This window comes from Natronocella acetinitrilica (assembly GCF_024170285.1).
Classification (GTDB): Bacteria; Pseudomonadota; Gammaproteobacteria; order Nitrococcales; family Aquisalimonadaceae; genus Natronocella; species Natronocella acetinitrilica.
Map to the genome: position 1 here is coordinate 113,056 of NZ_JALJXV010000007.1, position 221,890 is coordinate 334,945.

The 221,890-nt window shown below is 62.3% G+C and carries 224 protein-coding genes, 3 tRNA genes, 1 other RNA gene and 1 pseudogene (1 of these 229 cut by a window edge); 89 read left to right on the plus strand and 140 right to left on the minus strand.

What is annotated here, in order from left to right:
- The 6 genes in view from J2T57_RS14585 to J2T57_RS14610 are tightly spaced (at most 39 nt apart) and all read right to left on the minus strand, a layout consistent with a single transcriptional unit that may run on beyond the window.
- On the minus strand, positions 1-1,334 hold the 5' portion of the coding sequence (locus J2T57_RS14585) for a glycosyltransferase family 39 protein (protein ID WP_253479654.1). 751 nt of this gene lie to the left of the window's left edge; 1,334 of the gene's 2,085 nt are visible here — the first part of the coding sequence; its start codon is at positions 1,332-1,334; the stop codon falls past the left edge of the window.
- A 39-nt stretch (positions 1,335-1,373) separates the two neighbouring features.
- Positions 1,374-2,171 (minus strand): CpsD/CapB family tyrosine-protein kinase, encoded by a 798-nt coding sequence (locus J2T57_RS14590; RefSeq protein ID WP_253479656.1) that lies wholly within the window; start codon positions 2,169-2,171, stop codon positions 1,374-1,376.
- Positions 2,168-3,886, minus strand: a complete 1,719-nt coding sequence (locus J2T57_RS14595; RefSeq protein WP_253479658.1) for a GumC family protein — start codon at positions 3,884-3,886, stop codon at positions 2,168-2,170. Before J2T57_RS14595 ends, J2T57_RS14590 begins: the two co-directional genes overlap by 4 nt.
- 25 nt (positions 3,887-3,911) lie before the next feature.
- Positions 3,912-5,186 (minus strand): hypothetical protein, encoded by a 1,275-nt coding sequence (locus J2T57_RS14600; protein WP_253479660.1) that lies wholly within the window; start codon positions 5,184-5,186, stop codon positions 3,912-3,914.
- On the minus strand, positions 5,176-5,820 hold the full coding sequence (locus tag J2T57_RS14605) for a polysaccharide biosynthesis/export family protein (RefSeq protein WP_253479668.1): 645 nt from the start codon (positions 5,818-5,820) through the stop codon (positions 5,176-5,178). The genes J2T57_RS14600 and J2T57_RS14605 overlap by 11 nt, the downstream gene beginning before the upstream one ends.
- Positions 5,821-5,855: 35 nt before the next feature.
- Positions 5,856-6,185 (minus strand): hypothetical protein, encoded by a 330-nt coding sequence (locus J2T57_RS14610; protein WP_253479670.1) that lies wholly within the window; start codon positions 6,183-6,185, stop codon positions 5,856-5,858.
- A gap of 188 nt (positions 6,186-6,373) precedes the next feature.
- Between J2T57_RS14610 and J2T57_RS14615 the strand changes: the two genes are divergently transcribed.
- From J2T57_RS14615 to J2T57_RS14625, 3 genes are read left to right on the plus strand one after another with little or no spacing between them, the layout of a single operon-like run.
- Positions 6,374-7,999, plus strand: coding sequence for a glycosyltransferase family 4 protein (locus J2T57_RS14615; RefSeq protein WP_253479672.1), 1,626 nt, complete (start codon positions 6,374-6,376; stop codon positions 7,997-7,999).
- Positions 7,996-9,921, plus strand: coding sequence for an alginate lyase family protein (locus J2T57_RS14620; RefSeq protein ID WP_253479674.1), 1,926 nt, complete (start codon positions 7,996-7,998; stop codon positions 9,919-9,921). Before J2T57_RS14615 ends, J2T57_RS14620 begins: the two co-directional genes overlap by 4 nt.
- Positions 9,897-10,682: a WecB/TagA/CpsF family glycosyltransferase gene (locus J2T57_RS14625; RefSeq protein ID WP_253479675.1), complete on the plus strand. Its 786-nt coding sequence runs from the start codon at positions 9,897-9,899 to the stop codon at positions 10,680-10,682. The genes J2T57_RS14620 and J2T57_RS14625 overlap by 25 nt, the downstream gene beginning before the upstream one ends.
- Positions 10,683-10,685: 3 nt before the next feature.
- On the opposite strand, the gene J2T57_RS14630 is transcribed toward J2T57_RS14625, so the two are convergent.
- The 3 genes from J2T57_RS14630 to wecB are packed head-to-tail and all read right to left on the minus strand — an operon-like array spanning position 10,686 to position 14,116.
- The gene (locus J2T57_RS14630) at positions 10,686-11,702 is read right to left on the minus strand and encodes an ExeA family protein (RefSeq protein WP_253479677.1); all 1,017 of its coding nucleotides are present in this window, start codon (positions 11,700-11,702) and stop codon (positions 10,686-10,688) included.
- Positions 11,703-11,736: 34 nt separating this feature from the next.
- Positions 11,737-12,999 (minus strand): UDP-N-acetyl-D-mannosamine dehydrogenase, encoded by a 1,263-nt coding sequence (gene wecC / locus J2T57_RS14635; protein ID WP_253479679.1) that lies wholly within the window; start codon positions 12,997-12,999, stop codon positions 11,737-11,739.
- Complete coding sequence (gene wecB, locus J2T57_RS14640; protein ID WP_253479681.1) at positions 12,992-14,116, minus strand: non-hydrolyzing UDP-N-acetylglucosamine 2-epimerase; 1,125 nt, start codon at positions 14,114-14,116, stop codon at positions 12,992-12,994. The genes wecC and wecB overlap by 8 nt, the downstream gene beginning before the upstream one ends.
- Positions 14,117-14,391: 275 nt before the next feature.
- Between wecB and J2T57_RS14645 the strand changes: the two genes are divergently transcribed.
- Entirely contained in the window at positions 14,392-15,162 is a 771-nt protein-coding gene (locus J2T57_RS14645) for a Crp/Fnr family transcriptional regulator (RefSeq protein ID WP_253479684.1), read from the plus strand.
- Positions 15,163-15,183: 21 nt separating this feature from the next.
- Here the strand turns inward: J2T57_RS14645 and J2T57_RS14650 are convergent, their stop codons facing one another.
- Entirely contained in the window at positions 15,184-16,590 is a 1,407-nt protein-coding gene (locus tag J2T57_RS14650) for an MBL fold metallo-hydrolase RNA specificity domain-containing protein (RefSeq protein WP_253479686.1), read from the minus strand.
- A 110-nt stretch (positions 16,591-16,700) separates the two neighbouring features.
- Between J2T57_RS14650 and tspO the strand changes: the two genes are divergently transcribed.
- From tspO to J2T57_RS14680, 6 genes are read left to right on the plus strand one after another with little or no spacing between them, the layout of a single operon-like run.
- Entirely contained in the window at positions 16,701-17,192 is a 492-nt protein-coding gene (gene tspO, locus J2T57_RS14655) for a tryptophan-rich sensory protein TspO (protein ID WP_253479688.1), read from the plus strand.
- A gap of 42 nt (positions 17,193-17,234) precedes the next feature.
- Positions 17,235-18,149: a chlorophyll synthase ChlG gene (gene chlG / locus J2T57_RS14660; RefSeq protein ID WP_253479690.1), complete on the plus strand. Its 915-nt coding sequence runs from the start codon at positions 17,235-17,237 to the stop codon at positions 18,147-18,149.
- Positions 18,146-19,507 (plus strand): BCD family MFS transporter, encoded by a 1,362-nt coding sequence (locus tag J2T57_RS14665; protein WP_253479692.1) that lies wholly within the window; start codon positions 18,146-18,148, stop codon positions 19,505-19,507. The genes chlG and J2T57_RS14665 overlap by 4 nt, the downstream gene beginning before the upstream one ends.
- Positions 19,504-20,712, plus strand: a complete 1,209-nt coding sequence (locus J2T57_RS14670) for a geranylgeranyl diphosphate reductase (RefSeq protein ID WP_253479702.1) — start codon at positions 19,504-19,506, stop codon at positions 20,710-20,712. Before J2T57_RS14665 ends, J2T57_RS14670 begins: the two co-directional genes overlap by 4 nt.
- Positions 20,713-20,719: 7 nt before the next feature.
- Complete coding sequence (locus J2T57_RS14675; RefSeq protein WP_253479704.1) at positions 20,720-20,986, plus strand: hypothetical protein; 267 nt, start codon at positions 20,720-20,722, stop codon at positions 20,984-20,986.
- A gap of 17 nt (positions 20,987-21,003) precedes the next feature.
- Entirely contained in the window at positions 21,004-21,582 is a 579-nt protein-coding gene (locus J2T57_RS14680) for an NADPH-dependent FMN reductase (protein ID WP_253479706.1), read from the plus strand.
- Between the two features lie 62 nt (positions 21,583-21,644).
- Here J2T57_RS14680 and pufC read toward each other — a convergent pair whose 3' ends face one another.
- The 12 genes from pufC to J2T57_RS14740 form a co-directional block, all read right to left on the minus strand.
- Positions 21,645-22,847, minus strand: coding sequence for a photosynthetic reaction center cytochrome PufC (gene pufC, locus J2T57_RS14685; protein WP_253479708.1), 1,203 nt, complete (start codon positions 22,845-22,847; stop codon positions 21,645-21,647).
- Positions 22,844-23,821, minus strand: coding sequence for a photosynthetic reaction center subunit M (pufM, locus tag J2T57_RS14690; RefSeq protein WP_253479710.1), 978 nt, complete (start codon positions 23,819-23,821; stop codon positions 22,844-22,846). Before pufM ends, pufC begins: the two co-directional genes overlap by 4 nt.
- A 17-nt stretch (positions 23,822-23,838) precedes the next feature.
- Positions 23,839-24,663, minus strand: coding sequence for a photosynthetic reaction center subunit L (pufL, locus tag J2T57_RS14695; protein ID WP_253479721.1), 825 nt, complete (start codon positions 24,661-24,663; stop codon positions 23,839-23,841).
- A 122-nt stretch (positions 24,664-24,785) separates the two neighbouring features.
- The gene (gene pufA, locus J2T57_RS14700) at positions 24,786-24,977 is read right to left on the minus strand and encodes a light-harvesting antenna LH1, alpha subunit (RefSeq protein WP_253479724.1); all 192 of its coding nucleotides are present in this window, start codon (positions 24,975-24,977) and stop codon (positions 24,786-24,788) included.
- A gap of 11 nt (positions 24,978-24,988) precedes the next feature.
- Positions 24,989-25,222: a light-harvesting antenna LH1, beta subunit gene (gene pufB, locus J2T57_RS14705; RefSeq protein ID WP_253479727.1), complete on the minus strand. Its 234-nt coding sequence runs from the start codon at positions 25,220-25,222 to the stop codon at positions 24,989-24,991.
- Between the two features lie 131 nt (positions 25,223-25,353).
- Complete coding sequence (locus J2T57_RS14710) at positions 25,354-25,575, minus strand: hypothetical protein (protein ID WP_253479730.1); 222 nt, start codon at positions 25,573-25,575, stop codon at positions 25,354-25,356.
- 59 nt (positions 25,576-25,634) lie between these two features.
- Positions 25,635-27,074 carry a chlorophyllide a reductase subunit Z gene (gene bchZ / locus J2T57_RS14715; protein ID WP_253479741.1) on the minus strand — a complete coding sequence of 480 codons (1,440 nt, stop codon included), beginning with the start codon at positions 27,072-27,074 and terminating at the stop codon, positions 25,635-25,637.
- Positions 27,074-28,600, minus strand: a complete 1,527-nt coding sequence (bchY, locus tag J2T57_RS14720) for a chlorophyllide a reductase subunit Y (protein ID WP_436262711.1) — start codon at positions 28,598-28,600, stop codon at positions 27,074-27,076. The genes bchZ and bchY overlap by 1 nt, the downstream gene beginning before the upstream one ends.
- Positions 28,587-29,561: a chlorophyllide a reductase iron protein subunit X gene (locus J2T57_RS14725; protein WP_253479757.1), complete on the minus strand. Its 975-nt coding sequence runs from the start codon at positions 29,559-29,561 to the stop codon at positions 28,587-28,589. The genes bchY and J2T57_RS14725 overlap by 14 nt, the downstream gene beginning before the upstream one ends.
- On the minus strand, positions 29,558-30,538 hold the full coding sequence (gene bchC, locus J2T57_RS14730; protein ID WP_253480573.1) for a chlorophyll synthesis pathway protein BchC: 981 nt from the start codon (positions 30,536-30,538) through the stop codon (positions 29,558-29,560). The genes J2T57_RS14725 and bchC overlap by 4 nt, the downstream gene beginning before the upstream one ends.
- A gap of 46 nt (positions 30,539-30,584) precedes the next feature.
- On the minus strand, positions 30,585-31,712 hold the full coding sequence (locus tag J2T57_RS14735) for a methyltransferase (protein ID WP_253479760.1): 1,128 nt from the start codon (positions 31,710-31,712) through the stop codon (positions 30,585-30,587).
- 16 nt (positions 31,713-31,728) lie between these two features.
- Positions 31,729-32,598: a polyprenyl synthetase family protein gene (locus tag J2T57_RS14740; protein ID WP_253479763.1), complete on the minus strand. Its 870-nt coding sequence runs from the start codon at positions 32,596-32,598 to the stop codon at positions 31,729-31,731.
- Between the two features lie 99 nt (positions 32,599-32,697).
- On the opposite strand from J2T57_RS14740, the gene crtD reads away from it, so the two are divergent.
- Both crtD and J2T57_RS14750 read left to right on the plus strand, forming a co-directional pair.
- On the plus strand, positions 32,698-34,233 hold the full coding sequence (gene crtD / locus J2T57_RS14745; protein WP_253479766.1) for a 1-hydroxycarotenoid 3,4-desaturase CrtD: 1,536 nt from the start codon (positions 32,698-32,700) through the stop codon (positions 34,231-34,233).
- Positions 34,234-34,259: 26 nt separating this feature from the next.
- Positions 34,260-35,102, plus strand: a complete 843-nt coding sequence (locus J2T57_RS14750; RefSeq protein ID WP_253479768.1) for a carotenoid 1,2-hydratase — start codon at positions 34,260-34,262, stop codon at positions 35,100-35,102.
- On the opposite strand, the gene bchO is transcribed toward J2T57_RS14750, so the two are convergent.
- The 3 genes from bchO to bchI are packed head-to-tail and all read right to left on the minus strand — an operon-like array spanning position 35,103 to position 38,852.
- A complete protein-coding gene (bchO, locus tag J2T57_RS14755) occupies positions 35,103-35,993 on the minus strand; it encodes an alpha/beta fold hydrolase BchO (protein WP_253479770.1) in 891 nt (296 codons plus the stop codon).
- 4 nt (positions 35,994-35,997) lie between these two features.
- Positions 35,998-37,827 (minus strand): magnesium chelatase subunit D, encoded by a 1,830-nt coding sequence (locus tag J2T57_RS14760; RefSeq protein ID WP_253479780.1) that lies wholly within the window; start codon positions 37,825-37,827, stop codon positions 35,998-36,000.
- The gene (bchI, locus tag J2T57_RS14765; RefSeq protein ID WP_253479792.1) at positions 37,824-38,852 is read right to left on the minus strand and encodes a magnesium chelatase ATPase subunit I; all 1,029 of its coding nucleotides are present in this window, start codon (positions 38,850-38,852) and stop codon (positions 37,824-37,826) included. The genes J2T57_RS14760 and bchI overlap by 4 nt, the downstream gene beginning before the upstream one ends.
- Before the next feature lie 281 nt (positions 38,853-39,133).
- Between bchI and J2T57_RS14770 the strand changes: the two genes are divergently transcribed.
- A complete protein-coding gene (locus J2T57_RS14770; RefSeq protein WP_253479795.1) occupies positions 39,134-39,460 on the plus strand; it encodes a high-potential iron-sulfur protein in 327 nt (108 codons plus the stop codon).
- Positions 39,461-39,757: 297 nt separating this feature from the next.
- Here the strand turns inward: J2T57_RS14770 and ccmB are convergent, their stop codons facing one another.
- Both ccmB and ccmA read right to left on the minus strand, forming a co-directional pair.
- Positions 39,758-40,456, minus strand: a complete 699-nt coding sequence (gene ccmB / locus J2T57_RS14775) for a heme exporter protein CcmB (RefSeq protein WP_253479799.1) — start codon at positions 40,454-40,456, stop codon at positions 39,758-39,760.
- Positions 40,453-41,079, minus strand: coding sequence for a cytochrome c biogenesis heme-transporting ATPase CcmA (gene ccmA, locus J2T57_RS14780; RefSeq protein ID WP_253479802.1), 627 nt, complete (start codon positions 41,077-41,079; stop codon positions 40,453-40,455). Before ccmA ends, ccmB begins: the two co-directional genes overlap by 4 nt.
- A gap of 168 nt (positions 41,080-41,247) precedes the next feature.
- On the opposite strand from ccmA, the gene J2T57_RS14785 reads away from it, so the two are divergent.
- From J2T57_RS14785 to ccmI, 7 genes are read left to right on the plus strand one after another with little or no spacing between them, the layout of a single operon-like run.
- Complete coding sequence (locus tag J2T57_RS14785; RefSeq protein ID WP_253480576.1) at positions 41,248-42,042, plus strand: heme ABC transporter permease; 795 nt, start codon at positions 41,248-41,250, stop codon at positions 42,040-42,042.
- Positions 42,039-42,203: a heme exporter protein CcmD gene (gene ccmD, locus J2T57_RS14790; protein ID WP_253479806.1), complete on the plus strand. Its 165-nt coding sequence runs from the start codon at positions 42,039-42,041 to the stop codon at positions 42,201-42,203. Before J2T57_RS14785 ends, ccmD begins: the two co-directional genes overlap by 4 nt.
- A complete protein-coding gene (ccmE, locus tag J2T57_RS14795) occupies positions 42,200-42,655 on the plus strand; it encodes a cytochrome c maturation protein CcmE (protein ID WP_253479810.1) in 456 nt (151 codons plus the stop codon). Before ccmD ends, ccmE begins: the two co-directional genes overlap by 4 nt.
- Before the next feature lies 1 nt (position 42,656).
- Positions 42,657-44,681 (plus strand): heme lyase CcmF/NrfE family subunit, encoded by a 2,025-nt coding sequence (locus J2T57_RS14800; protein WP_253479813.1) that lies wholly within the window; start codon positions 42,657-42,659, stop codon positions 44,679-44,681.
- Positions 44,678-45,223, plus strand: coding sequence for a DsbE family thiol:disulfide interchange protein (locus tag J2T57_RS14805; RefSeq protein WP_253479816.1), 546 nt, complete (start codon positions 44,678-44,680; stop codon positions 45,221-45,223). Before J2T57_RS14800 ends, J2T57_RS14805 begins: the two co-directional genes overlap by 4 nt.
- The gene (locus J2T57_RS14810; protein WP_253479819.1) at positions 45,220-45,699 is read left to right on the plus strand and encodes a cytochrome c-type biogenesis protein; all 480 of its coding nucleotides are present in this window, start codon (positions 45,220-45,222) and stop codon (positions 45,697-45,699) included. Before J2T57_RS14805 ends, J2T57_RS14810 begins: the two co-directional genes overlap by 4 nt.
- The gene (gene ccmI, locus J2T57_RS14815; protein WP_253479836.1) at positions 45,696-46,943 is read left to right on the plus strand and encodes a c-type cytochrome biogenesis protein CcmI; all 1,248 of its coding nucleotides are present in this window, start codon (positions 45,696-45,698) and stop codon (positions 46,941-46,943) included. The genes J2T57_RS14810 and ccmI overlap by 4 nt, the downstream gene beginning before the upstream one ends.
- A 61-nt stretch (positions 46,944-47,004) precedes the next feature.
- On the opposite strand, the gene J2T57_RS14820 is transcribed toward ccmI, so the two are convergent.
- The 13 genes from J2T57_RS14820 to bchF all read right to left on the minus strand — a co-directional run bounded on the left by J2T57_RS14820 (position 47,005) and on the right by bchF (position 61,942).
- Positions 47,005-47,277 carry a YciI family protein gene (locus tag J2T57_RS14820; RefSeq protein ID WP_253479839.1) on the minus strand — a complete coding sequence of 91 codons (273 nt, stop codon included), beginning with the start codon at positions 47,275-47,277 and terminating at the stop codon, positions 47,005-47,007.
- 75 nt (positions 47,278-47,352) lie between these two features.
- Positions 47,353-48,876 (minus strand): alpha/beta hydrolase, encoded by a 1,524-nt coding sequence (locus J2T57_RS14825; protein WP_253479842.1) that lies wholly within the window; start codon positions 48,874-48,876, stop codon positions 47,353-47,355.
- 4 nt (positions 48,877-48,880) lie between these two features.
- A complete protein-coding gene (gene puhE / locus J2T57_RS14830) occupies positions 48,881-49,744 on the minus strand; it encodes a putative photosynthetic complex assembly protein PuhE (protein ID WP_253479852.1) in 864 nt (287 codons plus the stop codon).
- On the minus strand, positions 49,741-50,199 hold the full coding sequence (gene puhC / locus J2T57_RS14835) for a photosynthetic complex assembly protein PuhC (RefSeq protein ID WP_253479870.1): 459 nt from the start codon (positions 50,197-50,199) through the stop codon (positions 49,741-49,743). The genes puhE and puhC overlap by 4 nt, the downstream gene beginning before the upstream one ends.
- Positions 50,200-50,228: 29 nt before the next feature.
- Entirely contained in the window at positions 50,229-50,897 is a 669-nt protein-coding gene (gene puhB, locus J2T57_RS14840) for a photosynthetic complex putative assembly protein PuhB (RefSeq protein ID WP_253479882.1), read from the minus strand.
- Entirely contained in the window at positions 50,894-51,772 is an 879-nt protein-coding gene (puhA, locus tag J2T57_RS14845) for a photosynthetic reaction center subunit H (RefSeq protein WP_253479885.1), read from the minus strand. Before puhA ends, puhB begins: the two co-directional genes overlap by 4 nt.
- Before the next feature lie 30 nt (positions 51,773-51,802).
- Positions 51,803-53,245, minus strand: coding sequence for a BCD family MFS transporter (locus tag J2T57_RS14850; protein ID WP_253479889.1), 1,443 nt, complete (start codon positions 53,243-53,245; stop codon positions 51,803-51,805).
- A complete protein-coding gene (gene bchM / locus J2T57_RS14855) occupies positions 53,242-53,949 on the minus strand; it encodes a magnesium protoporphyrin IX methyltransferase (RefSeq protein WP_253479892.1) in 708 nt (235 codons plus the stop codon). Before bchM ends, J2T57_RS14850 begins: the two co-directional genes overlap by 4 nt.
- Positions 53,950-53,960: 11 nt before the next feature.
- A complete protein-coding gene (gene bchL, locus J2T57_RS14860; RefSeq protein WP_253479895.1) occupies positions 53,961-54,869 on the minus strand; it encodes a ferredoxin:protochlorophyllide reductase (ATP-dependent) iron-sulfur ATP-binding protein in 909 nt (302 codons plus the stop codon).
- On the minus strand, positions 54,866-58,585 hold the full coding sequence (locus J2T57_RS14865) for a magnesium chelatase subunit H (RefSeq protein ID WP_253479911.1): 3,720 nt from the start codon (positions 58,583-58,585) through the stop codon (positions 54,866-54,868). Before J2T57_RS14865 ends, bchL begins: the two co-directional genes overlap by 4 nt.
- On the minus strand, positions 58,560-60,143 hold the full coding sequence (gene bchB / locus J2T57_RS14870; RefSeq protein ID WP_253479914.1) for a ferredoxin:protochlorophyllide reductase (ATP-dependent) subunit B: 1,584 nt from the start codon (positions 60,141-60,143) through the stop codon (positions 58,560-58,562). Before bchB ends, J2T57_RS14865 begins: the two co-directional genes overlap by 26 nt.
- Positions 60,144-61,430, minus strand: a complete 1,287-nt coding sequence (locus tag J2T57_RS14875) for a ferredoxin:protochlorophyllide reductase (ATP-dependent) subunit N (RefSeq protein WP_253479917.1) — start codon at positions 61,428-61,430, stop codon at positions 60,144-60,146.
- Positions 61,427-61,942: a 2-vinyl bacteriochlorophyllide hydratase gene (gene bchF, locus J2T57_RS14880; RefSeq protein ID WP_253479920.1), complete on the minus strand. Its 516-nt coding sequence runs from the start codon at positions 61,940-61,942 to the stop codon at positions 61,427-61,429. The genes J2T57_RS14875 and bchF overlap by 4 nt, the downstream gene beginning before the upstream one ends.
- A gap of 407 nt (positions 61,943-62,349) precedes the next feature.
- Here bchF and J2T57_RS14885 point away from each other — a divergent pair, with 407 nt between their 5' ends.
- The 9 genes from J2T57_RS14885 (at position 62,350) to J2T57_RS14925 (ending at position 72,325) form a co-directional block, all read left to right on the plus strand.
- Positions 62,350-63,111, plus strand: coding sequence for a cobalamin B12-binding domain-containing protein (locus J2T57_RS14885; RefSeq protein WP_253479939.1), 762 nt, complete (start codon positions 62,350-62,352; stop codon positions 63,109-63,111).
- Between the two features lie 55 nt (positions 63,112-63,166).
- Positions 63,167-64,582 carry a transcriptional regulator PpsR gene (gene ppsR, locus J2T57_RS14890; RefSeq protein WP_253479942.1) on the plus strand — a complete coding sequence of 472 codons (1,416 nt, stop codon included), beginning with the start codon at positions 63,167-63,169 and terminating at the stop codon, positions 64,580-64,582.
- Between the two features lie 539 nt (positions 64,583-65,121).
- The gene (locus tag J2T57_RS14895) at positions 65,122-65,718 is read left to right on the plus strand and encodes a cobalamin B12-binding domain-containing protein (protein ID WP_253479945.1); all 597 of its coding nucleotides are present in this window, start codon (positions 65,122-65,124) and stop codon (positions 65,716-65,718) included.
- The gene (locus J2T57_RS14900) at positions 65,669-67,015 is read left to right on the plus strand and encodes a Coenzyme F420 hydrogenase/dehydrogenase, beta subunit C-terminal domain (RefSeq protein ID WP_253479967.1); all 1,347 of its coding nucleotides are present in this window, start codon (positions 65,669-65,671) and stop codon (positions 67,013-67,015) included. The genes J2T57_RS14895 and J2T57_RS14900 overlap by 50 nt, the downstream gene beginning before the upstream one ends.
- A 107-nt stretch (positions 67,016-67,122) precedes the next feature.
- Positions 67,123-67,425 carry a hypothetical protein gene (locus J2T57_RS14905; protein ID WP_253479970.1) on the plus strand — a complete coding sequence of 101 codons (303 nt, stop codon included), beginning with the start codon at positions 67,123-67,125 and terminating at the stop codon, positions 67,423-67,425.
- Entirely contained in the window at positions 67,422-68,486 is a 1,065-nt protein-coding gene (gene acsF / locus J2T57_RS14910) for a magnesium-protoporphyrin IX monomethyl ester (oxidative) cyclase (RefSeq protein ID WP_253479986.1), read from the plus strand. The genes J2T57_RS14905 and acsF overlap by 4 nt, the downstream gene beginning before the upstream one ends.
- 206 nt (positions 68,487-68,692) lie before the next feature.
- Complete coding sequence (gene crtY, locus J2T57_RS14915; RefSeq protein WP_253480005.1) at positions 68,693-69,865, plus strand: lycopene beta-cyclase CrtY; 1,173 nt, start codon at positions 68,693-68,695, stop codon at positions 69,863-69,865.
- Positions 69,862-71,367: a phytoene desaturase gene (locus J2T57_RS14920; RefSeq protein ID WP_253480008.1), complete on the plus strand. Its 1,506-nt coding sequence runs from the start codon at positions 69,862-69,864 to the stop codon at positions 71,365-71,367. Before crtY ends, J2T57_RS14920 begins: the two co-directional genes overlap by 4 nt.
- Before the next feature lie 19 nt (positions 71,368-71,386).
- Positions 71,387-72,325: a phytoene/squalene synthase family protein gene (locus J2T57_RS14925; protein ID WP_253480011.1), complete on the plus strand. Its 939-nt coding sequence runs from the start codon at positions 71,387-71,389 to the stop codon at positions 72,323-72,325.
- On the opposite strand, the gene J2T57_RS14930 is transcribed toward J2T57_RS14925, so the two are convergent.
- The 15 genes from J2T57_RS14930 to J2T57_RS15000 all read right to left on the minus strand — a co-directional run bounded on the left by J2T57_RS14930 (position 72,299) and on the right by J2T57_RS15000 (position 85,497).
- On the minus strand, positions 72,299-72,832 hold the full coding sequence (locus J2T57_RS14930; RefSeq protein WP_253480016.1) for a sterol desaturase family protein: 534 nt from the start codon (positions 72,830-72,832) through the stop codon (positions 72,299-72,301). The genes J2T57_RS14925 and J2T57_RS14930 overlap by 27 nt on opposite strands.
- 19 nt (positions 72,833-72,851) lie before the next feature.
- Positions 72,852-74,045, minus strand: coding sequence for an ABC transporter permease (locus J2T57_RS14935; protein WP_253480019.1), 1,194 nt, complete (start codon positions 74,043-74,045; stop codon positions 72,852-72,854).
- Positions 74,042-75,013, minus strand: a complete 972-nt coding sequence (locus J2T57_RS14940) for an ABC transporter ATP-binding protein (RefSeq protein WP_253480022.1) — start codon at positions 75,011-75,013, stop codon at positions 74,042-74,044. The genes J2T57_RS14935 and J2T57_RS14940 overlap by 4 nt, the downstream gene beginning before the upstream one ends.
- A 2-nt stretch (positions 75,014-75,015) precedes the next feature.
- Positions 75,016-75,924: a polyprenyl synthetase family protein gene (locus tag J2T57_RS14945; protein ID WP_253480025.1), complete on the minus strand. Its 909-nt coding sequence runs from the start codon at positions 75,922-75,924 to the stop codon at positions 75,016-75,018.
- 190 nt (positions 75,925-76,114) lie between these two features.
- The gene (locus J2T57_RS14950) at positions 76,115-76,615 is read right to left on the minus strand and encodes a DUF192 domain-containing protein (protein ID WP_253480028.1); all 501 of its coding nucleotides are present in this window, start codon (positions 76,613-76,615) and stop codon (positions 76,115-76,117) included.
- Positions 76,616-76,744: 129 nt separating this feature from the next.
- Positions 76,745-77,329, minus strand: a complete 585-nt coding sequence (locus tag J2T57_RS14955; protein WP_253480031.1) for a class I SAM-dependent methyltransferase — start codon at positions 77,327-77,329, stop codon at positions 76,745-76,747.
- Between the two features lie 34 nt (positions 77,330-77,363).
- Positions 77,364-77,450 (minus strand) — tRNA-Leu (locus tag J2T57_RS14960).
- A 34-nt stretch (positions 77,451-77,484) separates the two neighbouring features.
- Entirely contained in the window at positions 77,485-79,053 is a 1,569-nt protein-coding gene (locus tag J2T57_RS14965) for a sensor domain-containing diguanylate cyclase (protein ID WP_253480034.1), read from the minus strand.
- 132 nt (positions 79,054-79,185) lie between these two features.
- Positions 79,186-79,259, minus strand: a tRNA-Cys gene (locus J2T57_RS14970).
- Positions 79,260-79,353: 94 nt separating this feature from the next.
- Positions 79,354-79,429 (minus strand) — tRNA-Gly (locus tag J2T57_RS14975).
- Between the two features lie 38 nt (positions 79,430-79,467).
- The gene (pgsA, locus tag J2T57_RS14980; RefSeq protein WP_253480037.1) at positions 79,468-80,046 is read right to left on the minus strand and encodes a CDP-diacylglycerol--glycerol-3-phosphate 3-phosphatidyltransferase; all 579 of its coding nucleotides are present in this window, start codon (positions 80,044-80,046) and stop codon (positions 79,468-79,470) included.
- 82 nt (positions 80,047-80,128) lie between these two features.
- Positions 80,129-81,961 carry an excinuclease ABC subunit UvrC gene (gene uvrC / locus J2T57_RS14985; RefSeq protein WP_253480051.1) on the minus strand — a complete coding sequence of 611 codons (1,833 nt, stop codon included), beginning with the start codon at positions 81,959-81,961 and terminating at the stop codon, positions 80,129-80,131.
- A 37-nt stretch (positions 81,962-81,998) separates the two neighbouring features.
- Positions 81,999-82,640 carry a UvrY/SirA/GacA family response regulator transcription factor gene (uvrY, locus tag J2T57_RS14990; protein WP_253480053.1) on the minus strand — a complete coding sequence of 214 codons (642 nt, stop codon included), beginning with the start codon at positions 82,638-82,640 and terminating at the stop codon, positions 81,999-82,001.
- A 54-nt stretch (positions 82,641-82,694) separates the two neighbouring features.
- Positions 82,695-84,029, minus strand: coding sequence for an MFS transporter (locus J2T57_RS14995; RefSeq protein WP_253480056.1), 1,335 nt, complete (start codon positions 84,027-84,029; stop codon positions 82,695-82,697).
- 73 nt (positions 84,030-84,102) lie between these two features.
- Entirely contained in the window at positions 84,103-85,497 is a 1,395-nt protein-coding gene (locus J2T57_RS15000) for a class II fumarate hydratase (protein WP_253480059.1), read from the minus strand.
- Between the two features lie 217 nt (positions 85,498-85,714).
- Between J2T57_RS15000 and purB the strand changes: the two genes are divergently transcribed.
- The 4 genes from purB to J2T57_RS15020 are packed head-to-tail and all read left to right on the plus strand — an operon-like array spanning position 85,715 to position 89,154.
- Entirely contained in the window at positions 85,715-87,082 is a 1,368-nt protein-coding gene (gene purB / locus J2T57_RS15005) for an adenylosuccinate lyase (protein WP_253480062.1), read from the plus strand.
- Positions 87,083-87,090: 8 nt separating this feature from the next.
- Positions 87,091-88,239, plus strand: coding sequence for a JmjC domain-containing protein (locus J2T57_RS15010; protein ID WP_253480065.1), 1,149 nt, complete (start codon positions 87,091-87,093; stop codon positions 88,237-88,239).
- Positions 88,236-88,673: a GNAT family N-acetyltransferase gene (locus tag J2T57_RS15015; RefSeq protein ID WP_253480068.1), complete on the plus strand. Its 438-nt coding sequence runs from the start codon at positions 88,236-88,238 to the stop codon at positions 88,671-88,673. Before J2T57_RS15010 ends, J2T57_RS15015 begins: the two co-directional genes overlap by 4 nt.
- Positions 88,663-89,154 carry a DUF7931 domain-containing protein gene (locus J2T57_RS15020; RefSeq protein ID WP_253480070.1) on the plus strand — a complete coding sequence of 164 codons (492 nt, stop codon included), beginning with the start codon at positions 88,663-88,665 and terminating at the stop codon, positions 89,152-89,154. The genes J2T57_RS15015 and J2T57_RS15020 overlap by 11 nt, the downstream gene beginning before the upstream one ends.
- 24 nt (positions 89,155-89,178) lie before the next feature.
- Here J2T57_RS15020 and J2T57_RS15025 read toward each other — a convergent pair whose 3' ends face one another.
- The 4 genes from J2T57_RS15025 to cysM are packed head-to-tail and all read right to left on the minus strand — an operon-like array spanning position 89,179 to position 92,889.
- A complete protein-coding gene (locus J2T57_RS15025) occupies positions 89,179-89,775 on the minus strand; it encodes an NUDIX domain-containing protein (protein WP_253480074.1) in 597 nt (198 codons plus the stop codon).
- A 22-nt stretch (positions 89,776-89,797) separates the two neighbouring features.
- On the minus strand, positions 89,798-91,123 hold the full coding sequence (gene rlmD / locus J2T57_RS15030; protein WP_253480091.1) for a 23S rRNA (uracil(1939)-C(5))-methyltransferase RlmD: 1,326 nt from the start codon (positions 91,121-91,123) through the stop codon (positions 89,798-89,800).
- 2 nt (positions 91,124-91,125) lie between these two features.
- On the minus strand, positions 91,126-91,950 hold the full coding sequence (locus tag J2T57_RS15035; RefSeq protein ID WP_253480094.1) for a 3'-5' exonuclease: 825 nt from the start codon (positions 91,948-91,950) through the stop codon (positions 91,126-91,128).
- A 15-nt stretch (positions 91,951-91,965) separates the two neighbouring features.
- A complete protein-coding gene (gene cysM / locus J2T57_RS15040) occupies positions 91,966-92,889 on the minus strand; it encodes a cysteine synthase CysM (RefSeq protein WP_253480096.1) in 924 nt (307 codons plus the stop codon).
- A 170-nt stretch (positions 92,890-93,059) separates the two neighbouring features.
- On the opposite strand from cysM, the gene J2T57_RS15045 reads away from it, so the two are divergent.
- Complete coding sequence (locus J2T57_RS15045; protein WP_253480099.1) at positions 93,060-95,792, plus strand: response regulator; 2,733 nt, start codon at positions 93,060-93,062, stop codon at positions 95,790-95,792.
- Here the strand turns inward: J2T57_RS15045 and acpS are convergent.
- From acpS to rpoE, 12 genes are all read right to left on the minus strand, one after another.
- The gene (gene acpS / locus J2T57_RS15050; RefSeq protein WP_253480102.1) at positions 95,780-96,196 is read right to left on the minus strand and encodes a holo-ACP synthase; all 417 of its coding nucleotides are present in this window, start codon (positions 96,194-96,196) and stop codon (positions 95,780-95,782) included. The two genes, J2T57_RS15045 and acpS, sit on opposite strands and share 13 nt — an antisense overlap.
- The gene (gene pdxJ, locus J2T57_RS15055; RefSeq protein WP_253480105.1) at positions 96,193-96,933 is read right to left on the minus strand and encodes a pyridoxine 5'-phosphate synthase; all 741 of its coding nucleotides are present in this window, start codon (positions 96,931-96,933) and stop codon (positions 96,193-96,195) included. The genes acpS and pdxJ overlap by 4 nt, the downstream gene beginning before the upstream one ends.
- A 37-nt stretch (positions 96,934-96,970) precedes the next feature.
- Positions 96,971-97,702, minus strand: coding sequence for a DNA repair protein RecO (gene recO, locus J2T57_RS15060; RefSeq protein WP_301289423.1), 732 nt, complete (start codon positions 97,700-97,702; stop codon positions 96,971-96,973).
- A 5-nt stretch (positions 97,703-97,707) separates the two neighbouring features.
- Entirely contained in the window at positions 97,708-98,646 is a 939-nt protein-coding gene (gene era, locus J2T57_RS15065) for a GTPase Era (RefSeq protein ID WP_253480110.1), read from the minus strand.
- The gene (gene rnc / locus J2T57_RS15070; protein ID WP_253480130.1) at positions 98,643-99,335 is read right to left on the minus strand and encodes a ribonuclease III; all 693 of its coding nucleotides are present in this window, start codon (positions 99,333-99,335) and stop codon (positions 98,643-98,645) included. The genes era and rnc overlap by 4 nt, the downstream gene beginning before the upstream one ends.
- Positions 99,332-99,712, minus strand: a complete 381-nt coding sequence (locus tag J2T57_RS15075) for a DUF4845 domain-containing protein (protein ID WP_253480133.1) — start codon at positions 99,710-99,712, stop codon at positions 99,332-99,334. The genes rnc and J2T57_RS15075 overlap by 4 nt, the downstream gene beginning before the upstream one ends.
- Positions 99,713-99,716: 4 nt before the next feature.
- Complete coding sequence (lepB, locus tag J2T57_RS15080) at positions 99,717-100,499, minus strand: signal peptidase I (RefSeq protein WP_253480136.1); 783 nt, start codon at positions 100,497-100,499, stop codon at positions 99,717-99,719.
- A gap of 39 nt (positions 100,500-100,538) precedes the next feature.
- A complete protein-coding gene (gene lepA, locus J2T57_RS15085) occupies positions 100,539-102,338 on the minus strand; it encodes a translation elongation factor 4 (protein WP_253480155.1) in 1,800 nt (599 codons plus the stop codon).
- 179 nt (positions 102,339-102,517) lie between these two features.
- Complete coding sequence (locus tag J2T57_RS15090) at positions 102,518-103,963, minus strand: DegQ family serine endoprotease (protein WP_436262713.1); 1,446 nt, start codon at positions 103,961-103,963, stop codon at positions 102,518-102,520.
- Positions 103,964-104,021: 58 nt separating this feature from the next.
- Positions 104,022-104,975 carry a MucB/RseB C-terminal domain-containing protein gene (locus J2T57_RS15095; protein ID WP_253480171.1) on the minus strand — a complete coding sequence of 318 codons (954 nt, stop codon included), beginning with the start codon at positions 104,973-104,975 and terminating at the stop codon, positions 104,022-104,024.
- Positions 104,976-104,984: 9 nt separating this feature from the next.
- Positions 104,985-105,560: a sigma-E factor negative regulatory protein gene (locus J2T57_RS15100; RefSeq protein ID WP_253480174.1), complete on the minus strand. Its 576-nt coding sequence runs from the start codon at positions 105,558-105,560 to the stop codon at positions 104,985-104,987.
- A gap of 16 nt (positions 105,561-105,576) precedes the next feature.
- Complete coding sequence (gene rpoE / locus J2T57_RS15105) at positions 105,577-106,158, minus strand: RNA polymerase sigma factor RpoE (protein ID WP_253480177.1); 582 nt, start codon at positions 106,156-106,158, stop codon at positions 105,577-105,579.
- 288 nt (positions 106,159-106,446) lie between these two features.
- On the opposite strand from rpoE, the gene nadB reads away from it, so the two are divergent.
- A complete protein-coding gene (gene nadB, locus J2T57_RS15110; RefSeq protein WP_253480181.1) occupies positions 106,447-108,069 on the plus strand; it encodes an L-aspartate oxidase in 1,623 nt (540 codons plus the stop codon).
- Here the strand turns inward: nadB and J2T57_RS22480 are convergent.
- The 7 genes from J2T57_RS22480 to J2T57_RS15140 all read right to left on the minus strand — a co-directional run bounded on the left by J2T57_RS22480 (position 108,066) and on the right by J2T57_RS15140 (position 112,461).
- Entirely contained in the window at positions 108,066-108,554 is a 489-nt protein-coding gene (locus tag J2T57_RS22480) for a protein YgfX (protein ID WP_366519111.1), read from the minus strand. The genes nadB and J2T57_RS22480 overlap by 4 nt on opposite strands.
- Positions 108,451-108,699, minus strand: coding sequence for an FAD assembly factor SdhE (locus J2T57_RS15115; protein WP_253480184.1), 249 nt, complete (start codon positions 108,697-108,699; stop codon positions 108,451-108,453). The genes J2T57_RS22480 and J2T57_RS15115 overlap by 104 nt, the downstream gene beginning before the upstream one ends.
- 30 nt (positions 108,700-108,729) lie before the next feature.
- A complete protein-coding gene (locus J2T57_RS15120) occupies positions 108,730-109,509 on the minus strand; it encodes a succinate dehydrogenase iron-sulfur subunit (protein ID WP_253480187.1) in 780 nt (259 codons plus the stop codon).
- 36 nt (positions 109,510-109,545) lie between these two features.
- On the minus strand, positions 109,546-111,339 hold the full coding sequence (gene sdhA, locus J2T57_RS15125) for a succinate dehydrogenase flavoprotein subunit (RefSeq protein ID WP_253480190.1): 1,794 nt from the start codon (positions 111,337-111,339) through the stop codon (positions 109,546-109,548).
- Between the two features lie 3 nt (positions 111,340-111,342).
- Positions 111,343-111,723: a succinate dehydrogenase, hydrophobic membrane anchor protein gene (gene sdhD, locus J2T57_RS15130; RefSeq protein ID WP_253480192.1), complete on the minus strand. Its 381-nt coding sequence runs from the start codon at positions 111,721-111,723 to the stop codon at positions 111,343-111,345.
- A complete protein-coding gene (gene sdhC / locus J2T57_RS15135) occupies positions 111,723-112,118 on the minus strand; it encodes a succinate dehydrogenase, cytochrome b556 subunit (RefSeq protein WP_301289424.1) in 396 nt (131 codons plus the stop codon). Before sdhC ends, sdhD begins: the two co-directional genes overlap by 1 nt.
- A 163-nt stretch (positions 112,119-112,281) precedes the next feature.
- Complete coding sequence (locus tag J2T57_RS15140) at positions 112,282-112,461, minus strand: DUF1674 domain-containing protein (protein ID WP_253480195.1); 180 nt, start codon at positions 112,459-112,461, stop codon at positions 112,282-112,284.
- A gap of 87 nt (positions 112,462-112,548) precedes the next feature.
- Here J2T57_RS15140 and ygfZ point away from each other — a divergent pair, with 87 nt between their 5' ends.
- The gene (gene ygfZ, locus J2T57_RS15145; protein ID WP_253480198.1) at positions 112,549-113,547 is read left to right on the plus strand and encodes a CAF17-like 4Fe-4S cluster assembly/insertion protein YgfZ; all 999 of its coding nucleotides are present in this window, start codon (positions 112,549-112,551) and stop codon (positions 113,545-113,547) included.
- A 2-nt stretch (positions 113,548-113,549) separates the two neighbouring features.
- Here ygfZ and lysS read toward each other — a convergent pair whose 3' ends face one another.
- The 6 genes from lysS to J2T57_RS15175 form a co-directional block, all read right to left on the minus strand.
- Entirely contained in the window at positions 113,550-115,061 is a 1,512-nt protein-coding gene (lysS, locus tag J2T57_RS15150) for a lysine--tRNA ligase (protein WP_253480201.1), read from the minus strand.
- Positions 115,061-116,159 (minus strand): peptide chain release factor 2 gene (gene prfB, locus J2T57_RS15155; protein WP_253480204.1). Its coding sequence is split into 2 segments (ribosomal slippage): positions 115,061-116,083 and positions 116,085-116,159, totalling 1,098 coding nucleotides; the frame shifts between segments, so codons are not numbered across the junction. The genes lysS and prfB overlap by 1 nt, the downstream gene beginning before the upstream one ends.
- Positions 116,160-116,280: 121 nt before the next feature.
- Positions 116,281-120,171 carry an ATP-dependent RNA helicase HrpA gene (hrpA, locus tag J2T57_RS15160; RefSeq protein WP_253480222.1) on the minus strand — a complete coding sequence of 1,297 codons (3,891 nt, stop codon included), beginning with the start codon at positions 120,169-120,171 and terminating at the stop codon, positions 116,281-116,283.
- Positions 120,172-120,197: 26 nt separating this feature from the next.
- On the minus strand, positions 120,198-120,767 hold the full coding sequence (locus tag J2T57_RS15165; RefSeq protein WP_253480225.1) for a metallophosphoesterase family protein: 570 nt from the start codon (positions 120,765-120,767) through the stop codon (positions 120,198-120,200).
- Between the two features lie 9 nt (positions 120,768-120,776).
- A complete protein-coding gene (gene thrH, locus J2T57_RS15170) occupies positions 120,777-121,382 on the minus strand; it encodes a bifunctional phosphoserine phosphatase/homoserine phosphotransferase ThrH (RefSeq protein WP_253480228.1) in 606 nt (201 codons plus the stop codon).
- A 182-nt stretch (positions 121,383-121,564) separates the two neighbouring features.
- Positions 121,565-122,518, minus strand: a complete 954-nt coding sequence (locus tag J2T57_RS15175; RefSeq protein ID WP_253480231.1) for a 5'-nucleotidase — start codon at positions 122,516-122,518, stop codon at positions 121,565-121,567.
- Positions 122,519-122,642: 124 nt separating this feature from the next.
- Between J2T57_RS15175 and J2T57_RS15180 the strand changes: the two genes are divergently transcribed.
- Together J2T57_RS15180 and J2T57_RS15185 are read left to right on the plus strand one after the other, a co-directional pair.
- The gene (locus tag J2T57_RS15180; protein ID WP_253480234.1) at positions 122,643-123,254 is read left to right on the plus strand and encodes a TetR/AcrR family transcriptional regulator; all 612 of its coding nucleotides are present in this window, start codon (positions 122,643-122,645) and stop codon (positions 123,252-123,254) included.
- Positions 123,255-123,403: 149 nt separating this feature from the next.
- Positions 123,404-124,075, plus strand: a complete 672-nt coding sequence (locus J2T57_RS15185) for a Bax inhibitor-1/YccA family protein (RefSeq protein WP_253480237.1) — start codon at positions 123,404-123,406, stop codon at positions 124,073-124,075.
- 68 nt (positions 124,076-124,143) lie between these two features.
- Here J2T57_RS15185 and J2T57_RS15190 read toward each other — a convergent pair whose 3' ends face one another.
- Positions 124,144-125,025: a DMT family transporter gene (locus J2T57_RS15190; RefSeq protein WP_253480240.1), complete on the minus strand. Its 882-nt coding sequence runs from the start codon at positions 125,023-125,025 to the stop codon at positions 124,144-124,146.
- A 159-nt stretch (positions 125,026-125,184) separates the two neighbouring features.
- Between J2T57_RS15190 and gpt the strand changes: the two genes are divergently transcribed.
- Entirely contained in the window at positions 125,185-125,685 is a 501-nt protein-coding gene (gpt, locus tag J2T57_RS15195) for a xanthine phosphoribosyltransferase (protein ID WP_253480243.1), read from the plus strand.
- Between the two features lie 2 nt (positions 125,686-125,687).
- Positions 125,688-127,181 carry an AMP nucleosidase gene (locus J2T57_RS15200; protein WP_253480246.1) on the plus strand — a complete coding sequence of 498 codons (1,494 nt, stop codon included), beginning with the start codon at positions 125,688-125,690 and terminating at the stop codon, positions 127,179-127,181.
- Between the two features lie 6 nt (positions 127,182-127,187).
- Here J2T57_RS15200 and J2T57_RS15205 read toward each other — a convergent pair whose 3' ends face one another.
- On the minus strand, positions 127,188-128,288 hold the full coding sequence (locus J2T57_RS15205) for an AI-2E family transporter (RefSeq protein ID WP_253480249.1): 1,101 nt from the start codon (positions 128,286-128,288) through the stop codon (positions 127,188-127,190).
- Between the two features lie 125 nt (positions 128,289-128,413).
- Between J2T57_RS15205 and J2T57_RS15210 the strand changes: the two genes are divergently transcribed.
- Together J2T57_RS15210 and J2T57_RS15215 are read left to right on the plus strand one after the other, a co-directional pair.
- A complete protein-coding gene (locus tag J2T57_RS15210; protein WP_253480252.1) occupies positions 128,414-129,349 on the plus strand; it encodes an AEC family transporter in 936 nt (311 codons plus the stop codon).
- A gap of 140 nt (positions 129,350-129,489) precedes the next feature.
- Positions 129,490-129,723, plus strand: a complete 234-nt coding sequence (locus J2T57_RS15215; RefSeq protein WP_253480254.1) for a hypothetical protein — start codon at positions 129,490-129,492, stop codon at positions 129,721-129,723.
- Between the two features lie 180 nt (positions 129,724-129,903).
- Here J2T57_RS15215 and J2T57_RS15220 read toward each other — a convergent pair whose 3' ends face one another.
- The 3 genes from J2T57_RS15220 to J2T57_RS15230 all read right to left on the minus strand — a co-directional run bounded on the left by J2T57_RS15220 (position 129,904) and on the right by J2T57_RS15230 (position 133,245).
- Complete coding sequence (locus tag J2T57_RS15220) at positions 129,904-131,220, minus strand: TRAP transporter large permease (protein ID WP_253480256.1); 1,317 nt, start codon at positions 131,218-131,220, stop codon at positions 129,904-129,906.
- The gene (locus J2T57_RS15225) at positions 131,220-131,831 is read right to left on the minus strand and encodes a TRAP transporter small permease subunit (protein WP_253480258.1); all 612 of its coding nucleotides are present in this window, start codon (positions 131,829-131,831) and stop codon (positions 131,220-131,222) included. The genes J2T57_RS15220 and J2T57_RS15225 overlap by 1 nt, the downstream gene beginning before the upstream one ends.
- A gap of 211 nt (positions 131,832-132,042) precedes the next feature.
- Positions 132,043-133,245, minus strand: coding sequence for a TRAP transporter substrate-binding protein (locus J2T57_RS15230; protein WP_253480260.1), 1,203 nt, complete (start codon positions 133,243-133,245; stop codon positions 132,043-132,045).
- Positions 133,246-133,639: 394 nt separating this feature from the next.
- On the opposite strand from J2T57_RS15230, the gene J2T57_RS15235 reads away from it, so the two are divergent.
- Positions 133,640-134,290 (plus strand): acyloxyacyl hydrolase, encoded by a 651-nt coding sequence (locus J2T57_RS15235; RefSeq protein ID WP_253480262.1) that lies wholly within the window; start codon positions 133,640-133,642, stop codon positions 134,288-134,290.
- A 13-nt stretch (positions 134,291-134,303) separates the two neighbouring features.
- Here the strand turns inward: J2T57_RS15235 and dacB are convergent, their stop codons facing one another.
- A complete protein-coding gene (gene dacB / locus J2T57_RS15240) occupies positions 134,304-135,749 on the minus strand; it encodes a D-alanyl-D-alanine carboxypeptidase/D-alanyl-D-alanine endopeptidase (protein ID WP_253480277.1) in 1,446 nt (481 codons plus the stop codon).
- A gap of 101 nt (positions 135,750-135,850) precedes the next feature.
- Here dacB and J2T57_RS15245 point away from each other — a divergent pair, with 101 nt between their 5' ends.
- Positions 135,851-136,645, plus strand: a complete 795-nt coding sequence (locus tag J2T57_RS15245) for a DUF3750 domain-containing protein (RefSeq protein ID WP_253480280.1) — start codon at positions 135,851-135,853, stop codon at positions 136,643-136,645.
- On the opposite strand, the gene J2T57_RS15250 is transcribed toward J2T57_RS15245, so the two are convergent.
- A complete protein-coding gene (locus J2T57_RS15250; protein ID WP_253480283.1) occupies positions 136,646-137,800 on the minus strand; it encodes an MFS transporter in 1,155 nt (384 codons plus the stop codon).
- Positions 137,801-137,981: 181 nt separating this feature from the next.
- Here J2T57_RS15250 and cfa point away from each other — a divergent pair, with 181 nt between their 5' ends.
- The 4 genes from cfa to J2T57_RS15270 all read left to right on the plus strand — a co-directional run bounded on the left by cfa (position 137,982) and on the right by J2T57_RS15270 (position 142,704).
- Positions 137,982-139,136: a cyclopropane fatty acyl phospholipid synthase gene (cfa, locus tag J2T57_RS15255; protein WP_301289425.1), complete on the plus strand. Its 1,155-nt coding sequence runs from the start codon at positions 137,982-137,984 to the stop codon at positions 139,134-139,136.
- Between the two features lie 91 nt (positions 139,137-139,227).
- Positions 139,228-139,737 (plus strand): NUDIX domain-containing protein, encoded by a 510-nt coding sequence (locus tag J2T57_RS15260; RefSeq protein ID WP_253480286.1) that lies wholly within the window; start codon positions 139,228-139,230, stop codon positions 139,735-139,737.
- A complete protein-coding gene (locus J2T57_RS15265; protein WP_253480289.1) occupies positions 139,718-140,848 on the plus strand; it encodes a phospholipase D-like domain-containing protein in 1,131 nt (376 codons plus the stop codon). The genes J2T57_RS15260 and J2T57_RS15265 overlap by 20 nt, the downstream gene beginning before the upstream one ends.
- Before the next feature lie 68 nt (positions 140,849-140,916).
- Positions 140,917-142,704: an ABC transporter transmembrane domain-containing protein gene (locus tag J2T57_RS15270; RefSeq protein WP_253480293.1), complete on the plus strand. Its 1,788-nt coding sequence runs from the start codon at positions 140,917-140,919 to the stop codon at positions 142,702-142,704.
- Here J2T57_RS15270 and hisI read toward each other — a convergent pair whose 3' ends face one another.
- The gene (gene hisI / locus J2T57_RS15275) at positions 142,705-143,163 is read right to left on the minus strand and encodes a phosphoribosyl-AMP cyclohydrolase (protein WP_253480296.1); all 459 of its coding nucleotides are present in this window, start codon (positions 143,161-143,163) and stop codon (positions 142,705-142,707) included.
- A gap of 95 nt (positions 143,164-143,258) precedes the next feature.
- Here hisI and J2T57_RS15280 point away from each other — a divergent pair, with 95 nt between their 5' ends.
- Together J2T57_RS15280 and J2T57_RS15285 are read left to right on the plus strand one after the other, a co-directional pair.
- Entirely contained in the window at positions 143,259-143,621 is a 363-nt protein-coding gene (locus tag J2T57_RS15280; RefSeq protein WP_253480299.1) for a DUF6164 family protein, read from the plus strand.
- Between the two features lie 147 nt (positions 143,622-143,768).
- The gene (locus J2T57_RS15285; RefSeq protein WP_253480302.1) at positions 143,769-143,969 is read left to right on the plus strand and encodes a hypothetical protein; all 201 of its coding nucleotides are present in this window, start codon (positions 143,769-143,771) and stop codon (positions 143,967-143,969) included.
- A 78-nt stretch (positions 143,970-144,047) separates the two neighbouring features.
- Here J2T57_RS15285 and J2T57_RS15290 read toward each other — a convergent pair whose 3' ends face one another.
- Together J2T57_RS15290 and J2T57_RS15295 are read right to left on the minus strand one after the other, a co-directional pair.
- Positions 144,048-144,251 (minus strand): cold-shock protein, encoded by a 204-nt coding sequence (locus J2T57_RS15290; protein WP_253480306.1) that lies wholly within the window; start codon positions 144,249-144,251, stop codon positions 144,048-144,050.
- A gap of 243 nt (positions 144,252-144,494) precedes the next feature.
- Positions 144,495-146,309 carry a transglycosylase SLT domain-containing protein gene (locus J2T57_RS15295; protein ID WP_253480309.1) on the minus strand — a complete coding sequence of 605 codons (1,815 nt, stop codon included), beginning with the start codon at positions 146,307-146,309 and terminating at the stop codon, positions 144,495-144,497.
- Positions 146,310-146,428: 119 nt separating this feature from the next.
- Here J2T57_RS15295 and J2T57_RS15300 point away from each other — a divergent pair, with 119 nt between their 5' ends.
- On the plus strand, positions 146,429-147,148 hold the full coding sequence (locus J2T57_RS15300) for an AzlC family ABC transporter permease (protein WP_253480312.1): 720 nt from the start codon (positions 146,429-146,431) through the stop codon (positions 147,146-147,148).
- Between the two features lie 2 nt (positions 147,149-147,150).
- Complete coding sequence (locus tag J2T57_RS15305) at positions 147,151-147,471, plus strand: AzlD domain-containing protein (protein ID WP_253480587.1); 321 nt, start codon at positions 147,151-147,153, stop codon at positions 147,469-147,471.
- 25 nt (positions 147,472-147,496) lie between these two features.
- On the opposite strand, the gene J2T57_RS15310 is transcribed toward J2T57_RS15305, so the two are convergent.
- The 6 genes from J2T57_RS15310 to J2T57_RS15335 form a co-directional block, all read right to left on the minus strand.
- Positions 147,497-147,778 carry a peptidylprolyl isomerase gene (locus tag J2T57_RS15310; RefSeq protein ID WP_253480315.1) on the minus strand — a complete coding sequence of 94 codons (282 nt, stop codon included), beginning with the start codon at positions 147,776-147,778 and terminating at the stop codon, positions 147,497-147,499.
- A 113-nt stretch (positions 147,779-147,891) separates the two neighbouring features.
- Entirely contained in the window at positions 147,892-148,509 is a 618-nt protein-coding gene (gene folE / locus J2T57_RS15315; RefSeq protein ID WP_253480318.1) for a GTP cyclohydrolase I FolE, read from the minus strand.
- Between the two features lie 95 nt (positions 148,510-148,604).
- Positions 148,605-149,471 (minus strand): 3-mercaptopyruvate sulfurtransferase, encoded by an 867-nt coding sequence (sseA, locus tag J2T57_RS15320; protein ID WP_253480321.1) that lies wholly within the window; start codon positions 149,469-149,471, stop codon positions 148,605-148,607.
- Between the two features lie 36 nt (positions 149,472-149,507).
- Positions 149,508-151,451, minus strand: coding sequence for a sensor domain-containing diguanylate cyclase (locus J2T57_RS15325; protein ID WP_253480337.1), 1,944 nt, complete (start codon positions 151,449-151,451; stop codon positions 149,508-149,510).
- Positions 151,452-151,658: 207 nt separating this feature from the next.
- Positions 151,659-152,531 carry an EamA family transporter gene (locus J2T57_RS15330; protein ID WP_253480340.1) on the minus strand — a complete coding sequence of 291 codons (873 nt, stop codon included), beginning with the start codon at positions 152,529-152,531 and terminating at the stop codon, positions 151,659-151,661.
- Between the two features lie 50 nt (positions 152,532-152,581).
- A complete protein-coding gene (locus J2T57_RS15335) occupies positions 152,582-152,788 on the minus strand; it encodes a SlyX family protein (protein ID WP_253480343.1) in 207 nt (68 codons plus the stop codon).
- 95 nt (positions 152,789-152,883) lie between these two features.
- Here J2T57_RS15335 and J2T57_RS15340 point away from each other — a divergent pair, with 95 nt between their 5' ends.
- Complete coding sequence (locus J2T57_RS15340) at positions 152,884-153,195, plus strand: hypothetical protein (RefSeq protein WP_253480345.1); 312 nt, start codon at positions 152,884-152,886, stop codon at positions 153,193-153,195.
- Positions 153,196-153,199: 4 nt separating this feature from the next.
- Here the strand turns inward: J2T57_RS15340 and nudC are convergent, their stop codons facing one another.
- Complete coding sequence (nudC, locus tag J2T57_RS15345) at positions 153,200-154,039, minus strand: NAD(+) diphosphatase (protein WP_253480347.1); 840 nt, start codon at positions 154,037-154,039, stop codon at positions 153,200-153,202.
- Between the two features lie 28 nt (positions 154,040-154,067).
- A complete protein-coding gene (locus J2T57_RS15350; RefSeq protein WP_253480349.1) occupies positions 154,068-154,844 on the minus strand; it encodes a sulfite exporter TauE/SafE family protein in 777 nt (258 codons plus the stop codon).
- Positions 154,845-155,117: 273 nt separating this feature from the next.
- Here J2T57_RS15350 and J2T57_RS15355 point away from each other — a divergent pair, with 273 nt between their 5' ends.
- From J2T57_RS15355 to J2T57_RS15370, 4 genes are all read left to right on the plus strand, one after another.
- Entirely contained in the window at positions 155,118-155,654 is a 537-nt protein-coding gene (locus J2T57_RS15355; RefSeq protein WP_253480351.1) for a permease, read from the plus strand.
- Entirely contained in the window at positions 155,654-156,139 is a 486-nt protein-coding gene (locus tag J2T57_RS15360) for a hypothetical protein (protein WP_253480353.1), read from the plus strand. The genes J2T57_RS15355 and J2T57_RS15360 overlap by 1 nt, the downstream gene beginning before the upstream one ends.
- Before the next feature lie 125 nt (positions 156,140-156,264).
- Positions 156,265-157,476, plus strand: coding sequence for an ABC transporter substrate-binding protein (locus J2T57_RS15365; RefSeq protein ID WP_253480355.1), 1,212 nt, complete (start codon positions 156,265-156,267; stop codon positions 157,474-157,476).
- Positions 157,477-157,500: 24 nt separating this feature from the next.
- Positions 157,501-158,649: a TRAP transporter substrate-binding protein gene (locus J2T57_RS15370; RefSeq protein WP_253480357.1), complete on the plus strand. Its 1,149-nt coding sequence runs from the start codon at positions 157,501-157,503 to the stop codon at positions 158,647-158,649.
- 17 nt (positions 158,650-158,666) lie between these two features.
- Here J2T57_RS15370 and J2T57_RS15375 read toward each other — a convergent pair whose 3' ends face one another.
- Positions 158,667-159,410: a DUF3581 family protein gene (locus J2T57_RS15375; RefSeq protein WP_253480359.1), complete on the minus strand. Its 744-nt coding sequence runs from the start codon at positions 159,408-159,410 to the stop codon at positions 158,667-158,669.
- 265 nt (positions 159,411-159,675) lie between these two features.
- Here J2T57_RS15375 and J2T57_RS15380 point away from each other — a divergent pair, with 265 nt between their 5' ends.
- Together J2T57_RS15380 and J2T57_RS15385 are read left to right on the plus strand one after the other, a co-directional pair.
- Complete coding sequence (locus J2T57_RS15380; RefSeq protein ID WP_253480590.1) at positions 159,676-160,821, plus strand: PQQ-dependent sugar dehydrogenase; 1,146 nt, start codon at positions 159,676-159,678, stop codon at positions 160,819-160,821.
- A gap of 18 nt (positions 160,822-160,839) precedes the next feature.
- On the plus strand, positions 160,840-161,715 hold the full coding sequence (locus tag J2T57_RS15385; RefSeq protein WP_253480361.1) for an urea carboxylase-associated family protein: 876 nt from the start codon (positions 160,840-160,842) through the stop codon (positions 161,713-161,715).
- Here the strand turns inward: J2T57_RS15385 and J2T57_RS15390 are convergent.
- Complete coding sequence (locus tag J2T57_RS15390; RefSeq protein WP_253480363.1) at positions 161,700-162,518, minus strand: universal stress protein; 819 nt, start codon at positions 162,516-162,518, stop codon at positions 161,700-161,702. The two genes, J2T57_RS15385 and J2T57_RS15390, sit on opposite strands and share 16 nt — an antisense overlap.
- Before the next feature lie 119 nt (positions 162,519-162,637).
- Here J2T57_RS15390 and J2T57_RS15395 point away from each other — a divergent pair, with 119 nt between their 5' ends.
- Positions 162,638-163,009, plus strand: coding sequence for a DUF2784 domain-containing protein (locus J2T57_RS15395; protein ID WP_253480593.1), 372 nt, complete (start codon positions 162,638-162,640; stop codon positions 163,007-163,009).
- On the opposite strand, the gene J2T57_RS15400 is transcribed toward J2T57_RS15395, so the two are convergent.
- Together J2T57_RS15400 and J2T57_RS15405 are read right to left on the minus strand one after the other, a co-directional pair.
- On the minus strand, positions 162,993-163,463 hold the full coding sequence (locus J2T57_RS15400; RefSeq protein ID WP_253480365.1) for a universal stress protein: 471 nt from the start codon (positions 163,461-163,463) through the stop codon (positions 162,993-162,995). The two genes, J2T57_RS15395 and J2T57_RS15400, sit on opposite strands and share 17 nt — an antisense overlap.
- A 98-nt stretch (positions 163,464-163,561) precedes the next feature.
- Positions 163,562-164,455 carry a DMT family transporter gene (locus tag J2T57_RS15405; RefSeq protein ID WP_253480367.1) on the minus strand — a complete coding sequence of 298 codons (894 nt, stop codon included), beginning with the start codon at positions 164,453-164,455 and terminating at the stop codon, positions 163,562-163,564.
- A 259-nt stretch (positions 164,456-164,714) separates the two neighbouring features.
- Here J2T57_RS15405 and J2T57_RS15410 point away from each other — a divergent pair, with 259 nt between their 5' ends.
- Positions 164,715-165,065: a DUF4124 domain-containing protein gene (locus J2T57_RS15410; RefSeq protein WP_253480369.1), complete on the plus strand. Its 351-nt coding sequence runs from the start codon at positions 164,715-164,717 to the stop codon at positions 165,063-165,065.
- 48 nt (positions 165,066-165,113) lie between these two features.
- On the opposite strand, the gene J2T57_RS15415 is transcribed toward J2T57_RS15410, so the two are convergent.
- The 3 genes from J2T57_RS15415 to J2T57_RS15425 all read right to left on the minus strand — a co-directional run bounded on the left by J2T57_RS15415 (position 165,114) and on the right by J2T57_RS15425 (position 169,459).
- Positions 165,114-165,881, minus strand: a complete 768-nt coding sequence (locus J2T57_RS15415; protein ID WP_253480371.1) for a PEP-CTERM/exosortase system-associated acyltransferase — start codon at positions 165,879-165,881, stop codon at positions 165,114-165,116.
- Positions 165,882-165,981: 100 nt separating this feature from the next.
- Positions 165,982-167,901, minus strand: coding sequence for a glucans biosynthesis glucosyltransferase MdoH (gene mdoH / locus J2T57_RS15420; protein WP_253480373.1), 1,920 nt, complete (start codon positions 167,899-167,901; stop codon positions 165,982-165,984).
- The gene (locus J2T57_RS15425) at positions 167,873-169,459 is read right to left on the minus strand and encodes an OpgD/OpgG family glucan biosynthesis protein (RefSeq protein ID WP_253480375.1); all 1,587 of its coding nucleotides are present in this window, start codon (positions 169,457-169,459) and stop codon (positions 167,873-167,875) included. The genes mdoH (J2T57_RS15420) and J2T57_RS15425 overlap by 29 nt, the downstream gene beginning before the upstream one ends.
- A gap of 123 nt (positions 169,460-169,582) precedes the next feature.
- Here J2T57_RS15425 and yciA point away from each other — a divergent pair, with 123 nt between their 5' ends.
- Positions 169,583-169,984, plus strand: coding sequence for an acyl-CoA thioester hydrolase YciA (yciA, locus tag J2T57_RS15430; RefSeq protein ID WP_253480377.1), 402 nt, complete (start codon positions 169,583-169,585; stop codon positions 169,982-169,984).
- Between the two features lie 12 nt (positions 169,985-169,996).
- Here yciA and J2T57_RS15435 read toward each other — a convergent pair whose 3' ends face one another.
- The gene (locus tag J2T57_RS15435) at positions 169,997-170,485 is read right to left on the minus strand and encodes a YajQ family cyclic di-GMP-binding protein (protein ID WP_253480379.1); all 489 of its coding nucleotides are present in this window, start codon (positions 170,483-170,485) and stop codon (positions 169,997-169,999) included.
- Between the two features lie 148 nt (positions 170,486-170,633).
- Between J2T57_RS15435 and J2T57_RS15440 the strand changes: the two genes are divergently transcribed.
- On the plus strand, positions 170,634-171,533 hold the full coding sequence (locus J2T57_RS15440) for a hypothetical protein (RefSeq protein WP_253480381.1): 900 nt from the start codon (positions 170,634-170,636) through the stop codon (positions 171,531-171,533).
- Here the strand turns inward: J2T57_RS15440 and rarD are convergent.
- Positions 171,530-172,456 (minus strand): EamA family transporter RarD, encoded by a 927-nt coding sequence (gene rarD, locus J2T57_RS15445; RefSeq protein WP_253480383.1) that lies wholly within the window; start codon positions 172,454-172,456, stop codon positions 171,530-171,532. The two genes, J2T57_RS15440 and rarD, sit on opposite strands and share 4 nt — an antisense overlap.
- A gap of 118 nt (positions 172,457-172,574) precedes the next feature.
- On the opposite strand from rarD, the gene pbpG reads away from it, so the two are divergent.
- Both pbpG and J2T57_RS15455 read left to right on the plus strand, forming a co-directional pair.
- A complete protein-coding gene (pbpG, locus tag J2T57_RS15450; RefSeq protein WP_253480386.1) occupies positions 172,575-173,489 on the plus strand; it encodes a D-alanyl-D-alanine endopeptidase in 915 nt (304 codons plus the stop codon).
- A 42-nt stretch (positions 173,490-173,531) separates the two neighbouring features.
- A complete protein-coding gene (locus J2T57_RS15455; RefSeq protein ID WP_253480388.1) occupies positions 173,532-174,161 on the plus strand; it encodes a glutathione S-transferase family protein in 630 nt (209 codons plus the stop codon).
- A 13-nt stretch (positions 174,162-174,174) separates the two neighbouring features.
- On the opposite strand, the gene J2T57_RS15460 is transcribed toward J2T57_RS15455, so the two are convergent.
- Positions 174,175-174,855, minus strand: coding sequence for an FKBP-type peptidyl-prolyl cis-trans isomerase (locus J2T57_RS15460; RefSeq protein WP_253480390.1), 681 nt, complete (start codon positions 174,853-174,855; stop codon positions 174,175-174,177).
- Positions 174,856-174,992: 137 nt separating this feature from the next.
- On the opposite strand from J2T57_RS15460, the gene J2T57_RS15465 reads away from it, so the two are divergent.
- The 3 genes from J2T57_RS15465 to J2T57_RS15475 all read left to right on the plus strand — a co-directional run bounded on the left by J2T57_RS15465 (position 174,993) and on the right by J2T57_RS15475 (position 177,900).
- Positions 174,993-176,252 carry a GGDEF domain-containing protein gene (locus J2T57_RS15465; RefSeq protein WP_253480392.1) on the plus strand — a complete coding sequence of 420 codons (1,260 nt, stop codon included), beginning with the start codon at positions 174,993-174,995 and terminating at the stop codon, positions 176,250-176,252.
- 67 nt (positions 176,253-176,319) lie between these two features.
- Positions 176,320-176,925, plus strand: a complete 606-nt coding sequence (locus J2T57_RS15470) for a DUF924 family protein (RefSeq protein ID WP_253480394.1) — start codon at positions 176,320-176,322, stop codon at positions 176,923-176,925.
- A 3-nt stretch (positions 176,926-176,928) separates the two neighbouring features.
- Entirely contained in the window at positions 176,929-177,900 is a 972-nt protein-coding gene (locus J2T57_RS15475; RefSeq protein WP_253480396.1) for a lipid A deacylase LpxR family protein, read from the plus strand.
- A gap of 20 nt (positions 177,901-177,920) precedes the next feature.
- Here J2T57_RS15475 and J2T57_RS15480 read toward each other — a convergent pair whose 3' ends face one another.
- Positions 177,921-178,376 carry a GNAT family N-acetyltransferase gene (locus J2T57_RS15480; RefSeq protein ID WP_253480399.1) on the minus strand — a complete coding sequence of 152 codons (456 nt, stop codon included), beginning with the start codon at positions 178,374-178,376 and terminating at the stop codon, positions 177,921-177,923.
- Between the two features lie 79 nt (positions 178,377-178,455).
- On the opposite strand from J2T57_RS15480, the gene J2T57_RS15485 reads away from it, so the two are divergent.
- On the plus strand, positions 178,456-178,632 hold the full coding sequence (locus J2T57_RS15485; RefSeq protein ID WP_253480401.1) for a PLDc N-terminal domain-containing protein: 177 nt from the start codon (positions 178,456-178,458) through the stop codon (positions 178,630-178,632).
- Between the two features lie 3 nt (positions 178,633-178,635).
- Here the strand turns inward: J2T57_RS15485 and J2T57_RS15490 are convergent, their stop codons facing one another.
- Complete coding sequence (locus tag J2T57_RS15490) at positions 178,636-180,246, minus strand: GMC family oxidoreductase (RefSeq protein WP_253480403.1); 1,611 nt, start codon at positions 180,244-180,246, stop codon at positions 178,636-178,638.
- A 118-nt stretch (positions 180,247-180,364) separates the two neighbouring features.
- Between J2T57_RS15490 and J2T57_RS15495 the strand changes: the two genes are divergently transcribed.
- From J2T57_RS15495 to J2T57_RS15505, 3 genes are all read left to right on the plus strand, one after another.
- A complete protein-coding gene (locus tag J2T57_RS15495) occupies positions 180,365-181,186 on the plus strand; it encodes a cobalamin-binding protein (protein WP_253480406.1) in 822 nt (273 codons plus the stop codon).
- A gap of 138 nt (positions 181,187-181,324) precedes the next feature.
- Positions 181,325-181,495 carry a hypothetical protein gene (locus tag J2T57_RS15500; RefSeq protein ID WP_253480599.1) on the plus strand — a complete coding sequence of 57 codons (171 nt, stop codon included), beginning with the start codon at positions 181,325-181,327 and terminating at the stop codon, positions 181,493-181,495.
- A 50-nt stretch (positions 181,496-181,545) separates the two neighbouring features.
- On the plus strand, positions 181,546-181,719 hold the full coding sequence (locus J2T57_RS15505; RefSeq protein WP_253480408.1) for a DUF1328 domain-containing protein: 174 nt from the start codon (positions 181,546-181,548) through the stop codon (positions 181,717-181,719).
- 46 nt (positions 181,720-181,765) lie between these two features.
- On the opposite strand, the gene J2T57_RS15510 is transcribed toward J2T57_RS15505, so the two are convergent.
- From J2T57_RS15510 to J2T57_RS15525, 4 genes are all read right to left on the minus strand, one after another.
- Entirely contained in the window at positions 181,766-182,356 is a 591-nt protein-coding gene (locus J2T57_RS15510) for a DNA-3-methyladenine glycosylase I (RefSeq protein WP_253480410.1), read from the minus strand.
- On the minus strand, positions 182,353-183,681 hold the full coding sequence (locus J2T57_RS15515; protein ID WP_253480421.1) for a diguanylate cyclase domain-containing protein: 1,329 nt from the start codon (positions 183,679-183,681) through the stop codon (positions 182,353-182,355). Before J2T57_RS15515 ends, J2T57_RS15510 begins: the two co-directional genes overlap by 4 nt.
- A gap of 15 nt (positions 183,682-183,696) precedes the next feature.
- Positions 183,697-184,179, minus strand: coding sequence for a hypothetical protein (locus J2T57_RS15520; RefSeq protein WP_253480424.1), 483 nt, complete (start codon positions 184,177-184,179; stop codon positions 183,697-183,699).
- 101 nt (positions 184,180-184,280) lie between these two features.
- Positions 184,281-184,619 (minus strand): tRNA-binding protein, encoded by a 339-nt coding sequence (locus tag J2T57_RS15525; protein ID WP_253480427.1) that lies wholly within the window; start codon positions 184,617-184,619, stop codon positions 184,281-184,283.
- Between the two features lie 167 nt (positions 184,620-184,786).
- Between J2T57_RS15525 and J2T57_RS15530 the strand changes: the two genes are divergently transcribed.
- Positions 184,787-185,815: a DUF4382 domain-containing protein gene (locus J2T57_RS15530; RefSeq protein ID WP_253480430.1), complete on the plus strand. Its 1,029-nt coding sequence runs from the start codon at positions 184,787-184,789 to the stop codon at positions 185,813-185,815.
- 47 nt (positions 185,816-185,862) lie between these two features.
- Here J2T57_RS15530 and J2T57_RS15535 read toward each other — a convergent pair whose 3' ends face one another.
- The 4 genes from J2T57_RS15535 to J2T57_RS15550 are packed head-to-tail and all read right to left on the minus strand — an operon-like array spanning position 185,863 to position 188,748.
- Positions 185,863-187,221 (minus strand): tetratricopeptide repeat protein, encoded by a 1,359-nt coding sequence (locus tag J2T57_RS15535; RefSeq protein ID WP_253480433.1) that lies wholly within the window; start codon positions 187,219-187,221, stop codon positions 185,863-185,865.
- Positions 187,157-187,519, minus strand: a complete 363-nt coding sequence (locus J2T57_RS15540; protein WP_253480436.1) for a hypothetical protein — start codon at positions 187,517-187,519, stop codon at positions 187,157-187,159. The genes J2T57_RS15535 and J2T57_RS15540 overlap by 65 nt, the downstream gene beginning before the upstream one ends.
- A 43-nt stretch (positions 187,520-187,562) precedes the next feature.
- Positions 187,563-188,174: a hypothetical protein gene (locus tag J2T57_RS15545; RefSeq protein WP_253480439.1), complete on the minus strand. Its 612-nt coding sequence runs from the start codon at positions 188,172-188,174 to the stop codon at positions 187,563-187,565.
- Positions 188,161-188,748, minus strand: a complete 588-nt coding sequence (locus tag J2T57_RS15550) for an RNA polymerase sigma factor (protein ID WP_253480442.1) — start codon at positions 188,746-188,748, stop codon at positions 188,161-188,163. The genes J2T57_RS15545 and J2T57_RS15550 overlap by 14 nt, the downstream gene beginning before the upstream one ends.
- A 65-nt stretch (positions 188,749-188,813) precedes the next feature.
- On the opposite strand from J2T57_RS15550, the gene hrpB reads away from it, so the two are divergent.
- A complete protein-coding gene (gene hrpB / locus J2T57_RS15555; protein ID WP_253480445.1) occupies positions 188,814-191,294 on the plus strand; it encodes an ATP-dependent helicase HrpB in 2,481 nt (826 codons plus the stop codon).
- Here the strand turns inward: hrpB and J2T57_RS15560 are convergent.
- Both J2T57_RS15560 and J2T57_RS15565 read right to left on the minus strand, forming a co-directional pair.
- Positions 191,291-191,584 carry a P-II family nitrogen regulator gene (locus tag J2T57_RS15560; protein WP_253480448.1) on the minus strand — a complete coding sequence of 98 codons (294 nt, stop codon included), beginning with the start codon at positions 191,582-191,584 and terminating at the stop codon, positions 191,291-191,293. The two genes, hrpB and J2T57_RS15560, sit on opposite strands and share 4 nt — an antisense overlap.
- Positions 191,584-192,534 (minus strand): sodium-dependent bicarbonate transport family permease, encoded by a 951-nt coding sequence (locus J2T57_RS15565; protein ID WP_253480451.1) that lies wholly within the window; start codon positions 192,532-192,534, stop codon positions 191,584-191,586. Before J2T57_RS15565 ends, J2T57_RS15560 begins: the two co-directional genes overlap by 1 nt.
- 112 nt (positions 192,535-192,646) lie before the next feature.
- Between J2T57_RS15565 and J2T57_RS15570 the strand changes: the two genes are divergently transcribed.
- The gene (locus J2T57_RS15570; protein WP_253480454.1) at positions 192,647-192,862 is read left to right on the plus strand and encodes a hypothetical protein; all 216 of its coding nucleotides are present in this window, start codon (positions 192,647-192,649) and stop codon (positions 192,860-192,862) included.
- A 244-nt stretch (positions 192,863-193,106) separates the two neighbouring features.
- Here the strand turns inward: J2T57_RS15570 and J2T57_RS15575 are convergent, their stop codons facing one another.
- Positions 193,107-196,994 (minus strand): DUF3683 domain-containing protein, encoded by a 3,888-nt coding sequence (locus J2T57_RS15575; RefSeq protein ID WP_253480458.1) that lies wholly within the window; start codon positions 196,992-196,994, stop codon positions 193,107-193,109.
- Positions 196,995-197,187: 193 nt separating this feature from the next.
- Between J2T57_RS15575 and J2T57_RS15580 the strand changes: the two genes are divergently transcribed.
- Positions 197,188-198,141 (plus strand): hypothetical protein, encoded by a 954-nt coding sequence (locus J2T57_RS15580; protein WP_253480461.1) that lies wholly within the window; start codon positions 197,188-197,190, stop codon positions 198,139-198,141.
- 24 nt (positions 198,142-198,165) lie between these two features.
- Here the strand turns inward: J2T57_RS15580 and J2T57_RS15585 are convergent, their stop codons facing one another.
- The 7 genes from J2T57_RS15585 to hrcA form a co-directional block, all read right to left on the minus strand.
- Positions 198,166-198,522 carry a hypothetical protein gene (locus J2T57_RS15585; RefSeq protein ID WP_253480464.1) on the minus strand — a complete coding sequence of 119 codons (357 nt, stop codon included), beginning with the start codon at positions 198,520-198,522 and terminating at the stop codon, positions 198,166-198,168.
- A gap of 1 nt (position 198,523) precedes the next feature.
- Positions 198,524-198,766 (minus strand): hypothetical protein, encoded by a 243-nt coding sequence (locus J2T57_RS15590; RefSeq protein WP_253480467.1) that lies wholly within the window; start codon positions 198,764-198,766, stop codon positions 198,524-198,526.
- 6 nt (positions 198,767-198,772) lie between these two features.
- On the minus strand, positions 198,773-199,582 hold the full coding sequence (gene dapB / locus J2T57_RS15595) for a 4-hydroxy-tetrahydrodipicolinate reductase (protein ID WP_253480470.1): 810 nt from the start codon (positions 199,580-199,582) through the stop codon (positions 198,773-198,775).
- A gap of 16 nt (positions 199,583-199,598) precedes the next feature.
- Positions 199,599-200,738 (minus strand): molecular chaperone DnaJ, encoded by a 1,140-nt coding sequence (gene dnaJ, locus J2T57_RS15600; RefSeq protein WP_253480473.1) that lies wholly within the window; start codon positions 200,736-200,738, stop codon positions 199,599-199,601.
- Between the two features lie 103 nt (positions 200,739-200,841).
- Entirely contained in the window at positions 200,842-202,767 is a 1,926-nt protein-coding gene (gene dnaK, locus J2T57_RS15605; protein ID WP_253480491.1) for a molecular chaperone DnaK, read from the minus strand.
- Between the two features lie 87 nt (positions 202,768-202,854).
- Positions 202,855-203,460: a nucleotide exchange factor GrpE gene (gene grpE, locus J2T57_RS15610; RefSeq protein WP_253480494.1), complete on the minus strand. Its 606-nt coding sequence runs from the start codon at positions 203,458-203,460 to the stop codon at positions 202,855-202,857.
- 102 nt (positions 203,461-203,562) lie between these two features.
- The gene (gene hrcA, locus J2T57_RS15615; protein WP_253480497.1) at positions 203,563-204,621 is read right to left on the minus strand and encodes a heat-inducible transcriptional repressor HrcA; all 1,059 of its coding nucleotides are present in this window, start codon (positions 204,619-204,621) and stop codon (positions 203,563-203,565) included.
- Between the two features lie 161 nt (positions 204,622-204,782).
- On the opposite strand from hrcA, the gene J2T57_RS15620 reads away from it, so the two are divergent.
- Complete coding sequence (locus J2T57_RS15620; RefSeq protein ID WP_253480501.1) at positions 204,783-205,667, plus strand: NAD(+) kinase; 885 nt, start codon at positions 204,783-204,785, stop codon at positions 205,665-205,667.
- Between the two features lie 76 nt (positions 205,668-205,743).
- Positions 205,744-207,417 carry a DNA repair protein RecN gene (gene recN / locus J2T57_RS15625; protein ID WP_253480504.1) on the plus strand — a complete coding sequence of 558 codons (1,674 nt, stop codon included), beginning with the start codon at positions 205,744-205,746 and terminating at the stop codon, positions 207,415-207,417.
- Positions 207,418-207,419: 2 nt separating this feature from the next.
- On the opposite strand, the gene fur is transcribed toward recN, so the two are convergent.
- Entirely contained in the window at positions 207,420-207,836 is a 417-nt protein-coding gene (gene fur / locus J2T57_RS15630) for a ferric iron uptake transcriptional regulator (RefSeq protein ID WP_366519113.1), read from the minus strand.
- 174 nt (positions 207,837-208,010) lie between these two features.
- On the opposite strand from fur, the gene J2T57_RS15635 reads away from it, so the two are divergent.
- Positions 208,011-208,340: an outer membrane protein assembly factor BamE gene (locus J2T57_RS15635; protein WP_253480509.1), complete on the plus strand. Its 330-nt coding sequence runs from the start codon at positions 208,011-208,013 to the stop codon at positions 208,338-208,340.
- A 7-nt stretch (positions 208,341-208,347) separates the two neighbouring features.
- Here the strand turns inward: J2T57_RS15635 and J2T57_RS15640 are convergent, their stop codons facing one another.
- Genes J2T57_RS15640 through J2T57_RS15650 form a run of 3 tightly spaced genes read right to left on the minus strand, consistent with a single transcriptional unit; the run spans position 208,348 to position 210,460 of the window.
- Entirely contained in the window at positions 208,348-208,644 is a 297-nt protein-coding gene (locus J2T57_RS15640) for an RnfH family protein (RefSeq protein ID WP_253480512.1), read from the minus strand.
- Positions 208,631-209,068 (minus strand): type II toxin-antitoxin system RatA family toxin, encoded by a 438-nt coding sequence (locus J2T57_RS15645; RefSeq protein WP_253480514.1) that lies wholly within the window; start codon positions 209,066-209,068, stop codon positions 208,631-208,633. Before J2T57_RS15645 ends, J2T57_RS15640 begins: the two co-directional genes overlap by 14 nt.
- A gap of 21 nt (positions 209,069-209,089) precedes the next feature.
- On the minus strand, positions 209,090-210,460 hold the full coding sequence (locus J2T57_RS15650) for a sodium-dependent transporter (protein WP_253480516.1): 1,371 nt from the start codon (positions 210,458-210,460) through the stop codon (positions 209,090-209,092).
- A 101-nt stretch (positions 210,461-210,561) separates the two neighbouring features.
- Here J2T57_RS15650 and smpB point away from each other — a divergent pair, with 101 nt between their 5' ends.
- Positions 210,562-211,047, plus strand: a complete 486-nt coding sequence (smpB, locus tag J2T57_RS15655; protein ID WP_253480528.1) for an SsrA-binding protein SmpB — start codon at positions 210,562-210,564, stop codon at positions 211,045-211,047.
- Between the two features lie 141 nt (positions 211,048-211,188).
- Positions 211,189-211,554, plus strand: a transfer-messenger RNA (tmRNA) gene (gene ssrA / locus J2T57_RS15660).
- A 301-nt stretch (positions 211,555-211,855) separates the two neighbouring features.
- Here ssrA and J2T57_RS15665 read toward each other — a convergent pair.
- A complete protein-coding gene (locus tag J2T57_RS15665) occupies positions 211,856-212,665 on the minus strand; it encodes a dioxygenase family protein (protein WP_253480531.1) in 810 nt (269 codons plus the stop codon).
- Between the two features lie 61 nt (positions 212,666-212,726).
- Positions 212,727-213,179 (minus strand): DoxX family protein, encoded by a 453-nt coding sequence (locus tag J2T57_RS15670; RefSeq protein ID WP_253480596.1) that lies wholly within the window; start codon positions 213,177-213,179, stop codon positions 212,727-212,729.
- Positions 213,180-213,299: 120 nt separating this feature from the next.
- Between J2T57_RS15670 and J2T57_RS15675 the strand changes: the two genes are divergently transcribed.
- The 8 genes from J2T57_RS15675 to J2T57_RS15710 all read left to right on the plus strand — a co-directional run bounded on the left by J2T57_RS15675 (position 213,300) and on the right by J2T57_RS15710 (position 220,074).
- A complete protein-coding gene (locus J2T57_RS15675) occupies positions 213,300-214,181 on the plus strand; it encodes a LysR family transcriptional regulator (RefSeq protein ID WP_253480534.1) in 882 nt (293 codons plus the stop codon).
- Positions 214,182-214,365: 184 nt separating this feature from the next.
- Positions 214,366-214,545, plus strand: coding sequence for a CsbD family protein (locus J2T57_RS15680; protein ID WP_253480536.1), 180 nt, complete (start codon positions 214,366-214,368; stop codon positions 214,543-214,545).
- The gene (locus J2T57_RS15685; protein WP_253480539.1) at positions 214,542-214,949 is read left to right on the plus strand and encodes a PRC-barrel domain-containing protein; all 408 of its coding nucleotides are present in this window, start codon (positions 214,542-214,544) and stop codon (positions 214,947-214,949) included. The genes J2T57_RS15680 and J2T57_RS15685 overlap by 4 nt, the downstream gene beginning before the upstream one ends.
- Positions 214,950-215,067: 118 nt before the next feature.
- Positions 215,068-216,750: an OpgD/OpgG family glucan biosynthesis protein gene (locus J2T57_RS15690; protein WP_253480542.1), complete on the plus strand. Its 1,683-nt coding sequence runs from the start codon at positions 215,068-215,070 to the stop codon at positions 216,748-216,750.
- Positions 216,737-218,836, plus strand: a complete 2,100-nt coding sequence (gene mdoH / locus J2T57_RS15695; protein WP_253480545.1) for a glucans biosynthesis glucosyltransferase MdoH — start codon at positions 216,737-216,739, stop codon at positions 218,834-218,836. Before J2T57_RS15690 ends, mdoH (J2T57_RS15695) begins: the two co-directional genes overlap by 14 nt.
- Positions 218,837-218,875: 39 nt before the next feature.
- Positions 218,876-219,076 carry a hypothetical protein gene (locus J2T57_RS15700; protein WP_253480548.1) on the plus strand — a complete coding sequence of 67 codons (201 nt, stop codon included), beginning with the start codon at positions 218,876-218,878 and terminating at the stop codon, positions 219,074-219,076.
- Between the two features lie 30 nt (positions 219,077-219,106).
- A complete protein-coding gene (locus J2T57_RS15705) occupies positions 219,107-219,280 on the plus strand; it encodes a YqaE/Pmp3 family membrane protein (protein ID WP_253480551.1) in 174 nt (57 codons plus the stop codon).
- Between the two features lie 200 nt (positions 219,281-219,480).
- The gene (locus tag J2T57_RS15710; protein WP_253480554.1) at positions 219,481-220,074 is read left to right on the plus strand and encodes a histidine phosphatase family protein; all 594 of its coding nucleotides are present in this window, start codon (positions 219,481-219,483) and stop codon (positions 220,072-220,074) included.
- A 27-nt stretch (positions 220,075-220,101) separates the two neighbouring features.
- Here J2T57_RS15710 and J2T57_RS15715 read toward each other — a convergent pair whose 3' ends face one another.
- Both J2T57_RS15715 and J2T57_RS15720 read right to left on the minus strand, forming a co-directional pair.
- Positions 220,102-220,449: a P-II family nitrogen regulator gene (locus tag J2T57_RS15715; RefSeq protein ID WP_253480557.1), complete on the minus strand. Its 348-nt coding sequence runs from the start codon at positions 220,447-220,449 to the stop codon at positions 220,102-220,104.
- A gap of 129 nt (positions 220,450-220,578) precedes the next feature.
- A pseudogene (locus J2T57_RS15720) lies at positions 220,579-221,694 on the minus strand (potassium/proton antiporter); the annotation flags it as partial.
- Positions 221,695-221,890 lie beyond the last annotated feature (196 nt).

Genomic DNA, 221,890 nt, shown 5'->3' on the forward strand with positions numbered 1-221,890 from the left:
AGATACCCCTCGTCCCGGACGTTCTCGCGACGCAGCGCCTGCCAGATGGCGAAGGTGATCAGCAGCGCCATCACCGCGGTCTGCACCGGCATTGCCCGCATCCACTGCAGAACCACGACCGCATAGACCGGCGGATAGTCGAATAGGAGCAGAACTGCATCCTTAACGGGATGCCCGGTGGCGTTGTAGAGCATTGCCTCCCCAGGCGAGACGTGGACGGCGACGGCAAACCAGTAGGCAAGTGCCAGCGGTGGCAGCAAGATCGTCATCTGCACCAGGCGACGCCGCATCAATCCGGGCCAGGATTGTCTTGCTGGAGCAAACCACAGGACCGCCAGCGCACCTGCCAGTACCAGTAGCCCGAACTGGTGCAGCATGGCCAGAATCGGCACGCCGATGGGTAGCAGCAAGGTCCAGCGCCGGGAGACTGGTGACCTGTCTCCGACGGCCGTCCAGAGCCAACCAACGGCCACAATCGCTGCGAGCAGAATGACGAGCGCTAGCCCTGCCAACCACGGCCAGGCAGTCGGCACCTGGGTGAGGAGAATCGGTGGCAAATGTACGGGAAGACCAAGACCAGAGCCTTGCAGCGGCATGTCGGGTGGCAGGAAGTCGGTAACACCAAATCGACGGAAATTAACCATCGTGTAGACGACTGTCACGGCGAGCAATATAGCCGGGACAGTTACTTGGCTTACTATTTTCAACTGACGACTGAAGAGCAGCGGCACGAAGTTCAGCCCCACCAGGAGGATCGCAAACTCGGAGACGAGAATCGCCAAAGCCGACAGAACCAGCATCCAGTGCATGGCGCGTTGATCGCCATCGAAGACGACGCGGTGCAAACAATAGAGATGCCAGATGGCCAGCGTGCCGAAAGGCGCATACATCCGCGCGAAGCGGGCAAACTCCACCTCCCAGAGAGAGAGGCTGAACAGGATCAGCGCCGCACAACCCGCGGTCAGGCCGGCAAGCCGATGCGCCAACAGGAATACCGCCGGGAGCGCAGCCAGATTGAACAGGACGGTGACAAGGCGGAAGGCAAACTCATGGCTCATTCCCGAGAGGAACAAAGGTGCCACCAGGTATTGGACCAGGATGCCGCGGTCGTAAAAGCCGCCGCCGTGAAACCGGGGTAGGCCGTGCTCCAGGATGCTCTTGACGGAGGTGGCGATATAATACTCGTCAATAGCGAACGGCGATTTTTCCAGGCCAAGGAATCGCGCATAGATGCCAAAGCCGATCAGGACAGCCGTAACTGCCAGCGCAATGGATCGGGCTGCCGGAAACGCCTGTGACGATTCGCCTGTCCAGTCCTTCATGACACGGTTCATGCGCCCCCCTGCTCCTTGTCGTATGGGCTCTACACAGGCTCAACCGCCGTAGTAGTCCTTCCTGCTGGCGCCACGATCCGCAAAATTCAGCACGGTCCCGATCACGTTCGTTCCTTCCAACAGGGCTGTGGCCTGCTGCAGTTCCGTCTCCAGCGTGCGGTGGTTCGCCACCACAAGCAGCGTGGCGTCCAGATTGGCGGCGAAGACCATGACATCGCCGCCGACCAGCGCCGGTGGCAAATCGAAGATCACTACAGCCTTCGGGAACATCCGCTTCAGACTGGAGATGAACTTCTGGATCCGGTCCGCGGAGAGTTCTTCGGGGCGCAGGCGTGTCTCGGTACGCCCGGGGATCAGAAAAAGCCCCGGTGGGGGCAGTTGCAGAACGACATCCCCGATGGCGGCGTCCTTGACCAGTGCATCCCCCAGCCCGGCATTGACCTTGAGCCCGAAAAGACGGGCCAACGAGGGGCGGCGCACATCAGAGTCAACCAGCAGCACCGGAAATGTGCGTATCTGTGCAATGCTGATGGCAAGGTTCGCGGAGGTCAGGCTCTTGCCATCACCGGGAGATGGGCTGGTGATGCCCAGGGTGGACATGCCGTCCTGACGAACCCGGTGCAGAACACGGGTCCGCAGAAGCGAGTAGCAATCGATCATCTGCTGCGGCGCCGCGCCGGTGATCAGCCGGTTGCGCTCCATCACCGTCTCATTCCATTGCACCCGGCGCGGCCCCTTCTGGCCGCCTTGTTCGCCACCTCTGGCGACCATGTCCGGGCTGTCGCCATCTTCATCCTGCCGCGCAATATCAAGCGCTCTGACGATCGTGTCGGTCATGACGAGACGTCCTCCGGCCAGGCGAGAAATCCTTCGGCGAAGCCGTACCATGTGGCTGCGACGATCAGGGCGACGACGAGCAGCCAGCCAAGTCCCGCCCGCAGCATGCGATTTCGCCGCTCACGCCGGGTCAGGTAGACGGGAATCGCTGCGAGTGGCGGCGCGCCCCACACGGCCAGCACGCCTCGGGCGCCCCGGACCGTCTTGTCGAAATATTCCACCAGTGCAGCAATCCCCGTACTGGTGCCTGCAGCGAAAATGAAACCAAGCGCGGCGATCCCTGCACGCATGGGTCTGGCAGGCTCCGATGGCATCGCCGCCTTGCCAGTCAAGGTGAACCGGTCACCGATCTGCCCGCTTTCGATGCGCTCGGCCGCCTCTGCCTGCAAGAGCTTGTTCCGCGTTTCCTCATACTCCCGCAGGATCTGTTCGTGGTTGCGGGTCAGTACCTGGAACTCCCGCTCCACGGTTGGACTGGACACCACGCGGGTATCGAACTCGGTGACCCGACGTTGCAGCGCTTCACGACGGGCCATTTCGGATGCAATGTCCGACTCCACGCTGCGCAGCCTGGACACGGCGGCTATGTAGGCTGGGTTATCGGCCTGAACAGTTTCGCCGTCTGCGGAGCGATTGAAATTATTGAGTCGATCCCGATTTGCCCCGACTGCCCGCTCCAGCGCTGCAATCTGCGCGGGATCAACGTCCGGGTCGGCACGGGCTTCGAACAACCGGGTCCGATCCGCTTCAGCCGCCTGGATCAGGCGTAGCAGTTCCGACGCCCCGTCGGACTGCCCCACCAGGGCCTGCAGTTCGTTTCTCAGTCTGGCGAAGCTCGGATGTCGCGGCGCGTAGGACCCGGCCATGGTGAGATACTCGAGACGCAACCGCTCAACCTGGTTGGATGGCGTCAACTGCCGTCGATCTCCCGCCAGCACATTCATGCGCGGCTCTATCTGGCTCAATTGCGCCTCCAGCCCGATTCTCAATTGGGTCAGGCCGTTGATGCCCTCACTGATACGGTCGATCTGGTCCTGGATCGCTTCCAGCCGGTTCATGTTGAATTGCACGAACTGTGGCAGGCTCGACGCATTGGCCGTCTTGAAGGCCTCGAGTGCGTCTTCGTGCTCGCTGATCTTCTGTTCCAGTTCCTGGGTCCTTGTTCGCAGGAAACGAGTCAGCCGAGCGGCCTGCTCGGCGCGCGCACGGTCACTTTCCTCCAGATAGCGTTCGGCGATGCCGTTGGCGACTTTCATTGCGGTTTCCGGGTCAGCTGAGGCATGGGTGATCGTGAAGGCCACCGCCACAGCGGCGTTGCGCCGCATTTCTTCCTCGCCTACATCAACATAGAGGATCTCGCGACGGGTCTTCCGACGGATGGTGGCCGCAAGCTCCCCGCGGGCCCCTGCTTCGCGCAGCTCCGGATACACGTCAAGCTGCTCGGCAAGCTCCCACAGGCTGCTGGTGGACATGACCGCCTGACCCAGATTGCTCAGGTGCTCGTTCACATACCCCACCACCACGGTGGACTGGATCAGATTGGCCGGCACGTGGTGACGATCGATGCGGATGCTCGCGGTGGACTCGTACTCCGCCGGCAGCCACATGGCTGCTGCTACGCTCCCACCAAAGATCATCGCGAACACAAGGAAAAGAAGCATTTTCCTGCGGCGAAACATGTCAATGTAGTCGGCAAATGAGGGCACGGTAAGCACGTTGTGTCTCCCTCCCCGCCAGGCCTCAGGGACCAAGCAGCGGGGTATACTGAATACCCAGATAGACCAGGTTGCTGTTCGCCGTGCCGGGAATGCCTTCCCGGTCACGGTGACGGAATTCGTAATCAACGGTGAGCTTCCACTCGGGGGTCAGCCGATAACGCACACCAGGCGCGACGCTGACGAAGCGCCTGGTGGTATCCACCGGTGTGGGGCGACCAACGGCTCGCGTGGTGAAGCCGCGACCGAGTATCGACGCCTGCCACCGCGGCCCGAGGTCGTGGGTCGCCGACAACAGAATCTGATCGGTCTCGTTCAGAACGCCGGACAGGGTTGGCAGCAAGCGCCGTTCGGCCGTGATGGCCCCCACCCAGTCTTCACCGCGTGTGTTCAATTGCAGAGATCCCACTCCGCCGGTGGAGCTATCCAGGTCATCGGCACTTCCGGCAGGTTCCAGCCTGCGAACACCGGCCGATGCAATCAACCCGGAGCGTTCGGTGAGGAACCGCCGGTAGTTGAGCGAGACACCATAGAGGTCCTGATCGTTACCACCTGTTTTCGGTCGGAACTGTCCGCCGATGATGGAGACCCCTGCCGTGTCACGTTGCGTCAACGCGTAGTCGGTTCGTACCTCGACCTCGTGATTCCAGGAGTCGACGTAACCCGGCGGGCTGCCCTCGAACCCCAGATAGCGTCCGATATAGCCAGCGCCGACAGAGAGCCGATCGCTGAGGTCATGGCTGACAGATGGCGTGAGGAACAGCCGATACCGGGTGATGGTTTCACGGCTAATGCGCGTGTCGATATCCGATCCGGCGTCCAGACTGTCGTCCGGATCTGTCAGGTCGATAGTCTGCTCATTACGCTCGGTGTTGCGGTCGCGGTAGGCACGACCATCCAGTTGCCACGTGGTGTTCTCCCGTACGAATTGACTGCGCCCCTGTACCTGCTGGAATGTCTCGCTGCCCAGATCATCATCGCTGCCCAGGTAGGAGGAATATCCGGCCTGGCCACGCAAACGGATGACCTGCACGTCTGTGCGCCGTTCTGCCACCGCCCCCACGGCACCGGTTACCCGCATGGCGTCCTCGCCATCGCGCTCATCAAGGTCGATGTTGCTCACGTAGCCCACCCGGCTCTCGAACTCCGGCCCGAAGGCCCAGCTCTGGGCGCTCGACTGTGTGGTTACAGACACCGCGGCCAACATCAGAGCCATGGCAATCCACGGTGCCATCTCGAACCGGTGTCGCAACAAACGCTGCTCCTGCCGGTTCGAGGCGAAGGCGTGCTCATGGGACAAGGACCACGTCCCCGCTCTGCAAGAGCACGTTCTGATCGAGGCCGCGTCCGCGCTTGACGGCCGAATAGTCGAATGGATAGACACGTTCGCCGTCCGCGGTACGCCGTATGACACTGATGCGACTCTCGGCGGCAAACGGTGTCAGGCCGCCGGCAAGCGTTAGCGCCTGTATCACATCCACGTAGCGGCCTACGGTGAACTGTCCGGGATTGTTGACCTTGCCCAGCACATAGATCTGATAGCCTGAAACCTTCACCACCGAGACGGTCACCAGGGCGTCGGGAATATAGGCGTGAATGCGTCGCGTCAGCTCCTCTTGCACCTCGGTCGCCGTTCGCCCGGCTACCTGCAGGTCGCCCGCCAGGGGGAAGGAGATTCCACCATCGGGCCGCACCAGCACTTCCCGGAGCAGGTCCTCCTCCTGCCAGACGGAGATCTCCAGCACATCCTCCGGCCCGATCTGATATTCCGGACCGGTACTCGGTTGAATAGCCTGCGAAGGCGCGGCAGCATCACCGCGAGGCCGCGGATCACTCGCCCCGCCGAGGGCACAGCCGGTCATGGCAACCAGCACCGCACCGCAGACGAGCATGCGCGTCGCACTTTGCAGAAAGTCTTTCAGGCATGTATGCATGCTGATCCCCACCCTGGCCGAATTGGACTAATGAGTCATCTGGGGCCGGGTTGCATGCGTCGACGGGCGACCAGAAGTAGGCCCACCACGCCGAAAGTGATCGCCACCGCCAGACCGGTATGACCGCTCTCGCTGGTAACGACCACGTCACCACCCTGCCCGCTATTGCGTTGATTTCGTGTTTCCGGGCGGACCGCCCGATGCGCGTTGTCCAGCACACTGTTCTGAACTGCCGAGGGGAATACGTTGCCAACGGCCGATCCGTGCCCGTCCTGAGCAAACACCTGACCAGCCCCAAGCAGGCCTGCCAGGCAGACTGTCAGGCCCAGACCACCAAGTGCGCCACGCGACGATAATCCCACCATCGAACTGCTCCCGTTCGCATCGGCCAACTGGCTCGAAGCCCCTTTGCCAGGCCGGTTTCGACCGATTTGTTCTGAGTGCAGGTTAGGTGGGTGGTCTGACAGGGTCTGTACGCTAACGTACAGATGTTGAGGGGGGCCAATCCTAAGGTGTGACAAGCGTGGATTGGACACCCGGAGACGCGGAAAACATGGACACGCTTTTCGCCACGCTGACCGCCTTGGCCGTCAGCCTGGCGCTGATCCCGATGATGATCCGGTTGGCCCCCACCCTGGGCATGCTGGATCACCCCAACGCCCGAAAGATCCACCAGCAGCCCATCCCGAGAGTGGGCGGCTGGGGTATCTGTCTCGGTGCCGTTGCCGCCGTCCTGCTCTGGCTGCCCTACTCATCTGTAGCACTGGCCTTCCTGGTCGGTGCCCTGGTGCTGCTCGCCGGCGGGACCTGGGATGACAAGGGAGAGCTTCGGGCCTCCGTGAAACTGGCCATCCAGCTCGCGGCGGCCACCCCCGCTGTACTACTTGCCGGCCTCGCCATGGACCAGGCCCCACTGGTGGGCGACTTCGTGCTTCACACCTGGGTGGCGATTCCGCTCACGGTGCTTGGGCTTGCCGCTTGCATCAACGCCAGCAACACCTCCGACGGGCTGGATGGGCTGGCAGCCGGTATCACGCTACTCAGCCTGCTGGGCCTGCTTTATCTCGGCTACAGGCTACAGAGCAGCGAAGTCCTGCTGTTGACCGCGGCAGCCATCGGCGGGCTGGCGGGCTTCCTGCGCTACAACACCTATCCTGCCACCATTTTCATGGGGGATTCGGGGAGTCAGTTTCTCGGCTTCGCGGTGGGGTTTCTCGGTCTTGCCGTGGTTCAGGCCCAACCGGGCCTGCTCTCGCCCTGGCTTTTGCTGCTACTCGTGGGGCTGCCGCCGGCGGACCTCTGCGTTGTCGCGCTTCGCAGGCTGCGTCGAGGCCAGCACCCATTTCATCCGGACAAGTCACATATTCACCATCGGCTGCTTGTCCTGGGATTCAGCCACTCCCAGGCTGTTGCTGCAATCTATACGATCCAGGCGTCTTTCGTTTTCTTCGGTGTGGCGCTGGCTCCGTCACAGGCCTGGAAGATACTGCTGGTCTATGGCCTGCACCTGGTCCTGATTTACGGGTTCCTCCATCTTGCCGAACAGGCGATGAACGGACGTCAGCGCAATGCCGTTGAAAGTACCGACGTCACGGAGCGGCAGTTCCGGCCATTGCTGGTGTGGGCACCACGCATCGGGCTGGAGCTGACCGTCCCGCTTGTGCTGGTCACCTTCGCCACTTTGACGGCGCGCGTTCCACGGGATTTTGCTTTGCTGGCCGGTGTACTCCTCATACCACTGCTGCCACGGCTGTTCCGACTTGGCAGCCCCGCGACTTTCATGACACGGATCCCGGTCTTCATGGTGACCGCGTCGGTGCTCTACCTGTACACCGAAAACCGGCCGTTCGTGAGCGGCATCGCCCTGATGACCGAGATGGTAGGAATGCTCTGCATCGCGATTCTCGCCGTCCTCGCCGTGACCTATAGCCCCATGCGGCGCGCTCGCGAGTTTCGCACCACCGCGCTGGACCTGCTTCTGGTCATTCTTGCAGCCCTCGCGTTTCTTGCGGTGCAGAGCGGCCCCCTGCAGATCAGCCCCCTGTTTCTGCTCTACGCACCGGTACTGCTCTACGGCTGTGAACTACTGTTGGTCGAGCGCCGTGATCGTCGTGAATGGCTAGTGCTGGCCGTGACGGTCGCCGCGCTGATCCTGCTTGGACGGGGGCTGCTACCATGAGGTGGAACCCGGCTGGCCTTATCCCGCAGGCTGGCCTTGGCAGCCTGCTCTGGTATCTGCAGCGACTGCGCATGATGAGTGCCGGTGAACTGGGTTATCGACTCAGACAGCGCGGAACATTGCGACGACTGGAGGCCAGCTACCGCAGTCGCCCCAAGGGCAACCTGCTGAGAGAGTCTTTGCCGCTTTTCTGCTCGGCCACGGAACGGCAATTGCCCGCCATCCCCATCCACGGTGCGCGCCTGCGAAACCTGGGCCCCCGGTTACTGGCCGGTCACCTTGACGGCGCTCACCCGTGGCGCTGGCGCGACGAGACCGATGTCTGGCATCGAGCCCCGGACAGCGGACGCATTTGGCCAAGAGGCTTTTTCGCCAATCTGCCTTACCGCCCGGGCAATGCCTATGGCGATATTCGCCTGCTCTGGGAACCGGCCCGGCTACAGCATCTCGTGGACCTGGCGCTTTATGCAGACTCCATGTCACGCGACTTGCGCGGTCGCGCGGTGACAATGATCCGGGACCAACTGCTCAGTTGGGAGCGGGCCAATCCGCCACTGGACGGACCCCACTACATCTCGGCCATGGAGTGCGGGCTGCGACTGATAGCTGTCTGTCATGTTCTGGACATCCTGCGACCGATGCTGCAGGCCGATGACCCCATTCGCAGTTGCATAGCCGGCATCGCCGAATCCCATGCGACCCTGATCGACCAACGGCTGTCGCTCTATTCATCCAGGGGCAACCACACCATGGCGGAGGCGGCCGCGCTCGTTTACGCCGGCGCTCTGTTTCCAGAGTTTTCCGAGGCAATCGACTGGCGGCAGACCGGTTTGCGTCTACTTGCTCAGGAAGCAGAACATCAGGTGCTGCCGGACGGCGGCGGCGCGGAACAGGCGATGAGCTACCATCAGGTGAATCTCGACCTGCTGGCGCTGGTTGACGCGCTTCTACGTCACAGACAAATGGCCTCGGAACCCCGCCTTGCCGCAGCTACCCATCGGGGTGACGCCTTTGTGCGCAGCATGACCCTGCCCGATGGCCGGCTGCCTGACATCGGCGACGGCGACCACGGCGTCGCCCTGGCACGGAGCATGTGCCGTCACCAGGCCAAGGCCCGGTCCAGGTCCTGCGGGATCCGCACCTATCCACACGCCGGCTACACCGTTGGCCGCACAGACGAACCCCGATCGCTCCAGTGGATACTGGACCACGGCCCACTGGGCATGCCGCCAGCCAATGGTCACGGACATGCGGACGCGCTCTCCCTGCTGTTGAGTGTGGGTGAAACGCCGCTCTTCATCGACTCCGGCACCTTCCTCTATGGCGGCGATGCGCAATGGCGACGCTATTTCCGAGGCACTGCCGCGCACAATACGGTGGTGGTTGATGGCCACGATCAGGCACGACAGACCGGTGCCTTTCTCTGGTCGCAGCCGTATACATCCTGTCTGCTCAGTCGCATGCAGCACAGCGATGGTGGCGGTCGATTGCTCGCCATGCACACCGGCTACAAACGCCTCGGCGTCACCCATACCAGAGGTATGTGCTGGTCGCCGGACGGTTGGCTGCTGGTGCAGGACCAACTCACCGGTTCCGGGAGTCACGAAATCGCCCTGCATTGGCATACGCCCATCGCCGTCGAGCCCTTCACCCCGACAGGCCAGCGTCTCGCAATGCCAGCGTGCAAGGTGGTTATGGAAATACAGGGGGGGGACATGGCTTTGCATTGCGGCCAACTCGAGCCCCCACTCGGGTGGCTGTCACCGGAATACGGAACACGAGAGACCGTCAACACCATCCTCGTGTCTCATCGAGGCCCACTGCCCCATTGCTTCGCGACCCTGATCCTCCTGGGTGAGGCACGGCCAAGCAGACATCAGACCGAGGAGTTTCTGCAATGGATGACCGAAACCACGGGCTAACACCACCACCACGCCATGAGGTTCTAGGCGTGCCCGTGCACATGGTAACGATGGACTCGGCCCTTGCCGAGGTGCGACGACTCCTGCTGACGCCAGGCGCGGACATGATCGTGGCCGCCAATCCGGAAAAGGTCGTTGCCGCGCGCCGCAACCCGGACCTACTGTCGGCGATCCGGGACGCGGCCCTGGTGATTCCGGATGGCATTGGCGTGGTTATCGCGGCTCGCCTGGCCGGGCAACAGGCGGTGGCTCGGGTCCCCGGCTCGGAGCTGATGCCGGCCCTGTGTGCTCTGGCTGCTGAGGAGGCAGTCCCGGTGTTCCTCTATGGCGCACAACCCGCGGTCATAGAGACAACCATGAGTCTGCTCCAGGAGTCTTATCCGGGGTTGAAGATCGTTGGCCATCAACATGGCTTTCTGCCGGAATCGGGCATGGAAGGCCTGCTTGACGCCATCAATCGATCGGGTGCGCAGATCCTTTTCGTCGGTCTCGGGAGTCCGCGGCAGGAGCTCTGGATGTCCCGCAATCGCCACCGTTTGTCCGGCGTCCGCGTCTGCCAGGGCGTGGGAGGAACATTCGACGCCATTTGCGGGCATCCTCGACGGGCACCCGACCTGATGCGGCGCCTCAACCTGGAATGGCTCTACCGCCTGGTTTCGCAGCCGGCACGCATCCACCGCCAACGGGCACTGCCACTGTTTGCAACGCAGGTTATCAGGGAGACACTGGTTCGACGGCGACGGGCTCGCTCACAAGGCTGACTCTCACGACGCCTCGCGACGGCGAACGGCCACCTGCTCGCCGTCCCGGTCCAGGGCGTCGGCAACACGGGCGAGCTGGGCTTCCAGCCCCGCCAGCCTCTCATCCAGTTTCGAGACAGCGTCTGCCAAAGAGGTGGGGTCGAGAACGGCCGGTGCGGTGGTGGTTCCCCGTGGCCTCTGTTCACCAATCTGGGTACGCCTTGCGTCATAGGGCTTCCAGCCCAACTCCTCAATGGTCTCCTGGAACAGGACTCCACGCAGGAATCGCTTTCCGGCGAGCAATGCCCTCAGAAATGCACGATCACACAAAGTGTTGACGAGGCGCGGGATGCCCCCGGTATAGCGGTGAATGATCGGCCAGGCATCATCGGCGATTAGCCGTTCCGGTTGCCGGCTGCCGGAAATGCCCAGGCGATGAAGCACGTACGCCGACACCTCTTCCACGGTCAGTCCGCTCAGGTGGAAGTGCAGTCGCACCCGCTGCCGAAGCTGCTCCATGCGAGGCGACTCCAGCACATCCCGCAGTTCGGGCTGCCCCATCAGGATGACGCTGATCAGCCCGAGCTTGTCGTACTCCAGGGCGGTCAGAAAGCGAATCTCTTCCAGTACTTCAAAAGACAGTGCCTGGGCCTCATCCACGCAAAGGATCACCAGCCGCCCCTGCAAGGCCAGCTTGCGCAGGGCCTGCGACAGCTCGATGGTCAATGTGACCTTGCTGTCGCTGCCCGGCGTGCCGGTGAGGCGCTGGTAGACAGCCTGCAGAAACTCGACGGGCGTGAGCTGGGTTTGCTCCAGATGCACCAGGACCGCGTCGCCGGCCTTGTCCTCGAGTATTTTCTTCATGAGCGTGGTCTTGCCAGCGCCCACGTCACCGGTGATCACGACCAGCCCGTCACGGGTCATCAGCGAATAGTCGACGTACGCGCGCGCCAGGGCATATCCGCTGCTGCGGTACAAATAGTCCGGATCCGGCGTCAGCCGGAACGGATAGTCGCTGAGACCAAAATGCTTCAGATACATCGCTCGGTTTCCCTCCCGTAAAAGTGCGCTGGGTTCATTGCCGCCAGAGCCCGCAGACGTTGATCAGGATCTTCTCCTGCAACCGGGCGAGCGGTATGCGCCGAAACTGTCGATGGGCCACCAGTGCGACGACAATATCGGCTTCCTCCATTGCCCGCTCCAGTGACACGAGTTCCACCCCGGACCCTGCCAGTGCGGGCGGCAGTTCGCCGATATTCGGCTCCACGGCAAGCACCCGGCCCGCGGCGTCCCTGGCCAGTCGGCGGGTGATGTCCAGCGCGGGGCTTTCCCGCAGATCGTCGATATCCGGTTTGTAGGCGAGGCCCAGACAGGCGATGACCGGATCGCGCAGCCGCGCCGCCCGGGATTCCGTCCAGCGCACCACGAAATCCGGTTTTTCATCATTCAGTTCCCGGGCAGTCCGGATCAGGCGTGCCTGCTCCGGCGCGCTGTCGACGATGAACCACGGATCAACGGCAAGACAGTGCCCGCCAACACCGGGGCCGGGCATGAGAATGTTGACCCGGGGGTGACGATTGGCCAGTTCGATCAGTTCCCAGACGTCTACATCGAGATGATTGCAGACCATGGATAGCTCGTTGGCCAAGGCGATGTTGACGTCCCGAAACGTATTCTCGGTAAGCTTGGCCAGTTCCGCCGTCCGGCTGTTGGTGGTCAATACCTCCGCCGAGACGAACTCCCGATAGAAGTCTGCAGCCGCCTCCGTGGAGGCCTCGTCCACCCCACCGACGATGCGATCGTTGCCGACCAGTTCCCGCAGGATCTGGCCGGGTAGCACCCGTTCCGGACAATGCGCCACCAGAATGTCGGAAACCTGGTCACTGATTGCGTAACGATTGGCCCTGGGCAGGCGCAGGTCGGTGCGCTCCTCCTCCAGCCAGCGGGCGACGCGCTCCGTGGTGCCCGGTGGGCTGGTGGACTCAAGTACCACCAGGTTGCCCTTGTCCAGGATGGGAGCAATGGCCCGGGCAGCGGACTCCACGCAGGAGAGATCCGGGCGATGCCCCTCCATGAAAGGCGTGGGCACGGCGATAATGAATATATCCGCCGGTTCAGGTGCAAGCGCGACGCGCAAACGCCCGCTTTGCACCGCCGATTTCACCAGGATGTCGAGCTCCGGTTCAGTGATGTGAATGCCGCCGGCGGCGACGGTCTCGACGACCTTTGAATTCACATCGACCCCAAGCACCTCAAAACCCTTGGTCGCCAGCAGGCTTGCTGTAGGCAAGCCGATGTAGCCAAGACCCATCACACAGATGCGACGCCGCTCAGCCATGGGCGATGACCTCCGATATGCGCTGCGCTGCCCGGCCATCCCCATAAGGGTTGTGGGCCCGGGACATGGCCTGATAAGCCGCCTCGTCGTCGAGCAGCAGGCTGGTTGCAGCAACGATCGCCTCGCTGTCGGTTCCCACCAGCCGGACGGTTCCCGCCTCCACCGCCTCGGGCCGCTCGGTGGTCTCACGTAGCACCAACACCGGTTTGCCCAGTGAAGGCGCCTCCTCCTGTACACCACCGGAGTCGGTGAGAATGAGGCTGCTGCGGTCCATCAGATAAACGAACGGCAGGTAGTCCAACGGCGGTATCAGGTGAACATTGGGCAGATGCCCCAGGGAATGCTCCACCGTCCCGGCCACATTGGGGTTTCTGTGCAACGGATAGACGATTTCCACGTCGTCGCGCTCCGCGAGGCGGGCCAATGCGAGACAGATCCTCTCGAAACCACCACCAAAACTCTCACGGCGGTGCCCGGTGACCAGCAGCAAGCGTCGTTGCGGATCGAGGTAGGAGAAGTCCTGCTCAAGCGACGCCGTGATGCTGGCGTCTCCGCGCAGACGGGCCACCACACTGAGCAAGGCATCAATGACGGTGTTGCCGGTGACGTGGATCGTGTCCGCGACCACGTTTTCGCGCAGCAGGTTGTCCCGGGCCCCGACGGTGGGCGCAAAATGCAGGGACGCGATCGCGCCGGCGACACGGCGATTGATCTCTTCAGGCCAGGGGGCGTAGATATCGCCGGTTCGCAGTCCCGCCTCCACATGACCCACGGGGATCTGCTCATAGTAGGCAGCCAGTGCCGTGGCCATCGTCGTCGTGGTGTCACCATGGATCAGTACGAGATCAGGGCTGCTCTCACGGATGATCTCCCGCAACCCGATCAGCACGCGGCTGGTGATATCCGTCAGATCCTGCCCGGGCTGCATGATGTCGAGATCGAAATTCGGTTGCAGGTCAAAAAGTTGTAGCACCTGATCCAGCATATCCCTGTGCTGGCCGGTCACACACAGCAGCGAGGTCACGGCTGGCTCACGACCCAGCGACGCCAGCACCGGCGCCATCTTGATCGCCTCGGGACGCGTGCCGAACACGGTCAGTACACGACGCCTCAGCATGGCCCGGCTTGCCTCCCACCCTGGGGGCACCGGAGGAGTCAGCCCCACCCTTGGCGCTGTCAGAGGTTCCCCTGATGCCTCATGGCACCGTAGCGCCGCGGCATATCAGGTTCTGTACGCTAACGAACACTGTGCCGGCGCCTGTACGCGAAGGGGCGGCGAAAACCTCTGTGCGGTACCGCGCAGACTTTCCACCGGCGCAGAGACAACCTTTCCGAGGATTCCCTGCCACCGCCCTTAGAGAGGGAGTAAATCTCCTGGCCACCAAGTCGATCATGCCTCGCAACCGACTCCTGGGCGCCCTGTGTCCAGCGGACAGGGAGTGGCTATTGTCCCAGGGCAAAATCGTTCTGCTTCCGTTCGGGAGGGTGCTCGCCGAACCGGGCCAGCTTTTGGAGAGCGTCTACTTCCCCCTGTCCGGCTTCATATCCTTGTTCACCGCGGTCGACGAGCGCCACAGCATCGAGGTTGGGCTGATTGGGAACGAGGGCATGGTCGGGAGTTCCCTCGCCCTTGGCGTCGACAGTTCGCCGGTTCACGCCCTCGTGCAGGGACCCGGCAAGGCGTTGCAACTTGAAGCGGACGTTTTCGAGACGGCACTGGGCAATAGCGCGACGCTGCAGCGTGTCATGCAGCGCTACTTGCACGTGGTGCTCGGCAACCTGGCCCAGGCGGCAGCCTGCAGTCGGTTTCATCTGGTGGAGGCACGGCTGGCGCGGTGGTTGCTGATGACCCAGGATCGTGCCCATTCACCAGACTTCCACCTCACCCACGAGCTACTCGCTCACATGCTCGGTGTCAGACGCGTCGGGGTCACCAAGGCTGCCACGGCCCTGCAACAGCGTCGCCTGATTCGCTATAGCCGGGGAGACATTACGGTGCTGGATCGAACAGGTCTGGAGCGTGCCAGTTGCACCTGCTATCGTGCCGACCGCGCGCTCTACGAGGAAATACTGGGTTCCCGACAATCGCGAGGCAAACCACTGGAAACCGAACTGACCCCTGTTTCAAGCCCGCTCCGCAACAGCGCCAAACCCATTAACTGAATGCCGGAACCCGCTCGATTCTCAAAGCGCGACGACCTCTTCCAGTTCCGGGATAACGGCATGTAAACCATGCGCAAGCAATGCCTCTCGCAGAGCTTCCCGGGCAACAGTCTCGCCATGCACCAGGTACAGCCGGGGCTCGTCACGAAAGGCACCGGCCCAGGACAGCAGATCCCTCTGCCCGGCATGGGCGGAAAAGCCACCAATGGTGTGAATCTGCGCACGCACCGGCAAGGTCTCCCCCAGAACCCGCACCTCCGTCGCACCGTCGACCAGTGCGCGGCCCAGGGTCCCGGCGGCCTGAAAACCGGCGATGACGATATGCGTGGAAGAGCGGCCGAGATTGTAGCGCAGGTGGTGGAGAATACGACCGCCCGTGCACATGCCCGAGCCGGCGATAATCACCGCGCCACCATGAATGCGGTTGATCTCCATGGATTCCTCGACAGTCCGCGTGGCGCGAAATCCCGGCAGAAAGCGGTGCGGTTCGCCGCCCGCTGATTCGTTCAGGCTGGAAACATCTTTCTGATCGAGTGCTCGCCAGTTTCTTGCGTACAACTCCGTTACCCGAATCGCCATCGGACTGTCCAGGAAAACTCTCTGCTGGCGGAGCCTGCCGGCATGGTGAAGGCGACTGAGATGGAACAGGATTTCCTGAGTACGACCGACGGCAAAAGCGGGTATGAGTACGTTTCCGCCTTCGTCATGGGCTGCCTCCAGCACCTGCGCGAACTCCTCGATGGACTCTTCCTGTGGACGGTGGTCGCGATTGCCGTAGGTGCTCTCCATGAGTACAACATCGGCGCCACTGACGCGCTCCGGATCGCGCATCAGTGGCGAGCCCGGGTTTCCCAGGTCTCCGGAGAACACGATCTGACGTCGTCTCCCGCCGGATGGCACATTGAGTTCGACGATGGCCGAGCCGAGAATGTGGCCGGCATCGCGAAAAACAAGACGCGCATCACCAGGCAGGGTCACGACTTCTCCATAGCTGTGGGGAACGCATTGCTCCAGTGCGCGATCAACGTCCGTTTGCTCATAAAGCGCTTGCAATGGTTGTCGTCCGGCCCTGATTCTTCTTCTGTTTTCCCACTCAAGATCCCGACCCATGACTGCCGCCGCATCACGCAACATGATGTCCAGCAACTCCAGCGTCTCGCCGGTGCAGTGAATCGGCCCCCGGTAACCCTCGCGCACCAGGCGCGGCAGCAGACCTGCATGATCCAGGTGTCCATGGGAGATCACCACCACCGACAGGCTGCGAGCAAGGTCCGCCATTGGCTCCGCGTTACGCCGTTCAGCGTCCGGGCCGCCTTGTCGCAGCCCGCACTCGAGTAACAGTTTCACCGGCGCGTCGTCGTCTATGTCGATCAGGTAGCGGGAACCCGTAACCTCGCCAACTGCACCCAGAAACGTTAACGTCGACATGATTTCCTCTTGTCAGTCGATTCATCTTCAGCATAGCGAAAGTGACGAAGTACTGGCGCTATCGGGGCTGACGACCGAGAAGACACGGATCATCGAATCGGAGGAAGCCAATGAGCTGGCTCACATTGTTTGTTTTTCTCGGAGCCTGCATGGCAGCAGCGACTACAGGCGCGCTGTTCCAGCCCGGTGAGTGGTATCGCCGCCTGGACAAGCCCGTATGGACTCCACCTGACTGGCTCTTCCCCATCGCCTGGACCGGGCTTTATATCGCCATGGCGGTCGCAGCCTGGAGAGTGGCCTATGCAGAGGCGGCGCTGGTACCGCTTGGCCTGGCCTTATGGGCCTGCCAGATCGCACTGAATACGCTTTGGACACCTATCTTCTTCGGACTGCGCCGCCTGCAGGCCGGCCTGATTGTTTTGAGCCTGCTGTGGATTGCCGTGGTTGCGACGACCATCGTTTTCTTTGCCATCGACACCTTGTCCGGATGGCTTTTCCTGCCCTATGTGGTCTGGGTGAGCTATGCCGGCGCCCTGAACTATTCGTTACTTGTTCGGAATCCGTCTGAAAAACCATTGCTGCCAGGAGAGATTTCAACGTAATAACGCTTTGACAAGGCCGAGTGTCCACTTTATGTTACACCTATGGCCAACGCTGTTGTTACGCAGTCGCCGGTGACCCGCCCTCGGGCCGCCACCGTGCTCGAACTGCTCAAGCCCATCACCTGGTTTGCACCCATGTGGGCCTTTGCCTGCGGCATTATCTCCGCAGGCGTTCCCCTATCCGGCAACTGGCTGATGATAGCCGGCGGAATTCTTCTGGCGGGTCCGCTGGTCTGCGGCACCAGCCAGGCAGTGAATGATTGGTTCGATCGCCACGTCGACGCCATCAACGAGCCGGATCGCCCCATTCCCAGCGGACGCATGCCTGGGCGATGGGGGCTTTATATCGCCATCGTCACCTCCCTCATGGCACTTGCACTTGCCGCAGTACTCGGACCGTTTGTCCTGGGAGCGGCTCTGGTCGGCGTTGCATTGGCCTGGGCCTACAGCGCCCCACCCATCCGCCTGAAGCGCGACGGCTGGGGTGGCAACAGCGCAGTGGCAATCTGCTACGAAGGTCTGCCTTGGGTCACTGGCGCCGCGATCATGGCCGGGACCGTGCCCGACTGGCGCATCCTGCTGCTCGCCCTGCTCTACAGCGTTGGCGCCCATGGCATCATGACCCTGAACGACTTCAAGGCTGTCAACGGCGATATTCGCATGGGTATCGCCACGCTGCCGGTTCGCCTCGGGGTTGAACGAGCCGCAAGGTTCGCCTGCCTGGTCATGGCTCTGCCGCAGATGGTCGTGATTGCCTTGCTGGTGAGCTGGGAACAACCATTGCACGCGGCTGCGATTGGTTTGCTGCTTGCCACCCAGTTCGTCCTGATGCGCCGTTTCCTGCGGGACCCGGCGAAGTTTGCACCCTGGTACAACGCAACCGGGACCACCCTTTACGTGCTGGGCATGCTCATTTCCGCCTTCGCGCTGGCCGGTATCGTGGGTGGCACCCAGTGACCGCCCCCTGGCTGGGCTGGTTCGGGATCTTTCGACTCGGCCTGGTTCAGACCGCCCTCGGTGCCATCGTCATTCTCACTACCACGACCCTGAACCGGGTCATGGTTGTGGAGCTTGCCCTGCCCGCCATGCTGCCAGGCATCCTGGTGGGCTTCTATTACGGCATGCAATTGTTACGACCAAGACTGGGCTACGGCTCCGACGTCGGCGGTCGACGCACTCCGTGGATTATCGGGGGCATGTGCCTGTTGGCAATCGGTGGTGTGACCGCCGCCGCAGCCACGGCATGGATGGCCACAGCGCCCCTGGCGGGCATCGCCCTGGCTTTCATTGCATTCCTCATCATCGGCGTAGGCGTCGGTGCCGCAGGCACCGCGCTTCTGACCCTGCTGGCCAAGCGGGTTGAACCGACCCGGCGCGGTGCAGCAGCGATGATCGTCTGGGTGATGATGATCGCGGGCTTCGCGGTCACGGCAACCCTGGCCGGCAATTACCTGGACCCGTTTACCCTCACCCGCCTCGTGGCCGTTACGGCGGTTGTCTGCGGCGCGGCCCTGTTGCTGGCTGTCGTGGCTGTCTACGGCGTTGAAGGGAAAAAGCAGCAGCGCGCAGATACGCCAGCACCTGCCAGCGCGCCCGAGCCAACGGCGTTCAGGCAGGCATTGAGACAGGTCTGGCAGGAGCCAACGGCGCGCCGCTTCACCATTTTCGTTTTCGTGTCCATGCTTGCCTACAGCGCCCAGGACCTCATTCTTGAGCCGTTTGCAGGCATAGCCTTTGGCCTGACGCCCGGCGAATCCACCAGGATGGCTGGGCTGCAGAACGCCGGCGTGCTGTGCGGCATGCTGCTGGCAGCGGCGGGGGTCAGCCGGCTTGGGTGTGGGCTATTCGGCACACTCCGCCACTGGACCATTGGCGGTTGCATTGCCTCGGCGCTGGCGCTGGTCGGTCTGGCCTTCGGCGCCTACGTCGGACCGGTGTTCCCCTTGCACCCCGCGGTTTTCGTGCTCGGCATCGCCAATGGCGCATTCGCCGTCGCCGCCATCGGTTCGATGATGCGTTATGCCAGCGCCGGTCGGACGCACAGGGAAGGCGTGCGTATGGGGCTGTGGGGCGCGGCCCAGGCAATAGCCTTCGGCGTTGGCGGTTTCCTCGGGACTGTCGGCGTCGACGTCACAACTTACCTGATCGGTGCGCCTATTGGGGCATACGGTCTTGTCTTCGCCTCATCCGCCCTGCTCTTTCTCGTGGCCGCAGCATTGTGCGCGCGAGTCGAGGGTGGCGAGGCAACGCACACGATCCCGCAACAGGGCCCAGTGATGGGCGATGGGGTTCAGCCGGAAGGGAGTACGCCATGAATGATCATAAACAACCGGAATACGTCGACGCCGTTGTCGTCGGCGGTGGCCCCGCCGGCGCAACGGCGGCCACTTGCCTGGCCAGAGCCGGGTACTCGGTCATGCTGCTGGACAAGGGCGGACGCATCAAACCCTGTGGCGGGGCCATTCCTCCGCGGCTGATCGAGGACTTTGCCATTCCGGATGCCCTGGTTGTGGCCCGGGTGAACTCGGCACGCATCGTCTCCCCCAGCGAACGCTATGTCGATATGCCCATCGACAACGGCTACGTGGGCATGGTGGATCGCGACGAATTCGACGAGTGGTTGCGGGAGCGGGCCGCGGCCGTGGGGGCCGAGCGCAGAACCGGCGCCTTCCGCAGGATCATCCGTGAAGATTCAACGGGCGTGGTCATCGAATACAAGGACACCTCGGCGAGTGGCGGGCGCGAGACACGGCTGGTGCATGCGCGGGCACTCATCGGAGCCGATGGTGCCAACTCGGCAGTGGGTAAACAGACCATTCCCGGCGCAGACTGCATCCCGTATGTCGCGGCCTACCATGAAATCATCACTTCGCCTGCCGCCAATGACCGCAACTTCGACCCGGCCCGTTGTGACGTGATCTACCGGGGCACGATCTCGCCGGACTTCTACGGCTGGGTGTTTCCCCATGGAAAAACCACCAGCGTTGGCGTGGGGTCGGCGGTGAAAGGGTTTTCCCTGCGCGGTGCCGTTGACGCTTTGCGGGCCGATGCTGGCCTCGAAGGTGCGGAGACCATCCGCCGCGAGGGGGCACCGATACCGCTGCAACCCCTCAAGCGTTGGGATAATGGCCGCAATGTGATACTCGCCGGCGACGCCGCTGGTATCGTTGCGCCGGCATCGGGCGAAGGCATCTACTACGCCATGGTTGGTGGGCAGTATGCCGCAGAGGCGGTGATCGGCCTCTTGCACACCGGCGATGCGCGGGCCTTGAAAATGGCCCGCAAGCGCTTCATGAAAGCCCACGGCCAGGTGTTCAGAATGCTGGGCATGATGCAGCGCTTCTGGTACGCAAACGACGGCCGCCGCGAGCGTTTCGTGCGCATCTGCGGCGATCCGGACGTGCAGTTCCTGACCTGGGATTCCTACATGCACAAGCGCCTGACCCGGGCGCGTCCGATGGCCCATGCCAGGATCTTCTTCAAGAACATCGCCCATCTGACGGGCCTGGCTCCGGCCTGATCACGGCATGGAAGCACTGGTGACCAGCGGTCGTGTTGTCGATCTCGTTCTGCTACTCACCGCCGCTGAAGCCATCGCGCTTGTTGCCTATCATCGACTCACCGGTCGCGGCGTTCCGCCCGGTGAACTCATCCCCTACCTTCTTGCCGGTGTGTTCATTCTACTGGCACTCCGGGTAGCACTGGTTGGTGCCGCCTGGTACTGGATACCCGTCCTCTTGCTGGGGTCACTGTTCGCCCACCTGGGCGCGTTGGCAAAACGCGGCCTGTCGTAATAGGGAACACGCATCTGATGACAAGCACTCACCCCATACTCGTCTTCGCCGGCAGCGCTCGCACGGGCTCGTTCAACAAAGGTCTCGCCCGGTTGGCTGCGGATAGTATCCGGCGTCAGGGTGGAGATGCGACATTTGTCGACCTCAGGGATTACCCGATACCACTCTACGACGGTGGCCTGGAGAAGGAGTCCGGCATTCCGGAGAATGCCCGGGCGCTCAAGAAACTCCTGGCCGCGCATCAGGGACTGGCGATCGCCTCCCCGGAATACAACGGGTTTATCACCCCACTACTCAAGAACACGCTGGATTGGCTGTCTCGCCCGGACGGCGATGAAGATGGCCTTGGCCTGTTCCGCGACAAGGTCGCCATTGTGCTTTCCGCGTCTCCGGGTGGTTTCGGAGGCATACGCAGTCTCGGGCTTGCCCGGCAGTTGCTGCTCAACCTCGGCATGATCGTACTCCCCAACCAGGTCGTCGTGCCCCGGGCAGGCCAGGCCGTCACGGACAGCGGCGAATTTGCCGACAAAGGTATGGGCGAAAGGCTGGACACGGCATGCGGCGCACTGGTGAGGACGCTAGCCCGGATTGCTTGAAAAAAGATGGCGCCATCAGGCGCCATCCCAAAGGACGAGGGAGGAGTTCCCCGCCCACACCATTACTCCATGTCGTCGAGGAAGCGGCTCAACCGGTCTGCCAGGACAATGCGATCGTCCTGATCGCCCGCAACACGGGCCATGTCGCCCTCTTCCTCGAACTCCGGGTCGTCGTCGGCATCCAGGTCGTCGTCCGGTACGGCCTCGTCCGGATCCCGCTCCATCATCACATCCCACTGCATTTCACGGGTATCCTCGTCCGGATCCCCGATCAGAGACGGATAATCCTGCACCATGCTGGCCCCATACAGCGGCTGCTGGATGCCCTGGTGGCAGGTCGCGCAATTCACCTTGCCAACGTCGCCTGTGGGGCCAAGCCGGTTCTCCGGGAAGACGCCGTGCAGCGAGTTGATATAGGCGTTGTTGATCTCCCGCACCATGCGGATACCATGCCACGCCGTGGTCCGCTGCGGTGGGCTCTGATCCCAGTCACCGAAGGCGCGGCTGTTGTGGCAGACCTGACAGGATACGCCCAGCGCGTCGGACATGTGCATCATCAGGCTGAAGGTCATTTCCGTATGCTGAATTGAAGCAACGTGGCCTGTGGGCAGTGCGTCCTGCTCCTGGACGCGGATTTCACGATCCCCTTCCAGGTAGGCGTCGAAGGCATTTCTCGGCAGTGAAGAGAGCGCCGTCTTGTCGCTGGGCATATTCTGCATCTGTCGATTGCCGGCACCGGTAAAGCGCTGCGGCTCCTCGTAGAACCACTGCTCAGCCGGGACGTTCTCACCCCGATGGCAGGTATAGCAGGTCACGCCCACGTCACCGACGTGATCCTGCCAGCTTGCGTTGATATTCCGTGTCATTTCTAGCATTCGTCGGGAGACCACCTTGGTGTAGATGTCCTCTGAGGCGAAATTGCCGTCAATGTGACAGTAGTTGCAGCCCTGCTCCGGGGAGACCCACTCGGTCATGGCGCGCATGACCCGCTGGAACTGCGGAATGCTGAGATCACCGAGCACCTCGACGTTCTCGTAGACATCCCCCGCCCGCGGCCCGGCATCCGGCGCCGCAGACAAGGCTTCCGGCGCCTCGTGCCGGGAGCGCTCCCGCTCCCGGATTCGTGGATTCTCGGGATTCTGGGTACCGGTTCCCCGGTACCCGATCTGCTCTACATCCACCGGCGGCCGCTCACAACCCAGCAGGGCTATGGTTGCAGCCAGGGCAATGGCGCCCATCACTCGACCAATCGTGTGCGTCATCATTGCCCCATCCCCTGCGTCGCGGTTGGATCCACAGCCGGTATCCAAACCTCGGGATACGCTGGCGCTATGCCGTGTTTCACACCCCAGAGGTACCAGTTCTCGACCACTGTCCCGGTGAGCAGGATGCCGATACCACCGGTTATCACGGTCAGCACCGCGAACCAGTAGGCCCATCTGTGGATGGACTCCATGGTGGCGTTGAAGCCCATGGTCCAGCGCCAGAACAGGCCGGCGCGCTCAGCGGCCGTACCACGGTCCACCGATTGCTCGATCTCCCGTTCGCCGCCGTACCGGCCCACCGCGAGAATGGTGGCCCCATGCATGGCGAACAACAGGGTCGATCCGAACAGGAACACGATGGACAGCATGTGGAACGGGTTGTAGAACAGGTTGCCGTAGCGTTGCGAGAAGGCAGCCGTCCAGTCCAGGTGCGGGAAGATACCGAAGGGTACTGCCTCCGCCCAACTTCCCATGAGCAGCGGGCGAATGAAGCCCAGCACCAGATACAGCCAGATCGCGGCGGCAAAGGCCCAGGCGATATGCGTGCCCATGCCCATGGATCGCGCCAAGCGGTAGGTCCGTACCCACCAGAGCAGAATGGCAGCAGTCAGGAAGAAGCCGGCCATGAGATACCAGCCGCCCTCATTGAGCGGTGGAATACTCAAACCGTACTGCGGCGCTGGTGGCTCAAGAGCGAGCCAGAAGAACTGGCGCACGAACTGCACCGGATCCCAGTTCACCGAGGCCCACATATTGAGGCCGATGATCTCGATGGCGATGAAGCCGCAGATCAGTGAGAGCACGCCAGTGGTGCCGAGGTAAACCGGACCGATCTGGGCATCACCAAGCTTGCCTGCCAGCCAGGAGAAGAAAGGTTGCCCCTGTCGTGGCCAGAGCCTGCCCGGGACTTCCACCCCGGGGTAGGCCGGGCCGCGCACCTGGACGCGGGTAAATAGATTCTGGTACTCAGCCATTTCGTTATCCCCTCGCCCTATGCCCAGATTGGCAGTTCAAGCCACCAGCTCCACCATTCCGGCCAACCACGCGTCCAGAATGGGCCACTGATGATGATGCAGACGGCACTCCAGAAACCGGCGTTCAGGGCCAGGAACAGGCCGAGTCGGTGTATACCGAGTTCGCCGATGGAATAGCCGATAAAGTCACGGAAGAATGTGTTTTCGTGCTCCGCCGTCTTGACGGTTTCGCCCTTCTTGGGGTTTAGCGCCGACAACACCAGGCCACCGTGGAGTGACAGCGCGAGCGTGGTGGTGAAGAAGAACGTCACCGCCAGCATGTGCGCCGGGTTGTAGTGGAAGTGCAGATACTGGTAGCCGACGTTCGACACCCAATCCAGATGACTGAGAATGCCGTAGGGGAAACCATGTCCCCAGGCACCCAGCAGCAAGGGTCGGATGACCACCAGGCTGGCGTAGGCGAAGATCGCAACTCCGAAGGCGACGGGAATGTGATAGCCCATACCCAGCTTTCGGGAAATCTCGACTTGTCGCAGCGCCCAGGATATGAATGCACCCAGAGCGCATATGGTGATGATCTGCCAGAGCCCCCCTTCCATCAGGGGCGCCATGGCCAGACCGTAACTGAGATCCGGTGGTGCGATACTGATCTGCCAGAGATTCCAGGTGTCTCCCTGGGAAGCTCCCCAGACGATCATGAGCGTACCAAGTGCTGCAAAAAACAGCGTTGTTACGCCAAAGAAACCAACGTAGAAGGGGCCTACCCAAAAGTCGAACAGGTCCCCGCCAAGGAGCGTTCCACCTCGTACGCGATATTTTTTTTCAAAACTGAGCATGGACATGGCCGGGTCCTCATTGTCACTTGCAAGTCAGTGCCCCAGAGAATCCCCGACCGCTGGGTTATCACCACCGGGCGCGAGGCGCCCGGCAGAAGCTTGGCCCAGGGTCGGAGACTGTCGTTGCGTCAGCTCAACCGGTGGGTTGGCGGCGCTGCCGCCTGTTCCACCGACACGCTGGCGACTGCTGCACCTTCCAACCAATTGAAACGCTCGGTACTGAGCAGGATGAAATGAATCACCAGGGCCAGCACGAACAAGAACCCGAACAGCGCAACCAGCGCGCGACGAGGATCGAATAGCTTCCAGACTCTCCACATGTCGTCGTCTCCTATGTGAGGTAAGGCGCAACTTGCGCGAGAGTGGTAGCTACGCTGTTACTGCCTTCAATCACGGCAGCGTAACCATCTTTTCCGGGCAGCCACGGGCGCCAGATCCACGCAAGAATATGCGCGAACACAGCGACGGCGACGAAGATGATGAAGCTCTGCATGAAAATGCCATGGAACTCCTTCGCCTCGTCGTCGGTGAGCCCCGAAAGCGACGTGTTTTTTGAATCAGCCATACGCTTGCTTCCTTCTCATTCGACCTGTCGGTCGTCGCCGCGCAAACCCCGCGCGGCCCGGGCGACCAACCGCAATGCGTCACGGTCAGTCCCACTCCTTCGGGTCACCCCGAAAGAATCTGGTTGGGGCATCAGCCCCGGAAGGCGAACGGAATGGCGATACTCGCCGCCGTCTTCGCCTCCGCGATAATCGAATTGGTCCGACCGCCACGCCTGCGCCCTGGCACCAGCCGCATCACGGCGCACGCCGGCAGAAAGAGGAAGAACCCAACCGCCATTAGCACTCGGCACTGTTTCTCGTCCGTCCGGCGCATGCGCATGGTCTCCGCCTTGATTCCGCTGTGGTCAGTCATTGATCTGTCTCCTCTGGATACTGCTTGAGTCTCACGATGCGAAGTGCGCGTCCCGTTCATCAGGCGGCACCTCCGGCACATCGCAGATGCGTTGAGGTCACCCTCTCCTCACCCGCTCTGCGCGCATCCCGCTCGGCGTCATCCCGCAACCGCTTCGCGGCGGAGATGCGCACCAGAACGGGGTGTTCCTGAACCATTTCATCCAGTAGCTGCCTGGCCTCTTCATCCCACGGCATCGCGCTCTCGCTGCGCGCCGGGGTGGGCTCCACGGTATCGAGGTTGGTTGCCAGCGGCAGGATGTTGAAAAGTGCGTCGAACAGGGCATTACAGACCTCCTGGACCAGGTAAGTGGCCCCGGAGTAACCCATGAAGGGTGTGCCCGTGTGACGGCGTATCGCAGCACCGGGAAACGATGCCGGGATGTATTGGCCGCGATTACCGATTTCGGCGAGATACATGCGCTCGTTGTAACTGCCGAACAGGATCAGCGGCGTCTTCTCGTGAATCAGCTGACGCACCGCTGCGTTGTCTGTTTTCTTGCCCGCATGCCTGGCAACAGCGAAGTTGCAGGGCATGCCCATGTCCTCTTCCAGGAAGTGGCGGATGCCCCGCGTGTAGGTCTCGTTGGCCACTACGCCGAAACTGGCAGTGCCGTAGAAGTCTTGTGTCACGGATCGCCAGAGATCCCACAAGGGCTTGATGGTGGTGTGTTTCTCCCGCTCGATGAACGGCTCCGGATCGATCTCCAGCAGCTCGCCCAGCTGGCGAAGGAACTTGGTCGTGCTGTGCAGGCCAATGGGCGCCTGCAGGTAGGGGCGCTCAAGCGCCTCACAGAGTTGCCGACCAAATTCCCGGTACATGCAGATGTTTACGTCGGCGTCCACCAGGCGGGGGACCTGGTCCACGTGGCAGCCCAGCGGGAAGACGATGTTCACCTCTGCCCCGACGCCTTCCACAAGTCGACGGATCTCTGCCAGGTCCGATGGCATGTTGAAGGTGCCGTAGGCGGGGCCGATGATATTCACCCGCGGCTTCGCGCCCTCAACGGGCTTCTTCGCCTTCGGCAACTTGCCGCGCTTGGCACCGAAGTGATGCAGCAACCAGACCATGGCACGATCTGCACACTGCCATTGATCTTCATCGATGGTACGCGGCAGGAAGCGCAGGATGCCGGTGCCTTCCGGTGTGACACCGCCGCCGATCATCTCGGCGATGGAACCGGTGACCACCACACTGGGTCGATCGGGATCCAGGGTCGCATGGGCACGCTTCATGGCGCCTTCGGTGCCATGCTGGCCGAGTTCATCCTCGGACAGTCCGGTGACCACGATGGGCAGTTCGTGCGGCGGCAAGGCATCGGTGTAATGCAGCACCGAGGTCACGGGCAGATTCTCGCAACCCACCGGGCCGTCGATGATGACCTGCAGGCCCTTCACCGCTGTGAAGACGTAGACTGCGCCCCAGTAACCCCCGGCCCGGTCGTGATCAAGTACCAGCATCAGACCGTCTCCTCGTCGATATTCGGCGTAGTACGCCCACCCTTGGCGGGTTTGGCGAACTTGCTCAAGTCGACCCTTGGCTTCACGACGGGGGTGTCTTCCCAGACTCCGGCCTTGTCGCCCACCCCCACACCCTCGAAGAAGGCGTGCATGGCATCGAATCGACTCTTGTTGGCGATCGCGTTGTTGATGACATCGGCAAGCGAGCCGGCGCCGGCCACGCCCATCAGGGGGCGGGCAGAAATAAGATTGGTGAAATACAGACCTGGAATCGCGAGCTGCTTTGCCTTCTGCACGACCGGTGTGGTGCCAATGGCAAGATCCGGCTGAAAGGCCTCCACCGCGCCCACGTCCTGCTCAAGCGACGCGCGATAGCGAACAGCGATACCCCGCTCCTCCAGCCAGAGCCGATCCGGCTCCGACCATTGCGTGTGCGGGCAAGCCGTGCCGACGTAGAGCACATCCGCCCCGCTCTCCACCAGCAGCCGGGCCACAAGCAACTCGGAACCTTCGTAGCCCGACAGGGTGATACGCCCACGAATGGGCTTGTCAGCCAGGGCTTTTCGGATCTGCGGCAGCAGCGCGCGCTTTGCCGCGCTCACCTTGCCCTCGTCGACTCCGCAGGCCTTGCCGATGGCGTCCAACCAGTCAGCCGTACCGTCATGACCCACGGGCGCAGATGGAACGATCGGACGGCCCGCCGCCACGAACTCGCGAATGGATGCCGTGTAGAAAGGGTGAATGGCGGCCACCGCCGCACCATCCAGGGCGCTGTAGAGTTCGCGCCATTCCCGGGTAGGCACCACCGTGCCGGCAGCCAGCCCGAGTGGTTCCAGCAACTGGCCGATGGCAAGCGGATCTCCGGGGAACATCTCTCCAAGCAGGGTCACCGTTGGCAACTCCGCCCGCCCACCGCGGGGCGCCTGCACCGGCCCCGCCTCTACTTCTTCGCGTGCGTACTTCAGCATGGCACCAGCCAGCACGTCCTTGGCTTCGGCATGCGTGGGCACACCGAATCCGGGCACGTCTATACCAACGATGCGGACACCGTTGATCTGCTTCGGCAGCAACCGCAGCGGCACGCCGGATGCGCTGGGCACGCAGAGATTGGTGATGACCACGGTGTCGTAGTGCTCCGGGTCCGCCATTTCGTGGACCGCATCCCGGATATCCTCGAACAGCTTGCCGGTGACCAGCGACTCGGAATTGAATGGCACATAGCCCACGGAGCGGCGCGCACCGTAGAAATGCGAGGTAAAGGTCAGGCCGTAGACGCAACAGGCGGAGCCGGACAGGATCGTCGCGGTCCGGCGCATGCGCAGGCCAACGCGAAGCGAACCGAATGCCGGACACATGCTCTGCGGCTGATCATGGGGACCGAGGGGGTAATCTTCTGCGTAGCGCTCCAGCATCTCGCTGTTGCCTGCCGCCGCAGCCGCGCGCCGTAATTCGGCCTTGCCTGCGTGGCAACCCAGGCCATCGGCCTTCGTCGCTTCAAGGTTGGCAGGTGCCTCAGACTTCGTCATAAATCACTTCCAGCGACGGCTTGGTGATGGAGGCCTTGCCGCACATGTCTTCCATGTTGGCCGGCTTCAGTGTCACCTCACGGCCGACGTCTTCGCTTTTAAAGAGGCCAAGCAGTTCGTCCTGACTCAGGGGATTGGGCAATACTGGCGGTGCCTCGGCCACGTTGATTCCGAGTTCCTTGAACAGGGGCGCCCACTCGCTGCCCTCGCGACCGATAATTTCGTAATTCGCGCTTTTCTTGCGGATGTCATCATGGGCGGGAATCGCGGAGAGCACGGGAATGCCTACGGCTTCGGCAAAGGCGCTTGCTTCACCGGTCCCGTCATCCTTGTTGATCACCAGGCCGGCGACCCCGACGTTGCCGCCGAGCTTGCGAAAATACTGCACCGCCGAGCAGACATTGTTTGCCACGTAGAGCGACTGCAGGTCATTGGAACCAACCACGATGACCTTCTGGCACATATCCCGGGCAATGGGCAGACCGAAACCGCCGCAGACCACGTCGCCGAGGAAATCAAGCAGGACGTAGTCGAAGCCCCAATCGTGGAAACCGAGTTTCTCCAGGAGTTCGAAGCCGTGGATGATCCCGCGGCCACCACAGCCCCTGCCCACTTCCGGGCCGCCCAGCTCCATGGCAAAAACGCCGTCACGCTTGAAGCAGACATCGCCGATCTCGACCTCTTCACCGGCCAGCTTCTTTTTCGAAGAAGTCTCGAGAATGGTGGGGCAGGCACGGCCGCCGAAGAGTAATGAAGTCGTGTCACTCTTGGGGTCGCAACCGATCAGCAGGACCTTTTTCCCTTGCTGCGACATCATGTAGGACAGATTGGCCAGCGTGAAACTCTTGCCGATACCGCCTTTGCCATAGATCGCGATGATCTGGGTCTTGGCTGCCGCCGGGGAGGTTGTCTGCGAATCGTCGCCGACCTGGGCGTTGACTGCCGATGCTGGCGTACTCATAAAAAACCTCTCCAATCGAGAATCATTTTCAGGCATGCCGGATTACTGAAGGCAGCGGCATAGGCGTCCGCAGCCTGAGCGGCATTGGCCCGGTGGGTAATCAGGCCATCCAGGGACAACTCCCCGGATGACACCAACTCGATGACGGCATCGAGGTCGGATGGGCGCCACTCCGCGGCAACCCGCAAAGTGGCCTCGCGCATGAATGCGGCCGGGAAATCAAAGGAAAGTCGATCGCTGTAGAAGCCGGCGAGCACGATCTCTCCGCCCGGAGCCAATCGCGCTATGAGGGAATCCAGCAACCGGGAGTCGCCGCTGACATCGCAGATGGTGCGATAGCCACGACAACCATCTGAATCGGGGCTGACCACGGTGTAGCCGGAGGCACCCACTCGACGACCTGCATCGCTCTCCCAGACCGTGGGCGGTGACTCGCCACGCAAGGTAGCGACCCGGGCCACAAGGCGACCAAGCACGCCATGCCCAACAATCAGTTCCGGCACTGCGATGTCCACGGCATGCCAGGCTGTGGCGGCAAGCGCGAGGAGTGCCGCCTGCTCACCGAGGTCGGATGGCACCCGGCGAACCCTGGCGCCCGGCGCAACCAGCCGCGACGCAGCGCCACCGAACAGGCCCCGCACATCGCCGAAGCAGCGCGCGCCGGGGACAAACACCAGCGAGCCCACCTGGTGACCTGACGAACGCCCCGCCTGGGCGACACGGCCCACAGTTTCGTAGCCAGGGACCAGTGGATAACCCATGCCCGGGAACTGCGGCATACGGCCGGTCCAGAGCAGTCTCTCGGTTCCGGTGCTGATACCACTCCAGTGAACGTCGACAACAACGTCTTCATCGGTGGCGGCATCCAGCGCCAGTTTCTGCACGTTCAATTGCTCAGGGCCGGAGAAGACGACGGCAACAGCGTGACCGAGCTGCGCTGCGGGAGGGGTGGGTTCGAGTGTCATTTCAGCTTGCATGGTCATACTGTCATCTTAGCCTGACACTTCAGGCTGTCAAGGTTTATTAACACTTAATGCTTGGCTTGTGCCCCGAAATGATGCGTGCCTGCAACGGATTGCGCCCGCGGTGACACTTGATGTCGCGAAAACCGGTATGGCGGAGCATTTTCGTAATCTCCTGCGGAGTACGCGGCCTGCCCTTCCCCATGGCCAGCAGGTAGAAGCCGAAGTAGGCGTCGCCCATGGCCTCCGCCCCACGGGTTGCCGACATGGGCTCCGCGATCAGGATCGTGCCGCCAGGGTCCAGTGCCCGGAATACCGCGCCGAGCAGTGCGTGGACATCGGCGTCGTCATGGTCATGGACGATGCGTATGAGGGAGATGAGGTCGGAACCTGGCGGCAAGGAGTCACGGAAGAAGTCGACCCCCACGGCGGATAACCGGTCTTGCAGGCCCGCTTCGCGGATACGCTGCGTTGCCTGCTCAGCCACGGCGGGGAGATCCGCCACGATTCCCTGCAAATGCGGCCAGCGAGCCGCCACATTGCGTATGAAAGTCCCGTCACCGCCACCAACATCCATGAGCCGGCGGAAACGCCGCAAGCTGAAGACCTCGAGAACCTCCGTAGACACAAGCTCCTGGGACAGGCTCATCAAGCGGCTGTAAGGCGCCACCTGCTCGGTGGTGAGTTGCGCCGGATCCTGCGCACCGGCGTAAGGCCAGTAGCTGCCAAGGCTGTCGCCTCGATCCTTGCGCAGCAGGGCAACGGGATCTTCCATGTCGCGATAGAGTAAGGCGTGGTGTTCGATCATCGCCGCGACCCCCGGCATGCTGCTGAGCACCGCACCTTGATTACCGAGGCCATAGCGATCGCCGCTGCGAGGCTCCGCCAGACGAAGGGCGACAGCGGCAGCCAGCAGGCGCTCGGCCGCCGGTACCGTGATGTTCAGCCTCGCTGCCACCTCGGAGGACGATTGCGGCCGCTCCGCCAACAGCTCCAGGAGCCCGAGACGGACACAGGCGAGCAACACCTGGGAGTAGACAAAACCGGCACACAGATCGAACAGTTGGGCGGCACGGCGCCGGGCTATTGGCCGCGTTGGCCAGAATGCGGCCGCGCCACGCTGAAACCGGCTGCTGGACAGCAGCCGATTTCGTAATTCTCGAAACCCGTCGCGCAGGGTATCGATCAATGACCTACCGCCCTGATCAGGCCGCAACCATCGAGAGCTTGCACGGGAGAACACGATGCATCTCCTGGAGAATGCCGGCGCGCAGCAGATCGCGGCCCGGACAGGGCGGAATGGACCGCAATGCATCCTGGACCAGTCGGTCCAGCCGCCGGCGGGAACCTTCAATGCCCAGTTCGGCGACTGCGCTGGGACGCCCGTTGAGGGGGTCCTGCCCTACAGGCTTACCGATGGCCTGCTCGGTGCAGATGGCATCCCGGAGGTCATCTCCGACCTGATAGGCCTCACCCAGCTTCTCACCGAGGGCCCGCCAGGGTTCGGCGTCGGCACCCGCCGCGCTGGCACCACCCACCGTCGCAGCCGCGAACAGCGCACCTGTCTTGGCGCGGTGGTAATCCGGCAGGGACACCTGTTCTTCGCACTCCCAGGCCTGGCCCGCTGCGATGCCTGTCCTCGCACCTCCAGCCGTCGCCAGCGTGGCTAACATCCGACCACTACGTGTCGGTGCGCTAGTGGCGACGATGCCGAGAACCTGGAATGCGGTCACAATCAACGCATCACCGGCAAGAACCGCAAGCTGCTCGCCATAGGCCTTGTGTACGGATGGGAGCCCACGCCGCAGATCGGCGTTGTCGAAGCACGGCAGATCGTCATGAACCAGAGAGGCGCAATGCAGCAATTCAAGGGCGGTCGCCATGGCATCGGACAGTGCCGGCCGGTCATCACCGCAGGCCAACGCCACCGACAGACACAGCTTGGGGCGCACGCGTGCACCGCCCGCGAAGACCGCATGCCTTATAGCGCTGGAGAGTCGCGGCGGCCCGGGAGGGGCGGTGGCAAGGTCGATGGCACGTGTCAGGGCCTGTTCGATCCGCAGGTTCGGTTCCATACAGCCCCTCCAAAATGTGTCAATATTAGTAGACGATCTACAATGTAATCTAAACTAGACACTGATCTCCGATGTGTCAATCAAAGAGAGGTGCTCTACATGCAGACAAACCGGGCGGTGGTCATCGGCGCTGGCGTGGGCGGACTTGCCGCCGCCATCGATCTGGCCGTTGCCGGGCTTGATGTGACGCTGGTGGAGCGCGCGGCGACGCCGGGCGGAAAGCTGCGGGAAGTGCCCATCGGAACCCAGGCACTGGATGCGGGGCCAACGGTGTTCACCATGCGTGGCATTTTCCAGAGCCTCTTCGAGGACGCAGGTGACGACCTCTCCCGCCGGCTTGTTCTGCAACCGGCAACAGTTCTGGCCAGACACGCCTGGACTGACGGCAGCCAGCTCGATCTCCATGCCGACCTGGAGCAGAGCGCGGAGGCCGTGGGCATGTTCGCCGGAGCGGCGGAAGCCCGTCGGTTTCTGGCCTATTCCGCGCATGCCTGCGCCGTTTATCAGACACTTCAGAAGAGCTTCATCGAAGCCCAGCGGCCGAACCCGATTTCGCTGACACGACGCGTTGGCCTGTCCCGCCTGGCCGACCTGTGGCGGATCACCCCCTTCCATTCCCTGTGGACGGCACTGGGCCGTCACTTCCGGGATCCACGACTGCAACAGTTGTTCGGACGCTATGCCACCTATTGCGGTTCGTCCCCGTTTGCTGCACCAGCGACACTGATGCTGGTGTCCCATGTGGAGCGCGACGGGGTCTGGTTTGTGGAAGGCGGCATGCATCAGCTCGCACTGGCCATGGCCGACCTGGCAAGCCGTTGCGGCGTGAACTTGCGGTATTCCACCCAGGCTCAGGCAGTCACCACCAGGGCCGGGCGCGTCTCCGGGGTGACCCTTGAGGGCGGGGAACAGTTGCCTGCGGATCTGGTGATCTGCAACGGCGACGCCGCCGCAGTGAGTAGCGGACTGCTCGGTGCAGACATCGCCCGCGCGGTTCCTGCACAGCCACCGTCGAAACGGTCGCTTTCAGCCATTACCTGGAACCTGGTGGCAACGACTGACGGCTTTCCCCTGACCCATCACAACGTGTTTTTCAGTGAAAACTACCGTGCGGAGTTCGACGACATCTTTCAGCACCAGCGAACGCCGCGTATGCCAACGGTGTACATCTGTGCACAGGATCGCCACCACGGTGACGGCAAGGTAGAGCCCGAGCGGCTGCTTTGCCTGACCAATGCTCCAGCCAACGGCGATCGTTCGACCTTATCCGATTCGGAGATCATGCAATGCGAAAAGCGGATGCTGGCCCTGCTGGGGAACTGCGGGCTAAAACTGGAGTACCGGCCGACGGATCGGATGGTAACAACCCCGGCGGACTTCAATCGGCTTTTCCCGGGCACGGGCGGAGCACTGTATGGCATGGCTTCACACGGCTGGACCGCCTCTTTCCGGAGACCGGCCTCGAAGACGTCGATTCCGGGGCTCTATCTGGCGGGCGGCAGCACGCACCCGGGGCCGGGCTTGCCCATGGCGACGCTATCCGGGAGACTCGCCGCGCAGCGCGCGCTGGCAGACCTGAGTTCAACCGCAAAGTCGCGAATGGCGGCTATGCCTGGTGGTACATCGACGCGCTGAGCGATGACGGCCGCCACGGCCTCACCGTGATTGCCTTCATCGGCAGCGTGTTCTCTCCCTACTACGCCTGGGCCCGCCGGACCGGCAACGACGACCCGGAGAACTTCTGCGCGCTGAATGCCGTCCTGTACGGCGATGCAGGCAAGCGCTGGGCCATGACGGAGCGTGGTCGTCCAGGTCTCGACCGGTCGCGGGATCATCTCGACATCGGCCGCAGCGCGATGCGCTGGGAAGGGCACAGCCTGGTGGTGGATATCAACGAAGTCACCGTTCCCTTTCCCCGTCGGATTGTCGGTCAGGTGCGTCTGACGCCCGGCCCCATCACCAACCATGCGGTGGTACTCGACGCGCGCGGCCAGCATGTCTGGTGGCCCATCGCGCCCTGCGCAAGGGTTGAGGTGGACCTGGAAAAGCCGGAATTGAGCTGGTCCGGCGACGCGTATCTGGACCACAACGCAGGCGATGAGCCACTGGAGCGTGGCTTTCGCAACTGGCACTGGTCGAGAGCAACCGACGATGGCGGCACCACGATACTGTACGACCTTGTGCCCCGGGAGACCCCTGCCGAGGGAGTCGCCTTGCGATTCGACCGCGCTACTGGCGAGTCAAGCACCGTGGATGCCCCCCACTCAGTGGAACTGCCACGTACTCTCTGGCAAATCGACCGGCGTACACGAACCGCACTCCCGGGTGCGGCCGGTGTCGAGAAAACGCTGGAGGATACCCCGTTCTATGCGCGTTCACTGATCCGTACACGGCTCGGTCCGCAGGAGGTAACCGCAGTGCACGAAACACTCTCTCTGGACCGGTTCGCGAATCCCTGGGTGCAGGCCATGCTGCCGTTCCGGATGCCTCGCCGCCGCCGGTAATCAGGAAACCTTGAGAATCCCTTCGCTCATGGCGGCGTCGAGAACGGCCGTGGCAACGGTCTGCGGCGCCTCTTCATGGGCCAGATGCCCGAGGCCGGGGAACTCCACCGTCCGCCCCGATGGCAACATTGACAACACGCGCTCGGCCTCCGACGGTGGCACCAGACCGTCGCGCTGGCCGACCAGTAGCCAGACTGACGCGCTCAGCTTCGGCAGATCCCGAGCCAGGGACTGCAGATCCCACTGGGCCATCATGGCCAACACGCCACCGATATGCCCGGAGCTGCGGGCAAGTCGCTTGTAGTAACCGATGCTCTCGGCACAGAGCGTCGACCCGGTCCGTTCCAATAGCCGCTCGACCATGCCGCCGCCGCGAGCACGCAAGGCAATCAGTAGCGGTGCCACCGGGTTGTCGGCGAGCAGCCGTGCCGCCGGGCCATAGAGGCGCGATGACAACCCGGGCAACGGCAGCATTGCGCCGTTGATACTGATCAACACGCCGGCGGAGTCCGGCTGATCGAGCAGCATGCGAGCGCCAATTGCCGCGCCCGCTGAATGCCCGAGGACGACCGTCGGCTGCAGGGAAAGACAGTCCAGCAAAGAGTCCAGTCCGGCGGCCGCAACTGCCAAACCCTCGCCGCCACGCAGGGGCCTTGAAGTGAAACCATGACCAGGCAGATCCGGGGCGATCACCGTGAACCGCTCGGCGAGCAGCGGTGCCAACTCCCGCCACGAGTGTGTGGAAGCGCCGGCGCCATGAAGCAGAAGCATGGTCGGCCCCTGCCCCATGACCTGCACGTGCCAACGCATGCCGTCGGCAAGCACGAAGCGACTATGGTCGCGGTTCGGCCAGTCATCCCCGTCCCTTCCCCAGACGAGTCCACTGCTCATGGGTTCAGCCCGGTGGAGACGACATCCGGGTGGTCGCAACCCGGACGGCATCACTGATGGCGCCGGCATTGGCCTGAGGCAGAGCGAGGTAAGCCGCACCCATGGTTGCCGCCAGTTCGCGGGCCAGAGCGCGCGGCTGCGGCGACGTGTCGACTACCAGCGTGCGCAGACCCGCTGCGCGAATGCGACTGGCGGCGTCAAGGGCGTCTGTCGCTGCCTGCTCACGACCACCGATACCCTCACGGGTGACATTGGCACGACCGTCGGTGAGCAGGACCAGCACCGGGGTTCCCCCACGGCGATCGACTTCCTCGCCAACCAGCCGCGCTGCATCCATACCCGATGCCAGAGGCGTTCCACCGCCACCCGGCAGCGCCGCAAGGCTTCGCTTGGCCCTGACCAGAGAGCGTGTCGGGGGCAAAAGCACGTCCGCCTTGGCGCCCCGGAAAGCGATCAGCGCGACGCGATCCCGCCGCACGTAGCATTCCGCCAGCAGCAACTCCACCGCGCCTTTCGCTTCTGACAAGCGATGCATTGCCGACGAGCCCGAGGCGTCCACCGCGAAAACCGTGGTGGTTTCAGTACGGGGGCGGAAACGGGTGATGCGGAAATCGTCCGGCCGTACCAGGATGCGATGGATATGGCCCGCCTGGTCCTTTTCCAGGCTCGCCCTGCGCACGGCTTGCCAGGGGGCGGCAGCGCGCAATGTTTCGATGACATTGAGCCGCGCGCCGTCACCGGGGTTCCCACGGCGGGTTCCTACCGGGCGGCCACGCGCTCCGGCCTTGCGCTGATACCCACCCTGCCCTGCCGCCCGGCGCCGAACGCCCGTCAACGCGGCCTGCGCTCGTAACTGCTGTAGCAGACCTTCGGGCAGCATGGCTTTGGAGGCCTCGACGACGCGCTCGTCGCCGCTGGGGTCCTGTTGCTTCGTGTTCCGCTCTGACGACTCATGGTCTCGATCGCCTGGCTGATCGTTCGATTGTTCGGCGGACTGCTCGGCCGGTTCCTGCTCCTCCGATTCCTCGGGAGGTGCAGGCAACTGTGTTGCCCGCGGCCCCAACACCAGACGCACAGCAAGCGCTGCCTCTTCCTCGCCCACCACCGTATTGCCAACCAGGGCGGCCGCTTGCCGGGCGACTTGACAGGACAGTACAACAGCCCGCAGGGACTGCACACCCAAGGCCACGGAGGCCGCAGCGATGGCCTCGGTCGCCTCCTCAGGAAGTTGCACCTCCGCAAGGCGGGTTCGCGCGGGCCCGACGGCATCGACGTCGATCAGGTGCTGCTCATCTGGCACACGCAGCAAGGCACTCAGATCGAGTCGAAACGCGAGCCGGTCAAGTAGAATGCGCGGGGGGCGCTCTTCGTCACCGATGCCCTCGTCCAGCAGCACGACGCCGAATCGGGCTGGCGAGATTCTGTCCAGTCCATCGCGCTGCAGGCGCACTTCGCCGACATCCATGACTGCGGCGATCTTGCCCGCCGTGGACAGGGACAGCCGTTCCCCCATGGGCAGCAGCACGACCCCACCGTTGCTATCCGCCAGTACGCCACGCTCCAGTATTGGCCGTCCATGTTGCAGGGTAAGGGCGAGATCAAGACCGCCGAGCAGGCGGTTATCAGGGACATTGATGGGAATTTTTCGCGGTGTCATCGCGTCGCCCAGGTAAGCATGCAGCGACTGTAGCCAGCGATCCCGCACCGGACCTGGGGAGACGCGTAGCGCGATACCGCCCGTTGCCGCGGGGTTGACAGCAAAAAGGGCCGCCGCCATCAGGCTGTCCTGCCAGGTGATCTCCGGATCGAGACCGCTCCGGGCGTCCGCGGTCATGCGGGCAGCAGCTCGTCCACCGCGCGTTGAACTCGGGTGGTTGAGCCCGCTTCGTCCAAGGGGTTGCGACGCAGTCGATGGCGCAACGCAATGGGCGCAACCTTGCGCAAGTGGGATGCGTCCACGGCATCTGCCTTTTCAAGACTGGCGGCCGCCCGGGCAGCCCGGATCAGCGTCAGTTCGCCGCGCAGGCCGTCGGTGCCCAGAGACAGGCACAGGCGTGCAGCCTGTTCGAGGATATCGTCCGACACCGTGACACTGCCAAGGTGTTCCCGGGCCGCCTGCACCTGCTTGCGAACCGCCCCCTCACGACGCTTCCAGCGCGTGATGAAGGCGTCCTGGTCAGTCTCGAAGGCATCGCGGCGTCGCACAACCTCCATGCGGGTCGGCAAATCCGTCGGGGTTGACACTTCCACCGAGAGGCCGAAGCGATCCAGAAGCTGTGGGCGAAGCTCACCCTCTTCCGGGTTTCCGCTACCGATCAGCACCAGTCGGGCCGGATGCCGCACGCTCAGACCTTCACGCTCGACGACGTTGACACCGGAAGCTGCAACATCCAATAGCAGGTCTACGATGTGGTCCTCAAGCAGATTGACTTCATCAATGTAGAGATAGCCGCGGTTGGCCCGTGCCAGCAGGCCCGGCTCGAAGACCTTCTCACCCCGACTCAGCGCGCGCTCCAGATCCAGCGCTCCCACCACGCGATCTTCGGTGACACCAAGTGGCAGATCAATCACCGGAACCGGCCCCCGTCGCACCTTCAGGTTATCACCACGAGCGGTCTTCGATTGACAGCTCTCACAGAGCTTCGCAGGTTGATCCGGGTCACAGGAATACGGGCAATCGGCGACCATGCGAATGGCAGGCAGGAGGCCGGCGAGAGCCCGGACCGCCGTTGATTTGCCAGTGCCGCGATCGCCGAACACAAGTACACCACCCACGGAAGCATCAACTGCCGCAATGAGCATGGCGAGCTTCATTTCATCCTGTCCGACGATGGCGGAAAATGGAAACACTTGCGGCATGGTGGGGCCTTTGTAATGTCCTTGGTCAGCGGAGGTCATGGTAGAGCGAACGACGCAGGCCGGGCAACAAGCGATAATGCAGGGCACTGCCCCTGCGCTTCCATTCAGCTCGCGTTCAGCCGGCCGGGCACATTGTTTCGTGGCGAAGCAGAGACGAATCGCGCGAGTTTGGGTCTATAGTGGTACGCGAATCGCGACGAAGGGGTGGCAACCACTGTGACGCGTTCGTGAATTGTGTATTAATACGGCTACAAACAACTGATCCGAGAGGAGTTACCCAGATGTCTGACAAGATTCATGACCGCTCTCGCCGTCGCTTCCTGCGCATGGGCCTGGCGGGTGCAGCGACGGTGTCCGCAGCCGGTATCTTCATTAACGGCAAGGCATTTGCCAGCGAAGATCGCGTCAGCGAAAGCGAACCCACCGCCGAGGCACTGCACTACAAGCACGATGTGGCTGACGTGGATCACCCCGATTACTCCGAAGGCGAGGTCTGCCAGAACTGTCAGCTCTACACCAACCCCAATGGAGACTGGGGTCCTTGCGCCGCGTTTGGCGGGCGTCTGGTTGCCGCTAATGGATGGTGCACCGCCTGGGTTGGTCGCTGACAGGTGCGTTTGTGTGCCGGATCCGATGCGGATTCGGCGCACAAATCTGGCGGATGTGATGCGGACGTCCTAAGCTCTGAGATGCATCACTAGCCAACAACCAGGAGGACCATCATGTCCAATGATTCGGAGAAAGACGACGGCCGCAAAGCAGAGTTAATTGCCGCTGGCCTGACCGGCTTCATCCTGTTTCTGTTTCTGATCGTCGTGTTATCGCGCTGACAGATTTGCAAGCGTCCGGGCACACCGGTCGAGAACAAGCAGAATCCTGATCCGGCGCTGTGCATCAGCGCCGGATCAATTCAGACTGATCCGCAAGGCCGTTGCGATTCCGAAAGGGACCAAGACGAGTGCGAGGGTCAGCATTGCACCCAGCAGGGATAGGCTGGGCCCCGCCGGCAACCCCACCGCAGCTAGCTCCGTCGCCCTCGCTGCAAAGATCAGCGTGGGAATGTAGAGCGGCAGAACCAGCAGCGCCAACAGCACCCCGCCCCTGGGAAGTCCGACCGTCAACGCCACACCAATTGCACCAAGCAGGCTCAGTATCGGCGTCCCAAGCAACAGACTTGCCATCAGCACCGGCACGCTGGATCCCGGCATCTGCAGCATCATGGCGAGCAGTGGCGCAAGCAGAATGATCGGGACGCCCGTGGTCAGCCAGTGCGCCAGCACCTTCGCCATCACCAGCACCGGCAAGGGATGATGGGTCATTACCAACTGCTCCAGACTGCCATCCTGGAAGTCGGAACGGAAAAGGTTATCCAGTGACAGCATGGCCGCCAGTAACGCAGCCACCCAAATCACCCCGGGGCCGATTGCGGCCAGCGTTTCAGTACCGGGCCCAACCCCGAGGGGGAACAGAGTGGTGACGATGAGGAAGAACAACAAGGGATTCACCCACTCGCCACTGCGCCGGTAGACCAGACGGATGTCTCTTAGCAACAGCGCGAGAAAGGCACCACCGAGATTACCGCGGTCGGGGACAGGCTCGGTCACGCCGCCATCCGCAATTGTTCGAGTGAATCACCCAGGGTCTTCAGGGGCTGATGTGAGGTCATGATCACGAGACCACCATCCGCAAGATGCCTGCTGATCAGGGATTCGACCTGCAGCACGCCTGTCTGATCAAGCGCATTGAACGGCTCGTCGACAATCCAGAGGGCAGCGCGACTCACCAGCAAGCGCGCCAGGGCGAGACGTCGGCACTGACCCGCCGACAAGGCACCTGCCGGCTCGCTGGCGAGACCGACAAGGCCGACATCATCCAGGGCCGCATCAATCAGATCCATCGGGCCACCGGTGGTCAGCGCCAGGCTCACCCGCAGGTTTTCCGCCACCGTCAGGTCCGCCTTCACGCCGTTGGCATGCCCGATATAGGCCATATCACGGAAATACGCACTTCGATCCTCCCGGATATCCGTCCCGCGCCAACGGACTTCGCCATCTTCCGGCAGGGACAGGCCACAGAGAATACGCAACAGGCTGGTTTTTCCACAGCCATTGTGGCCGGTGACCAGCAGCCCGTGGCCGGCCTCGAGGCGAAAGGACAACCCGTCGAACAGCATCCGCTCGCCGCGGATGCACGCCAATCGATCTGCTTCGAAAACGATGTCCTGCATCAGACTGCCAATTCGCCTCAATACCGCTACAAGCCCCGAGAATACACGGCGCGTATGGACAAGTGTCAATAAAACGAGACACTTCTTCCCAGAGGTGTTATGTTTAGTTTACTAGTGGCGTTGTCAATGTGGGCGTACACCATGGCCGGAACCCATAGCCAGATCGACATGCAGCCTTCCATCTCGGCCGTCGACGGAACCAACCCAAGGCGACGCAGCCGCTGGGTGTGGTTCCATCGCCTCGGCTCCCCACCGACGTTCTACGCCCTTGCGGGTCGGCTGATTCCCTGGTTCACGGCGATCTTCCTGATACTGACGGGCGTCGGCCTGTATCTCGGCTTCTTCGTCGCCCCGCCGGATTATCAGCAGGGCGAAGCTTACCGAATTCTTTATGTCCATGCTCCCAGCGCCTGGATGTCCATGTTCATCTACGTGGTCATGGCAGTCTGCGGCGCGATTGTCCTTATCTGGCGCATGAAACTGGCGGAGATCATCGCTGTCGCCAGCGCGCCCATCGGCGCAGGCTTCACCTTTCTATGCCTCGCCACCGGCTCGCTGTGGGGCAAGCCCATGTGGGGCACTTTCTGGGTTTGGGACGCACGACTGACCTCGCAGTTGATCCTGCTGTTCCTGTACTTCGGATTCATGGCGCTGTACGCCGCCATCGAGGATCGTCGCACCGCCGCCCGCGCCGCGTCACTGATCGCCGTAGTCGGAGTGATCAATGTACCGATCATTCATTTCTCTGTGAAATGGTGGAACACGCTGCACCAGGGCCCGACCGTCACCAAGCTCGACGCGCCATCCATTGACCTGTCGATGCTGATTCCCCTGCTCATCATGGTGCTGGCATTTCAGTTCTATTACGCAGCAGCCGTGCTGGTCCGCGCGCGCCACGAAGTACTTACGCGCGAACGGAACACCAGCTGGGTAAGGGCGCTGTTCGGAGGCCAACAAGCATGATCGAGTTTCTCTCCATGGGCGGCTACGCCGTCTACGTCTGGTCGTCCTACTTCATCGTGACTGCAGTCCTGGTCTTTAACTTCGTCTACCCCATGCGCGCCCTGCGGCAACTGCAGCGACGCCTCGTTATTCGCCATCGTCACGGAGAATCCGCGCAATGACAGCACGGCAGAAACGCAGAATGGCCGGCGTGCTGCTGGTCGTGATTGGCACCTCGATTGCCTCCGCCCTGGCGTTGAGTGCGTTCCGGGACAATCTGATGTTCTTCTACGCGCCATCGGAAATTGCCGCCGGCGACGCACCGCTGGGTCATCTGATCCGACTCGGCGGGCTGGTGGAGGATGGCACCTTCATCGAGGACGACGACACCCTGCTGGTGCGCTTCAAGGTCACCGACACCGCCCACAGCGTTGCCGTGGAATACACCGGCATGCTCCCGGACCTGTTCCGTGAGGGCCAGGGTGTCGTGGCCCATGGGCGTATCGGTACAGACGGGATCTTCCGCGCAGAGCAGGTACTGGCGCGTCACGACGAGAACTACATGGCTCCGGAGGTTGCCGCGGCACTGAAGGCCCAGGGGTACACCGGACACAGCGAGGGCTGGAGCGAATAATATGGTTCCACAGATCGGGCAATTCGCGCTATTGCTGGCGCTCGCCATGGCAGTCGTGCAGGGAACCTTGCCGCTGATTGGTGCGCAACGCGGCGTCAAGAGTTGGCAGGCAACCGCCCATACCGCCGTCGCCGGGCAGTTCATCTTCCTCGCCCTGGCCTACGCCTGCCTCACCTACGCCTTTATCACCCATGACTTTTCGGTGTCCTATGTCGCCGGGCACTCGAACTCGAACTTGCCGCTGATGTATCGCATCTCGGGTGTGTGGGGTGGGCACGAGGGCTCCCTGCTACTTTGGGCACTGATTCTCGGCGCCTGGTCGCTTGCAGTGTCACGGTTCAGCCGGGGGCTGCCTGCGGATATGGCGGCTCGGACCGTCGCGGTGATGGGCCTGATCAGCGTGGGCATCCTGTCTTTCACGCTATTCACCTCCAACCCGTTCGAGGCGATCTATCCGGTGCCGGCGGACGGCCGGGACCTCAACCCGTTGCTGCAGGATCCGGGCCTGATTATCCACCCGCCGATGCTTTACATGGGGTATGTCGGGTTGGCCGTACCGTTCGCGATCGCCGTCTCGGCGCTCATCGACGGTCGCCTCGACGCCACATGGGCACGCTGGTCCCGCCCCTGGACCACAGCGGCCTGGGCATTCCTGGGTGTCGGTATAGCCTTGGGTAGCTGGTGGGCGTACTACACCCTCGGCTGGGGTGGCTGGTGGTTCTGGGATCCGGTGGAAAACGCGTCGTTCATGCCCTTTCTTGCCGCCACCGCATTGATCCATTCACTGGCTGCCACGGAGAAACGCGGCGCGTTCCGAAGCTGGACTGTGCTCCTTGCCATCTCCGCCTTCTCGCTCAGTCTGCTGGGTACCTTCCTGGTGCGATCCGGCGTACTGGTCTCCGTGCACGCGTTCGCAACGGATCCGGAACGGGGCATGTACATCCTCATGCTGCTGGCCGTGGTGGTGGGAACGTCATTCGCGCTCTACGCCTGGCGTGCTCCGATGGTCCGAAGTCAGGCGAGCTTCCGCCCGGTATCCCGGGAAGGCTCGCTGCTGGCAAACAACGTGGTGCTCACCGTCGGTCTTGCCGCGGTGTTTATCGGCACCCTCTATCCCCTGTTCCTGGATTCCCTGGGTATGGGCCGCATCTCCGTCGGGCCGCCCTACTTCGATACGGTGTTCGCGCCGCTCATGCTGCCCCTGATATTCCTTGCCGGCCTTGGGCCGCTGATGCGCTGGAAGAAGGTCTCCGCCAGGGAACTGACCAGCCGACTCTGGCATACCCTGGTGGCCGCTTTTGCCGTCGGCATCGCCTTTCCGCTGATCCTGATGGGCTCCACAACAATCATGGCCTCGTTGGGGCTGGCAATGGCTTTCTGGTTGCTGTTCACCATCGCCCGGGACTTCCACCAGAAGCTTGGTCACCGTAGAAATGCGCTGGCCGGGCTGCGCAAGTTGCCGGCGTCCTACTACGGCATGCATACCAGCCATCTAGGGTTGGCGATCCTTGTGATCGGGATCACCATGGTGTCCACCTTCGAGCAGGAGGTGGACGTACGCATGGCGCCGGGAGACCAGCATGAAGTGGCCGGCTACACGTTCACGCTGGACGACGTCTATGCAGTGGAGGGGCCCAATTTCGATGCCATGGAAGCCCGCGTGCTAGTGACCCGGGACGGCAAGCCCGTGACCACACTAAAACCGCAGCGTCGTGTCTACTGGGTCCAGCGGGAGCCTATGAGCGAAGCGGCGATCCACACCAACCTGAGCCGTGACGTATTCGTCGCACTCGGGCGGCCCATGTCCGGCAACGCCTGGTCCATGCGGCTCTACCACAATCCGTTCCAGGTCTGGCTATGGATCGGCGCGGCGCTAATCGCTCTGGGTGGCTTCATCGCCGCTGCTGACAAGCGCTATCGCACCGTGCTCGCCCGGCGGGAGCAGCGCGTCGATAGCGGGAATTCGGTCGCCAAGCCGTCTGTCATCGACCCTGCCCTGCTTCCCAACGAAGGACGACTGTCATGATCGCGAAGAGGCTCCGCTATCTCCTTCCCTTGGGGGTGCTGGTAGTGGTGGGAGGGTTTCTGTTTGTAAGCCTGGGGCTCAACCCGCGGTTGATCTCCTCGCCGCTCATCAATCAACCCATGCCCGCCTTCGACCTGCCGACGCTGGAGAATGGTGATCACATGGTGTCGGCGGCGGATCTCAACGGGGAACCCGCATTGGTCAATGTCTGGGCCAGCTGGTGTATCTCTTGCCGACAGGAGCATCCCGTGATGATGGGGCTGGTACAGCACTATGGCGTCACCATCTATGGTCTGAACTACAAGGACAAGCGTGCCGATGCCATGGGTTACCTGAATTACGCGGGTAATCCGTTCGTCTGGAATGCCCATGACCTGGACGGCCGCCTGGGTATCGACCTGGGCGTCTATGGCACGCCAGAGACTTTTGTCATCGACCGGCACGGCCGGATTAGACACAAGCATACGGGGCCACTGAGCTGGGATCAGGCAGAGAACGAAATCCTGCCCATACTCGAGAAGCTGCATCTGGAGGAGTCGTGAAGCTTCACCTGCTCCAGGCTGCACTGCTAGTGTTGATCGCACTCTTCTGGGCTGGCTCAGCGAGCGGCGGTGCCATGGACCCGGTGCACTTCGACAGCGATGCCAAGGCGGCCCAATACCGCACCCTGTTGCACGAACTGCGATGCACGGTCTGCCAGAACCAGTCGCTGGCGGATTCCAACGCGGATCTCGCGTCAGACCTCCGCCGCCAGGTCTTCGAACTCGTGGATGACGGCGCGACCAACGCCCAGGTCATTGATTACATGGTGGCGCGATACGGCGACTTCGTGCTCTACCGGCCACCCTTGCGGCCAAGCACCTACGTGCTCTGGCTGGGGCCGTTCGGGTTACTGATACTAGGCATTTTCATCTGGTATCAGGTGTCTCGTGGCACCGAGGTGCGTGAGCCGCAACTGACAACCAGCCCAGAGGGGCGCCAACGCGCTGGACGCCTGCTGAGAGGAGAAGAATCATGACCATCGAATTCATGATCGTGGCAGGGCTGCTCGTCGCGTTATCCACGCTGCTTCTGCTCTGGCCGATGATTCGACAATCGGCCGCAAGTAACCGGGACAGGCGGGATCTGAACATTTCACTGCATCGCGATCGACTCAAGGAGCTTGAGCGGGAGTACCAGACCGGGGTAATCGATCACAGCCAGTACGCCAGCGCCAAGGAGGAGCTTGAGGATTCGCTGCTCTCGGATGTGGACGCGGAAGATCGCGCCGAGACCCGTGACGATGGTCGCGGCCGTGGCCGGCTGGTCCTGATTGCTGCGGCTTTGGTTGTACCGGGCATTGCACTCACCCTGCAGTCCCAGATGCAACAGACCCCACCCTCCGCGCAGCAAATGGCTGGTACGTCCAGCGCGATCCAGTCTGACGATCCAACCAGCGCCGAGATCAACCGCCTTGTGACGGATTTGTCCCAACGGCTGGAAGAGAACCCGGACAACCCGGACGGGTGGATCATGCTCGCCCAGACCTACCAGTACCTGGGCATGCCCACACGCGCGATCGACGCCTATGAAAACGCCTACCGCTACCGGGAGGACGACGCAGATCTGATCATGGAATACGCCGACGCCCTGATCGCCCAGGCGAATGGCGAAGTCACCCGTCGTGCGGCTGCGCTTGCCGATGCTGCTCTGGAACTTGAGCCGGGACATCTGGGAGCGTTGTGGTTCGCCGGCGTCGGGCATTACCAGGCAGAGGAGTTCGAGCGGGCCGCGGCCCGCTGGCGCCAGTTGCTGGAACACCTACCGGACAATAGCGAAGCCGCCGCACAGGTGGCCCGGGCAATCGACAGCGCAGCGTCATTTGCCGGCGTGGACGTTCACGACCCCGCTGAGCACGCCGCGGCCACGGACAACCTTACCGTCATCGACGTGGACTTGCGCCTCGACGAGGCGCTGGCCAGTGAACTGACTGGTGAGGAGATGGTTCTGATTTACGCCCGGGCGACCGAAGGTCCGGGAATGCCCCTTGCCGTCGTACGCAAGAGTGTGTCCGAGTTGCCCATGGGCGTCCGTCTTGATGCAAGCAGCAGCATGCTTGCCGGGCTTTCCATCGACAGCGTGGCCAACGTGGAGGTGGTTGCCCGCGTGTCCCGCAGCGGCGATGCGTCCCCCCGGAGCGGAGATCTGGAAGGTGCCAGCGGACCGCTGGCCACCGGCGGAGCACTTGCCATCAGCCTGGCGATCGATCGCCAGATCCCCTAAGGAAGCGCTGAAGTATTCGCAGGCTGGCGTTGCTGTCGGATTTCCCTGTCCCGGTAGGCTCCTAGCGTAGCGGGAATGGGGAGAGATCCCAGCCGGTGATGGTGTAGCTCCGGGCCCCGTGAATGATGTAGGGATCGTGCTCGACAATCGCCCTGGTCTCCTCCTCCGAGCCGGTACGAAACAGCAGATAGCCCCCGGGCCTGTCGGTGAGCACGCCAGCGCAAACAAGCGTACCCGCGTTATACAACTCCGTCAGGAACTCAAGATGAAGTGGCTTGATATCTTTTCTGGGGTCATCCCCCTTGAGGGAGTACGCGACCAGGTAGTGAATCATCGGTGGATCCTCTCAGGTACTGGTAGCAAGGATACTCAGGCATAGCCACCGCGTGAATCAATCGCAACAGGCTCCCTAGCCACCGTCAATGAGCGGAAAGGTCACCGCCAGCGCCCAGGCAAATGCCAGGGCGTTGACCAGACCGGCAGCCATGGGCCGGCCGGTGCGCCTGTTGATCCAGCGGCTGAAAAGCCCGAACACCACGAAGAACGAGAGCATCACCGGTACGATGATGATCAGGAAAAACAACGACTCCAGGTCCAGTACCACCGCAACACCCAACGACAGCAGGAACATCACCTTCGTTGCCGGATAACCGCCCCTTGCCGCCCCTTCCCCACGCGTCGCCCACTCATCGGTCAGGAAATACAACACGGTGCCGGCCAACATGGCCAGCAGGATCGGCACACGGCAGGCGATTGGCGAAAATGCCGTGATGTAGTGATCGATAATCCAGAACAGGACAGCGAGACAGAGCAGCCCCGCCATCAAGGCTGTGGGTATGGATCGACCGGCAGCGACGAGCATACGGCGGCTGAGATCCCTTGGTTCTTGCGACCACAAGGCCAGACAAAGCCAGGTCATCACGCCGTACACCAGAAAATGCAGCGCCAGATAGTCGGCAACCAACACCGGCAGAAAGCCCGTGGGAAGCGGCCAGAGGATCAGCGGAGTGGCGATGGCCGGAATCACGGCGATGGGCAGTAACTTCCGCCAGGCGAGGCCTGCGCCATCCTGAATCGACGTCTGCCGCGGCAGAAGCGCCGATAGCGCCCAGCACAACACGATGAATGCCCCGATGAGTGCCAGCACCCACGGCCCTCGCGCCGGCACGGGTCCGGCATCTCGCTGGCCGAATACCCCGTCCAGCCAGTCGACAGACTCCTGGAGGCTGGTTCGGCTATAGAGCACGCCCACGTGCTCAACCCCCGGAGCCACGGCAGCCCGTCGGGCCGTGCCATCTTCCTGTTCGCCATAGGTAACGCCCTCCGCCGCCTCACTGCCTGCGGATAATCGCAACACGCGTATCGCCTCTTCACGCAAGCGCGGCTCCAGAGCGCCTGTCACGACGAGCAGGTTACGGGGCGAATCGGCGGTGATGGTCGGCGCAAACATGGACACCGCGACGGTTGCCTGCACATCGGGGGCAACCTGGGCATGGCGAATGATGATATCAGCGGCCATGGAATGCCCCAGCAAGGCGACGCGGCCATCGCCTGCGGCGAGTGTTTCCGCATAATCGGTAACCTGCGCGATCTGCGCCACCAGGTTGAGAGTGGCGCCATCCTCCCGCAGCAGATCTCCAGACAGGGGCAGTGGATGGCGCCCATGACCGAGAAAATCCAGGCTCAGGGCAACGTAACCGTTGTGCGCCAATGCAATGGCGAAGGACTCCATCAAGCGGCGGGACCCGGCGAAACCGTGAGCAATGACCACCACCGGGGCGGGATCTGCGTCCCGCCGTTGATGGATGGTGATCGGGGTATCCTCCACCCAGCCATGGCTCACAGACAAGCCCCGCCGATCGGACTCAAGTTGCCAGATGCTGAATGCCACCACGGCGGCAGCCACGATGGCGACGGCAGTCCTCAGGACCACTGCGCTAAAGGACTCGGGAAGACAGGGCCTGACGCACCGTCTGTATGCCCACCATCAGCGGCGCTCGCGTCTCCGGCTGCGCAGCCATCTCTTGTCTGTGACCTGGAACTGATCGGGACTTGAGACTCCAATCCCAGAGCCGGGCGAAGGGCAATGGCAGCACCAGGAACCAGTGCTCAAGGATCGCCAGCGCCATGATGGTAGCGACGAATGTGAACCCGGCCACGGCGAAGGGGTCACCAGCCACGCTCATCGCTTGCTGCACCAGCAGCACCAGCACCACGGTCGATACGGTAACGGAAATCGGAAACAGTGCGTTCATGGGGCGCTTGCGCAGAAAGCTGCGCAGATGGTCCATGTGCGGGGGGATGAATTCCGCATTGAGATTACGCACTCCCAGGAACACGTTCAGCCGCGCGCTCTCGTGCATCCAGGCCAGCACCAGGAAAGTCCACAATCCGACCTTGTTGGGTGCATTCCAGGACAGCACCAGAACCACGGCACCCAGAAGTACGATCGCCAGTTCGTGGTACAGACTGACCTGGAGAGCATGGCCGAAATGACGGATACCCTTGCATCCGGGTTTGCAACGATGCCGCCTCGGGCCGGTGACATAGCCCATGTAGAAGCTCATCTCCAGCCAACCCCAGATCACCAGGCTGCAGGCGAAGGCGAGGTACGCACCGGTCACAGACGCATCGCCTGCCGCATGGGCCAGGCCGAACAGTGCCGCGATCAGCAGAACCGTCCCACCTAGCATGCTCCAGCGGAAGGTACGCGTCGGCAAGCCATCCAGATAGATTATGAGGCCAGTGCTGAACCACCAGAGCAGCAGCGCGAACAGCATGGGCCAGAGTACGGTTGTCATTGAACACCGATTTCGGCGGTGAGCAACTCCGCAAAGGCCGATGCATTGGTATGCCCGAACGCCGTCAGGTCAATGATTCTTCCCGTAACAGGATCTTCAAGAAACAGGCGACCGTCGGCCCTGCCACTCAACACGAAAGGCTCACCTGGACCACTCCCCTGACGCAACCGTTGCTGTGCCAGGCCGCGCACCGTCGCCCGGATGAATCCCTGCTCACCGGGGCCGATGGATTGCAGATGGCTGTCACTGGTTGCGTCGATGATCGCGATATAGCCGCCACCGAGATCCTCGAAATGCAGCTGCCGATCCACCAGCGCCGCTGCTGGCTCATCCCCCGCGGTGAGCCCGAGTACCCTTACTGTCGTGACCAGCAATAAGGTGAAGCCGATCAGGACCGCAATGGCGATCAGCGGCGCCCGTGGCATGCTCTCTTCAAGACTGTGATGATCGCTCATTCCATGCCCTCCTCGGCAATAACCGGGCGTTAGTTCTGCCCGGCTGCGGAACGATGAATAATCGGTGTAGACGCCTCATCCAGCGAGGGCATCGATTCGTTGCTCCGCGGACCCGACAATCCCTGGGTCGCGGTCAAGGTCTCGGCGAACAGGCCTGCTACCTCTTCAGCGTCGGGGATGGCCCGAAGAGAAGGTTTCGGACTGCTGAGATGCCAGGGACGCACGTGGGGCCAGAAGAGCATGTAACTGATCTTCTGGTCCGGCGCCATGGTCAGGGAGATATCACCGGTGCCATCCCCATTCAGCCGCAGATCCGCCGATTCCAGCATGGTGAAGGGCAGGTTAACGGTGATGGGCAAGGCAACACCGAACCGGGCCACGACCCGGCGGTTGGTGATCGTGTAGACCGTGGTACGACTCATCAACCAGGCCAGCACGCACAGTACGCCAACGGCGATCGTGCCGATGACGAACTGACTCAAACCCTGGCCAAGCGCCATCACCAGGGACTCACCACCCCAGAGCGCGTCAACGGCGAGAAAACTCCCCACCACAAGGAAGTAAAGCGCGACCTTGCGTGCGTGGAGAGCCCGCTTGGCGAGGGGCCATGCGGCAGGTTTACCCTGCCACAGGATCCGCTCGCCCTCAGGTGGCCGTTCCGGCAAGCCCGGAATCGGTTCAATATCAAACTCGCTCACAGCAGTGGCTCCTGTCGTGACGGATGGGCATAGAGGTGACCGCCGCCGAAGTACGCAGTGATCTTGTCCTCTTCGAGCAGGGTCACCTGATCCGGCTTGCGCAAACGCGGCACATCGGCGAACTGCGATGCCATCAGCGAAACCACCTTGACCTGCCCCAGGTATGGATTCACCCGGGCAAAGTTGATGGGCAGCAAGATGGTATCGGCCTTTGCGCTGCGCGTGCGGCGACGCTTCGGCTTGGCCTCCTCGCCTTCTGCGACTTCACCCTCGGCTTCCTCGGGTTCCGGTTCTGCCTCGGGCTTCGACCCTGCGAGTTCCATCTCAAGGAACAGGACGCGGAATTCCGAGCGGTCAACCCAGATATCCTTGACCGTCCCCGCAACCTCCCCATCCAGTGCCACTACGGGCATGCCGCGGGGATCCGGATCCTGTTCCGCGACCCAGAAATCCGTGGCGACGCGCATGGGCACGATCTTGGGATCGCCTTCCCAGGTGGGATCGGGGATATCGTGCCGTTCCGCCCATGCGGCTGGTCCGACTCCGTCCTTCAGAGGATTGCCGGTGGGACGCAGGGGCGACCCTGGCCATGGGACGTCCGGCTCGGCCTTGACGGGGCGTTGCGGCTTTTCATCCCGCGGCGCAGTCTGGGTTCCCCCATGTGGAAGGAGGAATGTCTTGGGGGACGGCGGCGACGGAAACCCGACAACGCTGACACGCCCACCACTGCGGTCGGTTCGATCCGATTCCAGTGGATACCCTTCCCGCTTGTCTTCCCGGCGCAGATAAAAAATCAGACCCGCAAAGAATATCCAGAAGACGTACAAAACAACCTGGGCGACGTCCAGGTAACCTGTGAGAGCTCCGGTTTGCATGATGACCCTCCGCAATACACTCGCTGGACGCTAGCCGGGAAAATCGGCCAGCCCGAAACGCTGTGTTGATGATGTTGTCGGTTGTTGAACACGCCACCTCGTATGCACGAGGGGCCCAATTGCCACCAGAGTTGCGAATAGCAGCAAAATCTCGATGTGGTAGACCACGCTGTACCCTGTTGCCGGACCGGCAAGCGCTTCGCCAAGCAGCCCGCGCTCAGCCAGCGCCGAAATGATGTCGTTGATAGCGCCACCTGCGGCGATGGCCGCCCCCGCCGCCGTGGCCTGTACCGCACCCCAGACACCCAGGGCCATGCCGGCGTTGTCCCCACGGCCCAGCGCCATGGCGGCGATCAGGCCACCGACAGCAAACAGACCGCCACCGAAGCCGATAAGCAAGGTGCCGAAACGGAACAGCATGGGTGACTGCAGGGGCGCAGCAAAGATCACCGCACTGAACGCAACCACGCCAATCATGGCGCCGCAGGCTGCGAGAAAATACGGATTGCCGCCACGGCCAAGCAGCCTGGCGGCCAGGGCAAAGGCGGCCAGCATGCCACCCGCCCAGATTGCGGTGAGCGTCGTCGTTGCCGAGACCGACAAGCCGAGAACCTCTCCACCGTAGGGCTCGAGCAGGATGTCCTGCATGCTGAACGCGGCGGTACCCAGGCCGATGGCCACCAGTAGTCGCGTCACTCGTCCGCCCTCGCCGAAGGTCCGCCAGGCGGTCATGAAACTGGGGCGAGGCGTGTCTCGACGGGTCCGTTCGGGATTGCGGCTTTCCTGCTTCCACAGGGCCACCGTATTCAGGATAAGCGTCACAACCGCCGCAGCCTGGATGACCTGGATCAGCCGCTGGGGGCTGAAGTCCTTGAGCAGCAGGCCCAGAACCAGGGAGCTCAATACCATGCCGGCCAGCAGCATGACGTACAGCAAGGCAACGACGCGCGGTCGCGACTTCTCCGGGGCAAGATCCGTGGCAAGGGCAAGGCCGGCGGTCTGGGTGGTGTGCAGCCCGGCACCGACCAGCAGAAATGCCAAAGCCGCCCCCAGGGGGCCCGCCAGCGCCGGCCCGTCGCCGGGTTCGGACAGCACCATTAATGCGAATGGCATCATGGCAAGGCCACCGAACTGCAGCATGGTGCCAATCCAGATATAGGGAACGCGGCGCCAGCCCAGAGCGGAACGATGGTGGTCGGAGCGGAATCCGATCAGCGCGCGAATTGGGGCAAACAGGATCGGTAGTGAGACCATGAACGCGACCAGGGCCGCGGAGACGCCCAGTTCAACAATCATTACCCGGTTCAGGGTTCCCGCCAGCAGGACCAGCGCCATGCCAACGGAGACCTGGAACAGGGAAAGCCGCAACAACCGCCCCAGGGGCAGATCAATGGTTGCGGCATCGGCAAACGGCAGGAATCGCGGCCCCACACGGAGCCACAGACGCGCCAGATTGCCGTTGAGACTCCTCATTTACGTAAGACCTCGAGGGCCTGTGACGTATAGAAGCCGCGACTCACGCGCTCGGTCCGCCCCGTCTGCCAGCCCGACAGTGTGGCGTCCGTGGCGATGAGGGACTGCAAGCGACGCGCGGCCACCGGTTGAATGGCTGGAGCGCGATCGCCACGGGGGAACAGCCTGCCCACCGCATGCATTGCGGCGAGAGCCGGCGTGCTGGGCGCGAAGGTGATCAGCATCCCCACGCGAACTCGGGGCGCGAGAGCACGCAGAGCGCCGAGCACGTCATCGGTGCCATAGTGAATCAGCGAATCCATGGCCACCACGTAATCGAAGTCACCATGATCCGCGGAGAGCATGTCACCCACCCGGAGTTCGATGCTGCCTGCGAGATCTGCAGGCTGCCGCTCCCGGGCCAGCTCGACCAGGGTCTCGGAAATATCGACACCCACAACATCGGCGCCACGGCTTGCCGCTTCTGAGGCGAAGGCACCCGTCCCGCAGCCTGCATCAAGCAGCCGATAACCGCGCAGATCATCCGGCAGCCAGCCGAGCAGCGTACCCCGCATGGTGTCACGCCCCGCCCGGACAGTAGCGCGAATGCCACTGACCGGGACATCCGAGGTCAGCCGTTTCCATGCATCCACAGCAGTGCGGTTGAAATAGGTTTCCAGTTGCCCGCGGCGCTGGGCGTAGGAATCACTGATCGGCTGTTGCATCGGTCGCTCCATCAATCAAAACCCAGCAGGTCGAAGATCTCGCGATCCTTCAGGCATTCTCCGATCATCGGATCCATACCCGCCCAGAGTGTGGCCGCCAGGCGCATATACTCCGCCTGAACCTCGTCAACCTCGGGGCACGACTCCATCTCGAAGAGCGTCGATTTCTTCAGGCGGCTTCTGCGTATGGCGTCTACATCCTTGAAATGCGCGATTTTCTGCAGACCGGTTCGCAGATTGAATCGATCAATTTCATCGGTGTCGGCACTGCGGTTGGCGATCACCCCACCCAGACGCACGTTATAGTTCTTGGACTTGGCCTTGATCGCACCGACGATCCTGTTCATCGCGAAGATGGAATCGAAATCGTTGGCGGTGATAATCAAGGCACGGTCGGCATGTTGCAGCGGCGCTGCAAAACCGCCGCAGACCACATCACCCAGCACATCGAAGATCACCACGTCGGTGTCTTCCAGCAGGTGATGTTCCTTCAGCAGCCGCACGGTCTGACCCACCACATAGCCACCGCAACCGGTACCTGCTGGTGGCCCGCCGGCTTCCACACACATGACACCGTTGTAGCCTTCGTAGACGAAGTCTTCAGTGCGCAGCTCTTCCGGGTGGAAATCCACCGCCTCCAGGCTGTCGATCACCGTCGGCACCAGCCGCTTGGTCAGAGTGAACGTGGAGTCATGTTTCGGATCACACCCAATCTGGAGCACCCGCTTGCCAAGCTTGGAAAAGGCAACCGAGAGGTTCGAGGACGTTGTGCTCTTGCCGATGCCGCCCTTGCCGTAGACGGCAAACACCTTGGCTCGGCCCATGTCCACTTTCGGGTCCTGGTGGACCTGCACGCTGCCCTGTCCATCCGGTGGGCGCTTGCCAATTGCCGTCACTGGGACAGCCGTCGTAGTTATCATGCAGCTACTCCTTCCGCAATTCCTTCGAGTCGATCTTCAAGTTCGTCGCCCGCACTGCGCAGCGCATCAAGCGTCTGTGCATCCGGCGACCAGTAGTTGCGTTCGTTGGCTTCAAGCAGGCGATTAGCGAGCTTCGCCGATGCTGCCGGATTGAGGCTTGCAAGCCTCTCGCGCATGGCGTCATCCAGCAGGAATGTTTCGGTGAGCTGTTGGTAGACCCAGGGCGCAACCTGCCCGGTGGTGGCCGACCAGCCCATGGTGTTGGTGACGTGGACCTCGATCTGGTGCACGCCCTCGTAGCCGTGCTCCAGCAATCCCTCGTACCACTTGGGGTTCAGCATCCGGGTGCGGGTTTCGAGTGCCACCTGATCCGCCAGTGTGCGTACCGTCCCCTCGCCACTGGTCTGATCGCCGATATACACCGGGACCGTGTTTCCGCCTGCCCGCTTGACGGCGCGACTGATGCCGCCAAGCGTGTCGAAGTAGTGATCCACCGACGTCACACCCAGCTCCACGGATTCCAGGTTCTGGTAAGCGAGCTCGACACCGGCCAGCATGCTGCCCAGCAGCTCCGCCTGACGTACGGGTTTGCCGTCGCGACCATAGGCAAAGCACTTTCTCCGGGTATAGGTCTCGGCAAGCTCGTCTTCCTCCTGCCAGCAGCCGTCGTCGATCATGGCGCCGACGTTTGCGCCGTAGGCTCCGTCGGCATTGCCGAAGACCCGCAGCGCTGCGGTCTCGAAGTCGCAGCCATGCTGTTCCTGGTAGGCCAGGGCATTGCGGCGGACAGGATTCATGTCCAGTGGCTCGTCTTCAGCGGAGGCTGCCAGGAAGGCCGCCTCGGCCAGAGCACGGGTCTGAATCGGCAGGAGATCCCGGAATATTCCGGACAGAGTCAGGACCACGTCGACCCGGGGGCGGCCGAGTTCATCCAGCGGGATCAACTCCGCACCACACAGCCGACCGTATCCATCAAACCGCGGCCTGGCTCCGATGAGCGCCAGCGCCTGACCGATCGGCGCGCCCTCGCTCTTCAGGTTATCCGTGCCCCACAGGACCATTGCGATGGATGTTGGAGCCGGGTGGCCGTCGGCCTGATGCTTGGCAAGCAACAGCTCCGCCTGGGCAGCCCCGTCGCGGACCGCATAGGCACTGGGTATCCGATAGGGATCGAAACCATGGACGTTTCGTCCGGTGGGCAGGATGGCTGGCGAGCGAAGCAGATCGCCGCCCGGGGCAGGCCGAATGAAGCGGCCATCCAGTGCGGCGATGACAGCTTCGGTTTCCTGGTTGACTGCCAGCAATGCATCGGTGGCTGCGAGTTGATCCAGGACCTCCCGCGTCAGGCCTTCGGCGATCGCACCGGAGAGGATCTGCTCGGCAGGCACGCCATCCACGATGGCCGCTGCGCTTTCCTCTGTGAGCCTGACGCCGTGACCTGTCTCTGCCATGGCCTGCATCAGATCGATACGTGAGGCGCGCTTCGGTGGAACGCCAAGCACATGCAGACCGTCCGGGATCAGCGTGTACTCGAGTTCCAGCACCTCGGCAAGCAGCGCGGTGATTCGAGCCTCGGCTTCGTCGCCCCAGGCTGGCTCCTGCTCGGCAAGATCGACGGCGGCGGCCTGCGCCTGGATCAGCGCCGACAACTCAGCCTGCTCGTGCAGGTTATCCGGAAGCAAGGAGCGCCAGTGATCCATGGACTCCCTGAGTTCCAGCAGGCCCCGATAAAGCCCTGCCTTGGCAACCGGCGGTGTCAGGTAGCTGATAAGGGTCGCCGCCGACCGACGCTTGGCAATCGTGCCCTCGGACGGATTGTTTGCCGCGTAAAGATACAGGTTGGGCAGTTCGCCGATCAGCCGGTCAGGCCAACAGGCCGATGACAGACCCGACTGCTTGCCGGGCATGAATTCCAGCGCACCGTGGGTCCCGAAATGCAGAACCGCGTGGGCGTTGAAATCCTCTCGCACGTAGCGGTAGAAGGCAGAAAACGCGTGAGTCGGTGCCAGGCCCTTGTCGAACAACAGGCGCATTGGATCGCCCTCATAGCCGAAACCGGGCTGTACGCCGACAAAGACATTGCCGAAGGTGGCGCCGAGCACGGCGATGGACGAACCGTCACTGAGCTGTCGGCCGGGAGCCGGGCCCCATTGCGCCTCGATCTCCTTCAACCACGGCTCTCGGGCCACATGGTCGTTGACCCCGATGCGGGTATGCACTCGGGCGTAGGCCGTCTGCTGGGTTTCCCCGGCATCGATCAGGCGGTCGCGCAATGCGTCAACGGATGCGGGCATGTTCACCGTGTACCCGGCGTCGCGCATGGCGGTCAGGGTATGGAACAAGGATTCGAAGACCGCCAGGTAAGCGGCGGTACCCACCGCCCCCGCTTGGGGAGGAAAGCTGAACAACACCACGGCAACCCGGCGATCCTTGCGCGGTGTGCTGCGTAGCTGCACGAGGCGGTCAACCCGGCGGGCGAGTTTTTCTGCCCGTTCCGGGTGCACCTGCATGCTGCGAATACCATTCGCGCCACCAAGTGCAGAGCGCCCGCCGAATACCATGGGCCCGGTAGCGCCGTCGATCTCCGGTATGGCTACCATCATGGTCGCCTCTACCGGCGTCAGGCCCTGGTCAGAGGCCTCCCACTGCTCGAGACCCTGGAATTCAAGAGCCTGGGCGGCAAGGTACGGCACATCAAGACGGGCCAGCATTTCTTCGGCTGCGGCCGCATCGTTGTAGGCTGGGCCCCCGACCAGCGAGAAGCCGGTCAGAGAGACCACTGCATCCACCGTGGCGACACCATTACGCATGAAAAACGCGTCAACCGCGGGGCGACTGTCAAGCCCACTGGCAAACGCCGGGATAACGCGATATCCCTGCGTCTCCAGCGCCTTGATCACGCCATCGTAGTGAGCCGAATCGCCCGCCAGCACGTAGGAACGCATTAGAAGGAGGCCGACAGTGCCCCGGGACTTCAAGCCCGGCTTCGGCAAGCGGGAGGCATCATCGCTGATTCCACCTTTGAGTCGCGGGTGATAGACGCCGACATCCGGATACTCCACGGGGGCGGCAGCGGGCACCGTTCCGCGCAGCCCACGCCGATCGCCATCGGCGTAGCGATTGACGAGCAATCGAACCATCTGGCAGATGTTCTCGTCTGAACTAGCCAGGAAATATTGCATGGTCAGGAAGTAGGCGCGAACATCCTGGGCCGCACCGGGAATAAAACGCAGGATGCGCGGTATGCGCCGCAGCATGGCCATCTGTTTTGCGCCGGTGGTTGCGGCGCCGGCTTTGCCCCGCTGGCCGCGGAGTTTCTTCAGGAGGGACATCGGTCCGCTGCTGGAACCGTCCATGGTGAATCGGCCCATGCGAGTGAGCTTCATCACCTCGCCCGCCGCCATGATGCTGACCATTGCGTCGCAGTGATCGCGACGCGCCCGCAGATCTTCGATCACGGGATTGATGTGCTCTTCCATGAACAGCATGGACGAGAGAATGATGTCGCCCCTGGCGATCTCTTCCCGACAGTGCGTCAATGCCTCTGGGTCGTCTTTCCAGTTCGAGGCTGCATGCAGAGTCAACACAAGCCCGGGAACTGCTTTTTCCAGTTCAAGGCGGGCCCGTTGCGTGGCTGCAGCGAGGTGGCCGTCCAGGGTGATGATAACCACCCGGATGGGAATGGCCGTCTCAGCGACCGAAGTAGGCTTTGGCATCGTAGAGCGTCTCCACGGTTATACTTGCAAGGCCTGTTTCCGCTGCGAACCGTTCGGTATTCCGTCGGGCCTTTCCACGAACGAAAAACGGGATCTTGCGTAGCTCGGTTTCAGCTTCCGGCGTCCAGGAGCAACTGCCCTCCTCTACAACGACGCCTTCATCCTCTTCCGCAGTCACACCGGCAGTGACGAGGCCCGGCTTTGGCGGTGCTTCCGAACCCAAATGGGAAGCGGTAGCGCCATCGTGGAACTCGAAGTCTCCACGAAACATGCCGAGCAGGTGTTCTTCCAGGCCCATCATCAATGGATGCACCCAGGTGTCGAAAATCACATTGGCCCCTTCCAGGCCCATTTGTGGCGAATACCGGGCAGGGAAATCCTGCACATGGACAGGCGCGGAAATGACCGCGCAGGCAATGCCGAGTCGCTTGGCAATGTGCCGCTCCATTTGCGTGCCAAGCACCAGCTCGGGCTGCAACTCGGTCACGCGCGCCTCGACTTCCAGGTAATCGTCTGTTATCAGCGCTTCGAGACCGTAGCGGCTGGCGGCCTCCCGAACCTCGCGAGCCATTTCGCGGCTGTAGGTCCCGAGACCGACAACCTCGAAGGCAAGCTCATCGTTGGCGATCCGGGCCGCGGCGAGGGCGTGGGTGGCATCGCCGAAGATGAAAACCCGCTTGCCCGTGAGGTAGGTGGAATCCACCGAACGTGAATACCAGGGCAGGCGGGAGTCGAGAGCAGCCAGGGCGTCGGTCACGTCGAGACCGGCGACCTCGCCCACCTCGATAACGAAGTCCCGTGTCGCACCGACGCCGATTGGCACCGTGCTGACGAACGGTTGGTGGAAGACCCGCTTCAGCCACGCGCAGGTCGTTCTCGCAATCTCGGGATACAGGCAGATGTTGAAGTCGGCATCCGGCAGGCGGTGAAGGTCAGCCGGCGTCGCACCCTCCGGGGCAACCACGTTGACGGCCACACCCAGCAGAGCCAGAAGCCGCTTGATCTCTTCAACATCGTCTCGACAGCGGAAACCCAGCGCCGTAGGGCCAAGGATATTGGCGGTCGGCTGGGCTCCCTGACTCGGTGCACCCGCTCCCGCGTCCGACTGCTCAACCTGGTCGGCAACCATTGCCCGCACCAGGTGATAGAAGGTCTCGCTGGCGCCCCAGTTTTCCTTGCGGGAATAGGCGGGCAATTCCAATGGCACCACGGGTACGGGCAGGTTCATGCCCTGGGCCAGGGATCCGGGCTGATCCTGGATCAGCTCCGCGGTGCAACTCTCGCCGACAAGCAGCGCTTCAGGCTTGAACCGCTCATAAGCCTTGCGCACCGCCTCTGTAACGAGGTTGGCCGTATCGCTACCCAGGTCCCGAGCCTGAAATGTGGTGTAGCTGACCGGCGGCCGGGTCGAGCGTCGCTCGATCATGGTGAACAGTAGATCCGCATAGGTATCGCCCTGGGGGGCGTGCAGCACGTAGTGGACGTTGCGCATAGCCGTGGCGATGCGCATGGCCCCGACATGGGGCGGTCCTTCGTAAGTCCAGAGCGTCAACTGCATCTATACCGCCAATTTCTCGTTACGAACCAGGGGCCGCGCAAATAGCTCGGCCAGATCAGCGGCTTGCTCGAAGCCGTGAATCGGAGAAAACACCAACTCGATGGACCATTTGGTACGCAAGCCCTCGGCCTCCAGCGGATTCGCCAGGCCCAGCCCACAGACGGTCAGGTCTGGCGCATCCTGGCGCAGCCGATCCAGTTGCAGATCGACATCCTGCCCCTCGCTCAAACGCACATCGGCACCGAGCCTCGGAAGCTCACCAGCGAGGACCTGACGGTCCAGGTAGGGCGTACCCACCTCCACCGGAATGACGCCGCATTCCTCGGCGAGAAAGCGAGCCAGAGGTATTTCGAGTTGCGAATCCGGGAGAAAACTGATTCGGCGCCCTTCCAGCACCGGGCGGTAACGCTCCAGTGCGCGCCTTGCCCGCGCTGCGGGGGCCTCCGTGGCGAGCCGAAACTGCTCGTCGGTAACGCCGAAGACATCGGCCGCTGCGCGGAGCCAACCGAGCGTACCTTCCACACCCAGCGGATACGGTGCCTGTATCAGCTTTGCACCCTTGCGCACCAGCGCCCGGGCGGTGTCCCCCACAAAGGGCTGTGCCAGCAACAGATGGACACCAGGGCCCACGGGTGGCAGGTCCGCGGCAGTGCGCGCCGGGAGAAAATGCACATCGGTAACGCCCATCGCCGCGAAAATCCGGCGGAACTGATCCTCGACCACGTCCGCCAGCGTCCCGACGATGAGCAGTGATGCGGCCTCCGCGTTGGTCTGGGGCATCTCCGAGACCAGCGCGCTGAGACACTGATCCTCACCCTGGGTAAAGGTGGTCTCGATACCGCTGCCGGAATAACTCAGCACCCGAACGCGGCCTTGCTGCTCTCTGGTTAAACGTTCCGCTGCCGTCGCCAGATCGAGCTTGATGACCTCCGAAGGACAGGACCCGACCAGAAACAGGGTTCGGATATCAGGGCGGCGCGCCAGCAACTGCTCGACGAGCCGATCAAGCTCTTCATTACAGTCTGCAAGCCCGGCAAGATCCCTCTCCTGCAGAATCGCCGTGGCGAAGCGGGGTTCGGCAAAAATCATCACCCCGGCGGCGGATTGCAGGAGATGGGCACAGGTCCGTGACCCCACCACAAGAAAGAACGCGTCCTGGATCTTTCTGTGCAACCAGACGATGCCGGTGAGTCCGCAGAAGACTTCACGCTGACCGCGCTCCCGGAGGACGGATGCGTCATCGCAGCCCCCGCCCGGTCCTGGCGCGATCGCCGGAAAACCACTCATTTGACTACTCCTGCTGGAACCATAGGTGCTTCACCCTGCGCGCCTCGGCGCGCCGCACGCAGTTTGAGGATGAATTGGATGGCATTGACCAGGTACGCGACATAGGCGGCGAGCGCGAGATACATCTGCTGCTCGGGACTCATCCAGCCAGTGAACAGGACGACGATGTAGGCGGTATGGAGCGCCATGACGCCCATGCTGACCACGTCCTCCCAGAAGAACAGGGGCACGAAGAGATACCGACCGAAGACGACCTTTTCCCAGATGGAGCCGGTCACCATGATTGCGTAGAGAAGCACCGTCTTCAGGACAACGGACGCGGCCGCCAGGGCGAACCCCTCCCCTGTCTGGAGGTAGCGAATAACCAGGAAGACACTCACCAGGAAAACCGCGAACTGCAGCGGTGCGAGCAGGCCCTGTACCAGTGTCCAGGGAGACTCATCGCGTCGGCGTTTCTGCTCGGGCGTATAGAGTCCCGCACTGCCTGACTCCTGGAAGCGACGTTGCTGCATACCGCTGTGCCTCGCTTTTATTCGTCCCGTATGGCCCTGAATCTAGTCTCGCTCCGAACGAGTGTCAAGCAAAGTTGACGTTTGCATTAATTGACATTTGCCAGGTAATGGGCCAAAACAGGAAGTAGGGATCGTGCACTCAGTGCTTTCCCCCAATACGTCGGACGGGTGACACCGTCATTGGAGACGGGTAAATGACGGACTTGCTGGATCAATCTGGTGCCGAGGGCTACCAACGATCGGATAACCATGGTGGTGGTTCAGTCCATCAACGCCCTGTAAAATCAAGGGCCAAGCAATCCAGCGGGGTTACAAGTAGTGAAGCGAAGCACAGCAATGATGGCAAAACCGACGAGAGACAGGGCACTGGCTCCAACGACGATTCAACCAGACTTTCTGTGTACCTGATGGACGCAATTGAACGGCGGATCATCCCGGAACTGCTGCGCAGTCGTGTTGAAGACGGCATGCGCGGAGGGGCTGGTCACCCCTCCCCCCCGTCCATCTCGAAGAAAGAAATCGACCGGCTGGCGGAGCTGTCCATCGCCCATGATGGTCGGGCCGCCTTTGATTTCGTCGATAGCTTTCGCGCCCGCGGCGTTGGTCTGAAGACCCTGTGCATGGACCTGCTTGCACCCGCCGCCCGTGAGCTAGGCAGGCACTGGTGCAATGACACGTGCAACTTCCTCGATGTCACCTGCGGTGTCAGCCGACTGCAGAGCATCCTTCACGAGCTCGGCAGCGCCGTGACCGCCGATCGATCACATGAGGCAACCCCGGGACGCGTATTGCTGCTCCCGGTGCCCGGCGAGCAGCACACTTTCGGCGTACAGATGGTGGCTGAATTCTTCCGCCGGGATGGATGGGATGTGTCCTGCGTCAACTTCACACATGGGCGCTCGGTAAGCGCGACAGTCGGGACCCGCTGGTTCGATGTTGTCGGGCTATCGTTGGCGTCGGAAACACTGATAGACTCATGCGCTGCCGAGATCTCCGCCATTCGCAAGGCCTCGATAAATCAGAACATTCAGGTAATGGTCGGCGGAGCGCTGGCAAGTCAACGGCAAGACATCCACTCACTGGTCAGCGCGGACGTGATCGCAACCTCCTTTTCGGGAGCGGCTGCGGAGGTCTCGCATGCCGATATGTCTAGTGCGAAAGGTCACTAGTCGGCGCCACTCGTCTCGCGAGGCAACGAATGCGTTGCCGGAGGACAGATAGATCGTGAAAACGCTCGAGGCCCCACAGGAATCCTTCAAGGGCCTGGACGCCGAGGAAGCCGCCCGCCTGATAGCGACCGCGGCTGACGTGGTGCTCGTACTTGATGAGCAGGGCCGCATCCTGGACAACGCATTTTCCGGGGATGAGGCCATTGGTGCGGACTGGCGTGGCAAGCAATGGGTAGACGTGGTCACCATTGAAAGCCGACCCAAGGTCGAGGCAATGCTCTCGTCGCCGAGTGACTCCCATGTCGCGCCACGCTGGCGACAGGTCAACCATCCGGTGCATCGCGCTCCGGATGTCCCGGTGGACTACTGCGCAATACGTATTGACGGCGACGGCCGCATCATCGCCATAGGGCGCAATCTACGCACCCTTGCGTCGCTGCAGCAGCGCGTCATCGAAGTGCAGCAATCCCTGGAGCGGGACTACTGGCAGTTACGGCAAACCGAAGCACGCTTCCGGCTGCTATTCCAGACCGCGCTGGAACCCGTCCTGGTTCTGGACGCGGCAAACCGGAAAATCATCGAGGCCAACCCGTCTGCCGACAAACTGCTGACGAGGCGCAATCGCGAACTGGTTGGGCAGAGTTTCCCGGACGGCTTCAACCCGGCGGGTCAGGAGGCCATCACCTCACTGCTGGATGGCGTCTGCAACACGGGGCGTTCCGATAGCGTTATCGCCCACCGGGCCGATGGCACGGCCTTCAGCGTGTCGGCAGCCTTGTTGCGACAGCAACTGGATGCGCTCCTCATTGTTCGCCTCGTCCCCCAGACCGCCGGCTCTGCAATGCTCGGAGCAGAGTTGCCGGAAACGAAGTTACGCCTGTTACAGCTCATGGAAAAGGCGCCGGACGCAGTGGTCGTCACCGACGCCCAAGGCGCCATACTCAGCGCAAACCGCATGTTTCTGGACCTGGCACAAATGCCTTCCGAAGAGGTCGTGCGGCGAGAATCACTGGGCCGGTGGCTGGGGCGCCACGGCGTGGATCTGGACGTTCTCCTGGCCAGCCTCCGCCAGCATGCGGTGATAAGGCTGTTTCCCACCACTCTGCGGGGAGAGCTTGGCTCCAGTGCGAAGGTAGAAGTCTCGGCAGTCTCGAGCGCAGGCAAGGATACCAACGCCAGCTACGGTTTCTTTGTGCGCCATGTCGACCATCGACCCACAGGCGAAAGCGAACCGGAGATGGATCAGCCGCGCTCCATGGAACAGATGACCCAGCTTGTGGGCCAGGTTCCACTCAAGGAACTGGTTCGGGAGTCAACCGACCTGATCGAGAAGCTGTGCATCGAGGCTGCACTTCAGCTGACCGGAGACAACCGGGCCTCTGCGGCCGAACTGCTCGGACTCAGTCGCCAGAGCCTGTACGTCAAGCTGCGTAGACACGGCTTGATGGACGGCGATTCGGGCGAGCTTTAGGGGAGCGCTGCCATCATCGGCCTCGGGCCCGGGATGGAAGATTGGCATCGAGTCTGTTATAAATTTGTGGGGATCAAATAACGATGACGAGCAGCACAAGAGTCACAAATCAGATGACAAAGACACCATAAACTAATGAGAAGTCGCCGTATTTTTAAAGCGCGACACGGAGGAGGCACGCAATGACAGACCTGACTGAGGGTCCGGGGCTCCGGGATTCAGCAGACGAAGAAAACGAGCGTAGAGGGCACACTCACCTCCAGGCGCCTCCCACCGGACACGATCACTCGCAGATCCTCAGAAAAGATTCAGGTGACGCTCGCGCTCCGCCATCGATGCGCGGCGACAAATCGGCTTCAGCCATCAACAAGAGATCCGAGCAACTGCTTCGCACGATCGCTCGCGAAGTACTGCCGCAAATGATTGCCTCTCACAACGTTGGTGCGAAGGTACCTCCCCCCGCCCCGCCGGCCGTCGAACTGAATATCACGGCAGCCGAACAGCTGGCTGACCTATCACTGTCCCAGCCGAATGCGTCCGTGCAGGCCTACGTGCATGGGTTCGAAAAGGCCGGCTACTCCATGGACGCCATCTGCCTCGGACTGCTCACCCCGGCTGCGCAACGCCTGGGGCAACTCTGGAAAGAGGATCGGTGCTCGTTCCTGGACGTCACGGTCGGCCTAGGCAAACTGCAGCAGGTGCTCTCGGGCATCGGCATGCGCAGCCCGGACAACGGGCCACAGGGAACGCGCCGACGCGCCCTGCTGGCAACAAGTTCCGGCGAAGATCACACCTTCGGGGTACAAATGGCAGCCGAGTTCTTCCGCCGGGATGGCTGGGCCGTCGTTAGGGGCAGCGGTGGCCGGTCAGAATTGGCTGCCGCCTGTCGACGTTACAGCTTTGATCTGGTCGGGCTCTCTGCGGGGACCGAGCAGACCATCGACATACTCACCCGGGACATTCGCGCCATCCGCAAGGCGTCCTGCAACCGCTTCGTTGTCGTCATGGTAGGCGGAGCACTGTTCGACCGGCACCCCGAGCTGGTTCCCATGGTCGGCGCTGACGCCATGGCGCGAAACGGATGTGATGCGCCTGGCAGGGCGCGACAACTGGTGGCTCTTGCTGCTGAAGCCTGAATCTGGCGAGCAGCGTGTAACGACCGATCCGGCAGCGCCATTTGCGGGCGCGGCCGGAGCAGCCGAGTGGCCGCCTGCGAGAGACCTCTGCACAGACTGCGGCATTTCACGCACGGAAGATCCCCGCGCCTGTGGGCGCGCCTGCCAGTTCATCAAACCGGACTACCCTGGCCTCGAGCATGCGGTGCATGGCCGCGCGCGGAACCCCGACATCGCCGACGAACGTTTTTTTGGCCCTTACCAACGCATGTACCGGGCCCGGCTGGTTCCCGGCCTTGCAGGCGCGCAATGGTCGGGAATTACGACTCGTATCGCCGAGCGCTTGCTCACGACGGGTGTGGTGGATGCGGTACTCACCGTCCGGCCGGACGCCACCGACCGCTGGAAACCCGTCCCCGTGCTGGTCACTGATGCAGCCGACCTGGCTGGCTGCCGAGGCATGCGCATGGGCTACGCACCACTGCTGTCCCTGCTGGAGCCCGCCCGTCGCCAGGGTATCAAGCGGCTCGCCGTGATCGGCATCCCCTGCCAGGTCTACGCGCTGCGGGCGCTGGAGAAGGAACTTGGCTTTGAGCGCCTCTACGTCATTGGAACGCCCTGCTCCGACAACACCACCACCGCCAATTTTCACCGTTTCCTCGAGTTGTTGTCGGACGAGCCAGAACAGATCACTTACCTGGAGTTTCGAGCGGACTACCGGGTCGAACTTCGGTTCGAGGATGGCAGCGTGCGGGAAATCCCGTTTCTCGACTTGCCCATCTCCCGTTTGCCACCCGACTTTTTTCCACTGACCTGCCGCACCTGTGTGGACTATAGCAATGTCCTGTCCGATATCACCGTGGGCTACATGGGTGGCGAGGGTGACCAGTGGCTGATCGTGCGCAACGAGCGCGGACAAGCCCTGCTGGATCTGCTAGGTGAGGAGGTCCAACTCCGGGAACCCGGCAGTGCGGGCCGCCGCGCGGGCTCGGTGAAAGGCTTTCTGGCGAATGTGGAGCGCGCCGCCGGCGGCTTGCCGCTACGCCGAATGCCGGACTGGCTACGGCCAGTCGTGTCCTGGCTGATGCCGCGCATCGGCCCCCGCGGCCTTGAGTTCGCCCGGGCTCGCATCGAAATGAAAGCTATCGAAACGGTGATCCACCTGCGTCGCGAGCGTCCCCGCAGACTGCGCTCCATGATTCCCGACCATGTCTGGAACCTGGTCACCCCGTATGGCCTGCAGCCAGAACCGGGGGAACAACGCACATCGACACGCATGGCCTCGCCACCTGTGGCTCCAGAGCGCCCCCGCGACTAACCCGGCTCCACCAATCGACACTAGGCAACAGAGCGAGTGTCAACTATACTTGTCACAAGGTGTCTAATTATTCAGACACTCGTGCCGATGGCCGACGCGAGGCAAGTATGTTCGAGAAATGGGTCCTAAAGCGTTATTCCTTCGACGTTCCCTGCACAGTCGAAATTGAACACACCAATGAGTATCTCAAGGCTCACGTCGATCTTGGCGGTGTCGAGGTCGGCCCTGGTGACCAGGTGCAGGTTCATGATGCACCCACGGATGTCCGCTTCGGCGAGCGCGTGTTCTGCCACCGCCGGGCCACAGTTACGCGCGGAGGTCTGGCAGACCGGGTCTGGGCGCGGGTGGCGGCCACCGGTGAACTCAACGAACTCTACGACCTGAGCTTTTCTTCCCGGAGGCAGCTATGAGCGCGACAGCTGAGTATATCGGCCACTCCATTACCACGCAGCGAGCACAGGAAGACACCGTACTCAGCCCGCATTTCTATACCACCGACTTCGAGGCCATGGACAAGCTCGACGTCGAGCCTGTTCGTCAGGAGTGGGATCAGCTGATCCAGGAACTACGCAACGACGAGAACAAGGGCCACTTTCTGCGGGATGCGAGCTTCACGTCCCAGATCACCGACCTGCCTCCGGAACTGCGCAAGGAATTCGTCGACTTCCTGGTGAGCTCAGTGACTTCGGAGTTCTCGGGCTGTGTGCTGTACGCGGAGATCAAGAAGCGAGTCAGCAACCCCGACATCAAGGAACTGTTCACCCACATGAGTCGCGACGAGGCCCGACACGCGGGTTTCATCAATGACTCACTGAAGGATTTCGGCCTCGGCGTCGACCTGGGCTTTCTGACCAAGGCGAAGAAGTACAAGTACTTTCAGCCGAAATTCATCTTCTACGCTGTCTACCTCTCGGAGAAGATCGGCTACGCGCGCTATATCACCATCTTCCGTCAACTGGAAAAGCGCCCGGAACTGCGCTTCCACCCCATATTCCAGCGGTTCGAGAAATGGTGTAACGACGAGTTCCGTCACGGCGAGGCATTCGCGCTGCTGATGCGCTCCGATCCCAAGCTGCTCTCCGGCATGAATCGCCTGTGGATCCGTTTCTTCCTGTTGGCTGTCTACGGCACGATGTACGTGCGTGATCATGCACGGCCGGCCTTCCACAAGGCACTGGACATGGACCCAACGGAGTACGACTACACGGTTTTCGAGATCACTAATGAGATCTCGAAACAGGTCTTCCCCATCACCCTGAATCTCGAAGATCCACGATTCCGCGCCGGAATGAAACGTCTTGCCTGGATCACCGATCGGGCAGCAGAGGCCAAAGTTCGCGGTGGTATACTGGGCGGCTTGCAAAGGGCCTGCCTGGGCGTGGCTGCGGCAGGCGTCTTTGCCCGGATGTATCTGCTACCGGTCAAACGCAATCCGTTGCCGGACCAGGCCAGAACAGCGCCAGTCTGGTAGGCCCTGCATTTGGGGCTCACAGCCTCCGGGAACTCAGCGAAGCGCTGGCGCATTTGCGCCGGCGCTTCTTGGTTGGAGAACTTTCCAACGATGCGGACGTCCTAGGTAGCACTGAATCAAATCTGACGCTCGCGTTGGCCTCGCATCGTTGAGAATGCGATCATTGCCGTATCCCGGCGCAGCACAGGACGACCTTCTCGGGGCCCATGAAACCGGATCTCATTCTTGTCGGCGGCGGTCTTGCCAACTGCCTGATTGCCTGGCGACTGCGTCAGCGCTCCCCAGATGCACGGATCCTGATCCTCGAACGGGAACCGGCCTTGGCGGGCAACCACACCTGGTGTTTTCACGACACCGACCTCACTACCGCGCAGAACCAGTGGCTTTCGCCGCTGATCGTTCACCGCTGGCCGGATCATGAAGTGCGTTTCCCGACCTACAGCCGTATTCTCGGCGGGGGCTACCAGGCCCTGACCTCGGACCATCTGCGCGAGCAGATGGTCGAGCGCCAGGTGGCAGAGTTTCGATTAGGCGAGGCTGTGGTGGATATTCAGCCGGATTCCGTGGAACTCGCCTCCGGCGAGCGTCTGCAGGCCAGCACGGTTATCGATGGTCGCGGGCAACGCGGCAGCAACCATCTGGTCATGGGATTCCAGAAGTTCGTCGGTCAGGAGCTGCGCTGCCGGGAACCCCACGGATTTCAACGCCCCGTCATCATGGATGCGACAGTCTCGCAGCAGGACGGTTATCGGTTCGTTTACATTCTGCCCTTCGACAGTCATCGCCTCCTGATAGAGGACACCCGATACAGTGATGGTGGCGACTTGTCCCTGACCGCGTTCCGCGATGCCATCGCCGACTACGCGGCCTCCCATGGCCTGTTGGTGGATGAATGCTTGCGCGAAGAACAGGGCGTTCTGCCGATACTGCTCGCCGGCGACCTGGATGCCTTCTGGGCGGAGGCCTCGCCGGATGTTCCCCGAAGTGGGCTCGCCGCAGGACTGTTCCACCCCACCACCGGCTACTCCCTACCGGAGGCAGTCCGCCTGGCAGACGCCATCGCCGAGATTGGCGTCGATTCCCCTCAGCGCGTCGCCGAGTTGAGCTGGAAACACGCCTGCTCTGTCTGGCGGCGGGGGCGGGTTTTCCGGCTGGTCAATCGCATGCTGTTCCGGGCGGGCAAACCTGAACTCCGCTATCGCGTCCTGGAGCGTTTCTATTCGCTACGGGCACCACTGATCACCCGGTTTTATGCCGGCTCGCTGACTCTGCCGGACAAGGCCCGGCTGTTGGTCGGTAAACCGCCGGTCCCATTTTTCTCTGCCCTCGGCTGCATATCCGATCGGGCGCTGTATCGACGAGAGGCAGGATCCGCATGAGCGAACAACCCCGGGCGGCCGTTATTGGCTCCGGCTTTGGCGGCCTGGCGCTGGCTATCCGGCTACAGGCAAACGGCTACCAGACCACGCTGCTCGAGAAGCGAGACAAACCGGGCGGTCGCGCTTACGTCTACGAGGACCAGGGGTTTACCTTTGATGGCGGCCCCACGGTAATCACCGATCCGACGGCGCTGGAAGAGTTGTTCACCCAGGCGGGTCGGCAGATGCGTGACTACGTCGAGCTGCTGCCCGTGGATCCCATGTACAGACTGTGCTGGGAGAATGGCGACGTCTTCGACTACACCAACGATCAGGAACGCCTGGAGCGACAGATTCGGGAGATGAACCCCGACGACGTGGCCGGTTATCGTGAGTTCCTGCAGTTTTCCCGTGACGTGTTCGCCGAGGGTTATCTCAAGCTGGGCTCGGTGCCGTTTCTCGACTTTCGCAGCATGCTGCGTGTGGCTCCGCAACTGGTCAGGCTCAAGGCCTACAGAAGTGTCTACAGCATCGTTTCTCGCTACATCCGCAACGAGCATCTGCGCCAGGCATTCTCGTTCCATCCGCTTCTGGTGGGGGGCAATCCGTTCAAGACATCCTCCATTTACGCGTTGATTCATGCCCTGGAACGGGAATGGGGTGTGTGGTTTCCCCGGGGCGGAACCGGAGCACTCATACAGGCACTGGTTCGTCTCTTTGAGGATCTGGGCGGCGAGTTCCGCCTGAACGCCGAGGTGGATGAAATCCTGGTGACGGATGGGCGGGTAAAGGGCCTGCGCACCGCAGACGGCTGGTCCGCCGAGTTCGATGCCGTCGCCAGCAATGCGGATGTCATGCATACCTACCGCCACATGCTGCGCGGCAGCGAGCGGGGCCCGAAGGAAGCCCGGCGCCTGGCACGCATGCGCTACAGCATGTCGCTGTTCGTGATCTACTTCGGCCTCAATCGCACCTATCCGGACCTGCAGCACCATATGGTCTTGTTCGGGCCACGTTACCGTGGTCTGATCAATGAAATCTTCAATGGCCCCGAGTTGGCTGATGACTTCTCGCTTTATCTGCACGCGCCCACGGTTACCGACCCCTCCCTTGCCCCGGAAGGGTGCAGCACCTACTACGTACTCTCGCCGGTGCCCCACCTCGGCCGGGCGAATATCGACTGGGAAGTTGAGGGTCCCAAGTACGCAGACCGGATTCTCGACTACCTCGGTGAACACTACCTGCCCGGGTTACGCGATCACCTGGTCACCATGCGCCTGCTGACACCCGCCGGGTTCCGGGATGATCTCAATTCGCACCTGGGCTCGGCATTCTCGGTGGAACCTGTCTTGCAGCAGAGCGCCTGGTTCAGGCCCCACAACCGGGACGACCGCTTGTCGAATCTCTATCTGGTGGGGGCCGGCACCCACCCCGGGGCAGGCATACCGGGAGTCGTGGGATCCGCCAAGGCAACGGCCGGGCTGATGCTTGCGGATGCCGGGCTTACGCGACGTACCGCCTAGTCGTCGGAGTCTGCACCGTATGGATGCCATCACCCATCTCGGACGTGAGTCACTGGAACAGGGCTCCCGGAGCTTTGCCGCCGCCGCACGTCTGTTTCCAGCGGAGACTCGCGACAGTGCCTCCCTTCTCTATGCGGCCTGTCGTTATTTCGATGACGTCATCGACGGCCAGGACCTGGGGTTCTTTCATGACAGGGCCGTGACGGACAGCCCGGAACAGCGATTGCGCCTGCTGGAAGAGAAAACCAGCCTGGCGTTGCGCGGTGAGTCCATGGAAGAACCGGTGTTCCAGGCTTTCCAGCGGGTGGTGCAGGATCACCGGATTCCCCAGGCCTGCGTGATGGACTTCCTCCAGGGTTTCCGCATGGACGTTCAGGAACACACCTACGACACCCTGGACGATACGTTGCAATATTCATATCACGTTGCAGGCGTTGTGGGCGTGATGATGGCAATGGTCATGGGCGTTCGCGATGCCGACATTCTCGATCGCGCCTGTGATCTGGGCATTGCCTTCCAGTTGACCAACATTTCCCGGGACGTCATGGATGATCTCGAACTGGGGCGCTGCTACCTGCCAGCGGAGTGGCTGGATGAGTTCGGGCTGCGCCATGACACCGTGAATGATCCCGCGAATCGAGCCGCCGTGGCCAGGGTCGTTCAGCGGCTGGTGCAGACTGCAGAACCCTACTATGCGTCAGCCATAGCAGGGTTGTCGGCGCTGCCCTTCCGAAGCGCCTGGGCCATCGCCACTGCGAGGGGGGTCTACCGGGATATTGGTACCAAAGTCAGTCATCGGGGTGCCGATGCCTGGGACACGCGGGTTGTAACGACACGCAAGCGAAAGCTCTACCTCACCGCCCGCGGCTGCCTTCGCGCGCTGCACGCTGTGAGCATCGGCCGTTTACGCCCGCTGCCATCCAGAGCCGGCCTATGGACGCGCCCGCGTCATCTGTGAGCGCTCTTCCCGCCCCTCGCTCAGTGTGGCGCGCCCGTTGCGCACATTGTCGCGCAACTGCTCCCGCAACACACTGATTGGCGGCGCCAGAAGAAAGCCGAAGGAAACGCAACCATCGCGGCCACGTACCGCATGATGCAGCCGGTGGGCCTGATACAAACGCTTGAGATAACCTGATCTCGGAATGTAGCGCAACGGCCAGCGCTTGTGCACCAATCCATCGTGCACCAGGAAGTAGAGAAATCCGTACAGCGTCATGCCAAGGCCGATCCAGTAGGTCGGGCCATGGTCCACGGCGCCATAGGCGATCAACACGATGGACAGCCCGGCGAAAACGACAGCATAGAGATCATTCTTCTCGAGGACACCCTCCCCCGGTTCATGGTGCGACCGGTGCCACGCCCAGCCCCAGCCGTGCATGATGTACTTGTGCGCCGCCCAGGCAACAAACTCCATGGCGACCAGTGCACCCAGCAGGTAAAGCGCATTGACGAAATACTGCGTCATTACTGTCTCTACTCTTGAGTCAGGTCCGTGACCAGCGCCCGGCGAGCACCAGTGCACTCATAAAAGATATCAGAGCGATACCGAGTAGTACGCCCCAATAGGGAGCCAATTCCACCATTGTGTCGCCACGCCAGAAGATCCCCTGATAGGCCTCGATGCCCCATGCATTCGGGGTGATCCAACCCAGGTCCTGAAGCCATCCCGGCATCAGGAAGCGCGGCACCATACTGCCACCAATCGCCGACAGCAGAAGCACGGCAAACGAAGAGATGGTCTGTGCCTGTTGGCGCGTTCCGCAGGCTGCCGTGAGAGCCAGTGCCAGGCCACCGGCGGCCGCCGCCGCCATCATCGTAGTCAGCAACCATGGGCCGAAGTTCCCGAACAGGTCGACACCATAACCGAGCCAGGCCACCAGGAAGATCAGCGAAACCTGCAGCAGACCCTGCAAGGTGAGAAAGAGCCATTTGCCCGCCAGGATCACGTAGTGGCCTCCGGGGCCCATCAGCAAGCGATCGACGATGCCGGACTGCCGCTCTTCGATGACGCTGGCCGCACCCTGCATCGAAGCAAATAGGAGGAACAGCATCGCCACGGCGCCAGCGTAGTAGTTGACGCCGCCAACCGCGCCACCCTGACCGGGCATGGATTCCATACCCACCGCGCCTCCACCACCCTCGGATGCGCCGGCACGCGCCGCCTCAAGCCTTTGCTCCTGCTCGGCGCTGAAGCCGCCCAGCATGCGTTCGACCACAGCCAGCGTGCGACTGAGTTCGACATCGGGAAGCCCGGTCCCGATGGCATCCTGGACGCGCCCTGCCACCATGGGGCCGGCGATGGCGCGACTATCATCGGCGATGACGAGGATCGGTGGCACACCGTCCTCGACATCATGCAGCGTGCCGCGCAGGACTATCGCCGCATCGACACTACCAGCGCGCACCAGGTCCCGCACATCGTCGAGACCGGTCGCCCCCGTATGGGCTTCAAGCCGCAGGGTCTCGTCTTCGGCAAGGCGTTCGTAGAGCCGTGCAGTGTCATCGTCGTTAACCAGGTCGACCCAGGCGACCCGCAGCTGCAGATCATCCCCGCTGGTACCCGAGAAGATCGCGGCGAAGATCACGAAAATCACGGGTGGAAGCACCGTCGCCATGGCAAGGGCGCCACGGTCTCGAATCAGGTTGAGCCACATGACCTGCAGCACGGCAAGAATCAACGCACCCCCCCAGGGCCAGCCGTGAGGCGCCGGTAAAGGGTGTCCAGGTCCGGCTGACGGACGCGAATCTCGCGCACCGCGATCTGAAGGTCCTCGAGTTGCTCCAGCAACCGCCGCATGGGGACGAGACCCGACTCGAGTTCGCCCAGCCAATGCAAGGCATCGCCATTGACAGCAGCGAGGCCCAAGCCGCGGAGGGACGCCTGAAGCCCATCTTCCGGCTGCTGGAGTAATGTCAGGTGGACCTCGCGGTGGTCACCGAAAGTCTCTGCAATAAGGCTCTCAACCGAGCCGTTACGGATCAGCTCTCCCTGCAGCAGAATCACCACCCGATCACTGACGCGCTCTGCCTGCTCCAGATCGTGAGTTGTAAGCAGGATGCCGATGCCCTCCTCGGCCAGGCGCAACAGGACCTGCTGAAGCGCCTGCCGCGCATTGACATCGACCCCCACCATCGGCTCATCCAGAACCAACATGCGCGGGGCATGGAGAATAGCAGCCGCGATATTCACCCGGCGCTGGTAGCCTCCGGAAAGGGTCTGAACAAGGACGTCGGCGCGGTCGGTGAGTTGTGTCAGTTGCAAGGCACGATCAACTGCCGCGTTCAGAGCCCCCCTCGAGAGGCCAACCAGCCGTCCGAAGAAGCGCAGGTTCTCCCGGGGCGTCAGCATCGGGTAGAGCGCAATTTCCTGGGGCACGAAGCCGAGCATCCTACGCGCGGCGCCAGAACCGCCTGATCGCCCAGCGACGGATACAGTGCCGGAGGTCAGCGGTATCCGGCCGCAGATGCTGCGCATCAATGTGGTCTTGCCTGCACCATTCGGCCCGAGCAGAGTAACGATTTCCCCCGCGGCGATCTGCATATCCACGCCCCGGAGCACAGGATCACCTCCGTAACCGACCTGCAGATCCCTGGCATCCAGTGCCAGCGGCACGCCTTCACCGGCGCCTGCGATTCGCGCGGCCACGGTCATTCCGTCGGCAGTTCCCGGAACAGGGAATCCAGTAGCTCCTGCAAGTAGGGAGGATGCCCGGGGAAATGCTGCCTCAGGCACGCATGGGCATCTGCAAGATGTTGTCGAACGATACCGCAGGCTTGCGCAACGCCCAGTTCCGACACCAAAGTGGATTTGCCGGCATCCTGGCCGACATCCTTGCCGGCGATGGCGACGCAACTCATGGCATCAAGGACATCATCACTGGCCTGGAAGGCGAGCCCGACATGGCGTGCGAAGGATCGCAGCGGCGCGTAGGCGGAATCATCCGCCTCTGCAATCACCGCCCCCGACTCCACTGCCAACTGGAACAGGACGCCGGTCTTCTGATGGTTGATATCCTCGATTTCCTCGCGGCTTCGGGGCCGGCCGTTGGCGGTGAGATCCCTGCTCTGGCCACTGACCAGGCCGTCAGGTCCGATCGCCGTGGACAGCCCCTCGACCAGGCGCAAACGGGTCGCGGCGGACAGCTTCGGATCGGAGACGACAACGCCATATGCGCGGTTCATGAGCGCAATGGCTGCCAGGATTGCGCCATCCTCCCCGTAACGCTTGTGGACTGCTGGCAGGCCACGGCGCATGGCCGCGTTATCCATGCAGGGAAGGTCGTCCAGCACCAGCGAGGCCGTGTGTACCATTTCCAGCGCACAGGCGGTATCGAGGGCTGCAGTCGTATCACCGCCCAACTGCAACGTTGCCATCAGGGTCAACAGCGGACGCACCCGTTTGCCGGGTGACAACAAGCTGAAGCGCATTGCCTCAGCCAATGACTGACCCTCGGCATCCGCCTCCGGGATCAGCTTCCCCAGCCGGTCATCGACGATAAGTCGCAATTGATCCGCAAGAGATTCTGCGCTTGCACGGCCCGAGCTGAAATCGGGCATTTCAATCTGTCGGCTGGATGGCACGTTGTTTATCCAAAAATCATCTACGTCAACGCCGGTAGATCATGATCCGCGAAGGCCGGCGACAACCTTGGGGCCATGCAGACAGTGCCTCCGACCCGCCGGCATACTGACCCATGCGACGTTGACAACGACCGGGCGCCATGGGTTCGCGCGCCCTGCCCGTCAATCAATGCTCCGCCCGCCAATGCAGACGCATCCCCGGAACGATACCCAGGTCAGCGGCCTGACCAGCCGCCAGTTCGAGGGCATGGCTGATGGGCGCCGATGGGCTCGTGAGGCTGTTGCCCGGTTCCATCAGATGCAGCTCCATCACCCGACCATCCGGGTCGATGAACACCATGTCCAGCGGCGCATGCACGTTATTCATATGGAAAGCCGGGCGCTGGGGCGATGGAAACACGAACAGCATCGGATTCTCCTCGATGGACTCGGGACAGAGATGCTGCATGCCTGCGGCTCTCTGCCCCTGGGTCCTCGCGACCCGCACCCTGAGCTCAGCGGCCGCCTGCCCGTCGTCAGCCAGGAAAGCGATGGTCTGCCACTCCATACCGGCAAGCGGCGGCGTCTCCGCCTTGCATGCCGGCGTTGTCTGGCCGAACAGGTGCCCCGTCAACAGCATCAGGCCTGACAGGAGGACGAATGCCCACACCCCCAAACGCTGGCTCATCGAATACGGCTACTCCGGCAACACATCGAAAACCCCTACGGCCTTGGCAGAGATTAACACCAGAGCCTGCGACGCGACATAGCAAGGGCATCCTGGACAGGCCTGCGAGACCCGCAGTTCCACGAGCGATCAGGCGCTGCGCAGCGCGACAAGCATGGCCTGGTCACGGAACCCCTGGGCGATGTCGCCGAGATCCCTCTCTTCGACGTAGATCACCGGCGAAAGCGTGGGGAAGAGCGACAACAGCTCGCCGTCCTTGAGGAGATAATCAGGGTTGCTCGGCCCGCCGCCGTGAACACGCAGCCGTGTGAAGGTCTGGTAGAAAAGCAGACCGCCAGGCTTCAGAGCAGCAGCCAGTGCCGGACAGAGGCTTCGATCGAGGAAGCGCGTACACGCAATGACATCGACACTACCCGGCGCCGGGGGATCTGTCACCGCGTCCCTGACTGCGCCGGTGAGAGGCAGATAGTGGTTGGATGCAAATCGGTTAATCGCGTCCACGGCGACGTCCGACACATCCCAGGCCGAGGTCTCCAGCCCGTGACTCGCGAGTAGAATACCGTTACCGCCTATGCCGCAGGCAACGTCCAGCGCGCTGCCTGCCGTCGGCAACAGATGCATATGCCGGGACAACACCTCGGCCGCCCGGGCGTCGTTTGGGTCGGCGTCACGATACCGACTGTTCCATTTCGCAATCTGATCTGCGTCAGACACGGCTTGACACTGCTCCGCATGAATCTGAGGCAACTGGTGCCCGGGGCCGGACTCGAACCGGCACGGCCTTGCGGCCGAGAGATTTTAAGTCTCTTGCGTCTACCAATTTCGCCACCCGGGCAATGACGACCATGAAACTCGGCGGCCAGTCTAACTCATCCTGCGACCACACGGTTACGCCCGGCGCGCTTGGCGTCGTACAGCAGTGCATCAACGCGACGCAGCAATTCCTCCGAGGAATCCGAAGCCTGGATCGCCGTAACGCCGAAACTTGCGGTGATCTTGGGCACACCCTCCATGTGCAGTGAGGCGAGAAAACCACGGATCTGCTCGGCAAGTTCTGCGGCCTGATCGTCACGCGCACCCGGGCAGAGAATCATGAACTCTTCACCACCCCAACGCCCGCCAGTGTCGGTCTGCCGGATACGCGCTTCCAGCAGGCGCGCCACCTGCCGCAGCACACGGTCTCCTGCCTCATGCCCCAGGGAGTCATTGATTTCCTTGAAATGATCCAGGTCGAACATGATGATTGATGCGGGCTCGGCATAGCGCTGCAGGCGGCCGAGCTCGCGTTCTATCATTTCTTCCAGGTGGCGCCGGTTGAACAGGCCGGTCAACTCGTCGGTGACAGCAAGTTGCCGCAGCCGGCGCTCGGTGGCGCGTAACTCCCGGGTTCGCCGCTCGACCAGCTGCTGGGTTCGGCCTCTCTGCACCTTGATGCCCAGCAGGTAGGCGGATAACAACAGTGTAATGATGGTGCCCGCCATGAGCACGGGCATCCAGACAGCGCGGTGCCGGCCGGATGCATAGTCAAGACCGGGTCGCAACTCCAGGCGGTATGTCTGGTCGGCGATCTGTACTGTCTGTGACAGTGCGTCGGCCGGCGCTTCCAGATCCGGCACGCCACTATCCACGACAACCAGCGAACTCCCGTCTGAAGCGGTATGAATCAACCGGATGGCAAGCTCGGACTGCCGCGCCATATCCGGGAGACCGAGCAGTCCCTCGAAATCGAAAGCACTGAGGAGTAGTCCGGTCACACCATAGCCGGAGTCAGGGTCCAGCCCCTGGGCGTTGAATACCGGTAGCAGCAGGGACAGCCCCCAGGTGCCTCCAGTCCCGCCGGTGACCAGCTGCAGCGGTTCGGTCGCTGCCAGCTGGCGGTTCTCGATGGCACGCTGCAAGGTCCGCTGGCGACGGGGTTCGATCATCATGTCCATACCGATGGGCGGGTTGGGCATGACGTTGGAGGCGATGAACACCAGGGGGAAATAGAGCGTTCGGGGATCTGCGGGCTCGACACTGGCGTCCAGGACAGGATCGAGGATGCTGACCGGTCTGCCGTAGGCAAGACTGAGTTCGGTCTCGAGCCTCGACCGGTAGGTTGCGTCTACCGGCATGACCCAACCCAGCGCGAGGGCATTATCGAGAAATGGCGCTGTAATCCGCTCAAACATCGACGGAGAGAGGGTCTGCGCCTCCACAAAAAAGGTCTTCAGGGCGTCCAGATCCCGCAGCTTCACTGCAACCTGCCGGTCAACGGAGTTCGCCAGTGCCCCTGCATCACGGGAAAAGGCCTGATTGAAGCGCTCGTTCTCCGCAGACTGAAACAGCCCCGCTACCAGCAAGGTCACCAGCATTCCGCCGAGTGCCACCACGAGCACGTCGATACTCTGGCGCAACAGCGTGGCCGGCCGTCTCTCCAGCACGTGATCATCAGCCATGATCTAGACCGCGCGGCCCCCACCGGCAGCTTGAATCTACATGAACAATCATCAGATTCATTGTAGAGCAGCTTCCGCCCCGATCCCGCGACGCAGTCAACATCTTGATGTAATGAGGGGGACGATAAAGGATGGAGGCTCGGGCCGGAATCGAACCGACGTACGCGGATTTGCAGTCCGCTGCATCACCACTCTGCCACCGAGCCAAACCTGAAAAGCATACCAGCGGTGCCGCCCGTTGACGACTCGAACACCGTCTGAAACAGAAAACCCCGGCTGATGCCGGGGTTTCCAGGCGTTTGGAGCGGGAAACGAGACTCGAACTCGCGACCCCAACCTTGGCAAGGTTGTGCTCTACCAACTGAGCTATTCCCGCGTGCTGTGCGCAGTATTCTAGAGATCGCGATTCGCCTGTCAAGCCTTGCGAGTGCGCCGGTCTTCTTCCCGGAGAACCACCATTGCCGCCTGCAGGTACACCACCATGGACCACAGGGTCAAGGCGGCGGCAACGAACAAAAGCACGAAGCCGATATGGTAGGTCGGGAGCCCCAGTATCGGATCGGCGTAGACCAGCATCAGGATGGCCACCATCTGCGCGGCAGTCTTGAACTTGCCAATCGCATTCACCGCGACCCGGGCCCGCTTGCCCAGTTCCGCCATCCACTCCCGCAGGGCCGACACGGTGATTTCCCGGCCGATGATCACCGCCACCGCCAGGGCAAACCACGGTGAGGGATTCTCCGCCAGCAGCGCCACAAGAGCCATGGCGACGATGAGTTTATCGGCCACCGGATCGAGAAAGGCGCCGAATGCCGAGGTCATGCCGAGCCTGCGTGCCAGGAAGCCGTCGAGCCAATCGGTCAGAGCGGCGAGACCGAAAACCGCGGCAGCCGCCAGATTGGCCCATTCCACCGGCATGAAGAACACCACGGCGAAAACGGGGATCATGACGATCCGCCCGAGGGTGAGCATATTGGGCAGGTTCATCGGCATCTTGCGCGGTCAACTCTTCAAGTCGGTGATTCGGGCACCTACTGTGCAGGCGGCCGGGTGCGGCTGTCCAGCGCCAGCGGCTTCAGCCTGCGCCATCCGGGTGGAACACGTCGTAAATCTGCTGCGCGAGGCCCCGGCTGATGCCCTTCACGCTGGCCAGATCCTCCACGCCGGCAGCCATCACACCACGCAGACCGCCAAACTGCTTTAGCAACTGTTGTCGACGTTTGGGCCCCAGGCCGGCAATCTCCTCCAGGGTCGACGTGCGGCGGGCCTTGCCGCGCCGCTGGCGATGACCGGTAATGGCAAACCGGTGGGCCTCATCCCGAATCTGCTGCAGAAGCAGTCGTGCCGGGGACTGGGTGGGCAGCATGACCTCTTCTCCGGTGTCGGCGAGGATCAATCTTTCCAGACCGGCCTTTCGTTCCGGACCCTTGGCAATGCCGAGTACCGACACACCATCAACCTGCAACTCCTGGAGCACTTCCACAGCCTGGGAAAGCTGTCCTTCCCCGCCGTCAATCACCAGTAGATCCGGCAGCGCAGCCTCCCCCCTCTTCAGGCGCGTGTAACGCCGTGTCAGGGCCTGGCGCATGGCGGCGTAATCGTCCCCGGGGGTAATGCCCTCGATGTTGAAGCGGCGATAGTCGGCTTTCAACGGGCCGTCGCGGTTGAATACAACGCAGGAGGCCACGGTGGCCTCCCCCCCGGTGTGGCTGATATCAAAACATTCCAGTCGCTCCGGCACCTGCTCCAGCGCCAGGGCTTCCTGCAAGGCCTCGAAGCGCTGCTGCATGCCGGCCTGACTGGCAGTCCGCAACTGCAGCGCTGCCCGTGCATTGTTGATGGCCATGTCGAGCCAGTGACGGCGCTCGGCACGCACACTGGTCCGCAGGCTGACTCCATGGCCACTGGCTGCGCCAAGCGCCTCCTCCAACAGGCGATGCTCGCGCAGCGCTTGATTGATGACGATCTCCCTGGGCACCTTGCCACCCAGGTAGTGGCGCGCCAGGAACGCCGCCAGTACATCGGCTTCATCAGTCCCGGCGGGCACTTTCGGAAAGTAGGCCTTGTTGCCCAGGTTCTGTCCGTGACGGAAGACAAACACCTGCACGCATGCCGTCTGGCCGTCACCCACGCAGGCCACCACGTCCAGGTCTCCCCGCTCGCCGGACATGTATTGACGCTCCTGGATCCGCCGCAGACTGCTGATGCGGTCGCGCAGGCGTGCGGCGCGTTCAAATTCCAGCTCAGCCGAAGCCGCCTCCATGTCCCGGACCAGTTCGTCGATGACCTCACCACTTCGGCCTTCAAGAAACTTGACCGCATGGCGCACATCACGGGCGTAGTCCTCGGGTTGGATAAACCCGACGCAGGGCGCCGTGCAACGCTTGATCTGGTACTGCAGGCACGGTCGTGAGCGGTTCTGGAAGAAGGTGTCCTCGCACTGCCGCACGGGAAAGACTTTCTGCAGATGGCTGAGCGTGTTGCGCACCGCGGTGGCACTGGGGAACGGGCCGAAGAAACGGCCCCGACGCCGCCGCGAGCCACGGTAGAACCCGAGGCGCGGGAATTCCGCGTGGTCCGACAGATAGATGTAGGGGTAACTCTTGTCATCCCGCAGCAATACGTTATAGCGCGGAGAGAGTTCCTTGATCAGGGTGTTTTCAAGGATGAGGGCTTCAGCCTCGGTATGGGTGACCGTGAATTCGATATCCCGTACCTGCGCCACCATGGTGGTGGTTTTCGGATCCTTGTGGCCACGGTTGAAGTAACTCGCCACACGACGCCGCAGCCGTCGGGCCTTGCCCACGTAGATCACCGTGCCATCGCCATCCAGCATGCGATAGACGCCCGGCGTTTCCGGGAGATGGCGCACGATACTTGAGGAATCGAAGATGTCAGTTTTGGTCATGCATCAGGAGTCGCACTAAAGCGACCCGCCGGCTTGGCTACTGAAGGTGGTCGATCATGCCATGACGAATGGCGAGATGGGTCAATTCCACATCGGTTTCCACGCCCAGCTTCTCGTAGAGCCGGTAGCGGTATGTGCTCACCGTTTTCGGACTCAGGCACAGGGTATCCGAGATTTCCTGCATCTTGTAACCCTGCGTGATCATAAGCATGACCTGGATTTCCCGCTGGGAGAGCTTGTCCAATTGGCCGGAGCCCTGGCGGGCGAAACCCTGTTTGGCCATCTGCTGGGCAATATCCGCTCCCAGATACCGTTCACCCCGGGTCACACAACGAATCGCCTCGACGATCTCCTCCACCGCGCAGCCCTTGGTCAGGTAGCCGACGGCGCCGGCCTCAAGCAATCGGGACGGATACGGTTCTTCCATGTAGATGGTGAGCGCAATAATGCGCAGGTCCGGTTGGACGCGGAGAAGCTTGCGGGTGGCCTCGAGGCCACCCATGCCCGGCATGTTGACGTCCATCAGCACGACATCCGGGTGATGCTCACGCACCAGGTTGATGCAGTCCTCGCCACTGCCTGCCTCGCCCACGACCGTCAACCAGTCAGTGTCGTCGAGCATGCGCCGGATTCCGCTGCGCACCAGTTGATGATCATCAACGAGCAACACCTTGATCATGCTTTAGGCAACCTCATGGGTTCTCATACCGGTCGCTGTGGCCCAGGCCATGCATCAGGCTGATGGCGACTCGAGCATCCGTTCGGCTTCCGGCATCGCCCAGGCGGCGGCGGCACCGGCGAGGGACAACAGAAGTAATACCACGACTAGCACCTGGATGCCGAACACCTGTGCGATCAATCCGAACAACCCACCGGCAACAGCCAGCACACCGATGGTCGTGTTGCTGAACGCAATATATAGGGGCCGTTCATCCTTGGGCGCCGCGTCCACGAGATAGGTTTTACGTCCCAGTCGCACGCCGGCCTCGGCGATGCCGAGGATGACAAAGACGCTGGTGTAGATGATCGGCGACTGCAAGGCTTCAATCCCTCCGATCACCAGCGCAACCACACCGGCAAGGGTCGCCAGCAAACCACTCAGCGCCAGCACGGTGCGGCTTGAGCGGTCGGAGAAGTAACCCCAGACGGGGCTACTGATAACGCTGGCAAGCCCTACGGTGACAATGAACACGGCCAGGGCGGCCACCTCACCGCCGAACACCTCCCGGCCATGCAGTGCATAGAACGGCATGGCCAGTTCCACGGACAGCAACAGGGCACGGGTATAGAGAAATCCCCGGTAACCGGGATAGCGGGCGGAGATCACTAAGCCGTTCTTGAGTTCCTGCAGGGGGTTTCGGCCGCCTTCGGTGGCACCCGGGGTCTCGTCCATCAGTGCGAAGAACGCTGCCCCCAGCAACCACAGACCCGCCGCCGCTGCGATCAGGCCGGCATAGACGCCGACGCCCGCCTCTGCACCGAAGCCATAGTGCAGGGCCAGACCGGCAAGCAGTGTCAGACTGCCGCCGATGGCTGCCCGATTGGCCAGCATTCGACCGCGACGCCCCTTGGGTATGGTCTTGCCGGTCACATCCTGGAATGCCACCGAGCCAACCCCACTGGCGATACTGAACACCGTGAAACAGAGCAACACGGTCAGGCCGCCACTCACCGGGCCCAGGGTCACTACTGCGAGCGCGATGAAAAGCAGCATCACCGCCTGGGTGATACCGGCGCCAACCCATGCCCATTGTCGCCTCGCCAGCCGGCGGATCTGGCCGGAAACTGCCAGCTGCGGCGCGAGGGAGCCCACCTGCTTCGCGGGCATCAGCAGACCGATGATCACCGCTGGCGTGCCCAGCATCGACAAGACCCAGGGCAACACCAGGTTCGGCCCGGCAAGCTGTTCGGCAAGCTTGGTGGATGCGCCGTTGGCGACGTTGTAGACGTAATTGCGCGGCACGTCGGAGCAGGCGCTGTCGGGAATGGCCTCGCAACTGCGCTCGTCGCTGTCATCGCCACTGAGAATGCGATAGGCACGATCAAGCCGCGCCTCGGCTTCGCTCATAATACCCCCGGTCACGGTGTGCGGCCGCAGAATAGCATAGCCCCGGGCCGCAGCTGCGTTACCAGGATTGCGGTCAATCTCCCTGGCCGGGCAGACCGCCACGGGTCAGCATTTGCGGGTCAAGCAAACGCTGCAGTTCGTCCTCCGACAGCTCAGTCTGCTCCAGGGCGACTTCCAGAATCGGCCGCCCCTCGGCGTAGGCCTGCTTGGCGATGGCCGCTCCCTTTTCGTAACCGATCACCGCATTCAGGGCGGTAACAAGAATGGGATTCCGTGCCAGGGCGCGGTCCAGCGTCTCCTGGTTGACAGTGAACCCGCGTATCGCCCGGTTGCCGAGCAGCCTTGCGGAATTGGCAAGCAGTTCCATGCTCTGCAGCAGGTTGTAGGCGATCACCGGCAGCATGACATTGAGCTGGAAATTGCCGGACTGCCCCGCAACGGAGATGGTGAGGTCATTACCCATAACCTGCACCGCCGCCATGGCCACGGACTCCGGGACCACCGGGTTCACTTTCCCGGGCATGATGCTGGAGCCAGGCTGCAGGGCCGGCAACGCGATCTCTCCCAGGCCCGCCAGTGGCCCGCTGTTCATCCAGCGCAGGTCGTTGGCGATTTTCGTGAATGAGACGGCGATCACCCGCAGTTGACCCGACATCTCCACGGCGCTGTCCTGGCAGGCAAGCGCCTCGAAGGCATTGGCCGCCGGCGTGAACGTGACCCCGGTGCGCTGGCTCAATACCTCAGCCATGCGCGGGCCGAACGCTGGATGTGCGTTGATGCCCGTCCCCACCGCGGTCCCTCCCTGGGCCAGCGCACAGAGTCTCGGCAGGCTTGCCTCGACCCGGCTGATGCCATTGCCCACCTGGGAGGCCCAGGCTGAGAGTTCCTGCCCGAGGGTCACCGGCATTGCATCCATCAGGTGGGTGCGACCAGTCTTGGCCACAGTGGCGAGCTCCGTGGCCCGCGCCTCCAGGTGTCGCTGCAGCTCCCGCAGGGCCGGCAACAACTGGTGCTGCGCAAGCAGAACGGCGCTGACATGGATCGCCGTGGGAATCACGTCGTTGCTGCTCTGCCCCATATTCACGTGATCATTGGGGTGAACGATGTCCCGATTCAGCCCCTGATTGGCAAGCCGGGCAATCACCTCATTGGCATTCATGTTGCTGCTGGTGCCAGACCCGGTCTGGAACACGTCCACCGGAAAGGCGTCATCATGCTCGCCCTCGGCAACCGCAGCGCCAGCCCGCATGATCGCCTCCGCCCGCTCCCTGTCCAGCAGCCCCAGTTCCGCATTGACCTCGGCGGCGGCGGCCTTGATCAGGCCCAGGGCGCGGATGAAGTGCTGCGGCATGCGCAGGCCGCTGACGGGAAAGTTCTCCACGGCCCGCTGGGTCTGGGCACCGTAAAGAGCGTCGGCGGGGACATGGAGTTCTCCCATGCTGTCCTTTTCGATTCGCGTGTTCGACATGGCGGTGACCTCCTCAACGGTACATGCGTGGCAAACCGGTGGCGCAGTGCGGTGAGCGGCTTGGACCTTTGGCGACGGCGACAGTAGAATTGCGCCACCCGAGAGACTGACAGTCTGGTGCGTCCGTGGATTCCTGTCGATTCATGGCAGCACTGGTGTCTCATCAGTCCGCCGGTCCCCGGCAATGTCGACCACGGAAGTTTCCTGCGGAGTCATCATGGAGCTAACTCGTCTTACTGCGATTTCCCCGATAGACGGGCGCTACGGCAACAAGACCGAGAGCCTGCAGGCCATTTTCAGCGAATTCGGCCTGATCCGGCATCGCGTCATCGTAGAGGTTCGCTGGCTGCAAGCCCTCGCCAGCCACGACGGCATCGCCGAGATTGCTCCCCTCAACGACGACGAACGCCGTCACCTGGACCGGCTGGTGAGCGAGTTCTCCGTGGCCGACGCCGATGCCGTGAAGACCATCGAGCGTACCACCAACCATGACGTCAAGGCGGTGGAGTACTTCATCAAGCAGCATATGTCGAAACAGCCGGATCTTGCCGGCCGGCTCGAGTTCGTCCATTTCGCCTGCACCTCGGAGGACATCAACAACCTCGCCTACGGCCTGATGCTGACCGCCGGCCGCAACAGTGTCGTCCTGCCACTGATGGACCGCATCATCAAGGCGCTCAGGGGGCTTGCCCACCAGCATGCCGAATTACCCATGCTGTCCCGCACCCATGGCCAGCCGGCCTCACCAACCACCCTGGGCAAGGAGCTGGCGAACGTGGTCTACCGGCTTGAACGGCAACGCGAGCAGTTCGCCGCCGTGCCCATACTCGGCAAGATCAACGGCGCGGTTGGCAACTACAACGCCCACCTGTCCGCCTATCCGGAACTGGACTGGGAGGGGCTCGCCCGCAATTACGTGGAGGGGCTGGGCCTGACATGGAACCCCTACACCACACAGATCGAACCCCACGACTGCGTAGCGGAGCTGTTCGATGCACACAGCCGTTTCAATACCGTGCTGCTGGATTTCTGTCGCGACGTCTGGGGCTATATCTCTCTCGGATACTTCCGGCAGCGGTTGGTCGAAGGCGAAGTGGGCTCCTCAACCATGCCCCACAAGGTGAACCCCATCGATTTCGAGAATGCCGAAGGCAATCTCGGCGTTGCCGACGCAATCCTCGGGCATCTGGCGCGGAAGCTACCCATCTCTCGCTGGCAACGGGACCTCACGGACTCCACCGTGCTGCGCAACCTGGGCGTTGGCATGGCGCACTCGGTCATCGCCTATGAATCGGTGCAGAAGGGGCTGTCGAAACTCGCAGTGGAGCCGGCCCGGCTGGCGGCAGATCTGGATGATAACTGGGAAGTTCTCGGGGAGGCCATCCAGACCGTGATGCGCCGCCACGGCGTCGAGGAGCCCTACGAGAAACTGAAGGCACTGACCCGCGGCAAGCGGGTGAATGGCGAACGCCTGGCCGCGTTCATCGACACGCTGGATCTGCCGGATGCCGTGAAGCAGGAGCTGGCGGCCCTGCGTCCGGAGCGCTACACCGGCAATGCGGCAGAACAGGCGAAGCGGGTCTGAGTCCGGCCATGGCGCAGCTCGATGCTATCCCCTGGGAGTCGTTTCTCCGGGATGACTGGCAGCAGCGGCCTCGCCTTTTTCGACAGTTGCTGAAGGACTTCGAGGCCCCACTGAGCGGCGAAGAACTTGCCGGCCTGGCCCTGGAGAGCGACGTGGAGTCCCGCCTGGTGCTGGGCACGCCGGAGCGCGGCTGGCGCGTGCGCCATGGCCCGTTCACCGAGGCGGATTTCCACGAGACCCCGGATGCGGACTGGACCCTGCTGGTACAGGATGTGGAAAAGCACCTGCCGGATCTGGCGTGGCTTGTGGATTTCTTCGAGGGTCTCCCCGCCTGGCGATTCGACGATCTGATGGTCAGCTACGCCGCCCCGGGCGGCTCGGTGGGCCCGCACGTGGATGCCTACGATGTGTTCCTGCTACAAGGTAGCGGACGACGCCACTGGTGGATCGACAACCGTCCCGATGCACCCCGTGGAGAGACCGATGCCAATGGGCTGCGCCTTCTGAGCAGCTTCACGCCCAACCAGGACTGGATACTCGAACCCGGTGATGTCCTCTACCTGCCACCCGGCGTTCCCCATCACGGCGTCGCGTTGGAGGCCTGCACCACCTGGTCCATCGGGCTGCGGGCGCCCGGAATCACGGACATACTCGCCGAACTGATCGAGGACCTGGAAGCGGGCCCCGACGCACCACCGCTGCTAAGCGATCCCCAGCGCCAAATGGCAAGCCACCCCCTGGAGATTGACGCCGGGTCACGTCGGCGGGCACGTGAGCAGCTACGCAACCTGCTGCAGGATGACCGGCTACTCGACCGGGCCCTGGGGCGCGCCCTGTCCGCCCCCAAACCCGGGTTTCTCGATCTCGAACCCGGACCGGGCGAACACCGCAAACTGAATACCCTGACACGGGACGATGCCCTGGAGCGTAATCCTGCCGCCAGAGTCGCGTTGCTACCCGCCGATGGGGTTCAACCGGCAGTGCTCTATCTCAACGGCCAGGGCATGGATATACCCGCCGCCGCGCAGCCGCTGATCGAAGCCCTGACCCGGCATCGCCTGACCCACGTCGAGACCATTCTGCCGCTCCTCTCCGATATCCAGTCGCGGACACTGTTGCAGGATCTGCTCGACGGCGGATACTGGAAGGCACTATGACCAGCATAGAGATCATTGACGGTTCCTGGAAGGCGATGCAGGCGCGGGCCATGCCGATTCGCATGCAGGTGTTCGTGAGGGAGCAGCAGGTGCCCATCGACCTGGAACAGGATGATCAGGACGCCACAGCCCATCACTGGGTCGCCCAGGTGGGCGCCGAGTGCGTCGGCACGGTTCGCCTGACGATGGATGGGCACCTGGGGCGCCTTGCCGTGCTTGCCCAGTGGCGGCGACAAGGCATCGGCGCGCAGCTCACCGAATGCGTGGTCACACACGCGCTTGCCCATGGGCAGCATGACCTGGACCTGAACGCCCAGACCCATGCCATTCCTTTCTACGAGGCGCTGGGCTTTGTTGTCGACGGCCCGGAATTCATGGAGGCAGGCATGCCGCATCGGCACATGCGCCTGCGACGAGCCTCGGATGTCGGCTGACGAGGAAGTCATCGGCACGACGGGCGGCGAGGATGCGCGGTCCTGGGTGCTGCGCCTGCTTGAGCAGGCCCACCACGAGGTGGACATCCAATCCCCCAACCTTGACTCCCAGATCTACGATCAGGGCGAGGTGCTGGCCGCAATCAGGCAACTCGTGGTGAACGCCGGGCGCCGCGCCCGGGTTCGTATCCTGGTGGGTGACTGCGCCCCCATGGTCCAGAGGGGTCATCGTCTGCTGGAGCTATCCCGCCAACTGAGCAGCTACATCGAGATACGGGAACTCGCAGCGGAAGACGCCACCGATGCCGCCGCCTTTATCGTGGTGGATCGAGCGCATTATCTGCGCTGGGAATCAGGAGCGGGCTATCGGGGCACCGGACGCCGCCAAGCCCGTGGTCGGGCCGCCCGCTGGCATCGCGCCTTTAACGACTGCTGGGAACGCGCCCATAGCCCCGCGGCCTTGCGTCGGCTACACCTTTAGTGCCCCGACTTGTGCCAGTTGGCTTTAGTCAGTCCAGAGATCGTCGACCCGTTCCTTGTTCAACGCCAGCCACTGCAGGGCGATGATCGGCATGGCACTGTTGACGGTGCCGTCTTCAATCATGTCCATGGCCTGGTCGAAATCCACCACATGCACGCGGATGTCCTCGCCCTCTTCCGCAACGCCGCGGATGGCGCCGTTCATATCCTCGCTGTCCACCCGTCCGCAGAACAGCATGCTGCGCTCTGAGGTACCGCCGGGACTCACCATGTACTCACAGATGGGCAGCAACTCGGTGATGACGTTGCCCGTCTCTTCCTGCATCTCGCGACTGGCAACCTCCCGGGGCGTTTCGCCGGGTTCGAGAATTCCCGCCACGACCTCGAACAGCCACGGACCCGAGGGATGATCAAGCGCCCCCGCCCGAAACTGCTCAATCAGCACAACAGTGTTGCGCTCCGGATCGTAGGGCAGCAGTCCGACACTATGGCCGCGTTCAAACACCTCTCTATGCAGTGGCTTGCTCACACCACCACCGAATAGCGCGTGACGGACCTGAACACAGTCCAGCCGGAAAAAACCCTGGAACCGGGTTTCGCGATCGAGCACTTCAAACTGCATGGCACCCTGCCTCGACCGCCTCTCAGCGGCCTTTCAGTTCGAACAAGGCGATGCTCTCGACATGCGCCGTGTGGGGAAACATATCCATGATGCCCGCCTTTCGCAGGCGATACCCGTGTTGGTGCACAAGCGTACCCGCATCCCGCGCCAGTGTCGCCGGATTGCAGGACACATACAGCACTCGTCCGGGCTTGAGCGACGCCACCTGGGGCAAGACTTCGGCTGCCCCGGAGCGGGGCGGATCGAGCAGGACCTGATCAAACCGCCTGGCGGCCCAGGGCAGATGATCCACGGGTTCGGCCAGATTGGCGACGTGGAACTCGACATTGTCCAGGCCATTGGCCAGGGCATTATCCCGAGCGCGCTGCACCAGCCCGGACTCCCCTTCCACGCCCACGACCTCTGCCGCCCGCCGCGCCAGTGGCAGACTGAAATTGCCAAGGCCACAGAAAAGATCCAGCACCCGGTGGTCAGGTCCCGGCTGCAGCAGCTCCATGGCCAGGGCCACCATCTTGCGATTGAGTCCGGCATTCACCTGGGTGAAGTCCGTGGGCAGGAAGTCCAGCGTGAGGCCGTCCACGCTGTAGCTCAGTTGCGGATTCGACGGCCAGACGGGCTGCACCGTGGTCTCGTCACCGGGTTGCTGATAGATCTGGATACCCCGCTCCTCACCCCATTGGGCAAGCCGCGCCAGGTCGTCCTCGCCCAGCACCTCGAGGTTGCGGAACACCAGGGCCACGGCGTCATCGCCGATGGCCACCTCGATCTGGGCGATACGATCGGGAATGGACAGGCTGCCGATCAGGTCGGACAACTCGCCCAGCCGCAGCCCCACCCGCTGGTCGAGCACCTCGCAGCGGAGCATATCCGCCACATAAGGTTTGCCGCGCTCACGAAAGCCCACCAGCACCCGCCCCTTTCCCGCCACCCAGCGCACCGCCAGGCGCGCCTTGCGACGGTAGCCAAGCTGCGCATCGCTCAGTGGTGGCAAGACCTCTTCCGGGGTCACCTCACCGAAGCGCTCGAACAGTTCCAGCAATACGGATTGCTTGAGTGCAACCTGTCGCTCACCGGCCATGTGCTGCAGACTGCAGCCACCGCAAACGGCGTACGCCTCGCAGGGTGGCGGGACCCGCCCTTCGGCGGCCACATCCACCGCCGTGACCACAGCCTCGTCAAAACGGCGATGGCGGCGGGTGTAGCGAAACCAGACCTGCTCACCGGGCAGGCCACCGTGCACGAACACCGTCTTTCCATCCACATGAACGATACCGCGCCCCTCATGGGAGAGCCCGGTAACCTGCCCCTGCACCGGATCACGCGGCAGGCGTTGTCGCCGTCGCCCCATGGTCAGAGATCCTCCGATGGCGGTGACGACGCGCGCGTGGTCGCGCTCTCCAGCGGGCTCGCCTGCCACGCTCCATCAAATGCCTGGAAATGCGCTTTTTCCGAGTCCTTCAGCATGTCACGCAACAGCGCGCATTCCTCGGCGTAGCGTGCATGATCCAGATGGCCGCGCATCAGCTGGAAGCGCAGATACAGCAGGTAGGTGTTGAGCACGTCCGTCTCGCAATAATCACGGATCTCATCGAAACGGCCCTCGCGCATGGCATCGGCGACAGCAGCCCCGCTCATGCCCATCTTGCCGGGAAAGCCGCACAGCGTGGCCAGTTCGTCCAGCGGGCAGTTGGCCCGGGGCTGATAGCCCGCCAGCATGTCCATCAGGTCGGTGTGCCGCTCGTGAAAGCGGTTGAGATAGTTGTTCCAGCGGAAGGACTGCTCGGTCGCGCCGGTCTCCCAGTAGCGGGGGGCCGTAATGCCGTGAAGCATGGCGCGGTAGTGCATCACCGGCAGATCGAACCCGCTGCCATTCCAGGACACCAGTGTGGGGCTGAAGCGATCGATGCCATCGAAGAATCGCTGCAGGATGTCCGCTTCATCGTCACCACCATCCCCCAGCGACCAGACCTTGAGCCGATCACCGGCACGCAGCACGATTGATACCACCACGATGCGATGCAGGTGCAGGCGCATGAAATCCGTCCCCGCATCGGCGCGGCGACGGGCCTGCATCGCCGCCATGACCTCGTCGTCAGAGAGGCCGTCGAGACCGAGCAATCGGCGACCCCCGGCAACATCGGGGACGGTTTCAATATCGAATACGAATACATTCATGCAGCAGGTATGCGCTCAGTCGGGAAAAACGCCGCTGGAGAGGTAGCGATCACCGCGATCGCAGACGATGGTCACAATGGTGGCGTTGTTCACCTCCGCCGACAATCGCAGCGCGGCCGCCAGGGTGCCGCCAGAGGAAATGCCCGCCATGATGCCCTCTTCCGCCGCCAGACGACGGGTCATCTCCTCAGCCTCGTCCTGGGAGACGTCGATGATCCGATCCACCCGGTTCGGTTCGAAGATTTTCGGCAGGTACGCCCGAGGCCAGCGGCGGATGCCCGGTATCTGCGCACCCTCCCGGGGCTGGACACCGACGATGCGGATGGCGGGATTCTGCTCCTTGAGAAAGCGTGACGTCCCCATGGCCGTGCCGGTTGTGCCCATGGAGGACACGAAATGGGTGACGGTGCCATGGGTATCGCGCCAGATCTCCGGCCCGGTGCCCTCGTAGTGGGCCCGCCAGTTGTCCGGATTGGAGAACTGATCCAGCACCCTGCCCTTGCCCTCCGCCTGCATGCGCATGGCCAGATCCCGGGCTTCTTCCATGCCGCCGGCCTGGGGCACCAGGATCAATTGCGCGCCGTAGGCACGCATGGAAGCGCGCCGCTCGGGAGTCATGTTGTCCGGCATGATCAGCGTCATCCGGTAACCACGAATCGCCGCTGCCATCGCCAGGGCAATACCGGTGTTGCCACTGGTGGCCTCGATGAGAGTATCGCCGGGCTTGATTTCACCGCGCTCCTCGGCTCCACGGATCATCCGCATCGCCGGACGATCCTTGACCGATCCGGCAGGGTTGTTGCCCTCAAGCTTCAACAGAATGGTATTGCTCGTCTCACCGCCCAATCGCTGCAGACGCACCAGAGGCGTGTTGCCGACGAAGTCTTCAACCGTCGGATAGGACTGTGTGCCATATTCAGGCCGTGTATTTGCGCTCATGCATCTCCCCGGTCTGTGCCGCCAATACCGGAACATCCACTGGCAATCTGCGGCGAATTGTAACGTGGCCGACGCTGTTCCGACATGCCCCTGCGATCTTGGCCCCCGCGACCCGATTCGTTGTAGCATCCGGGGTTGCGACCACCAATGATCACCACGGGAGCACGCCCATGCACTGGGGGCTCGGCACACGGATCTTCGTTCTGGCAGTCATCCTGCCGACGATGGTCGCCGCCTCACTGCTCCTTGCGGTCACCTGGACACGCGTCCAGACCGCGCAGGATGCGCTCGCCCTGCGGGCGGAGCAGCTGTCACTGCATCTGGCGTCATCGACGGCGGACAGCTTCCAGCGTGGCGACAACGAACTGCTGCGGGCGGCGGCGCAGCTGGCGCTGGTTGATCCCGCAATCCGCAGCGTCACCCTGTCGGCAGGCGATGATGACGTCATCGCCCGGGTCGACAACCCGTCCACTCCGGACGACATCACAACCCGCGGCATTCCTGCACCCGTTATCGATTGGCTGATCGCACCACGGCACGGCGATCGGTTCCGGCAACCCGTCCTCGCCGGCGACGCTGATGGCGATGAGACCAGCAGTGGCGTCGCGCCGCTGGGCTGGGTCGATGTCACCACCGATCCGCGTCGCGTCGTCACAACGGAACTGCACGCGCAGCGCAACGTGGTGCTGATCATGCTGCTGGGCTTATTGGTCGCAAGTGTCCTGGGGCTCTGGGCAAGACATTCCGTCACCGGACCACTGCGGCGCATGACCGACGTGGTGTGGCGACTGGGGGCCGGCGATCTCAGGGCCCGCGTACACTTGCTTGAGCGCGACGAGATCGGCGCGCTGAGCCGTTCCATCAATCGCACGGCGATCGCCATGGAGCGCTCGCAAAGCGAACTCAGCGACCAGATCGACCAGGCAACCCGGGAGTTGCGGGAAACGCTTGAAGCGGTGGAAATCCAGAACGTCGAACTGGACATCGCCCGCAAGCGGGCGCTGGTGGGGAGCAAGGTGAAGTCCGAATTCCTGGCCAACATGAGCCATGAAATCCGCACACCCATCAATGGCATCCTCGGTTTTTCGGATCTGCTGGGGCACTCTCAACTCGACGAAGAGCAGCGCGACTACGTCAACACCATCAAGGAATCCTGCGCCAACCTGCTTGCGCTGGTGAACGACATACTCGACTTCTCGAAAATGGAAGCCGGCAAGCTCGTGATCGACAACGTCCCATTTGATCTGCGGGACTGTATCGAGGAAGTCATGTCCCTGATGGCGCCAGCTGCATACGGCAAGGGGCTGGAGCTGGTCCATCTGATCTACAGCGATGTGCCGTTGAAGTTACAGGGCGACCCTATCCGCATCCGTCAGGTGCTCACCAATCTCGTGCATAACGCCGTCAAGTTCACTCCCCAGGGGCGGGTAGTGGTGCGGGTCATGCTCGAAGACGAACAGGATGACGAAGCCCAGCTGCGGGTCACCGTCACCGATACCGGGGTGGGATTGAGCAGTCGCGACCGGGAGAAGCTTTTCACTGCCTTCGGGCAGGCCGACACCGCGATCACCCGCCGTTTCGGCGGCGTCGGACTCGGGCTGATCATCTGCAAGAAGCTACTCGAGCAGATGGGCGGCGACATCGGACTGGAAAGCGAACCCGGCAAGGGATCAACGTTCTGGTTCAATCTGCACTGCAGCAAGCAACCGGGTGCTCATGCCGGTCCGCCCGTGGGCTCCCGCAATTCGCCTCTTGCCGGCAAGTCGGTGCTGCTCTGCGACGACTTCCTGCTCAGTCGATTGGCAGCCCGGCATGTCTTCTCCGCCTGGGGCATGCAAGTCACCGAGGCCGAGGACCGGGAGCATCTGGCTGGCCTGCTGCGGGAAGACAGGCACTGGGATGCGTGCGTGGTGGGGCTTACCCGGGAAGAACTCGACGCCCATCGCTTTGCCGCGGTGATCAGCCGGCTGCCACCGGAACATCCACCCCTGGTGCTGCTTGCCAGCACCGTGGACCGTAACGAGCTGCGGCAACTGTTTCAGGAGGGCGCCAGCATCTGCCTTCCGAAGGCGGCCCGCCGGCAGACGCTATACCGGGAGATTTGCCGTCTTTTGGCACCTGACTCCGTTCCGACGGCAGATTTTCCTGCGGATCGCCTGCAGGCTGATCCGCAGGTCATGGCGGAGGACGATGCCAGCGAATCAGTGCGGGCACTGGTGGTGGACGACAATGAAATCAACCGGCGACTGGTCGTGACCATCCTGTCCCGTCACGGCATTGCCGTCGGCGAGGCTGTGAATGGTCAGGAGGCCGTGGAGATTGCCCAGAATGTCTTCCACGACATTATCTTCATGGACATTCACATGCCGACGATGAGCGGGGAAACTGCAACAGACCGCATTCGCACGCTTCAGGATGGCGGGCGGCGACGCAGTCGTATCGTCGCCCTCACCGCAAATGCCCTGCCGGGTGAGCGGGAACGGCTACTCGGAGCCGGTGCCGACGAATGCCTGATCAAACCGATTACCGAACAACAGATCATGCGTCAGGTCCGTACGGCAACGCTGGAGGGGCGGTCTGCACCGGTCCCAACACGGCAACTCCGTCCGAAAGCCGCCAGCGGAAGCGGCCTCAAGGAGGAGTTGCGGGAGATGCTGATTCGCGAACTCCCCACCCATAAACAGGCCATTCAGCAGGCCTATCGACAGGGTGCTCTCGATACGCTCCGGGACGCGGTGCACAAGCTCCATGGAGCGGCCAGCGTCTGCAAGGTCCCCCTGTTGCGCGAGGCCTGTCGTAACCTGGAGAATTCCCTGGCAGATGGTAGCAAGGTGCAGGTGCCCGGCGGCGTCGACAAGGTCATTCGCGAGATCAACGCACTCATCGCGCGTCAGGTGTCCTGATCAGGCACTGACGTATTCGCAACACGACCCTCGAGAACGACATAGGCAAGAGCATAGTCTCGCTCATCACTGAGGCTCAGGTGGCAGGCGACCACGCCCTTGCTCCGGGCATGTTCCAGGCCTGCTCCCGACAGTATCAGCGCCGGCGCGCCGGATCCGTCACTGGAAATGTGGATATCGTGAAAGCCGACCTGCGCACCGATGCCGCAGCCAAGCGCTTTGGACAGTGCCTCCTTGGCCGCAAAGCGCTTGGCAAGAAAGGCCGCGGTCTTGCCACGATGCAGCCATTGCTCGACCTCGGCGTCGGCAAGCACACGGCGGGCGAAACGCTCACCGTGCCGCTCCATGGCGGCGGCAATACGGTGGATTGCGACGAGATCGGTGCCCACGCCGACAATGCTCAACGACGGGCCTCCACCATCAGGTGGCGCATGTCACGAACTGCGGTCTCGAGGCCACTGAACATGGCACGGGCCATGATCGCAAAACCGATGTTGAGTTCTTCCATTTCCGGCAAGGCGGCAATCGGCTGTACATTGTGGTAGTCAAGCCCATGACCGGCGTTGACACCAAGGTCCAGCGAGGCGGCCAGGGCCGCAGCTTCCCGAAGTCGAAACAGTTCACGCGCCCGCTCGCCTCCGTTTTTCGCCTCTGCATAGGCTCCGGTGTGCAACTCCACGTAGGCGGCACCACATTCCCTGGCTGCGTGAATCTGCTCTGCGTCGGGGTCGATGAAGAGCGAGACGACGATGCCGGCACGCGTCAGGCGAGAACAGGCTTCGAGCATCCGCTGAGCCTGGGAGGCGACGTCCAACCCCCCTTCCGTGGTCAGCTCTTCCCGTCGCTCCGGCACCAGGCAACAATGGGCCGGGCGCCACTGTTCGGCCAGTGCAAGCATCTCATCCGTCACCGCCATTTCCAGATTGACCCGGGTGGTGACGGTAGCCAGCAGAAGCTCCACATCGCGCTCCTGAATATGCCGCCGGTCTTCTCGCAGGTGGACGGTGATGCCATCGGCGCCAGCGCGCTCCGCAACCAGCGCCGCTTCGACAGGGTCCGGGAACCGCGTGCCCCGGGCCTGACGCAGGGTTGCGACGTGATCGATGTTGATGCCAAGGAGAATCTGGGGGGAAAGAGACATGCGCAACTCTCCGGTAAACGCAACGGTGAAAACGAAATCAGGGTGTATCGTTGCCAGCCGCAGTGGACGGTCGGCTACGTTGCAACCGCCGGCTTTCCAATGGCCGATGCCCAAGGAGCGGAGCCAGCGCCGCGGCGGTGATGCGCCTAGCCTGTCGATACAGGCCCGGATCAACCGGATCGCCGGCGATCAGTGCCAGAACCGCGTCACCGCGGCAGACATCAGCAGCGTTCCCGGTGGCAGCTTCGAGCCCGACTTCCGGCCGATAACGGTACCATGCCGCGGGGTCCACAGGTTGCCCGAGCGCGGTCTGCTCAAGACTGAGCCCATAGCCCAATAGCCGCAAGAGCTGCAACTCGAAGCAGCGCAACAGTTGTGCCTCGTCACGCGTACTATCGACCAGCCCGCCCACCACCTCTGCGTAGGCAGCGAATACCTCGGCGGCCGGATCATTCCGCCTGAGTAAGCGCATGATCAGTTCGTTGACATAAAACGCCGACGCCAGGCGTTCGGCCGGTAGCGTCAGGCGACGACCTGCTGGCTCCGCACGGCGCAGCGTCGCCAGTTCACCGCGGCCGCCGAGGCTGACGAATAGACTCTGAAAGGGCTCCAGCGTGCCGCGCCAGCGGGACTTGGGGCCCCGCGCCCCACGGGCTACAACGCCTACCCGCCCACGACTGGGGGACAGGAGTTCAATCAGCAAACTGGTCTCTCGGTAAGCGCGCCGGTGCAGAACGTAGGCCGGTTCAAGGGGCGCCTGATTTGTCATACCAGTCAGGTCTCATCGTAACCAAGCGTCCGCAGGGCGCGTTCGTCATCCGCCCACCCGCTGCGCACCTTGACCCAAAGATCCAGATAAACGTGCTCGCCCAGCAGCGTCTCGATGCCCGCCCTCGCCCGCTGGCCGATCTGCTTCAGCTGCCGGCCACCCTGCCCGATCACGATGGCCTTCTGTCCGGGGCGCTCCACCCAGATCACTGCGTGGATGCGTCGCCGTCCCTCTTCACGCGCGTCTGCTTCCACCGACACCGTTGCCGAATACGGAACCTCCTGACCCAGGGCCTCCATCAGTTGTTCCCGGATCAATTCCGCCACCAGGAACCGCTCCGAGCGATCGGTAACCTGTTCCTCCGGGTAGAAGAAGACGTCGCTCTCAGGCAGCCGTTGCAGGATCTCACGCTCCAATGCTTCCACATTCGATCCCTTGGCTGCAGACACCGGAACAATCGCCGCAAAATCGAGGCGTTTTGACAGTTTCTCCAGCACAGGCAGCAGTGCAGCCTTGTCGGGAATACGATCAACCTTGTTCACCACGGCGATGACGGGGCAGCTCAGTGTCTTTAGCTTCTCGAGAACCAGATCGTCATCAGCTTCCCAGCGTTGCCCATCCACCACGAACAGCAGCACATCCATATCCCGCAGCACCGCGTCGGCAGATCGATTCAACACCCGGTTCAGGGCCCGTGGCTCACGGCCATGCATACCCGGCGTATCGACATAAACGATCTGCGTCGTGCCGGACGTGCTGACACCCAACACACGATGCCGGGTCGTCTGGGGCTTGCGGGACACGATGCTCAGTTTCATGCCCAACAATCGATTCAGCAGGGTCGACTTGCCCACATTGGGTCGCCCGACGATTCCGACAAATCCACAGTGCCTGACGGGCTCTACGTCATTCCCCACGGCCTGGTCGCCTTCTCGCGATGTCATTGCAGTGCCTGTTCTTCAGAGAGTTTGTCCAGCATTCTACGCGCGGCCTCCTGCTCGGCGCGCCGCCGACTCGCCGCCTCACCCATTGCCTCGAAGCTCAGTCCATCGATGCGGCATACCACGCGAAAACGCTGATCATGGGCCTTGCCACTGACATCCAGGACAGTGTAGCTGGGCAGCGGACGACGTCTGGACTGCAGATACTCCTGCAGCCTGGTCTTGGGGTCCTTGAGTTCACTGGCTGACGGAAGGGAGGCGAGTCGCGCCTCGAACAAGCGCAGAATCAACGCTTCACAGGCAGAAAAACCGCTATCAAGATAGACGGCACCCAGCAAGCTTTCCAATGCATCCGACAGAATGGAATCACGGCGACGACCACCGCTCTTCAGTTCGCCACCGCCAAGCTGCAGATGCTCACCAAGTTGCAGATCCCTGGCGATTGCCGCCAGGGTTTCACGGTTCACCAGGCTGGCACGAAGGCGACTCAACGACCCTTCGCTATCCGTGCCCCGTTGCTGGAAAAGTGCTGCGGCGATCACGAAATTCAGGATGGCGTCGCCAAGGAACTCAAGACGCTCATTGTTATGCTCGCTGACGCTGCGATGGGTCAATGCCTCGTCCAGCAGCGCTTCACGCGAGAACCGATACTGCAGACGAGCCAGCAATTCATCTCGCTGCCGGTCGCTCACTGGCGAATAACCGCCTCTTTCCGGAACTTGGCCACTGCGTCCAGGTTGAAGATCATGGGCACACGGGCCTCATACTCCACCACCATCAAGGTACCCCCCGCGGTATCCGAGAAGGTGATTTCGTCCCGGCCAATGTTACGAATGCCGTTGACCTGGAAATGGCGCTGCATGGTCGCCCGGATTTCGTTTCGCGAGGCACCACGCAGATCCGGGTTGTTCTCGATCTGGCCGACGATGGAGCTGATTTCCATGGACTCCAGATAGACTGGCGTCAGACGCATGCCGATTACCAGGGCGAATATCAGCAAGACCACGACAACCAGCATGCCGATCAGGGAAATCCCCCTTTGTCGGCGGGCCATCGCTACCGGAATCATCCTTTTACTCGAGCCGTTCACCGATGCGCTCCCAATTCACGCTGTTGTCGCGTCCGTCCCAGCTCATCCAGATGAAGAAGGCACGACCCACCAGCAAGTCCTCAGAGACCGGCCCCCAGCAGCGGCTGTCCGCGCTGTTGCCGCGGTTGTCACCAATGGCGAAATAGTGGCCCGGAGGCACCTCGTATTCGCTTCTCACCGAATAACGATTGCAGCCTTCGCCCATCGCCAAGGCTATATCGTAGCTCCGGTCGCCAAGGGATTCCCGCATCAGGTTCACATTTCCCATGAACGGCACCATTTCCCGCCTCACGTCACCACGCTCCACGGCCTCACCGTTCACGTACAACTGACCTTCCCGATTGGAGATCCGGTCGCCAGGCAGGCCGACGATACGCTTGATGTAGTTCTCCTGCGGATTGATCGGGTACTTGAATACCGCAAGATCTCCACGGCTGGGCGCGCCGTTACCCAGCAGGCGCTGGTTGGTAATGGGCAGGCGCACACCGTATGACGACTTGCTCACGAGAATGAAATCTCCTGGCAACAGCGTCGGCAGCATCGACCCGGAGGGAATACGAAACGGCTCCACCACGAAAGAGCGGATGATGAGCACCACCAGCAGCACGGGAAAGATGGAGCGGCACAGGTCCACCCACCAGTTCTCCCGCTCGGGCAACTCCAGCCCCGCCCGCCGGCGCCGCCGCAGGCGAACTGTCTGGATACCGACGGTAAGGCCGGTCAGCAGGGTCACCAGCACCAGCAAAGCTTCGAATGTGAGACTCATCTGTCGTACCTTTACACCGGGGCGGCACCCGAGTGGGCTCTAGCCGTTTTTGTTGTCCACCTGGAGCACTGACAGGAATGCCTCCTGGGGGATCTCCACGCGGCCGACCTGCTTCATGCGCTTCTTGCCCGCCTTCTGCTTTTCCAGCAGCTTGCGTTTCCGGGAGATGTCGCCGCCATAGCATTTTGCCGTGACGTTCTTGCGCAGCGCCTTCACCGTGGAGCGCGCCACGATCTGGTTGCCGATGGCAGCCTGAATGGCGACCTCGAACATCTGCCGCGGAATGATCTCCTTGAGCCGATCCGTCAGATCCCGGCCCCGGCGATGGGCATCCTCCCGGTGGATGATGATCGCCAGCGCATCGACTTTCTCGCCGTTGATGAGCACATCGAGGCGCACCAGATTGCCAGCCTGAAAGCGCCTGAACTCGTAGTCAAACGACGCGAATCCGCGGCTGGCGGATTTCAGGCGATCGAAAAAGTCGAGCACAACCTCACTGAGGGGAAGTTCGTAAACCAGGGAAATCTGCTGGCCGACAAACTGCATATCCTTCTGCTCGCCGCGCTTTTCCTCGCACAGGGCGATCACGTTGCCCACATACTCCTGGGGCACCAGGATATTCGCCTGGATGATCGGCTCGCGGATTTCCTCGACTTCGTTCAACGGCGGCAGGGAAGTCGGGTTACTGATGTTGAGCACTTCGTTTCGCGTCGTCAGCACCTCGTACACAACCGTGGGCGCGGTGGTGATCAGGTCCAGATTGTATTCCCGCTCGAGACGCTCCTGGACGATCTCCATGTGCAGCATGCCAAGGAAGCCGCAACGGAAGCCGAACCCCAGTGCCTGGGAATTCTCCGGCTCGTACTGCAGGGAGGCATCATTCAGGCGCAGTTTGCCGAGTGCATCGCGGAATGACTCATAGTCGTCTGAACTAATGGGGAACATGCCTGCGAACACCCGCGGCTGCACCACCTTGAAGCCCGGTACCCGCGCTTCGCAGGGTCGCCGCACATGGGTCAGGGTATCGCCCACCGGCGCACCGTCAATGTCCTTGATACCGGCAACCACGAAACCCACGTCACCGGTTTCCAGCGCTTCCAGCGGCGTTTTCTTCGGCGAGAAAATGCCCACCTGATCCACCTGGAATTCCCGCCGGGTCGACCAGACCTGAATCCGGTCTCCCTTGGCGAGACGACCATCGTAGATACGCACCAGGCAGACCACGCCCAGATAGTTATCGAACCAGGAGTCCATGATCAGCGCCTTCAGCGGCGCGTCGGGATCACCGACCGGTGGCGGCACCCGCTTCACCAGCGCTTCCAGCAGTTCGTCGACACCCTGCCCCGTCTTGGCGCTGATCATCAGCATGTCCTCGGTATCGAGGCCGATGATCTCCTCGATCTGCTGACTGACACGCTCCGGATCGGCGGACGGAAGGTCGATCTTGTTGAGCACGGGCAGGATTTCCAGGCCCTGCTCTACCGCCGTGTAGCAGTTGGCAACGCTCTGGGCTTCAACACCCTGCGAGGCATCCACCACCAGTAGCGCGCCCTCGCAGGCCGCGAGTGAGCGAGACACTTCGTAGGAGAAATCCACATGCCCCGGGGTATCGATGATATTGAGCTGATAGGTTTCCCCATCCCGCGCCTTGTAGCGCAACGCTACGCTCTGCGCCTTGATGGTAATACCCCGTTCCCGCTCCAGGTCCATGGAGTCCAGCACCTGTTCGGCCATTTCCCGATCAGTCAGGGCGCCGCATTGCTCGATGAGCCGGTCAGCCAGCGTGGATTTGCCATGATCGATATGAGCGATGATCGAAAAATTGCGGATACGCTTCATGAATTCGCAGTTGATCCAGAGGTTTACGCCCACTCAGTGGGAAAATGTGCGAACAGGTGAGACCACGCTGGCCACCCGCTTGTACCCGGCCAGGCCGCAGCCAACAGCCACAACGAAAACACGGCGCGAGGATACCACCTCACGCCGTGCATTGCTCTGCCGACCGTACCGTCCCGGGATCAGCCGTCGCTTGGCAGACGGAATGCGAAGAACCTCGGGCTGCCTCCCCGATAGACCAACACCGGTACGGAGCTACCCGGTGACACGTCCGCGAGGATGGCGCGGAAGTCCTCCACGCTCTCGACACGCTCCTGGTTCAGCATGGTAATGACATCGTCAGGACGCAGGCCCGCTTCGACGGCTGGCCCTTCGGAAAGCCCCTCGACGATGACGCCACCCCGATCCAGGTTCAGGGCCTCTCGCTGCTCCGCATCCAGCGTCCGCAACTCAAGCCCCAGTTCCTCGATTCGCTGATCCTGCGGTTCTGGTTCTGGCTCCGGTTCGGGCTCGGGACGCGGCCCACGACGCTGCTGCATGTCCTCCGGCAATTCGCCCAGAGTCAGGCTGATAGTCTGTGGTTCACCCTGACGAATGATGTCGACGTCGACCTCCGTGTCCACCCGTTGGCGGCCAACCATTGGCGGAAGTGTAGAAGACGTTGTCACCTCGCGGCCATTGAAGCGCACGATCACGTCGCCGACTTCGAAGCCCGCATCCTCGGCGGGGCTGCCACGGACAACATCGGCAACAAGCGCGCCATAGGGGCGATCCATGCCGAAGGACTCTGCCAGATCACGATTAACGTCCTGGATGAGCACGCCAAGCCAGCCACGGGCCACGCGTCCGGTGCTGCGCAACTGATCCACCACGTCCATGGCGAGTTCGATGGGGATTGCGAACGACAGGCCCATGAAACCGCCGGTCCGACTGTAGATGTGGGAATTGATCCCCACGACCTCACCCTCCAGATTGAACAGTGGACCACCGGAATTACCCGGATTGATGGCCACGTCCGTCTGGATGAAGGGAACGTAGTTGTCCTGGGGCAGGCTACGCTGCTTCGCGCTGACGATGCCGGCTGTCGCCGAGTGTTCGAAGCCAAATGGCGCACCGATGGCAAGCACCCACTCACCCACTGCCAGTTCCGAGGAACTGCCGATGACCACTGTCGGCAAATCGTCGGCATCGATCTTGAGGAGCGCCAGATCGCTGCGTTCATCGTAGCCCACCACCTCGGCCACGAACTCACGACGGTCATTCAGCCGGACGATGACCTCGCTGGAACTCTCCACCACGTGATAGTTGGTCAGGATATAGCCGTCATCAGAAATGATGAATCCGGAACCACGTGATTGGCCGTCGAAGGGCTGCCCCGGCGCGTCCTCCGGACCAAAGCGCTCGAAGAAGTCACGGAACGGATGGCCTTCGGGTAGCTCCGGACCGCCGCGCTCGCCGCGGCCCGAGCTTCGCTCACGAGACTGGGTCGAGCTGATATTGACCACCGCCGGGGTGTTGTCCTCGACCAGTCCGGTAAATGCAGGGAGTTGCGCCTGAGCCGTTCCTGCTAGCAGCATGGCCGCCGCGGCAAGCCCAAACATCAGAATTCGAACGGATATCTGGGGCATTTAGACCTCTCTCCAGTCGTTACAGGGGCCGACTCGCAGCGGTCGGCTACGCATGGATCTACTGCAGTCGCCTGACGCCCGACAGCACCATCTCGATGGTTGCCGACGGCACCTCGCCCACCACGGTGATGTGATAGCCGTCACGGTTGGCTCCGGCCATCCGCGTTGCGCCCTTGCCGGAATGACCGTGAAAATCCATATCCTCGCCCTCGGCGATATAGATTGACACCGCACCGAAGCCGTCGCCATACAACAAGTGCTCCACCGGCTCGCCACCACCCCGGCGTGAGCGCTTGCCGTGGCTGAGGAGCTGGAAGCCAGCCGGAACCTCCGAGGCCTCCCACTGCCCGGCCTCATCATGGATGGACGGCGACGGTGCCTCGACAACTTCGAGCCCGTCGTCGGACAAACGCGGCAAAATGGCTTCTGGAGGAGGATTCATGTTCAGTTCCACGAACATGAAGTGCTCGATCACCTCACCGTCGGCGGTTCGACACTCGGACGCCAGCAGCATGCCAGTTTCATCATCCAGCCAGAGGCGATAGCCATAGCGGTACTCATCCCGAGGCTTGAGTTCGAGGACGATTGCCGGACGGTCGGCCACGCGATCCTCACCAATCACGGCAAGCTCGTAGTAGCTGGCAAGGGCATCGAGTTGCGACGCCGTGATATCGGTGAATCGCCGCCGTGATTCCCTGCCCTGTTCTATCAGTACGACGCCCTGATCCGGCAGCACCCAGCGCACGTGATCTTCCTGGCGGAATACTTCCCGCTGTGCGCCGCGCAATGTGTAGAGGCGTTCCCGTGGCCCGGACTCGAGAAGCCGAACGATCTCCAGGGGCTCGGTGTGACCACCATAGCCGTAGATCAACACACCATGAAAGCTGGTGCTGGCGGCGGCGGCGGACATCCTCTCGATCTGTTCCCTCGCGTCGCCATCAGCGGCGACGAGACCAGAAACGCCCAGCGTGGCAAGCCCGATAGCGACGGCGGCGGATAGGCGTCTCAGCATGGGCACGCGCTATCGACGCTCGACGCTGTGGCCGGTGATCCTTACGTGCTGCGGGATAATGCTCAATTGCCGGCCCGCAGCCTCTTCCCCGTGTGACAACGCGTAGCCGTTCAGCCGCGCCTGTACTTCGGGGTCCAGTCGATCCCAGCGAATGCTGTCCGCACTCACCTGCTGAAACTCCACCCCAGCGGGGCTGGCCTGGGGCGCGCTGGCGATACCGGCACCACCGTTAAGACCCGGTGACTGTGCAGTCGGCCAGATCATCACGCCGAGCATTGCCACGCTGGCGGCAACAGCGAGCCCGGCCACAGGCCGCAACCAGCGGTTTCCTGACCGGCGCAGCACCTGACTGTTGCCCCTGTGGGCCGGCTCTGTCTCAAGCGCACTGGCCACGCGATCGGCAAGGGACTCATCCACGACTGCAGGCAGGTTCCGGGACAGCGCATCCCGAATCAGTGCATAGCGGCCCATTCGCTGCTGCAGGGATCCATCTTTGCCAGCCTGGCGCAGCAGCAATGGCAACTCACTTTCCCCCAGCTCACCGTCGGCAAGTGCTGAAATCTGTTCGTCATACGGTCGGTTCATCGCGGTCCACCTGTCCTTACTTGCTCTCCAGCAGAGGTCTGAGTCTTTTATCTATGGCTTCCCGTGCGCGGAAAATCCGTGACCTGACGGTCCCCACCGGACAATCCATCGCCTGGGCTATTTCCTCGTAACTCAGACCATCCAACTCGCGTAATGTGATCGCCGTCCTCAAGTCATCGGGCAACGATTCGATGGCATCAAACACCGTTTTTTCTATTTCGTCTCGCTGCGCAAGCCCCTCGGGAGTGTCTGTCTCTCTCAGAGAGGAATCCACAACATATTGTTCCGCATCCTGCGCGTCGATGTCAGAGCCCGGCGGCCGCCTCCCCTGGGCGACGAGGTAGTTCTTGGCCGTGTTCGCACCAATGCGGTATATCCACGTGTAGAAACTGCTGTCACCCCGGAAATTTGGTAGCGCCCGGTAAGCCTTGATGAAAGTCTCCTGCGCAACATCCTGGGCTTCACTCGGGTCGCTGACATACCGGGATATCATCTTCACGAGCTTGTGCTGATACTTCCGGACGAGCAGGTTGAATGCCTGCTTGTCTCCGGCCTGCACACGCTCGACCAACTCCTGGTCACTGACCGAAGTGGTCATTCAAACCACCCCGCCAACAACCGGCAGCCTAGGCCGTCTGCGCAGTAGACACTGGTGCTCATTGATAGTTCGCACGCGAATCCGGATTGTGATTAGATTAAAAATCAGGTCGGAAGCGACCGAATCCTGGAGCAACGTGGACTCGACTTTCCGCCCCGGCAAGACCGGGCCGTCGGCTGGCGCCAACGACTGACGACGGGAGACGAGAGTAGCCGATCGGTCAGGCGTGCTGCAAGCGAACGTCCCGCTTCTCCAGTCGTCTCAGCATCCTCAGGAAACCCCACAACCGTGCACTTCGACGTCTTGATCATCGGTAGTGGCGCAGCCGGCCTGACACTGGCCCTGCGTCTACCTGAAAGTCTGCGTATCGCCGTGACCTCCAAGGGTCCGCTCCGCGAGGGTTCAAGCCTTTATGCCCAGGGCGGCATTTCGGCAGTACTGGATGAGTCCGACTCCATCGCCTCGCACGTGGAGGATACCCTGGAGGCAGGAGCGGGATTGAGTGATCCGGCAGCCGCGCAACTGGTTGCGGCTGGTGCCGCGGAGGCGATTCACTGGCTTCAGAGTATCCATGTGCCCTTCTCCACGGAACAGGGGCCGGACGGACGCGAGACACTTCACCTGCATCAGGAAGGCGGGCATCGTCATCGCCGCATCGTGCATGCCGCCGATGCGACAGGGCGCGCCGTGGAAACGACCCTCGAGGGCGCAGTGCGGGCACGCCCCAATATCACCATCCTCGAAAACCACTGCGCTGTTGACCTGATCACGGCCCGGCATGTCGGTGGCGAGGGCGACCGCTGCCATGGCGCCTATCTGCTGGACACGGCGCAAGACCAGGTTATTGCCGTTGGCACCCGCTGCACGGTCCTCGCGAGTGGCGGGGCAAGCAAGGTCTACCTCTATACCAGCAATCCGGATGGTGCCACCGGCGACGGCATCGCAATGGCCTGGCGGGCTGGCTGCCGGGTCGCGAACATGGAGTTCAATCAGTTCCACCCAACGTGTCTCTATCACCCTCTGGCCAAGTCCTTTCTCATCAGTGAGGCGGTGCGTGGCGAGGGCGGGCATCTGCTATTACCGGACGGCAGCCGGTTCATGGAGCGCTTTCACCCACGAGGGGAACTCGCACCGAGGGACATCGTTGCACGCGCCATCGATCACGAGATGAAGCGGCTCGGCCTGGATTGCGTTCATCTGGACATCAGCCACCGGGATGCCGAATTCATAAGAACGCACTTCCCGACCATCCATGCCCGTTGCCTGGAGTTCGGACTGGACATGACCAAGGAGCCACTTCCGGTGGTACCTGCTGCCCATTACACATGCGGCGGAGTCATGGTGGACGCGACCGGTTGCACTGATCTCCCCGGCCTGTATGCCATCGGTGAGGTCTCCTACACTGGACTGCACGGCGCCAACCGGCTGGCCAGCAATAGCCTGCTGGAGTGCATCGTCTATGGCACCGCCGCCGCCGACAGCATCAAGCGCACCCTGGACACCACAACACCTGCAACTGCTCCACCCCCATGGGACGAAAGCCGGGTGACCGACTCCGACGAACAGGTGGTCGTCTCGCATAACTGGGATGAGTTACGCCGCTTCATGTGGGACTACGTGGGCATTGTGCGAAGCGACAAGCGGCTGCGCCGGGCGGCAAGCCGCATCACCCTCCTACAGGGCGAGATTCGCGAGTACTACGGCCATTTCCGGGTCAATAAGGATCTCATCGAACTTCGCAACCTTGCCCAGGTTGCCGAGCTGATCATCCGATGCGCCCAGGCACGCAAGGAAAGTCGCGGCCTTCACTACAATATCGATCACCCCCAGCGACTGCCCGACCAGTCCGCATTGCCGACTGTACTAGTGCCCCAAACAGAAATGCAGCGAACTTCTGTTTCAGGACACTAGCTCCGTTCTGACCAGGGGCCGTGGAAGCGCTGTCGGAGCCTGCGGTGGGCACGTTCGCCCATGCTGTCCCGGAAGAGAAACAAGGCTCGCGGCGGGCCATATGGGCTATTCCATGGTCGAAACCATGCAACGACTAGCCAGGAGGAGGCCCGAGCCGACACAAGGCGCCAGCGCTCATCGCTGCCGGGAAGCGTCCAGCTACCATCCGCACGCCGCCTGAGTACACCGGTCGGCTGTCTCGTTAGCCACCAATGCACCGGCAACAGCGCGACGAAAGTGGGGACCAGCCAGAGGGCAGCTCCGGAGGTGGCTGCGGCGCCTGCTGCAAAGGCAATGCATGCGGCACCAGCGAGGCGCAGGAGTACACCATGAAAAGACGGCTTAATCCGGAGACTGAAAGCCGCTTCTGATGCGCTCCACAAGGGCGGCGATGGCGGGGTCGTCGGGGCGCTCGCCCTGATAGAACCAGTCATAGAGTCTGTCATCCTGACAATCGAGCAGCAGCTCGAACGTATCCTTTTCAACGCCGGACAGCGCTCCATACCCCTGCTGCAGAAATTGATCGAACAGCAGATCCAGCTCACGCATGCCCCGCCGGCAACGCCAGCGGAGCCGGGACAGATCAGTCATCAGGACCTCCCCCAAGTGGAGTCGGCGACGTCAGAGTCGCCGCTCCAGCATCAGCTTCTTGATCTCGGCAATTGCCTTGGCCGGATTGAGACCCTTCGGGCAGGTCTTGGTGCAGTTCATGATGGTATGGCACCGATACAGTTTGAACGGATCTTCGAGATCATCCAGCCGTTCGCCGGTTGCCTCATCACGACTGTCCACAATCCAACGGTAGGCCTGCAAAAGAATGGCCGGGCCAAGATAGCGATCGCCGTTCCACCAGTAGCTGGGGCAGGACGTGGAACAGCAGGCACAGAGGATGCAGGCGCTGGGCTGATCGATCATGGCCTGATCTTCCGGACTCTGCAGGCGCTCCCGATCCGGCGGCGCCGGGGTCTGGGTGCGCATCCAGGGCCGAATCGAGGCGTACTGGGCATAGAAGTGGGTCAGATCCGGTACCAGATCCTTGACCACCGGCATATGCGGTAGCGGGTAGATACGGACGTCTCCATCAACCTCGTCGCAACCCTTGGTGCAGGCCAGGGTGTTGGTGCCGTCGATATTCATTGCGCAGGAGCCGCAAATGCCCTCACGGCAGGACCGGCGGAAGGTCAGCGTGGGATCGATTTCGTTCTTGATCTTGATCAGCGCATCGAGAACCATCGGCCCGCATGCATCCATATCCACCTCATAGGTGTCGATGCGCGGGTTCTGGCCGTCGTCCGGGTTCCAGCGATACACACGGAACCGGCGAACCTGCTTGCCACCTTCGGCGGACCAGGTCTTGCCCTCCTTGATCCGTGAATTCGCTGGAAGTCTGAACTCTGCCATGTCATTGCACCTCGTTGCTTGTGCCGGCGGTCAACGCTAGTAGACACGCGCCTTGGGCGGGAACACGTCAACCTCGTCGGTAAGGGTGTTCATATGGACCGGTCGGTAATCGATATCAACCTTGCCCTTCTCCCGAACCCAGGCCAGGGAATGCTTCATCCATTGGTCATCATCACGGTCGGGGTAGTCTTCCCGTGCGTGGGCGCCACGGCTCTCCTGCCGGTTGCGGGCCGACTCGATCGTGGTCAACGCACAACCCAGCAGGTTGTCGAGTTCCAGCGTCTCGATGAGGTCCGAGTTCCACACCAGGGAGCGATCGGCCACTGCCACATCCTCGAAGGATGCATAGACCTCAGCCAGCGTCTTGCACCCCTCTTCAAGTGTCTCGCCAGTGCGGAAAACCGCTGCATAGTTCTGCATGTGCCGCTGCATGTTGTTGCGGATCACCGAGGTCGCAGTAGACCCCTGGGCGTTCCGAAGGCGATCCAGCCGACCCAGGGCCATATCCGCGGAATCGGACGGTAGCGGTCGATGGTTGTCACCCTGCTCCTTCACCAGTTCCGCAGCCCGGTGAGCGGCTGCACGGCCGAACACCACCAGGTCGAGCAGTGAGTTCGAGCCCAGGCGATTGGCGCCATGAACGGATACGCAGGCCGCCTCGCCAATCGCCATCAGGCCAGGCACAACGTGATCGGGATCACCGTCCTTCAGCGTGACCACCTCACCCTTGTAGTTGGTGGGGATGCCGCCCATGTTGTAGTGGACTGTGGGAAGTACCGGGATCGGCGACTTGGTCACATCCACCCCGGCGAAGATGCGTGCCGTCTCGGCGATACCGGGCAGGCGTTTGTGGATGACTTCCGGGCCAAGGTGCTCCAGGTGCAGATGGATGTGGTCCTTGTCCGGCCCCACCCCGCGGCCCTCCTGAATCTCGATGGTCATCGAGCGGCTGACCACGTCCCGCGAGGCCAGATCCTTGGCATTGGGTGCATAGCGCTCCATGAAGCGTTCACCCTCGGAGTTGGTCAGATAACCGCCTTCGCCGCGCACGCCCTCGGTAATCAGGCAACCGGCCCCGTAGACGCCGGTGGGATGGAACTGCACGAACTCCATGTCCTGCATGGGCAACCCGGCGCGCAACGCCATACCCATGCCGTCGCCGGTGCAGGTGTGGGCGGATGTGCAGGAAAAGTACGTGCGACCATAACCGCCAGTCGCGAGCACGGTCTCGTGGGCCCGGAAGCGGTGGATGGTGCCGTCCATCATGTTCAGGGCAATCACGCCACGACAGGATCCGTCGGCATCCATGATCAGATCCAGGGCGAAGTACTCGATGAAGAACTCGGCCTCGTGCTTCAGGGCCTGCTGATAGAGGGTATGCAATATGGCATGACCGGTGCGGTCCGCCGCCGCACAGGTCCGCTGCGCACGCCCTTCCCCATAGTGGGTGGTCATGCCGCCGAAGGGGCGCTGGTAGATCTTGCCCTCTTCGGTGCGGGAAAACGGCACGCCGTAATGCTCAAGCTCGATGATTGCCGGGATCGCCTCCCGGCACATGTATTCGATGGCATCCTGATCACCCAGCCAGTCCGACCCCTTGATGGTGTCGTACATGTGCCAGCGCCAGTCGTCCTCGCCCATGTTGCCCAGTGCCGCCGACACGCCACCCTGGGCAGCGACGGTGTGGCTGCGCGTCGGAAAGACCTTGGTCAGGCAGGCCGTCTTGAGACCCTGCTGGGCCATGCCGAAGGTGGCTCGCAAGCCGGCCCCTCCCGCGCCCACAACCACAACATCGTAGGTATGGTCGATGATTTCGTAGCCAGAAGACATCCGCTAGCCTCCAAACGCGATGCGCAGCACCGCCAGAATGCCGGTCAACGCCAGCACGGCGGCCAGGAATTTCACGGCAATCAGGCTGGCGAGTTGCGCCAGCTTGCCGTGGATGTAGTCCTCAATTACCACCTGCAGCCCGAGTTGCGCGTGAAAATACATGGTGCCGATAAGGAGAATGAACAGGCCCGCCGTGAATGGCGAACCAACCCATTCCCGCACCGCTGCATAATCGCCCCCGACATTGCTCGCGAGGCCGAATGACAGCCACATGACCAGGGGAATCAGCGCGACGGCGGTCACTCGCTGCAACCACCAATGACCGACACCATCTTTCGCCGACCCAAGGCCGCGAGCCCGCTTGATTGGGGTTCTCAAGGGCATCACGCACCTCCTCCGGTTGCCAGCGCCGCAATCCAGACCAGCACGGTCAGGGCAGCCGCCACGCCGATCACCCAATAGCCGGTGAGGTAGGCGGTACCGATTTCGAATCCGTGCCCGGCATCCCAGAACAGGTGCCGTATGCCGTTGCAGAGGTGATAGAAGAGCGCGTAGGTGAATGCGAACAACACCAGCTTTCCGAGGAAGCTGCCGAGCAGGCCCTGGGCACGGGCAAATGCCTCGGGTCCGGCAGCGGCGGACGCCAGCCAGTAGATGAGCAGCACACTCCCGGCAGCCATCGCAACTCCACAAGCCCGATGACTGATGGACATCACGGATGTGAGTTGGGGTCGATAAACCTGGAGGTGGGGGGAAAGCGGTCGATTCTGGCGTTCCATTCGTGCTCGCTCCGCGTGGTCGGTGGGGACATCGGGCGCGCCTAAACTAAACCGTGCGCCAAGGTGTTGCAAGCCGGTGACGCCTTGATTGACGCCGCTTCCCGGGGTTTTCCGCGCTGCAACAAGCGCTTACTACAACTGGGCAACAAAACCCTTTGGAGGTTCAGAAATCCGTGCAGCGACCATTCTTCTCCCAATCGCCATATCGCGTGGGCTCCGGCCCTTCCTGGCCGCCGAATTCCGGCGGCAGATCCGGTGCCGGACGCTTTCCCTGCGGTCGCCGTGTGACGTCCGCGTTCTGCTCATCTGTCGGGTCGATGACGGGCTTTTTCTGCTCGGCCATGTGCGGACTCCCTTGGATCGCAGGGGTGGCAGCCCCAGAATAGGTGCAGGTAGAAACGCTCCACATTATCCAACAAGGAGGCTCTCGATGCATCCCGGATGGGCAGACCTGCTTCACGACAACCCTTCGATGACGGCGCCCTCGGGCACAACGGCGGTGGCCACCCAGGGCCATTGCCCGCTGCCAGAGTTGGGCATCATCCTCGTGCGAGGTGCCGACGCTTCCACTTTCCTGCAGTCTCAGCTCACCCAGGACATCGGCTCGCTGACAGATGGCCATGCCGGATTCGCCGGCTACTGCAACCCCAAAGGCCGCCTTTACGCCCTCATGACTGTCGTGAAAGTCGCCGACGCATTCATCCTGCTGACCGAGCGCGGCGTTATCGAACCCCTGCTGAAGCGACTGCGGATGTTTGTACTTCGCTCCAAGGTGGAACTGGACGATATGTCCGACCAGTATCAGGCCGTTGCCGTCTTTGCCGATCGGGCAGCGGTGCTGGAAGAGTCCGTTGGCACCCTGCCAACGGCAGCCGGCACCCTTACCGAGGCGGGCGATATGCTGCTCCTGCGCTGGCACGATGCAGAGACAACAGTTGTGCTTGCTCATGGCGAAGACGCCATCGGTCTCTGGCAGACACTGGAAGCTGCAGGGCCGGCAGTCCATCCCGACGCCTGGCGACTACTCAATATCTCGTTGGGCATCCCGACGGTTCAGGCCGAGACCATCGAAAGCTTTGTTCCCCAGCAGGTCAACCTGGAACGCATTCACGGGGTGAGCTTTCGCAAGGGCTGCTATCCCGGCCAGGAAGTGGTGGCGCGCATGCATTACCTGGGCAAGCCAAGCCGCCGCACCTATCGGCTGCAAGGCCCCGGCTCCGAAGCACCGGCAGCGGGCGTCCGTGTCCTGACCGCAGACGACAAGCCGGCGGGTGAAGTGGTCTCTGCGGCCCGCAGTGGTGACGGCGTCGAACTGCTCGCGGTCCTGCGCAAGGAATTTGTCGATCGCCAGGATCTCAACGTCGAGGGCATGCCCGTGTCCTTCCAGGCACTGCCCTACACCATTGAAGACGACGACGCCGAAAGTTGACGTCAGCCGGCTGACTCGGGCCGCATGGCCGGGAACAGCAGCACGTCCCTGATCGACGCCTGATCGGCAAACAGCATGATCAGGCGATCGATACCGATGCCCTCTCCGGCGGTGGGCGGCAGGCCATACTCCAGGGCGCGGATGAAATCAGCGTCGTAGTGCATGGCCTCGCTGTCGCCCGCCTCCTTCTCCGCCGCCTGCCGGCGGAAACGCTCCGCCTGATCTTCGGCGTCGTTCAACTCGGAAAAGCCATTGGCGATCTCTCGCCCGGCAATGAACAGCTCGAACCGCTCCGTGACAAACGGGTCATCGTCACTGGGGCGGGCCAGTGGCGATACCTCCACCGGATAGTCGGTAATGAAGGTCGGATTCTGCAGGTGGTGCTCCACCGTTGCCTCGAAAATCTCAAGCTGTATCCGCCCCAGGCCATCGGTTTCCCTGAGGTTCAGACCGAGCCCCTCTGCCACCGCCCGTGCGCGATCCGGCTCCGCCAGATCTTCGGCGCTGAGGCCGGGGTTGTAGCGCAGAATGGCATCATGGACGCTGAGCCGCTGGAAAGGCGCGGCAAAATCCAGCCGGGCCTCCTGGTAGGTAATCACTTCGGCCCCCGTCAACTCCCGCGCCAGGGTCCGTAACAAGTCCTCGGTGAGATCCATCAGATCATTGTGATCGGCATAGGCCTGATAGAACTCGAGCATGGTGAACTCGGGATTATGCCGGGTCGACACACCCTCATTGCGGAAGTTGCGATTGATCTCGTAGACCTGCTCGAAACCACCCACGACCAGCCGCTTCAGATAGAGTTCCGGCGCGATGCGCAGGTAAAACGGCATGTCCAGCACGTTGTGGTGGGTGATGAACGGCCGCGCCGTTGCGCCACCGGGAATGGGCTGCATCATCGGCGTTTCCACTTCCAGGAAGCGCCGGGCGTTCAGGTAGTCACGGATCAACTGAATCATCCGGCTGCGCAGCACGAACACATCCCGCACTTCCGGATTGACGATGAGATCGACGTAGCGCTGGCGGTAGCGCGCCTCCTGATCGCTGAGACCGTGGTATTTCTCCGGCAGGGGGCGCAGGGCCTTGGTGAGTAGCTCCACCCGCTCGCAACGGACCGACAGCTCGCCTTTCCGGGTCTTGAAGACCACACCCTCGGCACCGACGATATCGCCAACGTCCCAGCCCTTGAAGGCCTGGTAGGCGCCCTCGGGCAATTCGTCCCGGGCGAGAAACAGCTGGATCCTGCCGGTCATGTCCTGCAGATGCGTGAAACTGGCCTTGCCCATGACACGCTTCGCCATCATGCGCCCGGCCACCCGGACCCGAACACCGCGGGTTTCAAGGCTGTCGCCATCCAGTTCGCCGAACTCCACTTGTAGATCGGCGGCATAGGCGTCACGACGGAAGCTGTTGGGGAACGCCCGATCTGTCTCCCGCCAGGCCCGGAGCTTTTCGCGGCGCTGGGCGATCAACTTGTTCTCGTCATTATCCTGCACGTGGTCAACCTTTTTCATTAGAGCCCGGCCTTGAGGCTGGCTTCGATAAAGCGATCCAGATCCCCGTCGAGCACAGCCTGGGTATTGCCCACCTCGACGCCGGTGCGCAGATCCTTGATGCGTGACTGATCCAGCACATAGGAGCGGATCTGACTACCCCAGCCGATATCGGATTTGTCTTCTTCGGCGGCTTCACTGGCCTCGCGCCGCTTTTGCATCTCCAGTTCGTAGAGCTTGGCGCGAAGCTGATTCATCGCCGTGGCCTTGTTCTTGTGCTGGGAGCGGTCATTCTGACACTGCACCACGATACCCGTGGGCTCGTGAGTGATACGCACCGCGGATTCGGTCCGGTTGACGTGCTGACCACCGGCGCCACTGGCCCGGTACACATCAATGCGCAGATCCGCCGGATTGATATCCACCTCGACGGAATCGTCGATCTCCGGCGAGACAAAAACAGCAGCGAACGAGGTATGTCGGCGATTACCGGAATCAAACGGCGACTTCCTGACCAGCCGATGCACCCCGATTTCCGTGCGCAACCAGCCAAAGGCATAGTCACCTTCGAAGCGCACCGTAGCGCTCTTGATGCCTGCCACTTCGCCGGCGGAGACTTCGATCAGCTCCGTCTTGAACCCGCTGCGCTCGCCCCAACGCAAATACATGCGCAGCAACATCTCGGCCCAGTCCTGGGCCTCGGTGCCACCGGACCCGGCCTGGATATCCACAAATGCATTGCTTGCGTCCATGTCTCCGGAGAACATGCGCTGGAATTCCAGGCGCGAGACACCGGTCTCCACCCGTGCGATATCCGACTCCACCGACTGAATCGTCTCTTCATCGTCCTCGTCGCGGGCCAGCTCGATGAGTTCGTCCACGTCCTCGACCGTGGCGGTCAGCCGATCGATCTCACCCAGGGTTTCCTGCAGCCGGGAACGTTCGCGGTTCAGCGCCTGGGCTTCATCCGGGCGGTTCCAGATATCCGGGTCCTCCAGCAGACCCATTACCTCTTCCAGGCGTTCCTTTTTTGCCGGGTAGTCAAAGATACCCCCTAAGGGCTTCCAGGCGTTCCCTCAGGTCTGCGGCGTGCTGCAGCAGCGGATTGATCTCGATCATGGCTGCTCCGGTTTCCGGGTTGCGTCGATAGCGCCGTCGGGCATGACACAGCGGCGCGTGAAGGGCCGCGATCTTACTACAGCCGACATGTTCAGGCGAAGTCCACACCTTGCGCCGACGCTCAGGAGACCAGGGCCCATTGCGCTTTGAGACGTTTATCAGATACCGGCATTGCCGCGCCGATAGCTTGCGCAAACAATGATATACGGTATTCTTCCAGCATTAACCTGAAGTCGAGGAGTGCTGGATCGTCGGTACCCTCGCGCCGGTGCCTCTCAGCCCTGACCAGGTAATCTTCCCACCAGGGGCGAAGCTGCCGTGTGCGTTGGGCATCCCGCACCGGATCCGCCGGATATTTGTCCAGGCGATAGCGCAGAGCCGACAGATAGCGTGGCAGATTGTCCAGCATGGCCGGTGGTAATGCACTGAGAAAGTCCGGGAAGACCAGCGCTTCCAGGTGCTCGGCCATGTCCCGGAAGCTGTCCATGCCGTCGAGCGCCCGGGGACGGCGCAAGGCGGCGCGCAAGGCATGGTAGTCGGCCAGCACACCGCCAATACGCGCGATCTCCGCCTCGCCACGCTCCACCAGAACTCCGCGGTGCCGGTCGAGACAGGACCTGAAAGCAGCGCTGGTGGTGGGTACGTCCTCCTCCTCCAGAAACACACGGTCAACGATCATCCGCAGCATGTTTTCCGTCAGGTCCTTGCTGCCCCCCAGCGGCGCGTACTGTAACTGCAGACTCTTCTGCCCCGTGATACGGCTGCTCAGCACCTTGACCTGGTCGCGCAGCGCCAGCATTAGCAACCGTTGCACGGCTTGGCGCGTCCGCCGGCCGGCCCCTGCCTGGGAGTCCGCGAGGGTCTGTGCCACGTGGGTGCCGCGATCCTCCAGCGCTGGATAGGTACGCACAGCGATGCCGTGCTGCTCATACTCCAGAGATTCGGGAATATCGCCGAAATCCCAGCGGGTGATATCGTCCCGCGCCCATTGGTCGACCCCAGGAAGAGCTGCGTTGGCTGCGTCCCCGACATGGCCCGCGAGCCTCTGCTGCAGGACTGCCAGGTCGCGTCCCCCACCAAGTTCGCGGCCGTCGCCGTCCACCACCCGGTAACGCATGCGAAAGTGCTCGGGAAGTTCGATGGAATCCCAGGTCTCCGGAGAGACGTCCTGACCGGTCATGCGCTGCAGTTCGCGCCGCAGGCCATCAATCAACGAACCCTGCCCCGCCGGTAGTGACTCGACCACTGCCCGCGCGAAATCCGGTGCCGGAACGAACTGCTTGCGCAGCCGCTTCGGCAGGCCCCGGATCATCGCCGTGATCTTCTCTTCCAGCAGCCCGGGCACGAGCCACTCGAAATCCGCTGGCCGGACCTGGTTCAGGGCAACAATGGGCACGGTGACGGTGACACCGTCCGCGGGGTCACCGGGTTCGAAGTGGTAGTGCAGTGGCAGGCGCAGATCACCAACACGCAGGTAGTCCGGGAAGCGCTCGCCGGTAACCACGGACGCATCATGGGCCATGAGATCGTCGCGCTGCATGTGCAGCAAGGTGGGCTCCCGGGCTTCGGCCTTTCGCCGCCAGCGCTCGAAACCGCGCAGATCATTCACCGTCTCCGGAACCCGGGCGGCAAAGAATGCGTAACGTGCCTCCACATCCACCAGCACGTCGCGACGCCGGGACTTCGCCTCCAGGGCCTGCACCTCGGCAATCATTCGGCGGTTGTGCTCGATGAAGCCACCCCGGCTGTCAACCTGATCCTCGGCGAGGCCCTGACGAAGAAAGATCTCCCGGGCATCGGCGGCATCAACCCGGGCATAGTCAACCGGTCGCCGGGCAGCCAGCACCAGGCCATACAGGCTGGTGGTCTCGAAGGCCCGCACCCGCCCCCGCTTTCGATCCCAGTGCGGCTCGGTGACGTTTCGGCGCAGCAGATGCCCTGCCAGCGCCTCGATATCCTGGGGATTGGTGCGTGCAGCAACCCTGGCAAACACCCGGCTCGTCTCCACCAGCTCCGCTGCCATGATCCACTTGGGACGGCTTTTTGCCAACGCGGAACCGGGGAAGATGGCCAGTTTCAGGTCCCGCGGTCCGGTGTACTGATCTCCCTCGTCGCGAACGGCCACCGCACCCACGAGCCCGGTCAACAGGGCTTTGTGAATACCTGCCGGGGCTGCTGGCTCGGTATTCGTCCGCAATCCCATGCTCGCCGTGTACTCCCGAAGCTGGCGGTGGATGTCGTCCCAGTCCCGCAGCCTGGCCATGGACAGGTAATGCTCCCGTGCCCAGGTCCGCAGCTTGCTGCGACTCAGGCGGCCGGACGCCTCGCGGTAATCCCGCCACAGGTTGAGAAAACCGCTGAAGTCGGAATCCGCGTCTTTCCACACCGCATGGGCCTGATCCGCAGCCTCCCGCGCGTCCAGCGGGCGTTCCCGTGGGTCCTGTATGCTCAGTGCTGCGGCGATCACGAGCACCTCGGTCAGGGCGCCCTGGCCCGCGCCGGCAAGCAGCATGCGGCCGATGGTGGGGTCCAGCGGCAGACGCGCCAGTTGGCGCCCGGTGTCGGTCAGCTTGCGGTCCGCATCTACTGCACCCAGTTCGTGGAGCAGGCGGTAGCCGTCATTGACGAAGCGCCGATCCGGCCCTTCCACGAAGGGGAAGTCGTCCACCGCACCGAGGCGCTGCGCCTCCATCTGCAGGATGACGGCGGCGAGATTGGTTCGCAGGATCTCCGGATCGGTGAATGCCGGGCGGGCGGCGTAATCCTCTTCCGAATAAAGCCGAATGCAGATGCCCGGTGCGACCCGGCCGCAGCGCCCCGCCCGCTGGTCCGCCGAGGCCCGCGAAATGGGTTCGATGGGAAGCCGCTGGACCTTGGTTCGAAAACTGTATCGGCTGATCCGGACCTGACCGGTATCCACCACGTAACGAATCCCGGGCACGGTGACGGACGTCTCGGCCACGTTGGTGGCCAGCACGATGCGCCGGCCCGCGTGGGACTGAAACGCCTTCTGCTGTTCCGCAGCCGACAACCTGGCATACAGCGGCAGCACTTCGGTATGGGGCGGATGGCGCTTGCGCAGGGCTTCGGCGGTTTCACGGATGTCCCGCTCCGTGGGCAGGAACACCAGCACATCGCCACGCCCCTCGCCCGCCAGTTCTTCCACGGCCTCGAGGATACCGGTCTGCATGTCCCGGTCAGGTTCCCGGCTCTCGCCGGACACCAGCGGCCGGTAACGTACCTCTACCGGATAGCTACGGCCGGACACCTCGATCACCGGCGCATCGTGGAAATGACGGGAGAACCGCTCAGGATCGATGGTGGCAGAGGTGATGATGACCTTGAGATCCGGCCTTCGCGGCAGGAGCTGCTTCAGGTAACCCAGCAGGAAGTCGATGTTGAGGCTGCGCTCATGGGCCTCGTCGATGATGATGGTGTCGTATTGCAGGAGGCTTCGATCGCCCTGGATCTCCGCCAGCAGCATGCCATCGGTGAGCAACTTGATATGGGTTCGGTCGCTGACCCGGTCGGTGAACCGCACCTTGTAGCCAACCGCCCCGCCCACTTCCGAGCGCAATTCCTCGGCGACGCGACTGGCCAGCGTCCGCGCCGCCAGTCGCCGGGGTTGGGTGTGGGCAATCATGCCGTCGACCCCTCGTCCCAGCTCCAGGCAGATTTTCGGGAGCTGGGTGCTTTTCCCGGAGCCGGTCTCTCCACAGACCACGATCACCTGGTGACGCTGCAGTGCGTCGGCAATGCGCTGCCGCTGCGTGCTGATGGGCAGATCGTCGGGGTAGGTGGGTCTCGGCAGGGCTTCTAATCGGCCTGACCGCCGCTGAGCCGAGGCCGCCGCGTCCGCCGCCAGCTTGTCCACCGCCCGGGAGCGCGGCTTGCCCGATGCGATTTCCCGTTGCAGTCGCCGCAGCCTTGAGGCCAGCCTAGGCCTGTCCCTGGCCAGACAGACCTGGATGGTTGTTTCGACCAGCTGAAGCCGTTCCGCCGGATCAGTCATTCAAGGCTGGCTCGGCCACCCATGGTTCAACCTGCCTGCCGCGCCCGCCGCTGGTGATCCCGATTCGGATACTTCCGGGCAGGGAGCTGCAAAGCCTCCAGTTCCCAGTGGCTGTCGTTGCAGTGAAGCAGCAGGCACGACGGCCCGCCATAGGTCCGGGTGCGCCCCGCCGCTCCCGGATTGACCACCCAGGGCTCTTCATCCGTATCCATCATCAGACGGTGGCTGTGGCCATAGACGATCAGACGGGCGTCAGGGTAGCGCTTGCGCAGGTGGCGGTGGCGCTCGCTGATCGATCGATTGTCATCACCATGGACGACCACAACGGTGCCGCCGGGTAGATCGAGGCGTGCCTCCGCAGGCAGGTTCTCGAGAAAGCGGGTCTCCGACTCCGTCCAGCGGCTGGAGGTGTCATTGTTACCCCGCACGGCGACGACCTGTTGCCGCGGCTGCAGCGCACACAGCACATCGGCACCGCCGACGTCACCGGCGTGCACCGCGTAGTCGCACTCGGCGACACGCTCGGCGATACGGGGGTCCAGAAAGCCATGGGTGTCGGAAAGAATGGCAACTCGGGAAGCTTTTTTATCAGTCATGACATCCAGTCAGGCGCGAAACGCCTCATCTATCCGCGTTTTCAGTTCCTCGTAGTCAGTACAGACCGGGAACTGGGGAAACTCGTCAATCACGTTCTGCGGCGGTCGGAACAGCATTCCGTGGTGGGCCTCCGCCAACATGCTCGTGTCGTTGTAGGAATCGCCCGCCGCCACAGTGCGGAAATTGAGCCCCTTGAAGGCCTCGACAGCGGCCCGCTTGTGGTCACTCATCCGCAGCTCGTAGTTCTTGATGCGCCCGTCAGAACCTACCCGCAAACGATGACAGAACAACGTTGGCCAGCCGAGTTGCGCCATCAGCGGTCGAGCAAACTCGTAAAAGGTATCGGAAAGGATAACAAGCTGGTAACGAGCCCGTACCCAGTCGACAAAGTCACGGGCTCCGGGAAGTGGCGCCATGCCAGAGATGACCTGCTCGATGCTGTCCATACCCAACTGATGCTGATCCAGCAGCGCCAGTCGCTGTCGCATGAGCACGTCATAGTCGGGCACATCACGGGTGGTTGCCTTGAGCGCATCGATCTGCGTCCGCTCCGCGAAATCTATCCAGATTTCCGGAATCAACACGCCCTCAAGATCGAGACAGACTATCTCCACAGTTCCTCCATCACCCGCGTACGCGGCCGGTGCGGCCGTTTCGGCGTCTATCGCGCCTTGGGCCGCCCCGGAAAGCGGCACAAGGTATTCGTTTTTACCGGGGGGCGCAAGGCAGTGCGTCACGGGCCGGATCCGCTACGCCCTGACCCATCCGGACTCGACCTATCGCCTGGTGCCGCAGGTCAGCGATCGGGGGTCGTCTCATGGTCCGATTCCGGCGCCGGGTCGGGCCGCTCATTGGCGACACCGAATGGCACATGGCCCGTGGCCACATGCTGCATGGCCAATTCGCAATGACCCGTCTGATCATCAAAAAAGATATCCGCCGCAAAGGCCTGCAGAAACTCGGATTTGGCAAGCCCACCAAGAAACAGCGCTTCATCAATGCGGATATTCCAGTGGCGAAGCGTACGAATCACCCGCTCGTGGGCTGGCGCTGCCCGGGCCGTTACCAGCGCCGTCCTGATGGGGCACTGCTCTGCCGGATAGGCATTCTGCAGATTATGCAGCGCCGACAGGAAGCGCTTGAACGGTCCGCCCGGCAAGGGCGCACGGGCCTGGGCACGCTCGCTGGCACTGAACTGGTCCAGGCCCTGGGTACGGAACACGCGCTCCGCTTCGTCTCCAAACAGTACCGCGTCGCCGTCGAATGCAATACGCAGTTCGCCATCCTCGGCCTCTTCAACCGTCTCGTCCCGTTGGGCGCTGGGTAGAATGGTCGCCGCCGCATAGCCGGCGGCCAGGGCCTGACTCACGTCGTTGGGATCGGCAGACAGAAACAGGTGCGCACCGAACGGCCTCACATAGCGCCATGGCCGCTCTCCATTGGTGAATGCGGCGCGGGTCACGTTGAGACCGTAATGCTCGATGGAGTTGAAGACACGCAGTCCGGTGTCGGCGCTGTTGCGAGACAGAAGGATGACTTCCACCCGGGTGGCACTGCGATCCAGATTCAGCAGCTTGCGCACCAGGCGAAATGCCACACCCGGGCGCAGGATCTCCGATTCGCGTTCTACCTGATAGGCGCAGTAGGCTTCCACGCCCTCGTCTTCAAACACGCGGTGGCTATCAGCCATGTCGAACAGCGCGCGAGAGGAAATCGCCACTACCAGCCGTTCGGTATCATCTTGCGCCATGGCCCGGATACACCAGTTGCCTACAGGTTTGCGGACTTTTTCAATGCAGCCGGTTAAGGTGTCTGCCTTGCCACCCGATCGCGTCGGTGGGCAGGCCCCCAATTCGGCAAAGAGTAAGTGTGGCATGGCCTACAGGGAAACCGCCAGGATCAGGGAGCGCAAGGACCAGACTCGCCAATGCCTGGTGGATGCCGCGACGCGGCTGGTGGCAAGCAACGGTTTCGGCGGCGTTCAGGTCAGTATGATTGCTGCGGAAGCTGGCATGGCCACCGGCACCGTCTACGGCTACTTCCCCTCCAAGACGGCGCTGTTTCGTGCAGTCTTCGAAGAGGCCAGCCAGCGCGAGCTTGACGCCTTTGCGGCGGCACCGCAGCCCGGCGCCTCGCCAGACGTCCAGTTGCAGGCCATGGTCTCGACTTTCGCTGGGCGTGCCCTGGCCAACCCGGGGCTGGCCCGGGCATTGATTGCGGAGCCGGCGGAAGCGGATCTGGATGAGGCCCGGCAGCGCTTCAGAAAAGCCTATGCAGAGCAGTTCGAGACAGTGCTCAGCACGGGAATCGACCAGGGGCTGTTCGCGCCCCAGGACGCCTGGGTTTCGGCGCAGGCGCTGGTGGGGGGCGTCGCAGAGGCCCTGGTCGGCTCCGCGATGGGCGAGTGTCCGGCGGACGCGGACTGGCGGCGGACACGAGTGGAAGCCGTCACCGCCTTCGCAATGCGTGCTGTGGCGGATTGCTGAATCGGTCGTGGAACACACCTCGCGAGGGAACCGCAGGCAAGCCGAACTGCCTAAGCAATTGATGATCCTTTCGCATCACGGCACACTAGTGTGGTTTAGCTTGGCGACCCGGGCATTCCCGAGGGTCCACTACAGGAGGTTGTCTGACGATGGCGACGCACGATCGGGTAATTACTTCAGGCCGTCAGGGCGTTGTTGAGACCAACAAGGTTATTCGCAGCACTTACACGCTGCTTGCCATGACCCTTGGCTTCAGTGCCGTAACTGCCGGCGTTGCAATGTTGAGCAATGCACCACCGCTGCCCTGGTTCATGGTCCTGGCGGGTTACTTTGGCCTGCTGTTCCTGACCAATGCCATGCGCAACAGCGTTTGGGGCCTGGTGTCGATATTCGCCCTGACCGGCTTCATGGGCTACACCCTCGGTCCGCTGCTGAGTTTCTACCTGGGGGCGTTCTCCAATGGTAGCCAACTGGTTGCGATGGCCTTTGGTGGCACCGCGGCCATCTTCCTCGGCCTGTCCGGCTATGCCCTGACCACCCGCAAGGACTTCAGCTTCATGGGGGGCTTCCTGTTCGTCGGCATTCTGGTCGCCTTCCTGGCTGGCCTGGGTGCAATGGTATTCAGCATGCCGGCCCTGTCGCTTGCGGTGAGCGCCATGTTCATTCTGCTGATGTCGGGGCTGATTCTCTGGCAGACCAGCGAAATGATCCACGGTGGCGAGACCAACTACATCATGGCGACGGTAACGCTCTACGTGTCCATCTTCAATCTGTTCACCAGCCTGCTGCACATCCTGGGGATTTTCGGCGGCGACGACTGACACGACCTACCCCGTAACCAAAACCCCGCCCGAGTGGGCGGGGTTTTTTATTGCCACTGGGTTAGCAATCAGGATCGCCTGAAAAGCTGCTGTATCAACAGGCCCGCGACAATGAGCAGCAATCCGATGTAGGTCGAGGTCAGAATCACCTCGCCAACAAAAGCTCGAATGAAGAACAGCGACAGGAACGGCGAAAGGAAGATCAGATTGCTGATACGGGATGTGCTGGTGGCAAGCCGCATGGCGCCCAGCCACAGCGCAAAGGCCAGACCCATCTCGAAAACGCCCACATAGGCAGCGCCAGCCAACGCCCTCCAATCTGCGGCCGGTAAACCGTCTGTCAGCATGCACGCGACCAGGATGAAGGGCACGCCCATGGTGAAGTTGCAGAACAACGCCACCAGCGGATCCCTCCGGTCGCGGGCGCTGACAATCCAGTAAAGCGACCAGAGCACGGTGCTCGCAAGGGCCAGGAACACACCGTAGGGGTTGTCGAAGCCCAGGGACAGAACGTTGCCGCGGGTCGCGATCACCCAGACACCGCTGTAGGCGATCAATCCTCCCAGCACATCGGCGCGGGTCAACCGCTGCCCCAACAGGGGAACAGCCAGCAGCGCCAGCGTGAACGCCCAGGTGTAATTCAGCGGCTGGGCCTCCTGGGCAGGCAACTGATCATAGGCCTCGAACAGGACAACGTAGTAGAGGAAGGGATTGAGTAGACCCATGCCAGCCGAGCGAAGATAGTCCTGCCACGATCCCTGGAACGCGAGAACCAGTCGACCACTGACCAGCAACAGCAGGCCCAGGGTCACGACCGATACGATGCTTGCCGCGGCAAGCAGCTGGATCGGGGTCAGGTACTGCAGGGACAGCTTGAAGGCGGTGGCGACGGTGGACCAGAGTAGTACCGCCCCGAGGGCAAGCAGCATGGCGCGTTGTTGATTCGTCATTGCCGGTGCCACCGCCTGCAAACCTTGCCAAACCGAGCCACACCATAGCGCATCAGGCCGACAGAGTTAGTAATCCGGAAAAATTCACCGATAATGAACGGCCATTGCGCGGTACACAGTCATCGCGCCGCCCACGACTGACTTGCAAACGGAGGAACAATGACGGCGCCCCAGGAAAAGGCCTTCCCTGTGTCATGGGATCAACTGCATCGAGACGCCAGAGCCCTGGCATGGCGATTGGCCGGCATAAACCGTTGGGATGCCATCGTGTGCGTGACACGGGGCGGACTTGTGCCCTCGGCCATCGTGGCCAGAGAGCTCGGAATCCGCCTCATCGATACCGTCTGCATCACCTCCTACCACGACTATCAGACCCAGGGTGAACTGGAGCTCCTGAAGTCGGTGACGCCATCCCTGGTCGAACTCGGCAAGGGCCGCGGTGAGCGCCTGCTGGTTGTCGATGATCTCGTGGATACCGGGCGGACCGCCCGCGTCGTCAAGGACATGTTGCCCGAAGCGCACCTGGCCACGGTTTACGCCAAACCCCAGGGCATCGAGCTGGTGGACACTTTCGTCACGGAAGTGTCCCAGGACACCTGGATCTACTTTCCCTGGGACACCAGCCTGCAGTTCGCGCCGCCCATACGCGACGGGGTCTGAGCATGACGGTTGGCAACGGAGTACGCCAACCGGGCACTGGCCACGGCGCGGTGCGGGACCTGAAGCCCTGCCACACGGCGGACGAGGCGCTGCAGCGGGTCGAGCACCTCTACACGACAGCAGTGGAGCGCATGCAAGCCCGCTATCGCTCCTTTGTGGCCGGTGAGAGCCCTGGCCTGCCCGGCCTGGATGCGTGTTATCCCTACGTGGGCCTCGAGATCACGGCTGACAAACTGGTCACGGCCGCACGGCCCACCTACGGTGCCTTACGCAACCCGGGTTTTCACGGAACGACGGTGACGCGCCCGGATCTGTTTCGCCGCTATCTCCACGAGCAGTTCACGCTGCTGCTGCGCAACCATGGCGTGCCACTGCAAGTGGGCGTTAGCAATGAACCTATCCCCCTTCCTTTCGTGATCGAGGATGCAACGGCAGACCTGGGGCCAGAACAGGTTCGCGCCCTTTCTTCGGTATTTCACTTGCCCAACCTCGGCATGATCGACGACCGCATTGCCAACGGCACTTATCGCACCCCACCCGGCGAACCCTGGCCGCTGGCCCTGTTTCCGGCACAGCGCGTCGATCTCGCCGTGCAGCGACTGCACCACTACACCGGTACCGACGCGAGCCGCTTCCAGGGCTTTGTGCTCTTTACGAACTACCAGCGCTATGTGGATGATTTCATAAGATATGGACTGGATCAGATCAAGGCGGGTGGTGACTATACGGCGTTCGTCGAACCCGGCGACGTCATCACCGATGCCACTACCTCCACGCCTGCGGAACAGATCAGACGACCTAAACATCTGCCGCCCATGCCGGCCTACCACCTTGTTCGGCCAGACGGGCTGGGCGTCACCCTGATCAACATTGGAGTGGGGCCATCCAACGCCAAGACCATCACCGACCATCTCGCCGTACTCAGGCCCCATTGCTGGCTGATGATTGGTCACTGTGGCGGACTTCGGCGCTCCCAGTTGCTTGGCGATTACGTACTCGCCCATGCCTACATGCGGGAAGACCATGTACTGGATCAGGACCTCCCCCTCTGGGTGCCGGTGCCACCCATTGCAGAGATTCAGGTAGCACTGCAGGAGGCGGTGGCCGGCGTGACGGGACTTGAGGGCATGGATACCAAGATCCGCCTGCGCACCGGCACGGTGGCGAGTACCGACAACCGAAACTGGGAGTTCCGTTACGATGAACTCTACGAGCGATTCAGCCAGTCCCGCGCCATTGCGGTGGACATGGAGAGTGCCACCATCGCCGCCAATGGATTCCGACTACGTGTCCCCTATGGCACGTTGCTGTGCGTCTCGGACAAGCCCATGCATGGCGAACTGAAGCTGCGCAGCATGGCCGATGCGTTCTACCGAACCCGCGTCAATCAACACCTGTTCATCGGTCTGGAGACGGTGCGCCTATTGAAAGAGGCCGGCATCGACTCCCTCCACTCGCGCAAGTTACGGAGTTTCGACGAGCCTGCCTTCCGCTGAGTCTCGTCAGCGGGATATGAGCTGATAGACCGGATAGAGCCGTGGGGTATTGCGGAGGATGACCTGCAGGACCGTCATCAGGGGAACGGCGAGCAGCACACCAATCGCGCCCCACAACCAGCCCCAGAAGAAAATCGACAGGAAAATCACCACGGGATTGACGGACAGGCGGTAGCCGTGAAAATACGGCTCGATGATGAAACCCACCAGGCTCGACAGCGCGAGATAGCCCAGGGGCGCTGCCAGCATCATCGCTGGTTCATCAAAGGTGATGGCGGAGACCAACGCCAACAAGGCAACGGTCAAGACCACACCCAGATAGGGGATAAAGCGCAGCAGTGCCGCGATAACGCCCCAGACCACCGGCTCCGGCAGCCCGATAACCCAGACCAACATCGCCGTGGCTACCCCGACAAGGCCGTTGCTGATGGTGATGAACCCCAGGTACCGGGCAATCTCGCGCTGCGCATCCTGGATCATGCGCAAACTGGCCCGCCGGTCGGATCGAGCACCGAGCAGACGCACGTAGTTCTGGATCAGCCGGTCACCGCTGACCAGCAGAAAGAAAGTGAGCGTCAGGGCAAGGGTGACCGCCACGACGGTGTCTCGCAGACCGACCGCGAGCTGCCCCCGCCAGGAAACCTCTTCCTGTTGCACCACAACGGTGGGTTCAGCTTCGCGGCTACTGTCCTCGGTCTCCTGCGCTTCGGCCACGGCGCGCTCCACTTGCTCCGCCGAGCGCGCCATGCGCTCGAAGGCCTCACGCATGTCACTGTCCGGCACGGTCAGCCGGGCGATGCCCTCTGGCGCATCCTCAAGCCACTGCAAGGCCGGTTCGCCCACAATCTTGCCGATGCCGGCCACGCCGGCGACCACTGCCGCCAGCAGGAACAAGGCCGCCAGGGCCCGCGGCACGCCGTATCGCGCGGCGCGGCGAACCAGGGGGGAAAGCAGCAGACTGACCATCACCGCCAGCACAACGGGCAATATCACCTCGTGGGCCAGGTACATCGTGTAGAGCACCCCCAGGGCAAACAGCCCGTGGATGGACACACGTAGCGGGTCTTTACCGTATGGCCGGTGTTCTTGCGCTTCCTGTTCGGACACGGGGCGTTGGTCTCCACGTCAGTCGGGTGAACGGGCGGTTGTTCCCGCGATGCTGCAAGCATACCTTATGCCTGCAACTGGTCAGCGGATCACATCGTCCCTCCCAAACGGACAAGCACAGACTCGTGACAGCCCTATTCAGCGCACTGATCGCAGTCTTCGGCCTTATTCTGCTTGGGCAGGTGTTGCAGCGGACCGCATTTACCAACGATGCCTTCTGGCACATTGCCGAGCGCCTGATCTACTTTCTCGCTCTACCTGCGCTACTGGTCAGTAACCTGAGCGCAGCACCCCTGGAAGCGCTGGACCTGGGCAGGATGGCGGTCGCCCTGGTGATTCCCGTGACCCTGGTCACCATCTTGCTATTGGCCTGGCAAGCCCGTTACGACACCTTCACAGGCCCCGCCTTCACCTCGGTATTTCAGGGCGGAATCAGACTCAATACCTATATTGGCCTCGCCACGGCAGGCGCTCTGTTTGGCAGCGACGGCCTGGCAATGGCTGCTGTCAGCCTCGCGGTATTGATCCCCCTGGTCAACATCTTCAGTGTACTGGCCCTGCTCCGCCATACCGGAAGTGCCTCGAAAACCGGCGCGAACCTGCTGATCATGCAAATACTCAGAAATCCGCTGGTACTCGCATGTCTGCTCGGTATCGGACTCAACATGCTCGATGTTGGCCTGTTTCCGCCACTGCTCACCCTGCTTGATGCACTTGGTCAGGCTGCCCTGCCACTGGGGTTGATGGCCGTGGGTGCCGGACTCCAGATAGCCAGGCTGGGCCAGCACGCGAGACCGGCTCTGCTGAGTTCCGGGATCAAACTGATCCTGCTGCCGATGCTGTCCGTGCCGGTGATTGTCGCCCTGGGGCTCACTCCAGTCGCTGCGATCGGCGTCGTCCTGTTCGCTGCGCTACCCACTTCAGCCTCAAGTTACATACTCGCAAGGCAGCTCGGCGGCGATGCGCAGCTCATGGCGTCCATTCTGAGCCTGCAAACGCTGCTGTCGGCCGTCACCCTACCCGTCATTCTATGGCTAGCGCTCCACCTTCCTACGGCTTGAACTGAGTGGCTCTTTAAATAATAATCGTTCTCATTTGCATCTTTATGTTATAGTGAAAATGTATCGATTAGATAAAAATATTCGTTTTTTACTATGCATAGAACGCCGGTACCCTAGCGGCAATTGTTATGGGAGGTACCATGCTGAACTCTGAGATCTTGCGCATTCCGGCAGAAATGCTTTTGCGAGACGCCATTTTTCACATGAACGCCGAGTTTCAAACCAGCGCCGTAATTGTTAACCCGGCAGGAGATGCACTGGGCATACTTGACGGCGAAAGTATCGCCCGCGGCCTTGCCATGGATGCGGACGCCTTGCTGACCACCCCGTGCATCGAGTTGCTTGAGCCGCGGCGCGTGAACCTCGCTGCCTGAGCGGCACCTGCGTCACTGCTCTCCCCCATTCCACTTATGCTCCTCCACGGGTAGCCCGCGCCGCGCCCCTGTCAAAGGCCATACCCACGGGGCGCAACCTGCAAGCCCTCACTGATTCCAAAAAAAACGCCGGCCTGGAGAGGCCGGCGTCGGGTCGTTGGCTAACAGAGAGCCGATCGATCAGCCGTACAGCACGCTCGGAATGTAGTACACCAGGCCCGGCACGTTGTAGAGGACCACCATGGCCACGAACACCAGGGACAGGAAGGGCATGACGCCCTTGAATATGTCCATGATATCCATGTGTGGTGCCACCCCCTTCAGGTAGAAGGCGGACATGGCCATGGGCGGCGTCAGGAACGACGTCTGGATGTTCAAAGCCACAAGGATGCCGAAGAACAGCGGATCCACGCCGAAAATGTGCAGCAACGGCAGGAAGATCGGCACGAAGATGATAATGATCTCCGTCCACTCCAGCGGCCAGCCCAGCAGGAAGATCAGGATCTGCGCCAGGATCAGGAACTCGAGGGTGGAAAGATCGAGACCCACCACGAACTGTTCGATCACGTGGTGACCATCCAGCAAGGAGAACACGGACGAGAAGATCCACGCCCCCACGAAGAGCCAGCACACCATGGCAGTGGTCTTGGCCGTGAGGAACACCGCCTCCTTCAGTCGCTGGAAGGTCAGCTGCCCGTAGGCGGCCGCCAGCAAAATCCCGCCAAGGGCACCGATACCTGCGGCCTCATGCGGTGTCGCCAGCCCGAAGAGAATTGCTCCAAGCACGCAGACGATAAGCGTCACCAACGGCACGAACGAGGTGAGGAGCATGAAGAGCACCCTGCTCCAGGGCACATTTGCGTCTTCCTTGCTGAGCTTCGGCGCCACCTTGGGATTGATAAGCCCTCGGCCCATGACATAGATCATGTACAGGCTTGCAAGAAGCAGGCCCGGCAACAGTGCCGCAGCGTACAACCGCACAACGGAAACACCCGCCATGGCGCCATAGAGAATCAGCATGATGCTCGGCGGAATGAGGATGCCCAGAGTCCCGCCAGCGCAGATGACGCCACTGGCAAGCCGTTTGTCGTAACCCGCCTTGAGCATGGCCGGCAGCGCAAGCAGGCCCATCAGCGTCACCACCGCACCGACTATGCCGGTGGCCGTGGCGAACAATGCGCATGTGGCCAGGCTCGCCACGGCCAGTGATGCAGGAACACCACGAGCGGCAAGCTGGAGGCTAAAGAATAATCGGTCAAGTATGTTCGCCCGCTCGACGATATAGCCCATGAACAGGAACAGGGGTATCGCGATCAGTACGTCGTTGGCCATGACGCCATAGGCGCGCTGCACCAGCAACGTGAAAATAATGTCACCGATCGCGTAGTAACCAAAACCCACCCCCATCGCGATCAGGGTAAAGGCAATCGGGAAGCCCATCATGATGAGGAGCACGAGGATCCCCAACATGAGCATCCCCACTTGAGGTTCGGACATTATCGATTCTCCTCGATATTCTTGTCATCGGTGGCGGCATATTCCTTCTGCGCCTCGACATCCACCGGAAGCACCTCCTCGAGTTCCTTTACATCGTCGAGGCGCGACGGCCACTCGCCAGTGCGAAGCACCACGATGCAGCGCGTGAACTCGGCTACCCCCTGGATAATCAGGAAGAACGCACATAACGGTATGACGGACTTGAAGTGATAGAGCGGCGGCCCTGCCGGGCTATAAGGGCTGCGTTCGCCAATGCGCCAGGATGCGGCGGCAAAATCCCAGCCCATCCAGAAAAGTGCCAACACGCCCGGAAAGAAGAAGATCAGGTACAGGAAAATATCCAGAACGGCCTTCAGCCTATTGGGCAACAGCCTGGAAACCACGTCTGCCCGGACATGCCCATCCCGCGACAGCGTGTAAGCGCCCGCCATCATGAACATGGTGCCGTAGAGGATGTAACTGGTGTCGTACGCCCACCCGGTGGGCGAACGCAGGACGTAGCGCATGAAGACCTCATAGCAGACAACTGCCATGAGGATGAGGATGCACCACGCAAACGTCTTTCCGACCCACGTACTGATGTGGTCGACAATGGTGATGAACTTGTTCATTCCCGGAATTACTCCGCGTCTGGAAACCGACGCCAAGGCGGCGTAGCCAAGTATTCGGTGCCTTGAGCGTGAGAGGGAAACCGTTCGATGCACACAGACGAGTGACGATGTGCTGAAGGTGCGCTGCGAGACCGCGCGGCGCCAATCCACCCCCTAACGCCAAGGGGTGGCGACACAAATGCCGCCACCCCTTACCAACTGCACTGCTCGACTAGAGTATCGTCGACTCGGACGTCACGGCGCGACCGAAGAAGTGCTCGTAAGCCTGCTCCTTCGGCGCCTCACCTTCAAGGAAGAAGGCAATCGACTTCTCGCACCACTCCATCTGCGATTCGATGACGCGGCGGAAGAACTCGTTGTTGGCGGATTCACGCTCGATGACCACATCCCAGGCATCCAGCTGCGCCTGCAGGATGGAATCCGGCGTGATGTAGGTGCTCACACCGTCTTCTTCACGCAGCCTGCGCAGGTCTTCCGGGTAGCGGTTCATCGCCTTCCAGAACATGTCGGACGAGGCCGCTTCGGACGCATGCTTGATGATGGACTGCAGCTCCTCCGGCAGGCCATCGTAGCGACGCTTGTTGAAGATGATCTCGAAAGCCTCACAGTCCTGGTGGTAGCTGCGCAGCATCCAGGTCTTGCTGACGTCGGGGAAGCCCAGCAACCGGTCCGAGGACGGGTTGTTGAACTCGGCGCCGTCGAGCAGGCCACGGTCAAGGGCAGGCACGATGTCCGGGCCACCCATGATGGTGACAGAGGCACCGAACTCGCGCATGAGATCGGCTGCCAGGCCCACGGTGCGGTAGGACATGCCCTGCAGCTGATCGGCACTGCGAATGGGCTCCTTGAACCAGCCCAGCGCCTGGGTCGGCATCGGCCCGGTCAGGAAGCCGACGAGTTCCAGACCCAGGACTTCCTGGACAAGTTCATCGTAAAGCTCCTGACCGCCGCCGTACTTCTGCCAGGCGAGGAACTGGTTGGCAGTCCAGCCAAAGGGCGGCGGGGTGCCGAACAGCGAGAAAGCCTTGTGCTTGCCGTACCAGTAGGCGGACACGCCGTGACCGCCATCGAGGGCACCGGCAATGACGGCATCCTGCATCTGCAGCGCGCCAACCACCGAGCCTGCGGGCATCAGCTGAATGTTCAGCCTTCCGCCAGACATGGTGTTACACATGCGGGCAAAGTCGGCCGCGAACTCATGGAAGATATCCTGCGTGGGCCAGGTGCTCTGGAAGCGCAGACGGGTGGTCTGCGCGGTGGATACCATCGGGAAGCCGACGGCTGCGGCACCAGCGGCCGCGGCGGCAGAACCGGCAAGGAACTTGCGGCGCGATACGCCCTGATTTCCAAGCTCGTTCTCGTTTGCCACTCCACTGTCCTTCACGGACGTGTCGTTATTGTCTGTAGTGTGCATCCCACTCCTCCAGCGATTTGTGGTTTTAAGGGTCGGGCGACACGGATGACCGCATCGCGTCCAAATCCACTCGGGGGTGAATCGGCGAAAGCATGGACCTGTTCATGGACTCTGTTGCTTTCGTCAAACGTGTATACCGCGTCCCAGCCCCGATATCAACTGCGCCACCCCGCAAACAAAGACCCAAACGGAGGTTTTCGGAAGTGAGGCGAAGTCATGTGCGAACGCAGCATACAGCGCTTGCTGCAATGCAGCAGAAAATGGGATATGACAAGCTCCGACGGGTTTGTTCTTTCCCGTATAAGACCTTATCGCTGAACAACGAAAAAGGTTACAGACTGCCCACCCCTACTAACCGGCATACCCGATCAGGGTGCACCCTCCCTGCACGGTCATGTTGCCGGGCAACGCCACCGATGCATTCTTCTTCACCGGCGAATCGGCTATGCTGCTCGCGCCTGTAACGTGGGACTGGAGCGCCGCACGCCCCGCCAAGGACAATGCACAGCCGATGAAATGGATTCTGCCCCGAGTGATGTATCTCATTGCGGTGTCGCTCGCCGTTCCACCGGTACTCTCGGCGAGCGAGTCCAACACTTGGGTTCTTCTCGGCGCACAGGTCGGCCAACACTGGGGAGAGGATGCCAATCTGCTCCGCGGTAGCGTTCTGCACCGGCTGGATGCGCCGACGCTTGGGCTGGAGTTGCTACCCGAATACTCATTGAGCCGGCACCGCTTGTACGGCGGCGGCGAAGTCGTATGGGCACCGGCAGCGCGTCTCTTGCTTCGCCGCGACCTGGGAACACGAAGGCTGTTCTTCGAGCTGGGATCCGGCATCACCTACTATCGGGCCGATTCGCTGGACCGGACCCGATGGGGCAGCCGCTGGCAGTTTCGCTCTAACGCGGGGCTTGGCCTGCGCCTGGACCTGGTACACGAGCTATCAATCGTCTACCGGGCCAATCACAGTTCGAACGGCGGTTTTCGCGCTCCGAATCCGGGCCTCGATGACCACGGCATCACGCTGGAATGGCACTTTCGCTGATCAGCTGGGCGACTCAGCGCTCGTGGACCCAACGCAACAGCGCATCCTGCACCGCTTCGCCGGGGCCCTGATGGGCGGTATCGGAGTTGAGCATCGCAACCACGATATAGTCCTGATCATCAGCAGCTCTGACGTAACCGGCGATAGCCGACACACCATTCAGACGACCGGTCTTCAAGTGCATGCGGCCTGCCTCCGGCGCATTGGTGAAGCGTCGGCGCGCAGTGCCGTCCAGTCCGGCGATGGCGAGGGAGGAAACATACTCGGCCATATACTGGCTTTGCCGGCCGGCGGCGAGCACCTGCGCCACCTGTCGAGCGCTGACCCGGTTGGTTCGGGACAGCCCCGCGGCGTTATCCAGGATCATGCCTTTGGTTTCGACCCCGTGGCGATCCAGCACGTCCAGCATTGCGGCAACGCCTTTCTCGTGGGTGGCGGGCTCACCATGCATTTCCGCGCCCAGGGTCAGCTTCAAATGCCGGGTGATGACGTTGCTGCTGTACTTGTTGGCCAGCCGGATGATCTCCCCCAGAGAACGCGATTCGTGCACAGCGAACGGCTTTGCATGGTCGTTCAACCAGACGCCATGGCGCCAGCCCCCTGCGAACTCACCGCCCCACTGGCGCCAGACGATACTGAACAAACCTTCCAGATAGTCCTCGGGCTCGACAATACGGCGAACCAACCGGAACGTATCTTCGCAACGTGCCGGGTAGCTGCCGTCGAATTGCACCCTGCCCTGGTCAGCGACCCGATACCCAACGCCCCGCTGAAAGCCGCCGCAGCTGCGATCCTCCAGACGCAGGCGGTTCTCGAGCTGCAAACCGGGCAGATTGGGCTCGGCCTCGACACGGACCTCACCGCTGGAGCGGTCACCGAACACATGGAATCGCACCGCATTGAAGTTCACCAGTAACGCATGGGGCGGCTGGTTGTAGGCGCGGGTCGGGGCATTGTCGAAAGCAGCGGGGTCCTCGGCGTCCAGGGCAAAATGGCTGATGTCCAGCATCAGCGGCCCGTCGATATGGCGAACACCGGATCGCTGGAGAGTCGCCGCAAGTCGCCAGACATCCTCGTCGAGCAGATGGGGATCGCCATGGCCCCTGATCCAGAGCCGCTCCACGCGCCCGTTGACCGGAGGCTTATCCACGAATACTTCGGTCCGCCAGCGATAGGCGGGCCCCAGCTGCTCCAGCGCGGCAAACGTGGTAAAGAGTTTCATGACCGAGGCAGGGTTGCGCGGCCGGTCCGGCAGATGGGACAGCAGCGGCTCGGTCTCTCCCACCCGTTGCACCCAGATGCTGAGGCTGTCCGGATCGATACGCTGCCAGTCCAGCACCCTGGCCACCGGGTCGGGTAGCCCGGACGCTGCAATCGGCACCATGGGAAGTAGCGAGACCGTCATCGCAACGACGCGAAGCAGCAACGTCGATGAACTGCGGTGGTTCCTTCGGGTCATTGCTTCACGTCCATTTTGTATTTGGGAGACACTGCTCGACCCGCTATTCATACCGGGTGAACCGCTAACAACGCAATGGGTCCCGAAGAGGTGTATCGCCGTTGAACCCGAGATCTGCTGTTCGCTTCCTGCTGCTCTGGAGCTTCCGTTTCGTATTGCTGCTGGCGCTGCTACTGGCCGGGCCTGCCTATATGTTCGCATTCGGTGAGGTCCAGTTCGACCGCGACTGGCGAACCATGCAACGCGAGCCCGCGGGCCTGGCGCCAGACGCCGGGCAATATCGCGACGCGGTCGTGCAGGTCTACGCCGCCAGGGCCTTCAACTGGCGTGGTGTATTCGCCGTCCACACCTGGATCGCGGTAAAGCCGGAAAACGCGGAGAGCTATACGCTCTACGAAGTAACGGGCTGGCGACGGCCCAGTGTCCGGGCCATGAGCGGTGCCCCGGATCGGCCCTGGTTTGGCAGCCCGCCGAAACTCCTCGGCGAGATTCGCGGCAGCGACGCCCACCGGGCGATCCCGACCATCGAGGCCGCGGTGCGTGATTATCCGTTCGCCCATCGCTATGAAGCATGGCCAGGACCGAACAGCAACACCTTCACGGCCTGGGTGGTTCGCCGGACCGCCGAACTGCAGGTCGAGTTTCCGCCTACGGCTATCGGCAAGGATTACCTGGACCAGGGCCTGGTCGCCCGCACGCCGAGCGGCACGGGGTTCCAGGCATCACTTGGTGGCGTGCTGGGCCTGACTATCGCCCGCCGCGAAGGTCTTGAGCTGAACATCCTGGGGCTGGTTGTCGGCCTGGATCCGTTGCGTCCGGCACTGAAGATCCCGGGTATCGGCCGCGTTGGCTATGGGCGGCCCTGGACTTTGCCCGGTGAAGGCCCTGCCGACTGACTAGCCGTTCTTCGCGGGCGTTCGCAGCATGTCCCGCACCGCGAGCATGACGGCGAGGCTCAGCACCAGGCACAGGCTCATCACGAACGCTGTCCAGCCAAACTGCCGGAGCAACAGGCCGGGCAGGTATGAACCCGTGCTTCCACCGGCATAATAAGCGGCAATATAGAGCCCGTTCACCAGGCCGCGTCGCTCCGGCGCGAGGCGGTTGACCTGTCCGGGCAAGAGTCCATGGATCAGGAACATCCCGCCGCAGAAGAGGAACATGTTCACGTACAGAAAGGGGACCGACGGCACCAGGAACAGCCCGGTCGCCAGCATGAAGACGCACAGTCCGGCCACCACCGCCCTGCTTTCACCGCCGAGCCGAATCGCCAGTCTCGCCGCCAGCAGCGATGTCACGATCCCCATGAGATAGCCCGAGTAGATCAGGGAGATCGCTGCAGATCCCATGCCGTCCCGTAGATCGGCGGCGCGGAACGGCAGGAAGTTCAACAGCGATGCGAAGACGAAGAAGGCACAGAAGATGGTGAGGTACGCACTGCCGACACCAGGGATGCGCAATACCTCCGGGATCACGCGGGGATGAACCCGCGAGAACTTCGCGCTGGCGTCCGCGGGCAACCGTGTCAGGCTCGCCGATGCGACGCATAGCAGAACACCCAGGGTAAGGAATGTGGTCTGCCACCCCGCCAGGTCGGAGATCAACCCCGACGCAGCACGCCCGGCGAACCCACCAAACACCGTTGCGGCCACATACACGGCCATCGCCCGAGGCAGACGTGCTTCCGTGGCAGTCGATGCCACATGCGTCATCAACGCCGTGAGCATCGCCGGGATGAGCAAGCCCTGGCAGAAACGCAGGGCAAGAAAGGCCGGGTAGGCCGGCGCCAGGGCAAGACCCAGGGACGTCAATCCGAGCAATCCGGCAGCAACAATCAGTACGCGACGGGCAGAAACTGCTTCCAGTAGAAAGCCGTAGGCAATGGGGGCGATGCCCAGCGGCACCAGGGTCACGGTGATCAGGAGCGCCGCCGCCGACTCGGACACTGCGAGATCCCGCGCAAGCACGGGGAGCAGCGGCTGGGGCGCATACAGGGCGGAGAAGGCCAGCACCGTCGAGAACAATACGATGACCTGATTGCGACGGATCAACACTGACTCCCGGGTGATAACAACGAGGCCGGAGTCTACCTTGCACGGATTCTCTGGTGAACCAGAACACGTCATGCGGGGACGCAGACCTTCAAATTCGCTCGTTGGCGACTAAGTTTGAATGAGGTGCGCCGGATCCGCGCCGGCTTGTGAATGGCAGCAGCCCCAGGGCTCGAAGGTCATGAACGAGAAAACATTCGCCGAAAAGGCATACCAGCACAGCAGTTCGCGGCTGGACCGCATGATGGGCGACCTGCTGCGCAAGGCCGATATTCATGTCAATGGCGACCGTCCCTGGGACATGCGCGTGCATGCGCCCGGGGTGGCCGAACGGGCCTTCACCTATGGCAACCTGGGCCTCGGCGAAGCCTACATGGACGGCGCCTGGGATGCGGAGCGTCTCGACGAGTTCTTCCACCGCCTGATCAGGGCGCGGATTCCCGATCAGGTCCAGCCCCTGCGGCTGGCCTTCCACGCACTGCGCGCCCGTCTGCTGAACCTGCAGAGTCTGCGGCGCTCATGGCAGGTCGGCGAGGCCCACTATGACCTGGGCAATGCCTTCTACGAAGCCATGCTCGACAATCGCATGACCTACACCTGCGGCTACTGGGAAAACGCCGGCGATCTCGATGCCGCTCAGGAGGCCAAGCTCGACCTGATCTGCCGCAAACTGATGCTGGAACCCGGCATGCGCGTGCTGGACATCGGCTGTGGCTGGGGCAGCTTCATGCAGTATGCGGCGGAGCATTACGGGGTGAACTGCGTCGGCCTGACTGTCTCCCGGGAGCAGGCGGATCTCGCCACGCGACGCTGCCGTGGCCTGCCGGTGGAGATTCGCCTGCAGGACTACCGGGAACTCGAGGAGCGTTTCGATCGGATCGTGAGCATCGGCATGTTCGAGCATGTGGGACGCAAGAACCACCGTGTATACATGGAGATTGACCGACACAGCCTTGTCGAGGACGGTCTTTTCCTGCTCCACACCATCGGCAAGAACCAACGTGGCAGCGCGCCCGACCCCTGGATCGACAAGTACATTTTCCCCAATGGGGATCTTCCTTCCCTGAACCAGATCGCTGATAGCGTTGAAGACGCGTTCGTCATCGAGGATGTGCATAATTTCGGCGCCGACTACGACCGCACGCTGATGGCCTGGTACGACAACTTCGAGAGAGCCTGGCCGCGATTCCGCGATCGGTACGGAGACCGTTTCTATCGCATGTGGCGCTACTATCTGCTTTCCTGTGCTGGCGCCTTCCGTGCCCGTGCCGTGCAACTCTGGCAGATCATGCTGTCACCGACAGGCACACCCGGTGGCTACCGGCGACCGCGCTAGGGAAGCGCTGTTTTTCCGGGACAGTGACACGACGGTTTGGCTCGTCCAAACTAGGCGGCAATCGTGATCCAGTTCGACCAACCGGAGTTGCATGAACATTCCGCCGCAGGAAGGGCTCTTCGTTGACCACCATGGACGGCTGCATCGCCCCCCGAGCGAAGAGCCGCCACGCCAGCGTCGTGGCATCCATGTCGCACTGCTGCACGAAGACCACCTGTTGCTAGTTCAACCGCCGGAGGCGGACTGGCTGGAAATGCCCGGCGGCGGCCTGGAGGAAGGCGAATCTCCGGCAGAAGCACTGTCCCGGGAGTTGTCGGAGGAAGCCGGTGTGCGACTTCCCGCCTCCGTACTTCGGCCGTCTGCAGAGCTTCGGCTGACCAGTCGCTACTATTCCAGCAACAACCAGGCCTATTGGCTGTATGACCAGATCTTCTATCTGATCAGACTCGCGGATCCACCACCGGTGGGGACGCCCCTGGAAGCAGGTCATGTGCGGCTCTGGACCCCTCTGGAAAAGCTCTCGGGGGTGACACTGCACCACGTTCATCGGCTTGGCCTGGAAGGCCTGCTGGAACAGACCTGTGCCAGCCGCCGGAGCTGACGACGGGGCAACCCCGAACTCACCACGCTCGGAATTGCGTTATCGCCTTTTTGACGAAGGCGACTCCCTCTATACCGATATGCTCGCCGCCATCGCCGATGCCCGGGAACGCGTCTGGATGGAAAGCTATATTTTCTCCGCCGACCGGATCGGACGCCGGTTTGCCGCCGCCCTGGCCCGCGCCGCGCGGCGCGGTCTCGACGTCCGCCTGCACATTGACGCCGCAGGAAGCCTGTTCCTTGCTCCAGCGCGCTTCCTGGATATCCTCCGGCGGGCGGGTGTACAGGTTCGCGAGTTCCATCGCTGGTCCTGGCGGGACCCGTGGCGCTATAACCGGCGAAACCACTGCAAATTGCTGCTGATCGATCAGCAAACCGTCTTCCTCGGTGGCTTCAACATCCACGAGGAAAACAGTCTGCATTATCACGGTGCGGCGCGTTGGCGGGACACACACATTCGCCTGGATGACCGGCAGATGGCCGATCAGGCGGGTGAACTCTTCGATGTCTTCTGGACACGGCGCGTGCATCGCTCGCTGCGCAAGGACCTGCCACCAGATCTGTTCTGCGGCGACTCCCTGGTGACGAACCGGATACCCCGGCACCGGCATGCACTGCGTCGGCTGTTCCGAGAGGGGATCCGCACGGCGGAGGCACGAGTCTGTCTCACGACGCCCTACTTCAGCCCTGACCGACGCACCCGGCGACATCTCTATGAAGCCGCCAGCCGGGGCGTGCAGGTGGACCTGCTGTTACCCGCTGTCAGCGATCGCAGACTGTTGCAGATGACGGCACGGCACATCTACGAACGCTTTCTGAAGCGAGGCATTCGGGTGCATGAGTACCGGCCGCGGGTACTCCATGCCAAAACCATGGTGGTGGATCGACGACTGGCGACCATCGGCACGGCCAACCTCGACTACCGCAGCCTGTTCCACAACTACGAGATCAACTTCGTCACGGACAACCCGGCCATCTGCAACGCCCTGGAGGACCTGTTCGAAGCCGACCTGGTGGCGGCCCGACAAGTAACGCTGGAGTCCCTCGGCAAGCGCAGCCTGCTGGACCGCATCGGTGGCTACCTGGGCTGGCGCATTCGCTACTGGCTCTAGCTCCACCCGCACCTCGGCGCAACCTCTATGGCATACTCGAACACTGTCTTTGGCCAGCCCCAGGCGTGATGAGCAAACAAGCGCGAACCAGTACCCTGCTTCGCCTGCTGCACTATGTGCTGCCCTATCGCGGTCGCCTGTTGCTGGCCGGGGCGGCACTGGTAATCGCGGCGGCCGGTGTACTGGTGCTTGGGCAAGGTCTGCGGCTGGTCATTGATCGTGGATTTGCTGACGGCAATCCGGCCTTGCTCGATCAGGCACTGCTGGGCGTTCTCGTGGTGGTCAGCATCCTGGCCATGGCTTCGGCCCTGCGCTACTACATGGTCACATGGATCGGCGAGCGGCTGGCCGCCGATCTGCGAGTGCATGTATTCCATCATCTGCTCACCCTCGAGCCGGATTTCTTTGAGCGTAACGGCGCCGGCGAGATTCAGTCGCGCCTGACCGCAGACACCACCGCGCTGCAAAGCCTGTTCGGCTCCTCTGTCTCGGTGGCCATCCGTAACGCTCTGATGTTCTTCGGAGCGTTGATTCTCATGTTCGTGACCAGCCCCTACCTCGCAACCCTGGTGGTGGTGGGTATTCCCCTCACCATCCTGCCGATTTTCTGGTTCGGCCGGCGTGTGCGGCGGCTGTCCCGGGCAAGTCAGGACCGGGTCGCCGACATCGGCAGCTACGCAGGCGAGGCCTTGCACGGCATCCGCACCGTACAGGCTTTCAGTCACGAGGAGCACGACCGGCATCGTTACCAGGCCCGGGTTGAGGAGGCTTTTGCGACGGCCATCGCACGGACCCGCCAGCGTGCCTGGCTGACCGGCATCGCATTGCTGATCATCTTTGTCGCGGTGGGCCTGATTCTCTGGCAGGGCGGACATGATGTTCTGGCGGGCCGCATGTCCGTCGGCGAACTCTCGGCCTTCGTGTTCTACGCCGTGCTCGCCGCAGGCGCCGTCGCCGCCATGGCCGAGGTGGCCGGTGAGGTGTTGCGCGCGTCTGGTGCCGCCGAACGACTGCTGGAACTGCTGGATGCCCAACCCGCCATCGCGGCGCCGTCCCAGGCCACAGCGCTGCCCGAGCCGGTGCGCGGTGAAGTCTGTTTCTCGGACGTGGTTTTCGCGTATCCAAGCCGCCCGGACCAGCCCGCACTGCGCGACTTCAATCTGCGCCTGAAGCCCGGAGAGCGTGTCGCCCTGGTCGGCCCATCCGGCGGCGGCAAGAGTACCGTGCTCCAACTCCTGCTGCGGTTTCACGATCCCCGCAGCGGTCGCATCACGTTCGACGGCGTGGACCTGCGCGATCTCGATCCGCTGGCCTTGCGCAGCCATGTGGGACTTGTGGCCCAGGAGCCAGTGCTTTTCACCGGCACGGCGGCGGAGAATATCCGCTACGGTCGGCCCACCGCGTCGGACGAGGAAGTGATCGAGGCTGCCCGGGACGCCTACGCGCTTGACTTCATCCAGCGCCTGCCCAGGGGCATGGACACCCCCCTGGGGCCGGGTGGCGTGCAGTTATCCGGTGGCCAGCGCCAGAGGATCGCAATCGCCCGGGCGATTCTGCGTAATCCAAGCCTGCTATTGCTCGACGAGGCCACCAGTGCGCTGGATACGGAAAGCGAACACATGGTGCAACAGGCACTGGATCGCCTCATGGCCGGGCGCACCAGTCTGGTCATCGCCCACAGGCTATCGACGGTAACCAGCGCCGACCGCATTCTGGTGCTGGACAGCGGACAACTGGTTGCAGAAGGCACCCACGAGGCGCTGCTGCGCGACAGCCTCCTGTATCGCAGGCTGGCCAACAGGCAATTCGAGTCCGCGGGCCAGGAAATCCGGCATGCGGAACCGGCCATGCAGTAATCAGCGGGAGCGCGAGGGGTACAATGCGGCAGGGTCGATCAGTGGCTCCCGGTCCACCCGGACCTGATCACCTGCTACCAGATTGTAGAAACAACTCCGCCGGCCGGTATGGCAGGCGGGGCCTTGCTGGTCCACCCGCAGCAGCAGGGTGTCGCCGTCACAATCAAGCCGCATCTCAAGCAGATGCTGGATTTGCCCCGATGTTTCGCCCTTGCGCCACAGCGCCTGCCGGGAGCGGGACCAGTAACAGACACGGCCTGTCCGACAGGTTTCTTCGATGGCCTCGCGGTTCATCCACGCCAGCATCAGTACCTCGCCGCTGTCGTGCTGCTGCGCGATGGCAGGGACCAGCCCTTCCGCGTTGTAGGGAAGCGCATCAAGCGCCAGGGACAATGGCACGCTCTCCCCAAGGGCGGCGCTTTCCAGCTGCTTGAAGAGGGTCTGGTCGCGATTTGACATGGTGTGGAAGAATACCATAGGGCCGGCCAGGGATTCGCGGCCGGCGCAGGTCCCGCGTTATGATTACGGTATTCCCTCAGCCATATGATTGACCCATGGCCAAGCTGTTGATGCATTTGCGCGGAGTATCCGATGAAGAGGCCGACGAGGTGCGCGAGCTACTCAGTCGGCATCAGATCGACTATTACGAGACGCCACCCAATCACTGGGGGCTGACCATGGGCGCCATCTGGCTGCGCGACGAAGACCAGAAAGACGAAGCAAGCCAGTTGCTCGACACCTATCAGCAAGAACGCCAGCAGCGGGTGCGGGAAGAGTATGCGGCGCGGCGCGAGGCCGGCGAGATCGATACGGTATTGACGCGGATCCTGCGGGAGCCCGTTCGCTTCCTCGTCTACCTGGGCATTATCGGGACGATCCTCTACTTCCTCATTACTCCCTTCTTCCGTCTGGGCTGACTCTGGCAGGGGCTTCACCCGATTCGTGCCTGGCAGCCATAACTGTTTGTCTTGCCAGATATAGTTCAATTCTCAAGCGCGTCGTACAATCCGGCGCTCGCAAAATTGACGTGATATCCCTTTCCCCCTGATTCAGGAGTCAAGACCATGATCATGGCAACGTTCGGTATTCTTCTGGCTCTGATCGGCGGCGCACTGATACTGATGGATCGCAAGAGCGATTCATCGCGACTGGCGGAAGCCCGGTGGCAACTGCGCCGGCTTGGTTACCGCCTGGAGAAAGGCTCGCAGCAGGAGCTCCGCGCCCTGCGAGTGCTACTCGAAGGTGGCAGGCTGGAAAAAGTCTGAACCCCGTGGCACTCGGGAAGCGCTGATCAGACAAAAAAAACCCGCCGAATGGCGGGTTTTTCGTCAGTCGCGCAGATTTTACAGCGCGGTGACGTTGGCAGCGGCCATGCCCTTGGGCGTGGACTGCGTTTCGAACTCAACCTGCTGACCTTCGGCAAGGCTCTTGAAGCCGCCGCCGTTGATCGCGGAGTGATGCACGAAAACGTCCTTGGCACCATCGGAAGGCGTAATAAAGCCGAAGCCCTTGGCATCGTCGAACCACTTCACAGTTCCGGTCATCATGATCGGTATTCCTCTCGTCAATTCTCCAGCGACAATAACGCCGCTGACGTGTCTATGGATAAGTGTTGCATGTGCGGCTGAAGAACGAACGGGAGTAGGGCCGATTGGGAACTGCATTGAAGCGCTTGCCTCGCGATTCCCGGAAGGACAACTGCCGGAAGTATTCAGGATCTTCACACTGCGCTTGTCACGATACGCGGGTTGTCAGGGAAACACCAGCATAATCGTCTACCCCTGCCCTGTTCAGCCACCAACGGGATAGCAGGACCCCACATCCGGCCAGCGGTCACGCCGCATGGTCTGATAGTGATGCCAGAACTCCCGGTCGATAGCGCGGAGGCTGGCGCGAGTGTCGTCCCGCCGATAGCGCCCCAGGTGGCTGGGGCCGCCATTGTATGCGGCGTAGGTTGCCTGCACGAGATTGTCGAGCCCGCCGGGCTGACGGTGCTCGCCACGCCGTAGCGCATAATCGACAAAGTAGTATTCAAGGATGTCGATTCCAGCGTTAAGGTTGTAGCGGACATCATCAGCCAGCCGATCCAGATCGTAAACGCCCCGCCAGACCCGCGCATGGATCTGCATCATCCCCAGCGCGCCAACGGATGAGGTCAGCACCCGAGGTGCGCTGCTCGGCCCGGTATACTGCCGCCAGCATGACTCCTTCCACGCCGTGGCGCGGATCATCGGATCCATCATGTAGCGGAACACTGGGGGAATGCGTGTCTCGCCTCCCGTGCGGCGAGGAATCTCCTGGTCCATCAGCGCTGAAACCAGACCAAGATAATGATCCAGGTTGGCCAGTCTGGGCACCATGCCCCGCAACTCCACCGCCGGTGAGCGCGCCGAGTCGGCGGCCGCTGGCCGAATCAGCCAGTCCAGCGGCGATGCCCGGGAGACAGCCTCCTCCAGCTGCCAGGTAGCGCGGGCCTCGGGGAACAGCAGACGCAGTCGCGGGTCGACCTCAAGGGGCAGCGGCGTGAACCGGTCAGGCGCGTCGTCGGCCAGCAGCAGCCGCGCCAGGCGGCGTAACCCATCCCGGGTGATCTCCAGTCCGTACGCAGGCCCCAGTGCGTCCAGCGCCTGAATGGCGTCGCCGCCGGCAATGAACCCAGCAAGCCGCAAGCCCCCTGCTTCCGGCGGCAAATCCAGGCTGTCCAGCAAGCGAAGATGGGGCCGCAGTCGGTCCCAACTGTCGACGAAAAGCCGTCGCACGGGATCCGGACCCGGTTCTTCTTCCACGAGCGCACGGGCGATGGACCAACGCGCGTCCAGCAGCGTCTCGGCCAGATCCTGCCGCAGCGCCGTATCGCCGGTGCGCTCTGCCAGGTTGATGACGACGGTGGTCAGAAAGCCATCCAGTTCGTCTTCAACGCGGCGCCAATCTTCCAGTTCATCGTCGGATAGCGGTCGTTCGGCCCGGGTATCGGGCTGTGTCTCACCAGGGTCCACCGCCAGGGTCGCCCGCATGCCTTCCGGCACGACTTCAACCGCGGAAAGCACGGTTGCTTGCCTGGATACGCTGGTGCGCTGGTCAGGAGCCAACGACACGAGCAACTCATCGATGGCCGACAGCGGCTCCCGCAGGTCAGCCTCAAAGGCACGAATGCGCGGCAGAATCAGGCTTTCCGCGAGCGTCCTGGTCAGCGCGGTGAGCACACCATCTTCACTATCGGCGGACAGCAGCGACGCAGACTCGGGCCGCAGCAGAACCACGAGCCCTGTCTCATCGACGACGGGCATGAGTTCCACGTGCAAGCGCCCCTGCCAGCGGCCTGGCCCCAGACAGGAACCCATGACTTCGGTGGCCAGATCTGCTGCCACGTCAATGCGCATGGCGAGACGGCCTGCATCGGCCGGTCGCAGTTCCAGGGCTGAGCCCTCAAAGCGGCCGCATGGGTCGGGGCGAATGGTCACCTGACCATCGGCATCCATTCCCAGGGCCTCGGCTGCCTGGCGCTCCAGGTAGGGCCAGTCGAGTGTAAGCGGAACGGGAACCGGCGCCGCAGATAGCGGCCCGCCCAGAAGGCACAGGGCAACAATCCAGATTGTTCGTGTCAACGCTTCCAGCTCCAGAGGTCACTCCACTCGGCGATCATGCCACGGCCCGAGGCACTTGTTCGACTGATATACTGCCCGGCCCTTATGTAAGCCCAGTCAACAGCCAACGGAGGTCGGTCTTGACCACTCCCGGTCGCAATCGGCGCCGCGCCACCATGGCCGGTTTCCGCGCTATCGGCCCGATGCTGCCCGGTGTGGTGCCATTTGGCATGACGGCGGGCATCGCAGCCCTTGAGGCGGGTCTCGGACCGGCCGTGGGTATTGGCCTGTCCATTATCGTCTTTGCCGGTGCCGCACAGCTGGTCATTGCACAACTGATCGGCGACGGAGCACTGCCCATCATCGTGGTGCTCACTGCCCTGGTGATCAATCTGCGCATGGTGATGTACAGCGCCTCCCTGGCGCCCTACTTCGGCAACCTGTCCATGGCCTGGAAGACCACGATCGCCTATCTGCTGACAGATCAGGCCTACGCCGTCAGCATCACGCGCTTCATGGCTGGGCTCGATCGCAAGCTGCGACCCTGGTACTACCTGGGGGTGGCTGCGCCGATCTGGACGGTCTGGCTCACTGCCACGGTGTTGGGCGTCTGGGTCGGCGCAGCTATTCCGGAAGCCTGGCAAATCGGCTTTGCGCTGCCGCTGGTGTTCCTGGTGTTGCTTGTGCCTGTGGTGCGTAGCCGTCCAAGCGTGATCGCCGCGGCGGTGGGGGGCTCAGTCGCCGTCATCGCCTATAGCGCGCCCTACCACCTCGGACTGACGTTGGGCGCCATCGCGGGGGTGGTAAGCGGAGTCATGGCCGAGAGCCTGCTATCGCCGACGGAGGAGTCCCGAGAGTGAGCATGCCGCTCGTGTGGACGCTGGTGGTAGTGATCGGTGTGGTGACCTTCGCGCTGAGACTGTCCGGAATCCTGGTGCTCGGCAGCCGTGAGATGCCACCGCTGCTGGAGCGGGCCCTGCGCTATGTCCCTGCAGCTGTCCTCGCTGCCATTGTGGTGCCAGCCATTATCCACGGTGGGCCCGATCAGGGATTCCACGCTGGCAACAGCCGACTGTTCGCGGGATTGCTGGCCGCCGTGGTTGCCTGGACCACGCGCAGCGTACTGGCCACCCTGGGCGTGGGGATGGGTAGCCTCTGGTTGCTGGACTGGCTGATCGACTGACGCCATCAGCCAGCCCGTTCGATCGTTAGTCGTCGCGCCGCGTCACTTCCAGCAGGTGGTAGCCGAACTGGGTCTTGACCGGGCCCTGCACCGTGTTCAATGGCGCCGTGAAAACGACTTCGTCGAATTCGCGAACCATTTGACCACGACCGAAGCTGCCCAGATCTCCACCGCTACGACCGGAAGGACAACTGGAATGCTGTTTGGCGAGTTCGGCGAACTCGGCGCCTCCCTCGATCTGTTGCTTGAGTTCGAGACACTGCGCCTCGGATTCCACCAGGATGTGGCGCGCTGATGCCGTGGTCATAGCTGATCCCCTTGGACATATTCAGGAATGCGCGGCCTGAGAAGGCCGCGCGCGATGCCAAGGCTACATGAAAACCTGCTACAGGGGACACCCCGGAGGCGAAACGGCAAGCTTCAGCCGTTGCCCGTCAGCTTGAGGAACTGGTTGCAGAGATGCTGATCGTCGCGAAATTCGCCCAGGAATCGGGTGGTGACCGTATCAGCATCGATCTTGCGGATGCCACGAGTGGTCATGCACTGATGCGAGGCTTCAACAAGCACCGCTACCCCGCGCGGCTTGAGCACGCTTTCCAGGCAGTTCGCAATTTGCGCAGTGAGCTTTTCCTGAATCTGCAGGCGTCGGGCATAGATATCAGCAACGCGCGCCAGCTTGCTGATGCCCACCACACGATCGCGGGGCAGGTATGCAATATGAATTCGGCCGACGATTGGCACAATGTGATGCTCACAATGGGAATCGAGGCGGATGTCCCGGACGAGCACCATTTCATCGTAACCATCGGTTTCTTCGAAGCTCTTGCTTAGAATCGCGATGGGATCCTCGTCATAGCCGGCGAAGAACTCTTCGTAGGCCTTGACGACACGCTTGGGCGTCTCGATCAACCCCTCACGAGCCGGGTTGTCACCAGCCCAGGCGATGAGCGTGCGAACAGCCGCTTCGGCCTCCTCGCGACTCGGTCGGACGTCCGTGGACAGGCCGCGACGGGCGGCGGGAGAAAGGTTTGCACTCATGAAAAGCTCCTGAAGGGGATGGCAATCGAGGGTATGACAACAAACATGTACAAAAGTTATAACACAATGTTACAAAAAGCACAGTGGGGTAGAACTCAGGAGAGCGAGGCGGGCCCGGTGGCAATCGGCAGTGCGGAATCAGCGTCACCCCATTCGGCCCAGGAACCGTCGTAGAGTTCCAGTTTGCGCGCACCGAGAGTCGTGGCTGCGAGATACAGCACTGCTGCCGTGACCCCAGAGCCACAACTGGTGACAAGCGGCTGCTCGAGATCAATGCCGCGCTCAGCGAAAGCACGCCGCAGGGCCGGTTCCGGCAACAACTCACCAGTCGCGGGATCGAGCAGATCGGAAAACGGCAGATTGACGCTACCCGGAATATGACCACTGCGCAGTCCGGGCCGCGGTTCGGATACGGTGCCCTCAAAGCGCGCTGCGGCACGGGCATCGGCTACCTGGACGGTTCCCTGACCCAGGCCCTCGCTGATCCGTTGCCGGTCTGCCACCATCCCCGTCTCTAGCCGTGCAGAGTAGCGCTGGGGTGAAGGCTCTACCGCTCCTGAATCCAGTGGCCATCCTTCTCGCCGCCACTTCGGAAGGCCCCCATCCAGCACGGCCACTTTGACATGTCCAAAAGCCCGGAACATCCACCACACCCTTGCAGCGGAGAAAAGGCCCTTCGCATCGTAGACCACGACCTGCGAATCATTGCCGATACCCAAGGCTCCCACGGCCTGGGCAAAGGCCTGTTCCGAGGGCAGCATGTGAGGCAGCGGATTCGCCGTATCCGATATGGCGTCAATGTCAAAGTACACGGCGCCAGGTATGTGGCTCTGCAGATAGTTCTCGCGGCCATTCCCCGCTTCACCGGGCAGATACCAGGTGGCGTCAACGGGAATCACGGCCGGGTCGTCAAGGCGTTGCACCAGCCATTCGGTAGAGACAATCAGAGTCGGATCATTCATGGCATCAAGATTCCCGTAAGGTCATGACTCACGACACTAGACCGGCTCTGGCTCGCCGATCTCGACCCGGTTGCGCCCGAGCGCCTTGGCACGATAGGCACCGTAGTCGGCTTTCGCGATCAGACTGGCTGCGGTCAGGCGTGGCCCGCCGCCGCTGGCGTAGCCGACACTGACAGAGATAACCTCGGAAACAGCCCCGGGTGCCTGCCGGATCCCTTCCGCCTCCACGGAATGGCGCACCCTTTCGGCAATCCATCTCGCGGAAGCGGTGTCTGTCTCCGGCAGTATGAGCGCGAACTCCTCACCGCCGTATCGGCAGACCAGGTCCGCCGGCCGATTCACGCATTCCTCGAGCACCTTGGAAATCCGTTGCAAGGCCTCATCGCCCGCCAGATGACCAAAGGCATCGTTGTAGTGCTTGAAGTCGTCCACATCCACCATCAGCAGTGCCAGGCTGGCGTGGGTGCGGTGGGACCTGCGCACCTCGCGTTCCAGGGTGCCATCGAACAGGCGCCGGTTGGCGAGCCCGGTGAGCGGATCGCGCAGCGCCTGCACCTTGAGACTGGTCAGTTCTCGTGTGCGCGCGGAAACATCATGGAACACAGCCACCACGCCGTCGCTGGGACGATTACGCCGCAGCGGCGTGACGGTCATCGACACGGTGATGATGTCGCCGCTGCGGGTTCTGAAACCCTCATTCTCACTTCTGTAGATACCCTTGATACGGGTGGCCTGGCGAATCGGGCTGGATTCGGGGCTAATCGGCTTGCCATCGCTTAACTGGTGGAACATACGATACGAGTTCGCCCCGAGAAGCTCGGCTCGGGTGTAGCCGAGAATATCGCAGGCAGCCTGATTGACATAACGGATGCGACCGTCGTCCCCGGCCACGAACACGCCCTCACCCACACTTTCGGTAACCGCTGCCAGCTTGTCCTGCAGCAGGATGGCACCGCGACGGGAATGCCAAAGGAACAGCGCCACCGTACCCAGCCCGGCCGCCAGCAGCCAGACCAGTGTGCCCATCCAGAGGTACTGATTGCGCAAAGCGGTCAATGCCGTGGCATCGGACTCCGCAACGGCATACCCGATCTGCTCGCCGCTGATGTCGTGGATCGGCAGCATGGCGATGGCAACCTCTGCTCCACGCCAGTCTTCGACAACCGCACTGGCGGGCGCACCCGTCGGAATCGCCGCGGCCAGAGCCTGGCGCAGCCGACTCGACTGCTCGATCCAGTGTGCCAGTCGCGAACCAGTGCTATTCAATTGCACCGGCTCATAGATCTGTTCATGCAGGGCGGTGGGCCGGTAGATGACGCCGAGACCGTTACTGTTGTCTGTGGGCACCGCTGACTCCAGCAGCACGAGATGGTAGAGCAAGGCACCACCGCCGACACCACGCAGGAACGCCATCAGGTCACCGACGGCCAACTCGGCCTCAACGGCGCCAACCAGCTCGCCGGAATCCCAGATGGGCAGGATTCGACGATAGGCGGGACCTCGGAGCCCCATCTCGAAGCCCTGGGCTCCATGGCGGCCTTCCAGCGCCTGCAAGAGGCCCGGGCGGTACTCGGCAGAAGGTGGCGTTTCGGACCCCGGTATGCTGAAACGGATCAATGACCGTGCGTCGGGGGTGAGCACATGCAATTCCGCACGGCAGCATGTGCGCAGACTGCGGTGGGTATCCATGCCCGCAGCAATCAGGGCAGATCGATCCCAGTCCCCGTCGAAGCCATCTGGAGATCGGGCGATATCCGCCAGCAGCTGGCGAAAATTGTCACGCCCCAGCAAATCGCTGAATGCCTGGTTGGTCACGGTGCGGAAAATGGCCTCGGTGCTGCGCAGCGCCGCATCGACCTGCAGAAGCTCTGCATCGAGATGGGATTGGGTATCGCGTTCGTAGGCAAAGCGAAAGGGGACGAACAGGACGACGCCCGCAATCAGCCAGATCAACAGTAGCCGTATGCCAAGCCTGTTCATGCTGCCCTCGCCCGGCAGGCCGTCTTCCCTGATGTCATGCCCCGCATACAACCCCCTTTCGCGCCCGGGGCGTCCACGCCCCTTTCACGACCACCTCCGGTTAAAGCAATGAGGCGGTGGTCTGACCCTGTGTGCGGGCCTTTTTTGATCGCGGTAATGATCATGCCACAGTCCTGGCAGCACGTCCCGGACTGTGACGGAGCGCGTTCAGATAGCGCGCGACAGCACAGCATGACGGGAGAATCGCGCATTGACCCAAAGGGAGGCAAGGATCACGAAGCCCCCCAGCGACAGCCGCAACAGATCGACATCCCGATTCCAGATTAGCAGGTTGACCAGCAGCCCGGCGGGTACCAGCGCATTGTTCATCACTGCCAGCGTTCCTGCATCGACCAGACAGGCTCCGCGGTTCCAGAGGAACAGGCCAACACCTGAAGCCGCCAAGCCCAGCCACGCGATCACCGTCCACTGCAGCGACGTCTCTGGCAACATGGTCGCGTCACCGAATAGCAGGAAGGCCGGCAAGGCAATCACCAACGCCCCCAGGTAGAAGTAGCCGAAGAATCGATACGTGGGAACCTCCGTCGGGTGACGCAGTAGCAGATGCTTGTAACCGACCTGTCCGGCAGCAAAGGCAAAATTTGCCAACTGCAACAGCAGGAAACCGATAATGTAGCCTTCGGTGATACCGTCATAGCGGATGATCCCCGCGCCCAGAACCGCCATACTCGCCGCCAGCAAGGCCACCGGCGAGAAGCGCCGGTAGAGACCATCATCGATCAGTGCCACAAAGAGCGGCGTCGTGATGGTGAATAGCAGCACCTCGGGGACGGTGAGGTAAGCGAAGGACCGGTACAGACACAGGTAGGTCACGCCAAACTGCAACGCGCCGATGAGCGTCATTCCGAGGATCAGGGGCATCGAGACACCGCGTATCCGCAGGAACGGCAGGAACAGCAGGCCAGCGAGCACGATGCGGCTCAGCACCGCAAAGTCGCTGTCGACGCGACCGGACAGATACTCGCCAATCAGGCTGAAGGAGAATGCCCACAGGCACGTCACGAAGACCAGGTACGCCATGTTGTCTTTTCCTTGGGGCAGTGGCGATAACGGGATCGGTTAGGAGCCGGTCAGTAGTGTGGCGGCAGCTCGGAGCCCTCGTCAGAACCCTCGGAGCGCTCCCCGAGCTTGCGCAGGCGGTCCGCCATCTGGGCGCAGAGGCTCTCCAGCAGGTCCACACGTTGCTGCTGGCGATACAGGGCATCACTCAACTCGGCAACGGCATGCTCCTGGTAGGCCAGCTTCTCCTCAAGGATGGTAATTCGCTCTTCACTCATGGCGTTTCCGTCTCCACGCTCGTCAGTGGTCGGTGATCTGACATATACTTTTCAGGCATTTCGGTTGCCGATAGCGTCCGGCATGACAGGAGGTCATGATGCCCTTGTTCCGAGTCGTCATTCGCGGTGAGAACTATCTTGTCAACCTCACCGGCGAACCGCAGTTGCTGGGCTTTCACGTCACCCATTATGTGAAATCCGAGGACGAAGGCACGGCCGGGACCATCGCCCGGATTCGTACCCGCCAGGATCGCCATCTGCACGAATCCCTCCTGAACCCGCCGGAAAACCCATCACGGCTCGAGTGCGCGAGCGTCAAGAAGGTCTGGTGGCGACGTGGCCGGGAAAACGGTCGCTATCAGTTCTGGGAAATGTCCCCCGGTGCACACGACTCCTCACGGGAGTAGCCACTCAGCGCTTAGCGAGTTGCCGTGCAACCGCTCTTATCAGGTGGCCGGCAATACTCAGCTCACCCGGTATCGCCGGCAGCTTTGCGGGCGAAAACCAGGCCGCATCAACGATTTCATCGTCATCGACACGAATCTCACCGTCCGCATAGTCAGCAACGTAGGCCACCATCAGGGAATGCGGGAATGGCCAGGATTGAGAAGCAAAGTAGCGCAGGTTGCATACCTGGATACCAACTTCTTCTTGCACTTCCCGATGGACGCAGGCTTCCAGGCTCTCACCCGGTTCAACGAACCCGGCCAGTGCGCTGTACATCCCCTCGGGGAACCGCGGTGACCGTGCAAGTAGCAGCTCGGAACCTCTTGTGACCAACGCCATCATCGCCGGCGTGAGTCGTGGGTACTGGGCGGTATTGCAACGTTGGCAGATCCGGGCACGCTGTTCGGCGTGGCGTTGCGTGGGCTCGCCGCATGCGCCGCAGTAACGATGACTGCGATCCCACTGCAGGATCTGGAAGGCCCGCCCGGCCAACAGGAAAAGGTCATGGTCCACCCGACCATAAAGCCCCCGCAGCCCGACGCATTCCAAAGCGCCCGATGGCTGCAGATCGGGGACGGCCTCCGCAGCAAAACAGGGCATGCCGCCAAGGGTGCCGAGAAAATGTGACTCGTAACCCGGCATCTGCGTGCCGGGCGGCGGCCGTCGCAGCACGGACACACCATGCGACCCCTGCTCCACAAGCAACCGCGTACCGGAGAAAAGGAACCAGAGCCCTTCACCATGTCGGCCCGCCGCCACACCCGGCCTGAAATCGCCATTAAAGTCGAATGGGTTGTCGATCATCGTGTCATTGTCCCATGGCGGCCACGGCTCAGGCAGCCGCCGAGAGATCACGCAAGCCGACGTAGATCAGCCGTCCCGCCAGCAGCAGCAGAACCACTGTCAGCAGCCTGTGAAACAGGCGATCATGCATGCGCTCGAGCACAAGGCCACCGATCCACGTACCCAGGACACCGAACAGTATCATGGCCACCATGAGGCCGGCATAGGGGCCGAATGCGAACCCCACAGCGCCGAACACAACGATCTTCAGGCCATGCTGGACCACCATGCAGGCGGCGAAAGTACTGACATGGTCCCGTCTATCGAGACCCATGGCCCGAATAAGCGCTGCCACCATGGGTCCGGTGGCGCCCACAAAAAGTGTGAGTGCGCTGGTAACCGCTCCACCAAGGCCGACCTTGTAGCGCGACCCCTGGGATACCCGCGGCATGGGGCCAAGACAGGCCCACACGATGAATACGCCGAGAATGAGTTCCATCCATCCCGGTCGGAGTTCCACCAGAACCTGCGCACCCAGGGCAACCCCGAGCACGCTACCCACGGTGAAGGCTGCCAGCACCGGCCAGCGGATCCGTTGCCAGGCAAGCGCCATGCGGCCGGCATTGGAGCCCAGTTGAATCACGCCATGTACGGGAATGACAACGGCCGCGGGCATGAACAGCGTCATGATAGCCATCAACAGAACACCGCCACCGATACCCAGGGAGGTGGTGACGAAAGCGGTCAGCGCGCTGGCCAGGACCAGGACCAACACAACCCAGCCAGGCAGCCCCGGCGGCATGACCAGTTCCAGCAAGTCGAACACCCGACCTCCGTCAAAGAGACGCCCACCCCGGGGACGCGCGCAGCGCACGCCAGCCGGTCAGCTGACGCAGGAAGTCAGCGATACGCTGGCAAGCGTGCCATTGCAGGTGGGGCGACAGCGCAGGAGTGTACCGTGCTTGCGCGAGGGATCAATTACCGACCGACGTCGGAACAGAGTGTGCTCCAGTGATGGGTCTCGCCGGCGCGACCGCCCATCGTGCGATAGTCATATGCCGCATGGCACGACTCGACCCGGCCGTCGTATCATGCACCGATGAAGCAGTCACCTGCCCCCGTCCCTCTCGTCGATGGCATCACGCTCTTTTTCATGGCCCTGGCCGTTGCTTCTGGCCTGCTGCTCTGGTTTTTGCATGGTGGCGACCACCTGGCCGAAGCCGCACGCGGGGCATTGGTGCTCATGCTTGCCATCGGCCCCATCGTGCTGATGGCAGTGCTGATGGGTGCCTACGTGCAGGCGCTGGTCCCTCCGTCCATCGCCCGCCGGTGGATCGGCCAGGACAGTGGCCTGCGCGGACTGCTGTTGGCGACACTGGCCGGAGCCGTCACGCCCGGCGGCCCGTTTGCGGCCTTCCCGCTGGTGGTGGGCCTGTATCGTGCCGGGGCAAGCCTTGCGGTCTGCGTGACCTACGTCACCGCCTGGGGCGCCATCGGCCTGCAGCGGGTCCTGGTGTGGGAAATCGCGTTCTTCGGTATCGAGTTCACGCTGATACGCGTCCTGGTTTCACTGCCCTTGCCCATCATCGCCGGACTGATTACGGCGAGCCTATTACCCACCCTGCGTGACGATTGATGCTTATCGCCTATCTTTCCGTCGTGTCCATGCTGGCTGCGGTCGCGTTGATTGCCCACCGCACAAGCGAAGTCAGCCATCGGGACATTGCACTGCGTGGCCTGTCACAGCTAAGGCCGCTGTTGATCCGGCTGCCCGCCGCACTACTCGCCGGCAGCTTTCTGGCCGCCCTGATCCCTGAAGGCTGGCTGCTGCTTCTGCTTGGCGATGCCTCGGGGGTGGCTGGTGTGCTTCTCGCGTCATTGCTGGGAGCGGTACTCCCCGGTGGTCCGCTGGTGGCCTTCCCCCTGGCACTGGTGCTATTCAGTGCCGGCGTCGGCACGCCGCAGATGGTCGCATTGATCACGGCCTGGTCCGTGCTGGCCTTTCACCGCGTACTTGCCTTCGAGATTCCGCTCATGGGATGGGGCTTTGCCTGGAGACGGCTGGCAGCCAGCGCCATTCTCGCGCCCATCGCGGGTCTGCTCGTTCTGATTCTGCAGTAAATCACCGGAAGTGTGACTCACTCCCCAGACAACCCCCGGCGGAGTCCTTTTACTGGCTGATCGGGTCTGGCTCCACGTCCGGGCGCGGAATAGACAGCAGAATTGACGAACAGGGAGGGGGTTGCATGTTCAGGAGGGTGGGAATAGCTGTCGGGTTGGGACTGTGCGCGATACTCGCCACACCCGGCACGACGCTGGCTTTCAGCAATAACGAGATTCACATTGCGGTGGTGACGGATATCGGCGGCTCCTTTTCCGACGTTGCCGGCACCGGTGCAACAGTCGCGGCGGATCTTGCCATTGAAGACGTGGGCGGACGCATCGGGCGCACCCCGATCCACTTATCCACTGTCGACCACCGAAATGACCCGACGATCGCAGCCGAGGCCGTCCGCACGCTGCATGCGCAGCGACCGATCTCGGTCATCGCGGAACTCGGCGGAACGGATGTCTCGCTGCCTCTGCAAACTCTGGCCGACGAACTCGGAATAGCAGCGCTGCACAGCGGCAGCCTGACTTCAGCGCTCACGGGAGAGGCCTGCTCCCCCAACGCAGTCCACTGGGGTTACGACACCTACTCCCTTGGATCGGTCATATCCAGCCAGATTTTCAGCAATAGCTGGCATTTGTGGACCATTCTCACCCCGGAAGGAGATGTAGGAGACGGTTTTCGGGATGACCTTACCCGCCGTATTCACGCCTCCGGCGGCTTCGTCACCGACGTGGTGCGCTACCCTTTCGGCGCGCTGGATCTCACGGAGGCCCTCATCGCCGCGGAGAACGGTGAAGGCGAAGCCATTGCCGTAGCAACCGCCGGCGAAGACCTCACCAATATGCTACGCCAGATGTACGAGCGGGGGTTGAACCGCTCCGACAAGGGTGTGGCAATCATCAATATGTCAGTCCACGACGTGCAGGCGCTTGGCTTGTATGTGACCACAGGTCTGGAATTCACTGTCCCGTTCTACTGGGACCACGACGACCAGACACGGGCCTTTGCGCAGCGATTCTGGAATCGTGCTGGCACCTTTCCCAGCGCCGTCCATGCAGCCGTCTACTCCTCCGTGCGAAGTTATCTGCAGGCAGCAGATGCCGTGCGCACCGACAACCCCGAGCGCGTGATCGGACGCATGCGGGAGACACCGGTCAACGACTTCTTCGGTCGTGGTGGGGAGATTCGCCCTGACGGGCGTCTGATGCACCCCAAGTATCGCGTCCGCGTGAAAACCGCGCGCGAATCGCAAGGCATTGGTGACTACCTCGATGTCATCGAGGAGATCCCCGCCGACGCAGCTTTCCCCCCATTGTCCCAGAGCGCCTGCCCCCTGCTTGGGTAGGCCCCGCGATCAAGGATTCGGATCATGAAGAGAAGACAATTCGTAAAGAAGATTGGTACCGGTGCGGCGCTGGCTGGTGGCGCCGCCGTGAGCCTTCCGCTGCTGAGCGGCTGCAACGACACCCAGTCCCAGGCTCCGGAGCCCGCAGCGACCACAACCACGCAGACGCAGCCCACTCGCCGCACCATAGAATGGCGCATGGTCACCACCTGGCCGAAGGGCTTTCCCGGCCTGGGCACCGGGGCCGAGCATCTGGCCCGTCTGGTGGAGGAACTCACCGACGGGCAGATCCGTGTGCGGGTGTTTGGGGCCGGCGAAATCGCCGCCCCATTCGATATCCTCGACACAGTGTCCGAGGGCACTGCGGAAATGGGCCACGGCGCCGCCTATTACTGGCAGGACCAGTTGGAAGGCGCTTCGTTCTTCGGCGCTGTTCCGTTCGGTTTCAACGGCCAGGAGATGAACGCCTGGCTGTATTACGGCGGCGGCATGGAACTCTGGCAGGAACTGTATGCCCAGAGAGGACTTGTACCGACTGCCGGGGGCAATACCGGGGTACAACTGGGCGGCTGGTTCACTCGCCGCATCGACTCCATTGCCGATATCGACGGGTTGCGGATGCGCTTGCCGGGCTTTGCCCAGGAAGTCATGCGACGCCATGGTGGTATCCCCACCAACCTGCCGGGCGGTGAACTGTTCAGTGCCCTGCGCAGTGGCGAACTCGACGCCACCGAGTGGGTGGGCCCTTACAACGACGTCAATTTTGGCCTGCACAAGGCCGCACCATACATGTACTACCCCGGCTGGCAGGAGCCCGGCACCTGCATCGAGTGCTTCGTCAATGCAGAGGCTCTGAACAGCCTCTCAAGCCATCTGCGCCGTGCCGTTCTCTATGCCTGCCGCCTGGCAAACTACGACATGCTCGCCGAGTTCACGGCGCTCAATGCCGACGCCTTGCAGCAGATTCGACGTGAACCGGATGTGGAGGTCCTGGCCTTCCCCGATGACGTGATGCGGGCCTTCAAGCAAACAAGTACGGAGATCATTGCCGAGCAGGCCGACAAGGGAGAGCTGACACGTCGAATTCACAGGTCGTTCACCGAGTTTTTCGACAAGGTCTCCGATTGGCACGCCATCTCCGAGGCGGCCATGTTCGATGCCCGTCGATTGTAACCGACGGCCTCACCCGGTTAGCGAGTGCGCCTGTAGGCCTCGATTCGTTGCGTGAAATCGGCAATGAAGGCTTGCAGGCGCTCCTCGTCATAAGGCTGTAAACCGCTGATGGTGAGAGTCTTGCTGCCCGCACCCAGTGGCTGACCGGCAGCGCTGACGCTGAAATCCAGCCGCGCGCTGCCGCGGCGGCCTCGCACATCCAGTTCGGCATGCGCGAATTCAAGGTCCAGATGGTCGGCATCGGACAGGTCCAGTTCAAAGCCCATGCTGTCATAGATGACCATGGGGCGATCGGGATTGAACATCACCCCATGCTCAGCCATCAACGGCTTCAGGTAATGCGGGAAGTTACGGCCTGAAAAGGCAACATAGCGCCGCACAAACCCTTCCACGATGGCGGGATCATTCACCGGTGTGCCCTGACGCTCAACCCGCATATAGACCTTGCCATTACCATCCTTGACCTCGATCACCGAGTCCGGCGCCTCCGGAAGAATGAGCGGCTGGTTTTCGCCAACCATGCCGGTGAAGGTGAATTGCATGCCAGGCGAAAGCCCGTAGCGCGACAGCACGATGGCAAACAACAGATCTCCCGGCACACAGAAGCGCTTGGCGCCCTCGTCGTGGATGGGGTTCCAGTCGCCAGCTACATCTTTTGCAAAGCGGCTCGCCTGCGCTGGCGATATCAGCACTTCACCATCAACCAGTCGAAAGAATTCCTGCGGAAACTGTCCCATGGTCTTGGGGTCCTTGTATGACACGACGTCGTCACCGGGACGACGTCGGATTGGGAACTTTCTGCGGTCGGCCCTTCCTAACCCTGACGTATCGCCGGCCCTGGACTGGTTCAATGTATCCCCGGGGCATGGTAGGTCAGGCGCTCGTAGGCCAGACTACCCGAATTGACGAAGCGGTCGTACCGAAAGCTGCGCCGCCCGCCGGCTCGGCAGCTGCATGGCTGAATTCCCAGGTGGTGGCCAAGGCTCCTGGTGGAACGACCCGAACCCGAAGGAGGCATTCCCCATGATGAAACCAAGTCGATCCCTGCTGCTGGCAGCGGCTCTGTTGCCAGCAATCGGCCTGTCTACCACAGCATCGGCGGAAACTGTCGAAGCCGATATCGGCAGCGAATATGAGAGCTTCAACCTGGTTCGTGTAGCTGACGGCATCAGCCACGGCTGGGCTGTCGGCTTTCTACCGGATGGTCGTGTACTCGTCACCGAGCGCGCAGGGGCGTTGTACTTGATTGAAAACGGAAATAAAACCGAGCTGGATGGGCTGCCTTCCATCGCAGTACAGGGTCAGGGCGGATTACTGGATGTGGTGCCGCATCCCGACTATGACGACAACGGCTGGATCTACTTCACCTACTCCAAGGGCGACTCGGACTCCACCGTTCCAGCCCTCGCTCGTGCCCGAATTGACGGCGACAGCCTGGTAGACATGGAAGAACTGTTCGAATCCAACACGCCCACCAGCCCGGGACGACACTACGGCTCCCGCATTGTATTCCTGGAAGACGGAACGCTGCTCATGACCATCGGCGATCGTGGTGCAGAGCCACCCAGGGCGCAGGACCCGATGGATCACTCCGGCAGCATCGTACGACTCACTACCGATGGCGACGTGCCGGACAACAATCCGTTCGTCGATAGTGAAGAACATGCGCCGGAAATCTTCAGCTACGGCCACCGCAACATCCAGGGCATGATTGTGCATCCCGATAGCCTGCAGGTCTGGGTGACCGAACACGGCCCGCGCGGCGGCGATGAACTGAATCTCATCGAAGCCGGCGGCAACTATGGCTGGCCCACGGTAACGCTCGGCCGCGATTATCGCACCGAAGACGACTTCCCCGATGCCGAGGCAAGGCGCATGGATGGCATGGTGGACCCGGTGTTCGAGTTCCTGCCAACGCTGGCACCATCCGGCCTCGCTGTCGTCAATGGAGATGCTTTCCCTGCCTGGGAAGGCAATCTGCTGGCGGGCGGGCTGCGGGCGCAGCGCATCCTGCGCCTGACCATCGAAGACAATCATGTTGTTCACGCAGAAGAGCTGCTGCACGGCAAGGTTGGCCGGATACGCGACGTGCGCCAGGCACCCGACGGGCATATCTATGTCCTCAGCGATGAGTCCGATGGCGCACTGTATCGGATGGAACCTGCCGACTGACCCAGGGAGGGTAAGGCCATGGCTAACGGAGTTGAGGCAGCATATCGGGCCGGGCCGGGATCAGTCCTGGCCATGGATACGGATTTTTACCGCCGTGTCCAGGCAGAGACTGGACGCACTCTGGTAGACAGGATTGACGTTCCCATTCGCTCCGGCCGCGCCTGGAAGGTGCCGGCCGGGCACGTTTTCCGCATCATCGCGCCGGAAGGCCCCCAGGTGGGAGACCTCAACCTCTGGAACCTGCACAACCCGCGGGAACGTTTCTGGGCCTCACGCACACGGCAATTGCAGAGTGCCCATGTGAGTGTGCATGACCGCCTCTGGTCTACCCTGCCCTATTTGCGACCCATGGCCACGATTACGGCTGACAGCCTTGCCGATTACGGCGTGGACGAAGATGGTGGCCGCGTGCATGACCTGCTGGGCACCCGGTGCGACCCCTACGTCAACAACCTCCTGACCGGCGAGGATTTCGACTTTCACTGCCATTCCAACCTGGTGCGTGCCGTGCTGCCCCATGGCCTGGACGAGCGGGATGTTCACGACGTGCTGAACGTCTTCCAGTGCACGGGTCTCACCGTCGACGACAAGTACTTCATGAAAGCCTGTCCTGCGAAGGCTGGAGACTATCTCGAATTCTTTGCGGAGATGGATTTGCTTTGCGCATTGTCGGCCTGCCCGGGGGGCGACCTCTCCGTGCCACTCTGGGGGCCAGACGCGGAGGACCCCCTTCGCGTCTGTCGACCCCTGGCGGTAGAGGTATATAGTCTCGCCGACGGATTATTGCGGGACTGGCCGTCGTTCACCGGCTCAAGCTACGCCGGGCAGCATGGCCTTGCTCAGCCTGAAACTGACTGGACGGAAATTCGCCGGCAACGCTATCCCGACGCCTGACCGGGTACCAGCAGGATCGCAGTCGGGGCGTGACGACAGATCCGCTCTGCCGTGCGACCCATGAGCAGGCTGGTAACCGGGTTGCGACCTCGCTTGCCCAGGACGATGACGTCACTGCTTTGCTGCATCGCGATCCGCTGTATTTCCCGCGCCGGATCGCCCTCGCTTACCTGATGGCGCAGGGGCGGATGCCGCGCACTCAGTTCCTGTAGGTGGGTATGCAAGTCTGACGGTTCGGTGACGGATTCTCCCGGCAACCACTGCTTCGGCTTGACCCAGACCGCCACACCGTTCCCAAAAGCCTTGATCAGTTCCCCGGCTATCGATTCCGCAGCCTGCGCGGCCTCAGACCCGTCCGTCGCCAACAACACCCCGCCGCCGCCGGTGGTCACCTGCTCTGCTGAGAGCGGCTCCAGCCAGACGGCCCTGGCCGCGTTCCTGGCGAGATCCAGAACCGCATTGCCCATGACCAGTTCACGGATGGGGCCATGAGCCCTGGCTCCGGCAACGAGATAGCCAGCACCCGCTTCTTCCATGGCGCTATCCAGCTGCAATGCCAACTCCCCGACCAGCAGTCGCGACTCCACCTCGAAGCCCAGAGCGCGAACTTCCTCTTCGGCGGCATGAAGCTTTTGCTGCTGCTCGTGCCGGTGGGCCCGCTCCGCCGCCACGGGAAATCCGGGGCTCACCACATGCACCAGTGTCAAACGACGCGTCCCAAGGCGCTGCAAGCGCAGAAGCCGGGTCTTGAGCACGGCCCAGTCCTCGGCCAGATCCACTGCCACCACTCCGTGCTCGAACATCGCCGTCGCCTCCTCCGATCAGTCACCACGCAGTATGCGCTTTATGGCCGCTGGCCCCAAAGCGCGGCAGGTTGCAGTCCACTGTGTGAATCACGAAACTGGAGAGATGAGTGGAGAAGATGCAAACCATGTTCACGCCGGGTTTCTGGGCTGACAGCATCAAGTGGTTCCACGGGCTGTTCGTCCTTTTCGCCATGTTCGGTGGCATCCTGCTGGTGTGGTTCCCGGCACTGATCCTGCTGCATGCGCCCGCCGTCATCTGGGCGGGCGGCATCAATCTGGTGGGTTGGACATGCCCGCTCACACCGCTCGAGAACCGGTTTCGACAGGCCGCGGGCGAAGCCGGCTATCGCGGTGGCTTCATTCAGCACTACCTGGAAAAGGCAGGCCTGTCCGGCATGGACAGACGTACCCTGGAGACACGCGTCGGATGGACCATTCTGGGATGGAATGGCGTCCTCTACATAGTGATATTCAGCGCACTACGGTAACGGGGCAGGACGCCTCGTGCACAAGCCGCTGACTCACACTGCCCAGCAGTAGCTCGCTGAATCGCGACAGCCCACGGCGCCCAACGACGATCAGAGGATGATCGCACTGACCGGCATGCTCGAGGATGGCCCGCGCCGGCGTACCGGCTAGCAGGACCTCCTCGGCACTTGCCCCGCAATCCGCAATCACCCGCCGTGCATGGCCGAATACCTTGCCCGCGGTCTCGTCGCGCAAGGCTGCAAACGCATCCTCAGAAAGATACTTGAGTTGTTCCGCCGTGGGCACCTCGGCGGGTGTCCCGAACATTTCGATGGCATCCCTGGGGAACGCAAACAGCAGGCGTACCGGCGCACCAACGGCCGCAGCAACGGCGCAGGCATGCCGCACAGCGTGTTCCGCGCCCTCTGAACCGTCTACCGGCACCAACACCACTCCAATCTTGTCCGCTGACATCGCCATGACTCCTGCCTGATAGTGACAAATCGCGCTTCGATGATCGGTCAGCCTAGGCCCACCGGCACGGCTACGCCTTGACGTGGATCAGCAGCCAGTCATATTACCGCACCCCCGGAGCCACCATCCGGCGGCGGTGGTCGCGCCCTTCTCGTACCGTCATGCAGGGTAATCAGCACACCGCCGAGTACGATGATGGCGATGCCAAACCAGGTCCATGCATCGGGAAAGTCGCTGAAGAACCAGTACCCCACGGCGGTGGCACTGAGTATTTCGACGTAACCCACGGGTGCCACGACCGGCGCCGCTGCCCGCTCGAATGACTTGATGATCAGGTAGTGTCCGCAGGCACCCAGCAATCCCATGAGGATCATCAACGCCCAGTCGCCAGCCCCCGGCGCCACCCAGATACCCGCCGGCATCAACAGGCTCATGGCCACCATCCCGACCACCGCAGTGTAGGCCAGCGTCAGGGACGGCGGACTGCTGCCGGAAAGCACCCGTGTGGTCAACAGATAGCAGCCATGAAAGACACCTGCGGAAAGCGCCAGCAACGACGCCCAGTGGAAAACGCCGAAGCCGGGGCGCACCACGATCAACGCGCCAACGAAACCGGCCACAACGGCAAGCCAGCGGACAGGCCCGATCCGCTCGCCCAGGGCCAGCGGCGATAGCAAGGTGCACACCATGGGCGAGATGAACAACAAGGCCAGGGCGTCCGCGATGGGCATGTAACGGATGGCCGCGAAGAAGCTCACCGTCGCGCCCAACAGGAAACCGCTGCGGATCAGTTGGACGCCGGGTCGCGTGGGCCACAGGTCCCGCAACTTCAAACCCAGTAGCCACAGCACCGGAAGCATCCACAGCAGATGAAAGGTAAAGCGCGCCCAAACCACCTGAAACACGGGAAAGTCTGTCACCAGGTGCTTGGCGACGCCGTCCATCAGCGGGAGCAGGCTGACGCCCCCAGCCATGAGCAACACGCCGGTCATGGGGCGATCGTCAGCGCGGAGTATGGGTAGGGATCGTCTGATGTTCTAACCCTTCCTGATTGTTGTCGCTTGGCCGTGGAACCACCACGACGTTGCGCGCCGCGCCTAACATCACGAAAAATCTGTGTGTAACGCGACGGTGTGAATACTTCAGCGCTTCCCTAAACCGGTCCACCGTGCACTCTTCACAGAGTCGATCACTGTTCGGCAATATACTCCGACGCAACAAGCCGCTGATAAGGCCGTTCAAGAGCAAGTCATGATTCGTCTGTCCACCCTGGTCATCGTGTTTCTGCTCGCGGCTCCCCTGGAGGCCACAACGGTATACCGCTGGACGGATGCCCAGGGCCGTGTCCATTTCAGTGATGAACGTCCACCTGCAGGGGTCGATTCCGAGCGCATCCGCATGCAAGGACGCGAAGTTCGTCGGCAGGCGGCACCCGGCAACTCCGATCGCGTCAGGCGGATCCGCTGTCGCGATTTTCAGGGAGCACTGGTCCAGTTGAAAGAGGTGGAAGACGTCGCGACCGACGACGCGCGATGGCTGGCCGCGAAGGATCTGGCCCGCGACAGGATTGAACACTGGTGTAACGGCGCCGAAAACCAGTAGCTGGCTTGCCGGCTGGCCTTACTCGCCTCTCCCTATGCCCCATGCAGATCAGGCACTGCGCTTGGCCCACTGATTGTCTTCTGCGCCGAGATCGGCCTGTATCCGCCCATACAGCTCCCGCAGCGGCTTCAGCATGGTCCGTTCGGCAACCCGCTGATCGATATAAAACGGCGCACGTTGACCGTGATACTCGATGACCTCACCAACCTGATCAAAAGCGAGTCCCGAGCGCGCCAGCAGGCGTGCCAGCCTGGGCTCCATCATGGCAAACACATGATGCCGCCCGGTGAGCCCCACCATGGCCGTCGCCGCCAGAAAGAGACCAACCGCCAACAGCGGAAACGCGCGGATTTCCTCCATCGAGAAAACCAGACCTTCCGGATCACCAAACGGTGTCTTTTCCTCACCTCGGCGGCGTCGGAAGGCGGACAGGACGGCGAGGCGGGAGATTTCGCAGATTTCATCGCGGGGCAGACGTTCCGGGTGAAATCGGGGATGCGCCAGATTGCCCCGGCAGGCTCGCTCGACGGGAAGGGCCAACGCGCCCTCAGTGAACGGATCATCCGGCGAAACCAACCTGACGCAGCCAGCGGGTATGCCGGTTTCCCGATGGCGCAGTAAGCAATGTTCCGCTGCCGGATCGTACGCGTCCGTCTCCCGTCCGCCAGGGCAATCCTCCTCGCGCTCGTAGCCGAATTCGCGGCAGTACACTTCATAGCGCAAACGAAAAACGCGTTCCCTCTGTTCAAGGGAACGCGCCGGTTGGAAAACGAAAAACGACGTCAAGGCTTCCGTTGCGGGCATGCTGTAGCTCATGTCTGCTCCATCCGGGGGCACGAAGCCACATCACGCCCACCCTTGTCGATGGCCCCAGTGTATCCCGATGCGCGGCGCTTGACGACCCGGCCATGCCCACCTAGAGCCGTTGGATGGGCATCTCTCCGGGAATTTCGGTGGGCGGGGGGAGCAGCCGGGGCCGTTTTCCTTCCACTGCGGGGTCAACGGATCGATCCAGCAAGGTCTCCAGCGTGCGCAATACGCCATCACCCTCGACCTCGCTGGGCGTCAGCAGCAGGCCGCGGTTGCGCAAGCGTGCTCCCAGGGCAAGGCTGCTGCTCCAACGCACGATAGGCGCGGCGAGCAGCAGGCCGATCCAGACCAGCAGCAACCAGACGAGGAAGTCCGGCGCGAGGAGATAGGTCAGACCCGCCCAGGCCACGCCGAACAGCGTCGCCGGCAGCGTATGGCGCAATGCTTCAACCCAGGGAACTCGACGCCCGGCCCTTGCTTGACTGCCCCACACGACGTTGTAGCCGGTGAGCACCCCAAGGACGAACCTGGTGTGAAAGAGCATCATGATGGGTGCGATCAGCACCGAGAACAGACACTCCAGCGCCGCGCTGAGCGAGAGTCTTGAGCCACTGCCGAAAAGCCGTCGGCGCTGGATGAGCGCAAGGATAACGCCCATGGCGCGGGGCATGAGCAGCAGGCCGCCGGTTACCAGCAGAAGGCTGATGATCAGATCAGGATGTGCCACCGGCCAGTTCGGATACAACTGATACGAGATACCAAAGAAGACCGGTTCCTCCCGGGCACGGAAGGCGGCGTCAGCGGTACTGACCAGCAGCAGCGCCAGCCAGGTGACCGAGGCAAGATAGGCAAAGGCACCGAACACGAAGTGCAGCCTGCTCAAGGCATGAAGGCCCGGGGAAAACAGTAGCCGGAGATGCTGCAGGTTTCCCTGGGTCCAGCGGCGGTCACGCTTTGCGTAGTCGAGCAGGTTGCTGGGCATCTCCTCGAAACTGCCGCCAAGATTCGCGTCCAGGCGCACCTCCCAGCCGGCTCGTCGCAGCAGGGAAGCCTCGACAAAGTCGTGACTGAGGATTTCTCCACCGAGGGGTGGCCGCCCCGGCAGCACCGGCAGCCCGCAATGCTCCATGAAGGCACGAACCCGGATGATCGCGTTGTGCCCCCAGAAATTGGCCGAATCCAGTTGCCAGAAAGCCTGTCCGGCTCCCAGCATGGGGCTGTAGAGCGCTGCGGCAAACTGGAGGAAACGGCCGAAAGCCGTCCGTTGGCGAACCGGGATGGGAACCGTCTGGAGCAAGCCGAGGCGCGAGTCTCGGTCCATGGTTTGGGCCATCGCAACCAGGGTACGCCCTTCCATGACGCTGTCGGCATCAAGGATAACCATGTAGTCGTACCTGCCACCCCAGCGCGTGCAGAATTCGGCAACGTTGCCCGCCTTGCGTCCGATGTTGTCATCGCGACGCCGGTAGTGCACCGGCAGGCGATCGGCCAGCCTCCCCTGCAATGCGGCCACGGCATGCCGTTCCTGCTCGGCAATGGCATCATCGGTGGTGTCACTGAGTACGAAGACTTCGAAGCTCTCCGCCGACCCAGTCTCCAACAACGACAGGCAGGTCGACTCCAGTCCCGCCACGAACCGTTTGGAATCCTCGTTGTACACGGGCATCGCGAGCACAGTTCGGCCACGGATCTCCGTATCCGCCTCCCTCTTCCCAACCGCCCGCCCCAGGGTCAAGGGATCGCGCCGCAACAGATTCAGTACGAAGCCGGCCAGAGCCGTCCAGAAGGCCAGGGCGATCCACGTGAATACCAGGGTGAACAATCCCAGCGCGACCAGCTGCAGGCCACTCATGCCGTTGCCACGCAGAATGACGTACAGAGTTGCGGCACCGTAACCGGAGGTGGCCAACACCAGGCATATGAACAGGGCACGCCGCAGTCTGGCCAGGGGGTAGTCCCCCAGCCTGGCGGTTTTTCCGATGTCGGCCCAGAGGCCGCTAGCGGAGTTCGTCCGGATACCAGACATAAGACCAGGTCTCGGTCAGCCTGCGGTCGCGCAATGACAGGTGCAGGCGGAAGTCGGCGGGGCGCTCGCCATCGGGCTGCAAACGGAAAGATGCGCGCCATGTGTTGCCATCAGGCAGACGCTGAACCATGAGGTTGCGCACCTCGCCAGTGCTGCTGGTGAGTTCGGCCTCGACGGGCTGACTGATGTCCAGTCCCTCCAGTTCACCGCCACTGAAATCCACGCTGAAGTGTCGCACGCTGCGCGGCGGCGGATTCTCCTGCCCCGGCACGGCGCCCCAACCCTGGCGCATGCGCACAACTCTTGCCACGCGCTGATCGTTGTGACGATCCGTCAGCGTAGAGACCCGGTATCGGAAATGACGCTCCTGCCCGGCGCGGAACGTGGCATCCGGCACCCAATAGGCAACGATATTGTCGTTGACCTCCGAGGGCGTGGGGATTTCCACCAGTTCGACACCACCACTACCCCAATCACCATCCAGGGGCTCCACCCACTTGCTGGGCCGTCGCTCGTAGCGGGCCTCCATATCCAGGTAGGCATCGAAATCGCGATTACGCTGGAACAGTCCGAAACCCCGCGGTTCGGAATCCTGCAACGAGGTAATGCGCAGGCGCCTGGGGTTGCTGAGTGGGCGCCAGATCCATTCATCCCGGGCGGTTCTGGCCAGCAAGCCATCAGAATCATGCACGCGTGGCCGAAAGTCATCGGGCAGTCGAACGGTGGTCTCACCATAGGCAAACATGCTGGTAAGCGGTGCCACGCCCAGCTTGCGGACGTCACTGCGTGCAAACAGGCGGGCATCCACCTCCATGACGACATCGCGGCCAGGTATGACTTCGAAGCGATAGGCGCCGGTAAGGGATGGACTGTCCATTAACGCAATGACCGTGAGGCGGCTGGCGTCAGCCTCCGGCTGAATCAGCCAGAACTCGCGGAACTCTGGAAATTCCTCGCCATTGGAACTCGCGGTATCGATGGCCAGCCCACGCCCGGAAAGACCGTAGCCCTGATCGCGCCCCACCACCCGGAAATAGGATGCCCCCAGGAAGACCAGGAACTCATCGGCGTACTCGGCCCGGTTTAGCGGGTAATGCACGCGAAAGCCCGCGAATCCGGTGTCCTCCGGAATTCGTCCCTCAAGATGCGCCGCCGGACCCTCATAGCGGAACAGCTCAGGGCTGAATGCCAGCTCCTCGATCTGGCCATCCTCTACCACATGAATGCGTACCGGACGGGTATAGAGGAATCCGGGGTGGAACAGCTGAACTTCGAACAGGGACTCGTCACGCCAGACCGCGCTCTCCGAATTGAAACGAATCGACCGGTACTGATCGTAGTTCAAGTCCCGCAGCACGCCCGGCAGGGTGTTGGAGGCCTGGCGGTGGGGCTCTGCGGCCATGCTCCGGGCACGCTCGGCGACTTGGTCCATCAAGGCATCGGCGTCGACCCGCTCCTCTCCCGCAGTCGTCATGGGCAGTGCAAGCAGACACCCGCCCAGGATCATCAATCTGACGAGATCGCGAATGCGGGAAGCGCAAGCGAGGGAGAATTGCATGGACAAAATCCTTGTTTTAGGTACAGGCCAAAGACAACAAAGGGTCGCCAAAGTTGCCGGACTTCGCCGCGCCACGGCCGGAGGGCATATACTTCAGGATGGAACCATGACTGGAGGCCAGCCTTGACCATTGAACAGGACGCACCCGCCGGCGAGCTCGTACTTCGCACACTTGCCATGCCCGCGGACACGAACCCCTCCGGCGACATATTCGGCGGCTGGCTGCTATCGCAGATGGACATCGCCGGCGGCCTGCTGGCCAAGCAGCGCGCCGGGTCGCGGGTTGCCACTGTGGCGGTGGAAACCATGACATTCCACCTGCCGGTTTTCGTCGGCGACGTGGTCTGCTGCTACGCGGAGCTGCTGAAAACGGGCCGCACGTCCATGACCATCCGGATCCAGGCCTGGGTGATCCGTGATGCCTACCGCGCGACCCGCATCAAGGTGACGGAAGGCATCTTTACCTATGTCGCTATCGACAGTGATCGTCGGCCCCGGGAGATACCCGCGGACGACGACGGCTAGGGAGACACTGCTTCAGTCGCGGAAATTCTTGTATTGCAGAGGGAGATCGATCTCACTCTCCCGCAGCAACGCGATGGCAGCCTGCAGATCGTCGCGCTTCTTGCCGGTCACACGTACCTGATCGCCCTGGATTGCCGCCTGCACCTTCTTCAGTTTGGCCTCCTTGATGAGCTTGACGATCCTGCGGGCCAGATCACTGTCTATCCCGTGGCGCAGGGTGACGGTCTGGTGGGCATCCCTACCCACCATGGCCACCTTGCCCAGTTCCACGCAGGCGATATCCACCCCACGCTTGACGAGCTTGGCGTAGAGGATGTCGAGCATCTGCTGGAGTTGAAACTCCGACTCGCTGGTCATGGTGATCACGCCCTGCTCGTCAACGGCGTATTCCGCCTTCTTGCCCTTGAAGTCGAAACGCGTTGAAACCTCCCGACTCGCCTGGTCTACAGCGTTATTCACCTCGTGCATGTCGATTTCTGATACCACGTCGAAGGACGGCATGACCGCAGTTACCTCGCTATTCAGCTCATGTTCGGTTTGACGGCGGCAGACTCAGGCCCTCAACCAACTGGCAGGCCGGTCGCGTCATTGGCGATAGAGCTTAACGCAACTGCCAGGGGTGACGCATGACGCTTGCGGCGGAGTACTGATGATGAACAACACATTCGGGATGCAACTGGTTGGACTCAGCCTGATCGCCATGGTGGCCCTGACGGCCTGCAACGATGGCGGGCGCTCGCACAAGAAGAGCCCACCACCGAGTATCGCCAGCATCAGCGCCAGCGTGCTGCAGGATCACTGGAAGGGCTATGTCGCCGAAGTGCCGCCGAACACCGAACAACTCATCGTGGAACTCCACAACCTGAGCCAGGACGCCGATCTGTATATCCAGGGACCGAGGCGACGGGAGTACTGCGAGTCCTTCCGTTCGGGAACCCGGCCCGACGTCTGCATATTCGATTTTCCATCGGCGGGCTATTGGTCCATAGAGGTGGCGGGCTGGGATCCGGGGCGCACCTACTACACCCTGACCGCCATCCTGGAACCGCCCTGGAAGCCCGTGCACCTGTCCTTCGCCGACCAGGGGCTGGTGGCCTTGTCCATGGATGACCCCTTACGCACGCTGGAAGGAGATCTCGACCGGGCGGAAGCCCTGCTGCCGGTCATTGACGCCCTCGCTGCGGCAAGCCGGGACGGCGCTTCCGGGTCATTCGATGTACTCGGGCAGGCAGACGAACCGGGACATGCAGAACTCACGCCCGCGGAGCGACAGGGGACACATATCAAGGCAGCGGTCACGCTTGGAGACAAACGCGTGTACCTCAGAACCCGGGCAGAGCACCCACTGCTGCACGAAAACGACGCACAACTGCCGACAGCCGGGATCATGGTGCTGCGTGTCGACCAGAGGGAACTGGAACTGCGCTTCGGAGCAGACACTGGCACGGGCGCGGCATTGCAGATCATTGCCGAGCCCGGACCGCGGGTGCGTGAGGTACCCCTGGCCACGGAGGGGACGTCAACCATCACGCTCCAACCGACGGACTAGGGAGACGCCTCCAGACCAGCGGCGCGGCGCACGCGGCGCTCGTGAAACCGCCCCTCCCCAAAGTGGATGGCAAGGCCGATCCAGATGAGTACGAATGTGGCGAGCCTTGCTGCGGTCAGGGGCTCGCCATAAAGCCAGGTGCCCAGCCCGAATTGTATGGTGGGCGTCAGGTAGAACAGGACGCCGAGAGTGGAAAGTCGCAAACGCCTGGCCGCCGCCACGTAGAAGATCAGCGGCACAGCCGTGGCAACGCCAGCACCGATAAGCAGCATGTCGGTCTGCAGATCGACAACCATGAACGAGCCGCTCTGGGTTGCCACCAGCCAGGTGATCCAGAGCAGAGCCAGGGGCATGAGCAGCAGGGTTTCAATGAACAAGCCTGCGGCCGATTCCACTGCGGCACGCTTTCGCAGGCCACCGTAGAGGCCAAAGCTGAAAGCCACCGCCAACCCCACCCAGGGCAGCACACCCTCGCGCACCAGGAGTTGCAGCACGCCGGCAGCCGCCAGGCCGATGGCCAGCCATTGCAACGGGCGCAGCCGCTCGGAAAACAGCACGATGCCGAGGGCGACGGAAACCAGCGGGGTCATGAAGTAGCCCAGGCTTGCTTCCAGCACGCGGTCATTGGTCACGGCCCAGATGTAGACGCCCCAATTGACGGCAATCAATACCGCACTGGTGCCAAGCAGCATGAGCTGTGCGGGGTCCCGCAAGGCATCACGTACCGGCGCCCACTGGGTCCGCAGGAACAGCACCAGGGCGACCAGCGGTACCGTCCAGACAATGCGGTATGCCAGGACCTCCAGCGGCGCGACGTGATCCAGCATCTTGAAATAAAGCGGAAACAGCCCCCACACGACATACGCCGAGAGCGCAAAAGCGAGCCCCGACAGGCGTACGCCGGCATCGTTCGAATCACTCACCAGACCCCCGATGTATGCACGACCGGGGCAAGCATACCCTGCCCGGGTCACCTTGGCACGGCGGCCGGGCGCCGTCATGAGACTTGACGAGCCGCTGCCGAGGCATTATCAAAGCGCCATGACCAAACGCATTTTGCTGCTACTGCTAACGTTACTGTTGATGGCTGCCACAACGGCACCGGCAACCGGAAACCCCGGTAACCCGCAACCCGGGGCCCCTGCACTGGCCTCGGTCAGCGCGGTGGCCATGGATATCGAGAGCGGGGAAATAGTGGTGGATAAACGGGGAGACTGGCAGCGGCCCATTGCTTCCCTGACCAAGCTCATGACCGCCCTGGTGATCGTGGAGGCCGAGCAGGACCTGGGCGAACGTCTGCGGATCGTTCCTCGGGATTACGAAACCGACAAGAACGCCTACTCCCGCATTCGCATTGATTCCGAGTTGGATCGCGGTGCGCTGATGCGCATCATGCTGATGTCATCTGAAAACCTGGCTGCTCACGTGCTGTCGGTGAATTATCCCGGCGGGCGGGACGGCTTCATCAAGGCCATGAACGACAAGGCCCGAACCCTGGGCATGCAGGACACCCGCTTCGTCGATGCCAGCGGCCTGTCACCGGACAATGTCTCCACCGCCCGCGATCTTGCCCTGCTGGCTAAGGCAGCCCACCAGCACCCGATCCTCCGCGCCCACAGCACATCAGGCAGCTACTCGGCGCAGTTCACCCGGCCGCGCTACGCTCTGGGCTACGGCAACACCAACCCACTCATCGCCAACGCGAACTGGAACGTGACCCTGAGCAAGACGGGTTACCTGGTTGAGGCCGGCCGCTGCCTTGTGATGGTGGCCGACGTGGATGGCCGCGAGACAGCCTTCATCATGCTTGACTCATTCGGCACGCGCACGCCGCTCGGCGATGCAGCGCGGATTCGGCGCTGGCTGACAACCGGGGAAAGCGGCAACGTCGCCGCCGCCGCCCGGAATTACGAGCAAAGCCGTGTCGAGGCGGCCACCATACAGAGCCGCCATTGATTGCAGCGGCGCAGTCCCATCGCGATAGAACAGGACCTTGTCATGATTGATCTTTGGACGTGGAATACCCCCAACGGCCGCAAGGTCTCCATCCTGCTCGAAGAACTCGGGCTGCCGTACCAGGCACATGCCGTCGACATCACCAGGGATCAGCAATTCGAACCCGATTTCCTGCGCATCAGCCCCAACAACAGGATCCCTGCCATCGTCGACAACGACACAGGCATGACGCTGATGGAGTCCGGCGCAATCATGCTTTATCTGGCAGAAAAGACTGGCAAGTTCATGCCAGTGGACGCCGAAGGCCGGTATCGGGTGATTGAATGGCTGATGTGGCAGATGGGAGGCATTGGCCCGATGCTCGGCCAGGCCCATCACTTCATCCGCTTCAATCCGGGCAAGGCGCCTTATGCGGAGGAGCGCTACACCAAGGAGGCCAATCGCCTCTACGGCGTCCTGGACCGTCGTCTGGAGGGCCGTGAATACGTGGTGGACGACTACAGTATCGCGGACATGGCGATCTGGCCCTGGATCTCACGCTACGAATGGCAGAGCGTGGATATCATCGCCTACCCCAACGTGTTGCGCTGGTATCGCAGCATCGCGGCACGCCCCGCCGTACAGCGGGGCTACCACGTGCCGCAGCAGGTGCAGGACATACCCCTGCCCTGAGGCTGTCAGGCGGTTACTCGATGTCGATCAGTTCCACATCGAAAACCAGCGTCGCGCCACCAGGGATTGCAGGCGGTGAGCCACGATCCCCGTAGGCCAGGTCCGATGGGATGACCAACTCGATGCGTCCGCCGCGACCGATAAGCTGCAAGCCCTCGGTCCAGCCGGGAATGACACGATCCAGCGGGAAGACCGCCGTGTCGCCACGCTGCCTGGATGAGTCGAACACCTCGCCGTTGATCAACCGCCCTTCGTAGTGCACCTCAACGGTGTCGCTGGCCGCCGGACGCTGTTCGTCGCCCTCATCAATGATGCGATAGGCCAGGCCGGACTCCGTGAGCGTTCCGCCTTCCTCTGCAACGAACTGCTCGATAAAGGCTTGCTGGTCGGCGCGGCTGCGCTCCAGCCCCTGGCTGCGGCGCTCCATCACGAAGGCATTCAGGGCATCCATGTGCTCTTCGGGGTTCACTTCGAGATCGCTCCCTCCGAGGCTGTCACGGAAGCCACTCACAACCCGCTCACGCTCAGCGTCGGACAGATCGAGTTCCTGCAACTGCTCTCCCATCAGCGCGCCCAGGGAATACAACGCCTCGTCGTGCTCATCGGCAACCGCCAGGGCAGCTGACGCGGTCAGCGCGCAACCTGCGGCGGCGGCCAGCAAGCGGGCCCGGGAAAATCCGATCATTCTGGTCATCTGCCTGGTTTCCTCATTTCGGCATGATTATGTGTGCTGGAATTGTATCAGACTGCTCCGGGCTGGCTGCGGGGGACAGTGACGGTCAAGTTCAGTAAGATGCCGACGCCGATCGCACAGACTTCCCGGGCTTTCAGATGTCGACCTCATCCACAATCCAGGCCCTGTTCAACGGGCTGACACCGCGACTGCGCCTGCTTGCGGTGCCCATCGGCCTGTTGCTGCTGGCCCATCTGAGCATCGACTGGCTGTCGGCATTGCCGCCAGCCTGGTATCCCCTACTGGACACCGCACCGATGCTCGCCGCTCTGCTTGCAACGGGGCTCGCCGCCGCCATGCATCAGGGACGCCTGGCCTTCGCCGGCATTACCCTGGCGATGGGGGCACTGGCGGTTCTCGAGGCCATCAGCCTGGCCCATTCGCCCTTTGTCAGTGCGGCTCTGTTCAGTGCCTACACGCTGCTGCTGCCGCTGAACCTGACGCTGTTCTGCCTGCTCAGGGAGCGCGGCCTCTATAACGTGCACGGCGTCACACGGTTGGGCTGGATTGGTTTGCAGTTGGCTGCGGTGGTGCTGGTCGTGCACGGCGAACGAACCGACTGGCTGCTCTGGATCAGTCAACCATTTCTGCCGGCGTTGCTACAGTTACCCGGCATGACGGATGCGGCAGTGGTGGCATTCGCCGCCGCACTCGTGATTCAGCTCGGGCTCGCACTGCGCCGCCTTGAAATCCTCGACGCCACCCTGTTCACCGCAACCGTTTGTGCTCTGCTCACGGCAATGCGGGTGGGCTTCCCCGCGGCGCCGGAGACCTACCTCGCGGCGGGTGGTCTGATCCTGGCTATGGGTTTGGTGCTCCATACCCATCAGATTGCCTACCGTGATGACCTGACACGCCTGCCCGCCCGACGTGCGCTGAATCAGAAACTGGACAGTCTCGGGCGTCGATACACCCTGGCCATGCTGGACGTGGACCACTTCAAGCAGTTCAACGACCGCCACGGCCACGACGTGGGCGATCAGGTGCTTCGTCTCGTAGCAGGTCAGTTGCGCCGCGTTGGCGGCGGCGGCAAGCCTTATCGCTATGGCGGCGAGGAATTCACCATCGTGTTCTCCGGGCGCGACCGTGAACAGGTCATGGATCACCTGGAAGCGGTGCGCGAGAACATCGCCGACTACCGTATGAAGCTTCGCGCTGCAGACCGACCGAACCGCAAGAAGGCCGGCAAGGCCCGTCGCGGGCGAGATGCGCGCGGACGAGACAGCGTGAGCGTCACCATCAGCATCGGCGTGGCCTCTGCAAACGAAGCCCTCACCACGCCCGAGGCCGTTCTGAAGGCGGCGGATCAGGCGCTCTACCGTGCCAAGAAGGCGGGAAGAAATCGGGTGGCCACCTGAGCATCGCCCATTCCGCTATCCTCAGGGGTGAAGATCAATATATTTCAGCCAGTGACAGGGAGCGAACATGGCGGCAGCGGCAATCGAGGCAACTGTGGATTTCTGGTTCGGACCGCTGACAGCGGACGGCGTGACCACCGGCGACCAATGGAAACTCTGGTTCACCAAGGATGCCGGGCAGGATGAAGAAATCCGGCGGCGTTTCCGAACCCAGACCGAGCGAGCCCTCACCGGCGAACTGGATGATTGGCAACAGACACCCACTGGACGCCTTGCCCTGATCCTGACCCTGGACCAGTTCACCCGCAACATCTACCGCGATACCCCGGCCGCCTTCTCCGGGGACCCCCAGGCGCTGACAGTGGCCCAGGCTGCCCTCGCCGTTGGCGAAGATCAGGAACTCCCCATCATCCAGCGGGTGTTTCTCTATCTACCGCTGGAGCATGCGGAATCACTGGACATGCAGAACGAATCGGTCCGGCGGTTCGAACAGCTTGCGAAGGACGCGCCGACGGCACACAGACCCATGTTCCAGTCATTTCTGGACTACGCCATCGCTCATCGGGACGTGATTCTGGAGTTCGGCCGATTCCCCCACCGAAATGCCGAACTCGGCCGGGAAAGCACGGCGGCGGAGCAGGCCTACCTGGACAAGCCTGGCGCAGGATTCTAGCCCATGCGACGCTGGCTCATGCTGCTGTGCTGCGCCCTGTCGCCCACGCTCTTGCAGGCGGCGCCCGGATCCCTGGTGCTGGAGTATGAGAACGACATATTCGCCGGCGAGGATTCGTGGTACACCAACGGCTTTCGCGCCTCCTGGATTACCGAGGCACCCGCATGGGTACATGCCTTGCTACACGGTCTGGGCGGTGAAGCGGGCCTGGTAGACCCCGACGCCACGCTGTCCCACGGCTACTCCATCGGCCAGAGTCTATACACCCCACAGGATATCAGCCTTCAGGATCCACCCCTTACGGACCGGCCGTACGCGGGTTGGCTGTCTCTCAGCACAGGTATCGGAGAGACGAGGAACCGCAGCTTGAGGCGCCTGCTGCTCACAGTCGGGGTAGTGGGTCCCGCCTCCCAGGGGGAGCGGGTACAACGCGAAGTCCACCGTCTTATAAACGCCCGCAAGCCCCAGGGCTGGGACACACAGCTGCCCAATGAACCCACGCTGATGCTGAGCTACGAGCGAGTTTACCGATTATGGACGGCGGAGAGCGCAGGCGGGTGGGGTGTCGACCTCGCCGCCCACGCAGGAATCGCCATCGGTACGCCGTTCACGCTTGCCGGCACCGGCGCCACCCTGCGCATGGGTCGTCATATGCCAAATGACTATTCGCCACCACGGATCCAGCCTGCGTTCCCGGGCTCTCTCCTCTACGGCCCGGCAAAGCGTTGGGGCTGGTATGTTTTTGCCGGAGTGGATGGCCAGGCCAAGCGGTACGATTTGTTTCTCGACGGCACGCTTTTTCGGGGCAGCCGCAGTGTGGAACGGGAACCGCTGGTCGGAGAATTTCTGGTCGGCATTGCCTTTGCCAATCAGCGCATACGCATCAGCCAGACCTACACCTCGCGCAGTCGCGAATTCGTGGGCCAGACGAGCTCCGAGGACTATGGCGCCATCAGTCTGACGGTACGCTGGTAGCGCCAGCGCCAGTGTGCCGCTCAGGCAAGCTGGCGCTGGTACATGATGAAATCCGACGGCCCGCCGGTGTAGCGGTCGTAAAAGGCCCTGCCACGCGCATTGTAATGCTGGGTTATCCAGCGGATGGCTGGCCAGTCGCGCTCCCGGGCCAGGGCTTCCAGCCCATCGAACAGCGCGTCCGCGGCACCGGATCCACGCAGTTCCGGCGCCACAAACATGTCGTCCAGAAAGCCCACGTCACAACCACCCAGGGGGCGCGGGCAGGCGCGCACATGGGCGATGCCAATCAGGCTGCCGTCTCGGGTGCGCACACCCAGGCATTCCAGTGGATGGTGGGGATCATGCAGCCAGCCCCAGACCCTGTCGGCAATCTCCCGGGTCATGGTCAACTTGTAGAAGGCTGCATAGCCATCGAACAGGGCACCCCAGGACTCCCTTTCGTCCTGCCGTAGCGGTCCGGTGCTGAACTCTGACATCTCATTCTCCTGTGTCGCTGCAAAATAGTCCGCCATGGACTAGTCTTGGGCGTCTATGCCATCCGACGGGAGTGGACCAATGGGCCTGGAAGTCAGCGGCATTTTCGGCATCATCTGGCTGATCATCGTGATCTGGGCCATCATAAAGACCGCTCAAAGCTCGGCAGGACCAGTAGCCAAGGTTCTCTGGATTCTGATCCTGCTGTTCCTGCCGGTTATCGGCCTGATCGCCTGGTTACTGCTCGGCCCCAAGTAGTGATTATCTGTCCTCGATGATCATCCGGGCCCCACGCTCGGCAATCATCACCGTTGGCGAGTTGGTGTTTCCGGAGGTGATGGTGGGCATGATCGAGGCATCTACCACCCGCAGATCCTCGATGCCCCTGACCCGAAGCCGCGCATCCACCACCGCGCTGTCGTCATCGCTACGGCCCATCCGGCAGGTACCCACCGGATGGAAGATCGTGGTGCCGATATCCCCCGCCGCTTTTGCCAGCTCCTCGTCAGTCTGAAGCTGATCTCCGGGCAAATACTCTTCCGGGCGATACGGGGCAAGCGCCGACATGGCTGCAATGCGCCGGGTCAGGCGGATGGACGACACGGCAACCTGGCGATCGTGCTCCGTCGACAGGTAGTTCGGTGCGATCCGCGGCGCGCTGGCCGGGTCTGGATCGGCGATGCGCACGCTGCCCCGGGAACTTGGCCGCAGGTTACAGACACTGGCGGTGAACGCCGGGAAGTCGTGCAACGGATCGCCAAACTTGTCGAGGGAGAGCGGCTGGACGTGATACTCCAGGTCCGGCGTTTCAACCGCATCGCCGGAGCGGGCGAAGAGCCCGAGCTGACTGGGCGCCATGGACAAGGGGCCGCTGCGATAGATGGCATATTCAAGCCCCATCTTCACCTTGCCGAGCCAGCTATTGGCAATCTGATTCAAGGTGGTGATGCCCTGAACCTTGAAGATGGACCGCAGTTGCAGGTGGTCCTGCAGGTTGGCTCCGACGCCGGGCAAGGTGTGCCGGACGGCGATGCCCTGCTCCTGCAGCAGCTCGCCGGGGCCGATACCCGAGCGCTGCAGTATGGCGGGGCTGCCGATGGAACCCGCCGTGAGGATGGTTTCACGGGTAGCGTCGGCGCGCTGCCGTTCGCCATCAAGGATGAATTCAATGCCCGTGGCCCGCTGGCCATCCAGCGTGACCCGGTCGATCAACGCTCCCGTGACCACGGTCAGATTCTGTCGCCCCATAGCCGGGCGCAGGAAAGCCTTGGACGCATTCCAGCGCAGGCCACGGCGCTGGTTGACCTCGAACTTGCTGCTGCCGGCATTGTTGCCCCGGTTGAAGTCATCGGTGGGTTCAATACCAGCCTCCGCCGCAGCCTCGGCAAAGCGGTCCAGCAACGTCCAGCGCAGCCTTTGTCGTTCGACGCGCCACTCGCCGCCAGCGCCATGCATGTCGTCCGCGCCCCGCCAGTAATCCTCACTTTCCCGAAACAGCGGCAATACCTGGTTCCAGGACCAGCCGTCATCACCAGTAATTTGCGCCCACTCGTCGTAGTCACGGGTCTGGCCGCGCATGTAGATCATGGCGTTGATGGAGGAACTGCCGCCGAGTACACGGCCCCGGGCGTAGAGAATGGAGCGGCCGTTCAGGCCGGGCTCCGGCTCGGTGCGATAACACCAGTCCGTGCGCGGGTTCCCGATGCAGAAAAGATAACCCACGGGAATGTGAATCCAGTGCCAGTTATCCTTGCCGCCGGCCTCCAGCAGCAGCACGGACATCGAAGAGTCCCGGGAAAGGCGATTGGCCAGCACGCAACCGGCGGTGCCGCCGCCGACGATGACATAGTCGAAACGTCCGAATTGCTGCAAGTGACTCCTCCGTCCGACGCGCCGCTTCAGCTTCAGCATCCCATTTATTGTCAGAGAAAGAGTACGGGATGCAGCGACGGGATTCGAGTCACCGCGCCGCCTTGCGTATCATGAAGTCATGTCGATCTATCCCCAGAGAATCGTCTGCCTGACCGAAGAAACCACCGAGACGCTGTACCTGCTCGGGCAGGAACAGCGCATCGTCGGCATTTCCGGCTTCACCGTGCGACCGCCCCGTGCCCGCAGGGAAAAGCCCAGGGTGTCGGCCTTCACCAGCGCGAAGATCGACCGAATCCTGGAGCTCGAGCCAGACCTGGTGCTGGGTTTCTCCGATCTGCAGGCCGACATCGCAGCCACCCTGGTACGTCATGGCGTCGAGGTGCACCTGTTCAATCAGCGCAGTGTCGCGGGCATTCTGCGGATGATCCGGATGCTCGGCGGCATGATCGGTTGCCAGAAAGCAGCGGAAGACCTGGCGCAAAAGCTGAGCGATCAGGTAGAAACCGTTCGCGCGGCAGCCGCGCGATTGCCGCAGCATCCACGAGTCTATTTCGAGGAATGGGACGAACCCATGATCACCGGCATCCGCTGGGTGTCCGAACTCATCGAAATCGCCGGCGGGGAGGACTGCTTCACCGAATTACGGGACAAGAGCCTGGCGCGGGATCGCATTCTTGCCGACGGTAGCGCAGTGATCCAGCGAAATCCCGACATCATCATCGGTTCATGGTGCGGCAAGAAGTTTCGTCCCGAGAAAGTTGCCGCACGTCCCGGGTTCGCGCGCATCGCGGCGGTCCGTGGCGGGGCATTACATGAAGTGAAGTCACCGATTATTCTCCAGCCCGGCCCGGCAGCACTCACCGAGGGCCTGGATGCCCTCCACGACATCATCAGCGCATGGGCTCACAACACGTCACGCGCAGACGCCATGCCAAAATGACACACCCTGCGAATATGTGTCGTTTTGGCACACCTCGCAACCCCGACAAAACGCTCTAAAATGCCAAATAATCAGGCAGTTGTGAATCCGGCATAGAGTCTGCACAGGTATGGGCACACCAATATCCGGGAGACTCACATGCACACCAAGACTGCCGCGCTCTCCTTAGCCCTCTTGCTATTGCTGGGCAGCGGCACCATGGGCCTGGCGGCCTGTGATGATCAGGGGCCGGCGGAAGAAGCCGGCGAGCAAATTGACGATGCGGCGGAAGATGCTGCGGATAGCGTGGATGACGCCGTCGACGATTGACGCCCAAGCGAACCGAACCTGACCTGACCACTCAGCAGGAGGTATTGACCATGTTGTCCTGGGCTCTGATGTTCCTGATCGTTGCGGTGATCGCAGGTGTGCTGGGCTTCGGCGGTATTGCCGGCGTCGCGGCGGAAATCGCCAAGATCATCTTCTTCATCTTCATCGTGCTGTTACTCATTTCACTGGTGGCAGGTGCCCTGCGCGGACGACCACCTCTTTGACTGAGCGCACAAGCCATGTGCCGAGGGCGGCGCGGCAACGCCGCCCTCACGTTGCGAGGCGCTGATCCAACGCACTGTGTCGTGGGCACCCGAGCAGATGATCGTTCACCATCCCCACGGCCTGCATGAACGAGTAGCAGATCGTGGGGCCAACGAAACGAAACCCCTTCTTGCGCAGGTTCCGGCTCATGGCCGCCGATTCCGGTGTGGAAGCCGGAACCTCTGCCAGGGTCCGGAAGCGATTGATCCGGGGGCGGTGGTCGACATGGCTCCAGAGAAACTCCTCAGGGGCGATGCCTCGCTCCCGCAAAGCCATCCAGGCACGCGCATTACCGATCGTGGCCTCAATCTTGCCCCGATGCCTGACGATGCCGGGGTCCTGCACCAACCTGTCCACATCGGCGTCCGTCATGCGGGCCACGGCCTCCACCTCGAAATCGAGAAACAGTCGCCGATAAGCGTCTCGTTTGCGGAGGATAGTGGCCCACGACAGGCCGGCCTGTGCCCCTTCAAGCGTGAGCATCTCGAACAGGTGCCGCTGATCAAAGCTGGGCACCCCCCACTCCGTGTCGTGATAGGCGATGTACGCCGGGAAACCCAGGCACCACGGGCATCTTTCCTCTCCACCATTATTCATGGATGTTCGGACTCACCGAGCGAATCTGCGTAGACGATCTGCCCGGAACCGCTTCGCTTGGCCGTATACATGGCGAAATCAGCCTGGCCCATGAGGACGCGCAAGTCATCACCGTCAGCCGGGTAGACCGCTACGCCGATACTCGCTCCCACACGTGTCACCTGATCGGGCAAAACAATGGGCTCGGCAACCGCCTGCAGAACTTTCGTTGCCACGGTTGCGGCATTCGCGCGACCCGCGATCATTGGCAAGACAATGACGAATTCATCGCCGCCAAGGCGGCACAGGATGTCTGGCGCTCGGAGGCAGGCGCCCATGCGATCAGCACTGACCCGCAGGACCTCATCGCCAACAGCATGACCGTAGCAGTCGTTGACGGCCTTGAAACCATCCAGGTCCACATACAGCACGGCGAGACTGCTGCCATCACGCTGGGCCATGATCAGTGCCTGATCAGCCCGCTCCATGAACTGGTTGCGGTTAGGCAATCCGGTGAGGCTATCGAAATGCGCCAGCTTGCGAATCTGCTGCTCCAACTCGACACGCTGGGTGACGTCGTTGGCGTAGCCAACCCAGCGAATCCCGCCGTCGCCGAGTCGTTGCGGTGTGTCGTAGCACTCGATCCAGACGATCGCGTCATCACTGGCCCGCACCATGCGGAACACGCCGCGCCATGGCGCCAGCGTCTCAGCCTGAGCAGCGGTCTCCGCCATGACCCCGGGGTAATCATCCCTGTGAATCCGATCAAGCAGCAGGTTGGCGTCACGCATCGCCGCTGCAGGGGGCACGCCGAGCAGTGCTTGCACACCGCTGCTGAGGAACGTGTAACGAAATGCACCGTCAGGCCCCTGCTCAAGCTCGTAAATGAAGCCCGGGAGGTAGCGATCGATCTGCGCAAGGGTATCGATGCGATCGGCCGCCTCCACAACCTGGTTGCAGACAGCAGCGATGGCAGTGACAGACCCAGAGGTATTGGTGAACGGCAGTAGCGTCGTCTCTCGCACCCGTCCCGAACCTGGCGGATCGACAGACTCGCGAAAACTGATGGACTTGCCACCCGACAGACATTGCCTGCAATTCAACTCCAGATCAGACGCGACCTGCTCCGGCAGGCACTCCGCCAGACGCCGACCAGCAACTGGTTGCTCGGCTGGAAAAAACAGGCGTCGATAGGCAGGGTTTGCGGCCAGATACCGGTACTCCCCGTCAACCCCCAATTCAATCAGACAGACACCGTCGGCGCTTGCGTCGACGATCGACTGCAGGACCTCTGCGGTCTCCAGCCCGTCCAACGCATCCAGCGCAAGAAGTATCGTGGTGTCCAATAAATCAGTGTCTCCTTAACGCACCGGATTGATTTCAGAGATATTCAAGGTCGCCTCGGCACCCATGGCATCAACATCCCAGGTGCCCACCCAGATATGGTAACTACCAGGTAATGGATTATGGAATACGACCATGGGGTCGACACCCATGAAATCATCGTTGCAGTACCATCGGCCGTCGGGCCCGTAGATGACCAGGGAGGTATCCGCTTCGCTACGCACATAGATGAACAGCGACATGCTTCCCGGCTCGAAATTGAGATCCACGTCGGGACGCGCCATGTCGACGTAGCCGGCACAGTCCGGCGCGAGACGGCTATCCACCTCGTCGGTACCGCCGGCGCGGACAATGACCTCATGGGGATCCGGAGAGAACCCGGCCTCCAGGTCAATGGAGCCGAAGTGGGGCTCGGATTGCCAGTCAGAATCGCCGGTGACCGCCGACGTCGGGATTACAAACAGGCCCAGGAGCATGAGGGCCGGAAACATGCCTCGCATGTGAACGATCTCCCTGTCAATTGAGCTGCCAGCATACCGGGTGACACCTGAACCCTCCATGTTGCCCGTCACAACCCAGCGCTACAGGCAACAATACTGTTTCATAGCAATCGCGTGCCGTTGAGCACGGGCTTGTCGGGAACACAGAGCGCCACAGCGCCATCGGCGTTGTGAAAGCCCGTCACCAGGCACTCCGACATGAGTGGACCGATCTGCTTGGCCGGGAAGTTCACGACACCGACAACCTGTCGACCAACAAGGCCCTCCGGTTCATACAGTTCCGTGATCTGGGCGCTGGACTTGCGAATCCCGATCTCGGGCCCGAAATCCACCTTCAGTATGTAGGCAGGCTTGCGTGCTTCGGGAAACGCCTCGGCGGACAGCACGGTCCCCACCCGCAGTTCCACCCGCAGAAAGTCGTCGAACGAGATGTCTTGCATGGTTGCCCCTTTTCTTCGCATCCCGAAATTGTCGCAGAAACAGGGCCTTCGTGCCTTTCGTCGTTTCCTTGCGACAACGCCGCCACGATAGCCCCGGAACCGTTACCGCCCTTGCTGCGTTATCCCTCATGTGACCCATGCTCGATCCACAACAGGAGACTCAAGGCATGCATTGGCAGCAGACATATTCGGGTTTCAAGTTAGCGGCGGCCCTCGCCGCGGCGGCGGCACTGGCGGGTTGTAACCTGGGCAGCAGCGACAGCAGCGGTTCCAGCGGCTCTGGCACCGGCACGGCATCCTTCGCCGTCACGGATGCGCCGGTGGACGGCGTCACCAACGTCTTCGTGACCTTCGATGCCATTGAACTCAAGCCCGCGAATGGCAGTTCCATTCGTATCGATCTTGATGAGCCAGTGCGGGAAGACCTGCTGGCCCTGCAGGGCGAGAACTCGGCCGTGCTGATCAACGACGTCGAGTTGCCCGCCGGGCAGTACAACTGGATTCGGCTATTCGTGGTGAGTGACGGGCTGGATGATGCCGACGTCGAGCCATCGGCCGTTGTTGAACTGGACGGCGGCGAGTACGAGTTGTTCGTGCCGGGCAACCAGCCGCCCTCCCGAAACCCGAACCAGCGCTTCGTCCAGCTCTCCAGCCCCTTTGTGGTGCCGGTGGACGATCACGCCAACTTCACCATCGACGTGGATCTTCGCAAGGCGCTGGTGAGGAAGGATATTCCGCCGTACCCGAGACCTTTCTACATGCTGCGGCCGTCCCTGCGCATCGTTGACAACCAGAAGGTCGGCACCATCTACGGTGAAGTGGCCGAGAGCCTGTTCGCCGACGAATCCTGCAACGTCGACACCGATGGCAGCGGCAGCGCGGTCTATGTCTACCGTGGTTTCGATGCCAGCCTTGGCGATGTCTTCCTGGAGGAAGGTGAGGTTGTCGAGCGTGACGAGGTGGACCACCCCGTGACCACCGCCAACGTCCGCCACAAGCCAGACGACGAGGGCATGGAAAGCTACCGCTACCGCTACACCATCGGCTTCCTCACCGCCGGTGACTACACGGTGGCCTTTACCTGCCAGGCCCGGGACGACGACCCGGAAGAAGACGACGACATCGTATTCCTGGAGCAGCACAACGTGACCGTGGAAGCAGGTGACCGGGTGCGGCAGGATTTCGGAGTTGAATAAGCCCCTTTCCAGACCATAGCTGACGGGCACAGGGACGTGCTCTTTTCTCAGAAGCTCCGGTCCACGCCCAGCGTCAACTCGCTGCGTACGTAATCGAAGTCATCCACGCTGGACCGGTTGCCGGTCCAGCGTGCCTGCAGGTAGCCGGTCCACGCCTCGGCCAGGCGGACGTTCAGCCCGCTTGCCAGCATCAATCGTTGATCGACCCGACGCTCGGCTGCGCCATCAACGCCACGATCCCGCTCCCGGTACCGGCTGTACCGGTAGCCAGCCTGCAGATCCAGCCAGACGCGGTCAGCGAGATCGCGCTCCAGGGCAATGGCCACGCCATGGCGCAGCGGTGACCTGGATTCAAAGGCGTCATCGGACAGTTTCAGGCCATCGCGGTCTTCCACCACCAGGTCATAGCGCAGCCGCAACCGCCAGTCATCGAAACCGCCCCGCAGGCCGATACGCAGCATGTGGCGGCTGCCATCCAGTTGCCGGTAGTCACTGCCGCCGCGCAATCGGGCGGTCTCGGCGCGGCCAAACGCGGACCAGTCCACGTCCAGCCTGCGCTCCACATCCAGGCCCAGGGCGCCGCCGGTTTCAACCGTATCGCCGCCAAAGCGCACCACGCTGCCTCGCAAACCTGGGCGCAAGGTCCAGGCATCCGCCTGCAGGCGCCAGCTCAGGCCGGCATCGGCGTACTGCAGGGCGGCATCACGCTCGTCCGGATAGTGTCGAAGGTTGACCAGCACATCGCCGCGAATGTCGGGGCCATCGGTCCCGCTCAACCGCGCCTCGGCCCAGAGCAGACCGTCGACATAGGCTGCGCCGTCATCGCCTCCGCGGTTGTCGGCATCCAGCAGGGGATTGCTGTCATAGCCGATGGCCGCTCCCAGCAGACCGCGCCAGGGTGACGCCGCGGGCGCTGGTTGCAGGGCATCCACACGGGCCCGGGCCAGTGCCCTGATCTCACTGGTGCGCGCCTGCTCCGCCGCCGCGACGTAGTGCTGCAGCGCCCGCTCCTGCTCGCCCCGGGCTTCGGCGAGTCGACCAAGGTTATACAGGGCGGGCCCTCGCAGGGCATCGGCGACGGCGGCGCTGGCAAAAGCAGATTCGGCGGCAGGAAGATCACCGAGGCGGTAGAGCACCACGCCCAGGTTGTAATGCAGTTGTGGGGTGTCCAGACCCAGGGCTTGGGCGCTGCGAAAGGCGGACAGCGCCGATTCCAGATCGCTTTCACGGGTTTCCGCCAGACCTTGCCGGAAATAGTCTTCGGCGGTCTCGGCGGCGACCGTCAGGCTGGGATTGAACAGCAGGCAGAACGCGACAAGACAAAGCTGGAGGCGGAGCCGCCTAGTCGCGGCCGGGGGGGCCGGACGGCGGTCCGGAGGGTCGATCCTGGTCGGTGGCCGGGCCACGGGCCCCTTCCCTGGCCTCCTGACCCCGCTGCCGGGCATCCTGGCCCCGCTGGCGGGCCTCGTCGGCGCGTTCCTGTCCGAATGCGCGGCCGCGTTCCCTGGCATCATCGGCGATGCGGGTGCCACGCTCGCCACGCTCGCCACGCTCACTGGCAGCGTCGGGCAAGTCCCGGGGAAGGATGAGTTCACGGACAATCCGTTCCTCGGTCGCATCCTCCCCGATAACCTCCATGGTGACATCAAGATCGTCGGCCACGGCCTTGCCCGACAGTGCGAGCAGGCACAAGACCAACAGCATAGAGGGAAGCATACGACGTCGAATCACAAAACACTCCCGTTGTTCATTCATGGCCGGTCACCTTCTCAATCGGCACGCGCAGGTTGCGGCTGCGACCCTCATGACTCAGTGTCGCCACCAACTCGCCCTGGGCATCGCCCATCACCACCAGCGGGACTCGCAGTTTGTTCGGCCCGGCGAGAAGGTCATCCGTCCACTCCAGCGTACGCCGCCCGGGGTGACCATCCACCTCAACCTGTGGCGGTAACTCGAGACGAATGGACACGTCCCGGAGGTCGCGCTCCGACTGCAAGGACAGGGTGACGGTTTCTGCTCGCCAGTCACCGCCGTACACCAGCGCCGGTGGCTCGCTTTCCGTGCCGATCCAGGGCTGAGTAACACCAAGCACCAGGGCGACACCCAACACCAGGGACGCGGCAACAGCCACTGCCGGCAAGAGTGTCCGGCGACGGTGCGTCAGCAGCCGCTGCGGCAGATCCACCGGCATCTGCGGGCAGTCATCATCCTGAAGAACGCGCTGAACACGCTCGACATCCGCGAGAAAAGCCCGACAGGCGGCGCACCCCCCCAGGTGATCCTTTACTTCAGCCGCCTGCCGGAAAACGCTGAAGCGCTGCCGTACGGCCAGCACCTCTTGTACATCATGGCATTTCATGTTCATGCCTCCTGTCCTCAGATAACGCGACAGAGGACGAAACGGTTCCATCGGCAAACATTGCGCGGAGACTCTGCCTGGCGCGATGCAAGCGGGACTTGGCCGTGCCCACCGGCGTGCCCACCGCTTCGGCGACCTCCTCCAGGGTGTACCCGGCGGCATCATGCAGGAGGATCACCAGTTGATGATGTTCCGGCAGCCGCATCACGGCGCGCATCAAGCCGGCGGCTTCCACCGCGTCCAGCACCGTCGCGTCCGATATCGCCGGCTGCCGATCCTCGGAGTCATCGTCCAGGGACTGGGCATCGCGCAGCACACCCTGGCGGCGCCAGCGATCCACCCAGGCGTTATGGACGACCCGCGCAAGCCAGGCACCGGGGGACTCCATGGTCAGCAGCTGCTCGCGCCTGGTGTAGGCCCGGGTCAACGCCTCCTGGACCAGATCTTCGGCATCCGCCGCCGAGCGGGTCAGCCGCCATGCCAGGTTGTACAGACGCGGGACGTGCGGGCGCACGCACTGCTCGAATGCAGCGCCCGCCCGCAGCCGTCTCCACAGCTGAACGACCTGACTCATGACTGGTATAACGCAACTGGCACGGAAAGGGTTCCCTTCGTCGTTCGCCTGTGTAGGCTGATGCCATGCTCCCGATTCACGCCATTCTCCCGCGCTTGCTGCATGTTCTGGAAGCGTCGTCGACTGCGGTTCTGCAGGCACCACCCGGCGCCGGCAAGACCACCGTCGTTCCGCTGGCACTCCTGGACGCGCCCTGGTGCGCCGGGCAACGGATTCTCATGCTTGAGCCCCGTCGTATTGCCGCCAGGGCGGCCGCCCGCCATATGGCGGCGCAGCTTGACGAGGACACCGGCAGAACCGTTGGCTACCGGACACGCTTCGATACCAGGGTGTCCGAAAGAACGCGGATCGAGGTGGTCACCGAGGGCGTGCTGACGCGCATGCTCCAGCATGACCCGGAGTTCAACGGCTACGCGGCGATCCTGTTTGACGAGTTCCACGAGCGGACCCTGCAGGCCGACCTCGGCCTTGCCCTGGCCCTTGAATCGCAGCAGGTGCTTCGCCCCGATCTCCGGCTCCTGATCATGTCGGCCACGATCAACGCCGAGCGGCTCGCGCCCTTGCTCGGAGACCCGCCGGTGGTGGTCTGCGAGGGCCGCGCCTACCCGGTTGCCGAACGCTATCTCCCCATCGGCAACAGGCCTTTGGTTGATGCCACCGTCAGAGCGATTCACCAGGCGCTGGCCGAGGAATCGGGATCGATCCTGGTCTTCCTGCCGGGCACAGGGGAAATTCGGCGCGTCATGGGTGCCCTGCAAGGGAGCCTGCCGCCTGAAGTTCGGCTGACGCCGCTGCACGGCCAGCTGGACCCCCACAGCCAGGATCAGGCGATTGCGGCTCCGCCAGCCGGCGTCCGCAAGGTTGTGCTGGCGACGGATATTGCCGAAACAAGCCTGACCATCGACGGCATCCGCGTGGTCGTCGATGCCGGCCTGCAACGACGACCCCGTTTCGATGCCAATAGCGGCATGAGCCGCCTGGTCACGACATCGGTCTCCAGAGCCTCCGCGGATCAGCGCAAGGGGCGTGCCGGGAGACAGGAACCCGGCACGGTCTACCGCCTCTGGGACCAGAGCAGCCATCAGCGCCTGCCGCCGGACTCGGCACCGGAAATCCAGAATGCCGACCTCGCAGCCCTGGTACTGGAACTCGCCAAATGGGGCGTTCGCAGCCGCGATGGGTTGCGCTGGCTGGACGCACCCCCGGCCGCTCATTGGCAGCAGGCGCAGGACCTGTTGCGCTTGCTGGGCGCGGTGGAAGACGACGGCTCGATCACCCGACATGGCGAGGCCATGCACGAACTGCCGCTGCATCCCCGACTGGCCCACCTGCTGTTGCATGGCAGAAGCCTTGGTGCCCCAAGACTCACAGCGGAACTCGCCGCAGTGCTCAGTGAACGTGACATGCTGGGCCGCGGAGCTGGGGCGGATCTCGAGCACCGTGTCCGCGCGCTGCGCGAGGCCATTACCAAGGGCAAATCCCATGAACCGCGCTTCCAGCAGGTCCTGAGAGTCTATCGCGATCTGGCTGGTGCCGGGCACAAAAACCGGGATACCACACCGGTGGGTCTCGGCCGATTGCTTGCCCTGGCCTATCCCGACCGTATTGCCCGCCGGCGCCCCGGCGGGCAGGCCCGCTATCAACTCAGCAATGGCCGTGGTGCAGTTCTGGCCGACGGCGACCCGCTGGGTCGGCAGGAATGGCTGGTCGCAGCAGACCTGGACGGCAGTGCCACGGAAGCCCGCATTTATCTTGCCGCGGTACTCGACGGTACCGATCTGGCAGACGTGCTGGCCGATGGGACCCGGACCAGCAGCGTCGTCGATTGGGATGAATCCCGTGGCATGGTGGTCTGCCGCAACCAGCAGCACCTCGGCAAGCTGCTGGTGGACGAGACAGTGGAAGCGGCGGCTGACCCCGAGGCGCTGCGGTCCGGACTGCTGGCCCGGATTCGCCAACAGGGGCTGGAAGCCCTGCCCTGGACTCCGCACGCGCAGCAAGTCCGGGCCCGGCTCGCGCTGATGCACCGGCTCTGGCCGGAACAATGGCCATCCGTTGCCGATGCCGGCCTGCTGCAGGGTCTGGAGGAATGGCTGGGCCCGTACCTGATTTCCGCAACCCGTTGGGCGGATCTGCGCAGCATCGATCTGGAACAGGCGCTCTACAGTCGTTTGCCCCATGGGCTGCAGGGGCAGCTGGCGCGGCTCGCGCCGGAGCGGCTCGGGGTTCCCGCCGGCAACAAGGTAACGCTGGACTACACCCAGGGCGACGCCCCGGTAATGGCAGTGAAGCTGCAGGCCCTGTTCGGCATGACCGAAACACCCCGTATCGCCGATGGACGCGTCGCCGTGGTCTGCCACCTGCTGTCACCGGCAGGCAGGCCGCTGGCGGTGACGGCGGATCTCGCAAGCTTCTGGCGGCAGGCCTACCCGGAGGTGCGCAAGGACATGCGCGGGCGTTATCCCAAGCACCCGTGGCCGGAAGATCCGCTCACCGCAGCAGCGACGCTTTCCACCAAGCGACGCCAGGGCAACCAAGACGACTAGAACTTGTCCGGCCGCAGGACTTCCACCTCCTGCAGGAAGAGCACCATGGCAAAGTCGGTGAAGTACCTGTCGTGGAGTACCCGGGAGATCGACCGGGCCACCGGTTCCTCGCAGATCACTTCCAGCCGTATGTTGCCGCCCTGCTCGAAATCCGCAGATCGCAGGCCCCGCTTGCCCTCGCCCCGGGCCTCGGTAATCGTGTAACCCCTGGCTCCGGCATCGCGCACGCAGGCGACAAGCTGCCGCTCCAGGGCCTGCTCGGTGATCACAGTCAGCATCATGCGCTTCATCACACCCCTCCAGCCAGCGGATAAACCAGCGTGAGCACGCCATAGTAAAGAGGCACACCCACGATCACATTGAAGGGAAAGGTCACCGCCAGCGACGCGGTCAGCGACAGCCCGGGGTTTGCCTCCGGCACCGACAGGCGCATGGCGGCTGGCGCTGCGATGTAGGACGCGCTGGCACCGAGTACGGCCAGCAGCAAGGCGCCGCCAAGACTCAGGCCTAGCATCCAGGCGAACAAGCCGCCGACCGTCGCACCCAGCAGCGGAAACAGCAAGGCAAAACCCAGCAGGAACAGCCCATGACGCCGGATAGCGCCCGCCTGACTTGCCGCCACCAGCCCCATCTCCAGCAGAAACAGAGCGAGTATGCCCTTGAAGGCATCGAAGAACAGCGGCTCCATGGGGGCCAGGCGCTCCGGCCCGGCCAGCACGCCGATCAACAGGCCACCGAGCAACAGCACCACGCCTTTACCCAGGAAGACCTCGTGCATCACCGACGACCACCCGGCCGCCGGTCGCAGACCACGAATCAGAATGATGCCAAGCAGAATCGCGGGCACTTCAAGCACCACCACGAAAGCCGGCGCATAGGCCTCGTAGTCAACCCCCACGGTATTCAGAAAGGCCACGGCAACAGCGTAGGTCCCCACGCTGACCGAGCCATAGTGTGCGGCGATGGAAGCTGCATCCGCACGGGGCAGCCCGCGGGAGAGCCGCAGCAGCCCGAAGGCGAGTAACCCGAGCACGACGCCCATGAAGGCCACCCCCAGCAATCGGGGTAGCACCTGCAGCAAATCCACTTCGGCCAGCTCGACACCGCCCTTGAGTCCGATGGACAGCAACAGGATAACGGTCAGCAGTTCATAGACCGCCTGGGGCAGCCGCATCTGGGCCCGCATGAGCCCTGCGCCCAGGCCCAGCAGAAAAAACAGCATGACTGGATCGAGTTGCACGGTCGGCTCCCTGCTTGTGTGCGGCGTGGCTCAGGCCCGTGGCTGATGGAGGCCGCCTTCCGGCGAACAGCCTACAATAAAGACAGGACTTGTCCACGAGGAGCACTGAGTCATGACTCACTGGCGCTGCAGTATCAGGGCCTCGGCTCTCGAAGATGCCAGGGCATCCCTGGGGCCACTGGCCAACGAGCAATTCGATGTGGAAGCCGAGTCGCAGTCGGACGCCCTGCATCAGGTCAAGAAGCAGATCACCGGGCGACATCCGATGACGCTGCTTCCTGCTGATCTGCTGGATGACTGGTTGGTGGCGGAACGCATGCAGGGTTGAGGCGCGGGCATGGCCAGGCGACGGTTGCGGTGCGTTACGCGCTGCGCGCTAACACACCCTACAGCGGGCACGGCCAAACGTAGGGTGTGTTAGGCCGAAGGCCGTAACGCACCACAACGGCGGTAGTGATGCCCCCAGGGATGGGTTTACGGCGTGTCCATGAGCGGCGTGCCGGACCGCGGTTCCCCGATCCAACCCGTAGGGTGTGTTAGCGCGAAGCGCGTAACGCACCGCCCTCGCCGATCTACAGCAGCACCTTCTCGACACCGCGGCCGCGGGCATCGTCGATGAATCGCTCCTGCCAGCCCTCCCCCAGGAGGTGATTGGCCAGCTCGATGACGATGTAGTCGGCTTCGACGCCGGTATCATCCTGGTAGCGGCTCAAACCCTGCAGGCATGCCGGGCATGAAGTGAGCATCTTCACCTTGCCGGGCTCCGCCAGGCGATTGCCGGTGAGCTCTTTCACGCCTTTATTGATCTCCTCCTCCTTGCGGAAGCGCACCTGCGTTGCAATATCCGGCCTGCTGACGGCGAATGTTCCAGCCTCGCCGCAGCAGCGATCGTTGAGGGGGACATCCTTGCCCATCAACGTGCTCGCCACCTGGGTGGAGTTGTGGGTCTTCATCGGCGTGTGGCAGGGCTCGTGGTACATGTACTGCACGCCATCCACACCCTCGAGCTTGTAGCCCTTTTCCATCAGGTACTCATGAATGTCGAGCAGGCGGCAGCCCGGGAAGATCCGCTCGAACTCGTACTTCAGCAATTGATCCATGCAGGTCCCGCAGGAAACAATCACCGTGCGGATATCCATGTAATTCAGTGTATTGGCCACGCGATGGAACAACACCCGGTTTTCCGTGCTGATGGCCTGGCCCTTCTCGATGTCGCCATTGGACGTCTGGGGGTAACCGCAACACAGGTACCCCGGCGGCAGCACCGTCTGGGCACCGGCGTCATACAGCATGGCCATGGTGGCCAAGCCAATCTGACTGAACAGCCGCTCGGAGCCACAACCCGGAAAATAGAACACCGCATCGCTGTCCTCGGTGACCTTGTCCGGATTGCGCAGGATGGGTACCTGGGTGGAGTCCTCGATGTCCAGCATTGCCCGGGCCGTCTTGCTTGGCAGCTTGCCGGGCATGGGCTTGCGTACAAAGTGCACCACCTGGGCCGGAATCGACGAACGATCGGTGGTATTGGCCGGCCGTTTGGCGGGTTTGGCGTCAGGTTTCTCCCTGGTGGGCACGATCTTCAGCTTGCGGGCCACATTGGATGCCAGCCGCTGGGCACCAAAGCCCCACTCGATCATGCCCTTGCGCATCAACTTGATGGTGCGCGGGTCGGTGGTGTTGAGGAACGCCATGGATGCCATGGTCGCGGGCCGTGACTTGCGCTTGCCCTGCGCCTTGAGGATGCCCCGCATCTTGATGGTGACATCGCCGAAGTCGATGTTCACCGGGCACGGTGTGACGCAACGGTGGCATACCGTGCAGTGGTCCGCCACATCGTTCATTTCCTCCCAATGATGCAGGGAGATCCCGCGCCGTGTCTGCTCCTCGTAGAGAAACGCCTCGATCATCAGGTTGGTGGCGAGGATCTTGTTGCGCGGCGAGTAATGCAGATTGGCCCTCGGCACATGGGTGGTGCACACCGGCTTGCACTTGCCGCAACGCAGGCAGTCCTTGATGTCCTGGTTCAACTCGCCAAGTTCGCTGTTCTCGAGAATCAGCGCTTCCTGCTGCACCAGTCGCAATGACGGCGTGTAGGCATTGGCCAGGCCGGAACCCTTGACCAGCTTGCCCCGGTTGAACCAGCCCTTGGGGTCGACCTGGTTCTTGTAGGCAAGGAAGGTATCCACAGTCTCCTGATCCAGATACTGCATCTTGGTGATGCCAATACCGTGCTCACCGGAGATCACGCCATTGAGCTTGCGGGCCAGCGCCATGACCTGATCCACGATGCGCTCGGCCTCGTGCATCATTTCGTAGTCATTGGAGTTGACCGGGATGTTGGTGTGCACGTTGCCGTCACCCGCGTGCATGTGCAGGGCGACGAACAGCCGGCTGCTCAGCACCTCCTTGTGGATGGCATCGATACGGTCGCGAACCGGCTCCAGGTCACGGCCTTCGAAAATCTCCTTGAGCTGACGCTCAACCTCTGCCCGGTAGGAAATGCGCAGGCTACGCCGCAGCAGCAGGCTGATTAGGCGATCACCGGCCCTGCGGTCTGCCCGGGCCGGCTCGTCGAGGAAACTGTCGAACTCGACGGCGTCGCCCTCGAGGTTCTCGAGAATGCCCTGCCAGCGTGCCGCGACAGCGTCCAGGTGTTGCACGGCACGGCGCTGCTTGCGCCCGAGTATGGTGCCGCCTTCTTCCGACGCTTCAAGATCTTCGCGGTCGAGATAATCCGGGCGGGCTGCCTTCAGCTCCGGCAGGGTGCCCAGGAAGTGATCCCTCAGCGACCTCACCAGGCGAAGCTTGTTGCTCAGGGACTGGTGGATGTTGATGCGCTCGATACCATCGCTGTATTCAGCGAGCTTGTTGAGCGGAATCACCACGTCTTCGTTGATCTTGAAGGCGTTGGTATGGGCGGCGATGGCGGCGGTGCGGGAACGATCGGCCCAGAAGGTCTTGCGCGCTTCCGGACTGATGGCGATAAAGCCGTCGGCATTGCGCTTCTCGGCCATGCGCACGGTGCGTTCGGCGGCATCCTGGCAGGCGGCCTCGTCGTCCGACGCCAGATCGGCAATCAACACCATCTTCGGCCGCTCGCCGCGCTCACCCTTGGGGCTGTAGCCCACGGCCCGCACGTAGCGCTCATCCAGGTGCTCAAGCCCGGACAGCTTCACCCGGGTGTCGGCCTGCAGATCGTCGACAATCTCGACGATGGCGGGCACGGCCTGTTGCAGGTCCAGCCCGTAGAACTCCAGGCACACGGTACGCATGTGTCGGGGCATGACGTGGAGGACGAAGGTGGCAGAGGTAATCAGGCCATCACAGCCCTCTTTCTGCACCCCCGGCACACCACCGAGAAACTTGTCAGTGACATCCTTGCCCAGGCCCACCTTGCGGAAACTCGCTCCGGGAAAGCTCAGCACCTCGGGCTCACGCTTCACCGTCTTGCCGTCCGCCAGATAGCGGGTAACGCGAAAGCGCACGGTCTCCTGATCGTGAATCTTGCCCAGGTTGTGATCCAGACGCTCCACGTCCAGCCACTCGGCATCCGGCGTCACCATGCGCCAGGAGGCCAGGTTGTCCAGCGCCGTACCCCAGAGCACCGCTTTCTTGCCGCCGGCATTCATGGCCACGTTGCCGCCGATGGTGGAGGCATCCTGGCTGGTGGGGTCCACAGCGAACACGTAACCGTTCATGGCCGCAATATCCGACACCCGTCGGGTAACGACGCCCGCTTCGGCGCGCACGGTGGGGACCTTACCCTCTACGCCGGGCAGCTCGCGCAGCTCGACCTTGCCAAGCCCCTCGAGCTTCTCCGTGTTGATCACGGCGCAGTCCTCATGCAGTGGGACGGCGCCGCCGGTGTAGCCAGTACCACCGCCTCGGGGGATGACCACCAGTCCGAGTTCGATCGCGGTCTTCACCAGGCTGGCCATCTCTTCCTCGGTATCCGGCGTGAGCACCACGAAGGGCACCTCAACGCGCCAGTCGGTGGCGTCGGTCTGGTGAGAGACCCGGGAAAGACCATCGAAACGGATGTTGTCCTTGCGGGTATGCCGGGTAAAGGCCCTGGTCGCCTGATCGCGCCGCGCCAGCGTCTTCGGAAACCAGTTCTCGAACTCCCGTATCGCCTTGCGGGCCTGCTCGGCCAGGGCCAGCGCCTGCTCGTTACCCTCGGCGCGGGCGACGATCTGGTCGAGACGATGATCCATCGCCTCGATCAGCGCCTTGCGCCGCTTCTCGTTCCCGAGCAGGTCATCCTGAATATAGGGATTGCGACGAACCACCCAGAGATCACCGAGTACCTCGAACAGCATCCGCGCCGAAATCCCGGTGCGCCGCTCCTCGCGCAGCGTATTCAGCGTTTCCCAGGCCTGCTCTCCCAGGTAACGGAGGACGATTTCACGGTCGGAAAACGACGTGTAGTTGTAGGGGATTTCGCGGATTCGCGCGGTCATGGTCATGGTTTCGGAGGCAACCCTAGTGAAACACGGGGAAAGATAAGGCGCATATCATACCAGTAGCTGTGGCGCTTCCTTAAGAAGATGCACGTTCAAGGGACCATCAAGGAGCTCGGACGTTCATTGATGCCGCAGCTCATGTCGGCGATCACTTCGCCGTCCGGCGACACCTTTCTCCCGACCAACCCATGTGCGAGACTCCGGCACCGTGGAATACGGAAAGGGCGTTAGCCCCCTCAAGTGGCGGTGGATTGCGGTTGTCGGCCTTGTGCTGGCAATCTTGCTGTTCCTCTGGGCGCGCCCGGTGGACCGGGAAGAGCCGGACCCGCAACTTGGCTACACACCCCAGGGGGATGTGCACGCCATGCTGCTCGCAGAGCGGCTATTCAATGATCTGACCACGGTATTCACCAGTCCCGACACCAGCATGGAGCAACTGCCCCCCTACCCCGGCAGCCATGACGACCTCGCCGGTGTCCTGGAATACTACCGAGCAAACCTGGCAGACCTGCGGGATGGGCGACTCTGCCTGAGCGGCGCCGGTTGCCCAGAGCGTGATCGGATCATCCTGCGTGGCCTGGTTGGGCTACTCGGGCAGGCAACCCGGCTCCAGGACATGGAAGAGGACGCTGCGCTGGACGACACCACACTGCGCATTTTCAGAGCAGAAGTCATGGAGACCCATGCCGAGACCCTGAACGCGCTGGGGGACACCCTCACAGGTGATGGGGGTGAGGTGTTTCGTCAAGGATCGCTGCTGACACGCATGAATGCCATCGCCACCCGAGCCGGGGCCAACGACGCGGAGGAAGACCGACGCTCCCAGGCCATGGCCGTGCTGGAAGAGGCGATGGAGAAAACCCATCGACTGGGCCTGGATGGCGGCCCCGGCGGCGAACTCTCCCGCAGCGTTGTCAGACTCCGGGGCAGCGAGATGCTGGAAGCCGGAACAGTGGAACCGACCCAGGTACTGGACCTGATGGCGCATATGTTCGGCTCGCTGCTGCCCGTCGCCGGTGATCACGATATCGAGCTTGACCTGCTCGATGAGTATCTGCTGAGCAATTACAGCGGGATTGCCTCCTCCCTGCGCTGGACGCTGATTCGCCAGCTAGACCCGCCGCCAGCCCGCGAACAAGGCTAGCTTTCCAGGGCGGGAGGCACCTGGCTAATCATCGCCACGTTTCGGCTCACCAGTCACGAAATCCAGGTAGCTGATCACGGAATCAAACGAGAACCAGATCGCCACCACGATCATGGATAGCCCCAGCATCAGCAGCACCGGAACGCCGAAAAACGCCACGAAGGCGGTACTCAGGCTGGCCAGCAGATGGCCATGGCTCACCAGCAGCCCACGGATGATGAGCCAACCCAGTGCCAGCAGCAGTGTGCCGGCGACGCCAAGGATGCCGCGAGCGCGGCGGTGGGTGGGTTCCACAAGCAGGGGTAGACGACGGCGACGGTAATAAAAGCCAAGCCCCAGCAGAGCCGCCACCAGCAGCACCTTCAACTCGATAAACGGCATCTCAGCGCAGGACCAGCAGCATGACGAGCGCCATCACTACCGCCGCGAGAATCAGGAACACCCGCCCGAGTTCGGCGTGCCCGGCATGCTCGCGTTCGACACGACGACGCAGGGACTCGACCTCGGTATCGCTGAGCTTACTGCAATGGTTGCACTGTTCCTTGCTGGTAGGGAAACGCAGCCCGCAACGCTCACAGCGTTGACTGCCTCCAGTGCGCAGGGATGGAAAGAGAGGAAACCGCATTAGCGCTTAGCCTAATCCGAGTACGTCCTCCATGTCGAACAGCCCGGCTTGCGATTGTCCGGCGATCCAGGCGGCACTGCGCACCGCGCCCCTGGCAAAGGTCATGCGGTTGCTGGCCTTGTGCGTAACCTCCAGGCGTTCCCCCTGCCCGAGGAACATCACCGTGTGATCACCCACGACATCCCCACCACGAATGGTCTCGAAGCCAATGGTCTTCACGTCACGCTCTCCGGTGCGTCCTTCCCGTCCGTAGACGGCACACTCGTCGAGATTGCGGCCCAGGGCGGCGGCAAGCACTTCACCCATACGCAAGGCCGTGCCGGAGGGTGCATCAATCTTGTGACGATGGTGAGCCTCGACAACCTCGACATCGAAATCGTCGCCCAGCACCCGGGCAGCCATGTCGATCAACTTGAGGGACAGGGTGACACCGACGCTGTAGTTGGCAGCAAACACGACGCCAACGTGCTCGGAAGCAGATGCGATCTCGGCCCTCTGCGCCTCCGTCAATCCCGTGGTGCCGATCACCATCTTCACACCATGCTCACGGCACACGCGGGCATTGGCCACCGTCGCCTCTGGAACGGTGAAATCGATCAGCACATCGATCCTGCCACAAGCGACAGCAAGGTCATCGGTCAGCCCAATGCCAAGTGGGCCCTGCCCCGCCAGTTCGCCGGCATCCGCGCCCAGAAAGCTACTGCCACTGCGCTCTACCGCTGCCGTTAGCTCCAGTTCGGGGTGGGCGATCGTGGCCTCGATGAGCTGACGGCCCATGCGACCTGCGGCGCCAACGATTCCAATGCGTACAGTCATTTTTCTACCCGCCTCTCTAGAGCATATCCTCGAAGAACTTCTTCGCCTTATCCAGCCAGGACTGGCTTTCCGGATTATGCCGCGTGCCGCCCTTATCCAGGCTCTCGCCAAAACGGGTGAGGAGTTCCTTCTGCTCCCGCGTCAGGTTGACGGGTGTCTCTACCGCCACCCGGCACAACAGATCACCCTGCGGGCCACCACGCACCGGCTTTACACCCTTGCCCCGGATGCGGAAGGTCTTGCCGCTTTGCGTCCCCTCGGGGATGCGCAGGCTTACCCGACCCTCCAGGGTCGGCACCTCAAGCTCACCGCCCAACGCGGCGGTCACAATGCTGATGGGTACCTGGCAATGCAGGTGCTCGCCGTTGCGGGTGAAGATGGCGTGCTCACGCACCACCACCTGCACGTAGAGATCCCCCGGCGGCCCACCGCGCTCGCCCGGCTCACCCTCACCGGATAGACGGATGCGGTCTCCGGTGTCGACCCCGGCGGGAATCCGCACTGACAGGTCCTTGGTGTGCTTGAGCCTGCCTTCCCCACCACACGTGCGGCACGGGTTGGTGATGATGGTGCCGGTGCCGCCACAGCGTGGACAGGCCTGCTGAATGGAGAAGAAACCCTGCTGTACGCGGACATCGCCGTGGCCATGACAGGTGGGACAGGTCTCGGGCTCGCTGGCACCTTCGGTCCCTTTGCCATCGCAGGCTTCGCAGGCGACCCAGGACGGCACGCGAATAGTCTGCTCTGTCCCCTGCACGGCCTCTTCCAGGCTGAGTTCCATGTTGTAGCGCAGATCGGCGCCGCGGTAGACCCGCTGGCCTCGGGCCCCACCAGGCCCAGCGCCTCCGAAAATGTCACCAAACACATCGGAGAAGATGTCGGAGAAACTGGCGCCGCCGCCCCGGGGGCCACCACCCATGCCGCCCATCCCTTCGACGCCGGCATGACCGAACTGGTCATAAGCTGCGCGCTTCTGCGGGTCGGACAGCACCTCGTAAGCGGATTTCGCGTCCTTGAAATTCTTTTCTGCCTCGGCGTCCCCGGGGTTTCGATCCGGATGGTATTTCATGGCCATCTTCCGATAGGCCTTCTTCAACTCGGCCTCGGAAGCGTTCTTCTGAACCCCGAGTATCTCGTAGTAATCCCGTTTCGCCATGGTCGGTTCGCCGTGCCCTGGGTTGGTCTGTCTGAAACGAAAACAGACGCAGGGCCGCCCCTGCGTCTGAGTGACTCACCGGCATATGCCGGCAGGTCGCGTCCTACTTCTTCTCGTCGTCCTTCACTTCCTCGAACTCGGCATCGACCACGTCGTCGTCAGCCTTGTCGGTGGTGGCGGATTCCGGCGCCTCGCCCTCGGCTCCGCCCTGCTGCTTGGCGTAGGCTTTCTGGGCCAGGTTGCCGGCCACTTCCGTCAATGCCTGGGTCTTGGCCTCGATGGCATCCTTGTCGTCACCCTTCACCGCTTCCTCGAGTTCGGTAATGGCTTTCTCGGCGGCTTCCTTCTCCGCACCTTCCACGGAATCGCCCAGATCCTTGATGGACTTCCGGGTGGCGTGGATCATGTTGTCCGCCTGGTTCCGGGCCTCGACCAGTTCCCGCATCTTGCGGTCCTCGTCGGCATGGGCCTCGGCGTCCTTCACCATCTTCTCGATCTCGTCATCCGACAGGCCACTGGAGGCCTTGATCACGATGGACTGTTCCTTGCCAGTGGCCTTGTCCTTGGCGGACACATGCAGGATGCCGTTGGCATCGATATCGAAGCTGACCTCGATCTGCGGCACGCCACGGGGGGCCGGCGGAATGTCGCTGAGGTCGAAGCGCCCCAGCGACTTGTTGCCGCTGGCGATTTCCCGCTCGCCCTGCAGTACATGCACCGTCACCGCCGTCTGGTTGTCGTCGGCGGTGGAGAACACCTGATTCGCCTTGGTGGGAATGGTGGTGTTCTTCTCGATCAGCTTGGTCATGACGCCGCCCATGGTCTCGATGCCCAGGGACAACGGAGTCACGTCGAGCAGCAGCACGTCCTTGACGTCGCCGCCGAGCACGCCGCCCTGGATGGAAGCACCGATAGCCACGGCCTCGTCCGGGTTCACGTCCCGGCGCGGCTCCTTGCCGAAGAACTGCTTCACGGCCTCCTGCACCTTGGGCATGCGGGTCTGGCCGCCCACAAGAATGATTTCATCGACTTCCGACGCCTTCAGCCCGGCATCCTTCAGCGCGGTCTTGCAGGGTGCAATGGTGCGCTCTATGAGGTCATCCACCAGCGACTCGAGCTTGGCACGAGTCAGCTTGATGGCCAGATGCTTGGGCCCGCTCTGGTCGGCGGTGATGTAGGGAAGATTGATCTCCGTCTGGTTTGCAGAGGACAACTCGATCTTGGCCTTCTCAGCAGCCTCTTTCAGTCGCTGCAGGGCCAACTTGTCCTTACCCAGATCGATGCCCTGGTCCTTCTTGAACTCTGCAATCAGGTAGTTGATCACCGCACGGTCGAAATCCTCGCCACCGAGGAAGGTATCGCCGTTGGTGGACAGCACCTCGAACTGCTTCTCGCCGTCGACGTCGGCAATCTCGATGATGGAGATATCGAAAGTGCCGCCGCCCAGATCGTAGACGGCTACCTTGCGGTCACCGCCGTCCTTATCCAGGCCATAGGCAAGCGCCGCCGCGGTGGGCTCGTTGATGATGCGCTTGACATCCAGGCCGGCGATACGCCCGGCGTCCTTGGTGGCCTGCCGCTGGGAATCATTGAAGTAGGCCGGCACGGTGATGACGGCTTCGGTCACCGTCTCGCCAAGGAAATCCTCGGCGGTCTTTTTCATTTTCTGAAGAACGCGTGCAGACACCTCCGGCGGCGCCATCTTCTTGCCACGCACTTCGACCCACGCATCACCATTGTCTGCCTTGACAATGTGATAGGGCATTTCGTTGACATCGCGCTGCACGACGTCTTCCTGGAAGCGCCGACCGATGAGGCGCTTCACGGCGTACAACGTGTTTTCCGGATTGGTCACCGCCTGACGCTTGGCCGGCGAGCCAACGATGATTTCGCCATCTTCAGCGAAACCGACCACGGACGGCGTGGTGCGCTCGCCTTCGGCGTTTTCCACCACCCGGGCCTTGCCGCCGTCCATGACGGCGACACAGGAATTGGTGGTGCCGAGGTCAATGCCGATGATCTTTCCCATTGCTATGTGCTCCTGAATACGTTCTGTCTGGCAAATTAAGTTCGCGGTCGCGATCTGTCACTGTGAATTAGGGCATTGCCGCGTTTTTCAAGCCTGCTCGTCGATATGTCCACCCTGCTGCTGGTCCGCCGGGCGCGACACGATCACCATTGCCGGTCGCAACAGTCGGTCACTCAGCCGGTATCCCTTCTGCACAACATGAATGACGGTATTCGGTTCATGCTCGGCGGATGGCTGCATGGCCATGGCCTCGTGCTCTTCCGGGTTGAACTTCTGGCCGGCCGGATTCACCTCGGCAATGCTGAATTTCTCCAGCGCCTGGTTCATCATCTTCAGCGTGAGTTCAGTGCCTTCGGTCAACTTGCCAACGTCGGCGTTGGCTTCTCGCGCCGCCGCCAGACCCATTTCCAGGCTGTCTTTCACCGCAAGCATCTCGTGGGCCATTTTCTCGACCCCGAACTTGCGTGCCTGGTCCACATCGCGCTCCATGCGGCGGCGCACGTTCTCGATCTCCGCCCGGGCACGCAGGTATTCATTCCAGTTGTCTTCCGCCTTGGTCTGGGCAGCCTCCAACTCGGCCTGCAGAGCCTGCAGCTGCCCGGCATCGGAATCCGGCTTTGCAGCCTCGCCGGTCTCCGGCGCAGCTTCGTCCTGTGTCGGTGTCGCGTGCCGTTTATCTTCCTGCTCCGCCATTGGTGTCTCTCCGATCTCGCGGTCATGTTGTCGGTTAGCTGTACAAAGGACGGCGGCCGCGCGGGGCATCCCGCGCGCCGCACCCTGCGCTTTACATGGGGGTCAGTGCTGCTTATTCAAGGCAGCGCCGAGAAGCTTCGCCGTCAGATCGACGATGGGGATGACCCGGTCGTACTCCATACGCGTCGGGCCGATGACGCCAAGCACACCGAGCACCTGCCCTTCCGCAGAGTACGGCGAAGTCACCAGGCTGCAGCCATCGAACACCTCATAGCCGGATTCTTCGCCAATGAAGATCTGGATCCCGTCCGCAGCCAGGCACTGCTCGAGCAAATGCAGAATGTCACGTTTTTCGGAGAAGGCATTGAAAAGGCCACGAAGTTTGTCAACATTGGCAGATAGCTCCTCGAAACTCATGAGGTTGGTCTGCCCGGCTACCACGTAGCGATCATCCTGATCCTTGGGTTCACTGAACGCCCGGCCACCAAGGTCGACCACCAGCCCCATCAGTTCATCCATCCGGGCACGATCCCGTTCCAGGCTACGCAACAGTTGCTCGCGGACCGCCTCAACCGGTTGCCCGACGAAGTGGGCGTTGAGGAAGTTGGCCACGTGCTGCAGCTCGCTCTGGCTGTAATCCCGCTCAAGGCGAAGCACACGGTTCTGCACCTCGTGCTCGTTCAGCACCAGGATGGCGAGCACCCGTTGCTCGGATAGCGGCAGAAACTCGACGTGGCGCAAGAGCCCGCCGCGGCGGCGCGGCAAGGTAACTACCCCGGCGAGTTGGGTCAGCCCCGAGAGCAAGCTGGATGCCGAATCGATCAACGCCTCTGGCTCGCCTTCGGCGTCAAGGCTCAAGGCGAGGTCCTCGGCTCCGGCAAGCCGCGTCGGCTCGATCTTCAGCAGGGCGTCGACGAAGAATCGGTAGCCCTTGTCTGTGGGCACACGGCCAGCCGATGTATGGGGGGAGCGCACATAGCCAAGATCTTCGAGATCGGCCATGACGTTGCGAATGGTTGCCGGGCTGAGATCGAGCCCCGACTCCCTGGTCAGCGTACGCGAGCCCACGGGCTGCCCGTCACGGATATGCCGTTGCACCATGACCTTGAGCAGGTGTTGAGCCCGTTCATCAAGCTGGGAACCCGGACGCTTGTCAGCCATATGTACGCAATTCCGTCGGTTAGCACTCTTCCAATAGAGTGCTAACCGACGGTAGCAACATGGCGCATGGCCGTCAATCGAGCACATCACAGCCTGGCCGATGGCGCTCGACCCGCCACAGGCGCTAAGCTCTCAGCCGTCGCCCCGCTTAGAGCCAGATAATGAGCAAACGCTTCGGCATCGTCGCCATAACCGGCAAATCGTTTGATCGACAGGTACTGCATACCGTGACCCGACTGGTGGAGCACCTGGTCGGAAGCGGGCGCACCGTGCTGGTCGAATCCGCCATGTTCGGGCGGCGCAAGCCACCGGTCAAAGCCGAGGCTGTCGGCCTGCCTGACCTGGTGGACCGGGCCGAACTGGTCATTTCCGTCGGCGGTGACGGCACCTTGCTGCGAACGTCCCGCCTGCTCGCGGGGCGCGAGACCCCGCTGATGGGTATCAACCTCGGTCGCCTCGGATTCCTTGTCGACGTCTCACCGGACAACATGAGCGACGTGGATGCGATCCTCGCCGGTAACTTCGTCACCGACGAACGCATCCTGCTCGAGGCCTGGGTTGCCAATGGCGACGCAACGGGCGCCAAGAGCCTGTCACTGAACGACGTGGTGATCCACCGATGGAATACTGCCCGCATGGTAGAGATGGAGGTGCGGGTCGAGGGTGAGCTGGTCACCCGGCTGCGCAGCGATGGCCTCATTATCGCCACGCCCACCGGCTCGACGGCCTATTCCATGGCGTCCGGCGGCCCCATCGCCCACCCCGGTGTCGATGCCCTGCTGCTTGTTCCCGTCGCCCCCCATAGCCTCAGCAACCGACCGGTGGTCCTCCCAGGGGACGTCTCAATTGAGGTGCGTGTACTCGGTGGTGGCAGCAAGCACGTCCGCGTGAGTTGCGACAGCCAGGAGGAGCTGCCCATGCAACCGGGCAGCGTGCTGACGGTTCGCCGCAGCCCTAATCGGGTGAAGGTGCTCCACCCCCCCGGCTACCGTTACTTTGAAATCCTGCGGGCCAAATTGCGCTGGGGCGATGGTGGCAGTGCCTAGTCGTCCCGGCTTGGCTACACTCGGACCGTTGCCTCGAGAGTCGGCCGGTAAAACTTGAGATATAACATCAGAAACCATGCTCAGCCATCTGTTTATTAAAAATTTTACCATTGTAGATCAGCTGGAGCTGGAGCTGGATGAGGGGCTCACTGCACTCACCGGCGAAACCGGCGCAGGCAAGTCGATTTTGCTGGACGCGCTGGGCCTGACCCTGGGAGACCGCGCCACGGGAGACGTGGTCCGCAACGGGGCCGACAAGGCGGAAATCGCCGTGTCATTCAACATCGATGGCATGGCCACCGTCCATGCGTGGCTGGATGAGCACGAACTGGATGAAGACGGAGACTGCCTGCTGCGCCGTGTCGTCCAGAACAATGGCCGCTCCAAGGCCTACATCAATGGCCGGCCCGTTCCCCTGCAATTACTCCGTGAACTTGGCGAGCAACTTGTCGACATCCACGGCCAGCATGAACACCAGTCGATGATGCGACGGGACATACAGCGCACAATCCTCGACGCCTTTGCCGAGAGCGCAGACGAACTGAAGCAGCTGGCCGAACTGCACACCCGTCATCGCGGCATCGAGACCGAGTTGCAGAACCTCGCCGGCGGTCACGATGATGCCGCAGCCCGCGCGGAGCTGCTGCGCTACCAGCTCGCCGAGCTTGAGGCGCTGACCCTGGAGCCGGAGGCCATCGCCGAGCTGGACGAAGAGCATCGGCGGCTTTCCAACGCCGGCGAATTGCTGCAATCCGCCCACTCCCTGCTCGAGATGCTCTACGACAACGAGGCCTCCGCGCAAAGCACCCTTGGTCAGGCACGGCGTGAACTCGAAGCACAGGCCCCCAACGATCCGGTGTTCGCCGAAGTCCATGGCATGGTCGAGCAGGCCCTGGTGCAGCTTGAAGAAGGCGTGGACAGCCTGCGACGCCATGTGGATCGGTTGGACCTGGACCCGGCGCGCCTGCAGGCCCTGGACGATCAGATCGCCACATTGAATGATCTGGCCCGCAAGCACCGGGTGCGGACAGATGAGCTGATCGACGTCCGTGAGCAGATCAGGAAAGAACTACATGCGCTTGAAAATGCAGAGGAAACCGTAGCCTCCCTCAAGAAAGAGCAGGATCAGATCCTGTCGAGCTACACCACCACGGCGGCCCATCTGACAAAGCTGCGCGAGACTGCCGCAGAGAATCTGTCCATGCAGGTCACCGCCGGCCTGCAGGAACTGGGCATGCAGGGTGCGGCATTCCGCATTGCCCTGATGCCCATGGACGACGACTCCATCACCCCACACGGGCGGGATCGGATCAGTTTCGAGGTGCGGACCAACGCCGGCCAGGATTTCGGACCGATGAGCCGCATTGCATCCGGCGGCGAGCTGTCACGTATCAGTCTTGCCATCCAGGTGGTGGCAGCGGATGGCACCACCATCCCGACATTGATTTTCGATGAGGCGGACGTGGGTATCGGCGGCGGCGTGGCCGAGGTGGTGGGCAGGCAGCTCCGGCGCTTGGGCCGCAGCCATCAGGTGCTCTGTGTCACCCATTTGCCCCAGGTAGCCTCACAGGCCCACCAGCACCTGCAGGTGCGAAAGACCAGCGACGCCGACAGCACCGTCTCCACCGTGGCTCCCCTGAACGATCAGGCGCGAGTGCAGGAGATCGCGCGCATGCTCGGCGGCATGGAGATTACCCGGGCGACGCTGGAGCATGCCCAGGAGATGGTCAGTCGGGCGGCAGCCGGGTAACTCTATTCAGCGTCGCGGCATTCAGGGCAAAGGCCGTAGATGATCAGGGAATGGTCGGTGATCTTGAAGCCGTTATCCTTGGCAACTTTTTCCTGTCGGTCTTCGATGGTCTTGTCGAAGAACTCCTCGATGGCGCCGCAACGCACACAAACCAGGTGGTCATGGTGATCGCCGTCGTCCAGCTCAAAGATGGACTGGCCACCCTCGAAGTGGTGACGCTGCACCAGGCCGGCGGACTCGAACTGGGTGAGCACCCGGTAAACCGTGGCCAGGCCAATATCGTCACCTGACTCCATCAAGCCCTTGTACACATCTTCCGCGGACAGGTGGCGATTCTCGCTGTTCTCCAGCATCTCGAGAATCTTCATTCTCGGCAATGTGACTTTCAGCCCTGCCTTTCTGAGATCTTTCGATGCCACGCCGCCCCTCGCTTGCCTGTCTATCATGATTTCAACCGCCAACCGTGGAACCACATACCCACCTCATCGGTCCATCCGGTTGTTGCGCGATCACCGCGCCGATGCTGTATGATCCCGCACCACTGTCCAGGGATAAAGAGTCACCCGATGTCTGGTAAGGCCCGCACAGTCTGCATGATTTTGCTCACAGCCGGTGCATTAATCGTAACCGGATGTTCCGGTTCGAGTTTCCCGTATCGCCCGGAAGTGCAGCAAGGCAACATCATAACCGATGAAATGGTCGAAGAGTTGCGCCCCGGCATGAGCCGCCGGCAGGTTCGCTTCATTCTGGGCAGCCCGGTTATCGAGGACATGTTCCGCAATGACCGCTGGGACTACATTCATAGTAGCTCGCCTGGCGGTGGCGGCCCCACCGAGCGCCTGACCCTGTTCTTCGACGACAACGACCAACTCGTGGCTGTCGAGGGCAATCTGGCCCCCGAGAACTGGCGGGGCAACGACTGAGTCCCAGTCAGCGCTTGCTGGCGGCGCGGCGCCGGCGCCGCTCCTTGGGATCGGCGATCAGCGGTCGATAGATTTCCACGCGATCCCCCGGCTGCAGCATCTGGCCGGGTTCACAACGGCGCCCGAAGATACCGATCGGCTGCTGCGCAAGATCAATTTCGGGGAATCGCTCCAGCAAACCGGAAGCCCGGATGGCATCGGCCGCCGTGGCATCGGTGGGAACACGGATTTCGCGGAGATCCTGATCGTCCGGCAATGCGTAGACGACTTCCACCGTCATCATCGCTGCGTCACTTCGTGCCATATACCTGATCGGCCCGCTGCACGAAGGAATCCACCAGTCGGTTCGCGAGTTGTTCGAACACGCGACCGAATGCCATGCGCACGAGGCTGTTGGAAAACTCGAACTCGAGATCAAGCGAGACTTTGCTGGCATCGTCACCCAGTGGCTGGAACCGCCAGTAACCGTCGAGCCGCTTGAACGGCCCTTCCACCAGCCGGATCTCCAGCATCTTTCCATGCTGCGCCCGATTGAGTGTCGTGAAGGACTTGCTGATTCCACCCTTGCTGATGGTCACGAAGGCCTTGCGCTCGTCGCCGGTATCACTCAGCACGCCGCTGTCGCTGCACCAGGGCAGGAAGTACTTGTACTGGTCCACATCATGCACGAGCTCGAACATTCTGCCCGCCGTGTGCGCTACCAGGGCACTACGTGAGATATGCGCCATGTCCCACCTGAAGTCGTCATATCAAAGCCAAAGGCCGGTGATCGTATAGGCAAGCACAATCAGCAGCAAGGCGGGGGCGATCCAGCGAATCAGTCCATGGCAAAGCGCGGAGGCCCATGGCCATCCATCAAGACGCAATGCATGGCGGACCGATTCCGGGGCTGCAACCCAGCCCACGCTCAGCAAAGCAAGCAGCCCGGCGAGGGCCATGATGATGGGCAGCAACTGCCCCGCAAACAGCTCCAGGACAGCGCGGAGATCGAGCCCGCCAGAGGTCGCCGCGGCCCATGGGCTGGTCTGTACCAGCACCACCGCGAAAGCCAGCAACCAGATCATCGCTGCCACATAGCCCCCCGCCGCAGCACGGCTCAGCCGGGAGTTCTCGGTGATCCCCGTGACCAGTGCCTCCGCAAGGGCGAAACCGGTGGTGAGGGCAGCCAGCACCAAGGTTGCGTAAAACACCACCGCAAGGAGTCGGCCAGGCCCCTCGGCGGCGAACACCGTTGGCAGCACCTCGAATGCAAGCCCTGGCCCGGGCGGAAAGCCCGGGGCGAGGGAAACCACCAGCAACGTCGCCGCCAGCGCTGCCAGGAAATCAAGCAGGACGACGCTCCCGACCGCAGTCACAATCGGCGTCCGCGCCGGCAGTGCGGCGCCGTACACGATCAGTACACCGACCCCCAGCGCCAGGCTGGCGAAAGCATGATGCAACGCTGCCAGCAAACCGGCCTGTCCAAGCTGGCTGAAATCCACGGTGAACAGGTAATCCAGCACGATCGGGTTGCTGGGGTGCGCCAGCGCCACCATCATCAATACCAGCAGCCCGGCAAGCAGCATCGGCACCAGCACGACCACCGCCGGCACGATCCCCCGCTCCAGCCCCTGGGAGACCACAAGCGCGACCAGACCGATGAACAGCGTGATCCACAGCATGGATCGCTCGACATCCATGGCCAGGTCCTCGAACATGGCCGTGGCGTCGACCATGTCGAGCTGAAACAGCGTTCCCGTGACCGCGCGGAACAGGTAGCCCATGCTCCAGCCGGCCGTAACCGCGAGCAGGATGAGCAGGCAGACGGCCCCGAGAATGGCGAGCCACCCCGCCCAGGCCCAGTGCCTGGAGCGCCCATGTATAGCGGCCGTTTCGCGAAAAGCGCCCACCGGATCATGGCGGGAACCCCGCCCCAGCACGACCTCCGCCACGGCCACTGGCAAGCCGAGCAGCAACAAGGCCGCAGCGTATACAAGGATGAATGCACCGCCGCCGTGCTCGACGACAAGCGCAGGGAATCGCCACAGGTTACCCAGCCCGATGCAGGCTCCGCAGGCGGCGAGGATGAAGACTCCCTGGTTCGGCCACTGGCCGTGTCGGTATCGCCGCGGGATCGGCAATGCAACTCCGATATCTCAGTGCAGGAGCCTGCATTCTCGGCAAGTTGACCTGACCCGGCAAGTGGTCGGAGCACTGGCTGCAGACAGCGGGCACCGCTACAATGCGCGCCGTGAGCAAAAAGAAACCGAAAATCGCGGACAACGTCATCGCCGTCAACAAGAAGGCGCGGTTCGAGTACGCCATCGAAGACACCCTGGAAGCTGGCCTGGTGCTCGAAGGCTGGGAGGTCAAGAGCCTGCGCTCCGGACGGCTGAACCTGCAGGAAGGCTATGTGCTGCTGAAAGGCGGCGAAGCCTACCTGTTCGGCGCCGGTATTCCGCCCCTGCCCTCTGCCTCCACCCATGTGCAGGCAGAGCCGATCCGCACGCGCAAACTACTGTTGCACGGCAAGGAGATCGCGCGCCTGCTGGGCGCGGTGCAGCGTGACGGCTATTCCGTGGTGCCACTGCAGATGCACTGGAAACGCGGCCGTGCCAAGGTGCTGATCGGTATCGGCAAGGGCAAGAAGAAATTCGACAAGCGCGAGGACAAGAAGCAACAGGACTGGCAGCGCCAGAAGGAACGCCTGCTCAAGCACAACGTCTGACCGATCGCCGCAACTCGGGATGCCTCGCACCCGTACGGTGCGTTAGGCCGAAGGCGGTAACGCACCAAAAACGAACACCGAAATGTTGAAACCGACAGACAGAACCCCCACATATCAGTTAAGCTGAGTGGTACCTGAATCGGGGGCGACATGGTCTCGACGCAGGTCGCAAAGCCTTAGGTGCATGCCGAGGATGTCATCTCACCTCGTAAAATAACGATGGCCAACTTAAACATAGTTGCCAACGACGAAAACTACGCACTAGCGGCCTAAATCCCGCTAGCCGTCAACTGGTAGGTGCCTGTGCCTCCTACTTGACGGTCGTAGATCACAGGACCGCAGTGACCGGGTACCGCCTGCACCCGACACTGTTAAATCAATCAGGATAGTTTGCTGCGTTCCCTCGCTCGTGGGGTAGTGGCCGGCGAATGTTAAACACGGGCTAAGCATGTAGATCCGACGGTAGAGCTCCTGCGGACGCGGGTTCGATTCCCGCCGCCTCCACCAATAGCATCGAAGGAACAGGCACCTACGGGTGCCTTTTTCTTTCACCCTCCCACCCAACCATCCATCAGCACTTTCGATCAACCCCGAAAGCCAGCAAGCTGAACCAAAAAAAACCCCAGCGCTCGGGGGGAGAGGCCGGGGCTAATAAAACGACGCGGGGGAAGTAGTCGTCATTTCTGCTGAGGAACAACAGTGCACTTTGAGAGCGCAGACAACGGTAACGCGCTTGCTGGAGTTGATCTGTACGAAGTCGCACACGGTGCCCGGCTCCGCCTGGAGGTTCTCTGCCAAACGCAATTGCCTACTGAACCCTGGCTTCGGTATCACTCCCTGAAGCAGCTCCGAACAGGAAAGCGTCCATCACCAGCACGTCGTAGGTAACGCCCCCGTCGATGACCGTGCTCGGTCTGGGGGATTCGGCAGCGCCTGCGGCTACCAGCAGGGGCAGGAAGTGTTCGGTAGTCGGATGGGCGCGGCGGGCATGCGGGGCGCTCTGCAAGGCCTTGCGCAGGCGGCCATGATCACCTTCGACGACCGCGTCACGAATCCAGCCGGAGAACTCGGTGGCATAAGCGACATCCTCTGCCCCACCGAACACCTCATGGAGATTGTGAGTCAGGCTGCCGGAGCCGATGATCAAGACCCCCTGCCCGGCCAGCGGTGCCAGGGCCTGACCGAGGCGGTAGGCGCCGTCAGCGTCCAGCGAGGTTGGTAGTGACACCTGGAATACCGGCACGTCGGCCTCTGGGTAAAGGTGCAGCAAGGGCACCCAGGCACCGTGGTCCAGGCCGCGCCTGGGGTCAGCGGTAGCGTCCCAGCCGGCGTCGCGCAGCAGTTCCACCGTCTGCGTTGCGAATTCGGGATGTCCGGACACCGGGTAGCGAATCTCGTACAACGCCTTATCGAATCCCCCGAAATCATGAATGGTTTCCGGCAAGACCGACGTGGTCACGCGGGGCTGTGGCGTCATCCAGTGGGGGGAGACCACGAGTGCGGCCTTCGGCCGCGGCAGGTCCCGACCAAGGGCCGCAAGTGCAGGCCCGGCCCGACCCGGCTCGACAGCAAAGGTCGGTGCCCCGTGAGAGACGAACAGACTGGGTAAACGTGTCATGGTCATGCCTCAGGGTGGGCCGGGGCTCTGCGCCCCGGCAAGCATCGGATCACTGGCGCGTTCAGTGCGCACGGACGCGTTGGTCAAGCAGCGAATCGACGGACGCGCGCCCAGCCCCGGTGATGGCCAGTGAGACGGATGCGGCCAGCAGCGCGAGCCCGAATTCATAGCCGCCGTTGCTCATGAACAGTCCATTACCGACATGTACTGCAAGTATCGCAACCAGCATGGTGAACGCCAGCACAACAGCAGCTGGCCGCACCAGCACGCCGAATATCAGGGCAAGACCGCCGAAGAATTCCGCGCTGCCGGCAAGTAGCGCCATCAGCAGCCCGGGCTCCAGGCCAATGGAGGCCATCCACTGCCCGGTTCCGTACAGGCCATGGCCGCCGAACCAGCCGAACAACTTCTGAGCGCCATGGGCGGCAAAGATGATCCCCACCGGGATACGCAACGCCACTGCAGCGATGCCGGCATCAGTATTGAAAAGACGGTGAATCACATTCCTGTTCATGGGGTAGCCCTGCATCTGGTTGAATGGTGTACTCATCCTATTGACCATCTCGTTCAAGATAAACGCTTCCCATTGACACACATTGTCTCTATAAATGGAACAATGGACCGATTCACCCAGATGCAAACATTCGTCGCAGTGGTCGAGGCCGGTAACTTCGTCAAGGTCACCGATTCGCTGGGCCTCTCCAAGGCTGCCGTGTCGCGCCACGTGGGCAACCTGGAGGCACGGCTGGGCGTGCGCCTCTTGCATCGCACAACGCGCCGGCTGGCGCTGACCGAGGAAGGCGAGGTCTTTTACGCACGCTGCAAGCAACTGCTGAGCGAGCTTGAGGAGTCCGAGGCCGAGGTCAGCTCGCGCAGCGGTCATGCGCAGGGACAGGTGAGAATCAATGCCCCGGTGACCTTCGGCAACTTGCATCTGGCCGAACTCTGGGGCGCTTTCCGGGAGCGGCATCCACAGATCACGCTGGACGTCACCCTGTCCGACCGCGTCGTCGACTTGGTTGAGGAAGGTTACGACCTGGCAGTGCGCATCGCGCAACTGTCGAGTTCGACGTTGATCAGCCGCAAACTGTCGTCCACCCGGATGGTGTTGTGTGCATCGCCCGAGTATCTGACACGCCAAGGCAAGCCCACGCACCCCTCGGACCTCGCGCACCATGCCGTGTGGGCGTACAGCTATTTCGCGCCGGGTGACGAGTGGCCGTTTGACGGGCCGGAAGGGCCAGTCACGGCACGCATCCGCCCGGTGGTGCGCACCAACAGCGGCGACACCTGCCGCGTCGGGGCGCTGCAGCACCAGGCCATCGTTCTGCAGCCTAGCTTTATCGTCGGGCCGGACCTGGATGCCGGCAGGCTGGTCGAGGTGATGCCGGACTACCGCTCCATCGAACTGGGCGTCTATGCCCTCTACCCCACCCGCAAGCATGTATCGCCCAAGGTCCGGTTACTCATCGACTTTTTGGTGACGGCGTTCACGACACCCCGCTGGCCGGCGTAACTCGCTGCGCTGTCCGACCTTCTCACGATTGACGATTCTCCATTTGGCGACAGTCAGCCACGCCGTTGTGTGGTGATCCGAACAGAACCACGGTACCCGAACGCAGATGCTGTCCTCCGGGCGACATTGATGGGAATCCCACCCCTGCAACGCCCCCAACCCCTAATCAATTGGAGTTCAAGTCATGAACAAAGACCAGGTAAAAGGCCGGACGGAGTCGGCGAAAGGCAAGGTCAAGGAAGTCACAGGCAAGACAGTCGGTAACAAGGAGCTCGAAGGCAAAGGCAAGGCAGAGCAAGTCCGTGGCAAGGTTCAGTCGAGCTACGGCGACTTCAAGAAGGACGTCAAGAGGACAACCAAATGAGCTACATCACGCCGGACAACAGCAAGGCCAGAATGTCATCCCATGACCACCATGCGGCCCTACTCAGCGCCAACTCTCTGGAAGGCGACGACATCGTGAATCGCCAGGACGAGAAGCTTGGCAACGTCAAGGAGATCATGCTCGATACCGGCTCCGGCAAGGTGGCCTATGTGGTGCTATCAGCCGGCGGGGTTCTGGGTATCGGTGATCGCCTCTTCGCAATCCCCTGGAATGCATTGTCGCTGGACACCGCGAACCACCGGTTTGTCCTGGACGCCGACGCCGAGCGCATCAAGAATGCACCCGGTTTCGACAAGGACCACTGGCCAGACATGGCCGATCAATCCTGGGTTGATAGCGTGAACAGCTATTACGGCGCGAGCTCCGACGTCCCACGTCGCTGAACAAGCGTGCCGGCATCGCGCATCCATGCCGGCGACACGGCATGGATGCAGGGGTGCAACGCAAGGCCCTGCCCTCCCCGTTTCTGCACGCACTCCAGGCATTCGTGCAACTCACCCCATGACAGCAGACCAGGAAATGAACGCGTCCCGCGCAGGTGAATCCATACCCGACCGTCGCAGTGGCAGGCTGAGCCGCACTTTCGGCTCAAGGTCGGCCGCCGCCCGGACATCGGTGGTATTCATGGTAGTAGCGCTCTTTGTCAGCGCTCTGACGCAGCCCCAGGCATCTGCTTCATCGCCGTCGCACTTGCACGCCCCGCTTGCGGAATTGGAGAGCCACGACGTTCTCGACGCCATCGAGGCCCGCGCCAGGGCTCTCGCGGAAGAACCCTACCGGCCGAGCGATCATACGTTACCCGAACAGCTCGCCAGCCTGAGCTATGAGCAGTATCGGGCTATCCAGTTTCGCCGGAATCGCGCGGTGTGGCGCAACGAATCGCTGTTCGAAATCCAGTTATTCCATCCCGGATTCCTCTACACGGAACCGGTGAGCCTGCATGTTTTACAGCCAGGAGATGAGAGCCGTATCGCGTTCGATCGGCGGTATTTCCGCTACGTGCCGCCGGTGGATGGGCTCACCGGTGATCTTCCAGACGACCTCGGCTTTGCGGGATTCCGGGTGCATTACCCGCTCTCGGGTGAACGTAAGACGGAGTTCCTGGTATTTCTTGGCGCCTCGTACTTCCGCCTTATCGGGCCCGGTCAGGTATACGGTATCTCGGCGCGCGGGCTGGCGATCGACACCGCGACACAAACCGGAGAAGAGTTTCCGGCATTCCGGGAGTTCTGGCTGGTCAAGCCCCAGGCCGAGCAGAACCATTTCGTAATCTACGCCCTCCTCGATAGCCCCTCCGTGGCCGGGGCCTACCGTTTCGAGATAACGCCTGGCCCACCCACGGAGATACTGGTAGAAGCGCGCCTGATTGCGCGAAACGATGTCGAAAAGCTCGGCATTGCGCCGCTCACCAGCATGTACCACCACGGCGATACCACCGTCCGTCACGTGGATGACTTCCGCCCACAGGTCCATGATTCCGACGGATTACTGATGGCCGCATCCAATGGCGAATGGATCTGGCGGCCACTGAGCAATCACCGCCACCTGCGGGTGTCGTCGCTGACCGATGAGAACCCCCGCGGTTTCGGGCTACTCCAACGGGACCGTGCGTTCGAGCACTACATGGATATGGAGGCCCGCTATGACTTGCGCCCAAGCCTGTGGGTCACACCGCAGGGAGACTGGGGCAAAGGTCGGGTGGAACTGGTAGAGATCCCCACCGACAGCGAGATCCACGACAACATCGTCGCCTACTGGGTCCCGGAGCAGGCCTTCAAGGTCGGCGACAATCGCCGGTTCAGCTACCGATTGCGCAGTTTTGACCAGCAGCTGCCGGAGGCCACTTCGGGGCATGTCGTGCGCACTGGCATCGGCTGGGGCGCTGTCCCCGGGCAGAACAATCCGCCATCGCGCAGCAAACGACGCTTTGTCGTGGATTTCCAGGGCGGACCGCTGGCTTCATTGAGTGATGAAGCCAAGCTGGAAGCCGAGCTGCAACACGGTTCCGGCGAGGTTACGGACCTCTTGGTGACGCCATTGCCGGACGGTCAGACCTGGCGTGTTTCATTCAGGCTGGCACCCGAGGGCGACCAGTTGGTGGACATGCGGCTTTCTCTGCGGCTGCGCGGGCAGCGCCTGACCGAAGTCTGGAGCTATGTGTGGTATCCCGATGCGCTCCAGTGAAACGCAGATCCAATCCAGCGCGGCTGGGCTGCATGCCCCCGAAACCGCGGCACCTATCCGGATCCCGGGGAAGGGGCTGCGGCCCGCACTCATTATCGGCCTGGCCACGATCACGACCCTGAGCGGCGTCTGGATGATGTTCAACATCCTGGCGGCGAACGGGTTCAGGGCGTTTGACGCCATGCTGCTTTTGCTGTTCGCGGTGTCATTCTGCTGGATCAGCATTGCATTCTGGACGTCGGCCGCAGGATTCCTTTTGCAACTCCTGCGCCGCGACCCACTGACGCTGCAGCGAACGGAGTCCGGGCGTCACCGCGACTCGCGCATCGTCACTCGCACCGCCGTAGTCATGCCGGTCTACAACGAAGAAACCCGTCGGATGGTGGCGGGTTTCGAAGCCACCCTGCGCTCGCTGGAGGCCACGGGTGAGGCAGCACATTTCGACTTCTACATGCTCAGCGACACCACGGACCCGCAGATCGCCCAGAGCGAACTGGATGCATGGCAACACTTGCTGGCACGCCTGGGCCCGGCTGGCGAACGCGTGTTCTATCGCCGAAGGCCTGAAAACTCCGCACGCAAGGTAGGCAACCTGGCAGATTTCTGTACGCGCTGGGGCCGCAACTACGAACACATGATCGTCCTGGACGCTGACAGCGTGATGAGCGGCGATTGCCTGCTGCAACTGGTCAGAGCGATGCAAGCCAACCCCCGTGCCGGCTTGATCCAGACCGTGCCGATCCCCGTGCAGCAAACCACATTCTTCGGCCGATTCGTTCAATTCGCAGCTGGGCTTTATAGCCCCATGCTCGCCACCGGCCTGAGCTTCTGGCAGACGGATACGGCCAATTACTGGGGACACAACGCAATCCTTCGCGTCCGTGCATTCATCGATTGCTGCGGCCTGCCCACCCTGCCCGGCAAGGCGCCATTCGGTGGAGAAATCCTCAGCCACGACTTCGTGGAGGCCGCCTTGCTGCGGCGAGCCGGCTGGGAGGCCTATCTGCTGGCAGACCTGGAAGGCAGCTACGAAGAAGTACCGTGCAATCTCATCGATTTCGCCAAGCGCGATCGCCGCTGGGTGCAGGGCAATATCCAGCACCTGGGTTTGCTGGGTATTGCAGGCCTTAACGGGACCAGCCGCTTGCACTTCCTGTTCGGTGCGCTTGCTTACATGGCGTCGCTCATCTGGTTTGCGATGCTGGTACTCAGCACGGTGGATGCGCTGTCACGCGCGATTCAGGGTGATGTCTATTTTCCCGCCACGCACCAGCTGTTTCCGGATTGGCCGGTGGTGAGAACCGAACTGATCGTCATGCTGATACAACTCACCATCGCCATGCTGCTGTTGCCAAAGGTCATGGGTATTACCATCGCGATCATTCAGAGACGGCCGGAATTCGGCGGCACGTGGGCAATCGTCAAGGGCGGCCTTGCCGAGTTACTGTTTGCCATCGTCATCGCCCCCATCATGATGGCGTTCCACGCCTTCTTCGTCGTTTCCGTGTTGCTGGGCTTTGGTGTGAACTGGGAGACACAGGAGCGAGCGGGCCGTCTGCTCTCCTGGAAGGAAACATTGACACGGACATGGCGCATTGCGCTCACAGCACTCGCCTGGGGCGCTCTGACCTTTCACTACACACCGGTCATTTTCTGGTGGTTGACCCCCGCACTATTCGGCCTGGTACTGGCGGCCCCCATCGCTCGCTATTCCAGCAGCCCACAGCTGGGTGCCGGCATGCGCCGTATTGGGGTTTTCCTTTGTCCCAGTGAAGTGCGTACAGATCCGGTGCTGCAATGTCTCCAGAAACTACTGACCGTTGCACCGGTGCAGTCCCCAGTTCAAGCGCTACCCCCTGCGCTTCCGGCTGAAATCCCATCCGAGATGAAGCCTCAGGACTTCAACCACAAGCCCATTGCAAGCGGTCTCGTGGACAAGTCCGGGCCCGAGGTGTGGCCTCCCGCATGGACGCGCCAGCCGCGCACCTCCAGGCATCACTCCAACACAACCGACGTGCGCGATGCGTTGGCTGGAGTACATACAGCCGCGGCAGATCCGCGCAATCTGAATTCAGGCCGGAACTGAAAGCGGTCGCACCGAAAGCCCACCACGGAGTAACGCGCGATGTACGAAAATCACACGAAGTCCACCACCACGTCGGAGCATGCACCGCGGGGCAAGAGCGGTAGTCATGCAAGCGTTCAACAGACTGAACCGAAATTTGCTCGTCAGGCGTTCACCTGGCGGAACCTGCAGCCGTGGCAGACTGCCGGGCTCGTCGTTGCCGCTGTAATCGTGATCGGCCTGATACTGGCCTATCTCTAGCCGAGTGATCCCGACTGACGGAGAGTCCTCATGGCCATTACCGCCACAGATCCGATAAAGATCATACTTGCCATCTTTCTACCGCCAGTCGGTGTGTTCATGGAGGTCGGACTCACGGGCCACTTCTGGTTGAGCATCCTGCTGACCTTCCTCGGCTTTATCCCCGGCATCATCCATGCTCTCTACGTGATTCTTAAACACTAGTAACCCGTTACGGAAGTTCGGCACGTTCCTGCGCCCCCAGTTCCCACCATTCCACACGCAGCCATTATCAATATAATGGCCCACTCGCCGCGGACAGAGCGATCTGACTCGGCAAGCTGAAATGGGAAACTGGGGCTGATCCCGCGATGATTTCACGCATGCTACTGGGGGTTTTGCTCGCACTGGGTCTTGCGACTGCCATGGGATCAGACCTACGGGCGGTCACTCCCGATGATTCGGAGGGCGCTGCGCTGGTAGATCGGCTACGCGACGGTGGCTTGGTCCTCTATTTCCGGCATGCTGATACCACCGACATGGCTTGCGATTCCACCTACCGGATCGGGGAGCGAGACGGGCAGCGGAACATATCGCCCCATGGAGAAGAGCAGTCGCGGGGCATCGGCGCCACCATGGCTGATCTGGGCATCCCCCTGGCAGACCCCATTCTCGCGGGACCGGTTTACCGGGCCAGGGACACTGCGGAGCTGGCTTTTGGCGCCGAGCGTGTCGAGATCGTGGACGGATTACTGGCCGATGATTACGCCGGCGGGCGCCTGCGTTGGGTGCTGGATGAACATCGGCGGCTGATGAATCAACAGCCGCTTTCCGGGTTGAATCAGGTGCTCGTGGGGCACCGGACCCCGGCAATCATGGTGCTGGGCCCGGCAGTCGGAGGCAGGATATTTCCCGAGGGCGCCGCGCTGGTGCTTCAACCACAAGACGGGACACTACCCGAGATCCTTGGAATTCTCCTGTTTGCGCCCTATGCCGGCGACGGATTCCACCGGTGCTGAGCGTGGTTTGGCGCAAGATCAACTCAGTCACTTCAACGGATGTTCCTTCAAGAGCTCCTTGATGTGCTCGGTGAGCCCAACCGCGCGGGACACATCGAGTTCCAGCACGATGCCGGTGTCAACGCTTTCATCGAGCCCCCCTGCCTTGCAGACAGCGTCCAGTACTGCGCTTGCCCTGGGTTGCTCGACCAGCATGAGGAGGATTTGGCGAGGCGACAGGACCTCCAGGCCAAAAAGACCAAACTGGCGGGCCTTGCCCTGCCCCACGGCATTGGGAATCACTGTGGCGCCGGTGGCGCCCGCGCTCCGTGCCGCATCGAGAACTCGATCAGCTTTCTCGTCTTCGACGAAAACCAGTATCAGCTTGTAGTCCATGACACTCTCCCGCTCCACGCAACGCCACTACGTTCATTGACAAAATCACTTCCGGCGATATCCGGAACGCAATCGCTGCAGAAAGCTCGGTAATCGAGCGACATACTTGCGTCCGGACACGGCAGAAGGCCCGCTTTTCCTGAACGCCAGGCCAACCTCCGTGATCGTTGCCCCACGATGCACGCCACAAACCACGAGGTCCAACGGCCCAACGGAAACCCGGTCACCTACGACCGCCTGGCTGCCCAACACGGCCCGCATATATTCGTGGATCGTCTGGCTATCGGAAACGTCGGCCGGTAGCTCCACATCATAGACGGACTTGAGGTCGGCAAGGGTCGACTCCGGATCCAGTCTTAGCTCACCAAAGAACTGCTTGTCGTCACCGTCGGAGTGCGGCTTTTCCGCGAAGACGCGGTCCAGGAGGCTGGCGTATTCCGGCGGCACGAATAGATACACGTAGTCCCCTGCCCTGATGTCGCCCGACTGCGCGTAATTGAAGGTCACTCCGTCCCGGGCAACCAGCGAAGGGCGAGCCCACTGGGGCAGTTGAGAGCCAGACAACACGGGACTGTCCTCCATCACCCGGTACACAACCAGTTCCTGACTCGGGCTGCCCGGCAACTCGAGTTCCACTCGCTCTACTGGACCGGTCTGCGGTGGCACAATCAGCTTGAGCCGCCTTGCGGCGGGGCGAATCGTCCAGCCCTGCACCAGCAGGGACGTGAGTACCATGATGAATGCTACGTTAAGGTAGATCTCCGCCCCCTCGATGCCGCTGACGGCCGGCAGTATGCCCAGCAGGATTGATACAGCCCCGCGCAGGCCCACCCAGGACGTGAACACGACCGTTCGCCGCTCGTAGCGGAACGGCAACAAACAGAGCCAGACTGCCACCGGCCGCCCGATAACGATCAGGAACAGCCCCAATGCGATCGCCGGGAAGGCCACCGGAATGAACTGGGATGGCGTAGCGATTAGCCCAAGCACAAGGAACATGACGATCTGGGCAAGCCATGTCATACCATTCTGGTAGCGACGCAGCCTCGAGGCGCCGCGCATGTTCCGATTACCCGCGACCACCCCAGCCACATAGACGGCGAGAAATCCGCTACCGCCCAGATATCCCGTGATCGCAAACACACACAAGGTGGCCGACATGACCACGATGGGATATAGGGCTTCCTCTAGCTCGATGCGATTGACCACCTCGACGATCAGCAGGCCGGCGATCAGCCCGATCACGGTAACCGTCCGGTGATTACCTCCTTCCCTGCCTGATTTGTGTTCGGGATGATCGTGTCCACTTATTAGTAAGTGGGCACTTGTGGAGTGTCCACGAGGAGGTGAGGTGGACACTTCAGTCGATGAGACCGAGCGTGCGGTTGGCCAGCGCCGCCGATTCAGCCGGGAGTACAAGCGGCAGATGGCTGAGGAGACG

Excerpts from the sequence above, each read along its gene's own strand:
- J2T57_RS14590 (WP_253479656.1), bottom strand. The coding sequence starts at position 2,171 with ATGACCGACACGATCGTCAGAGCGCTTGATATTGCGCGGCAGGATGAA.
- J2T57_RS14605 (WP_253479668.1), bottom strand. The coding sequence starts at position 5,820 with ATGCATACATGCCTGAAAGACTTTCTGCAAAGTGCGACGCGCATGCTC.
- J2T57_RS14610 (WP_253479670.1), bottom strand. The coding sequence starts at position 6,185 with ATGGTGGGATTATCGTCGCGTGGCGCACTTGGTGGTCTGGGCCTGACA.
- J2T57_RS14615 (WP_253479672.1), top strand. The coding sequence starts at position 6,374 with ATGGACACGCTTTTCGCCACGCTGACCGCCTTGGCCGTCAGCCTGGCG.
- J2T57_RS14620 (WP_253479674.1), top strand. The coding sequence starts at position 7,996 with ATGAGGTGGAACCCGGCTGGCCTTATCCCGCAGGCTGGCCTTGGCAGC.
- J2T57_RS14625 (WP_253479675.1), top strand. The coding sequence starts at position 9,897 with ATGGATGACCGAAACCACGGGCTAACACCACCACCACGCCATGAGGTT.
- J2T57_RS14630 (WP_253479677.1), bottom strand. The coding sequence starts at position 11,702 with ATGTATCTGAAGCATTTTGGTCTCAGCGACTATCCGTTCCGGCTGACG.
- wecC (WP_253479679.1), bottom strand. The coding sequence starts at position 12,999 with ATGGCTGAGCGGCGTCGCATCTGTGTGATGGGTCTTGGCTACATCGGC.
- wecB (WP_253479681.1), bottom strand. The coding sequence starts at position 14,116 with ATGCTGAGGCGTCGTGTACTGACCGTGTTCGGCACGCGTCCCGAGGCG.
- J2T57_RS14645 (WP_253479684.1), top strand. The coding sequence starts at position 14,392 with ATGCCTCGCAACCGACTCCTGGGCGCCCTGTGTCCAGCGGACAGGGAG.
- J2T57_RS14650 (WP_253479686.1), bottom strand. The coding sequence starts at position 16,590 with ATGTCGACGTTAACGTTTCTGGGTGCAGTTGGCGAGGTTACGGGTTCC.
- tspO (WP_253479688.1), top strand. The coding sequence starts at position 16,701 with ATGAGCTGGCTCACATTGTTTGTTTTTCTCGGAGCCTGCATGGCAGCA.
- chlG (WP_253479690.1), top strand. The coding sequence starts at position 17,235 with ATGGCCAACGCTGTTGTTACGCAGTCGCCGGTGACCCGCCCTCGGGCC.
- J2T57_RS14670 (WP_253479702.1), top strand. The coding sequence starts at position 19,504 with ATGAATGATCATAAACAACCGGAATACGTCGACGCCGTTGTCGTCGGC.
- J2T57_RS14675 (WP_253479704.1), top strand. The coding sequence starts at position 20,720 with ATGGAAGCACTGGTGACCAGCGGTCGTGTTGTCGATCTCGTTCTGCTA.
- J2T57_RS14680 (WP_253479706.1), top strand. The coding sequence starts at position 21,004 with ATGACAAGCACTCACCCCATACTCGTCTTCGCCGGCAGCGCTCGCACG.
- pufC (WP_253479708.1), bottom strand. The coding sequence starts at position 22,847 with ATGATGACGCACACGATTGGTCGAGTGATGGGCGCCATTGCCCTGGCT.
- pufM (WP_253479710.1), bottom strand. The coding sequence starts at position 23,821 with ATGGCTGAGTACCAGAATCTATTTACCCGCGTCCAGGTGCGCGGCCCG.
- pufL (WP_253479721.1), bottom strand. The coding sequence starts at position 24,663 with ATGTCCATGCTCAGTTTTGAAAAAAAATATCGCGTACGAGGTGGAACG.
- pufA (WP_253479724.1), bottom strand. The coding sequence starts at position 24,977 with ATGTGGAGAGTCTGGAAGCTATTCGATCCTCGTCGCGCGCTGGTTGCG.
- pufB (WP_253479727.1), bottom strand. The coding sequence starts at position 25,222 with ATGGCTGATTCAAAAAACACGTCGCTTTCGGGGCTCACCGACGACGAG.
- J2T57_RS14710 (WP_253479730.1), bottom strand. The coding sequence starts at position 25,575 with ATGACTGACCACAGCGGAATCAAGGCGGAGACCATGCGCATGCGCCGG.
- bchZ (WP_253479741.1), bottom strand. The coding sequence starts at position 27,074 with ATGCTGGTACTTGATCACGACCGGGCCGGGGGTTACTGGGGCGCAGTC.
- bchY (WP_436262711.1), bottom strand. The coding sequence starts at position 28,600 with ATGACGAAGTCTGAGGCACCTGCCAACCTTGAAGCGACGAAGGCCGAT.
- J2T57_RS14725 (WP_253479757.1), bottom strand. The coding sequence starts at position 29,561 with ATGAGTACGCCAGCATCGGCAGTCAACGCCCAGGTCGGCGACGATTCG.
- bchC (WP_253480573.1), bottom strand. The coding sequence starts at position 30,538 with ATGCAAGCTGAAATGACACTCGAACCCACCCCTCCCGCAGCGCAGCTC.
- J2T57_RS14740 (WP_253479763.1), bottom strand. The coding sequence starts at position 32,598 with ATGGAACCGAACCTGCGGATCGAACAGGCCCTGACACGTGCCATCGAC.
- crtD (WP_253479766.1), top strand. The coding sequence starts at position 32,698 with ATGCAGACAAACCGGGCGGTGGTCATCGGCGCTGGCGTGGGCGGACTT.
- bchO (WP_253479770.1), bottom strand. The coding sequence starts at position 35,993 with ATGAGCAGTGGACTCGTCTGGGGAAGGGACGGGGATGACTGGCCGAAC.
- J2T57_RS14760 (WP_253479780.1), bottom strand. The coding sequence starts at position 37,827 with ATGACCGCGGACGCCCGGAGCGGTCTCGATCCGGAGATCACCTGGCAG.
- bchI (WP_253479792.1), bottom strand. The coding sequence starts at position 38,852 with ATGCCGCAAGTGTTTCCATTTTCCGCCATCGTCGGACAGGATGAAATG.
- J2T57_RS14770 (WP_253479795.1), top strand. The coding sequence starts at position 39,134 with ATGTCTGACAAGATTCATGACCGCTCTCGCCGTCGCTTCCTGCGCATG.
- ccmA (WP_253479802.1), bottom strand. The coding sequence starts at position 41,079 with ATGCAGGACATCGTTTTCGAAGCAGATCGATTGGCGTGCATCCGCGGC.
- J2T57_RS14785 (WP_253480576.1), top strand. The coding sequence starts at position 41,248 with ATGCAGCCTTCCATCTCGGCCGTCGACGGAACCAACCCAAGGCGACGC.
- ccmD (WP_253479806.1), top strand. The coding sequence starts at position 42,039 with ATGATCGAGTTTCTCTCCATGGGCGGCTACGCCGTCTACGTCTGGTCG.
- ccmE (WP_253479810.1), top strand. The coding sequence starts at position 42,200 with ATGACAGCACGGCAGAAACGCAGAATGGCCGGCGTGCTGCTGGTCGTG.
- J2T57_RS14800 (WP_253479813.1), top strand. The coding sequence starts at position 42,657 with ATGGTTCCACAGATCGGGCAATTCGCGCTATTGCTGGCGCTCGCCATG.
- J2T57_RS14805 (WP_253479816.1), top strand. The coding sequence starts at position 44,678 with ATGATCGCGAAGAGGCTCCGCTATCTCCTTCCCTTGGGGGTGCTGGTA.
- ccmI (WP_253479836.1), top strand. The coding sequence starts at position 45,696 with ATGACCATCGAATTCATGATCGTGGCAGGGCTGCTCGTCGCGTTATCC.
- J2T57_RS14820 (WP_253479839.1), bottom strand. The coding sequence starts at position 47,277 with ATGATTCACTACCTGGTCGCGTACTCCCTCAAGGGGGATGACCCCAGA.
- puhE (WP_253479852.1), bottom strand. The coding sequence starts at position 49,744 with ATGACAACCGTACTCTGGCCCATGCTGTTCGCGCTGCTGCTCTGGTGG.
- puhC (WP_253479870.1), bottom strand. The coding sequence starts at position 50,199 with ATGAGCGATCATCACAGTCTTGAAGAGAGCATGCCACGGGCGCCGCTG.
- puhA (WP_253479885.1), bottom strand. The coding sequence starts at position 51,772 with ATGCAAACCGGAGCTCTCACAGGTTACCTGGACGTCGCCCAGGTTGTT.
- J2T57_RS14850 (WP_253479889.1), bottom strand. The coding sequence starts at position 53,245 with ATGAGGAGTCTCAACGGCAATCTGGCGCGTCTGTGGCTCCGTGTGGGG.
- bchM (WP_253479892.1), bottom strand. The coding sequence starts at position 53,949 with ATGCAACAGCCGATCAGTGATTCCTACGCCCAGCGCCGCGGGCAACTG.
- bchL (WP_253479895.1), bottom strand. The coding sequence starts at position 54,869 with ATGATAACTACGACGGCTGTCCCAGTGACGGCAATTGGCAAGCGCCCA.
- J2T57_RS14865 (WP_253479911.1), bottom strand. The coding sequence starts at position 58,585 with ATGCCAAAGCCTACTTCGGTCGCTGAGACGGCCATTCCCATCCGGGTG.
- bchB (WP_253479914.1), bottom strand. The coding sequence starts at position 60,143 with ATGCAGTTGACGCTCTGGACTTACGAAGGACCGCCCCATGTCGGGGCC.
- J2T57_RS14875 (WP_253479917.1), bottom strand. The coding sequence starts at position 61,430 with ATGAGTGGTTTTCCGGCGATCGCGCCAGGACCGGGCGGGGGCTGCGAT.
- bchF (WP_253479920.1), bottom strand. The coding sequence starts at position 61,942 with ATGCAGCAACGTCGCTTCCAGGAGTCAGGCAGTGCGGGACTCTATACG.
- J2T57_RS14885 (WP_253479939.1), top strand. The coding sequence starts at position 62,350 with ATGGACGCAATTGAACGGCGGATCATCCCGGAACTGCTGCGCAGTCGT.
- J2T57_RS14900 (WP_253479967.1), top strand. The coding sequence starts at position 65,669 with ATGCGCCTGGCAGGGCGCGACAACTGGTGGCTCTTGCTGCTGAAGCCT.
- J2T57_RS14905 (WP_253479970.1), top strand. The coding sequence starts at position 67,123 with ATGTTCGAGAAATGGGTCCTAAAGCGTTATTCCTTCGACGTTCCCTGC.
- acsF (WP_253479986.1), top strand. The coding sequence starts at position 67,422 with ATGAGCGCGACAGCTGAGTATATCGGCCACTCCATTACCACGCAGCGA.
- crtY (WP_253480005.1), top strand. The coding sequence starts at position 68,693 with ATGAAACCGGATCTCATTCTTGTCGGCGGCGGTCTTGCCAACTGCCTG.
- J2T57_RS14920 (WP_253480008.1), top strand. The coding sequence starts at position 69,862 with ATGAGCGAACAACCCCGGGCGGCCGTTATTGGCTCCGGCTTTGGCGGC.
- J2T57_RS14925 (WP_253480011.1), top strand. The coding sequence starts at position 71,387 with ATGGATGCCATCACCCATCTCGGACGTGAGTCACTGGAACAGGGCTCC.
- J2T57_RS14930 (WP_253480016.1), bottom strand. The coding sequence starts at position 72,832 with ATGACGCAGTATTTCGTCAATGCGCTTTACCTGCTGGGTGCACTGGTC.
- J2T57_RS14945 (WP_253480025.1), bottom strand. The coding sequence starts at position 75,924 with ATGCCCGATTTCAGCTCGGGCCGTGCAAGCGCAGAATCTCTTGCGGAT.
- J2T57_RS14950 (WP_253480028.1), bottom strand. The coding sequence starts at position 76,615 with ATGAGCCAGCGTTTGGGGGTGTGGGCATTCGTCCTCCTGTCAGGCCTG.
- J2T57_RS14965 (WP_253480034.1), bottom strand. The coding sequence starts at position 79,053 with ATGGCTGATGATCACGTGCTGGAGAGACGGCCGGCCACGCTGTTGCGC.
- pgsA (WP_253480037.1), bottom strand. The coding sequence starts at position 80,046 with ATGCCGATGAACCTGCCCAATATGCTCACCCTCGGGCGGATCGTCATG.
- uvrC (WP_253480051.1), bottom strand. The coding sequence starts at position 81,961 with ATGACCAAAACTGACATCTTCGATTCCTCAAGTATCGTGCGCCATCTC.
- uvrY (WP_253480053.1), bottom strand. The coding sequence starts at position 82,640 with ATGATCAAGGTGTTGCTCGTTGATGATCATCAACTGGTGCGCAGCGGA.
- J2T57_RS14995 (WP_253480056.1), bottom strand. The coding sequence starts at position 84,029 with ATGAGCGAAGCCGAGGCGCGGCTTGATCGTGCCTATCGCATTCTCAGT.
- J2T57_RS15000 (WP_253480059.1), bottom strand. The coding sequence starts at position 85,497 with ATGTCGAACACGCGAATCGAAAAGGACAGCATGGGAGAACTCCATGTC.
- purB (WP_253480062.1), top strand. The coding sequence starts at position 85,715 with ATGGAGCTAACTCGTCTTACTGCGATTTCCCCGATAGACGGGCGCTAC.
- J2T57_RS15010 (WP_253480065.1), top strand. The coding sequence starts at position 87,091 with ATGGCGCAGCTCGATGCTATCCCCTGGGAGTCGTTTCTCCGGGATGAC.
- J2T57_RS15015 (WP_253480068.1), top strand. The coding sequence starts at position 88,236 with ATGACCAGCATAGAGATCATTGACGGTTCCTGGAAGGCGATGCAGGCG.
- J2T57_RS15020 (WP_253480070.1), top strand. The coding sequence starts at position 88,663 with ATGTCGGCTGACGAGGAAGTCATCGGCACGACGGGCGGCGAGGATGCG.
- J2T57_RS15025 (WP_253480074.1), bottom strand. The coding sequence starts at position 89,775 with ATGCAGTTTGAAGTGCTCGATCGCGAAACCCGGTTCCAGGGTTTTTTC.
- rlmD (WP_253480091.1), bottom strand. The coding sequence starts at position 91,123 with ATGGGGCGACGGCGACAACGCCTGCCGCGTGATCCGGTGCAGGGGCAG.
- J2T57_RS15035 (WP_253480094.1), bottom strand. The coding sequence starts at position 91,950 with ATGAATGTATTCGTATTCGATATTGAAACCGTCCCCGATGTTGCCGGG.
- cysM (WP_253480096.1), bottom strand. The coding sequence starts at position 92,889 with ATGAGCGCAAATACACGGCCTGAATATGGCACACAGTCCTATCCGACG.
- J2T57_RS15045 (WP_253480099.1), top strand. The coding sequence starts at position 93,060 with ATGCACTGGGGGCTCGGCACACGGATCTTCGTTCTGGCAGTCATCCTG.
- pdxJ (WP_253480105.1), bottom strand. The coding sequence starts at position 96,933 with ATGTCTCTTTCCCCCCAGATTCTCCTTGGCATCAACATCGATCACGTC.
- recO (WP_301289423.1), bottom strand. The coding sequence starts at position 97,702 with ATGACAAATCAGGCGCCCCTTGAACCGGCCTACGTTCTGCACCGGCGC.
- era (WP_253480110.1), bottom strand. The coding sequence starts at position 98,646 with ATGACATCGCGAGAAGGCGACCAGGCCGTGGGGAATGACGTAGAGCCC.
- J2T57_RS15075 (WP_253480133.1), bottom strand. The coding sequence starts at position 99,712 with ATGATTCCGGTAGCGATGGCCCGCCGACAAAGGGGGATTTCCCTGATC.
- lepB (WP_253480136.1), bottom strand. The coding sequence starts at position 100,499 with ATGAGTCTCACATTCGAAGCTTTGCTGGTGCTGGTGACCCTGCTGACC.
- lepA (WP_253480155.1), bottom strand. The coding sequence starts at position 102,338 with ATGAAGCGTATCCGCAATTTTTCGATCATCGCTCATATCGATCATGGC.
- J2T57_RS15090 (WP_436262713.1), bottom strand. The coding sequence starts at position 103,963 with ATGCCCCAGATATCCGTTCGAATTCTGATGTTTGGGCTTGCCGCGGCG.
- J2T57_RS15095 (WP_253480171.1), bottom strand. The coding sequence starts at position 104,975 with ATGCTGAGACGCCTATCCGCCGCCGTCGCTATCGGGCTTGCCACGCTG.
- J2T57_RS15100 (WP_253480174.1), bottom strand. The coding sequence starts at position 105,560 with ATGAACCGACCGTATGACGAACAGATTTCAGCACTTGCCGACGGTGAG.
- rpoE (WP_253480177.1), bottom strand. The coding sequence starts at position 106,158 with ATGACCACTTCGGTCAGTGACCAGGAGTTGGTCGAGCGTGTGCAGGCC.
- J2T57_RS22480 (WP_366519111.1), bottom strand. The coding sequence starts at position 108,554 with ATGACAGACTCTATGACTGGTTCTATCAGGGCGAGCGCCCCGACGACC.
- J2T57_RS15115 (WP_253480184.1), bottom strand. The coding sequence starts at position 108,699 with ATGACTGATCTGTCCCGGCTCCGCTGGCGTTGCCGGCGGGGCATGCGT.
- J2T57_RS15120 (WP_253480187.1), bottom strand. The coding sequence starts at position 109,509 with ATGGCAGAGTTCAGACTTCCAGCGAATTCACGGATCAAGGAGGGCAAG.
- sdhA (WP_253480190.1), bottom strand. The coding sequence starts at position 111,339 with ATGTCTTCTGGCTACGAAATCATCGACCATACCTACGATGTTGTGGTT.
- sdhD (WP_253480192.1), bottom strand. The coding sequence starts at position 111,723 with ATGCCCTTGAGAACCCCAATCAAGCGGGCTCGCGGCCTTGGGTCGGCG.
- sdhC (WP_301289424.1), bottom strand. The coding sequence starts at position 112,118 with ATGGAACGCCAGAATCGACCGCTTTCCCCCCACCTCCAGGTTTATCGA.
- J2T57_RS15140 (WP_253480195.1), bottom strand. The coding sequence starts at position 112,461 with ATGGCCGAGCAGAAAAAGCCCGTCATCGACCCGACAGATGAGCAGAAC.
- ygfZ (WP_253480198.1), top strand. The coding sequence starts at position 112,549 with ATGCATCCCGGATGGGCAGACCTGCTTCACGACAACCCTTCGATGACG.
- lysS (WP_253480201.1), bottom strand. The coding sequence starts at position 115,061 with ATGAAAAAGGTTGACCACGTGCAGGATAATGACGAGAACAAGTTGATC.
- hrpA (WP_253480222.1), bottom strand. The coding sequence starts at position 120,171 with ATGACTGATCCGGCGGAACGGCTTCAGCTGGTCGAAACAACCATCCAG.
- J2T57_RS15165 (WP_253480225.1), bottom strand. The coding sequence starts at position 120,767 with ATGACTGATAAAAAAGCTTCCCGAGTTGCCATTCTTTCCGACACCCAT.
- J2T57_RS15175 (WP_253480231.1), bottom strand. The coding sequence starts at position 122,518 with ATGGCGCAAGATGATACCGAACGGCTGGTAGTGGCGATTTCCTCTCGC.
- J2T57_RS15180 (WP_253480234.1), top strand. The coding sequence starts at position 122,643 with ATGGCCTACAGGGAAACCGCCAGGATCAGGGAGCGCAAGGACCAGACT.
- J2T57_RS15185 (WP_253480237.1), top strand. The coding sequence starts at position 123,404 with ATGGCGACGCACGATCGGGTAATTACTTCAGGCCGTCAGGGCGTTGTT.
- J2T57_RS15190 (WP_253480240.1), bottom strand. The coding sequence starts at position 125,025 with ATGACGAATCAACAACGCGCCATGCTGCTTGCCCTCGGGGCGGTACTA.
- gpt (WP_253480243.1), top strand. The coding sequence starts at position 125,185 with ATGACGGCGCCCCAGGAAAAGGCCTTCCCTGTGTCATGGGATCAACTG.
- J2T57_RS15200 (WP_253480246.1), top strand. The coding sequence starts at position 125,688 with ATGACGGTTGGCAACGGAGTACGCCAACCGGGCACTGGCCACGGCGCG.
- J2T57_RS15215 (WP_253480254.1), top strand. The coding sequence starts at position 129,490 with ATGCTGAACTCTGAGATCTTGCGCATTCCGGCAGAAATGCTTTTGCGA.
- J2T57_RS15220 (WP_253480256.1), bottom strand. The coding sequence starts at position 131,220 with ATGTCCGAACCTCAAGTGGGGATGCTCATGTTGGGGATCCTCGTGCTC.
- J2T57_RS15225 (WP_253480258.1), bottom strand. The coding sequence starts at position 131,831 with ATGAACAAGTTCATCACCATTGTCGACCACATCAGTACGTGGGTCGGA.
- J2T57_RS15230 (WP_253480260.1), bottom strand. The coding sequence starts at position 133,245 with ATGCACACTACAGACAATAACGACACGTCCGTGAAGGACAGTGGAGTG.
- J2T57_RS15235 (WP_253480262.1), top strand. The coding sequence starts at position 133,640 with ATGTTGCCGGGCAACGCCACCGATGCATTCTTCTTCACCGGCGAATCG.
- dacB (WP_253480277.1), bottom strand. The coding sequence starts at position 135,749 with ATGACCCGAAGGAACCACCGCAGTTCATCGACGTTGCTGCTTCGCGTC.
- cfa (WP_301289425.1), top strand. The coding sequence starts at position 137,982 with ATGAACGAGAAAACATTCGCCGAAAAGGCATACCAGCACAGCAGTTCG.
- J2T57_RS15260 (WP_253480286.1), top strand. The coding sequence starts at position 139,228 with ATGAACATTCCGCCGCAGGAAGGGCTCTTCGTTGACCACCATGGACGG.
- J2T57_RS15270 (WP_253480293.1), top strand. The coding sequence starts at position 140,917 with ATGAGCAAACAAGCGCGAACCAGTACCCTGCTTCGCCTGCTGCACTAT.
- hisI (WP_253480296.1), bottom strand. The coding sequence starts at position 143,163 with ATGTCAAATCGCGACCAGACCCTCTTCAAGCAGCTGGAAAGCGCCGCC.
- J2T57_RS15280 (WP_253480299.1), top strand. The coding sequence starts at position 143,259 with ATGGCCAAGCTGTTGATGCATTTGCGCGGAGTATCCGATGAAGAGGCC.
- J2T57_RS15285 (WP_253480302.1), top strand. The coding sequence starts at position 143,769 with ATGATCATGGCAACGTTCGGTATTCTTCTGGCTCTGATCGGCGGCGCA.
- J2T57_RS15290 (WP_253480306.1), bottom strand. The coding sequence starts at position 144,251 with ATGATGACCGGAACTGTGAAGTGGTTCGACGATGCCAAGGGCTTCGGC.
- J2T57_RS15305 (WP_253480587.1), top strand. The coding sequence starts at position 147,151 with ATGCCGCTCGTGTGGACGCTGGTGGTAGTGATCGGTGTGGTGACCTTC.
- J2T57_RS15310 (WP_253480315.1), bottom strand. The coding sequence starts at position 147,778 with ATGACCACGGCATCAGCGCGCCACATCCTGGTGGAATCCGAGGCGCAG.
- folE (WP_253480318.1), bottom strand. The coding sequence starts at position 148,509 with ATGAGTGCAAACCTTTCTCCCGCCGCCCGTCGCGGCCTGTCCACGGAC.
- sseA (WP_253480321.1), bottom strand. The coding sequence starts at position 149,471 with ATGAATGATCCGACTCTGATTGTCTCTACCGAATGGCTGGTGCAACGC.
- J2T57_RS15325 (WP_253480337.1), bottom strand. The coding sequence starts at position 151,451 with ATGAACAGGCTTGGCATACGGCTACTGTTGATCTGGCTGATTGCGGGC.
- J2T57_RS15330 (WP_253480340.1), bottom strand. The coding sequence starts at position 152,531 with ATGGCGTACCTGGTCTTCGTGACGTGCCTGTGGGCATTCTCCTTCAGC.
- J2T57_RS15335 (WP_253480343.1), bottom strand. The coding sequence starts at position 152,788 with ATGAGTGAAGAGCGAATTACCATCCTTGAGGAGAAGCTGGCCTACCAG.
- J2T57_RS15340 (WP_253480345.1), top strand. The coding sequence starts at position 152,884 with ATGATGCCCTTGTTCCGAGTCGTCATTCGCGGTGAGAACTATCTTGTC.
- nudC (WP_253480347.1), bottom strand. The coding sequence starts at position 154,039 with ATGATCGACAACCCATTCGACTTTAATGGCGATTTCAGGCCGGGTGTG.
- J2T57_RS15355 (WP_253480351.1), top strand. The coding sequence starts at position 155,118 with ATGAAGCAGTCACCTGCCCCCGTCCCTCTCGTCGATGGCATCACGCTC.
- J2T57_RS15360 (WP_253480353.1), top strand. The coding sequence starts at position 155,654 with ATGCTTATCGCCTATCTTTCCGTCGTGTCCATGCTGGCTGCGGTCGCG.
- J2T57_RS15365 (WP_253480355.1), top strand. The coding sequence starts at position 156,265 with ATGTTCAGGAGGGTGGGAATAGCTGTCGGGTTGGGACTGTGCGCGATA.
- J2T57_RS15370 (WP_253480357.1), top strand. The coding sequence starts at position 157,501 with ATGAAGAGAAGACAATTCGTAAAGAAGATTGGTACCGGTGCGGCGCTG.
- J2T57_RS15380 (WP_253480590.1), top strand. The coding sequence starts at position 159,676 with ATGAAACCAAGTCGATCCCTGCTGCTGGCAGCGGCTCTGTTGCCAGCA.
- J2T57_RS15385 (WP_253480361.1), top strand. The coding sequence starts at position 160,840 with ATGGCTAACGGAGTTGAGGCAGCATATCGGGCCGGGCCGGGATCAGTC.
- J2T57_RS15390 (WP_253480363.1), bottom strand. The coding sequence starts at position 162,518 with ATGTTCGAGCACGGAGTGGTGGCAGTGGATCTGGCCGAGGACTGGGCC.
- J2T57_RS15395 (WP_253480593.1), top strand. The coding sequence starts at position 162,638 with ATGCAAACCATGTTCACGCCGGGTTTCTGGGCTGACAGCATCAAGTGG.
- J2T57_RS15400 (WP_253480365.1), bottom strand. The coding sequence starts at position 163,463 with ATGTCAGCGGACAAGATTGGAGTGGTGTTGGTGCCGGTAGACGGTTCA.
- J2T57_RS15405 (WP_253480367.1), bottom strand. The coding sequence starts at position 164,455 with ATGACCGGCGTGTTGCTCATGGCTGGGGGCGTCAGCCTGCTCCCGCTG.
- J2T57_RS15410 (WP_253480369.1), top strand. The coding sequence starts at position 164,715 with ATGATTCGTCTGTCCACCCTGGTCATCGTGTTTCTGCTCGCGGCTCCC.
- J2T57_RS15415 (WP_253480371.1), bottom strand. The coding sequence starts at position 165,881 with ATGAGCTACAGCATGCCCGCAACGGAAGCCTTGACGTCGTTTTTCGTT.
- mdoH (WP_253480373.1), bottom strand. The coding sequence starts at position 167,901 with ATGTCTGGTATCCGGACGAACTCCGCTAGCGGCCTCTGGGCCGACATC.
- J2T57_RS15425 (WP_253480375.1), bottom strand. The coding sequence starts at position 169,459 with ATGCAATTCTCCCTCGCTTGCGCTTCCCGCATTCGCGATCTCGTCAGA.
- J2T57_RS15435 (WP_253480379.1), bottom strand. The coding sequence starts at position 170,485 with ATGCCGTCCTTCGACGTGGTATCAGAAATCGACATGCACGAGGTGAAT.
- J2T57_RS15440 (WP_253480381.1), top strand. The coding sequence starts at position 170,634 with ATGATGAACAACACATTCGGGATGCAACTGGTTGGACTCAGCCTGATC.
- pbpG (WP_253480386.1), top strand. The coding sequence starts at position 172,575 with ATGACCAAACGCATTTTGCTGCTACTGCTAACGTTACTGTTGATGGCT.
- J2T57_RS15455 (WP_253480388.1), top strand. The coding sequence starts at position 173,532 with ATGATTGATCTTTGGACGTGGAATACCCCCAACGGCCGCAAGGTCTCC.
- J2T57_RS15460 (WP_253480390.1), bottom strand. The coding sequence starts at position 174,855 with ATGACCAGAATGATCGGATTTTCCCGGGCCCGCTTGCTGGCCGCCGCC.
- J2T57_RS15465 (WP_253480392.1), top strand. The coding sequence starts at position 174,993 with ATGTCGACCTCATCCACAATCCAGGCCCTGTTCAACGGGCTGACACCG.
- J2T57_RS15470 (WP_253480394.1), top strand. The coding sequence starts at position 176,320 with ATGGCGGCAGCGGCAATCGAGGCAACTGTGGATTTCTGGTTCGGACCG.
- J2T57_RS15475 (WP_253480396.1), top strand. The coding sequence starts at position 176,929 with ATGCGACGCTGGCTCATGCTGCTGTGCTGCGCCCTGTCGCCCACGCTC.
- J2T57_RS15480 (WP_253480399.1), bottom strand. The coding sequence starts at position 178,376 with ATGTCAGAGTTCAGCACCGGACCGCTACGGCAGGACGAAAGGGAGTCC.
- J2T57_RS15485 (WP_253480401.1), top strand. The coding sequence starts at position 178,456 with ATGGGCCTGGAAGTCAGCGGCATTTTCGGCATCATCTGGCTGATCATC.
- J2T57_RS15495 (WP_253480406.1), top strand. The coding sequence starts at position 180,365 with ATGTCGATCTATCCCCAGAGAATCGTCTGCCTGACCGAAGAAACCACC.
- J2T57_RS15500 (WP_253480599.1), top strand. The coding sequence starts at position 181,325 with ATGCACACCAAGACTGCCGCGCTCTCCTTAGCCCTCTTGCTATTGCTG.
- J2T57_RS15505 (WP_253480408.1), top strand. The coding sequence starts at position 181,546 with ATGTTGTCCTGGGCTCTGATGTTCCTGATCGTTGCGGTGATCGCAGGT.
- J2T57_RS15510 (WP_253480410.1), bottom strand. The coding sequence starts at position 182,356 with ATGAATAATGGTGGAGAGGAAAGATGCCCGTGGTGCCTGGGTTTCCCG.
- J2T57_RS15520 (WP_253480424.1), bottom strand. The coding sequence starts at position 184,179 with ATGCGAGGCATGTTTCCGGCCCTCATGCTCCTGGGCCTGTTTGTAATC.
- J2T57_RS15525 (WP_253480427.1), bottom strand. The coding sequence starts at position 184,619 with ATGCAAGACATCTCGTTCGACGACTTTCTGCGGGTGGAACTGCGGGTG.
- J2T57_RS15530 (WP_253480430.1), top strand. The coding sequence starts at position 184,787 with ATGCATTGGCAGCAGACATATTCGGGTTTCAAGTTAGCGGCGGCCCTC.
- J2T57_RS15540 (WP_253480436.1), bottom strand. The coding sequence starts at position 187,519 with ATGCTGTTGGTCTTGTGCCTGCTCGCACTGTCGGGCAAGGCCGTGGCC.
- J2T57_RS15545 (WP_253480439.1), bottom strand. The coding sequence starts at position 188,174 with ATGAAATGCCATGATGTACAAGAGGTGCTGGCCGTACGGCAGCGCTTC.
- J2T57_RS15550 (WP_253480442.1), bottom strand. The coding sequence starts at position 188,748 with ATGAGTCAGGTCGTTCAGCTGTGGAGACGGCTGCGGGCGGGCGCTGCA.
- hrpB (WP_253480445.1), top strand. The coding sequence starts at position 188,814 with ATGCTCCCGATTCACGCCATTCTCCCGCGCTTGCTGCATGTTCTGGAA.
- J2T57_RS15560 (WP_253480448.1), bottom strand. The coding sequence starts at position 191,584 with ATGAAGCGCATGATGCTGACTGTGATCACCGAGCAGGCCCTGGAGCGG.
- J2T57_RS15570 (WP_253480454.1), top strand. The coding sequence starts at position 192,647 with ATGACTCACTGGCGCTGCAGTATCAGGGCCTCGGCTCTCGAAGATGCC.
- J2T57_RS15575 (WP_253480458.1), bottom strand. The coding sequence starts at position 196,994 with ATGACCGCGCGAATCCGCGAAATCCCCTACAACTACACGTCGTTTTCC.
- J2T57_RS15585 (WP_253480464.1), bottom strand. The coding sequence starts at position 198,522 with ATGCCGTTTATCGAGTTGAAGGTGCTGCTGGTGGCGGCTCTGCTGGGG.
- J2T57_RS15590 (WP_253480467.1), bottom strand. The coding sequence starts at position 198,766 with ATGCGGTTTCCTCTCTTTCCATCCCTGCGCACTGGAGGCAGTCAACGC.
- dapB (WP_253480470.1), bottom strand. The coding sequence starts at position 199,582 with ATGACTGTACGCATTGGAATCGTTGGCGCCGCAGGTCGCATGGGCCGT.
- dnaJ (WP_253480473.1), bottom strand. The coding sequence starts at position 200,738 with ATGGCGAAACGGGATTACTACGAGATACTCGGGGTTCAGAAGAACGCT.
- dnaK (WP_253480491.1), bottom strand. The coding sequence starts at position 202,767 with ATGGGAAAGATCATCGGCATTGACCTCGGCACCACCAATTCCTGTGTC.
- grpE (WP_253480494.1), bottom strand. The coding sequence starts at position 203,460 with ATGGCGGAGCAGGAAGATAAACGGCACGCGACACCGACACAGGACGAA.
- hrcA (WP_253480497.1), bottom strand. The coding sequence starts at position 204,621 with ATGGCTGACAAGCGTCCGGGTTCCCAGCTTGATGAACGGGCTCAACAC.
- J2T57_RS15620 (WP_253480501.1), top strand. The coding sequence starts at position 204,783 with ATGAGCAAACGCTTCGGCATCGTCGCCATAACCGGCAAATCGTTTGAT.
- recN (WP_253480504.1), top strand. The coding sequence starts at position 205,744 with ATGCTCAGCCATCTGTTTATTAAAAATTTTACCATTGTAGATCAGCTG.
- J2T57_RS15635 (WP_253480509.1), top strand. The coding sequence starts at position 208,011 with ATGATTTTGCTCACAGCCGGTGCATTAATCGTAACCGGATGTTCCGGT.
- J2T57_RS15640 (WP_253480512.1), bottom strand. The coding sequence starts at position 208,644 with ATGGCACGAAGTGACGCAGCGATGATGACGGTGGAAGTCGTCTACGCA.
- J2T57_RS15645 (WP_253480514.1), bottom strand. The coding sequence starts at position 209,068 with ATGGCGCATATCTCACGTAGTGCCCTGGTAGCGCACACGGCGGGCAGA.
- smpB (WP_253480528.1), top strand. The coding sequence starts at position 210,562 with ATGCGCGCCGTGAGCAAAAAGAAACCGAAAATCGCGGACAACGTCATC.
- J2T57_RS15665 (WP_253480531.1), bottom strand. The coding sequence starts at position 212,665 with ATGACACGTTTACCCAGTCTGTTCGTCTCTCACGGGGCACCGACCTTT.
- J2T57_RS15670 (WP_253480596.1), bottom strand. The coding sequence starts at position 213,179 with ATGAACAGGAATGTGATTCACCGTCTTTTCAATACTGATGCCGGCATC.
- J2T57_RS15675 (WP_253480534.1), top strand. The coding sequence starts at position 213,300 with ATGCAAACATTCGTCGCAGTGGTCGAGGCCGGTAACTTCGTCAAGGTC.
- J2T57_RS15680 (WP_253480536.1), top strand. The coding sequence starts at position 214,366 with ATGAACAAAGACCAGGTAAAAGGCCGGACGGAGTCGGCGAAAGGCAAG.
- J2T57_RS15685 (WP_253480539.1), top strand. The coding sequence starts at position 214,542 with ATGAGCTACATCACGCCGGACAACAGCAAGGCCAGAATGTCATCCCAT.
- J2T57_RS15690 (WP_253480542.1), top strand. The coding sequence starts at position 215,068 with ATGACAGCAGACCAGGAAATGAACGCGTCCCGCGCAGGTGAATCCATA.
- mdoH (WP_253480545.1), top strand. The coding sequence starts at position 216,737 with ATGCGCTCCAGTGAAACGCAGATCCAATCCAGCGCGGCTGGGCTGCAT.
- J2T57_RS15700 (WP_253480548.1), top strand. The coding sequence starts at position 218,876 with ATGTACGAAAATCACACGAAGTCCACCACCACGTCGGAGCATGCACCG.
- J2T57_RS15705 (WP_253480551.1), top strand. The coding sequence starts at position 219,107 with ATGGCCATTACCGCCACAGATCCGATAAAGATCATACTTGCCATCTTT.
- J2T57_RS15710 (WP_253480554.1), top strand. The coding sequence starts at position 219,481 with ATGGGATCAGACCTACGGGCGGTCACTCCCGATGATTCGGAGGGCGCT.
- J2T57_RS15715 (WP_253480557.1), bottom strand. The coding sequence starts at position 220,449 with ATGGACTACAAGCTGATACTGGTTTTCGTCGAAGACGAGAAAGCTGAT.